222 protein-coding genes, 6 tRNA genes, 9 pseudogenes and 1 riboswitch (1 of these 238 cut by a window edge) are annotated in these 227,569 nt (G+C 58.2%); of the genes and pseudogenes, 126 read left to right on the top strand and 111 right to left on the bottom strand.

Annotated elements, in window-relative coordinates; translation table 11 throughout:
* The 31 genes and pseudogenes from AWM79_RS12395 to AWM79_RS12270 form a co-directional block, all read left to right on the top strand.
* On the top strand, positions 1–415 hold the final stretch of the coding sequence (locus tag AWM79_RS12395) for a ParA family protein (protein WP_060782973.1). The gene continues 446 nt to the left of window position 1, outside the view; 415 of the gene's 861 nt are visible here — the last part of the coding sequence; its start codon lies off the left edge, out of view; its stop codon occupies positions 413–415.
* 1 nt (position 416) lies between these two features.
* Complete coding sequence (locus tag AWM79_RS12390; protein WP_060782972.1) at positions 417–1,160, top strand: hypothetical protein; 744 nt, start codon at positions 417–419, stop codon at positions 1,158–1,160.
* 3 nt (positions 1,161–1,163) lie between these two features.
* Positions 1,164–1,862, top strand: coding sequence for a DUF2786 domain-containing protein (locus AWM79_RS12385; RefSeq protein ID WP_208599949.1), 699 nt, complete (start codon positions 1,164–1,166; stop codon positions 1,860–1,862).
* Positions 1,859–3,208, top strand: a complete 1,350-nt coding sequence (dnaB, locus tag AWM79_RS12380) for a replicative DNA helicase (RefSeq protein WP_060782970.1) — start codon at positions 1,859–1,861, stop codon at positions 3,206–3,208. The genes AWM79_RS12385 and dnaB overlap by 4 nt, the downstream gene beginning before the upstream one ends.
* Entirely contained in the window at positions 3,205–3,396 is a 192-nt protein-coding gene (locus tag AWM79_RS24380) for a hypothetical protein (protein WP_082712613.1), read from the top strand. Before dnaB ends, AWM79_RS24380 begins: the two co-directional genes overlap by 4 nt.
* Positions 3,386–3,889, top strand: coding sequence for a hypothetical protein (locus AWM79_RS12375; protein ID WP_060782969.1), 504 nt, complete (start codon positions 3,386–3,388; stop codon positions 3,887–3,889). The genes AWM79_RS24380 and AWM79_RS12375 overlap by 11 nt, the downstream gene beginning before the upstream one ends.
* Positions 3,886–4,131, top strand: a complete 246-nt coding sequence (locus AWM79_RS12370) for a hypothetical protein (protein ID WP_060782968.1) — start codon at positions 3,886–3,888, stop codon at positions 4,129–4,131. Before AWM79_RS12375 ends, AWM79_RS12370 begins: the two co-directional genes overlap by 4 nt.
* 88 nt (positions 4,132–4,219) lie before the next feature.
* Positions 4,220–4,423: pseudogene (locus AWM79_RS24375) on the top strand (nucleoid-associated protein); the annotation flags it as partial.
* A gap of 36 nt (positions 4,424–4,459) precedes the next feature.
* Complete coding sequence (locus AWM79_RS25935) at positions 4,460–4,696, top strand: Arc family DNA-binding protein (RefSeq protein ID WP_060782967.1); 237 nt, start codon at positions 4,460–4,462, stop codon at positions 4,694–4,696.
* A complete protein-coding gene (locus tag AWM79_RS12360) occupies positions 4,693–6,444 on the top strand; it encodes a ParB family protein (protein WP_060782966.1) in 1,752 nt (583 codons plus the stop codon). The genes AWM79_RS25935 and AWM79_RS12360 overlap by 4 nt, the downstream gene beginning before the upstream one ends.
* A 28-nt stretch (positions 6,445–6,472) precedes the next feature.
* Positions 6,473–7,183 carry a DUF2857 domain-containing protein gene (locus tag AWM79_RS12355; protein WP_060782965.1) on the top strand — a complete coding sequence of 237 codons (711 nt, stop codon included), beginning with the start codon at positions 6,473–6,475 and terminating at the stop codon, positions 7,181–7,183.
* Positions 7,180–8,496, top strand: coding sequence for an STY4528 family pathogenicity island replication protein (locus tag AWM79_RS12350; protein WP_060782964.1), 1,317 nt, complete (start codon positions 7,180–7,182; stop codon positions 8,494–8,496). The genes AWM79_RS12355 and AWM79_RS12350 overlap by 4 nt, the downstream gene beginning before the upstream one ends.
* A gap of 603 nt (positions 8,497–9,099) precedes the next feature.
* Positions 9,100–9,822 (top strand): PFL_4669 family integrating conjugative element protein, encoded by a 723-nt coding sequence (locus AWM79_RS12345; protein ID WP_060782963.1) that lies wholly within the window; start codon positions 9,100–9,102, stop codon positions 9,820–9,822.
* A gap of 5 nt (positions 9,823–9,827) precedes the next feature.
* Positions 9,828–10,385, top strand: a complete 558-nt coding sequence (locus tag AWM79_RS12340; protein ID WP_060783980.1) for a DUF3158 family protein — start codon at positions 9,828–9,830, stop codon at positions 10,383–10,385.
* 8 nt (positions 10,386–10,393) lie between these two features.
* Positions 10,394–11,218, top strand: a complete 825-nt coding sequence (locus AWM79_RS12335; protein WP_060783981.1) for a Rha family transcriptional regulator — start codon at positions 10,394–10,396, stop codon at positions 11,216–11,218.
* A 10-nt stretch (positions 11,219–11,228) separates the two neighbouring features.
* Positions 11,229–11,705 (top strand): single-stranded DNA-binding protein, encoded by a 477-nt coding sequence (locus AWM79_RS12330; RefSeq protein ID WP_060782962.1) that lies wholly within the window; start codon positions 11,229–11,231, stop codon positions 11,703–11,705.
* Positions 11,706–12,020: 315 nt separating this feature from the next.
* Positions 12,021–12,194: a CrpP family ICE-associated protein gene (locus AWM79_RS24370; protein ID WP_208599904.1), complete on the top strand. Its 174-nt coding sequence runs from the start codon at positions 12,021–12,023 to the stop codon at positions 12,192–12,194.
* Between the two features lie 97 nt (positions 12,195–12,291).
* Positions 12,292–14,196 (top strand): type I DNA topoisomerase, encoded by a 1,905-nt coding sequence (topA, locus tag AWM79_RS12325; protein ID WP_060782961.1) that lies wholly within the window; start codon positions 12,292–12,294, stop codon positions 14,194–14,196.
* Between the two features lie 130 nt (positions 14,197–14,326).
* Complete coding sequence (locus AWM79_RS25930) at positions 14,327–14,455, top strand: hypothetical protein (protein ID WP_279615803.1); 129 nt, start codon at positions 14,327–14,329, stop codon at positions 14,453–14,455.
* Positions 14,452–16,446 (top strand): DEAD/DEAH box helicase, encoded by a 1,995-nt coding sequence (locus AWM79_RS12320; protein WP_060782960.1) that lies wholly within the window; start codon positions 14,452–14,454, stop codon positions 16,444–16,446. The genes AWM79_RS25930 and AWM79_RS12320 overlap by 4 nt, the downstream gene beginning before the upstream one ends.
* 247 nt (positions 16,447–16,693) lie before the next feature.
* Positions 16,694–17,851 carry a PFGI-1 class ICE element type IV pilus protein PilL2 gene (gene pilL2, locus AWM79_RS12315; protein WP_060782959.1) on the top strand — a complete coding sequence of 386 codons (1,158 nt, stop codon included), beginning with the start codon at positions 16,694–16,696 and terminating at the stop codon, positions 17,849–17,851.
* Positions 17,852–18,244: 393 nt separating this feature from the next.
* Positions 18,245–18,400, top strand: a complete 156-nt coding sequence (pilM, locus tag AWM79_RS25925; protein WP_156430108.1) for a type IV pilus biogenesis protein PilM — start codon at positions 18,245–18,247, stop codon at positions 18,398–18,400.
* A gap of 927 nt (positions 18,401–19,327) precedes the next feature.
* A complete protein-coding gene (locus tag AWM79_RS12310) occupies positions 19,328–19,669 on the top strand; it encodes a hypothetical protein (RefSeq protein ID WP_208599903.1) in 342 nt (113 codons plus the stop codon).
* A 307-nt stretch (positions 19,670–19,976) separates the two neighbouring features.
* Complete coding sequence (locus AWM79_RS12305; RefSeq protein ID WP_060783979.1) at positions 19,977–20,216, top strand: hypothetical protein; 240 nt, start codon at positions 19,977–19,979, stop codon at positions 20,214–20,216.
* Between the two features lie 98 nt (positions 20,217–20,314).
* On the top strand, positions 20,315–20,851 hold the full coding sequence (locus AWM79_RS12300; RefSeq protein ID WP_060782958.1) for an STY4534 family ICE replication protein: 537 nt from the start codon (positions 20,315–20,317) through the stop codon (positions 20,849–20,851).
* A 147-nt stretch (positions 20,852–20,998) separates the two neighbouring features.
* Entirely contained in the window at positions 20,999–21,331 is a 333-nt protein-coding gene (locus AWM79_RS12295; protein WP_060782957.1) for a hypothetical protein, read from the top strand.
* A gap of 104 nt (positions 21,332–21,435) precedes the next feature.
* Positions 21,436–22,041: a DUF3275 family protein gene (locus AWM79_RS12290; protein ID WP_060782956.1), complete on the top strand. Its 606-nt coding sequence runs from the start codon at positions 21,436–21,438 to the stop codon at positions 22,039–22,041.
* Positions 22,042–22,054: 13 nt separating this feature from the next.
* Positions 22,055–22,318 (top strand): hypothetical protein, encoded by a 264-nt coding sequence (locus AWM79_RS12285; protein ID WP_060782955.1) that lies wholly within the window; start codon positions 22,055–22,057, stop codon positions 22,316–22,318.
* A gap of 76 nt (positions 22,319–22,394) precedes the next feature.
* The gene (locus AWM79_RS12280) at positions 22,395–23,000 is read left to right on the top strand and encodes a hypothetical protein (RefSeq protein ID WP_060782954.1); all 606 of its coding nucleotides are present in this window, start codon (positions 22,395–22,397) and stop codon (positions 22,998–23,000) included.
* Positions 23,001–23,032: 32 nt separating this feature from the next.
* Positions 23,033–24,490 (top strand): DUF6094 domain-containing protein, encoded by a 1,458-nt coding sequence (locus AWM79_RS12275; protein WP_060782953.1) that lies wholly within the window; start codon positions 23,033–23,035, stop codon positions 24,488–24,490.
* Positions 24,491–24,596: 106 nt separating this feature from the next.
* Complete coding sequence (locus AWM79_RS12270) at positions 24,597–26,846, top strand: DEAD/DEAH box helicase (protein ID WP_060782952.1); 2,250 nt, start codon at positions 24,597–24,599, stop codon at positions 26,844–26,846.
* 363 nt (positions 26,847–27,209) lie between these two features.
* Here AWM79_RS12270 and AWM79_RS12265 read toward each other — a convergent pair whose 3' ends face one another.
* Together AWM79_RS12265 and AWM79_RS12260 are read right to left on the bottom strand one after the other, a co-directional pair.
* Complete coding sequence (locus AWM79_RS12265) at positions 27,210–28,490, bottom strand: hypothetical protein (RefSeq protein ID WP_060782951.1); 1,281 nt, start codon at positions 28,488–28,490, stop codon at positions 27,210–27,212.
* Positions 28,491–28,495: 5 nt separating this feature from the next.
* Positions 28,496–29,614 (bottom strand): nucleoid-associated protein, encoded by a 1,119-nt coding sequence (locus tag AWM79_RS12260; RefSeq protein ID WP_060782950.1) that lies wholly within the window; start codon positions 29,612–29,614, stop codon positions 28,496–28,498.
* Positions 29,615–30,047: 433 nt separating this feature from the next.
* Between AWM79_RS12260 and AWM79_RS12255 the strand changes: the two genes are divergently transcribed.
* The 6 genes from AWM79_RS12255 (at position 30,048) to AWM79_RS12230 (ending at position 35,674) form a co-directional block, all read left to right on the top strand.
* On the top strand, positions 30,048–30,740 hold the full coding sequence (locus AWM79_RS12255; protein WP_060782949.1) for a hypothetical protein: 693 nt from the start codon (positions 30,048–30,050) through the stop codon (positions 30,738–30,740).
* Between the two features lie 9 nt (positions 30,741–30,749).
* Positions 30,750–31,532, top strand: a complete 783-nt coding sequence (locus AWM79_RS12250; protein WP_060782948.1) for a TIGR03759 family integrating conjugative element protein — start codon at positions 30,750–30,752, stop codon at positions 31,530–31,532.
* Positions 31,517–32,074, top strand: coding sequence for a lysozyme family protein (locus AWM79_RS12245; RefSeq protein ID WP_060782947.1), 558 nt, complete (start codon positions 31,517–31,519; stop codon positions 32,072–32,074). The genes AWM79_RS12250 and AWM79_RS12245 overlap by 16 nt, the downstream gene beginning before the upstream one ends.
* The gene (locus tag AWM79_RS12240; RefSeq protein WP_060782946.1) at positions 32,071–32,574 is read left to right on the top strand and encodes an integrating conjugative element protein; all 504 of its coding nucleotides are present in this window, start codon (positions 32,071–32,073) and stop codon (positions 32,572–32,574) included. The genes AWM79_RS12245 and AWM79_RS12240 overlap by 4 nt, the downstream gene beginning before the upstream one ends.
* 90 nt (positions 32,575–32,664) lie before the next feature.
* Positions 32,665–34,887, top strand: a complete 2,223-nt coding sequence (traD, locus tag AWM79_RS12235; RefSeq protein WP_060782945.1) for a type IV conjugative transfer system coupling protein TraD — start codon at positions 32,665–32,667, stop codon at positions 34,885–34,887.
* A 28-nt stretch (positions 34,888–34,915) separates the two neighbouring features.
* Entirely contained in the window at positions 34,916–35,674 is a 759-nt protein-coding gene (locus AWM79_RS12230) for a TIGR03747 family integrating conjugative element membrane protein (protein WP_060782944.1), read from the top strand.
* 1,036 nt (positions 35,675–36,710) lie between these two features.
* Here the strand turns inward: AWM79_RS12230 and AWM79_RS24365 are convergent.
* The 3 genes and pseudogenes from AWM79_RS24365 to AWM79_RS12215 form a co-directional block, all read right to left on the bottom strand.
* Positions 36,711–37,514 (bottom strand): ADP-ribosyltransferase, encoded by an 804-nt coding sequence (locus AWM79_RS24365; protein ID WP_082712610.1) that lies wholly within the window; start codon positions 37,512–37,514, stop codon positions 36,711–36,713.
* 261 nt (positions 37,515–37,775) lie between these two features.
* A pseudogene (locus AWM79_RS12220) lies at positions 37,776–38,759 on the bottom strand (helix-turn-helix domain-containing protein).
* A 115-nt stretch (positions 38,760–38,874) separates the two neighbouring features.
* Positions 38,875–39,756 carry a TIR domain-containing protein gene (locus AWM79_RS12215; RefSeq protein WP_060782942.1) on the bottom strand — a complete coding sequence of 294 codons (882 nt, stop codon included), beginning with the start codon at positions 39,754–39,756 and terminating at the stop codon, positions 38,875–38,877.
* A 140-nt stretch (positions 39,757–39,896) separates the two neighbouring features.
* Between AWM79_RS12215 and AWM79_RS24360 the strand changes: the two genes are divergently transcribed.
* The 13 genes from AWM79_RS24360 to AWM79_RS12145 all read left to right on the top strand — a co-directional run bounded on the left by AWM79_RS24360 (position 39,897) and on the right by AWM79_RS12145 (position 50,468).
* Positions 39,897–41,116 (top strand): IS3 family transposase gene (locus tag AWM79_RS24360; RefSeq protein WP_425262038.1). Its coding sequence is split into 2 segments (ribosomal slippage): positions 39,897–40,242 and positions 40,242–41,116, totalling 1,221 coding nucleotides; the frame shifts between segments, so codons are not numbered across the junction.
* A 228-nt stretch (positions 41,117–41,344) separates the two neighbouring features.
* Positions 41,345–41,656, top strand: a complete 312-nt coding sequence (locus AWM79_RS12200) for a hypothetical protein (RefSeq protein WP_060782939.1) — start codon at positions 41,345–41,347, stop codon at positions 41,654–41,656.
* A 113-nt stretch (positions 41,657–41,769) separates the two neighbouring features.
* Positions 41,770–42,126: an integrative conjugative element protein, RAQPRD family gene (locus AWM79_RS12195; RefSeq protein WP_060782938.1), complete on the top strand. Its 357-nt coding sequence runs from the start codon at positions 41,770–41,772 to the stop codon at positions 42,124–42,126.
* Positions 42,123–42,362, top strand: a complete 240-nt coding sequence (locus AWM79_RS12190) for a TIGR03758 family integrating conjugative element protein (protein WP_060782937.1) — start codon at positions 42,123–42,125, stop codon at positions 42,360–42,362. The genes AWM79_RS12195 and AWM79_RS12190 overlap by 4 nt, the downstream gene beginning before the upstream one ends.
* Before the next feature lie 18 nt (positions 42,363–42,380).
* Positions 42,381–42,719, top strand: coding sequence for a TIGR03745 family integrating conjugative element membrane protein (locus AWM79_RS12185; RefSeq protein ID WP_060782936.1), 339 nt, complete (start codon positions 42,381–42,383; stop codon positions 42,717–42,719).
* A 12-nt stretch (positions 42,720–42,731) separates the two neighbouring features.
* Positions 42,732–43,112, top strand: a complete 381-nt coding sequence (locus AWM79_RS12180; RefSeq protein ID WP_060782935.1) for a TIGR03750 family conjugal transfer protein — start codon at positions 42,732–42,734, stop codon at positions 43,110–43,112.
* Positions 43,109–43,762: a PFL_4703 family integrating conjugative element protein gene (locus AWM79_RS12175; RefSeq protein WP_060782934.1), complete on the top strand. Its 654-nt coding sequence runs from the start codon at positions 43,109–43,111 to the stop codon at positions 43,760–43,762. The genes AWM79_RS12180 and AWM79_RS12175 overlap by 4 nt, the downstream gene beginning before the upstream one ends.
* Positions 43,763–43,764: 2 nt before the next feature.
* Positions 43,765–44,667 (top strand): TIGR03749 family integrating conjugative element protein, encoded by a 903-nt coding sequence (locus AWM79_RS12170; protein ID WP_060782933.1) that lies wholly within the window; start codon positions 43,765–43,767, stop codon positions 44,665–44,667.
* Positions 44,657–46,123: a TIGR03752 family integrating conjugative element protein gene (locus AWM79_RS12165; RefSeq protein ID WP_060782932.1), complete on the top strand. Its 1,467-nt coding sequence runs from the start codon at positions 44,657–44,659 to the stop codon at positions 46,121–46,123. The genes AWM79_RS12170 and AWM79_RS12165 overlap by 11 nt, the downstream gene beginning before the upstream one ends.
* Positions 46,101–46,544 (top strand): TIGR03751 family conjugal transfer lipoprotein, encoded by a 444-nt coding sequence (locus AWM79_RS12160; RefSeq protein WP_060782931.1) that lies wholly within the window; start codon positions 46,101–46,103, stop codon positions 46,542–46,544. The genes AWM79_RS12165 and AWM79_RS12160 overlap by 23 nt, the downstream gene beginning before the upstream one ends.
* On the top strand, positions 46,544–49,513 hold the full coding sequence (locus AWM79_RS12155; protein ID WP_060782930.1) for a conjugative transfer ATPase: 2,970 nt from the start codon (positions 46,544–46,546) through the stop codon (positions 49,511–49,513). The genes AWM79_RS12160 and AWM79_RS12155 overlap by 1 nt, the downstream gene beginning before the upstream one ends.
* Positions 49,510–49,806 (top strand): hypothetical protein, encoded by a 297-nt coding sequence (locus tag AWM79_RS12150; protein WP_060782929.1) that lies wholly within the window; start codon positions 49,510–49,512, stop codon positions 49,804–49,806. The genes AWM79_RS12155 and AWM79_RS12150 overlap by 4 nt, the downstream gene beginning before the upstream one ends.
* Complete coding sequence (locus AWM79_RS12145) at positions 49,803–50,468, top strand: DsbA family protein (RefSeq protein WP_060782928.1); 666 nt, start codon at positions 49,803–49,805, stop codon at positions 50,466–50,468. The genes AWM79_RS12150 and AWM79_RS12145 overlap by 4 nt, the downstream gene beginning before the upstream one ends.
* Positions 50,469–50,852: 384 nt before the next feature.
* Here the strand turns inward: AWM79_RS12145 and AWM79_RS24970 are convergent, their stop codons facing one another.
* On the bottom strand, positions 50,853–51,302 hold the full coding sequence (locus AWM79_RS24970) for a hypothetical protein (RefSeq protein ID WP_060782927.1): 450 nt from the start codon (positions 51,300–51,302) through the stop codon (positions 50,853–50,855).
* A gap of 272 nt (positions 51,303–51,574) precedes the next feature.
* Between AWM79_RS24970 and AWM79_RS24350 the strand changes: the two genes are divergently transcribed.
* The 12 genes and pseudogenes from AWM79_RS24350 (at position 51,575) to AWM79_RS12090 (ending at position 61,550) form a co-directional block, all read left to right on the top strand.
* Positions 51,575–51,907: a hypothetical protein gene (locus tag AWM79_RS24350; RefSeq protein ID WP_208599939.1), complete on the top strand. Its 333-nt coding sequence runs from the start codon at positions 51,575–51,577 to the stop codon at positions 51,905–51,907.
* A gap of 36 nt (positions 51,908–51,943) precedes the next feature.
* Positions 51,944–52,222 (top strand): hypothetical protein, encoded by a 279-nt coding sequence (locus tag AWM79_RS24965; protein ID WP_156430105.1) that lies wholly within the window; start codon positions 51,944–51,946, stop codon positions 52,220–52,222.
* A gap of 86 nt (positions 52,223–52,308) precedes the next feature.
* Positions 52,309–53,496 (top strand): hypothetical protein, encoded by a 1,188-nt coding sequence (locus AWM79_RS12135; RefSeq protein WP_156430104.1) that lies wholly within the window; start codon positions 52,309–52,311, stop codon positions 53,494–53,496.
* Positions 53,497–53,510: 14 nt separating this feature from the next.
* Entirely contained in the window at positions 53,511–54,197 is a 687-nt protein-coding gene (locus AWM79_RS12130) for a hypothetical protein (protein WP_060782925.1), read from the top strand.
* A gap of 162 nt (positions 54,198–54,359) precedes the next feature.
* Positions 54,360–54,800, top strand: a pseudogene (locus tag AWM79_RS12125) (tyrosine-type recombinase/integrase); the annotation flags it as partial.
* Positions 54,801–54,892: 92 nt separating this feature from the next.
* A complete protein-coding gene (locus tag AWM79_RS12120; RefSeq protein WP_060782924.1) occupies positions 54,893–55,399 on the top strand; it encodes a hypothetical protein in 507 nt (168 codons plus the stop codon).
* Between the two features lie 494 nt (positions 55,400–55,893).
* On the top strand, positions 55,894–56,442 hold the full coding sequence (locus tag AWM79_RS12115; RefSeq protein WP_060782923.1) for a hypothetical protein: 549 nt from the start codon (positions 55,894–55,896) through the stop codon (positions 56,440–56,442).
* Between the two features lie 410 nt (positions 56,443–56,852).
* The gene (locus AWM79_RS12110) at positions 56,853–57,284 is read left to right on the top strand and encodes a TIGR03757 family integrating conjugative element protein (RefSeq protein ID WP_244159638.1); all 432 of its coding nucleotides are present in this window, start codon (positions 56,853–56,855) and stop codon (positions 57,282–57,284) included.
* The gene (locus AWM79_RS12105; RefSeq protein ID WP_060782922.1) at positions 57,281–58,222 is read left to right on the top strand and encodes a TIGR03756 family integrating conjugative element protein; all 942 of its coding nucleotides are present in this window, start codon (positions 57,281–57,283) and stop codon (positions 58,220–58,222) included. The genes AWM79_RS12110 and AWM79_RS12105 overlap by 4 nt, the downstream gene beginning before the upstream one ends.
* Before the next feature lie 22 nt (positions 58,223–58,244).
* Positions 58,245–59,606 carry an integrating conjugative element protein gene (locus tag AWM79_RS12100; RefSeq protein WP_060782921.1) on the top strand — a complete coding sequence of 454 codons (1,362 nt, stop codon included), beginning with the start codon at positions 58,245–58,247 and terminating at the stop codon, positions 59,604–59,606.
* Between the two features lie 10 nt (positions 59,607–59,616).
* Positions 59,617–59,997 (top strand): hypothetical protein, encoded by a 381-nt coding sequence (locus tag AWM79_RS12095; protein ID WP_060782920.1) that lies wholly within the window; start codon positions 59,617–59,619, stop codon positions 59,995–59,997.
* A complete protein-coding gene (locus AWM79_RS12090) occupies positions 59,994–61,550 on the top strand; it encodes a conjugal transfer protein TraG N-terminal domain-containing protein (protein ID WP_060782919.1) in 1,557 nt (518 codons plus the stop codon). The genes AWM79_RS12095 and AWM79_RS12090 overlap by 4 nt, the downstream gene beginning before the upstream one ends.
* A gap of 32 nt (positions 61,551–61,582) precedes the next feature.
* Here the strand turns inward: AWM79_RS12090 and AWM79_RS12085 are convergent, their stop codons facing one another.
* Positions 61,583–62,008, bottom strand: coding sequence for a hypothetical protein (locus tag AWM79_RS12085; protein ID WP_060782918.1), 426 nt, complete (start codon positions 62,006–62,008; stop codon positions 61,583–61,585).
* Positions 62,009–62,578: 570 nt separating this feature from the next.
* On the opposite strand from AWM79_RS12085, the gene AWM79_RS12080 reads away from it, so the two are divergent.
* The 3 genes and pseudogenes from AWM79_RS12080 to AWM79_RS12065 all read left to right on the top strand — a co-directional run.
* Positions 62,579–62,851, top strand: a complete 273-nt coding sequence (locus AWM79_RS12080; protein WP_060782917.1) for a type II toxin-antitoxin system ParD family antitoxin — start codon at positions 62,579–62,581, stop codon at positions 62,849–62,851.
* Between the two features lie 972 nt (positions 62,852–63,823).
* Positions 63,824–65,698, top strand: a complete 1,875-nt coding sequence (mobH, locus tag AWM79_RS12070) for a MobH family relaxase (protein ID WP_060782915.1) — start codon at positions 63,824–63,826, stop codon at positions 65,696–65,698.
* Positions 65,698–66,790: pseudogene (locus AWM79_RS12065) on the top strand (site-specific integrase); the annotation flags it as partial. The gene mobH and the pseudogene AWM79_RS12065, both read left to right, overlap by 1 nt.
* A gap of 660 nt (positions 66,791–67,450) precedes the next feature.
* Here the strand turns inward: AWM79_RS12065 and AWM79_RS12060 are convergent.
* The 18 genes from AWM79_RS12060 to AWM79_RS11975 all read right to left on the bottom strand — a co-directional run bounded on the left by AWM79_RS12060 (position 67,451) and on the right by AWM79_RS11975 (position 81,286).
* Positions 67,451–67,526: transfer RNA gene (locus AWM79_RS12060), tRNA-Lys, on the bottom strand.
* Positions 67,527–67,588: 62 nt separating this feature from the next.
* Positions 67,589–68,278: a 7-cyano-7-deazaguanine synthase QueC gene (gene queC / locus AWM79_RS12055; protein WP_026013183.1), complete on the bottom strand. Its 690-nt coding sequence runs from the start codon at positions 68,276–68,278 to the stop codon at positions 67,589–67,591.
* A gap of 1 nt (position 68,279) precedes the next feature.
* Positions 68,280–68,927, bottom strand: a complete 648-nt coding sequence (queE, locus tag AWM79_RS12050) for a 7-carboxy-7-deazaguanine synthase QueE (RefSeq protein WP_026013182.1) — start codon at positions 68,925–68,927, stop codon at positions 68,280–68,282.
* Between the two features lie 164 nt (positions 68,928–69,091).
* Positions 69,092–69,916 carry a tol-pal system protein YbgF gene (ybgF, locus tag AWM79_RS12045; protein ID WP_060782914.1) on the bottom strand — a complete coding sequence of 275 codons (825 nt, stop codon included), beginning with the start codon at positions 69,914–69,916 and terminating at the stop codon, positions 69,092–69,094.
* A 6-nt stretch (positions 69,917–69,922) separates the two neighbouring features.
* Entirely contained in the window at positions 69,923–70,420 is a 498-nt protein-coding gene (gene pal, locus AWM79_RS12040) for a peptidoglycan-associated lipoprotein Pal (protein WP_017131996.1), read from the bottom strand.
* 52 nt (positions 70,421–70,472) lie between these two features.
* Positions 70,473–71,723 carry a Tol-Pal system beta propeller repeat protein TolB gene (gene tolB / locus AWM79_RS12035; protein WP_017131995.1) on the bottom strand — a complete coding sequence of 417 codons (1,251 nt, stop codon included), beginning with the start codon at positions 71,721–71,723 and terminating at the stop codon, positions 70,473–70,475.
* Between the two features lie 47 nt (positions 71,724–71,770).
* Positions 71,771–72,850, bottom strand: coding sequence for a cell envelope integrity protein TolA (gene tolA, locus AWM79_RS12030; RefSeq protein ID WP_060782913.1), 1,080 nt, complete (start codon positions 72,848–72,850; stop codon positions 71,771–71,773).
* Entirely contained in the window at positions 72,850–73,302 is a 453-nt protein-coding gene (tolR, locus tag AWM79_RS12025; RefSeq protein WP_011063015.1) for a protein TolR, read from the bottom strand. Before tolR ends, tolA begins: the two co-directional genes overlap by 1 nt.
* Positions 73,303–73,316: 14 nt before the next feature.
* Complete coding sequence (tolQ, locus tag AWM79_RS12020; RefSeq protein WP_060782912.1) at positions 73,317–74,012, bottom strand: protein TolQ; 696 nt, start codon at positions 74,010–74,012, stop codon at positions 73,317–73,319.
* A complete protein-coding gene (ybgC, locus tag AWM79_RS12015) occupies positions 74,002–74,469 on the bottom strand; it encodes a tol-pal system-associated acyl-CoA thioesterase (RefSeq protein WP_017131993.1) in 468 nt (155 codons plus the stop codon). The genes tolQ and ybgC overlap by 11 nt, the downstream gene beginning before the upstream one ends.
* 137 nt (positions 74,470–74,606) lie before the next feature.
* Positions 74,607–75,665 (bottom strand): Holliday junction branch migration DNA helicase RuvB, encoded by a 1,059-nt coding sequence (ruvB, locus tag AWM79_RS12010; protein WP_017131992.1) that lies wholly within the window; start codon positions 75,663–75,665, stop codon positions 74,607–74,609.
* Positions 75,666–76,280, bottom strand: a complete 615-nt coding sequence (ruvA, locus tag AWM79_RS12005) for a Holliday junction branch migration protein RuvA (RefSeq protein ID WP_060782911.1) — start codon at positions 76,278–76,280, stop codon at positions 75,666–75,668.
* Between the two features lie 115 nt (positions 76,281–76,395).
* A complete protein-coding gene (gene ruvC, locus AWM79_RS12000) occupies positions 76,396–76,920 on the bottom strand; it encodes a crossover junction endodeoxyribonuclease RuvC (protein ID WP_017131990.1) in 525 nt (174 codons plus the stop codon).
* Between the two features lie 146 nt (positions 76,921–77,066).
* Positions 77,067–77,813, bottom strand: coding sequence for a YebC/PmpR family DNA-binding transcriptional regulator (locus tag AWM79_RS11995; protein WP_060782910.1), 747 nt, complete (start codon positions 77,811–77,813; stop codon positions 77,067–77,069).
* A 133-nt stretch (positions 77,814–77,946) separates the two neighbouring features.
* Positions 77,947–79,722 (bottom strand): aspartate--tRNA ligase, encoded by a 1,776-nt coding sequence (aspS, locus tag AWM79_RS11990; protein ID WP_060782909.1) that lies wholly within the window; start codon positions 79,720–79,722, stop codon positions 77,947–77,949.
* A gap of 93 nt (positions 79,723–79,815) precedes the next feature.
* Positions 79,816–80,037 (bottom strand): FmdB family zinc ribbon protein, encoded by a 222-nt coding sequence (locus AWM79_RS11985; RefSeq protein WP_017131987.1) that lies wholly within the window; start codon positions 80,035–80,037, stop codon positions 79,816–79,818.
* Positions 80,038–80,248: 211 nt separating this feature from the next.
* The gene (locus AWM79_RS11980) at positions 80,249–80,521 is read right to left on the bottom strand and encodes a ribbon-helix-helix domain-containing protein (protein WP_017131986.1); all 273 of its coding nucleotides are present in this window, start codon (positions 80,519–80,521) and stop codon (positions 80,249–80,251) included.
* Positions 80,522–80,815: 294 nt separating this feature from the next.
* Positions 80,816–81,286, bottom strand: a complete 471-nt coding sequence (locus tag AWM79_RS11975) for a Dps family protein (protein ID WP_060782908.1) — start codon at positions 81,284–81,286, stop codon at positions 80,816–80,818.
* Positions 81,287–81,729: 443 nt separating this feature from the next.
* On the opposite strand from AWM79_RS11975, the gene AWM79_RS25920 reads away from it, so the two are divergent.
* Positions 81,730–82,332, top strand: coding sequence for a cold-shock protein (locus AWM79_RS25920; RefSeq protein WP_060782907.1), 603 nt, complete (start codon positions 81,730–81,732; stop codon positions 82,330–82,332).
* A gap of 72 nt (positions 82,333–82,404) precedes the next feature.
* Here the strand turns inward: AWM79_RS25920 and AWM79_RS11965 are convergent, their stop codons facing one another.
* The gene (locus tag AWM79_RS11965) at positions 82,405–82,611 is read right to left on the bottom strand and encodes a SlyX family protein (RefSeq protein ID WP_060782906.1); all 207 of its coding nucleotides are present in this window, start codon (positions 82,609–82,611) and stop codon (positions 82,405–82,407) included.
* Positions 82,608–83,039, bottom strand: a complete 432-nt coding sequence (locus tag AWM79_RS11960; RefSeq protein ID WP_060782905.1) for an HIT domain-containing protein — start codon at positions 83,037–83,039, stop codon at positions 82,608–82,610. Before AWM79_RS11960 ends, AWM79_RS11965 begins: the two co-directional genes overlap by 4 nt.
* A gap of 983 nt (positions 83,040–84,022) precedes the next feature.
* Here AWM79_RS11960 and AWM79_RS11955 point away from each other — a divergent pair.
* Positions 84,023–85,366, top strand: coding sequence for an OprD family porin (locus AWM79_RS11955; protein ID WP_017131982.1), 1,344 nt, complete (start codon positions 84,023–84,025; stop codon positions 85,364–85,366).
* Positions 85,367–85,665: 299 nt separating this feature from the next.
* On the opposite strand, the gene AWM79_RS11950 is transcribed toward AWM79_RS11955, so the two are convergent.
* Entirely contained in the window at positions 85,666–86,508 is an 843-nt protein-coding gene (locus AWM79_RS11950) for a mechanosensitive ion channel family protein (protein ID WP_060782904.1), read from the bottom strand.
* Positions 86,509–86,629: 121 nt separating this feature from the next.
* Positions 86,630–87,115: a YajQ family cyclic di-GMP-binding protein gene (locus AWM79_RS11945; RefSeq protein WP_017131980.1), complete on the bottom strand. Its 486-nt coding sequence runs from the start codon at positions 87,113–87,115 to the stop codon at positions 86,630–86,632.
* Positions 87,116–87,235: 120 nt separating this feature from the next.
* Between AWM79_RS11945 and AWM79_RS11940 the strand changes: the two genes are divergently transcribed.
* Together AWM79_RS11940 and AWM79_RS11935 are read left to right on the top strand one after the other, a co-directional pair.
* Complete coding sequence (locus tag AWM79_RS11940) at positions 87,236–88,189, top strand: GGDEF domain-containing protein (RefSeq protein WP_060782903.1); 954 nt, start codon at positions 87,236–87,238, stop codon at positions 88,187–88,189.
* Positions 88,189–89,106 carry a putative 2-dehydropantoate 2-reductase gene (locus tag AWM79_RS11935; protein WP_060782902.1) on the top strand — a complete coding sequence of 306 codons (918 nt, stop codon included), beginning with the start codon at positions 88,189–88,191 and terminating at the stop codon, positions 89,104–89,106. The genes AWM79_RS11940 and AWM79_RS11935 overlap by 1 nt, the downstream gene beginning before the upstream one ends.
* 25 nt (positions 89,107–89,131) lie before the next feature.
* Here AWM79_RS11935 and AWM79_RS11930 read toward each other — a convergent pair whose 3' ends face one another.
* Entirely contained in the window at positions 89,132–90,367 is a 1,236-nt protein-coding gene (locus AWM79_RS11930; protein WP_060782901.1) for a M20/M25/M40 family metallo-hydrolase, read from the bottom strand.
* 213 nt (positions 90,368–90,580) lie between these two features.
* On the opposite strand from AWM79_RS11930, the gene AWM79_RS11925 reads away from it, so the two are divergent.
* Positions 90,581–92,617 carry a sensor histidine kinase gene (locus tag AWM79_RS11925; protein WP_060782900.1) on the top strand — a complete coding sequence of 679 codons (2,037 nt, stop codon included), beginning with the start codon at positions 90,581–90,583 and terminating at the stop codon, positions 92,615–92,617.
* A 2-nt stretch (positions 92,618–92,619) separates the two neighbouring features.
* Complete coding sequence (locus tag AWM79_RS11920) at positions 92,620–93,204, top strand: cob(I)yrinic acid a,c-diamide adenosyltransferase (protein WP_017131975.1); 585 nt, start codon at positions 92,620–92,622, stop codon at positions 93,202–93,204.
* A gap of 59 nt (positions 93,205–93,263) precedes the next feature.
* Here AWM79_RS11920 and AWM79_RS11915 read toward each other — a convergent pair whose 3' ends face one another.
* The 3 genes from AWM79_RS11915 to secA all read right to left on the bottom strand — a co-directional run bounded on the left by AWM79_RS11915 (position 93,264) and on the right by secA (position 98,409).
* A complete protein-coding gene (locus AWM79_RS11915) occupies positions 93,264–94,205 on the bottom strand; it encodes a Nudix family hydrolase (RefSeq protein WP_060782899.1) in 942 nt (313 codons plus the stop codon).
* Positions 94,206–94,329: 124 nt separating this feature from the next.
* Positions 94,330–95,547, bottom strand: a complete 1,218-nt coding sequence (argJ, locus tag AWM79_RS11910) for a bifunctional glutamate N-acetyltransferase/amino-acid acetyltransferase ArgJ (RefSeq protein ID WP_060782898.1) — start codon at positions 95,545–95,547, stop codon at positions 94,330–94,332.
* Positions 95,548–95,673: 126 nt separating this feature from the next.
* Entirely contained in the window at positions 95,674–98,409 is a 2,736-nt protein-coding gene (gene secA / locus AWM79_RS11905; protein ID WP_060782897.1) for a preprotein translocase subunit SecA, read from the bottom strand.
* Positions 98,410–98,716: 307 nt separating this feature from the next.
* Here secA and AWM79_RS11900 point away from each other — a divergent pair, with 307 nt between their 5' ends.
* On the top strand, positions 98,717–99,172 hold the full coding sequence (locus tag AWM79_RS11900) for a DUF721 domain-containing protein (RefSeq protein WP_060782896.1): 456 nt from the start codon (positions 98,717–98,719) through the stop codon (positions 99,170–99,172).
* Positions 99,173–99,176: 4 nt separating this feature from the next.
* Here the strand turns inward: AWM79_RS11900 and AWM79_RS11895 are convergent, their stop codons facing one another.
* From AWM79_RS11895 to purU, 3 genes are read right to left on the bottom strand one after another with little or no spacing between them, the layout of a single operon-like run.
* Positions 99,177–100,664 (bottom strand): helicase HerA-like domain-containing protein, encoded by a 1,488-nt coding sequence (locus tag AWM79_RS11895; RefSeq protein ID WP_060782895.1) that lies wholly within the window; start codon positions 100,662–100,664, stop codon positions 99,177–99,179.
* 34 nt (positions 100,665–100,698) lie between these two features.
* The gene (locus AWM79_RS11890; protein ID WP_060782894.1) at positions 100,699–100,896 is read right to left on the bottom strand and encodes a hypothetical protein; all 198 of its coding nucleotides are present in this window, start codon (positions 100,894–100,896) and stop codon (positions 100,699–100,701) included.
* Between the two features lie 30 nt (positions 100,897–100,926).
* Positions 100,927–101,775, bottom strand: coding sequence for a formyltetrahydrofolate deformylase (gene purU / locus AWM79_RS11885; RefSeq protein ID WP_060783975.1), 849 nt, complete (start codon positions 101,773–101,775; stop codon positions 100,927–100,929).
* 347 nt (positions 101,776–102,122) lie between these two features.
* On the opposite strand from purU, the gene mvaT reads away from it, so the two are divergent.
* Positions 102,123–102,500 carry a histone-like nucleoid-structuring protein MvaT gene (gene mvaT / locus AWM79_RS11880; protein WP_017131967.1) on the top strand — a complete coding sequence of 126 codons (378 nt, stop codon included), beginning with the start codon at positions 102,123–102,125 and terminating at the stop codon, positions 102,498–102,500.
* A gap of 89 nt (positions 102,501–102,589) precedes the next feature.
* On the opposite strand, the gene sbcB is transcribed toward mvaT, so the two are convergent.
* Complete coding sequence (sbcB, locus tag AWM79_RS11875) at positions 102,590–104,026, bottom strand: exodeoxyribonuclease I (protein ID WP_060782893.1); 1,437 nt, start codon at positions 104,024–104,026, stop codon at positions 102,590–102,592.
* 273 nt (positions 104,027–104,299) lie between these two features.
* Between sbcB and AWM79_RS25595 the strand changes: the two are divergent.
* A pseudogene (locus AWM79_RS25595) lies at positions 104,300–104,466 on the top strand (DUF58 domain-containing protein); the annotation flags it as partial.
* Positions 104,467–104,502: 36 nt separating this feature from the next.
* On the opposite strand, the gene AWM79_RS11870 reads toward AWM79_RS25595, so the two are convergent.
* Positions 104,503–104,862, bottom strand: a complete 360-nt coding sequence (locus tag AWM79_RS11870) for a PilZ domain-containing protein (RefSeq protein WP_060782892.1) — start codon at positions 104,860–104,862, stop codon at positions 104,503–104,505.
* 227 nt (positions 104,863–105,089) lie between these two features.
* Positions 105,090–105,464, bottom strand: a complete 375-nt coding sequence (locus AWM79_RS11865) for a tetratricopeptide repeat protein (RefSeq protein ID WP_060782891.1) — start codon at positions 105,462–105,464, stop codon at positions 105,090–105,092.
* A gap of 171 nt (positions 105,465–105,635) precedes the next feature.
* On the opposite strand from AWM79_RS11865, the gene pyk reads away from it, so the two are divergent.
* Positions 105,636–107,087 carry a pyruvate kinase gene (pyk, locus tag AWM79_RS11860; protein WP_060782890.1) on the top strand — a complete coding sequence of 484 codons (1,452 nt, stop codon included), beginning with the start codon at positions 105,636–105,638 and terminating at the stop codon, positions 107,085–107,087.
* 110 nt (positions 107,088–107,197) lie between these two features.
* On the opposite strand, the gene AWM79_RS11855 is transcribed toward pyk, so the two are convergent.
* Together AWM79_RS11855 and AWM79_RS11850 are read right to left on the bottom strand one after the other, a co-directional pair.
* Positions 107,198–108,136: an iron-sulfur-binding ferredoxin reductase gene (locus AWM79_RS11855; RefSeq protein WP_060782889.1), complete on the bottom strand. Its 939-nt coding sequence runs from the start codon at positions 108,134–108,136 to the stop codon at positions 107,198–107,200.
* Positions 108,129–109,235 (bottom strand): GGDEF domain-containing protein, encoded by a 1,107-nt coding sequence (locus AWM79_RS11850; protein ID WP_060783974.1) that lies wholly within the window; start codon positions 109,233–109,235, stop codon positions 108,129–108,131. Before AWM79_RS11850 ends, AWM79_RS11855 begins: the two co-directional genes overlap by 8 nt.
* Positions 109,236–109,591: 356 nt before the next feature.
* Here AWM79_RS11850 and AWM79_RS11845 point away from each other — a divergent pair, with 356 nt between their 5' ends.
* Positions 109,592–111,115: a fumarate hydratase gene (locus AWM79_RS11845; protein ID WP_017131960.1), complete on the top strand. Its 1,524-nt coding sequence runs from the start codon at positions 109,592–109,594 to the stop codon at positions 111,113–111,115.
* Positions 111,116–111,182: 67 nt separating this feature from the next.
* Here the strand turns inward: AWM79_RS11845 and AWM79_RS11840 are convergent, their stop codons facing one another.
* The 4 genes from AWM79_RS11840 to AWM79_RS11825 form a co-directional block, all read right to left on the bottom strand.
* The gene (locus tag AWM79_RS11840; RefSeq protein ID WP_060782888.1) at positions 111,183–112,523 is read right to left on the bottom strand and encodes an MFS transporter; all 1,341 of its coding nucleotides are present in this window, start codon (positions 112,521–112,523) and stop codon (positions 111,183–111,185) included.
* Positions 112,524–112,601: 78 nt separating this feature from the next.
* Positions 112,602–113,543 (bottom strand): hydroxymethylglutaryl-CoA lyase, encoded by a 942-nt coding sequence (locus AWM79_RS11835; RefSeq protein ID WP_060782887.1) that lies wholly within the window; start codon positions 113,541–113,543, stop codon positions 112,602–112,604.
* A complete protein-coding gene (locus tag AWM79_RS11830; protein WP_060782886.1) occupies positions 113,540–114,733 on the bottom strand; it encodes a CaiB/BaiF CoA transferase family protein in 1,194 nt (397 codons plus the stop codon). Before AWM79_RS11830 ends, AWM79_RS11835 begins: the two co-directional genes overlap by 4 nt.
* Positions 114,734–114,836: 103 nt before the next feature.
* A complete protein-coding gene (locus tag AWM79_RS11825; protein ID WP_060782885.1) occupies positions 114,837–115,745 on the bottom strand; it encodes a LysR family transcriptional regulator in 909 nt (302 codons plus the stop codon).
* A gap of 176 nt (positions 115,746–115,921) precedes the next feature.
* On the opposite strand from AWM79_RS11825, the gene AWM79_RS11820 reads away from it, so the two are divergent.
* From AWM79_RS11820 to AWM79_RS11800, 5 genes are all read left to right on the top strand, one after another.
* Positions 115,922–116,926 (top strand): DUF4917 family protein, encoded by a 1,005-nt coding sequence (locus AWM79_RS11820; protein WP_060782884.1) that lies wholly within the window; start codon positions 115,922–115,924, stop codon positions 116,924–116,926.
* 180 nt (positions 116,927–117,106) lie between these two features.
* Positions 117,107–117,646: an RNA polymerase sigma factor gene (locus AWM79_RS11815; RefSeq protein WP_060782883.1), complete on the top strand. Its 540-nt coding sequence runs from the start codon at positions 117,107–117,109 to the stop codon at positions 117,644–117,646.
* Positions 117,643–118,602 (top strand): FecR family protein, encoded by a 960-nt coding sequence (locus AWM79_RS11810; protein WP_060782882.1) that lies wholly within the window; start codon positions 117,643–117,645, stop codon positions 118,600–118,602. The genes AWM79_RS11815 and AWM79_RS11810 overlap by 4 nt, the downstream gene beginning before the upstream one ends.
* A 120-nt stretch (positions 118,603–118,722) precedes the next feature.
* Positions 118,723–121,299 carry a TonB-dependent receptor gene (locus tag AWM79_RS11805; RefSeq protein ID WP_060782881.1) on the top strand — a complete coding sequence of 859 codons (2,577 nt, stop codon included), beginning with the start codon at positions 118,723–118,725 and terminating at the stop codon, positions 121,297–121,299.
* A gap of 238 nt (positions 121,300–121,537) precedes the next feature.
* Positions 121,538–122,449: a DMT family transporter gene (locus AWM79_RS11800; protein WP_060782880.1), complete on the top strand. Its 912-nt coding sequence runs from the start codon at positions 121,538–121,540 to the stop codon at positions 122,447–122,449.
* On the opposite strand, the gene AWM79_RS11795 is transcribed toward AWM79_RS11800, so the two are convergent.
* The gene (locus tag AWM79_RS11795; RefSeq protein WP_060782879.1) at positions 122,437–123,654 is read right to left on the bottom strand and encodes a class I SAM-dependent methyltransferase; all 1,218 of its coding nucleotides are present in this window, start codon (positions 123,652–123,654) and stop codon (positions 122,437–122,439) included. The genes AWM79_RS11800 and AWM79_RS11795 overlap by 13 nt on opposite strands.
* Positions 123,655–123,977: 323 nt before the next feature.
* Between AWM79_RS11795 and AWM79_RS11790 the strand changes: the two genes are divergently transcribed.
* Both AWM79_RS11790 and AWM79_RS11785 read left to right on the top strand, forming a co-directional pair.
* On the top strand, positions 123,978–124,925 hold the full coding sequence (locus AWM79_RS11790) for a family 2B encapsulin nanocompartment shell protein (protein WP_017131948.1): 948 nt from the start codon (positions 123,978–123,980) through the stop codon (positions 124,923–124,925).
* Positions 124,926–124,964: 39 nt separating this feature from the next.
* Positions 124,965–127,199 (top strand): terpene synthase family protein, encoded by a 2,235-nt coding sequence (locus tag AWM79_RS11785; protein WP_060782878.1) that lies wholly within the window; start codon positions 124,965–124,967, stop codon positions 127,197–127,199.
* On the opposite strand, the gene AWM79_RS11780 is transcribed toward AWM79_RS11785, so the two are convergent.
* The 3 genes from AWM79_RS11780 to AWM79_RS11770 all read right to left on the bottom strand — a co-directional run bounded on the left by AWM79_RS11780 (position 127,174) and on the right by AWM79_RS11770 (position 129,150).
* Positions 127,174–127,791, bottom strand: coding sequence for a TPM domain-containing protein (locus AWM79_RS11780; RefSeq protein WP_017131946.1), 618 nt, complete (start codon positions 127,789–127,791; stop codon positions 127,174–127,176). The genes AWM79_RS11785 and AWM79_RS11780 overlap by 26 nt on opposite strands.
* Before the next feature lie 29 nt (positions 127,792–127,820).
* On the bottom strand, positions 127,821–128,531 hold the full coding sequence (locus AWM79_RS25910; RefSeq protein ID WP_017131945.1) for a TPM domain-containing protein: 711 nt from the start codon (positions 128,529–128,531) through the stop codon (positions 127,821–127,823).
* A gap of 70 nt (positions 128,532–128,601) precedes the next feature.
* Positions 128,602–129,150 (bottom strand): LemA family protein, encoded by a 549-nt coding sequence (locus tag AWM79_RS11770; RefSeq protein ID WP_060783973.1) that lies wholly within the window; start codon positions 129,148–129,150, stop codon positions 128,602–128,604.
* 305 nt (positions 129,151–129,455) lie between these two features.
* On the opposite strand from AWM79_RS11770, the gene bglX reads away from it, so the two are divergent.
* The 3 genes from bglX to AWM79_RS11755 all read left to right on the top strand — a co-directional run bounded on the left by bglX (position 129,456) and on the right by AWM79_RS11755 (position 134,990).
* Positions 129,456–131,744, top strand: a complete 2,289-nt coding sequence (gene bglX / locus AWM79_RS11765) for a beta-glucosidase BglX (RefSeq protein WP_017131943.1) — start codon at positions 129,456–129,458, stop codon at positions 131,742–131,744.
* Between the two features lie 151 nt (positions 131,745–131,895).
* The gene (locus AWM79_RS11760; RefSeq protein WP_060782877.1) at positions 131,896–133,662 is read left to right on the top strand and encodes an ATP-binding protein; all 1,767 of its coding nucleotides are present in this window, start codon (positions 131,896–131,898) and stop codon (positions 133,660–133,662) included.
* Complete coding sequence (locus AWM79_RS11755; protein ID WP_060782876.1) at positions 133,656–134,990, top strand: sigma-54-dependent transcriptional regulator; 1,335 nt, start codon at positions 133,656–133,658, stop codon at positions 134,988–134,990. Before AWM79_RS11760 ends, AWM79_RS11755 begins: the two co-directional genes overlap by 7 nt.
* A 295-nt stretch (positions 134,991–135,285) precedes the next feature.
* Here AWM79_RS11755 and AWM79_RS11750 read toward each other — a convergent pair whose 3' ends face one another.
* From AWM79_RS11750 to AWM79_RS25905, 8 genes are all read right to left on the bottom strand, one after another.
* Complete coding sequence (locus AWM79_RS11750) at positions 135,286–135,549, bottom strand: PAAR domain-containing protein (protein WP_060782875.1); 264 nt, start codon at positions 135,547–135,549, stop codon at positions 135,286–135,288.
* Positions 135,546–137,894, bottom strand: coding sequence for a T6SS phospholipase effector Tle1-like catalytic domain-containing protein (locus AWM79_RS11745; RefSeq protein WP_060782874.1), 2,349 nt, complete (start codon positions 137,892–137,894; stop codon positions 135,546–135,548). Before AWM79_RS11745 ends, AWM79_RS11750 begins: the two co-directional genes overlap by 4 nt.
* A complete protein-coding gene (gene tli1a, locus AWM79_RS24335; protein ID WP_074861873.1) occupies positions 137,882–138,403 on the bottom strand; it encodes a Tli1a family immunity protein in 522 nt (173 codons plus the stop codon). The genes AWM79_RS11745 and tli1a (AWM79_RS24335) overlap by 13 nt, the downstream gene beginning before the upstream one ends.
* A gap of 2 nt (positions 138,404–138,405) precedes the next feature.
* A complete protein-coding gene (locus AWM79_RS24330; RefSeq protein WP_082712607.1) occupies positions 138,406–138,735 on the bottom strand; it encodes a hypothetical protein in 330 nt (109 codons plus the stop codon).
* Positions 138,723–139,244 (bottom strand): Tli1a family immunity protein, encoded by a 522-nt coding sequence (gene tli1a, locus AWM79_RS24325; RefSeq protein WP_082712606.1) that lies wholly within the window; start codon positions 139,242–139,244, stop codon positions 138,723–138,725. Before tli1a (AWM79_RS24325) ends, AWM79_RS24330 begins: the two co-directional genes overlap by 13 nt.
* A gap of 35 nt (positions 139,245–139,279) precedes the next feature.
* Positions 139,280–139,759 (bottom strand): YceK/YidQ family lipoprotein, encoded by a 480-nt coding sequence (locus AWM79_RS11740; protein ID WP_060782873.1) that lies wholly within the window; start codon positions 139,757–139,759, stop codon positions 139,280–139,282.
* A complete protein-coding gene (gene tla1 / locus AWM79_RS11735; RefSeq protein WP_060782872.1) occupies positions 139,756–140,511 on the bottom strand; it encodes a toxin Tle1 chaperone Tla1 in 756 nt (251 codons plus the stop codon). The genes AWM79_RS11740 and tla1 overlap by 4 nt, the downstream gene beginning before the upstream one ends.
* 102 nt (positions 140,512–140,613) lie before the next feature.
* Positions 140,614–140,739, bottom strand: a complete 126-nt coding sequence (locus AWM79_RS25905) for a hypothetical protein (RefSeq protein WP_279615813.1) — start codon at positions 140,737–140,739, stop codon at positions 140,614–140,616.
* A gap of 320 nt (positions 140,740–141,059) precedes the next feature.
* On the opposite strand from AWM79_RS25905, the pseudogene AWM79_RS11730 reads away from it, so the two are divergent.
* The 4 genes and pseudogenes from AWM79_RS11730 to AWM79_RS11715 form a co-directional block, all read left to right on the top strand.
* A pseudogene (locus tag AWM79_RS11730) lies at positions 141,060–141,551 on the top strand (transposase); the annotation flags it as partial.
* A gap of 299 nt (positions 141,552–141,850) precedes the next feature.
* Complete coding sequence (locus tag AWM79_RS11725) at positions 141,851–143,173, top strand: MFS transporter (protein WP_026013061.1); 1,323 nt, start codon at positions 141,851–141,853, stop codon at positions 143,171–143,173.
* 333 nt (positions 143,174–143,506) lie between these two features.
* The gene (locus AWM79_RS11720; protein WP_060782871.1) at positions 143,507–143,695 is read left to right on the top strand and encodes a hypothetical protein; all 189 of its coding nucleotides are present in this window, start codon (positions 143,507–143,509) and stop codon (positions 143,693–143,695) included.
* 183 nt (positions 143,696–143,878) lie between these two features.
* Complete coding sequence (locus AWM79_RS11715; RefSeq protein WP_017130914.1) at positions 143,879–144,508, top strand: flavin reductase family protein; 630 nt, start codon at positions 143,879–143,881, stop codon at positions 144,506–144,508.
* A 175-nt stretch (positions 144,509–144,683) separates the two neighbouring features.
* Here AWM79_RS11715 and AWM79_RS11710 read toward each other — a convergent pair whose 3' ends face one another.
* Positions 144,684–144,914, bottom strand: coding sequence for a hypothetical protein (locus tag AWM79_RS11710; RefSeq protein ID WP_017130915.1), 231 nt, complete (start codon positions 144,912–144,914; stop codon positions 144,684–144,686).
* A 115-nt stretch (positions 144,915–145,029) separates the two neighbouring features.
* Positions 145,030–146,667, bottom strand: a complete 1,638-nt coding sequence (locus AWM79_RS11705) for a 5-guanidino-2-oxopentanoate decarboxylase (RefSeq protein ID WP_017130916.1) — start codon at positions 146,665–146,667, stop codon at positions 145,030–145,032.
* A gap of 142 nt (positions 146,668–146,809) precedes the next feature.
* Here AWM79_RS11705 and AWM79_RS11700 point away from each other — a divergent pair, with 142 nt between their 5' ends.
* Positions 146,810–147,712, top strand: a complete 903-nt coding sequence (locus tag AWM79_RS11700; protein WP_060782870.1) for a LysR substrate-binding domain-containing protein — start codon at positions 146,810–146,812, stop codon at positions 147,710–147,712.
* 38 nt (positions 147,713–147,750) lie between these two features.
* Here AWM79_RS11700 and AWM79_RS11695 read toward each other — a convergent pair whose 3' ends face one another.
* Positions 147,751–148,422 carry a DNA-3-methyladenine glycosylase I gene (locus AWM79_RS11695; protein WP_017130918.1) on the bottom strand — a complete coding sequence of 224 codons (672 nt, stop codon included), beginning with the start codon at positions 148,420–148,422 and terminating at the stop codon, positions 147,751–147,753.
* Between the two features lie 10 nt (positions 148,423–148,432).
* Positions 148,433–149,257 carry a tRNA 2-thiocytidine(32) synthetase TtcA gene (ttcA, locus tag AWM79_RS11690; protein WP_017130919.1) on the bottom strand — a complete coding sequence of 275 codons (825 nt, stop codon included), beginning with the start codon at positions 149,255–149,257 and terminating at the stop codon, positions 148,433–148,435.
* 302 nt (positions 149,258–149,559) lie between these two features.
* Here ttcA and AWM79_RS11685 point away from each other — a divergent pair, with 302 nt between their 5' ends.
* Entirely contained in the window at positions 149,560–150,162 is a 603-nt protein-coding gene (locus AWM79_RS11685; RefSeq protein WP_017130920.1) for a Yip1 family protein, read from the top strand.
* A 132-nt stretch (positions 150,163–150,294) separates the two neighbouring features.
* Positions 150,295–150,789 carry a SprT family zinc-dependent metalloprotease gene (locus tag AWM79_RS11680; protein ID WP_017130921.1) on the top strand — a complete coding sequence of 165 codons (495 nt, stop codon included), beginning with the start codon at positions 150,295–150,297 and terminating at the stop codon, positions 150,787–150,789.
* Between the two features lie 8 nt (positions 150,790–150,797).
* Here the strand turns inward: AWM79_RS11680 and AWM79_RS11675 are convergent, their stop codons facing one another.
* The 4 genes and pseudogenes from AWM79_RS11675 to AWM79_RS11660 form a co-directional block, all read right to left on the bottom strand.
* The gene (locus AWM79_RS11675; RefSeq protein WP_017130922.1) at positions 150,798–151,979 is read right to left on the bottom strand and encodes a CaiB/BaiF CoA transferase family protein; all 1,182 of its coding nucleotides are present in this window, start codon (positions 151,977–151,979) and stop codon (positions 150,798–150,800) included.
* Between the two features lie 386 nt (positions 151,980–152,365).
* Positions 152,366–152,881, bottom strand: coding sequence for a hypothetical protein (locus AWM79_RS26085; protein WP_060782869.1), 516 nt, complete (start codon positions 152,879–152,881; stop codon positions 152,366–152,368).
* A 5-nt stretch (positions 152,882–152,886) separates the two neighbouring features.
* Positions 152,887–153,741, bottom strand: coding sequence for a hypothetical protein (locus AWM79_RS25580; protein WP_244159637.1), 855 nt, complete (start codon positions 153,739–153,741; stop codon positions 152,887–152,889).
* Positions 153,742–153,872: 131 nt separating this feature from the next.
* Positions 153,873–154,585, bottom strand: a pseudogene (locus AWM79_RS11660) (IS5 family transposase); the annotation flags it as partial.
* A 116-nt stretch (positions 154,586–154,701) separates the two neighbouring features.
* Here AWM79_RS11660 and AWM79_RS26080 point away from each other — a divergent pair.
* Positions 154,702–154,869, top strand: coding sequence for a hypothetical protein (locus AWM79_RS26080; protein ID WP_156430103.1), 168 nt, complete (start codon positions 154,702–154,704; stop codon positions 154,867–154,869).
* Positions 154,870–155,274: 405 nt separating this feature from the next.
* Here the strand turns inward: AWM79_RS26080 and AWM79_RS11655 are convergent.
* From AWM79_RS11655 to AWM79_RS11645, 3 genes are all read right to left on the bottom strand, one after another.
* Positions 155,275–155,351, bottom strand: a tRNA-Asp gene (locus AWM79_RS11655).
* Between the two features lie 19 nt (positions 155,352–155,370).
* Positions 155,371–155,446 (bottom strand) — tRNA-Val (locus AWM79_RS11650).
* A gap of 180 nt (positions 155,447–155,626) precedes the next feature.
* On the bottom strand, positions 155,627–156,523 hold the full coding sequence (locus AWM79_RS11645; RefSeq protein WP_017130926.1) for a LysR substrate-binding domain-containing protein: 897 nt from the start codon (positions 156,521–156,523) through the stop codon (positions 155,627–155,629).
* A gap of 198 nt (positions 156,524–156,721) precedes the next feature.
* Here AWM79_RS11645 and AWM79_RS11640 point away from each other — a divergent pair, with 198 nt between their 5' ends.
* The 5 genes from AWM79_RS11640 (at position 156,722) to AWM79_RS11620 (ending at position 161,791) form a co-directional block, all read left to right on the top strand.
* Entirely contained in the window at positions 156,722–158,035 is a 1,314-nt protein-coding gene (locus AWM79_RS11640; protein ID WP_017130927.1) for an aspartate aminotransferase family protein, read from the top strand.
* Between the two features lie 51 nt (positions 158,036–158,086).
* On the top strand, positions 158,087–158,998 hold the full coding sequence (locus AWM79_RS11635; RefSeq protein ID WP_017130928.1) for an amino acid ABC transporter substrate-binding protein: 912 nt from the start codon (positions 158,087–158,089) through the stop codon (positions 158,996–158,998).
* 15 nt (positions 158,999–159,013) lie between these two features.
* Entirely contained in the window at positions 159,014–159,742 is a 729-nt protein-coding gene (locus tag AWM79_RS11630; RefSeq protein WP_017130929.1) for an amino acid ABC transporter permease, read from the top strand.
* A gap of 1 nt (position 159,743) precedes the next feature.
* Positions 159,744–160,493: an amino acid ABC transporter permease gene (locus tag AWM79_RS11625; RefSeq protein ID WP_017130930.1), complete on the top strand. Its 750-nt coding sequence runs from the start codon at positions 159,744–159,746 to the stop codon at positions 160,491–160,493.
* A 122-nt stretch (positions 160,494–160,615) separates the two neighbouring features.
* A complete protein-coding gene (locus AWM79_RS11620) occupies positions 160,616–161,791 on the top strand; it encodes an aromatic amino acid transaminase (protein WP_026013063.1) in 1,176 nt (391 codons plus the stop codon).
* Positions 161,792–161,889: 98 nt separating this feature from the next.
* Here AWM79_RS11620 and AWM79_RS11615 read toward each other — a convergent pair.
* Together AWM79_RS11615 and AWM79_RS11610 are read right to left on the bottom strand one after the other, a co-directional pair.
* Positions 161,890–161,966 (bottom strand) — tRNA-Asp (locus tag AWM79_RS11615).
* Between the two features lie 19 nt (positions 161,967–161,985).
* Positions 161,986–162,061 (bottom strand) — tRNA-Val (locus AWM79_RS11610).
* A gap of 159 nt (positions 162,062–162,220) precedes the next feature.
* Here AWM79_RS11610 and rdgC point away from each other — a divergent pair.
* Positions 162,221–163,141 carry a recombination-associated protein RdgC gene (rdgC, locus tag AWM79_RS11605; protein ID WP_017130932.1) on the top strand — a complete coding sequence of 307 codons (921 nt, stop codon included), beginning with the start codon at positions 162,221–162,223 and terminating at the stop codon, positions 163,139–163,141.
* Between the two features lie 219 nt (positions 163,142–163,360).
* Positions 163,361–163,678 (top strand): quaternary ammonium compound efflux SMR transporter SugE, encoded by a 318-nt coding sequence (gene sugE / locus AWM79_RS11600; protein ID WP_017130933.1) that lies wholly within the window; start codon positions 163,361–163,363, stop codon positions 163,676–163,678.
* Positions 163,679–163,724: 46 nt separating this feature from the next.
* On the opposite strand, the gene AWM79_RS11595 is transcribed toward sugE, so the two are convergent.
* Both AWM79_RS11595 and AWM79_RS11590 read right to left on the bottom strand, forming a co-directional pair.
* Positions 163,725–165,602: an MFS transporter gene (locus AWM79_RS11595; protein ID WP_060782868.1), complete on the bottom strand. Its 1,878-nt coding sequence runs from the start codon at positions 165,600–165,602 to the stop codon at positions 163,725–163,727.
* Positions 165,603–165,836: 234 nt separating this feature from the next.
* A complete protein-coding gene (locus tag AWM79_RS11590) occupies positions 165,837–166,463 on the bottom strand; it encodes a cysteine hydrolase family protein (RefSeq protein WP_017130935.1) in 627 nt (208 codons plus the stop codon).
* Positions 166,464–166,584: 121 nt separating this feature from the next.
* Between AWM79_RS11590 and AWM79_RS11585 the strand changes: the two genes are divergently transcribed.
* On the top strand, positions 166,585–167,541 hold the full coding sequence (locus AWM79_RS11585) for a GlxA family transcriptional regulator (RefSeq protein ID WP_017130936.1): 957 nt from the start codon (positions 166,585–166,587) through the stop codon (positions 167,539–167,541).
* A 19-nt stretch (positions 167,542–167,560) separates the two neighbouring features.
* Here the strand turns inward: AWM79_RS11585 and AWM79_RS11580 are convergent, their stop codons facing one another.
* Positions 167,561–168,313 (bottom strand): hypothetical protein, encoded by a 753-nt coding sequence (locus AWM79_RS11580; RefSeq protein ID WP_060782867.1) that lies wholly within the window; start codon positions 168,311–168,313, stop codon positions 167,561–167,563.
* A gap of 251 nt (positions 168,314–168,564) precedes the next feature.
* On the opposite strand from AWM79_RS11580, the gene AWM79_RS11575 reads away from it, so the two are divergent.
* Positions 168,565–172,038: a hybrid sensor histidine kinase/response regulator gene (locus AWM79_RS11575; protein WP_060782866.1), complete on the top strand. Its 3,474-nt coding sequence runs from the start codon at positions 168,565–168,567 to the stop codon at positions 172,036–172,038.
* Between the two features lie 88 nt (positions 172,039–172,126).
* Here the strand turns inward: AWM79_RS11575 and AWM79_RS11570 are convergent, their stop codons facing one another.
* The 3 genes from AWM79_RS11570 to AWM79_RS24955 form a co-directional block, all read right to left on the bottom strand.
* Entirely contained in the window at positions 172,127–173,491 is a 1,365-nt protein-coding gene (locus AWM79_RS11570; protein WP_167375458.1) for a DNA recombination protein RmuC, read from the bottom strand.
* 192 nt (positions 173,492–173,683) lie between these two features.
* Entirely contained in the window at positions 173,684–174,007 is a 324-nt protein-coding gene (locus AWM79_RS11565) for an SEL1-like repeat protein (protein WP_060782864.1), read from the bottom strand.
* A 200-nt stretch (positions 174,008–174,207) separates the two neighbouring features.
* Entirely contained in the window at positions 174,208–174,729 is a 522-nt protein-coding gene (locus AWM79_RS24955) for a hypothetical protein (protein ID WP_156430102.1), read from the bottom strand.
* A 210-nt stretch (positions 174,730–174,939) separates the two neighbouring features.
* Between AWM79_RS24955 and AWM79_RS11560 the strand changes: the two genes are divergently transcribed.
* The 3 genes from AWM79_RS11560 (at position 174,940) to AWM79_RS11550 (ending at position 177,339) form a co-directional block, all read left to right on the top strand.
* Complete coding sequence (locus AWM79_RS11560) at positions 174,940–175,164, top strand: hypothetical protein (RefSeq protein WP_017130941.1); 225 nt, start codon at positions 174,940–174,942, stop codon at positions 175,162–175,164.
* 267 nt (positions 175,165–175,431) lie between these two features.
* A complete protein-coding gene (locus AWM79_RS11555) occupies positions 175,432–175,914 on the top strand; it encodes a hypothetical protein (protein ID WP_017130942.1) in 483 nt (160 codons plus the stop codon).
* Positions 175,915–176,058: 144 nt separating this feature from the next.
* A complete protein-coding gene (locus tag AWM79_RS11550) occupies positions 176,059–177,339 on the top strand; it encodes an OmpP1/FadL family transporter (protein ID WP_026013064.1) in 1,281 nt (426 codons plus the stop codon).
* A gap of 143 nt (positions 177,340–177,482) precedes the next feature.
* On the opposite strand, the gene AWM79_RS25900 is transcribed toward AWM79_RS11550, so the two are convergent.
* From AWM79_RS25900 to cobO, 13 genes are read right to left on the bottom strand one after another with little or no spacing between them, the layout of a single operon-like run.
* Positions 177,483–177,605, bottom strand: a complete 123-nt coding sequence (locus AWM79_RS25900) for a hypothetical protein (RefSeq protein WP_017130944.1) — start codon at positions 177,603–177,605, stop codon at positions 177,483–177,485.
* A complete protein-coding gene (locus AWM79_RS11545; protein ID WP_017130945.1) occupies positions 177,602–178,810 on the bottom strand; it encodes an MFS transporter in 1,209 nt (402 codons plus the stop codon). The genes AWM79_RS25900 and AWM79_RS11545 overlap by 4 nt, the downstream gene beginning before the upstream one ends.
* Positions 178,811–178,861: 51 nt before the next feature.
* A complete protein-coding gene (locus AWM79_RS11540) occupies positions 178,862–179,275 on the bottom strand; it encodes a MarR family winged helix-turn-helix transcriptional regulator (RefSeq protein ID WP_017130946.1) in 414 nt (137 codons plus the stop codon).
* 59 nt (positions 179,276–179,334) lie between these two features.
* On the bottom strand, positions 179,335–180,066 hold the full coding sequence (locus AWM79_RS11535) for an adenosylcobinamide-GDP ribazoletransferase (RefSeq protein ID WP_026013065.1): 732 nt from the start codon (positions 180,064–180,066) through the stop codon (positions 179,335–179,337).
* Between the two features lie 2 nt (positions 180,067–180,068).
* Positions 180,069–180,647 (bottom strand): alpha-ribazole phosphatase family protein, encoded by a 579-nt coding sequence (cobC, locus tag AWM79_RS11530; protein ID WP_017130948.1) that lies wholly within the window; start codon positions 180,645–180,647, stop codon positions 180,069–180,071.
* On the bottom strand, positions 180,644–181,699 hold the full coding sequence (gene cobT, locus AWM79_RS11525; protein WP_017130949.1) for a nicotinate-nucleotide--dimethylbenzimidazole phosphoribosyltransferase: 1,056 nt from the start codon (positions 181,697–181,699) through the stop codon (positions 180,644–180,646). Before cobT ends, cobC begins: the two co-directional genes overlap by 4 nt.
* The gene (gene cobU, locus AWM79_RS11520) at positions 181,696–182,217 is read right to left on the bottom strand and encodes a bifunctional adenosylcobinamide kinase/adenosylcobinamide-phosphate guanylyltransferase (protein WP_017130950.1); all 522 of its coding nucleotides are present in this window, start codon (positions 182,215–182,217) and stop codon (positions 181,696–181,698) included. Before cobU ends, cobT begins: the two co-directional genes overlap by 4 nt.
* A 15-nt stretch (positions 182,218–182,232) precedes the next feature.
* Entirely contained in the window at positions 182,233–183,687 is a 1,455-nt protein-coding gene (locus AWM79_RS11515) for a cobyric acid synthase (RefSeq protein WP_017130951.1), read from the bottom strand.
* A complete protein-coding gene (gene cobD / locus AWM79_RS11510; protein WP_017130952.1) occupies positions 183,684–184,676 on the bottom strand; it encodes a threonine-phosphate decarboxylase CobD in 993 nt (330 codons plus the stop codon). The genes AWM79_RS11515 and cobD overlap by 4 nt, the downstream gene beginning before the upstream one ends.
* Positions 184,669–185,577 carry an adenosylcobinamide-phosphate synthase CbiB gene (cbiB, locus tag AWM79_RS11505; protein ID WP_060782863.1) on the bottom strand — a complete coding sequence of 303 codons (909 nt, stop codon included), beginning with the start codon at positions 185,575–185,577 and terminating at the stop codon, positions 184,669–184,671. Before cbiB ends, cobD begins: the two co-directional genes overlap by 8 nt.
* Positions 185,574–186,224: a 5,6-dimethylbenzimidazole synthase gene (gene bluB, locus AWM79_RS11500; RefSeq protein ID WP_017130954.1), complete on the bottom strand. Its 651-nt coding sequence runs from the start codon at positions 186,222–186,224 to the stop codon at positions 185,574–185,576. Before bluB ends, cbiB begins: the two co-directional genes overlap by 4 nt.
* A complete protein-coding gene (locus tag AWM79_RS11495; RefSeq protein WP_060782862.1) occupies positions 186,221–187,600 on the bottom strand; it encodes a cobyrinic acid a,c-diamide synthase CobB in 1,380 nt (459 codons plus the stop codon). Before AWM79_RS11495 ends, bluB begins: the two co-directional genes overlap by 4 nt.
* Positions 187,597–188,208: a cob(I)yrinic acid a,c-diamide adenosyltransferase gene (cobO, locus tag AWM79_RS11490; protein ID WP_017130956.1), complete on the bottom strand. Its 612-nt coding sequence runs from the start codon at positions 188,206–188,208 to the stop codon at positions 187,597–187,599. Before cobO ends, AWM79_RS11495 begins: the two co-directional genes overlap by 4 nt.
* Before the next feature lie 81 nt (positions 188,209–188,289).
* Positions 188,290–188,510, bottom strand: a riboswitch (cobalamin riboswitch).
* 230 nt (positions 188,511–188,740) lie between these two features.
* Between cobO and AWM79_RS25985 the strand changes: the two are divergent.
* Both AWM79_RS25985 and AWM79_RS11480 read left to right on the top strand, forming a co-directional pair.
* A pseudogene (locus AWM79_RS25985) lies at positions 188,741–188,965 on the top strand (hypothetical protein); the annotation flags it as partial.
* A gap of 73 nt (positions 188,966–189,038) precedes the next feature.
* A complete protein-coding gene (locus tag AWM79_RS11480; RefSeq protein WP_060782861.1) occupies positions 189,039–190,352 on the top strand; it encodes a PQQ-dependent sugar dehydrogenase in 1,314 nt (437 codons plus the stop codon).
* Positions 190,353–190,385: 33 nt separating this feature from the next.
* On the opposite strand, the gene AWM79_RS11475 is transcribed toward AWM79_RS11480, so the two are convergent.
* From AWM79_RS11475 to AWM79_RS11450, 6 genes are all read right to left on the bottom strand, one after another.
* Positions 190,386–191,054, bottom strand: coding sequence for a class I SAM-dependent methyltransferase (locus tag AWM79_RS11475; RefSeq protein ID WP_060782860.1), 669 nt, complete (start codon positions 191,052–191,054; stop codon positions 190,386–190,388).
* A 101-nt stretch (positions 191,055–191,155) separates the two neighbouring features.
* Positions 191,156–191,704, bottom strand: a complete 549-nt coding sequence (locus AWM79_RS11470; protein ID WP_017130960.1) for a C40 family peptidase — start codon at positions 191,702–191,704, stop codon at positions 191,156–191,158.
* A gap of 231 nt (positions 191,705–191,935) precedes the next feature.
* A complete protein-coding gene (locus AWM79_RS11465) occupies positions 191,936–192,571 on the bottom strand; it encodes a C40 family peptidase (RefSeq protein WP_060782859.1) in 636 nt (211 codons plus the stop codon).
* A gap of 232 nt (positions 192,572–192,803) precedes the next feature.
* On the bottom strand, positions 192,804–193,508 hold the full coding sequence (hda, locus tag AWM79_RS11460; protein WP_017130962.1) for a DnaA regulatory inactivator Hda: 705 nt from the start codon (positions 193,506–193,508) through the stop codon (positions 192,804–192,806).
* A gap of 266 nt (positions 193,509–193,774) precedes the next feature.
* Entirely contained in the window at positions 193,775–194,848 is a 1,074-nt protein-coding gene (locus AWM79_RS11455; RefSeq protein WP_017130964.1) for an AI-2E family transporter, read from the bottom strand.
* A 37-nt stretch (positions 194,849–194,885) separates the two neighbouring features.
* Entirely contained in the window at positions 194,886–195,914 is a 1,029-nt protein-coding gene (locus tag AWM79_RS11450) for a DUF2066 domain-containing protein (RefSeq protein WP_017130965.1), read from the bottom strand.
* A gap of 375 nt (positions 195,915–196,289) precedes the next feature.
* Here AWM79_RS11450 and purM point away from each other — a divergent pair, with 375 nt between their 5' ends.
* The 4 genes from purM (at position 196,290) to AWM79_RS11430 (ending at position 199,290) form a co-directional block, all read left to right on the top strand.
* Positions 196,290–197,348: a phosphoribosylformylglycinamidine cyclo-ligase gene (gene purM / locus AWM79_RS11445; protein WP_017130966.1), complete on the top strand. Its 1,059-nt coding sequence runs from the start codon at positions 196,290–196,292 to the stop codon at positions 197,346–197,348.
* Positions 197,349–197,359: 11 nt separating this feature from the next.
* On the top strand, positions 197,360–198,010 hold the full coding sequence (gene purN, locus AWM79_RS11440; protein ID WP_026013067.1) for a phosphoribosylglycinamide formyltransferase: 651 nt from the start codon (positions 197,360–197,362) through the stop codon (positions 198,008–198,010).
* Between the two features lie 8 nt (positions 198,011–198,018).
* A complete protein-coding gene (locus tag AWM79_RS11435; RefSeq protein WP_017130968.1) occupies positions 198,019–198,732 on the top strand; it encodes a DUF3108 domain-containing protein in 714 nt (237 codons plus the stop codon).
* A gap of 369 nt (positions 198,733–199,101) precedes the next feature.
* Positions 199,102–199,290 (top strand): hypothetical protein, encoded by a 189-nt coding sequence (locus AWM79_RS11430; protein ID WP_017130969.1) that lies wholly within the window; start codon positions 199,102–199,104, stop codon positions 199,288–199,290.
* Positions 199,291–199,386: 96 nt separating this feature from the next.
* On the opposite strand, the gene AWM79_RS11425 is transcribed toward AWM79_RS11430, so the two are convergent.
* The 5 genes from AWM79_RS11425 to cysM form a co-directional block, all read right to left on the bottom strand.
* On the bottom strand, positions 199,387–199,932 hold the full coding sequence (locus AWM79_RS11425; protein WP_017130970.1) for a DUF2058 domain-containing protein: 546 nt from the start codon (positions 199,930–199,932) through the stop codon (positions 199,387–199,389).
* Positions 199,933–199,958: 26 nt separating this feature from the next.
* Positions 199,959–200,792 (bottom strand): nucleoside triphosphate pyrophosphohydrolase, encoded by an 834-nt coding sequence (gene mazG / locus AWM79_RS11420; RefSeq protein ID WP_060782858.1) that lies wholly within the window; start codon positions 200,790–200,792, stop codon positions 199,959–199,961.
* Between the two features lie 130 nt (positions 200,793–200,922).
* A complete protein-coding gene (gene relA, locus AWM79_RS11415; RefSeq protein ID WP_017130972.1) occupies positions 200,923–203,166 on the bottom strand; it encodes a GTP diphosphokinase in 2,244 nt (747 codons plus the stop codon).
* A 130-nt stretch (positions 203,167–203,296) separates the two neighbouring features.
* The gene (gene rlmD, locus AWM79_RS11410) at positions 203,297–204,649 is read right to left on the bottom strand and encodes a 23S rRNA (uracil(1939)-C(5))-methyltransferase RlmD (RefSeq protein ID WP_060782857.1); all 1,353 of its coding nucleotides are present in this window, start codon (positions 204,647–204,649) and stop codon (positions 203,297–203,299) included.
* Positions 204,649–205,551, bottom strand: coding sequence for a cysteine synthase CysM (cysM, locus tag AWM79_RS11405; protein WP_060782856.1), 903 nt, complete (start codon positions 205,549–205,551; stop codon positions 204,649–204,651). The genes rlmD and cysM overlap by 1 nt, the downstream gene beginning before the upstream one ends.
* Positions 205,552–205,796: 245 nt before the next feature.
* Between cysM and AWM79_RS11400 the strand changes: the two genes are divergently transcribed.
* The 4 genes and pseudogenes from AWM79_RS11400 to AWM79_RS11390 all read left to right on the top strand — a co-directional run bounded on the left by AWM79_RS11400 (position 205,797) and on the right by AWM79_RS11390 (position 209,643).
* On the top strand, positions 205,797–208,550 hold the full coding sequence (locus AWM79_RS11400) for a response regulator (protein ID WP_017130975.1): 2,754 nt from the start codon (positions 205,797–205,799) through the stop codon (positions 208,548–208,550).
* A 2-nt stretch (positions 208,551–208,552) separates the two neighbouring features.
* Positions 208,553–208,685, top strand: a pseudogene (locus AWM79_RS26075) (2-hydroxyacid dehydrogenase); the annotation flags it as partial.
* 119 nt (positions 208,686–208,804) lie between these two features.
* Positions 208,805–209,239: a hypothetical protein gene (locus AWM79_RS11395; RefSeq protein ID WP_017130976.1), complete on the top strand. Its 435-nt coding sequence runs from the start codon at positions 208,805–208,807 to the stop codon at positions 209,237–209,239.
* Positions 209,239–209,643, top strand: a complete 405-nt coding sequence (locus AWM79_RS11390) for an META domain-containing protein (RefSeq protein WP_060782855.1) — start codon at positions 209,239–209,241, stop codon at positions 209,641–209,643. The genes AWM79_RS11395 and AWM79_RS11390 overlap by 1 nt, the downstream gene beginning before the upstream one ends.
* Before the next feature lie 23 nt (positions 209,644–209,666).
* Here the strand turns inward: AWM79_RS11390 and AWM79_RS11385 are convergent, their stop codons facing one another.
* Entirely contained in the window at positions 209,667–210,131 is a 465-nt protein-coding gene (locus tag AWM79_RS11385; RefSeq protein ID WP_017130978.1) for a TlpA family protein disulfide reductase, read from the bottom strand.
* Positions 210,132–210,246: 115 nt separating this feature from the next.
* Here AWM79_RS11385 and arsC point away from each other — a divergent pair, with 115 nt between their 5' ends.
* Genes arsC through AWM79_RS11370 form a run of 3 tightly spaced genes read left to right on the top strand, consistent with a single transcriptional unit; the run spans position 210,247 to position 211,620 of the window.
* The gene (arsC, locus tag AWM79_RS11380; RefSeq protein WP_060782854.1) at positions 210,247–210,600 is read left to right on the top strand and encodes an arsenate reductase (glutaredoxin); all 354 of its coding nucleotides are present in this window, start codon (positions 210,247–210,249) and stop codon (positions 210,598–210,600) included.
* The gene (wrbA, locus tag AWM79_RS11375; protein WP_017130980.1) at positions 210,597–211,202 is read left to right on the top strand and encodes an NAD(P)H:quinone oxidoreductase; all 606 of its coding nucleotides are present in this window, start codon (positions 210,597–210,599) and stop codon (positions 211,200–211,202) included. The genes arsC and wrbA overlap by 4 nt, the downstream gene beginning before the upstream one ends.
* Entirely contained in the window at positions 211,195–211,620 is a 426-nt protein-coding gene (locus tag AWM79_RS11370) for a DUF2069 domain-containing protein (protein ID WP_060782853.1), read from the top strand. Before wrbA ends, AWM79_RS11370 begins: the two co-directional genes overlap by 8 nt.
* 58 nt (positions 211,621–211,678) lie before the next feature.
* Here AWM79_RS11370 and AWM79_RS11365 read toward each other — a convergent pair whose 3' ends face one another.
* Entirely contained in the window at positions 211,679–212,293 is a 615-nt protein-coding gene (locus AWM79_RS11365) for an NAD(P)-dependent oxidoreductase (protein ID WP_060782852.1), read from the bottom strand.
* Between the two features lie 117 nt (positions 212,294–212,410).
* On the opposite strand from AWM79_RS11365, the gene AWM79_RS11360 reads away from it, so the two are divergent.
* The 6 genes from AWM79_RS11360 to AWM79_RS11335 all read left to right on the top strand — a co-directional run bounded on the left by AWM79_RS11360 (position 212,411) and on the right by AWM79_RS11335 (position 217,595).
* Positions 212,411–213,316 carry a LysR family transcriptional regulator gene (locus tag AWM79_RS11360; RefSeq protein WP_060782851.1) on the top strand — a complete coding sequence of 302 codons (906 nt, stop codon included), beginning with the start codon at positions 212,411–212,413 and terminating at the stop codon, positions 213,314–213,316.
* A gap of 229 nt (positions 213,317–213,545) precedes the next feature.
* On the top strand, positions 213,546–215,063 hold the full coding sequence (locus AWM79_RS11355) for an MDR family MFS transporter (protein ID WP_060782850.1): 1,518 nt from the start codon (positions 213,546–213,548) through the stop codon (positions 215,061–215,063).
* 212 nt (positions 215,064–215,275) lie between these two features.
* Positions 215,276–215,494 carry a cysteine-rich CWC family protein gene (locus AWM79_RS11350; RefSeq protein WP_017130986.1) on the top strand — a complete coding sequence of 73 codons (219 nt, stop codon included), beginning with the start codon at positions 215,276–215,278 and terminating at the stop codon, positions 215,492–215,494.
* Between the two features lie 38 nt (positions 215,495–215,532).
* Positions 215,533–216,225 (top strand): pseudouridine synthase, encoded by a 693-nt coding sequence (locus AWM79_RS11345; RefSeq protein ID WP_017130987.1) that lies wholly within the window; start codon positions 215,533–215,535, stop codon positions 216,223–216,225.
* 147 nt (positions 216,226–216,372) lie between these two features.
* Complete coding sequence (locus AWM79_RS11340; RefSeq protein ID WP_017130988.1) at positions 216,373–217,260, top strand: alpha/beta fold hydrolase; 888 nt, start codon at positions 216,373–216,375, stop codon at positions 217,258–217,260.
* Positions 217,261–217,521: 261 nt separating this feature from the next.
* Positions 217,522–217,595, top strand: a tRNA-Gly gene (locus AWM79_RS11335).
* A 404-nt stretch (positions 217,596–217,999) separates the two neighbouring features.
* Here the strand turns inward: AWM79_RS11335 and AWM79_RS11330 are convergent.
* The 8 genes from AWM79_RS11330 to AWM79_RS11295 form a co-directional block, all read right to left on the bottom strand.
* Complete coding sequence (locus AWM79_RS11330) at positions 218,000–218,761, bottom strand: 1,6-dihydroxycyclohexa-2,4-diene-1-carboxylate dehydrogenase (RefSeq protein ID WP_017130989.1); 762 nt, start codon at positions 218,759–218,761, stop codon at positions 218,000–218,002.
* A 10-nt stretch (positions 218,762–218,771) separates the two neighbouring features.
* The gene (gene benC, locus AWM79_RS11325; RefSeq protein WP_017130990.1) at positions 218,772–219,794 is read right to left on the bottom strand and encodes a benzoate 1,2-dioxygenase electron transfer component BenC; all 1,023 of its coding nucleotides are present in this window, start codon (positions 219,792–219,794) and stop codon (positions 218,772–218,774) included.
* A gap of 10 nt (positions 219,795–219,804) precedes the next feature.
* Entirely contained in the window at positions 219,805–220,293 is a 489-nt protein-coding gene (benB, locus tag AWM79_RS11320) for a benzoate 1,2-dioxygenase small subunit (RefSeq protein WP_017130991.1), read from the bottom strand.
* Positions 220,290–221,666 (bottom strand): Rieske 2Fe-2S domain-containing protein, encoded by a 1,377-nt coding sequence (locus AWM79_RS11315; protein ID WP_017130992.1) that lies wholly within the window; start codon positions 221,664–221,666, stop codon positions 220,290–220,292. Before AWM79_RS11315 ends, benB begins: the two co-directional genes overlap by 4 nt.
* Positions 221,667–221,752: 86 nt before the next feature.
* Entirely contained in the window at positions 221,753–222,721 is a 969-nt protein-coding gene (locus tag AWM79_RS11310; RefSeq protein ID WP_060782849.1) for an AraC family transcriptional regulator, read from the bottom strand.
* Between the two features lie 91 nt (positions 222,722–222,812).
* Positions 222,813–223,718 (bottom strand): catechol 1,2-dioxygenase, encoded by a 906-nt coding sequence (catA, locus tag AWM79_RS11305; protein ID WP_060782848.1) that lies wholly within the window; start codon positions 223,716–223,718, stop codon positions 222,813–222,815.
* Positions 223,719–223,778: 60 nt separating this feature from the next.
* Positions 223,779–224,069 (bottom strand): muconolactone Delta-isomerase, encoded by a 291-nt coding sequence (gene catC, locus AWM79_RS11300; RefSeq protein WP_017130995.1) that lies wholly within the window; start codon positions 224,067–224,069, stop codon positions 223,779–223,781.
* 29 nt (positions 224,070–224,098) lie between these two features.
* The gene (locus AWM79_RS11295; protein ID WP_017130996.1) at positions 224,099–225,217 is read right to left on the bottom strand and encodes a muconate cycloisomerase family protein; all 1,119 of its coding nucleotides are present in this window, start codon (positions 225,215–225,217) and stop codon (positions 224,099–224,101) included.
* Positions 225,218–225,320: 103 nt separating this feature from the next.
* On the opposite strand from AWM79_RS11295, the gene AWM79_RS11290 reads away from it, so the two are divergent.
* Positions 225,321–226,187 (top strand): LysR family transcriptional regulator, encoded by an 867-nt coding sequence (locus AWM79_RS11290; RefSeq protein ID WP_060782847.1) that lies wholly within the window; start codon positions 225,321–225,323, stop codon positions 226,185–226,187.
* Between the two features lie 96 nt (positions 226,188–226,283).
* On the opposite strand, the gene AWM79_RS11285 is transcribed toward AWM79_RS11290, so the two are convergent.
* Entirely contained in the window at positions 226,284–227,561 is a 1,278-nt protein-coding gene (locus AWM79_RS11285; protein WP_060783972.1) for a GGDEF domain-containing protein, read from the bottom strand.
* Positions 227,562–227,569 lie beyond the last annotated feature (8 nt).

The raw sequence follows: 227,569 nt of genomic DNA, 5'->3' as shown, positions 1-227,569 counted from the left end.
ACCGAACATGCTCGCCGCGCGGGAGTTCAGCCGCGGCACCATGCAGATGCTGGAGGGGCTGCGTGCGTATGGGCGGCTGGGCCTCAATATTCCACCAGTTCATATCGTGGTTAACAATCTCGACCGGACCAATGACTCACAGATGATTGAACAGTCGGTTCGTGAAATATTCCAGGACAATCCAGAAATCGATGTCCTGGACACCACCATCCCGGCAGCCGTGATTTTTCGTAACTCCTCAACCCGTGGCATACCTGCCCACCGGCTGCAGTACAAAAAGCCTGCCGATCAAGTCGCTCCGTCGGCCCTGACGATCTTTCGTAATCTGGCTATCGAAGTCTTCCCTGAATGGCGTGATCGCTTCGAGGCCATGACCGAGGAAAAAGTGGCCGCGCTGGTGAAGGAGGGTCGTTGATATGGCGAAGCCATCCATTACCGACGCAAGCGGCATTCCCGCCGATGTCGTTCTGCAGTTGGGCAAATACTACAGCGCTCAAAGTCTGCGTAGCTTGCAAGCCAAACTCACCAGCACCGTTCGGGAGATCCGTGGTTTGACCGGTGGCAGCACCTTACCCGGTCGAATTGGCGAAAAACTGAGTCTGGAGCAAATTCACCTTCTGCGAGATGCGGCCAAGCTGATCGAGTCGGTGAACACCAACATCGAGCACGCCAAGGAGAAACGCAAGCGCGACGAAAACGAAGCCAAGCGTCGCCAAGCAGCGCGGGATGCCCAGGCGAAACGTCTCGTGGCTGAAACATTCCCTCTGCCATACGAGTCACTGGATCAGATCCTGGAGATCTTGAAGACCGCGTTGAACTTCAATCGCGCAGGCCTGTTCCTGGATTTCTACTCCGCCCTTGAGTACAACCTCAATCTCAGAAACGACCTTTCCCAGGACAGAACCCGAAAGCTCATAGGCTGGAACAAACCGCAAGACTACTGGATGAGCATCGTGCGCTCATTGCGCAATGAATTTATGCAGACGGTAGAGCATGAGATCGGCTACGACGATGGCTCCACTGTTCAGGAACGACTCCACGCACTGAAACAAAAAGTCGCGGACCGCCTTTCGGTGATCCACCTCTCTGCTGACGAAGAGGAGACACTGCGCCTCTGGTCGGAAGCGCTCTCCCCTGCTGAAAAGCAGGAAGGGGCGTGAATGATGGACAAGCAGAAAGTCTTGGACAAAGTCGCCAAGTGCTTCGCGCTGGCGAACTCCAAAGGTGCTTCACCGACCGAGGCCGAAACCGCACTGCGTCAGGCCAGGGCGTTGATGAAGCAGTACAACCTCGAATCCTCGGAGGTGGCGGCACATTCGATTGATGAGGTCAGCGTCGCGACCGGTACAAAACGCGCACCGCCAGACTGGGCGCACCGTCTGGCAGCCATCTGTGCTCAGGCCTTCGACGGATCATACCTAGCCTACTTCAACCCATCGAAAGGATGGTCGTTCAAGTTCCTGGGCAAGGGCATCTCCCCCGAGCTGACCGCACATGCCTATTCGGCACTTCACCACCAGTTGGTAGCCGCTCGCCAAACATTTGTTGCCGAGCAGAAGCGCTGCCAGCTGAAAACCAAACGTCGTCGCGGTCAACTGTTCGCCGAAGGCTGGTTGAACGCGGTCACCTACAAAATAATCGAATTCTCCGGTTCGACGGATAAAACGACTGACCAAGAAATCAAGGCTTATCTGGACCTCCATCACCCCACCATAAGTCTCAAGGACATTGACCCACTTGAGGCCCGAGGACACGACACAGGCTCGCTCACTGCTGGCTGGAGACAAGGGCAGAAGGTCAGCCTACATCGTGGTGTTGGACAGAGCAGCCAAGCAGCACGTCTAATGGGAGGTGGCAAATGAATCACCTCGATCTCTCACCGCCGTATTCGATAGAGGCGGAACAAGGTGTCCTGGGCGGTCTATTGCTGGACAACAACACCTGGGATCTTGTCGCGGACAGGCTGCTGCCCGAAGACTTTTTTCAGCATGGGCACCGGGTGCTGTTCAGAGCGATGGCCACGCTTTCCAGCAAATCCGTTCCGTTCGATGTAGTGACGGTGCATGACGCTCTGGAAACGCCTTCCGAGGCGGGAGGTCTGCCATATCTGGTCGAGTTGGCCAAGAACATCCCGTCAGTGGCCAACATTGAGCATTACGCACACATCGTGCGCAATCGCTCACAGCTTCGGCAACTGATGTCCGTGGGCTTTCAATGCTCTCGCGAAGCGACTAACCCTCAAGCTGATGCAACCGAGGTTCAGGAGTCGATCGAGCAGCAACTGTTCGCCCTCGGTGAAGGAAAGAACTCATCGGACTTTGTGAATATCAACCAATGCCTGAAGACTGTCGTCGAACAGATCGACGAGCACTTCAACGGTAACGTCACCGTCACGGGCGTGCCCTCGGGGCTGGATGATCTGGACGATATGACCTCCGGCTTCCAGGAGGCAGATCTCATCATCGTTGGTGCTCGACCGTCGATGGGCAAGACGTCCTTGGCATTGAATTTCGTGGACACCGCCCTGCACAAGAAGCCCGACCGGACGGTTCAGGTCTTCAGTTTAGAGATGCCGGCGAAAGCACTCCTCTATCGACTGATGGCCGTGCTCGGGCACCTCGATCTAGGGAAGCTGCTGAAGGGCAAGCTCGATGACGAGGACTGGCCGAAACTGACCCTCGCTGTCGGGCGAATCAACGACTACGGCGAACGCCTGGTCATCGACGATTCGTCGGACCTCACGCCGGCGGCGCTTCGAGCCAAATCGCGCCGCGCGGCACGCCGCTTCGGGCACCCGTCCCTGATCATGATCGATTACCTGCAGCTTATGCGCTGTCCAGGCCAGGAAAACAGGGCCAACGAGATCGGCGCTATCTCTCAGTCGCTCAAGGCCTTGGCCAAAGAGATGAATTGCCCGGTCATTGCCCTTTCCCAACTAAACCGGGAGCTGGAGCGCCGCCCAAACAAACGCCCGATCAACGCGGACCTACGTGATGGCGGGGCAATCGAGCAAGACGCCGATGTCATCCTGTTCGTATACCGCGACGAGGTCTATCACCCGCAAACCGAGTTCAAGGGCATAGCCGAACTGATCATCGGCAAGGCTCGCAATGGCCCTACCGGGACCGTACGCACAGCCTTTATCCCTCACCAAACCCGCTTTGCAAATCTCAGCGCCAGCAGCGGCTGGCAGGGAGCCCGTATATGACAACCCTTGATCCGAAACCCATGACGCACTGGTGCAGTAGCTGCGACTCCCACTACCAACGTCACCAAGTACGTCACTGCATTCCCGCCCCGACGTCCCCCGATGGTGAGGTTGAGGTCAACATCTGCCCACAGTGCGGCAGCTACGATGTCGTGGAACTCAAGGACGAGGTGGCCCATGCACGGTAGCGCATCAACCTTCCCGTTGATCCCGGCTGGCTCGTCGTTTGAGGATTCAGCGGTCGTTCACGCCCATAGAGCCGGTATCAACCCGGTGGAACTGGACGCTCTTGCACAGGCAATCGGTCGTCTTGCCCGTGACCAGAGCACTGTGGTGCCGGCGAGCATGCAGGACGACCTGCTGGAGTTCGCACGACTCGGTTATGTCGAGCTGACCACCACGAGCTGCGGAACACTCTCGGTCGACCTAGTTTGCGCCAGCGCCCTGCTGTCCAGTTACTTCTGGTCGGTGTGGATTCCACGCTACTTGCGGAGCTGCGCGTTGCAGGTGGCGGTGATGCCCCACCTGGAGCCCAAGGTCGATGTTCAACATTGCACGGTGATTTTTCGCCTGCCTGGTCCTCGGGAGGCAACACGGCAGTTCCTCAATGACCTGGGTACCCACTTCCCTGGCGATGAAGTCGAGATCATTGCCATCCAAGTGGGGAATGCACTGTCATGACCCCCCCGATCATTAGTCCTTTACATGCCAGCAAGAACCTTCAGCGCCTGGTGGCGTTCGCCATCGCCCATGGCTGGAGCGTCACTCGCACGCCAGGCGGACACATCAAGTTCACCAAGATTGGTCGTGGATCGATCTTCACCTCTTCGACAGCCAGCGACTACCGCTCTGGCCCGAAAGCAACCGCGCGCCTTCGTCGCGCGGATCGTACGTCGTCACAACATTCGCAGGAGACAATCTGATGCCTATTCGCCACGCCATTGTCCATTTGATCGACAAAAACCTGACGGCCAACCATCGGTTCTTCACCCTCGGGAGAATGGGTTGCCCGAGGACTACGGTCTCTCGCCGGAGATCCCGATGGACAAACGCATCCTCACCCAATTTCACCGACTTACCGGTCGCGCCGAAGGACTCTCCATCAGCTTCGAAGCTCACTTGCTCGGATCGAAGATCGAATACGACGAGGAAAAAGCCACGCTGGTGATTCACATGGTCCCAACGCAGCTACTTGACCAGTTGAAACGCCGCTGAAAAAGAGTCCCACAGAATCAGAAATTGGAGAACGCTATGACAATCCAACAACGTCAACTTGAGGAGAAATTCGTCGTCCGTCTCCCAGATGGAATGCGGAGCCGAATTGCAGAAAACGCACGAGCCAACGTTCGTTCTATGAACTCCGAAATCATTCATCGTTTGGAACGCGTCACCGAACTTGAATCGGCGCTTGAGCGAGCACACAAAATCATCGACCAGTTGCTGGTGGGTTCAACTTCATCCACCAAACAAACTGGGGCACAAGCATGAAACCTTCAACTGTCTCAATGAAGGAGCAGCTTCTGAAGCCGGCGTTTCAGCAAAATGCCCCCGTCGCACAACGTATGAGCGACCCGATCGTTGATACCCCAATGCTGCTGACGCTGGATGAAACGCTGCCCTACGACACCAATCCGCGAACTACGCGCAATCCGAAATATGACGAGATCAAAGAGTCAATCCGACATCGTGGACTTGATACACCGCCCCCGGTCACCCGGCGCCCAGGTGAAGATAAATTTCGCATTCGGAATGGTGGAAATACACGCCTGGCGATTCTCAATGAGTTGTACCGTGAGACCGGGGACGAGAAATTTTTCAAGTTCCACTGCCTATTTCGCCCCTGGGATAATGTCCGAGGAGAGATTATCTCTCTCACTGGGCACCTGGCTGAAAATGACCTTCAGGGTCAACTCCTGTTCATTGAACGTGCCATTGGGGTAGAAAAGACACGAGCGCTTTACGAGCAGGAGTCTGGATCGCCCATATCCCAAAGTGAGCTTTCTCGTCGTTTGAAAGCTGACGGGTATCCGGTTTCTCAACCACATATCAGTCGCATGCAGGACTCAATTCGTTACTTACTTCCCGCAGTTCCTACTCTGCTGTACTCAGGGCTTGGAGTAGATCGGATTTCGAAGCTGCTTGCTTTGCGAAAGACCGCTCATCAATGCTGGGAGCGAAATTACCAAGAGCAAGAACAGCACTTGGACTTCAACACCGTATTTCAAGATGTCTTATCCCAATTCGAGGGTGATGCCGAAGAGTTTCTATTCCAGCGTTTCCAGGACGAACTGATTGATCAGCTCAGAAAACCGCTGAACCTCGGTTACGAGAAAATACTGCTGGAAATCACCCAAAACCAGGATCAGCTCCGCAGATCGACACCTGTACTCGAAATACCTCAGAGTACATTCTACGGCGCAGGATCCGGGCAGGTAGCACAACCTCCGACAGGCAGTGAGAACACCAGCACCCCAGGTACTGCACAAGAACCACCAGCACCCGAGCCCCAAGAGTCCAAAGCACCAGGGAGCCTCGCACAACAAAAGCAGCCACCCGCCGCGCCTACGCCACCTCCCCCCCTGTCTTCGGAGGAACGGGAAGCCCGTCTGGACGGCCATGTGGCCAGCCCTGTTACGACCTCAGCGCGCGTCCAGCAGGTGAAACAACGGCTCGCCGCCATCGACGGCGAAGAGCTGCCGGACTTCGCAGCCAACGCACTGGTAGCGATTCCAGTGCAAGCCGGTGGACTGCACCCGATTTCAGACCTCTGGTACATCGAGCGAGAGATCGACACACCGGACCAGCTTCGTGCTCACATTGCACAACTCGCCCGGGAAATTGCCAGCTCAGTAGGCGCTCCTGGAGAAATCATCGAAGTCGAAGGCGGAATTGGATTCAGCTACAAGCATCCAGAGACAGAGCTTGAAGTCACTGCCACAGCTCAGAATACCTTGATGCTGCTCCAGTCCTTGAGCGGTTCGATTGCCATCGCTCTGAACATGATCCAGCAAAATCCCGCGCTCCAGGTGGAGGCACTAGCCGACTTCGAGTTCGCGGCGGGGCTTGGCCAACTGCTACTGGGACAGCCCACAACCAAAGATCAGCAACCCAGCAACTCAGGTCGGCTGAGCGACGGAGCCCTTGTGAAGCTGTTCCGAGTCGTTCGCTTGGCAAGGCGTCTGATTGACCTAGAAGTCAAATCGCTCACAGCGCCCACACCGCAGACCGATAGCTGATAACGGACGATCGCAGCAAGGAGTCGTAATGTCCAAGACACCGATCAACGAAGCCATTCTGTCGCAGATCCTGCACAACATGCGCAACGGCCAACTGAGACGCTGCATCGAGATGGGATTGGAACCGGAAATACTGGCCCAGCTCCAGCAGCCCTCGGTGTTGAGCCTACTACTCAACACCCCTGTTTCCTGGTGCACCGTCACGATTGACGCCGAAATATTGAAGAAACTTCTCACGGGAGCTCAGCGCTCCGATGAAGAAGTGCGGATGATTGAACGAGCATTGCGTCTGGGGGCTACCACCCAAATGCTGCAACAGTTCTTCGGTCTGTCCCCACAGGACGTTGCCCTGCAACGCCTGATCATGGGAGTGACGGCACGCAGAGGCCGGTGGCGGGAATTTAGCGAAGAGATGGATATCCAACTCTGGTACAGATGGACCCACCTGATGAATGAACATCAGGTCGTCGAACTGGAGGACAGCGTTCAGCTACTTGATATCGCCATGTTGGTTGCCGAGGAATTGAACTCACCTCAAGGCGGCAGCACTGATGAAAACCCCGAAAATCTGAGCTTGGCCATCATATGGAACCGGATCCAAACCTGGATCAAAGAGGGGCTCTATCCACCCCCGCAGGGAAACGCCTGGACCCCGCGCAAGCTCCAACTGGTCGCATCCCACCATCAACGGCGACAACAAACTGTAGCGACTTCGGCGGAAGGTGACTCCGAACTATGAAGTTGTCCCGGCTTCCATTGTCAGCGCTCTTGGACTCGGCTTCGGGCCACCTCGAGGCCCATTTGCTGTTGAAAAAAGAGCCAGCGCCTTCCGGGATCGCTGGCTCTGCCCCTTACTCTGGCATCATCTTCAGCGGGAACCCTCACGAGACCGTCCCTCGCCGCCTGCTCCTGGATGACCGACTGACGCCACTTGAGAGAAACACTTGGCAGGTATTTCGCCTACTGATCAACGATGACGGCTTAACGGCGTTCCCCACGTATGACCAGCTTCGTCCCTACCTGGGCATGCAACCCGGAAAGCCGGCATCGAGAGAAACCATTTCCAAGGCATTGGTGACTCTTCGCCTGACTCGTTGGCTCAGCCTGGGTCGACGTGTTCGCAATGACCTCAGCGGCCAAGTCCAAGGCAACGTCTATTTACTTCACGACGAACCGGTGACACCGGCGGAAGCCATGGAACTCGACAAGGATTATCTGCAGCTACTCAATCAGTCCTTGAAGCACCCAACCAAGGTCATACGTGAAGTCGCGGAAATCGCCAGTCGTGAATTTTCTGCCGATCCCGACGTCGGTCAGCGCTTACCAAGTCGTCTGGACATTGTCGAAGATCGCCTGAATGGCCAGTCATGGGTTAACGAGCAGGCGACCGCGACCCTAAGAGAACCTGAGTTCGGAATCCGAACTCAGCAGGATTCCCCTCAGTTGTCACTGAGTTCGGTATCCGAACTCAGTGACAACCCCGAGATAAATGGCACCTCTGACCCAAGTTCGGAATCCGAACTCAGTCGAAAAACACTGAGTTCGCACTCAGTTCGGCATCCGAACTCATATAGTACGTATACAGATACAAACAACGTTGTTTGTAAAAGCTCTGTACATGTACGGCCTGATGCCAATGAAACCGAGGCTGATTTGCTTCAAGCCCTGCATCGCCTATCGCCGGATCAAAAGCATCGCGCCTTGGCAGCGATGCAGAAGGTCCCGCCAGAGTTGAACCCCGCAGTCATCAAGCACTGGGTACACCGCTGCGACTCAGGAACGGTTAACAATCCCTTAGGTTACCTGTTGTCACTTGTCGCCATGGCTGTTCGTGGAGACTTCAACAGCAGTTGGAACCCTGATGACAAAGTCAACAAAAACCCTGTGGATCCGCCTGCTGGCCCGAGATCTGACGCGCCACCCAGACAGACATTTGCCCCGCCAGCAAAGGAGGTGGTTCCCCCACGTAGTCCTGAGTCGATACAGACCGCAAATCAAACGCTCAGCGAGATGTTGCATCTGCTGAAACCTCGCCGTAGCACACGCCCATGACTTCAGCCATAGGCCTGGTACGAGCAGGGGATGCGGCCCACATCACCCAACCAGGATCCGGCATCGGTATCGGCAGTGCACTGAGTGGCGCGGCCCGCACCACCTGACCAACTCAAAGCTATGCGGCCCGCATAGCTCTGGTGATGCGGCCCGCATCACACAACCAGGATCCGGCATCGGTGTCGGCAGGGCACTGAGTGGTGCCACCCGCACCACCTGACCAACTCAAAGCTATGCGGCCCGCATAGCTCTGGTGATGCGGCCCGCATCACACAACCAGGATCCGGCATCGGTGTCGGCAGGGCACTGAGTGGCGCGGCCCGCACCACCTGACCAACTCAAAGCTATGCGGCCCGCATAGCTCTGGTGATGCGGCCCGCATCACACAACCAGGATCCGGCATCGGTATCGGCAGTGCACTGAGTGGTGCCGCCCGCACCACCTGACCAACTCAAAGCTATGCGGCCCGCATAGCTCCTTCATAGAGAAAGGCAACCACCGCAACAAATCCCCTTCCGTCAGACAATCTATTTCTTGCTGCATCCGCAGCAGCCGAATTGCAGCATGGGCACATCACTCCTCTCCCCAAGGAAAAACTGCACCATGGTTGACACCTACCGGCTAAACATCGGCTCACTGCGCAGTGACGTGAAGCTCACCCTTCACACCCACCACGCCGCCAGGATTTGGATGGGACGCCAGAAGTCCGATCTCAAGCCCGGCATCATCGGATTGTCTGGCTTCTGCAACGTGGTCAACAAAATGGCCCGCGGCGCACAACAGGATGACCCCTATTCCGATTGGTGGCTGATCCTTCTGGAAGACAAGATCGGCGAATCCAAGGAATCGCTGAAAGTCATTGAAGATCGCCTGGACTCGGCGATGGCCAGTCTGCCGGCTGCGATCAGCATCAGCGAAAACCTCTCGATCCAACCCGTCAGCCTTCCCCTGTACATCTCCAACCCCATCGGATTCCAGGCGGTCTACCTGCTGACCGGCTACGACGAGATCGTTCGTCGCATCTTGCTGGCCCAGCACGTTGGGCTGGTCGGACGCCGCGATATGGAAGCCTGGATCGATGAGGGCGCGTCCGTGCTGCGCAAGCTGTTTGCACTGGCTCAGAACTATCGCTTCTCCGGTGCCGCTCGTGATGACTTCGCCGCGAACAATGCCAAGGCTGAAGCTGCCCGCAAGATGTACGAGCGCTACGGTGAACTGCCCCAGGACATCCTGGAAGGTACCCGCCGGTCGAACTTCGCCCCGCCCATCATTCGCGGCCAACAGCCAACCGAAGTGGAAGACCACTTCGACGACGCCGAGGACTGATGAACATGGGCCAGATCAACACCAATGACGGAACGCTGCAACAGGCTGCCTTCCGGCCACTGCAACAAGAAGCCTTCCAGCGACTGCAACAGGCCGCCTCACTAAAAGGCCTTTTAAAGCCTTTTAAAGGTAAGGGGGAACTGACTCAGTTTGCCGAGCAATGCCGGGCGCAGGAGTCGGGTTTGAAAGCGCTTGCCCAGGAAGTGCTGACCCAGGCCCGCCAATATCCATTCACCCTCGTCCCCGTCCGACTGACCGAGCAGAACACTCAAGCCGGCACTCAGTTTCTCAGGTGGCAACAGGTGACGGACCGGCGGATGGGCGTCGGTGTCTGGGCCGAGACGATGGGTGCTTCAAGAACCCCCGAATCACTGCTGCACGACCTTTACGCCATGGAGCTACAGCGCATCACGCTGAACATGCAGATGAGCCTGATTCACTCGATCACCAAACAGGCCGCCGAGTGCGCTGAAAAGATGGCCCAGGCAGAGGCCGTGTATGCCGCTCGCCTGCAGCAGCTCACAAACCCCAAACAACCCACGCAATCGGAGAGACCAGCGTGACAAGCAAAATCCCCAGCACCTGCACCAATGCCAATGCCAATGCCAATGCCAATGAGGTCACTGTCGAGTTTGTTGACGGCAAAGCAACCACCACCAGCCTGGATGTCGCCATGCACTTCCTCAAGCGGCATGACGATGTCTTAAAGCGAATTCGCAGTCTGGATTGTTCCCCTGAATTTACACTCCGCAATTTTGCGGAGTGTTCCCGGAACGGCGCGAACAACAAACCCGAGCCGTATTTTCGAATGACCCGCGATGGGTTCACCTTCCTCTGTATGGGATTCACCGGCAAGGAAGCCGCCAAGTGGAAAGAGTCCTACATCAATGCCTTCAACAAAATGGAACAGGTACTGATTGAGCAGCCCGAGATCCTGAGCCACAAATACTTGCTTCAGTTCGCACTGAAAACGCTGGAGCTGATGCGCGACCGAACCCACGGGCGACCACCCCGGCCAAGTACAGAGCAAGTGGTGCAGAACTATCTGGCCGTGGAGTCGCTGGACCAGGCTTCACCGGATCAAATCAAACAGGCGATCAACTTCCTGCAAGGTCAGATCATCGGCGAGGGCGCCGCCGCTACCACTTTGCCGGGCGTTGCCGGTAGCTCCATCGCGAAAGACCTTCTCTACGGTCTGCTCCGCTCCGCCCACGACACAGAACTGTTGTTCAACTCATTGTACGACAGCGGCGTCGAAAAACTGGCCAGCGACGCCTTCAAAAACCACATGGCCGGCAAGCTGGCCGAAACATCCCAGCAGGCCCGGGACCTGCTCGGTTACGTCGCGAGTCATGCCACTCGCAACCCCTTCGTCTACAACAAATCGAAACACTGAGGAGATCGTCATGGGTACGCCCGTACACGGCTGGGAAGGCAACATCGGTACCGCGCCGGAATTTAAAGAGTTTCCGAACGGTAACAAGGACCCGCGTCGACTCTTGCGGATCAACGTCTACTTCGACAACTCGATCCCGGACGGCAAAGGCGGCTACGAGGACCGTGGCGGCTTCTGGGCAAACGTGGAGTGGTGGCACAAAGACGCGGAGCACTACTCGAAACTGTTTCAGAAAGGCATGCGGGTGCTGGTTAGCGGTCGTGCTGTCATGGACCGTTGGGATAACAGCGAAGGCGAGTTTGAAGCCCTGAAGATCCAGGCCAGCCGTGTAGGCATGCTGCCACATCGTGTAACCATGGTGGACTTGTCTCCTTCGCAAAATCAGAACTCGCAGCAGACACGCAGCCCCCAGTCGAAGCAATCGCAACCCCAGTCGCAGCCAGGTCCTGGGCCGGACGAGTATCCAGACCCAGATATCCAGTTCTAAAAATTTCGGCCCATTCGTGAGGCTATCGGTGTTGGGGGAGGCGGTTCATCGTCTCCCCCAACCTCATTCAGAAATCGCATACAGTAGGAGCCGCAGATGGATATGATCGACTGACGACCCATTTTATCCGGCAAAAAAATCGTTCTATTCGTGGAATTTCTGGCTGTTTTAACCTTGTTTTCGGCGCTCCTCAGCTCCGCAACTCTATTTTTTGCTGTGATACAGAAAAATCGCCCAATCGTGACACTGCTGTTTTATTGATCCGTTCTGCGGGGAACTCGACCAATGGAGCAAACATCAACGCCTTCGAAGCCAATGGATAGGCGTCAGTTCAATAACCCCCACGCTGTCGTGCACACTGCCGGTGCCGGTGCCGGTGCCGCCCGGAAAGGGCTACGGGTTTGCAGTTGCCCTTATCATCACCCCGCGATGCGTGCGTCGTGGCTAAAGGGCTTTGCCCAGGCACAGCAGCTGACGCTTGATCTCTAGTCACGGAAAGCCCCGTTGCGGATTGACCATTTCCCATTGAAGCCCCACCCGCGCAGCCGCGAGAGTCCCTCTTTGTACAATCGAGAGGGGGCACCCCATGAAGCTATTGATCATCGAAGCACCCGGCAAGCTCAAGAAGCTCCAGCCGATGATGAAGAAACTGCGCCCAGGCGAAGACTGGCAGGTGATTGCCAGCGGCGGGCACATTCGCGACCTCCCGGCCACGGGCCAGGATGACACCATGATCACCACCGGCGTGCGCAAGAACTACACGGCGGTCTACGAGATCCTGGACAAGAGCGCCAGATCGGTGCGAGCGATCAAGGCCGCGGCCAAGCAGGCCACCGAAATTTATCTGGCCACCGACCCGGATCGCGAAGGTGAAAGCATCAGCTGGCACTTGCAACAGGTACTGGGACTGGCTGACTACAAACGCATCACCTTCAACGAAATCACGATGAAGCGCGTGCAGGAGGCCCTGGCGAATCCTCGGAAAATCGACCTGAACATGGTCGCTTCGCAGGAATGCCGCCGAATCCTGGACCGTCTGGTGGGCTACCTGGTCACCCAGGAACTCCGCCGCCTGATGGGCAAACCAACTTCTGCCGGGCGCGTGCAATCGCCTGCCGTGTATCTGGTGGTACTTCGCGAGCGCGAGATCCGCAACTTCCAAGTGATCGAACACTTCGGCGTCCGCCTGTACTTCACGGATCCGCAGAGCGGTAACACCTGGTACGCCGAATGGCAGCCAGTACCGGATTTTGCGACCAAGGACCATCCCTACGTCCAGGACGGCAACCTTGTCCAACTCGTAGCGGGGACACGCAATGTCGGGGTCGAAGCCTGCGAAGATCGGAAGGCCGAGAGCCATCCACCGGCCCCCTTCATCTCATCGTCCCTACAACAGGCGGCCAGCAACGCCTTGAAGTGGGATCCAGACAAGACGATGCAAGTCGCCCAGCGTCTGTACGAACAAGGCGTCATCACTTACCACAGGACGGACAACCCTAACGTTCCAGATGACGCCATGGAAGATATTCGTACCGTGGCCAACGCCCTGCGACTGAAAGCCGTTGATGAACGACGCACCTTCAAAGCTGCCGAGGGCGCCCAGGAAGGCCATCCGGCGATCACACCAACCCACTGGGCCGAAGAGTCCGCCGGAGAGGATGCTGAAGAACGGGCGCTGTACAAGCTGATCCGGATCCGCGCGCTGGCCAGCCAGCTCGAAGCCGCCATCTACGACGTGCGTACTGCAAAGCTGATAGCTGTCGGCCCTGGCGGCAAGCCGCTGCGCTTCACCGCAACGGGTAAAACACTCTACTACCCCGGCTGGCTGAAACTGCTCCAGGGCGACGACACCGACGATGAAGAGGAGTCCGGGGCAGACAACCCGGTTCCCGCGCTCTCCCCCCAACAGATCCTGTCGGTACAAAACAGTGAATTGCAGAAGAAGAAAACCAAGCCGCCGGCACGCTACACCAAGGCCAGTCTCATCAAGGAAATGGAACGCCGCGGTATCGGGCGTCCCAGCACCTTCGCCTCGATCATGAAGAACATCGCCAGTAAGGGCCTGATCGAGGAAAAAAGCCGCAAGCTGGTGCCCGCCACCTTAGGTGAAGAAACAATCGCCAGGCTCGAAGGGATCTTCAGTTTCGTGGAGCTGGACTTCACACGAGAACTGGAGCGCGACCTGGACAGGATTGCCCAGGGGCAGGACACCTACGGTGCCGTAGTCAGCCGGATGCACCGCCGCCTGGAAGACGAACTGTCGAAACAGCGCGGCATGCCCAGCGTCCCAATGGCATCAGCGCCCAGGGTTGCCCAGACGGGTGCGACGTTCAACTGCGGTAAGTGCGGCCAGCCCCTGGCGAGACGGCAAAAGAAAGGGGACGGCGGCTATGACTTCTGGGGTTGTACCGCGTACAAAGCGAGTGGTTGCAAGGTCAGTTACCCCACGCTGAATGGCAAGCCGAACTTCAACAAACCAAGAGGTCTATAAGTTACCTCCGAGGCTCATTTGGCCCTTACCCTCTCAGTGCAAAATCACCTCCCGCCTCAATGTGTATTTGCCGTAGCTCCTATCTCCTCTGGCGACCGACAGTGCCGGGCGTCGACAGAGGAGATGAAGCGTGGCGGCACTGCTGGAAACACCAACAATCGATCAACTGTTTCTTGATCCAACCCTGCGCATCTACTCGGATCGGCAACTGGCCGTCGTCGGCACCCAGTGGATCATTCCACGGCTGGGTGACAAATGAGCCGGCCACGCCTCATCAACCGCCCGCCGACGCTGCTCGGCAAGGCGGTGTTCGACGGCTATGACTTCGGCTTGCAACTCCAGTTCGTCGAAGGGGCCAACCGCCTGTTTCTGGAGCGGGAGGGATTCTACATACGCCGCTCGGAACACCCACTCCACCGCTACTGGCGCCTTCCCAAAGGTAAGTTGCTGGAAGACCTGGATCTACTCTTTCACCGCCTGATGGAGTTGAGCGAAAATCGATTCAGCGAGACTTGGCAGACCTTCCGCGAAAAACTGGAGGCTGCACAATGCGCGCCCGAACGACAAGCTTTCACCTGGGGCCTGGTCTTCCGGATCGCCCCGCTCGCCCAGGGCGGCGTGTTGCTGTCAGGCGACTACCACCCCGGAGCGGTGGCGGTCTCCAGACGCATGCGCGGCGTTTTCCTAGGGCAGTCCCGCTCTTGGCGCATTGATGCCAGCTCCGAGCTGGTGCGCAGTAACCTGATTCTCGAAATGGGTCTGTCAGAGGATCAATTCGAGATCCTCGATACCGTCCAGGAACTGCTGACCGATGGATCTGTCGCGCCCGCCGAAACCATCACTCGCATCAGCCTCGGCGGCCCGCCTCAGGAACGCGCAGCGCCGTCAGTGGACGATGAGGTATCGACGGACATCTACCTTGCCGCCGTGCCCTCAATCGAACGAACCGAATTCACCGCAGCGCATATTGCACAAGCGCTGGCCGGCCACTCGCTGTTGGACCATCAACCAGCCGGCATCCAGCACTTGCTCCAGCGCACCAGTGCCCTGCTCGCGGATGATATGGGCCTGGGGAAAACACGCCAGGCCACTATCGCTGCCGCCATCCGCGCAGCAGAACGTCCCGTCCTGGTCATCACCCTTTCGACACTGATCATCAACTGGCAACGCGAGATCCAGATGGTGTATCCGCACGCCCGCATTGGCTTGCAGACCTTCGACCCAGCCGCGCAATGGATCATCACCAACTATGAACGCCTGGGGGATTTTGTCTTGCAGGCGGGTCACTTCAACGTGATGATCATCGACGAGGCCCATCGGCTGAAAGAACCGACAGCCGCGTGGACACGCCACGGCTTCGATATTGCCGCCAAGGTGCCCAACCGCTACCTGCTCACCGGCACGCCAGTGCTCAACCGCGAATCAGAGTTGCACACACTGTTGCGGTTGTCCGGCCATCCGGTCGGTCAGTTACCACTCAAGGAGTTCTGCGAACAGTTCGCCGGCAGCCAGGATTTCCGCAAAAACTTGCGTGAGGCGATCAGCGACTGGATGCTGCGTCGACGTAAGGACGTGTTGCCCGGGCTCAAGGGGAAACAGCGGCAGACCCTGTCGGTCGAGCTCACCATTGAGGAACGTAAGGAATATGATCGGATTCGCCTTGAAGACAGGCCCGGCCTAGCCCGGCTGGGCTCACTACGTCAATTGCTGGAGCAGGTAAAAGTCCGAGTCGTGATGGAGCTGGTTTCCGAGCTGGATATCGAGGACAAGGTGATTCTGTTCTGCGAGTTCACTGCGACGGTCGGGACACTGCGCACTCTGTGCACCGAGGCCGGTTATGGCTGCGTCACAGTGGTGGGAAGCGATTCCGTTGGCAAACGGCAGAAAGCGATCGACAAATTCCAGGGAGATCCCGATACCAGGGTCTTCGCCGCAACTACATCCGCCGCCGGTACCGGCAATAACCTGACGGCCGCGAACTACGTCATGTTCCTCGGGCTGCCCTGGACGCCTGGCATGCAGGACCAGGCCGAGGACCGCGCCTATCGCAACGGCCAGCTCCGCTTGGTCGTCGTGAAAATCCCTCTCGTGGAGAACACCATCGATCAGATGTTGTGGCAGATGCTGCTGGATAAACGGCAGCTGACACAGGATCTGATTGAACCTGATGTCGTTGCTGCCAATCGAGCAGAGCTGGTGTACTCAATATCTCACCCCATACCGAGTGATGATCGAAGCAACATCGAGTGATAAATTTTATCTGCGAATTGGCTGCAAAAATCGTTGATTAGACCACCACTCAAAGCCCTCATCACCAACGAGTCGAGGAGCGTGTAGTGGCTATCGATGAGAAGCTATCAACAAGCCGAAACGCCCATCCGTGATCCGTTAGCTGCCCCCCGAGAAAAGATCCATACCGCAAGAATCTATTTCCTACTGCGCCATACCACCTTGCCTGCCAACGTGGCCCCCATCATCAAAGGGGGCCTCTCGGCACATGATCAGGCACTTCACCATTATCTTCCTGCTCGCGCTCGTCGCCAGCTGCACCACCCAAACGGCACCAGCGCCCAAGCCGGCGTTCGACAGCAGCCGCAACCCGGACATGCTCGCGCCGGACCTCTATTCCAGCGGCGTAGTTCCTGAAAAGGAGCCGGTCGTTCGCTATGGCCGTTACACTCTGGTCAGCACCCTGCCCGACTCCGGTCAGCGCGACCTGATGGCTCAGATCATCGATGTGAACATTCCGGCCAACATGCATCCAAACATACGTGATGCCATGCAGTACGTGATGAATCGCTCGGGCTACTCGTTGTGCGCAGCGGACACCGGCCACGTCAACATCCTCTACACCCGGCCACTGCCAGCAGCGCAATACAAGCTCGGCCCGATGACCTTGAGCAACACCTTGCAGGTCCTGGCCGGTCCGGCCCGGCAGGTCAAGGTGGATGAGGTTAACCGCCAGGTCTGCTTTGTCCTGCGCCCTGGGTATCAGCTACCCGACTCGCCTCGAACAGCCACCTTCGTCGCTAAGCAAAGCGCGGAGTTATCGCCAGGTTCGAAGCCGTCCGTTTCGGCATCGCCGATCAGCAACAGCCCCACCAGCAGCGTGGTCTCCGTAGCAGCGGCACCGACATCGCCAGGCATCACCATCTCCGCTCTCCCTGTTTCGGCTGCAACGCCGCCAGTTGCCGTAGCCACCTCACAACCCATCACCAGCGCAGTGGTCCCCGTCAAGGATGGCACCTCTTTACAGAACAAGCCGACGACAGCAATCGCTCAGGCGCTTCCCGTGGCAAAACCGCTCGCAGCGCCGATACCCGCGTCAACAGTCGCCGCTCTAGCGCGCCCTGTACCAGCCCACTCTGAGCGCGCCCCTGAAACAGCCTCTCAACTCATGAGTTGGACTGCGCCAGTCGGCAGCACCTTGCACCAGTCCATTGCGGACTGGTGCAAGCGAGCCGGGTGGCAATTGGTCTGGAAACAGGAAGACCTGGACTACTCGATCGAAGCTCCCTTGAACTTCAAAGGCACCCTCCCCGAAGCGATTGCCCAAATTTTCTCGCTGTACGACGACGCACCTCGCAGCTTCATCGTCGATGTCAATTCAAGCTCAAGCCAGCGGATCGTTTACGTTGCGGAGAGGAAGAAGTGATGAAATCGTTCTTCAGAATGAGCGGTGTAGCTATCGCCTTGCTGCTCTGCACCAGTTGTTCGCTCCAGCGGGCGGGTGATTTTCAGCGACAAGCCCTGGGTTTCCACCCAGCCTGTCGTAACCAAGCGAGGCCTTCCCGCGGCGCTCGACTGTGAACGCATATTCCGGCCTGGCAGCAGCGTAACCCTCAACAACGTGGCGCAGCTCATCACTAACGAGTGTGAAGCTCCTGTGCTGGTCTCCCCTGAAGCGGTCAACCCTGGACCGGACACCATGACTGCCGGGGCCAATCGGGCACAATGGCCACATTTCGGCCCTGCCGGATCTGGTGACTTCCCGCCTGGGACATTTCTGGCATTACTTGCCAGCGGAAAAGGCCGGATCTGACGGTCGGTGGTGCAGCATAGATGTACTGGATTTTGGCTGACGGGCGCCTCGACCGCCGTAGGCTACGTTTCGCCAGGGCGCTTGATCAGGCCCATGACCGGGGCCACGGCGATCATCATTCCGCCTACCATCCCCGATGGCGCGGCAGTGGCCTACAGATAGTCGCACCGTCGCCTTGCGCAAGCTCTCTGGCAGGGGGAAACACGTTGTGTCACAATGTCCCCAGTAGCGATTCCACCTCGCTGGCTACTGGCGGTCATCAGTAGCGCCCGGTGATGCGATTCGTCCCGTCACCAACCCCAAAGCACGCATAGCTCCGGGAAGGGCGTGCGGACCTAGTTGAGGATCTTCCCTGTGTCTCCCTGTTCCAAGCCAGACACGCAGCCGTCAACTCGTGAATTGCGAGTTCAAAGGCACATAGGGTTCTCTGGAGGTTCGAAGCACCGTAATCCAAGGGCCACACTGGTGTTGTGGCCCATACTTTTTAAAGCTCACACGAAGGGTAGCCTGAGGGTCTTGTTTCAGGATCCTCAGGCTACCCTTTGGTAGCGACTTTTCCCTGCCGGTGGCCCGCCGGCGAAACGCAGGGCTCCTTTTGTGCGCGGATGCGTGCCTTATGTTTGCTGGCCCCAGCCACGATAATCGGCCAGGTGATGAAATGAGACGTCCGGATCACAGCCCAGAGATCAACGACGCTTCAGATTTTCACAGGTGGCATTTTTCTCTGTATCTTGAATATGACCAGAGCCGAGAGTGACTGCTAACCCAGTTGCCCTCGGTAGATTCTCAATCTGTTTTTCAACATCATCCCGCCCCTAGTCCCTCCCTCCCCGCTTGACACATCCCAATCCCCCTTTGAATATAGGGGCGTGACCTGCTGACATCGTCAGCAACATGCCCAGGCAGTCAGGATCCTCAAGACTGCGGCACGCTGTTCGTGTTCGATCCACCCAAGGCCGCTGAGCTTCCGGTAGCGCGGTCGATCGACATCTGTCGATGGAGGCACCTTGATGCAACTCACCTCGCGGGGAATCACTTCCCCGCCAGGGTCAGTGCTTTCTCCGCATATCAACCTGCAGGAGAAACAGCATGTCCAAACTCACCTTCAACATCGGTTACGCAATCGGCATCGTCACCCGGGAATTCCTGCGTGCGGTGAACACGAAAGATGCGTGGGCCACGCCCCCGACAACCCCGACCAAAGTGGCTCCGCAGGTTCAGTTACCACCTCCCTGCGTTCCTGACAATGTGCTGCGTGACATGGATCGCCAGCCGGCAATGGTTCGTGCCTATGGCACTGATCTAAATCACTGGTATGAGGCGAATACTCGCATGGTCCAAAAGCCCGCCCGTAAACGCCGTTCCAGGACAACAGATACTGACCAAGCAAACATAGCTCCCGTTGGTTCGCTGACACCTGGTGCTTGCTGAGTTGGTACCACTCACCCCAGCCGGGAACCTTCCCGCTGGGGAGGCTTCCCTGGCAGTTTTTTTGCTGCAAAGACTTGACAATCGATAGCGGCATTTCCATTCTGTACACATGTATCGCTGACGTCGTCAGCAACATGCCCAAGTAGTCTGGATCCGCAAGACTACGATGCGGTTTACCGCATTGATCCCTCCCAAGATCGCCATAGCTTCCGGTAGCGCGATCAATCGACTTAGTCGATGGAAGCACCTTACCCCCCACGACGGGCCTTTCCCGTCCGGGCAGGCCTCTCATTTTTTTGGAGGTCTGATGAAAACTGAACTGGCTCTCTACCAAGCGCTGATTTCGATCAATGTTCCGGAACAGAAAGCTAACGCCGTTATAGAAGCTTTGGAGAACGACATGCATTCGCTACTCGCAACCAAGGCTGATGTAGCTGCACTGAAGACTGAAATCTCTCAACTTGAAGTCAAACTCACTCTTCGCATGGGTGTCATGTTATCGGCTGCCGTTGGCGTTCTGATTGCTGCCATGAAGATCCTGCACTAAGCACTACCCTCTGCTCCAACCACCCTCGCGGGGAATACTTTCCCCCAAGGGGCGAAGTGTTTCTCCGCTTTCTGCTTTTTCGAAATTGGAGATTCACCATGAGCAACCCAACCAACGAAATCAAGTTCTTCGACCTGCACACTACTGGCGTCGGTTATCTCAATCGGATTCGTGAAGTGTCGGTTCGAAAAGGTAAGCCATTTATGGCCGTCACCGTTGCAGCCTTGCGGGGCTCCTCTGATGATGTGGAATACACCTATATTGACTGTAACGTGGTCGGTGAAGAAGCCGAAAAGCTGATTCGCCGTTGCCAAGACGCAGTTACTAAAGGCAAAAAAATCCTCGTAAGCTTTCGTATCGGCGATATCTGGCCTGACACTTTCACTTACGACAAGGGCGATAAAAAAGGACAAACTGGCGTAAGCCTCAAGGGACGTCTTCTTTTTATCGGCTGGATCAAAGTGGATGGTCAAACAGTCTACAAAGCCGAACCCCGTGAAGTAGCGCCCGCTAATGAACAAGTTCAGGCTGAAGCTCCTCCTGAAGTACCGCTCGAAAGCAGCAACGCTCCCGAGCCAATCGTAGAAGAACAGGCCAAGCCAGCCCCTGCCAAACGGCAGCGCAAAGCTTCCTGATTTATTTTAAAAAACTGCATGGCACCTACGGGTGCCCTTCATCATTTACAAGAAATTTTCAAAGCAATAATCACATAGCCGACAAAACCGTCACCGGGAAACCCTCTCCCGGTCGGGCCAGGTGTTTTCCCGCACTTGGAGAAAATCATGTCGAATACACCCACCCAGTCCGCAAGTTTCTACAAGTTTCCTGTCGTATTAACCCCAGCAGCCTGGCTCGAATCGGTACACGTCGAAGCACCCCATCACGACTCCGAAAGTACCAGCCGGCTCGCCGAGGTGGTCCTGGCCGCTTACAGGGAGTTGCACTTGCAGCCTGATGCCGAGCAGATCAATTTCGGTCTGTATCGGTTCCCCCCCAAGGGCGAACGCATTGAAAGGGTCTGGCTGGACCTCACGCTACGCCTGGTCGTCGCAACGCCGGGCATGATCTACCTGCACATCTCACTCAAGGATGAAACCTCAGACCTCTGGTTTTGATTCCACCATCTATTACCCCCACTCTGAGCCCGATATTGTCGGGCTTTTTTCTCCTTGCGGGTATCAGCCTCGCGGCGGTTACTCGCAACTGCACGGAGTAACCCATGATCAACATCCCTGGCCAACTGGCTATCCGGACCATTACCGGTCGCAACGGAGACTTCAACGTCGGGCGCCTCTCAACCTCAATTGGCGAGTTCGTGATCAAAGACGCGCTCCTGGAACAGTACAACGAAGGCAAGTACCGGGGCGATTTCGCGATTAGGGGAATTCGGCCCTCGCACTACTCAACCGGCGGCCGCTTAGTCGTTGAGATACGAGCAGAGCTGGAAAGCATGTCGCTCGATGACGTCGACAAGCTTACGGTTGAGGACACCGCTCGACTGACCACCAATGAATCGGACCCACTGGACGAGGAGGCACCGCGCACCAGCCCAACACAACAGCCTCGAAAACGCCGCCCCGTCGCACAGGCCACAAGCATTCAACCATCAGCAGATGACGCGCCATTCGGCATGGAGTCGTCCAGCACGACCTCCAACGACGATGACGCCGAGCTCTTCGGCACCCTCTGGCCTCTCGGGAAAACCGTCAGGTTAGACACCACCGTCGATCGCCAGCGATTACGAGCCCAATGCACCCGCTTGGGAGAATTGGGCTACATCCATGACTTCAAGCAGCAATCCTGGAACTGCCAATCTTACACATAGAAGGAAGCACTCTATGAATCCGATCTTCTCAGATATCGGCGAGCACATCCTGCTGACCGTCGAAGACCAACTGACCAACAACGAAGTGTCCGATGATGGTGAGATGCGCGAGCACTTCATCGAAATCGGGCTGACCGAGGAGCAGGCAGAGGCTGCGTTGCAGCTTCGCCCCCTGTATCAGGTCAACCTTTACATGATTGGTCAGTCACCTCTATTCCAGGGCGACACGACCACTTGCTTTGATCCACATACCCACTCACTCAAGCGCGATCGATAACCCACCATCCATTCACCCCGAAGGGCGGCGTCCTGCCCTTCCAGGGCTAGCTGCCCTCCGATCCGGAGACGGCTCAATGCCCACCTCATCACTCACACGGCTGTATCAGGTCGACGAATGTCCTGACCTATACGTCGACGCCTGCGTCTGCGACGAACAGCGCAACCTGGTCTTCTTTTCAGCCTGGGGCCGCGACACTGCCCTGCAGGAGTTCCTGGCCAGGCTGACCCTCGGTTCAGCCGAAAACGGCCTGAATCAGTTCCACATCGTTGTCGACGGCCGGAGCCTTCCGGTCTTCCCCAACATTGACCTATTGGAAAAACGCACCACCCGCCACTTCCGCGGGACGTTATTCGGCAGCCTCTTGCACCTTTGGCTGTTCGACCGGCGCTGCGCTCAATCCGATCGTACCAATCACTTCGCCTACGCCCTCCTCGAGGACGGCCAGGCACCTCAACAGCGGCTCTGGCCGCTGGTCACCGAAACCTGCCCGCTACCCCTGCTCCAGCATTGGCGCGAACCGGTGCTGGAGGTCCTGAATCAACACGGCATGTTGCAACCACTGCCCAAAGGCCAGGGCTCGATCAGGGCCTGGCGCCTGTCGCTGAAACTCGACGTGCTCGAACCCGCCCTGGGCGATCTGATTCGCCAAGGGCAACTCACCACCGAAGCCCGGGATTAATCCCGGGTCACACCTGACTCAAGGAGGCCTGTATGGCTTTGATGTTCCCGCGCCTGGCGCACAACTTTGCCCGCAATGGCTACTACCCCACCGACGAAATCACCCTGGAGCGAACGCTGCAGGCCCTGGCCCCCTCTCCCACCGGCAGAATACGGATCTTCGATCCCTGTGCCGGTGAAGGCGTAGCCCTGGCCGAAGCCGCGCATGCCCTCGGGCGTGACAATGTGGAGACCTTCGCTGTCGAATACGACCGAGAGCGTGCCGATCACTCCAGGACACTGTTGGATCGCGTGCTGCACAGCGATCTGATGGACACCATGATCTCGCGCCAGGCCTTCGGCCTGCTCTGGCTCAACCCCCCTTACGGGGACCTGGTGACCGACCATGCCGGGGCTTCGCAGTATCAAGGCAACGGTCGCCGACGGCTGGAGAAAGCCTTCTACCAAAGGGCACTTCCCCTGTTGCAGTATGGCGGTGTCCTGGTGTTCATCATTCCGCACTATGTCCTGGACGATGAACTCTGCGGCTGGCTGTGCAATCACTTCACTGAACTGCGGATCTATGCTGGATCAGACCCGACCTTCAAGCAGGTGGTGATCTTCGGTATCCGTGTCCGACGCCAGGATCTGGCCCGGCCACGGGAGGTTGCCCAGGTACGCGAACGTCTTCTGATGATCGGCTCTGACCTGCGGAACGCCGAAACGCTCCCGGTCAGTTGGCCATGGGAACCGTATCGGGTGCTGCCGGCAGCGACCGACCTCGAACACTTCTACCGAATGACGCTCGAACCGGACCAGTTCCAGCTGGAGGTCAAACGACTGAAAGGTCTTTGGCCGGACTTCACCTTGCACTTCGGTCAAAACGGAGTCCCAGCCAGGCCTCCCGTACGAGCCCTATCACGCTGGCACCTGGCCTTGGCGCTGGCTGCCGGCGCGATATCCGGTGTAGTGCGATCGAAGTCCGGACGAACCCTGGTACTGAAGGGCAATACCTACAAGGATAAGGTCCACAAGACCGAGTTCACCGAGGACGAGAACGGCAACGTCTCCGAGGTACGGATCCTGACCGACCGTTTTGTGCCCATCATTCGGGCATGGGATATGACGCCAGGCTCCCGTGATCACGGGCGCGTGCTGACCATCAGCTCGTCCCCGACCACCATGGCCGATCCGGATACGCCGGCAGTGGCTCCAGTACCTCAAGCCGACTCCGGCTCGCTGTTCGCCCCAGGCCAATTGGCACTGACCCATTCCGTGCAACATCTTGTGGAGCACGGCGCACTCGATCCTACCATCTACCTTCGGCGTCATCTGTCGGGGGACTGGGGGGAATTGAGCGACGATGACTGGAACAGCAACCAACGAGCACTGAACATAGGCGATCGACTGTTTTCCGCCTATGACATCGACACCAGCGACGAAACCAGACTCTGGATCATCACTGAGTCAGATCGCAGCGTGACCACCATCCTGCTGCCTTCCGACTACTAACTTAGCCATACGCCCCCCCAGGCGTTTCCTCTACCAACCCGCAGGGTATGCACATACCCGTTGGGGTGTCGTGCATGCCCTGTTTCCACCTCCCAGGAGAAACACCATGAACGACCTGTCCCACGGCTCTCAAGCCCCTCTTTCACCCCTGACCATTGGCCTGACCGAATTCATCGACGAATTCGGCGACGAGCTACTGGACTCCCTCAACCGATCCAATCCACCGGTTTATGCCGGCAACCTAAACGCCAATCGCCAGCGGGTGATGGACGGACTCAAACGCCGTCCCTTCCCGGCCCAGGCCGATGTCGTGCAAGCGGTCGCCGCGTTGCTGCTTGATCGCAACGAGCAGTCCGCCATCATCAACGCCGAGATGGGGACCGGGAAAACCATGATGGCCATCGCTGTAGCAGCCATCATGCACAACGCAGGCTATCGCCGCACCTTGGTCATATCACCGCCGCATCTGGTCTACAAATGGCGACGCGAGATCCTCGAAACTCTACCGAACGCCCATGTCTGGGTGCTCAACGGACCAGACACCTTGGTCAAACTGCTGAAGCTACGTGACCAGTTGGGCGATGCCCATGACGGAAGACCGGAGTTCTTCATCCTTGGGCGCGTGCGCATGCGGATGGGGTTTCACTGGCGCTTGGCATGCTGGCCACGTCGGTCTGCAGGAGGACACCTGCTGGCAGGCTGTCCCGATTGTGGCCAGGTCCTGGAGGACCAGGAGGGCAATCTAATCACCTTGGACGAATTTCACCGAGAGGAACGCCGACGAAGCTGCCCACGCTGCGCCGGCCCACTCTGGACTCTGATACGCCCGGGGAAAGCGGACAGCGGCTCCCGGCGCTCCACGATCCTGAAGTCAATGTGTCGAATCCCGACCATCGGCCCGGTGCGTGCGGAACGGCTGCTGAGCGACTTCGGGGAGGATTTCCTCGCCTCGATGCTGATGGATAACGTCAGCGAGTTCATCAACCTTATGGACGCCACAGACAACTTCATCTTCAGCGACCGCCAGGCCAAGCGTATGGAGCGCGCGATGGCCAACATTGAGTTCGGCTTTGGTGAGGGCGGCTACCAGCCCACGGAGTTCATCAAGCGCTACCTGCCTGATGGTTTTTTCGACCTGCTGGTGGTGGACGAAGGGCATGAGTACAAAAACAGTGGATCGGCCCAGGGCCAAGCCATGGGGGTGTTGGCAGCGAAAGCGCGGAAAACCGTACTGCTGACCGGCACTTTAATGGGCGGCTATGCTGATGATCTGTTTTACCTGCTGTTCCGAATCCTCACCCGAAGCATGATCGAGGACGGCTACAGACCGAACGCCCGCGGCAGCATGGCTCCAGCGGCCATGTCGTTCATGCGTGATCACGGCGTGCTGAAGGACATTTACACCGAGCGAGACAACGAGTCACACAAAACCGCCAAGGGCAAGAAGCTCTCGGTACGGACGGTAAAGGCCCCGGGCTTCGGCCCGAAAGGCATTCATCGTTTCGTGCTGCCCTACACCGTGTTTTTGAAACTCAAGGATATCGGCGGCAACGTGTTGCCGGCGTACCAGGAAGAGTTCGTCGACATCGTCATGTCTGCTGAACAGACCTCGGCCTATCAGCAACTGGCTGGGAAACTGACTCTGGCGCCTCGCCAAGCTCTTGCGCGACGAGATACCACGCTGATGGGCGTGGTGCTCAACGTGCTGCTGGCTTGGCCGGACTGCTGCTTCCGACCGGAGATGGTCAAACATCCGCGCTCCAAGGAAACACTGGCGCTCGTCCCTCCGATTTTCGGGGATGACGATCTGATGCCCAAAGAACAGGCGCTAGTTGAGCTGTGCCTTACGGAGAAAGCCAAAGGCCGCAAGGTACTGGCCTACACTGTCTACAGCGGAACTCGTGACACCACCTCGCGTTTGAAACGGTTGCTGGACCAGGCCGGTTTGAAGGTGGCGGTGTTGAGGGCTTCAGTGGATACCCAACGGCGCGAGGATTGGATTCTCGACCAGGTTGATCGTGGGATCGACGTGCTGATCACCAACCCGGAGCTGGTAAAGACCGGTTTGGATCTGCTCGACTTTCCGACCATCGCGTTCCTGCAGACGGGGTACAACGTTTACACCCTTCAGCAGGCAGCGCGGCGGTCGTGGCGGATCGGGCAAAAGCAGCCGGTTCGAGTGGTGTTCTTCGGCTACGCCGGCAGTTCGCAGATTACTTGCTTGCAGTTGATGGCCAAGAAGATCTCAGTGGCTCAAAGCACATCGGGTGACGTGCCAGAGTCAGGGCTTGACTCGTTGAACCAGGATGGGGATTCGGTTGAGATGGCGCTGGCGAGACAATTGATTGTTGCATGACCTTATGGCCACCTACGGGTGGTCATTTTTTTGTGTCGTATTAGCCGAAGGTACTCCTGAGTCAAGTGGGCCGTTTATGTAATTAATTCATCGGCGGTTGCGGGAGCTGAGTGCAACACAGCCATTGAATTAAAGCAGAAACATCATGACGCATAACCGTGGTCTTTTGCATCACTTCGCTCATGACTTCGATCGAGCACTTGAAATCGAAGCGCTTCTTTAGCCAACCCACCGGCGTGTAAAGTTAGCAACCTGAAGGACATGACGCTGTGCGGGCAGATCCAACCTATGGGATTGCATGGTTACTTTGATCGCGTAAACTCAAAACCAAACTGGTAAAAAACACGCGCCTCTCATTCTTGTCTAACATGATGACAGCAGCGCAAAATACCCACCCCCCCTTACTATGCCATATAAATTTTCGCGATATAGATACGCATGCAACAATGTAGCCATAATCGCAGGCACCCAAGAAAGGCATCTTAGTGTTTTTAGCGAGCGACTTAGCTTCACCTCATTAGCACCGAGTTCCTTCACAGCTTCCTGAATACATTTACGTAGATCTTCGGGATACTGGTGCAGCTTTTGTTGATGAGACGAAAACATCATTTTGCAAGAGTGTCTGATACGTTCATACTGAAGCTTCTGAGCGGCCAAAGTTTCAGCTAATAGCGCAGAAGTTATCGCGATACCCACGACAATTATTGAGCTTTCTAAAACATTATCAGCTTTTGAGATTGCGATGACTGCAACAAGAGAAATTGGCACACCAAGAACCTTACCACTTATGTCACTCACAACCTTTGACATCTGATCAGCGATGGTTAATTGCGCGACAGCCACCTCCTGCTTTGCTTTATGGAACGAAAAACCACTAAGATAAGTAGCAATATTATTTTCGTACAAGGTCAAAAATTTCGCCCAGGTCGTAATAAGAACCTTGAAACGCTCTTTTCCACCAGAGTACTTTGCTAGATATTCAATTAAACTTGCGCGAAAAATTGACCGTTCTTTCAGAAGATGAGGATTCTTATCCAGATTACTCCCTTGAAGGCTATCGACTAACTCAGTGCCCACCTCACATGACAACAGATTTTGATCCAAATATGGATATAGCGTGATAGCGCGCTCGCCTTTAACAGCATCCTCAGCAACGAATACAAGCTTATATTCATCACTAGATTCTTTGTCGTCATGAAAATGGGCCAAATCGGCTAAATACACGATCAATTGGCAGATGGACCTCAGAGTATTTACGCGCTGATCAACCGGCTCCTCAGAAGATAAAATATCTTCTTCTAACAGATAAATATGTGACGGTAGCGGCTCTCTAACATAGCTTTTTGAACGAGTCATAAGCTGTTCAAAATTTTTGAACACGGGCACAGCACCTGACGTTTCCAGTGCGAAGCTTAGCTCAATTTTGGACCAAGACTTGGAGAAATCTACAGATGAAAGCTTGCGATCGTCTCCGTCAATTAACAACTCGTCAAACCGACCGGTCTTCGAGGCTGCGAGTGCTTCAATTGCTTCATTGGTTCCCGTGCTAAAAACAGATGTTTTGAAAGTAAAAGAGTTACCGGACACTAGGTCAGGGCGCCCCAGCATCCGATATGCGTGGACAAATTTGAGAACGTCTGTCATAGCATTCACTCAGCCTGAACCGCATCTAGTTTATCTGCGATGGCTTGGCGGATAACTTCGATAGCGTCTTCCGAAAGATTATTAATGATCAGCTTGCGATCTTGCTCCACAAAACGAATCTCCGCATCGACTCCCTCGCCCAAGGTGTTTCGATCAAATCTCAGCTGCCAATTCTCTGCTTTGTATACGACGTGAGTGTACTTATCCAAAGTAACCTTGCTGATAGGAAATTCAACAGGAACACCTACCGCCTCACCGTTGAGGTGCCCAGTGAACTCATTGGCCAAATCGTCAGCTTGCCCTTCCATCTCAGCAGGGAAAAACTGCCGAGCAATCGCTTCGACCTCTGATAGCTTAACGGACTGACCAGAATCTCTCTGGCGTTCCAAATATCTCAGAACTTCGTCTTTGAATTGAAGCCGCTTGCCATAAAGATTGGGACGATCCCTAAAAAATTTAACACTTTCATTGATCAGATTTTTTGTAGCTGCCGCTGAAGCTGTTCCTACAGCACAGCCGAGGGCAGTAACAAAATACCCAGCTGCCGATCGACCTGCGCTCTGGCTCAAGAAGCTAAGATAGTTAAGTTCCTGCCTAGCCTCATCATCCGCCGCACTATACTCTAGAAATTTACTAAAATTGATTCGAGCGGCGTGATACAAGCTGTTCAAATCAAGTTCTATCAACTCTTCCGGCTCTAGATTCTCATTGAGTCTCAGGCCATCTCGCTTTTTAAGCATCGCAATCAGCAGAAAGCGGCTCTGAGCGCTCTCGTAATCTACAAAAAGTATATAACCACCAGAGGAAGCTGTAGTTTTTTTGGCCGCTTCGTGCAGCTCCCCCATCGCAGACTCGGTGATTTCAAGAAAGGACTTATCCGTCAAGTCGATTTTTGAATATGCCTCAAAGTACTTAGGAAACTCGCTAACAGTCTTTTTTGCAAAAATTCCGTAATGCGCAGCGTTATTTTTTTTTCCGTAAATTGACGTAGCACCAACTATAAGCTTGTTCACTGCGGGCTTGTCTTTATCAAGCACTACCTTCCGGATATCGGAATCCTGAATATCTTTGAATTGTTCTTTTATCAATTCATGAACAACTGCAAAGTTAATTTTCACTTCCATAGCTACATCCTTGTTTACGGTTAACAATCAAATTTATCTATTAAACTTACCCCATGATGTCAATTCGTCACAAGGGAGGGACCGAAGCTTTACAAACAAAATTTCTTGATCGTGCAAAATACTGTATATACATACAGAAAAATGCGCAACACAAATGGTTCAAAGATCGGACCAAAGGCTGCCCTCATGCCCAAGCAGATCCTTGCCGAAAGCTAGGCCTGCTAAATTATATCACCCCAAAAAAAGAGGCTCCGCCTCTGGTAAAGCCCAGATGAGATCATCTCAAGCAGTCGCGCCAGACGAGTCAAATTCTGATCTGTAGTGATTCGATCCCAAGCGCCCCTGAAAAACCGTACAAACTGAGAAATCTATTTTCTACTGCATCACCTGAACCAGTTTGAGAGGGTGCCCTCGTTTCCGCGCGAGGACTCTCATGAACCTACCACGCCCTACTCGTACCACCCTGATTCTCAGCCTCTGCCTTGCTGTCATGGCCGGCATGCTGGGCTACGAGTATCACCAGCTATCCAAACTCGACAACAGCCTGGCCGCCGCCGCCGACAAGAGTTCGCTCGATGCCATCCTGGCGCGACTGGACAGGGTAGACGAACGGCTGGACACCGTTGACGGCAAACACCTGGTCTCCAACGACGACTTTCGTTCGGGTCAGCAGGCGCTCTCCAACCGCATCGACGCCGTTCAGGCTTTCGCCACCGAGACCGCCCAGGACCTCTCGCGCAACACCGCATCAGCGGGCGAACTCAAGGCCAGTCTCGAAACCGTCGACAGCCGCCTTCAAGAATTGAGCAAGTCGCAGGTCAAGCAATCACTTGATGCAGTTCCCAAGTCCAAGGCGGTTACTCGAAAAACACACCACACCCAAAAGCCCAACTCCATGACCATCACGCCACAGGCGCCGCCATTCACCGTGGTCGGTATCGAATACCGGGGCGGTGAACGCTTTCTGTCCGTTGCCCCATCCGGAAGCACGCAACTGAGCCAGATCTATCTGATCCGGCCAGGCGATGTCGTGGCGGGCACCTCCTGGCGACTCAACGCTCTGGACGGCAAATCCGCGCGTTTCGACGTGGCTGGCACTCCGCAAACCGTAACCCTTGCGCAATAGGAACTCGACATGCACGCGTCAATCATTTTCCGCAAAACAGAGAACTTTGTAACAACCAGACGATACTTGACGGGTTTGGCTGTCCTCACATTTGCCTATGGCTGTCATGCGGCGCCCACCCTAGCAACGACAACCGCAAGCACACAGGCCTTTTCCGAGTCCAAGGACTCTCTCGCTGGGACCAGCCAGACGGAACTGGCCCGGGAATGGGGCCTCACAACTCAAGAATGGCGCCGGTATCGAACCGTGATGGACGGCCCCCGTGGGATCTACTCACCGGGGCTCGACCCACTGACCGCGCTCGGCATAGAAGCTACCAGCGCCGAGGAACGGCGGCGTTATGCCGAGCTTCAGGTTCGCGCGGAACGGCAGCGTATCGACAAGGAACTGGCCTATCAGCGGGCCTATGACCAGGCCTTCTCACGGCTGTACCCCAACGAAAAGGTGATCCAGATCGCCTCTAGTTCAAAACCCTCATCGCCCAGCAGCCAGTCAGCCCTGAAGGGCGACGGACGCCTGGCGCTCTTCGTACAGGAAAACTGCACCGCTTGTATCGCCCGGCTGAAGGATCTCCAGGCACAGAAACAAGCTTTCGATCTTTATTTCATTGGCAGCCAGGGTGACGACGAACGGATTCGTCGCTGGGCGATTCTGGCCGGCGTCGATCCGGTCAGTGTCCGTAACCGGCAAGTCACGCTGAACCACGATGCCGGTCGTTGGCTCGGCCTTGGCCTCGGCGGCGATCTGCCGGCAGTCGTTCGTGAGGTGAGCGGGCAATGGCAACGACAGTAACCCGGGCAACATTGGCCTGCGGTCTGCTGCTGGCCTGCACATTCGTCAGCGCGACCGAGATCCCCCCACCGGCCTACCAACTGATAGCCCGGTCAGCCGGCGTTCCGTCCGAGGTGCTGTACTCGGTCGCGCTGCAGGAGAGCGGTACCCGCATCCGTGGTCGGATCGTGCCTTGGCCTTGGACACTGAATGTTGCCGGCACCGGTTACCGCTTCGCCACCCGACACGATGCCTGCCAGGCGCTGATCATCGCGATCCAGACTGCCGGCCCCAGGCGGGTCGATGTAGGCCTGGGACAAACCAACGTCGGAGCCAACGGCCACCGCTATAGCAGCCCCTGTGAGGGGCTCGACCCGTACAAAAACCTCTCGGTAACCGCGCAGATCCTCGCCGAGCAGAAATCCAAGGGTGGCGACTGGATCACCGCGGCCGGGCGTTATCACCGTCCTGCCGGCGGCGAGCCCGCCGCCCGTTATCGCCGCGCATTTGCCAAACACCTCAGTCGCGTCACCGGCATCAACCTTATGGCGAACAACCCATGAATCGATTGTTGAACCTCGCTACCTTGCTTTGCCTGGCCGCGCCCCTGACAGCGAATGCCAGCGCCCTGATCGTGGTCGAGGATCGCGGTGGCGTTTCGGCCCTGCCCTACTACCAGGATCTGGTACCGGAACCCGCCGCTCAATCCGCGTTACAACCGACCCTGGGGGTCCGTGGTACCGGTGCCTTTCCTGTGCGGTCCCCTCAACTGACACCCGGCGAAACACAGGGGCGGCTCATCAACGCGCCAGGGCTGCAGCCCATGTTCCTGGTGGGAGACGACGAGTCATCCAGAAACTGGCTGTCTCAGCATCGCGCGCAACTTCAACAACTGCAGGCCGTGGGCCTGGTGGTCAACGTGGAGAACGCCGAGCGCTTTGCCGAGATACGCCGCTGGGCCGGCGATCTTCAGGTGGTACCAACGCCGGCGGACGACCTGGCCGGGCGCCTCGGCATCCGTCACTACCCGCTGCTGATCACCGCCACAGCCATTCAGCAGTAGGAGCGCCAGCCCGCCGAGGTTGAGCTGGTGGGGCAGGAACTGGCGACACAGCGCCCCGAAAAAATCCAACAAGCATAAGGACGCATCAGCATGGCCAGCCCCTTCACCATCGAAGCGCTGCTTCGACCCGCCGTTGAGCTCTACACGGTACTGGTCTGCGTTACTGCGGCCCTGCTGTGCGTCTTCGCGCCCTGGGCGATCGCCCTGACGCCGTTGTTCGGCGTGGTCGCCGCCGCCGGGTTCTTGTTCCTGGGCTGTATCCGCTTGAAACAGGCGCTGCTTGTGCTGCGTTATCGAAGAAATATCCGTCGCCTGCCGCACTACAAGATGACCAGCAAAGACATACCGGTCAGCAATGAGCGCCTGTTCATTGGCAAGGGATTCCGCTGGACACAGAAACATACCCAGCGCTTGATGGACACTTATCTGCCCAAATACGCCGCGTATGTGGAACCGACGCCTCTGTACCAGTTGGCCCGCCGTATTGAAGAGCGGCTGGAGTTTGCGCCCTTCCCACTCAAGCTGCTGACCAAGGCCACCGCCTGGGATGTTGCGCTGAACCCGGCCCGCCCGCTCCCTCCGGTTGGCGGCTTGCCCCGCCTGCACGGTATCGAACCTTACGAAGCCGATGTCAGCCTACCGCTGGGCGAACGTGTCGGGCATTCCCTGGTGCTGGGCACTACACGGGTGGGTAAGACCCGCCTGGCGGAACTCTTCATCACCCAGGACATTCGCCGCTCCCGGCAACGATCAAGACCACGAGTCCGGATGGGACGCCGCGTACAGCCTGTTCATCGCAGAACCAAGCAGAACACGGAAATAAACCTCGATCGCGAGGTGGTGATTGTCTTCGATCCCAAGGGCGATGCCGATCTCCTGAAACGCATGTACATCGAGTGCAAGCGCGCTGGCCGACTGGACGAGTTCTACGTGTTCCACCTCGGATGGCCGGATCACTCCGCGCGCTACAACGCCGTCGGCCGCTTCGGTCGCATTTCCGAAGTGGCGACACGGATCGCTGGCCAGCTCTCGGGAGAAGGTAACTCTGCAGCTTTCCGCGAATTCGCCTGGCGATTCGTGAACATCATCGCTCGCGCCCTGGTTGCCCTCGGTCGCCGACCGGACTACGAGCAGATCCGCCAGCACGTTATCAATATCGACGCGCTGTTCGAAGAGTACGCACAGCAATACTTTGCCGAGCACGATCCCAAGGCCTGGGAAACCATTGTTGCGATTGAAGCCAAGATCGATCGCAAGAACCTCAGCTTTGCCATGAAAGATCGACCGCTACGCGTGATCGCAATCGACATGTACATCACGCAAAAGCGTATCGCCGACCCGGTCATGGAAGGCCTGCGCTCGGCAGTCAGGTACGACAAGACGTACTTCGACAAGATCGTCGCGAGTCTGTTGCCTCTGCTGGAGAAGCTGACCACCGGTCGTATCGCGGAGCTGCTGTCTCCCGACTACATGGACCTGGAAGATCCACGTCCCATCTTCGACTGGATGCAGGTCATCCGCAAACGCGCGGTGGTCTATATCGGCCTGGACGCGCTCTCCGATACCGAGGTGGCCGCGGCCGTCGGCAACTCCATGTTCAGTGACCTGGTGTCGGTCGCCGGTCACATCTACAAATTCGGTATCGACGACGGCTTGCCCGGGGCCACCAGCGGCAAGGTGGCGATCAACGTCCATGCCGACGAGTTCAACGAACTGATGGGCGAAGAGTTCATTCCGATGATCAACAAAGGAGGTGGTGCCGGGATGCAGGTCACCGCGTATACCCAGACCATGAGCGATATCGAGGCGAAGATCGGCAGCCGTGCGAAAGCTGGCCAGGTGATCGGTAACTTCAACAACCTGTTCATGCTCAGGGTCCGGGAAACCGCGACCGCCGAACTGCTGACCAATCAGTTGCCGAAAGTCCAGGTGTTCACCAGCACGCCGGCGAGCAGCGCCAATGACGCGATCAATGGCAAGGCGGCATTCACCTCAAACACACACGACCAGATCCAGAGCATCAGCGTCCCGATGATCGAGCCGGCGCACGTCGTCGGGCTGCCCAAGGGTCAATGCTTTGCGCTTCTTGAAGGGGGCAACCTTTGGAAGATCCGCATGCCGTTGCCGGCGAACGATCCCGATGAGGTCATGCCCAAGGATCTCCAGGCCCTGGTCGAGGGCATGCGCAAAGGATCAGGCAGCCATGGCAGCGACTGGTGGCAAGCGCCTGGCTATCAGTCGCTGAACGAGTCACTGCCCGATGACCTGGTGGACGACTTCCGGCAGATGGCCAACGGTGACAAAGCCGCATAAGCAAACCAATGACTCAAAGGACCAAGCCATGGCCGACATTGCAGAGAAAGCCCAACAGCAGCAGGAAGGTCAGAAAACCCTCCTGGGCATGTTGTTCTCGCTGCCCTTCCAGTTCATCGGGGTCATGTTTGGCTCGCTGCTGGGCGCCATCCTGGTCGAGTGGCTGTGTCTTTATCTGTTCTGGCCCGATGCGGGCTGGAAACACGCTCAGCAGATGTTCGAGCACGAATTGAGTTGGTTGTCCCAGGATCTGCTGCACAGCGTCGTGATCAAAGAGCCTGGCCGAACCGCGACCTGGCTGGCCCAGCAGGTGTACGACTGGCTGATGGTGAAAACCGGCCTGCAGGACAATATCAATGCGCTGACACGCTATTCCCGCATCACCGCCCTGCAGGACAAGGTGGGCTACTTCGACCTGCGCTACGAAATCGGCTGGGTGATAATCAAGTTCCAGGACTATGGCCTCGCGGCGCTCTATACCCTACTGACGTTCTGCGTTCGCATGGTGATCCTGACGCTGACGATCCCGCTCTTTCTGTTGGCCGCATTTACCGGCCTGGTGGATGGACTGGTGCGGCGCGATCTGCGTAAATTCGGTTCGGGCCGGGAATCGAGCTACCTCTATCACAAAGCGCGGGGGACGATCATCCCGCTGACCATCGTGCCCTGGACGATTTATCTGGCCATCCCCATCAGCATCAGCCCACTGCTGATTCTGCTGCCCTGCGCTTTGTTGCTGGGGATATCCATCTACATCACTGTCTCAAGCTTCAAGAAATATTTGTAGGGAATTGCCCATGCAGTGGACTCAAGAGCAGCAGCCGATCATCCATTCGAACGCCGACAAGCTGCTGGTCCAGGCATTTGCCGGTACCGGGAAAACCACCACGCTGGATGCTAGTGGCCTGTACGGTTAGTTCATTAGCCTAAGTTCGAACGCCACAAGTCCATGGCCAAGGCGCTGTGACGAGTCATAGCCGGGCTATGGCGGGGAACAGCAACGCCGGCCGAGGGCGGGTGGCGCCGAAATTGACTAATAGGAATAACCACACAGGCCACTAGGCGTAACGGCTTGCAATCGAAAACGGCCGGGCTCGCAATCAGCGCGATTTTCGGCTCAGATTAACTGCGACTGACGGAGCCCACGGGCTCACATTAATTGCGAGCGAGCTTGCATTAAGCCGCCTCGACTTGCATTCCTCGTCTTCGGCTCACATTACCTGCAACCGACGGGGATTCAGTTGCAGGTAATGTGAACCTGACCGCCCCGTCAGTCGCAGTTAATCTGAGCCGAAAATCGCGCTGATTGCGAGCCCACGTATTTTCAAGCGTGAGCCGCTACGCGCCGTAGTCACCCGCAACATCGACGATTTTCACTTCAGCGGTGTTACGCTGATCGATTCTTGGACCGATTGAATGCTAAGACCCGCAAAACTGTCCATAATTTCACTGGTCAATTGATTCAAGTCACTACAACTAGGGGAGCCTATAAAATTCGAAAAAAATCTTACGCCAAGGTTTTTCGACCTATTACTGATCCCGTCTCGAAGATGGGGGTTGGGTGAACAATGGAACCTAATACCAACGTAAGCACGAGTTAGAGTTCCCTTTACTCGTCAGCGACCGTGGGTTAACGAACCTTTATTGTCGGATGCTTACGGCACTCTTTCTGGAGTTCGTTAAAATGGTTTCATAAAACGATGTTTTTTCGAACTATCTAGACAACACAAGGGTTGGCGGACAGGCACTGGGCGTAAGTGCACTTTTTGTTCAATTGCTCCCCCAACCCCTACTATCTTGAAAAAATCAGAAAGCCTTAATAGTCAAATTTGTATCAATTTGAAAAGATGCTTGTCATTCTCAATTTTCATCGCCGAATCAATTTTGAATCTACTTCCGGCGATAAGCATTACCTCTTCCTCAGACGGAGCTTGAGTTGCGGCTTTAATATCTGCCCCTTTGTTGATAATTATCTCAAAAGCAATATTGTTCGGAGTATTTTTCTCAAATACTTGAGCACTTTCTTTGTTTTTCGTAGTGCTCATGAAGGCCGGCTCAACATAAAATGAATTCGACTTGTATAATCCATAAAGATGCTCTATCTGCTCGGCGCTACCTCGAATCCCTCTATAAGCCGTACCCTTGTATGGCGCGACATCAATAATTCTATTTAATGCAGAAGTGAGCATTTTTACATGAGGGGAAATTCTTTTCATATTTTCGTCAAGTTCTGAGTTAGCTTCCTTGGAAAAATGACTTTTTCTTAGAGTTTCATTTACATCACGATACAAGGCTATATCTTTTCCGCTTGATGGTGAATGTAGTGAGTAATCTTGAGCGGTTTGCAGATAAATAGCCGTACACTCTTCCGGGAAAACGTCCCTGTATTCAGGGTGATTTTTTCTGAAGTCTGGGTCCGAAAACATATTTAAAAGGTCGCTGATTTGTGCTCCGAAACCTCTAGTATCTACATGCAACTGATTTGAAAAGTTGAAAAAATTATATCTCTCCTGGCCATCTGAGTAGTATTTTTTTCCACTGTCTGGGGTGGACTCGCTCTTACTGGCTTGATGAGTATCATTTACGATATTTGTTGTTTGTAAAGACCTGATATTACTTGATAGCATATGATCTGCACCTACTTTAGAAATCGCTTAAGCCGCTGTTTGCTATTAAAGGCTCCCCTTATGAAGCCTCTCTTCACGTTACGGGTCAGATAATGTGCCCCAAGAACGTATACAACTTTATGCGTCCAGCGGACTTTTCATCGGTTTGACCGGTATTCCAGTCTGGTTTTTCCTATTACCCATCAGCTGCTTTCGAATCATCCACAGTCATGTGAGTGACGTTTATAGCGCGTCAGGTTCCACCAAAAGTGCTGACGCTGGTTAAAAAACTCGGCCCTTAGGAGGATGTAGACAAGGTCGGCGTACGGGTATGCCTGCCTCGGCCAGCCACACCCATGCCTCACTCACAGCAAACAACCGGCCGTGGTGCATGATCAATCGCCGAGCCCTCTCGTTCCGGGCATGAGTTCGCTCTGCCACCCAACGCTTGGGCATCACCACGAAGCCGGTCGGGGCAGGTGTACCGTGAACAGATCGCCTTGCTTTGAGCACCATTGCCCCGTTCTTCTATTGTTTGGCCCCCGGATCACATGAACGTCGACCGCGTGCGTTTGATGCATACGCAGAGCCCATTTCCCCGTGAAGTACGGCAGCACTTTGTCGTTCAACAGGTCTGCGGCTGTGATGGGCGTCTTCGTTGTATAGAGCTTGGTAAACGCGACTTTGCCGTAAGTATCAACGAAGGTCTGCTGATAAATACGGCCTACACCTTTCATGGTGCCGACGTAAAACGTGTCCTGCGAACCGAGGTAGCCTGGATGGGCCGTTTTGATTTTGCCGCAGGCGATATCGTCATCGCGCTTTTTTCTCCAGAGCAACGACCTGGGCTTCTGTCAGGACAGCACCCGTAGCGGCAACGTGCTTTTCTAGTGCACGAAGACGCTGTTTGAAGTTCGCCAGCTCGTGCCGCAGCGAGATCGATCGCACACCTGAAGGGCTGACAAATGTGCCACGCTTACACAGTTCATTGCTGACACGGACTTGGCCGTGGGCGGGCTGTTCAATAGTGTAATTCAGTACGCATTGTTCAACAACCTCATCGACACGGTTTTTCAGGTTTGGTTTTCTGCGATCTTTTTGCAGCAGGGCTTCGATTCGACCGTTCGCCTTGGCTTCCTGGTAGCGATAAAAGGTGTCTCGCGACACTCCCATGATTTTGCAAGCCCGTGAAACGTTGCCGAGTTCCTCGGCCAGGTTTAACAAGCCCAACTTGTGCTTAACAATTGGTTGATTTACAACGTTCATGCGGGGCTACTCCTCTTGGGTTGGTGATTGCTTGCACAACCATCAAACCCGGTAGCCCCGTTATTTTTCAAGAGGGGTGTCAGATCAAGTCGAGACTTCTACACCAATACCTACTTCATGATCGCATGACCTTGTTCCAGTCTATTTCGTGCCCGGCGGCTTCAAGCTCACGACCTAGAGCTTGCTTCCAGCCGTTTCCGTCCATCGACTCCCAAACGACTCCAGCAAAATCACTAGGGATCTGCAGCGTGCCTCGTTTCAACGCACAGACTTTGTTGCGCCCAAGGCGACCGAGAAAGTAACCCAACTCCAAAAGTACATTCTGCCGAGCCCTCGGCTCTGGACTTCCACCTTTAGCACATCCCTCATCATCGGGGGTCAGCAACACAACAGCAAAACCGACGTCGCCGTGAGCTTCAACTTTTTCCATGACCGTACGTCCTTGGTTCGCTTGCTCGTGCAAAATGATTGCTTTGAAACCTACCTGCTCAAGAAAGCGAGCAACAGTTTCCCGAGCACCTTCATCGTGACCGTGTACTACAAAAATACGTCGAGACAAGGCAGTTGAAACAGTACCGGCACCAGCATTAAGAGCAGATTGCGAGATAACTACGCGCTCCGCATCCTCCAGGTCTTCTTTCAGCGTTCGCTGGGCCTCTTTGAGAAGAGCCACAGCGTTGGCAATATTTCTACGAGTCGGCGTTACATAATCCACTGAGCCATCGCCGAGATACATTGATACATGGCGAAGCTTGGCGGCTTGTTCGAAGCGTTGGTAAGCAGATGTGTTCTCACCAAAATAACGTTCTAGAGTGCCTTTGATCGCGGCTGTCAACCCGGTCAGTTCAGGCGAGCTGCCCTTGACGAGCGTACTGATATTGAACTTCTCTAACTCGACTATGCGATCCTGTAACCGACCAAGCCCCTGATCTATGTCTTGAGGGGTCAATTGCAATTTGGGAGCGGTGGGAGAAACTGGGGGCTTTGCTCGGGCCATCGAGGTAGAACTCCTGTATGCGAAAACGGAGATTGTCTCACATATATCAAAAGATAGAGGTCGCCACCGGTGAACAAGCCCCGTGAAAGACAGGACACCGTTTCCCCCTTACTATAAGGGATAGGCAAACGGTTATGTTTATGACTAATAGCAACGATAAGAGTGGTGAGCTTTTGGGCCAGGAGCGGCGGCGCCGCTGGAGCCCAGAGCAAAAACTGGCGATGGTTCGTGAGAGCCTTGAGCCTGGACAAAGCGTGTCGGTAGTGGCTCGGCGCAACGGCGTCAATGCCAATCAGTTGTTCCTGTGGCGCAAGCTCTACCAGGACGGCAGCCTGTCGGCGGTCAGCGCTGGCGAGGCCGTGGTACCTGCCTCCGAGCTGAGCGGTGCGCTAAAGCAGATCCGCGAGTTGCAACGGATGCTGGGCAAGAAAACGATGGAAGCAGAAATCCTCAAAGAGGCTGTGGAGATCGCCCGGTCGCGAAAATGGATTGCGCACTCACCCTTGTTGCCGGGGGACAACCAGTGAAGCTGGTCAGCGAATGTCTCGGTGTGTCGCGCTCGCAATTAACGGTTCGAATCAAACAATCGGTATCGCCCAAAGTACGGCGAAGCAGGCCTGTGAACGACGCTGAGTTGGTGGCCGAAATCCAGCAGCAGGTCAGCGAACTGCCCAGCTATGGCTACCGTCGAGTCTGGGGATTGCTGCGTCGTGCACGTGAAGAGCTGTCGCTTCCCGCGATCAACGTGAAGCGGGTTTACCGGGTGATGCGTGATCACAACCTTTTGCTTGAGCGACGGATCAAACAGCCCGGCGTACCACGTCGGCACGAAGGACGTATTGCGGTGCAAACCAGCGATACGCGCTGGTGCTCGGACGGCTTTGAGTTCCGTTGTGAGGACGGCGCCAAACTGAGCGTGACCTTCGCCTTGGACTGCTGTGATCGCGAAGCCATCGGCTGGGTCGCCAGCCCGACCGGGTACAGCGGCGATGACATCCGCGACTTGATGCTGGAAAGCGTGGAGAAGCGCTTTAGCGATCAACTGCCCGCCACGCCGGTACAGTGGCTAAGCGATAACGGCTCGGCATACACGGCCGAACAGGCGCGTCTGTTTGCTCGGCAGATCGGATTACAGCCTGTGACCACACCTGTGCGCAGCTCGCAGAGCAATGGCATGGCCGAGAGCTTTGTGAAGACGATCAAGCGTGATTACGTGGCGCACATGCCCAAGCCGGATCGAGAAACGGCGCTGCGTAACCTGGCGATTGCCTTTGAGCATTACAACGAGCAGCATCCGCACAGCGCCTTGAACTATCGTTCGCCGAGGGAGTTCAGGCGCTTGGCAGCCGCATCAATTTAACAGGGAGTTGGTGTCCGGTTTTGCAGGGGCAAGTCCAACCGGCTCTCATGTTGCACGTCGCTAGCAATCTCAATTTTGTTGAAACGTGTTCGTCCATCACTGATGCAGTCGCTGGGATTACCCCCTACGGCAGGCCCAGAAATCTGTGGTGGTCCCGTTTTCATTTCTGATAGTCATAACCTGAAATTTTGAGAAAGTCTGTCGGTTCCGAACATCGAGGATGTAGATATGAGCCGCCAGGCATTCGAATACCACTCTGAATTCGCTCCCCTTCTTTACCGCCTACACACCAAAAGCTTCCTGATGTTCAAATCCGAGGAGCCCACGACTGAGCCGGACATCCACGCATTTCTGCAGGATCCGGAGCGTCGGGAATGCCTGACCCGGTTGGGTCGAGAAGGATGGGAGCTGGTCAGCGTGCAATCAGTGGCAAGAGGCGAAATCAAAGTCGGCAACCACAACTCGCAAGGTTGGGCATACGGCTTCGCGCTTCCAACCGGTTATCTGATGTTTTTCAAACGCCCAATCCTCAGCGTTTGATGGCTTAGGTGCGGCGGCAAGAAATCCATGGGGGCCTGATTATGGATTTCTTGCGGCGAGCACCTGGCTGAACCCGGCAAGCTGTTGGCAACAGGAATTACCAGAGCCCAGCCGTGAACCCGTATCAGTCCCTCATTGCACTCACTTGCCGCCTTGCCCAAGCAAGCCTGATCGCACTGCTTGGGCAAGGCCTGCACCTCCCCCATGCAGCGGCAGCTTCCGCATCCGAGCAGGCCAACCTGGAAGTGATGATCCGCCAGTTGAATGCGCTGGAGGACACTGCTCGCCGTAGCGCTCAAGTCGCCGATGAGCCAGGAAAGCGGTACTTCTTCGATTACCAGCGCTTCGCCATTGATATCGAGAGTATCCGCCATGGCCTGGAAGGCTACCTGACCCCCAGCCGGGCACAGCCGCGCGACCCAACTGATATCTCGGGCAACTACACCCTGAACGGGGGCCACAAGCCATGAGTATGAGTGGTGCACAAACTGTTGCCTTCCAGGCTGCTGGCGGATTTTCAGCGCCAGCTAGCTACATGCTCTTCGTTGGGTTTGCCGTGGCCGCTACGTTTCTATGGGGTGCATGGGCCATCTATAGCTGCTACCGGGGTTGGGCCACCAATAATCTCGATAGATCAATCGCTGCACCCTCGGTGATCCGCATCCTCGTGCTCTGCATGCTCATCACTGTTTTTGTGCTCAGCTAACCCCACTGGAGTTCAACCATGTCTCAACTCAAACAATCTCTCTACGCAGGTGCAGGGGCGATCACGCTCCCGCAACTGGCTGTAGCGGGGCTTCCGCAAGCTCAGACGCCCACTCGTGGTGAGGGCAGCAATATTCTTCAAACCATCCAGAACTGGGGCTTCGACGGATTCATGCTGATGGGTTTGATCATTTTAGCAATGATGTTCCTGGGCGTCGCCTGGCACGCATTCGGCGTGTATCACGAAATTCACGATGGCAAGAAAAAATGGCGGGACCTCGGTGGAACAGCCACGGCTGGGGTTGCCATCATCGGTGTCGGTATCTATCTGGTAACCAAAGCCACAGGCATCTTGTAACGGGAGCTGAATATGGCAGAGGTACTTGATGACGGGACCTTGAGTTTCCTGCCAGTCCGGCTGAACACCCAGCCGGTGGTGATGGGTGGCCTCACAGCCGACGAAATGTGGGCAACCATTTTGTTCAGCAGTATTGCCGGATTCATCTTGGGTATCCCGGTGGCGATCCTGACTCATATTTGGGCGCTCATCATTGCTGGGGCTCTTGTCGGTGGGGTCCTCGGCCTGACCATTGCCGGTCGCCTCGTGCGCCGCATGAAACGCGGTCGACCGGATACCTGGGTGTATCGCCAGCTCCAGTTGAATATCGCTCGACACTTCCCGACCTGGAACACCTCCCGCCTTATCACTCGCGCAGGTGCGTGGACCTGTCATCGCACGGAGGGTGCATGAGTTATCGCAAGAAAGTGGATGCACAACTGGCTCACATCAATAGCCTGCGCCTGGTCATTGGTCTGCAGATTGTTCTCGGCCTGTGGATGGCCTATGGATGGCAGAGCGCACCGCGCGACCTGACCATTCACGTCCCACCGGATCTCCGATCGGGTAGCACCCGTAAGTGGTGGGATATCCCGCCAGAGTCGGTGTACTCATTTGGGCTGTACATCTTTCAGCAGATGAACCGTTGGCCAACCGACGGTGAAACCGACTACGAAGACAACATTGCCCGGCTGACGGGATATCTGACCCCAAGCTGCAAGGCCTATTTGCAGAAGGACTTCGAACTGCGCCGCAACAGCGGGGAACTGCGCAAGCGCGAGCGGGGTGTGTTCGAAATCCCTGGGCGTGGTATCGACGATCAACAGGAACAACATATCCAGCAACACAGCATCAACGACTGGACAGTAAACCTTGATATCACCGCCGACGAGCACTACGGCGGGGAACGCGTAAAACGCGCGCTTGCGCGCTACCCCTTGCACATCATCCGTTCGGACGTGGACCCGGAACGGAACCCCTTCGGGCTTTCCTGGGATTGCTACAGCAGCAATCCGCAACGCATCGAAGCCTCCATCGAGCCCACCAACAAAGGAGACAAGTAGCTATGCGCCCCTCGTTGTTTATCGCGGTCCTGGTTGCCTGCCTGACCGGTTACGCGCAAGCGGTTGAAATTCAACGCTGGGAGCGTGTTCCCCTGACACTGCCACTGATTGTCGGGCAGGAGCGGATCGTTTTCGTCGATCAGAATGTTCGCGTGGGCCTGCCCCGCAATCTGGTCGACAAGCTTCGTGTGCAGAGTACCGGCGGCGCCCTCTACCTGCTGGCCAAAGAGCCGATCGAACCCACGCGCCTGCAATTGCAGAACATGAGCACGGGCGAAATCATGTTGGTCGATATCGCCGCCGCCCCCGGAAAGGCCAATCAGCCCACGCTCGAGCCCGTCAAGATTGTCGCTGGCGACAACCCGGCCAACCGCTATGGGCAGGTCAGCGCGACGAACAAGCCGGCAAGCAGCCATTCCGCCACGACCCCGGCGCGGGTCTCCGATCAGCTAGCGAGCGCGGACCCACCCGTTATCCGCCGGGAAACGCCGATCCCGGTCGTGATCACTCGATATGCCGCGCAGATGCTCTATGCCCCGCTGCGCACGGTTGAGGCCGTGGAGGGCATCTCGCAGGTCAATATCAATCGAAGCCTGAATCTCGCGACCCTACTTCCCACATTGCCCGTCGAAGCCACCACCCTGGGCGCTTGGCGGATGGACGGATACTGGGTGACAGCGGTGAAGCTGCGCAACACCAGCGCCCAGCAGTTGATGCTCGATCCCCGGGATTTTATGGGCAACTTCGTGATCGCCACTTTCCAGCATTCCTACCTGGATACCCGGGACAATGCCAGTGATACAACCACGGCCTACCTAGTCACTCAAGGTCATGGTCTGGCGGAATCACTGGTGCCAGCGGCGGTCGGGCAGATCGATCCAAAGGGAGCACGCCATGAAAGATAATCCGCTCCTCAAGTTCCTGGTCATCCCGTTCGCGCTGCTGGCGATTATCGTCGTGATCAAGATGTTCAGCAGTGGCGGGGCCAAAACCGATGACCAAAACCAGGACGCCCCAAAGCTCACCGAGAGCCAGGCGAAAAAACTCGGCGTTGACGGCGACACACCCAGCGATACCTTGCGAACCATTGTTGCCGAGAGCCGGCAACTGAAAGACCAAGTCACCAAGGCCCTGAAGAACAATGATGACTTGAAGCAACAGAACGATGAGCTTCAAAAACGCTTGCTGGGCATCGACAAGAATATGGATATCAAGCTGCAGAGCGCTCAGGACACGCTGAAGCAGGAATCGCAGCAACAGAGCCAGAACATGCTGGATACCCTGCAAAAGCAATACAACACGCTGAGCCACAAACAGAATACCGCCGACTCCTCTGGATCAGACCTGCCTATCGGCTTTGGCGTACAGCCTGGTGATGGCCAACGCTTTCAGGGGGCACCCGGCCTCGACATTGTTTGGATCGACCCTCAGGACGCCACGCCGATCGACGTCAACGGTAAGCCTATTCCGACGGGATCGAATCAGGTAGCCAATGGCTTCAATTTTCCCACGTCCTTCGGCCCAGCCTTGGACCATGGCCAAAATGCCCTAAGCAGCGGCGTCCAGAACATGGCGAACGAGATCTCCCCACTGGACGCCCGCAAACAGGTCAGCAAGATTTACACCTTGCCCCAGAACTCGACGCTGATGGGATCGGTGGCCATGTCCGCGCTGATCGGCCGGATACCGATCGACGGTACCGTCAACGACCCCTACCCATTCAAGGTCTTGATCGGCCCGGACAACCTGACGGCCAATGGTATCGATCTGCCTGACGTAGCTGGAGCCGTCGCCAACGGCACCGCGTCCGGCGACTGGACACTCTCCTGCGTTCGCGGACAGATCAAAAGCCTGACTTTCGTCTTCAACGACGGCACCGTGCGCACGCTGCCGGCACCGCCCGAAGAAACCAACAGCAGCCAGAACAACAACCAGAACACTGGCGGTCTGGGCTGGATCAGCGATGCCTATGGCATTCCCTGCATCAGTGGTGAGCGTAAAAGCAACGCCTCGCAGTACATCGGCTCGCAGGTCCTGATCACCGCTGCGGGGGCCGGCGCCGCGTCTCTGATCAAGTCAGACCCTAATAGCAGCTCGTTCACCAACCCCCAAACCGGGACAATCGGGACCATTGGACTGTCCGGCAGTGAAGCCATGAGCAAGATCATCGGTCAAGGTGTCAATGACGTCTCCAGTTGGGTGAACAAGCTCTACGGCCAGGCTTTCGCCGCCGTGTACGTCCAGCCCGGTGCCAAGGTTGCCGTGCATCTGGATCAACAGTTGGCCATCGACTACGAACTCAAGGGCCGCAAGGTCAACTACAACGCAGGAGTCAGTCATGTCTCTGAAAATCTCGATTGAGTACTGCCTGAAGCTTTGCGCGGGCCTGGCCATTGCCCTGCTCGCTTCAGGGTGCTCCACCAGCAAGGAGGAAATGCTCCCTCACGGGGAAAACACCATGATGGATGTCTGGAATCAAGGCACCAGCGGCTCAGGCGGCAGTGCCAGCAGTCGTCAGTTGCTCGATGCCCGCCAGTCCCTGCGCAGGTCACTGGACGCCAGCCCGGCCCGCTCAATGGAAGACAATGCCTCGTTCACCCGCACCGCGCAGAACGAGATCTACAGCCAGTTCAAACGCCTGCCCAACCCGGATCTGGTGATGTACGTCTTTCCTCATCTCGTCGGCTCAGAACCGGCGCCAGTGCCGGGCTATACCACGGTATTTCCACTGTATCAGCGGGTGCAATACGCCATGCCGGGCGAGCGGACGGAGGATTACTGATGGGGCTGTTTGAACGTTTGAAAGCACACAAACGGCCTGGCCGGGTTGAGCCGGGGCTTGAAGCCGTCGGCGCTCCTACTCGCAAAATCGATGACCTGGAACTCTCAACGACAGAATCATCGGAAGCCGCGACCGAACGCTATTTCGAACGCCTCAGGGCGCTCGGCATTCCGTCTCCAGTGGACTGGCGCGACCCCAAGAAAAAACCGGCGACCAAGGCCGATGCCGCCCGGCTTTATGACATCAATCCATCCTTCGTGGACATGCTGCCCTGGGTCGACTACTTGCCGGGGGAGAAAGCAATGCTTTTGGAGGACGGGGTTTCTCGCGCGGCTTTCTTCGAACTGATACCGATCGGCACCGAAGGACGCGATCCGGAGTGGCTGCGCAAAGCGCGCGATGCACTGGAAAACGCCCTGCAGGACTCATTCGATGAACTGGAGACATCGCCTTGGGTGGCCCAACTCTACGCCCAGGACGAAACTAGCTGGGATGAGTACCTGCATCAGCTCCACAACTACATCCAGCCCAGGGCGAGAGGCACGGCGTTCACTGAGCTTTACATCAAACTGATGAAACAGCATCTGGAAGCCATCTCCAAACCTGGTGGTCTTTTCGAAGACACCAAGGTGAGCCAGCTTCCCTGGAGAGGCCAACAGCGGCGCGTGCGACTCGTTGTCTACCGGCGCATCAAAGGTTCCGACACTGACGTGCGCGGCCAGGCACCGGGTCCTCACTTGAAGGTGATTTGCGATCGCCTGATGGGGGGACTGGCGAACGCCGGCATCAAAGGTACCCGCATGGATGGCCAGGCCATTCGCCACTGGTTGTTGCATTGGTTCAATCCCTACCCGGACCACCTTGGTCCTACGGACGCCGATATTCGTCGTTTCTACGAAATCGTGTGCAAAGAGGCGCCCGTGCTCAAGGAGGGTGAATTGCCGCTGGCCAGCGGCACCGACTTCACGCAGAACCTGTTCTACCGCGAACCTTTTTCCAATACAGAGAAAGGCCTGTGGTATTTCGATGGGCTTCCCCACCGGGTGGTGATGCTCGATCGCCTGCGGGACGCGCCAAAAACCGGGCATATCACGGGTGAAACCCGCAAGGGCAGCGACGCCCTCAATGCGCTGTTCGACAAAATGCCGGAAGACACCATTCTCTGTATCACCCTGGTCATCACGCCCCAGGACACCCTTGAGGGCCACCTGGAACAGCTATCGCGCAAAGCCGTAGGCGATACGCAGGCCTCGATCCTGACCCGGGAAGACGTGGCCACGGCTCGCCAGTTGCTCGGCCGCAAACACAAACTCTATCGAGGTAGCGTGGCATTTTTCCTGCGCGGGAAAGATGACGATCAGTTGCAGGAACGTAGCCTGCAACTGAGCAACGCCCTATTGGGCGCCGGCATGGAGCCGGTCAATCCGCAAGACGAGGTCGCGCCGCTGAATTCCTACTTGCGCTGGCTGCCCGGAAACTTCGAGCCGAATCAGCGCAAGGCACTGGACTGGCACACCCAACTGATGTTTGCCCAGCATATTGCCAACCTGGCCCCTGTCTGGGGACGAGCAACCGGTACTGGGCATCCGGGGCTAACCTTCTTCAATCGCGGCGGCGCACCACTGACCTTCGACCCCTTGAACAAGCTCGATCGGCAGATGAATGCGCATCTGTTTGTCTTCGGCCCGACCGGCGCCGGCAAATCCGCCAGTTTGAGTAACCTGGTCAATCAACTGATCGCCGTTTACCGACCTCGCCTGTTCATCGTCGAGGCAGGTAATAGCTTCGGCCTGACCGGTGACTTTGCACAGCGCCTGGGGCTCACCGTCCATCGAATCAAGCTATCGCCTGGCTCTGGCGTGAGCCTGGCACCCTTTGCCGACGCCGCGCGTCTGGTAGAAACACCTGACCAGGTCAAGGTCCTCGATGCCGAGGATGTGGACTCTTCGGACGCCCATGTGAGCAGCCAGGAGGACGATCAGCGAGACATCCTGGGCGAGCTGGAGATTGCCGCCAGGCTCATGATCACCGGCGGCGAAGAAAAAGAAGAGGCACGCCTGACCCGCGCAGATCGCAGCGCGATACGTCATTGCATCCTGGGAGCCGCGAAGACCTGCGTAGCTGCGGGTCGCACGGTGCTGACGCAAGATGTTCGCAACGCGCTGAGGGCTGCCGGCATGACGGAGGGAATGCCGGAACCTCGTCGTAACCGCATGCTGGAAATGGCTGAGGCCATGGACATGTTCTGCATGGGCGCCGACGGAGACATCTTCAATCATGAGGGAACACCCTGGCCCGAGGCAGACATCACCATTGTCGACCTGGCCACCTACGCTCGCGAGGGCTACAACGCCCAGATGTCGATCGCCTATATCTCACTGCTGAACACGGTGAATAACATCGCCGAACGCGACCAGTTCAAGGGACGTCCGATCGTCAAACTGACGGACGAAGGCCATATCATTACCAAAAACCCGCTGCTTGCCCCCTATGCGGTAAAGATCACTAAAATGTGGCGCAAACTCGGCGCCTGGTTCTGGCTGGCAACACAGAACGTCGATGACCTTCCACCGACCGCCGCGCCGATGCTCAACATGATCGAATGGTGGATATGCCTGAACATGCCACCGGACGAGGTGGAAAAGATCTCCAAGTTCCGCGAACTGACGCCCTCTCAGAAGGCCCTGATGCTCTCGGCCCGCAAAGAGAGCGGCAAATACACCGAAGGCATAATCCTCTCGAAGAGCATGGAAGTGTTGTTCCGTGCGGTACCGCCGAGCCTGTACCTCGCCCTGGCCATGACCGAACCCGAAGAGAAAAAACAACGATATGACGTGATGCAAGCACTCGGCGTCGACGAACTGGGCGCAGCCATCCAGATCGCAGCCGACCTCGATCGGCTGCGCGGTATCGAGCCGCACACCATCACCTTTCCCGAACCAACGACGGCCTTGGAGCGCCTGGCATGAGAACCCTGAATACCCTGACCCAGAACCTGATTGAAAGCCTGACCCAGTTGCTTCAACGCCCTGGGAAGGACGCGCTTCAAACCCTTGAAGTCTGTGCTCCGGTACTGATCGAGCAACTGCAGCAGGTATTGATGAGGGCTGTTGATCGGCGTGATATCGAGTCACAGCTACGCATTGTCCTTGATGACTGGCTTTGCCAGCATCCGCAGCCCGAACAAGCCGAAAACGCACTGCTGGAGGCCTTGCGCAAACAGACCCTGCTTTCATCGAAATCGGCCAAGGCGCCGGCATGATCCAGCATCGCAAACGCTGGACGACAGGCGGATGGGTGGTAGCAGGCTTGGTTGCGGCCTGCTTTTCACTGTTCCAGGGCCAACTGATGGCCCCTCAGCCTAGCGGACCGTGGGTATTCGGCCCATCGAATGCTCGATGGACCATCATCGAGTATGCGGATCTGGAATGCCCGTACTGCAAGACCTACACGCCTGTGCTGAAATCGTGGGTACTGCAGCAGAAGGACGTGAATCTCCAGTGGCATCACCTGCCGCTGGGGTTTCACGGCACAGCGGCGGTGCAGGAAGCCAGAAGGACTGAGTGCGCCGGCAGGATGGGTGGAGCGGAGGCATTCTGGCAGGCCGTGGATCAGACATTCGAGCGAACGCGCAGTAATGGCCAGGGCTTTGCTGGTCTTCTTGATATCGCGGGTATTGACAGTGACGATCTGGAGATCTGTTCAGCCGAAAACCAGCAGGTTGCCTTGCACATTGATCAGCAAACTCGCGAAGCGGCATCAAGTGGGATAGATGCGACCCCGAGTCTGGTGGTCAGGGACAACACGACCGGCAAGTCAGTTAAGCTTGAAGGTCCTGCTGATGGGGTTACGCTGCTGTCGGCTATTGATTGGCTGGCAAATAACAGTGGCAGCTCAACAGCCGGGGCTGGTCACTCAGAGTGAGCGCGTCCTCTTGGGTGTATCTGAGCTGACGCTCCTTTAACATTCGCCATGCTCCTCGTACCGCCCGGTCGAATGGAGTTACTGCACTCAGCCTGGAGAAAGGTCAAGAACAGCGCCCTTTCGTCTACGTCCGACCCCATGCGAAATGAAGCCAAGGATTTTGAAAACCGACTGCCCAAGTCGTTTTTCGACATCCAACGCGCGCTATCCAAAAAGACCTTCACCTTCCAACAGCAGACCGGGGGTGGCAAAGACCAAAGCCAACGAGAGTTCGCGCCCGATTGTGCTCTCACCGATACCCAATCGGATCGTGCAGCGAGCTCTAGTCGACGCATTGCAGACGCGCATCAAATTCATAAAAGAAGCTCTGGATACCCCAACGAGCTACGGGATTCCTCGGTGGGCACTTCCAGCAGGCTGCAAATTTGACGACTCAAAGCATCGTCGAATGGGCTTTGAGAGCGGATGTATCCAGGATACAAATACGGCAACTACTGGAACAGTCACCGTGAAGATGATGCAGATGAAACCGAGCAGCCGGCGCAAGCCTTCTGTGACTGCCTCGGGTTCGGCTGCTTTGAGGTCGGTCAATATACCTGTGAAGGTCTCCGACGAGACGGCAGCGCACAGCAGAAATAGTCCGACAACAACAGATGGCAAGGCCCCGTAGAACTTGAGCAGCATGCGTACCACCGCCCAAGCGGCGGAGATAACCCAGGCAAGATACAGGCGACGGTCTTTGCGTACGTTTTTGGCGATGGCCTGATAGGTTTCGGCTGGCAGCGAGCCAACCTCTATTCCGTTGACGTGGATACGGGCAATGGATGAAGTCATGGGAATTGTCTCATACGGTTGATAGGCAAGTAGGCATAAATGCCTATTGCGTCAATCAAACGTTCTTCAATTTTCCGTGAATACCAGGACACGCGGGCCTGTACCGGAGAGGCGACAACTATCCTGACACCGGGGGGGTCTCGCAAAGCGCATTTACCCAGACTCGCAAAGATCGAGGCTTGTCGTGCTGAAGCTAACAAGAGTTACGGTTCGTCGATGCCTTTGAACGATTAAAACTAGGCAAGCCAGAAAAGCTGCCGCACGGCACACCTGTGTCGCAAAACAATGTGGCTAGGGAAGCTGGCAGTGATCCCTCGGCTCTCAAGAAGACGCGATATCCTAGGCTGATCAACGAAATCCAACATTGGATAAACGAGCACAATATTGATACACGTCCATCAGCCCGACAAAAAACTCTCTCCCAGCGTAAAAGGAATCGATCCCTCAAGGAAATTATTGAAGATCTCAAGTCGCAACGCGATAACGTCGCCTCGTTGCTAGTTGAAGCGGACGCTAAAATTCTTGAGTTGACCATGGAAAATATACGTTTACAAGCGATACTTCACAGTACCAATGTCAATCCGATTCGCAAATCAAAAGCATAAAGAATGGATTGAAAATGGGTTCTTGTGAAAAATCTCATGAGCGCCAGAAGATTAATTGCCACTCATTATTTCCAACCACCAACCATGACGCCAAAATTTGAGGCTACCATAATGATTGAAGAAACAAGGTCAATTACGAGTACAGGTAGCGAAATCAACGCTAATATCCTATTAAAAGCTGGATGGACCCTTCTGCTCGTTGCTAATCGTGAGAACAGAGATATGAAATGGGCACATTTCGTTTTTGGCTGGCAAATGCCACAGGATCCGCCAGAGGTAAGATTCTCTGGAGTAGAGCCAACAATTGACATTTAAGCTTTAATTGAATATAGCCAAACCCGGTCTTAAATCCAATGCTATCCTGAACCATTACCGCTGTTGTTCGATGTCACGCTGGCAGCATGGTAGCAACAGGAGTTCTTCTTAGTGGCATTGAGCAAACCGATGGATTAGCTTATGGGAAATCACGAGGTGTCGCGAAGACTGATTTTTATAACCACAACCGACTACTTGGTCACTTTGTAAACATGGATTACGAAATGAAGTACGAGAAAACACTGAGAAAATTATGCGGGTATTCTAAGCTTACGGAGGAACTGATAGTCGCAGCGTTCAAAAAGCATGAAGATAAAGACGTAGATGTTTGCGCCAAGACCATAGAAAAACCCGGTTTTGAGATCGCCACCGATGTTGGTTTGTGCTTCGTCACTGAGCGGCCAATAAGCTATTACAATGAAAGATGGGGACGCGTTACTGAAGCGCAGGAACGAGCATTGCCGATGTCTTTACCGGTGCCGCTTCACATTATAGGTGAAGGCGAATTAAACAAGGCGATATTCGAAATGAATAGCGCTGAAACCCCCAAGGATGCTGCGGACTTCTGGCTTAATGAGTTTTTTTCTCCGGAAGTTTCAGCCACCTATTTTAATAAGTTTTTCTCTGTTAGTGATTCTCTTAAAGACTATCGATTAATCGTATTTGAAGCGATTGAGGCTTACTACCTCGGAATGGACCATGTGGCAATCATGTCTCTTATACCCGTATTTGAGGCAGGTTTAAGGAATATTCAGATTTCACGACTGAACGTAGCGCCTGACAATGTTAGCGGTGAAAAATTTGAGCGTTATCTTCGGGATATCATAATACAGTGGGGCCGACGAAGACTTAATGCGTATGTTTGGCACCCAGGCAAAGGTTATAACCAAGAGATAGAGATTGATTTTTTAACGCACATTTGCCCTCAATCCGATGTGATTAATGCATTCCGACTGTATTTCAAAAGTATTCTCTATAAACCTAGCTATGGGGAAGTTGATGGATTTAATCGTCATATCATAATGCACTTACTAAAAAACGACTTCAACAATCCAGCAAATTTTGCGAGGATATTTATCTGCTTAACGCATATAACTTTTATTGAGAGCCTCGAAAATCAAAACATCCCGTTTTTTTGGCGTGGAATAGACGATAAAGACTTAAAGGTGGCAGCGTATTTTATTGGGATATCAAAGATATTGGGCGATTCTCGGCGCCCAACACTACAATCCCTAGGTATCGATGGATACGAGGCTCAGTCAATTACAAAATAACAAGGAAAAAGATAATGCAGCTAATTGAGGCTCTAAATTTAATTGCGACCACAGTTGACGGTATTTTTTCAAAAGAGGTTTTTATTGCTCTTGCTGCTGCGTACATCGGTGCGAGAGCGACCAGTAGAGCAACGACAAAAGCACACGAATATGCCACGCAAAAATCCAAGGATGACGAGCGTGAAATAACAGAGAATACGCTTCGCCTAATCAATGCCGAACTCACCACGGCTTGGGACATCTACATGCTAGAGTACGGCAAAGAGTTAATGCAACTGGCCGAAGACAGTCCGCATTTTAGCATCTTTCCTATCGGAGAAAACCCTTTCCCTATTTACGACTCAGCACCATCCTGCTTGGCAAATGTCGACCCATTGGTTTCTTCAAAAATTGTTCGTATCTACATGAGAACAAAAGGTTTGATTTCGATGATCAATCTCAATAGTACCGACTGCCAAGCTGTTTATAACGCGGGAAGGTATGCCACTCAAAACCTCGTCAACAAAGCGATTTCGGAGGGACAGGCTATCAACGAAGAAGGTGCCAGGAGGCTTAACGAATACCATGATTTTTACGTCCAACAAGAAGCGAAAAAGCTAGGAATGGGTAGCACGGCTAACGGAATGAAGTCGTTGACGATTGAGCTGGATGAACTACTGACGACCATCAAAAACGACATCGAAAGAATTGTCAGTGGTTAAACCGCGAGTCCTTAGCCATGAGGTCCACGATACATCATGGACATTCAGTGTCCCAGCTGCCTGAAACTTGGAAATTGCTATGGACGTTTATAACTCGCCAAAAACGTTGCCGTAGAGCCTTTAGACTCAATGTCCATGGCGGGAACCTAACCCGTAGGTGGGCCGCGCAACGTGTACCTGACCCATGACCGTTGTATTAATGCGCTAGATGCGTGGCTAGCCGTGCGCCTACTGCGCCGCTGGGGGCTGTCGGGCGCCGATGAGTACTGTGGTTTACGTCCAGGATCAAAGCTCGTCATGACGCACAAAGGGCAAAGCTTTGAGCTCGCTTTCAAGCATCGGCTGTTGGAGAGCGGACCAGAGGTGTATCGGGCATGTGATTCGCTGCAACAGACCATCAGCAGGCTCTACCGGCAAGCAGGCATAAAGCAAGAGTCATCGCATAGTGGGCGGCGGTCGTTGGCAGCGAAGGTGCTGGCCGCGATCGGTGATGTTGAAACTGTGCAAGTGATTCTTGGGCATGCCGATCTAGACCATTCCAAGCCGTATCTATCAGTGGATCAAGGCACCATACGGCGCGCTTTTGCGGTGGCACTTAACTAAAAGCTTGTTAATAAATATCTGAATGACTCTAAAAATGTCACTTCCAATGTGACAAATATCGTGTATTATCAAGCCATAACAGAGGAGTCACCATGACAGATAACGAAGAATTTGCGCCTGATGATCATGCGTTGGAGCGTACACCCGAGGATTTAGCCGAAGAGTTTCAAAAGTCTTTAGCTGAGTTGAATTGGTCGGCTGTCGCGTTGGCAGATCGCATGGCCTCTTTAGGAGATTACCGACCGTACAAAACTATTCTTCGAGGCATCAACCGCGCTTTGGAAGGACAGGTAAAGGTCTCGGGGGAGCTACTTGCTCTGACCCGCCAGATGGTTCGGTTCAAAAGACGCTTACAACGCACTTATGGTCCAACTGTTTGGACACAACTTGGAGATGGGTCGCACACCACGAAGATTGAGGATTTCACAATTACTCTTGTGCCTCAAAGCAAAGGGCGGTGGCTGGTAAATCTGGTACATGAGACAGGGTACAGTCCAGCATGGCCGCGCTGGCAAGAAAGCCTCGATGAGGCCAAGAATGTTGCTTTCTTTACCCTGGATAACGCCCAAAATTGGCTTCTGGAGCACCACGAACAATGAAAGCGTTTTGATAGGAAACCGCCATACCTGATTTCAACAACATGACCGCCGCCGAACTGTCGGCATGGTACGTCGATGTGGTGGGTTACAACCCGCTTGAAGAAGATCCTTCCATGTCGCTGGATCAAGCTTGATGGCTCAGCCGAAGCATTCTGGCGATTTCCGGGGGCAAAGAACTGGAGACCTTCTACCAATGTAGCGGCAAAGCTATTGAAAAACCTGAACGTTGAACCACGTCCGGCAAACTGCTGAACTGTTGAAGGAAAATCGCCCTGGAGGGCACTAGTTATGAGCAATGCTGAAAAGTACGACCTGTCCTATCACCTGGAGCTAGCCGTTCAGGAATTAGACGCTGATTCAATTGGCCTGGCTCACAACATGTATAACGCCCCCGGTGTCAGGACACCAACCAGCCAGCGCCGACACAGTTGTATGGTGATTCATTCTGCGCATGTCACAATGGCAAGCATTAGGACTTGAGCGAACGGCAGTAGATGGGAAAGCCAACAAGCGGTATTGCCTGGAGGGCAGCAACCATTGCGGGGACGGTCTATGACCTCAGCCACCTGGCCCCCCATCTCTGGGAGGTCACCATCCCAGGCAAGGACGAAAAACCCGACCTGTCGCTCAAAGTGAATGTCACCTACGGGTTGCACTGTTTCGCCCGTGACCCCCTCCCCGGTGAGCAAGTCAGCGAGGAGAGCTGGTACGCAGACTCACGCGAAAAACGGGTGTTTTGCAGTTTTCGCTGGGAGCTGTCGAAACAACTGCCAGGTATCATCTCGACCCTGGGCGAACGGCGATGCATGCACACTGGCCGGGAAGAGTTCGTCACCATAGAAGTTATGCATCAGGGGCGTACCTTCGACTATGCGGTGTTCTTCACCGTCACCAAAGCCAAGAAGGTCGAAGGAGCGCACCTCAATCTCTTCGTAAACAGCGCGCACGAGCGCTATGATCCGTTGCAGTACAAGAAGCCGATCAGCTTCAAATTCATCCTGCTGAACCGGTATCAGGATAAAGAGATCAAAATGCCTCGCTGAAAAGAAAAAACCCCGCAATGCGGGGCTTTTTCTTTAATCCGGAATCTCTTGGTTATCCCACTCTATGGTGCGGACCTCTTGCGAGGTGGATGGACGCTTACACCGGTCGGCGCTACCTATTCAGTGCGCCCATTATTCAACTATTTGTTGAATAGGGAAAGGGCCATTCATCATTTTTTATCATCCTGGATACGTGGGTTTCACCCAGCATCATCGAACTGACTCACCGAAGCCCTTAGTCGTGACACTACGGTGATGGCCAGGAAATGCCCCTGCGGATGCCTCACGATACTCAAGGACTTCTCCGAGGCTCGCAAGTCAAATACAACATCGACCGAGTTTCTATTTCTTGCTGCACCCAATGCTCCCATCCGGTTTCCTGCACCTGAACCCATTTCAGGTACGACGCCATGACCCGGCATCCATCTCTACAACGCAATTCAACGCGCGGGCTTCCGCTTTTTGCCCTGATGCTCATATCAGCCCTTGCACAGGCTGAAACCTGGGTAATCACCGATCGAGCACACCCTGTTACCACTCCCGCCGGCACCCGAACCATCCTTCTCGATGAACAACAACGCCTCGAACAACAGCTATCTCACGAACTCCCCTCGGATCCAAGCCAAGCGGCCTCAACCATCCAAAGCTACCTGACCACTCCGGCCGGCAAGCAGCTGCAAAACGATCTCGCCAAGGCCCAGCAAGGTGTCACAGATGCATGGAGCCTGGGCGTCACCAAGATCCCGGCTGTAGTCGTTGACCGCCGCTATGTCGTCTACGGAGAACAGGATGTGTCGAAAGCTTTGGGGCTGATCGAGCGCGCACGGAGCCTGCCGCGATGAGCCGTAAACATCATTTGCTCCGCCCTCTGTCTCTGGCCATCACCTTCAGCCTGTCGCTCACTGCATCCGCTGGGATCAACACAGCGGCTATCGTCGCCTCGACACTCTCCCCCACCTGCCTTGAGTATCAAGTGGTGGGAGTTTGTTACTGGCTGCTGTGCACACCCTTTGGATGCTCGGTCAAAACCTCGACAAAAGTCCGCCACTACGTTCCAGATGCCGTGGTGTCCGCCTACTCGAACACCGGCATGAATCCCTGGACAGAGATGTCGCCGCTCGGCACGCCAAATTCGATGGCTCAGGCAGGCAACGATGGCACCACGAACCACGTCTCCGAAAACAACATCATCAAGTTCAAAGAGGCTGACGTCATCGGTCACCCCGGCGGCGCCACGTTCAGCCAGTTCGCCAGTGCTTCGGGTTACACCTGCAAGGGCGCTACTTTGCCTTTGGTTCCCTACTTTCTCAGCACCCTCGACCCGATTGCCTGGCGATATGGCGTGCCCGAGGCGGTATACCCCGAAGCACTGATCCCAGGACTGCGTGAAATCGGTAGCCCGCTCAGCGCAAGTACCTGGGGAAATGTTTACCCACGCAGCGGTTTCCTCCATCAGACCGATGACTACAAGACCGGTGCCGTCATCGCACAGCGCGCGGGTGACGTCACCACCCGCATCGGTCAGGTTCACGTCTATCTACCCATGCTCGCCCTCCCCCAGCCCGGTTACTGGCCGGCGGGCGAACTGCGAGAAGGCGATGCCTCTACAGGCAAGTGGCAGGAACTGACCCCGAGCCTCAATCCGACCTGCGCAACCTTTCCCAGCTTCGGTCCCAACATCGACGCACAGGACGGCGGTTACGCCTGGGCACTCTGGCGCCCGTACTCCTGCTGCCAACGCCGCGGGCAGACCTTTCTGGGCAGCACGGACTTCCTATGAACACTAACGATCGGAGCACGATATGAAACTCACTCCCTGGGCGCTCGGACTCGTCTGCGGTCTCGCCACGGCGACGGCCCTGGCGGCAGATCCCATCAACGCCACCTCTTCCGGCAGTGTCATTGGTGACGAGGTGTTGTACAGCATCGGTGGCGGCAACGCGGTGACAATGGGCAGCGCCGGCAATATGGACAGCATTTCGGTCGGCGGCGGTTGGAATAACAACCTGGTCTGCGGAAACATGAATTTGAGCAACACCCTGGAAAACCAGCTCAATGGTGCAACCTCCGGCTTCCAGAACATCATGACCTCGGTGGTACAGAACGCCACCGGCGCCGTCGCCTCGCTACCGGCACTGATTCTCCAGCGGGCCAACCCTGCGCTCTACAACCTGATTACCAACGGTATTCTGCAGGCCCGGCTCGACTTCGATCGTTCCAAAAGCACCTGCCGAGCCATCGGCGACAGGATGGCGGATATCGCCGGCAATCAGATGGGCTGGAACAAACTCGCCGAAGGTCAAGCAATGAGCCAGACCTTGACCTCCAATACGGATGCAGTATCCGCCGTCGAGCAAGTCGAAAAGAAAGGCGGCAACGATGGCGTCACCTGGGTCGGTGGTGATCGAGCCGGCGGCTCCGGCCAGCAGCCGATCCGCATCGTCGGTGATGTCACCAAGGCGGGCTACAACCTACTGAACAAGCGTGCCGCCGGCGACACCTCCTCGATCAGTAAGGACACCTGTAACAATGGCCAGGTGTGCAATGTTTGGTCCTCTCCCCAGGAAGCCAGCACCTTCGCCAACCGCGTCCTGGGCGAACAGCAACAACAGACCTGTGACAGTTGCCCTAAAACCGTCACCGCCGCCGGCGTGGGTCTCACGCCGATGATTCAGGAAACCTACGACACCAAGTTGCAGGCGCTGCAGGATCTGCTGACCGGCAGCAAGACCCTGTCGGTGGAGAACCTGAACGCCGCAAGCAGCAACTCACTTCCCATCACCCGAGGCGTCGTTGCCGCCTTGAAGGATGAGCGAGATCAGGATGTGCTGGCCCGTCGGCTGGCCTCGGAAGTCGCGCTCTCCGACGTTCTGGAGAAGGCCCTGGTTCTCCAGCGAACACTGTTGGCCGGCAGCAAAGAGCCGAATGTCGCGGCCAATGATCTCGCGGTTCAAGCCGTCAATCAGCAGAGCTCATCGCTGCAGCAGGAAATCGGCAATTTGAAGATCGAGCTGGACATGCGCCAGCAGCTCGCGAAAAACTCGCCGATGACCATCATTGAGCGCGGCAAGGCACGCGCCGAGAATTCGCGTGGGGTATTCCAGGGCGATCCGGAAACGGACCGTCTGAATCAGTTGCAGTCGCCGGCCAAGAACCGGCAGTGAGGAATTGACCATGACTGATATTCAGAGTCCCGTCGTTGCATCGGCTCACTCGCTCACCCGCCAGCTCGGCCGCGGCGTTTTGATCAGCTTGGCCGTCCTAGTGGCCATGACACTCCTGGTCGCTCTGCTGAACACAGTGTTTTTGCGACTCTTCGATAACCTGCAACAGTGGCAGGAATGGCGCTCGAACCATTACTGGCACCTTCTGGCCTGGCGCCTGGTGCTCTATATCACACTGGCAGTGGCCTGGCTCAAACTCAAGGCCCGACTCCCCGAGTCCGAGCGGCAACGACTTCTCATGCGTGTCTTGAGGGTCGAGATCCTAGTGGTTCTGCTGGTATTGCTGATCGAACTGAGCAAAGTGTTGCTTCAGCCCGGAGGGGTACTGTGACCCTCTACACAAACGACTATCTGGAGTATTACCTCACCCTGGTCGGCTGGATCATCAACAACGGCATCTGGGACATGATCCAGGACACCGGCTTGTTTGCCCTGCCCTTTGCAATCATCGTAATACGGGAGTGGCTCAAGGTTCGCGGTGAAGGCGCGGATGAGGGCAATAAGGGCGTGCTCTCCATGGCCAGGATCGAGACCAGTATCTACGTTGGGTACGTGGTCGTAGCTCTGTGCGGGGTTCCGGCCGTGAACGTGAGCTTCGACACGCTGCAGTTCGATCAAACCCGGGCGCAGCAATGTCAGTACAACTTGCCGGCACCGACGGCCACGGGATGGAACACCTCATTCAGTTCGCTGGCCGGCAGGAGCGCCCAGATGCCAGTCTGGTGGGCGTTCATGCATGCGTTGTCCAAGGCATTCACCAATGGGGCCGTCGCGGCGATTCCGTGCGGGACCGACTTGAGGCAGATGCGTATGGAGATCGACAGTACCCGTATCAACAATCCCCTGCTTGCCCAGGAAATCGCGGACTTCACTCACGACTGCTACGGCCCTTCCCGGGCACGGCTGTTTATGCGTCAGCCGGACATCATTGCGGAGAATGACAAAGCGGGGATCCTTTCCGACCTGAGCTGGATTGGATCGCGCTATCTGCTGAACACCCCCGGCTACTACGACACCGACTACTCCAAAACACCTAGAACCTTCTGGCCCTACAACGCAACTCGAGATGTGGGACTTCCAGAAGTTACCGGCGGCGGAGGTTATCCAACCTGCAATCAATGGTGGTCCGACAGCAGTATCGGGCTGAAAGATCGTGTTCAGGCCCAGGTAGACCCTGACCTGATGACAAAGTTTCTCGGCTGGGCGAAGTGGATGTCATCCGACCAGATCAATGAATCGATCATTCGTCAATTGGTCTCACCGTCGAAGCAAGTGCAAGGCGATGTCTACTCTGATTACGGCGGACAGATCGGAGGAACCTTATGGAACGGTGCTGCTCGTGCCACCGGCACTTTTGGGGTTGCACTGGGGTCGCTCGGTTACTTTCCGGCCATGGATATGGTTCGGCAAGCTTTGCCAATGGTTATGGCCTTCTTGAAGATGGCAATGATTATCTGCATTCCGCTGGTATTGATTGTCGGTGCATATCAACTGAAAGTCGCCATGACGGTAAGTGTAGTGTTCTTCGCCCTCATTTTCGTCGACTTCTGGTTCCAACTGGCCCGATGGGTAGACAGCACAATATTGGACGCACTTTACGGATCTGGCTCACCACATCTTAGCTTTGATCCGATCATGGGGCTGAATACAGCAACTCAAGATGCTATCTTGAATTTCGTAATGGGTTCGATGTTCATCATTTTACCAACATTCTGGATGACGGCATTGGCATGGGCAGGGGTATCTGCTGGAGGTATAATGGCAGCTTTATCTAATGGCACAAACTCGGTACAACAAGCAGGCTCTAGCGCAAGCAATCATGCTCAGGAAGCAATCACTTCAGGTGTAAAAGGAATGGGTTTCAAGACTGCAAAAGATAATTAACTAAATATCAAGGTAGGCTTAGCTCCCTAAGCCTACCTATCAGAATTATAATCACTATCTTTATTCCAATTAAAGTGAGTCTCATGAAGAAACAACGGATTATTCACATTTTCAAGAGAATGAGGATCCTCTTCTGAGGAATCCAAGAGGCTTTTATCACCAAACAACTGAGAATCGTAAACATTTTTGTTGCTATCGTAGTTTATCGAGCTACTCGAAAACTTAGAGCCCCCAAGCTTCACCATTGCCAGCACGATAAATAACAGAATCAAGGGAGCCATCAACGCACTCACGATTCCACGACCGAAATGAGCAAAAAAAGCATAGATCAGTGAGACCAAAACAGCTCGTTTGACCCAACGCAACACCACGTTGTCATCCATCAGAAAGAAAAGCACCACCCGACCGAGCCTATAGCCCAAGCGGCTTGCAAGTCCTTGAGAGGTCTGTACGACCATGGCGATGTCTCCTTTGCTTTTTCTCTACTATAGGGGCGCCTTGATATCGTATATATCAAAAAAATCACACTTGCAAGCCTTGATTTATATACCAAAGTAAAATAGAGCACTACTTGAGACAATAAAATAATCCAACGACAACTATCAATTTTATGACTTTAAATACACCGACTGCCAATTGTTTACTGAGATCACCTTGCGTTATAGCCTCCACAAAACCTCGTTGAATAGGCGCCATTTTCCAAAGACGACCAAGAAACACTCCAAATGGCAATGCAAATTTGCTGGGCTCACATGGCTCCTCAGAATTGAAGTCCTTATACATCCGACCACAGAACGGACAAATTTAGTGTGACGGTTCCCCGTCTCGAAACACCACTCTTGGAACCATTTGATGATTACAACTCAGACACTCTGCTTGGCTATTTTTTTGCACCAACCACGAACTCCATTCTCATATAGCGAAAACATTTTTATCCAGATATACGTCGAAAAAAATACTTTTTCAAGCCTCTGAATTAACATACCAACTGGAAAGAGGTCGACTTGCCACTCACATTTGAAAACACCATGACCACTCGAAATGTCGTTCTGACCGACCACCTGGAGCAAGTCGTCAACAACCAGGTGCGTTCTGGTCGCTACCAGAATACTAGTGAGGCACTGCGTGAACGCCTCCGTCTTCTGGAGCAGCGTGAAGCGAAAGCCCTGAGACATGCCACCTCGATCGGACTGATGGACTTGGAGCAGGGTCGATTTGTAGAAGTCGATGGCGAAGGCCTGAGCAAGCTGCTGGCAGATATCAGTGAGTCAGTCGCCTACACCGTCGCGGAGAAACACTGAGTATGCTGCCGTACCGAATTACGGACACCGCGCTAGAGGAGTTTCCACCTGAATCACTCCCGCAAGAGCTCCGCAGCATCCCATGGGGTGGTCCAGCGACCTCGACACATCATTTTCTACCAGTTGACCGACGATCAGGTCATTGAGGTCGTCCGGCTGTTGCATGATGCCATGGAGGCCAGATTACATCTTCCCGAAGAATGATCGAAAATACCCGGCGACCCCATTCATTGAACAATTACCCCAAAGTGTATCGCCTTGATATCCGAGACCACCACCCCTCCGGAAGCTCAGGCACAGCCCCCTCATGCTCAGCCAACCTCAAGCATTGAAGAATCGTGCCCATGTTCAGTGAAAACGTATGGTGCTTGTCACGTAGTGCGAAAACCAAATCATCCCGACAGCAGTCCCCATCAGGCTTAATTGACGGCGACTGCGCCAAGGTGGTGCGGTTTTCTAAAATTTCGTCATGGTCCATTGCTTCTTTTCCTCATATGACGGTGATCTGATCAGGCACAAGAACCATCGAGATTGCTTCAGAGCCGTGGTGAATACGACTGAAAAGCCGTAGGTGCTCCACTGGATATTTCCAAACAGGCCAAATGGTCTAAAGGGAAAGGGCTCTCGAAAAGCGAATGGAATGGTTCACAAGGGTAAAAGCCCTACCTGAAAGGGCTTGCTCCGCAAAAGGGCTGTTCCCGCCTGCCGCCTGCGGAATCACTGTCAATAAGTGCTGACGATTCAGCAGGTTCCTACGCGTACAGCGCATAATAAACGAAGGAATTGGACTACATCTCACGGAGAAACATCTGCTTCTCAAGCATGCCCACGCAGGCCAGAATCACTCGACACATGGAAGTGATGGCCTAATGCCTTTTGAAATGAGATGAGCTGCGGATGATGTTTTCCCGTTGAACAGAGCCCATCAGATAGAGGAAAAGCCCGCCCCATGATTCTTATGAGGAGCTGGCTATGTTTTCTTTATTCCGCCGCAGTAAAGCCCTACCCGCTCAAGCCGCCGCCCTCAATGCTTTTATGCAACCGGCCACCAGCCAGGTGTTGCTGGCGTCACCGCGACGCCAAAAACTGCTGGAGAACATCTGGCAGCGTGCATCGCTATCCCGCTCGCAATTTGTCGAACTCTATAGGCGCCCACTAGAACGCTACGCAGAATTGGTTCAGCAACTCCCCGCTTCGGAAAACCACCACCATGCACACCCCGGCGGTATGCTGGATCACGGCCTGGAAATCGTCGCCTATGCCCTGAAGATCCGGCAGACCTATCTGCTGCCGATCGGCGCACCGCCGGAATCGCAATCGGCGCAGGCCGAGGCGTGGACCGCTGCCGCCGCCTATGGCGCGCTGATTCACGACCTCGGCAAGATCGCCGTCGACGTGCATATCGAGCTGCAGGACGGCAAGACCTGGCACCCATGGCACGGCCCCATCACCCGTCCTTACCGATTCCGCTATGTGAAAGGACGCAATTACCAGCTCCATGGGGCCGCTGCCGCGCTGACCTACGCCCAGGTGCTCTCGCCAGACATCCTGGACTGGCTCAGCGGTTTCCCGGAGGCGTGGTCACAGTTGATCTTTATCCTGGCCGGCCAGTACGAGAACGCCGGCATTCTGGCTGAAATCGTGGTGCAGGCCGATCAGGCATCGGTCGCCCAGGAACTCGGAGGCAACCCTGCTCGAGCACTGGCCGCGCCGAAGCAATCCCTGCAACGGCAGTTAGCGGATGGCCTGCGGTATCTAGTGCGTGACAAGTTCAAGCTAAATCAGCCCGATGGCCCGTCGGATGGTTGGCTGGCTCAGGATGCTTTGTGGCTGGTCAGCAAGCCGATTGCGGATCAGTTGCGTGCCTACCTACTGGCACAGGGGGTAGATGGCGTTCCCAGTTCGAATGCGCCGTTCTTCAACATGCTTCAGGACCAAGGCGTCATCCAGACCAATGCCCAGGACAAGGCAATCTGGAGGGCCACGATCGACAACGGGAATGGCTGGCGCAATACCTTCACCCTGCTCAAGCTCTCGCCGGCGCTGATCTGGAACGACGCGAATGACCGACCGCCGGCTTATTCGGGAACACTGGAAGTCGATGCTGGCTCCCCCACCGAGGAACCACAAAAGGTCAAACAATCCTGCAAATCGGGCCAGCCCAAAAGCAACAGCATTGGTCCAGCGCCCCACGTTACAAACGCTGTATTCCCTGCTCCAGAGCCTTCAGAACCGATTCCCAACGACCCCGCTGAAATTGACGCGCTCAGGACACTTCTGGGCAATATCACAACGCCACTAGAAGGCACTCCAGAAGATTCACCTTCTGCGGCACAAACCACCTCTTCGATACGGGAGGATATCCGGCCTATCGAGCTGCCTGTCGCAGGAAGTGAACCCACGGTGAGCACCGAAGACATGGCTCCGATGCCAAGCCATAAAACCGACTTGGGTCAGGGATTTGTGGAATGGCTCAGGAGTGGCCTCGCCTCCCGGAAAATCATCATCAACGACACCAAGGCACTGGTGCATACCGTATCGGGAACCGCCATGCTCGTCACGCCTGGAATTTTCAAGCGATACGTACAGGAGTTCCCTGCCATAGAGACACAGGCCAAAGCACTGAACGTGGAAGCCTGGCAACTGGTACAGCGAAGCTTTGAAAAACAGAAAACTCATCGAAAGACCGACAAGAGCCTCAATATTTGGACTTGCAACGTCATCGGCCCACGCAGTACGAAAAAGCTCAAGGGATACTTACTGATCGATCCCCTGACGGTGTTTAGCGAGGTGCCCTTCGACAATGTAAGCTTGAGCCTGATGGCATCGGTGGAGGGCGGTGAATGATGGCTCCACTGGAACTGGCCAAGGACTATATCGTCACTCACGACCTGCGGGAGTCGACCGGAAAAATTTACTTGGCGTCCACTCGGGCATTGCTCAGACATTTCGGTACCGAGATCACAGTGGAAGAGATCGATCACCGTGGTGTGCTCGGATGCCGAAAAGCGCTTCTGGAGAACGGACTATCGAAACAGAGCTGGAACACCTACTCCAACCATCTGCGCACCATCTGGGGTTATGCCCTGGAGCAGGGTGTGCTGACCCATACCACGATCAACCCTTTCAAGAAAACCGCCGTGATTCCGCCGAAGCGACCGAGCAAGACAATCGCTCGCGACGCGATAAAAAGTGCGCGTGACTGGCTCAAGGCAATGGCTTCAGAGGAGCGTTGCTCGAAAACGCGCAGCAAGGTTACTCCGGCCTGGTTCTGGCTCGTTGTTTTCGAGATGTTCTACTACACCGGCATTCGATTGAATGCGCTTCTGACGCTTCGCTACCGAGACATCAATTGGCACAACAAACTGATCCGCGTAGAGGCCGATACAGAGAAAACTCACCGCGAATTCTCCATACCGATCATGGCCGGCCTGGAACCGCACATACGACGCTTGCTGGATGCCGCCGACAAAATCGGCTTCGCTCCCGACGATCAGTTGTTCAACGTCAACCGCTTCTCCAGACACTATCACTCCAAGGTCATGAATATCGACCAGATAGAGGGCATGTATCGCAAACTAACCACGGCACTTGGCGTGCGCATGACTCCACACCGGTTCAGGCATACCTTGGCCACCGACCTGATGAGGCAGCCCGAGCGTAATATCCACCTGACCAAGAGCTTGCTGAACCATTCGAATATCGCGACCACCTTGAGCTACATCGAGGTCGACTACGATCACATGCGCGCCGTGCTGCATGAACGCAGTCTGGCTCAGGGAGCCATCGCGTTCGAAAGGCGCGTCGACGAACACATTCCCACCGTCCCTGCCGATACCTTGCCGGCCTCTGGCGAGAATCTGCTTGCGCTCATACCTCATGTCCCGGAGATCCACCCAGTACCCATGGCCAGTGAGGCGGTCGAGGCCAGCAGCACCCTCTTGCTGCTGCCTCCACCTGAGTCACCGCCAGTCCCCAAACTGCTGACTCAGGTCGCCAGTATCAGCTCGGAACGGTATTCACTGGAGCAAGCCATTCTCCCGGTCGGTACCGGCCTCAGTCACGAGCTCACATGGGATGGTCCTGGCACCTGGTGGGAGGACCTCGGCATACCCCAGCCCTCCTCCCTGGATGAGGGGCCTGAGGCTTCCGTGATGTTCACACTGATGATCAGTCGGGTGGGCATCAAGAGCTACAACTGGGGCTGATGCAGCCCATCACTGGATTTCTCTAACCGCTGACAGGCATGAGCACCAGCAACCTCGGGCCGGACGTATTCGGCTGCCTGACACCTAACAAATACATGTCAAGAATGCTCTTTCAGATATGGAGGAAATGTCCCATGACATTCAGGGATGCTGGCGGACAGACGGGTGGCAGATTGACAAAATGCTCTAGCCTCGCTCCCGCAAGTCGACCGCTCCATATTGACATCACGTCAACTCGAAACTAATGTTCGAGTCAGACGGCTGCATGTCAGCAAGTAAGTGTTGCGTCCTTACGACTTCAGACTCGCTCGATCTGCCTTGTTGTAGGCAAAAAAAAACCCGGAAATCCTCACTTGCGTGGGCCTTCCGGATTTTCTAAACCGCCAAAATATGGTGGGTCGTGTGGGATTCGAACCTACGACCAATTGGTTAAAAGCCAACTGCTCTACCAACTGAGCTAACGACCCGCTGTGTGGTGGCGCGTATAATACTGATTTCTAACGGTAATTCAACACTTTATATAAAAAAATCAAAAATAACGGGTTGGGTCGCCGATTCCGGCCGCCGAGAAGCCTTCGGCCCGCAGGCGACAGCTGTCACATTTCCCACAGGCAAAGCCGTTAGCATCCGCTTGATAGCAGGAAACGGTCAGCGAGTAATCGACGCCCAGTTTGACTCCGGCCTGAACGATATCGGCCTTGCTCAGGTTCTGCAGTGGGGCCCGAATACGGAAACCGTCCCCCTCGACACCGGCCTTGGTCGCCAGGTTGGCCAGAGTTTCGAAGGCCTCGACGAACTCGGGGCGGCAATCCGGGTAGCCGGAGTAGTCCACCGCATTCACACCGATGAAGATATCCCGCGCACCGAGCACCTCGGCCCAGCCTAGCGCCAACGATAGGAACACGGTGTTGCGTGCCGGTACGTAGGTCACCGGAATCCCCTCGCCCGGGGCCTCGGGCACCTCGATGGCGCTGTCTGTCAATGCCGAGCCACCGATACCGTTCAGGTTCAAACCGATGACCTTGTGCTCGATCACCCCCTGGTCCCGCGCAACCCGCTCGGCGGCCTGTAACTCGGCGCGATGGCGTTGGCCATAATCGAAACTCATGGTGTAGCAGCGGTAGCCATCGGCACGCGCCATGGCTACCACGGTCGCCGAATCAAGGCCCCCGGACAGCAGGATTACCGCTTTTTTTTCAGTGTTCGCTTGAGTGGTCATATCAGCGCCCCGGCTCATCATTCCATAGATATTTGTGCAATTGCATCTGCAAGCGCACGGGAAGGTTATCCGCCACGATCCAGTCCGCCAGATCTCGGGGCGGCAAGTCGTGATGACTCGGCGAGAACAGCACCTCACCGGCCCGTTTCTCCAGGCCGTATTGGATCAGCTTGGACACCGACCAGTCGTAGTCTTCGCGAGAGCAAATCACGAACTTGACCTGATCATTGGCGGTCAGCCGCTCAATGTTTTCGTAGCGGTTGCGATGCGCCTCCTTGGAGCCCGGCGTCTTCAGATCGACCACGCGGCTAACCCGCGTATCCACCGCCGAGATATCCAGTGAGCCGCTGGTTTCCAAGGAAACCTCATAACCAGCGTCACAGAGCCGCTGGAGTAGCGGTATGACATTGGGCTGGGCCAACGGCTCGCCGCCCGTCACACAGACATAGCGCGGCCGGTAACCGGCAACCTGATCGAGAATGCCGTCCAGCGTCATCAACGTACCGCCGCTGAAGGCGTAGGCGCTGTCGCAGTACTGACAGCGCAGGGGACAGCCCGTCAGGCGCACGAATACTGTCGGCAACCCAGCGGTGCGCGCTTCACCCTGTAACGAGTAAAAAATTTCGGTAATTCTCAATGTGTCTTGCATATTCGCCACGGGCGTAACAGCTAAACAGGCTGTCCGCCTCCGTCAGGCACCGTCATGAACCGGCAATCGCACCGTCCAGAACAGCGTATTTCATAAAAAGGGCTGTAATTCTAACGAAAAAACCCGCGACAAGCGCGGGTTTCTTGATTCAAGTCCTCAACACATCACATGCGCTGTAGGTCCCGTTGAGCCAACTGGGCAGCCGAGGTGCCCGGATACTGGGAAACCACCTGCTGCAAAATGCCCTTCACCTTATCGGTGTGCCCCAGCCGACGCTCTACGTCAGCCAGCTTGTACAGCGAGTCAGGTACCTTGGCATGCTTGGGATACAGCTGGCTGACTTTGGCAAAGGCCTGGCCGGCACCTTGCAAGTCGCCCTTGGCAAGGTTCACTTCACCCAGCCAGTATTGCGCATTGCCTGCGTATTGACTGTTCGGGTATTTGCGCAGAAAGGCGCCGAATGCCTGGCTGGCCTTGTCGAAATCCTTGGCTTTGATCAGGTCGAAAGCAGCGTCGTAGTACAGCTTTTCTTTCGCAGGATCGCCAGATTCACCGCTGGCCGCCGGGGCCAGGGCAGCAGGTGCAGCACCGACGCCGGCATTGACATCGCCACCGCCGGAAGAATTATCAGGCGCCGCAATCGCCGGAGCGCCGCCACTGCCTATGCGCCGATCAAGATCCTGGTATCGCTCCAGGCTTTCCTGCTTCATGCGCGCTACATCATTTTGCAGAACTTCGATTACGCCTTGTTGCTGCGCAAGTTGTTCCTGCATGCGTTGCAATTGGTTGAACAATTCGCCCTGTGCCGAGACAGGGGCCGAAACCCCTCCCCCGGCATAGGCGCCGTTCGTACCGTAACCCGCAGGAGGATAACTCCCACCGCTATTGTTATAGCCGGAGTTGTTATCGACCACGGGAACCGCAGCCCACGCCGCAAGCGGCATGAGGCTGAGAGCCAATACAGTTACAGCACGACGGCACGTTCGCATGACGAATTACTTACGCAGTTCGACGCGACGGTTTTGAGCCCAGGACTGCTCGTCGTGGCCAGTAGCAACTGGACGCTCTTTACCGTAGGAAACCAATTCCAGCTGAGCTGGGGAAACACCCTGCAGTACCAGGTAGCGCTGAACGGCTTTCGCACGACGCTCGCCCAGTGCCATGTTGTACTCACGAGTACCACGTTCGTCGGTGTTGCCTTCCAGAACGACGCGAGCGCCGTTGGCTTTCAGGTCCTTGGCGTGAACGTCCAGCGCACGCATGGCTTCTGGCTTCAGGTCAGAGCTATCGTATTCGAAGTAGAAGGTGGTGATTGCGCGCAGAGCAGCTTCTTCGCTCATCGAGCCATCGACGGCACCGGTGTTAGCGCTGTAACCAGCGTTTGGATCAACAGCGCCTTGACCGGCGTTGTCGCCGCCTTTGGACGAGCAACCTACAGCTACAGCCATGGCCAGAGCCAGCGCAGCAAATTTACCAAACTTCAGCATTTCCATCGTGAAACTCCTAATGAACCCCAGTGTGTTAAGTAAAACGTACAGCGCCGCGTCAGTTCAGGTAAGGGGACCAGGAAGGTTCTCTGACTTCGCCTTGTGCGGTAGGAAGCGGGAGCCTTACGCGTCCGTTGATGGACACGAGCATCAAGACTCCCCGGCCCTGCTGGGCGGTGGCGTAGATTACCATGGTGCCGTTGGGCGCGACAGTAGCTGACTCATCAAGGTTAGTGTCTGTAAGGATTTTTACGCTGCCGCGCTGCAAATCCTGAGCGGCAACTCGGAAATTGGTGAAACCATCCTGACGGTGGATCATCACCAGCGTCTTTTCATCAGCCGACAGTTTCGGGTTGGCATTGTAGTTACCGATAAAGGTCACCCGCTCCGCGCTGCCACCATTGACCTTGGTCTTGTAGATCTGCGGCTTGCCGCCGCGGTCGGAAGTGAAGTACAGCGTCGAGCCATCCTTGCCCCAGAACGGCTCGGTGTTGATGCCCGGACCGCTGGTTACACGGCTGATCTGACGCGAAGCCAGGTTCATCACGTAGATATCCGGGTTGCCGTCCTTGGACAGCACGAACGCCAGGCGCGTGCCATCTGGCGACCAGGCCGGCGCGCCGTTCAGACCTTCAAAGTTGGTGATCTGCTCACGACGACCGGTGTCGATATGCTGGACGAAGATGCGTGGACGCTTCTGTTCGAACGACACATAGGCGATACGCTTGCCGTCCGGCGCAAAACGCGGCGAGAGGATCGGCTCGCGCGATTGCAACAGGGTCACCGCACGCGCGCCGTCATAGTCCGAGCGCTGTAGGGTGTAGCGGGTGTTGTTCACCGAGAAGCGCTCGGCTGTCACGTACAGCATGCGGGTCGAGAACGCGCCCTTGATGCCGGTGAGCTTTTCGAACGACTGGTCGGCGATGTAGTGCGACATATCGCGCAGTTGCTCGGCAGTGCCCGACACGCTGCCGGCCAGCACCTGCTGCTCGGTGGCGACGTTGAACAGCGCATACTGTACCTGCAGGCGACCGCCTGCCGGGACAATGCTGCCGACCATGAGGTACTGGGCGCCCAGGGCCTTCCAGTCACGGTAGATGACTTCGCTGGCCTGGGTCGGCAGGCTGATCATGTTCTGCTTCGGGATCGGCGAGTAGTAACCGGAGTTACGCAGGTCGTCGCCGACAATCTGGGCCATGTCATCCGGCAGCACGCTACCGCCCTGCCAACCGAACGGGACCACCGCAATCGGCGTCGCCCGGTCACTGCCACTGGTAACCAAAATGTTCTTTTCATCTGCTACCGCCATCCCTGCCAGACAGCAGATCACGACAAGCATTCCTCGAAGAAGGTTTCTCACAAGGCTAGATCCTCAGGTGTGAATGTCATCTTGAATGAACGATAAGGAGCGAAGTCGCTCGGTTTCATTCCCTGCATTTCTGTCAAACGACCAATATTCTTGACCGCCGCTACCGCCGATGCGTCAAACGGCCCATCGCCACTGGATTTGGCCACCGAGACCGTGGTCACGGTACCATCCGGCAACATGCCGATCTGCAGCACCACCGTCATCCCTTTACGTGCCGAAGGCGGGCGAGCCCAACCCTCCGCGGCACGGGCGCGAATTAGATCGTCGAAACTGCCCGCGGTTTCATCGCCCTGCTCATCCGCCAGGGCCTGCTGGCGCTGCGGCGTATCGGAAAGCAAATCGGCCAGGGCTTGGGCCTTCTTCTCCTCGGCGGATTTACGCGCGGCATCCTGCGACTTTTTCTTCGCCGCATCGGCCGCTGCTTTCTTCTTCGCGTCTTCGGCGACCTTCTTCTTCGCCTCTTCCGCTTCAGCTTTTTTCTTGGCGTCCTCCGCGGCCTTCTTCTTCGCGTCTTCGACTATCTTTTTCTTCGCTTCCTCAGCCGCCTTTTTCTTGGCCTCTTCTTCAGCGACCTTCTTGGCTTCTTCTTCGGCTTTCTTCTTGGCTATATCAGCCAATTGTTTCTCTTCAACCTTTTTCGCCTCGGCGGCCTTCTTCGCGTCGTCGGCTTTCTTGGCTTCGTCGGCCTTCTTTGCCTCGTCCGCTTTCTTGGCTTCGTCAGCTTTTTTCGCTTCTTCGGCCTTTTGAGCAGCCTCTTCTTTCTTTTTTTCCGCTGCCTTTATCGCTTCCTGCTCGACCTTCTTCTGTTCCATCTGCTCGACTTCGGTCTGGCGCGCGGCGGATTTCTTCGCCTCACCCGCAATCTTCTGATTGGTCTGGGTGGTTGCCTGACTCTTCGATTTCAGTTGGTACAGGGTCGCCTGGACGATGGGCTTGGCCGGCGGCAGTTCCGGAGTCATGGCAAAGCTGGCGAACAACATGCCGAAAATCAGGAGGTGCAAGCCTATCGCCCAGACGCTGGGCCAGAAGTAGCTTTCCGAGGCGGACGGCTCTCGCTGTTGCTGCATCAGGGCGCCTCGGTAATCAAGCCAACATTACCGACCCCTGCTTTTTGCAGACCGCCCATGGCTCCCATGACGGCACCGTAGTCGACGCTTTTGTCGCCACGAATGAAGACCTGGGTGTGCTTGCCGCCCTCGTTGCCGGCGCGAATGATCTTGGTCACGGCGTCGGTCATCTGCGGCAAGGTCATGGCCTTGTCCTGCTGCTTTTCGGTGTCGACTTCACTGCCAAGATTCCAGTAGTAGGTCTTGTCAGCCTTGATCGAAATGGTCAGGACCTGGGTGTTGTTGTCCTGCGGCAAGGCTTCGCTGGAAACCTTGGGCAGATCGACTTTCACGCCCTGGTTGAGCATCGGTGCGGTAACCATGAAGATAACCAGCAATACCAACATCACGTCGATGTATGGCACCACGTTCATCTCGGCAACCGGCTTGCGTTTGTGGCGAACTCGGGCCATGGGGATTTACCTGCTCACTCTTCGCTGGTGTGCACTTTACGGTGCAGGATCGCCTGGAACTCGTCGGCGAAGGTGTAATAACGGCTGATCAGGGTTTCACCGCGGGCGGCAAACCGGTTGTAGGCGATCACCGCCGGAATCGCCGCGAACAGGCCAATGGCGGTGGCGACCAAGGCCTCGGAAATACCGGGAGCAACAGTGGCCAGGGTCGCCTGCTGGGCAGTCGCCAGGCCACGGAAGGAATTCATGATCCCCCAGACGGTGCCGAACAGGCCGATATACGGGCTGACGGAACCCACGGTCGCAAGGAACGGCAGACTCTGCTCGAGTTTTTCCTCCTCGCGGGAAATGGCCACGCGCATGGCACGGGACACGCCTTCCATCACCGCCTCCGGATCGACACCCGATTGCTGGCGCAGACGAGAAAATTCCTTGAAGCCGGCGCGGAAGATCTGCTCGACCCCCGAGTCCGGATCTGGGTTGCTACCGGCCTGACGGTACAACTTGGACAGGTCGATACCCGACCAGAAGCGTTCCTCGAAGCTCTCCAGAGCACGACGACCGGCGCGCAGCAGATTACTGCGCTGAAAAATCATGATCCACGAGGTGACTGAGGCAGCCACCAGGATCAGCATGACCAACTGCACCACGATGCTGGCATTGCTGACCAGACTCCACATGGAGGTATGGTCGACGACGTTAGCTTCCACGCTTTTTCTCCTGCTGTAAGTGAGTACCCGCGCCGCTTGAGTCGGCAAAGGCCGACCGCAAGGCTTCTGGAATGGCCCGGGGTTTCAAACTGTCGGCGCGCACGCACGCCACCAGAAACTGCCCTTCACAGAGCAGTGTTGAATCCGTTGCTCGTCGAACCTGCTGCTTGAAACGCAGGCTCGCTCGGTTCAATTCAATGACATCAGCGCTGACCGACAGCTCGTCGTCCAGTCGCGCCGGCGCGTGGTAACGCGCTTCGCTGGAATGTACGACGAACAGCAGGTTCTCCCCCATCAGCTGCGATTGGGCAAAACCCAGCGCCCTCAGCCGCTCGGTTCGAGCCCGCTCCATGAATTTAAGGTAATTAACGTAATACACGATGCCGCCAGCATCGGTGTCCTCGTAATAAACGCGACAGCGATGTGCGAACGACTGAACCCCGTTTTGCGCGCGCATACTCTAGTGCTTACTCCTCAGGTTGCCAATCCGGCCAGGCAACTGTTTTTCATACTTCCACGACTTTTTGCATAAAGATTTGTGACACGTACCTTCGGACAACGCAAACATCGAATAAATCAGCCTCGGTCTTGCCTTTACTCGTCCAGCGCATCAAGAAACCCGTCTGCTACGGGCATTTCACCCAAACGTGAGGGAATGTTCAAACCGAAGTGCAAATACGCGTGCCGGGTGACCACCCGCCCACGGGAAGTACGCATGATGTAGCCCTGTTGGATCAGGTAGGGTTCGAGCACATCCTCGATGGTGTGCCTTTCCTCGCTGATCGCCGCCGCGAGGCTGTCCACCCCCACCGGGCCACCGTCGAACTTCTCGATCATGGTCAACAACAGACGTCGGTCCTGGTGATCGAAACCGTGCTCGTCGACATCCAGCAGGTTCAGCGCCAGGTCAGCGACCGCCTTGGTAATATGCCCCTTGGCCCGCACCTCGGCGAAATCACGGACTCGCCGCAATAATCGGTTGGCGATCCGCGGCGTACCGCGCGCGCGCCGAGCGATCTCGAAAGCCCCCTCGGGATCCAGCGGCAACCCGAGAATCCCAGCCGAACGACTGACGATGGTCGCCAGATCCGCGGTGCTATAGAACTCAAGACGCTGCACGATACCGAAACGGTCACGCAACGGATTGGTCAACATACCCGCGCGAGTGGTCGCCCCTACCAGGGTGAACGGCGGCAAATCCAGCTTGATCGACCGTGCGGCCGGGCCTTCGCCGATCATGATATCGAGCTGAAAGTCCTCCATCGCCGGATACAATACCTCCTCGACAATCGGCGACAGGCGGTGGATTTCGTCGATGAAGAGCACATCGTGGGGCTCGAGATTGGTCAGTAGCGCCGCCAGGTCGCCCGCCCGTTCCAACACCGGTCCGGACGTGCTCTTGATCGATACCCCCATCTCCTGGGCGATGATATTGGCCAGGGTAGTCTTGCCCAACCCCGGCGGCCCGAAGATCAAGGTGTGGTCAAGGGACTCGTTGCGGCCCCGGGCCGCCTGGATAAACAGCTCCATCTGCTCCTTGACCGTGGGCTGACCGATGTACTCGGCCAGGCTCAGCGGACGAATTGCCCGGTCCTGGACCTCCTCGCGGTCGCGCCCGCCGGAGGCGGTTATCAAACGATCGGCTTCAATCACTTAAATCATTCCCTTCAGGGCGCGGCGAATCATATCTTCGCTGCTCAAGCCTTTCTCTTTGATGGCAGACACCGCCTTGCTGGCTTCCTGTGGCTTGTAGCCCAGGGAAATCAGTGCGCTGACCGCATCCGTCTCGGCACTCGCAACCGGCACCGGCGGCGAGCCATCCGGCTGGTTGGGCACCAACGCAAACATGCTCGGCACGGTTTCCCAAGCCTTGAAGCGGTCCTTGAGCTCGACCAGCAGACGCTCGGCGGTCTTCTTGCCGACCCCCGGCACCTTGACCAAGGCCGAAGTATCCTGGGCCGACACGCAACGTACCAGCTCATCAACCTCCAGGCTGGACATCAACGCCAGCGCCAGCTTGGGTCCGACACCATTCAGGCGGATCAGCTCGCGAAAGAAGTCACGCTCGCGCTTGCCGACAAAGCCATAGAGTAACTGGGCATCCTCGCGCACGACCAAATGGGTGTGCAGCGTCAGCGGTTCGCCGACCGACGGCAGGCGATAGAGCGTGGTCATCGGGACCTCCAGCTCATAGCCGAGTCCATTCACATCCAGGATAAGGTGCGGCGGCTGTTTTTCAGCCAGGGTACCGCGCAAGCGTCCAATCACGTATCAGATCCTTATTTCCGGCCAGGCCAGGGGGCTGATGAACAGGCCGATAGACCTGCCATCATCCGGCAGGACACGCTATCGGCAAGCAAAATTGTTTAAGCTGATGATGCTATCAGAGACGCAGGCGACCGCCACGAGCCCGTGCCGCCCCCAATCCATGGGACAACAGGCTCGAACGCGTGTGTGCATGGCACAAGGCGATCGCCAACGCATCCGAGGCGTCGACCTGCGGCTTGCTGGTCAACTTGAGCAAGTGCATCACCATCATCATCACCTGTTCCTTGTTCGCGCCGCCCGTACCGGCCACCGCCTGCTTGACCTGCGTCGCCGTGTACTCGGCAATTTCCAGGTTCTCTTCGGCCCCGGCGACAATCGCCGCGCCACGCGCCTGGCCGAGCTTGAGCGCCGAATCGGGGTTCTTTGCCATGAACACCTTTTCGATGCCCATGGTCACCGGCTCATAGGTCTGGATCACCTCCCGCACACTGCGGTAGACCACTTGCAACCGCTCGCGCAGCTCACCACTGCCGGTGCGAATGCACCCCGACGCCACATAGACACAGCCACGCCCAGTGTCGCGTACCACACCGTAACCGGTAATTCGCGACCCTGGATCGATACCAAGAATAAGAGTCATAACGCCTGCGGTTTAATCGAGAAAGCCTGCCAATGACGCCTAGTATCTACTGTATATGCATGCAGGTCGATAGCGTGTCGCCCAGAGGACGCCAGTCCTTTGCGCTGCAAAGGGAGACGCCCCTGTCAGACAGGAGCGTAAGTCGGTCAGCCGAGCTGTTCCAGCACAGCCTCGGGAATTTCCGCGTTGGAGTAGACGTTTTGCACATCATCCAGGTCTTCGAGCATGTCGATCATTTTCAGGACCTTCTCCGCACCTTCGAGATCGAGTTCGGCACTGGTGGTCGCCAGCATGACGATTTCCGCATCGCCGGCCTTGAACCCAGCAGCCTCCAAGGCGTTACGCACCGCGTAGAAACCGGAAAACGAAGTGAAGACATCGATCGAACCATCTTCATTGGTCACCACATCGTCGGCATCAGCCTCCATCGCAGCTTCCATCAGCGCATCTTCGTCGACGCCCGGCGCGAAGGATATCTGCCCCTTGCGCTCGAACAGATAGGCCACCGAGCCGTCGGTGCCGAGGTTGCCGCCACATTTGCTGAAGGCATGACGCACGGCGGCGGCGGTACGATTGCGGTTATCGGTCATGCATTCGACCATCACCGCCACACCGCCCGGACCGTAACCTTCATAGCTCAGTTCGACCATGTCGTCGGTGTCGGCGGCGCCGGCACCGCGGGCCACGGCGCGGTCGATGATGTCGCGACTCATGTTCGCACCCAAGGCCTTGTCCAGGGCCAGGCGCAAGCGTGGATTGGAGCCCGGCTCAGCACCACCCTGCCGGGCGGCAACAGTCAGCTCGCGAATCCACTTGGTGAAGATCTTGCCCTTCTTGGCATCCTGACGTTCTTTGCGGTGCTTGATGTTCGCCCACTTGGAATGACCCGCCATAACTTGCTCCGATGCTCTTTAAAAAATTGCCTTGAAACATTGCCCACCACGCAATCAATACGGGTTGGCAAGCGAAATTTTCGACCCTATATAAAGAAAGGGCGCATCCAAGGATGCGCCCGCAAGCACCGAGTTACTCGGCCTTGGGTGTTTCACGCAGGCGAATGTGCAGCTCGCGCAACGCCTTGGCGTCCACCAGGCCCGGTGCCTGGGTCATGACACAGGCCGCGCTCTGGGTTTTCGGGAAGGCGATCACTTCGCGGATCGATTGGGCACCAGTCATCAGCATCACCAGACGGTCGAGGCCGAAAGCCAGACCACCGTGGGGTGGAGCACCGTATTTCAGCGCATCGAGCAGGAAGCCGAACTTCTCTTCCTGTTCCGCTTCACTGATACCCAGCAGACGGAACACCGCCTGTTGCATTTCCTTGCGGTGGATACGGATCGAACCGCCGCCTAACTCGGTGCCGTTCAGGACCATGTCGTAGGCGCGGGACAGCGCGGTGGCCGGGTTGGCCTGCAACTCTTCGGGCGAGCACTTCGGCGCGGTGAACGGATGATGCAAGGCGGTGAAGCTGCCGTCTTCGTTCTCCTCGAACATCGGGAAGTCGACGACCCACAGCGGCGCCCACTCGCTGGTCAGCAGTTCGAGGTCGTGACCGATCTTGATCCGCAGCGCGCCCAGGGCCTCGCTGACGATCTTGGCCTTGTCGGCACCGAAGAACACGATATCGCCATCGACCGCGCCGACGCGATCGAGGATCACGTTAAGGTTGGCCTCGGGGATGTTCTTGACGATCGGCGATTGCAGGCCTTCCACGCCCTTGGCGCGTTCGTTGACCTTGATGTACGCCAGGCCCTTGGCACCATAGATGCCGACGAACTTGGTGTAGTCATCGATCTTGCTGCGCGGCATGCTCGCCGCACCGGGGACACGCAAGGCGGTCACGCGGCATTTCGGGTCGTTGGCCGGGCCGCTGAACACCTTGAATTCAACGTCCTTGAGCTGGTCGGCGACGTCCACCAGTTCCAGCGGGATACGCAGGTCCGGCTTGTCGGAGCCATAACGACGCATGGCCTCGTCCCACGTCATGTGCGGGAACTCGCCGAACTCCTGACCCAACACTTCCTTGAATAAGTTGCGAATCATGCCTTCGGTCAGGCCCATGATGTCTTTTTCATCGAGGAAGCTGGTCTCGATGTCGATCTGAGTGAATTCCGGCTGGCGGTCGGCACGCAGGTCTTCGTCGCGAAAACACTTGGCGATCTGGTAGTAACGGTCGAAACCGGCCACCATCAGCAGTTGCTTGAACAACTGCGGCGACTGCGGCAGGGCGAAGAAGCTGCCGGCATGGGTACGGCTCGGTACCAGATAGTCACGAGCGCCTTCTGGCGTCGCACGGGTCAAGATCGGTGTCTCGACGTCGAGAAAACCGTTTTCGTCCAGGTAACGACGGATGCTGGTGGTCATGCGCGAACGCAAGCGCAGCTTCTCAGCCATTTCCGGGCGACGCAGATCGATAAAGCGATAGCGCAGGCGGGTTTCTTCGCCGACATCGGAGTACTCGTTGAGCGGAAACGGCGGGGTTTCCGCTTCGTTCAGCACTTCCAGCTCGTAGCCGAGCACTTCGATTGCACCGGAGGCCATGTTGGCGTTACCAGCACCGGCTGGGCGCAGGCGCACCTTGCCGGTGATCTTCACCACGTACTCACTGCGCACACGATCGGCGGCGGCAAAGGTGTCGGCACGATCCGGGTCGAAGACCACCTGGGCCAGACCTTCGCGATCACGGATATCGAGGAAAATCACCCCGCCATGGTCACGACGACGGTGGACCCATCCGCAAAGGGTGACTTCCTGGCCTTCAAGACTCTCGTTCAGTTGGCCGCAATAATGGCTGCGCATCATGGTCGTGGTTTCACTTCTCGTAATTCGAATTCGGTGAGGTCTTGCGCACCGTAGTACCTGTAGCGCGCAAGAGCCTGCTCGTGTGATTCATTTTCAGTCGGCTTTGTCGCCACCGGCCAGGTTTTTCTTGGCGCCGGTCTTGAAATCGGTCTCGTACCAACCGCTACCGCCGAGGCGGAAACCGGGCATCGAAAGCATCTTTTTCAACGCTGGCGCCTGGCAGGCCGGGCAATCGACCAGAGGGGCGGCGCTGATTTTCTGAATGGCTTCCAACTGATGAGCACAGGAAGCGCATTGGTAGTCGTACATGGGCATGGGGCATCTCGACAATCAGATAACGACATCACTGCTGCCCGAGCCCAGAGTCGGGCCATGCAGCAAAGAGCGGGATTATATCCGTTAAATCGAGGCTTTGCAGCCGTATGACCGACCGTCCCGCTCAGTGTATTCGCCAAATGCCGACAGGCGCCTCCTTTCAAGACATTCTACAAGCTGAAAGCCAGAGCGGGACGCCTCTCACCCGCAATCAGGCCGAACGGTGCAAACCACCCGATGTCAAAAGATGCACCATGCAGACCACACGAATCAAACCACTGAAATTCTTTACCCCTCCATAACGCAGATGTACCTCCATATCGACATTGGAAAGCAGCGCATTGACCGTGCACTGGTTGATGCCGGCCATGTCGGACAACACTTTCCAATACACCTCCTCCAAGCGCAGACAGGTTGCAAACCCATTCAGGCGAACCGATCGCGATACAGGTTTTGCCAATCCGATATCAAACTCCAGCAACATGGGTTCCGTCCTGGCTTTACGAAACAAACCAGTCTCCCCCACACACTGACTTAACTGCACCATCTTCCTCGCACTCCGTCGCTACATGCCTTTGAATAAAGACATTCCTGGAAAATCTCTTTTACATAAAACATTAAGCAAAAGTTCTTATCCAGCGGACCGGACCATGAAAACCGTAGGATGAGGCAACCAGAAAATGCAGAACAGCGACGCGTCCCGGCAGGAACGGCATGCCCGCGTACACCCGACAATCGCACGAATGAAGCCACAAGGACCTCATCCGCGCGTCAAGCCTCAACCTTCCAGCAGGGCTCGCAACATCCAGGCGGTTTTCTCATGCACCTGCATGCGTTGAGTCAGCAGATCGGCGGTGGGTTCGTCGCTGACCTTCTCCAGCAGTGGAAATATGCCACGCGCTGTACGGGTCACCGCCTCCTGGCCCTGTACCAACTGCCGGATCATTTCCTCGGCACTCGGTACGCCTTCCTCCTCCTTGATCGAGGACAGGCGGGCATAAGTTGAATAAGTGCCTGGCGCAGGGAATCCCAACGCGCGGATTCGCTCGGCAATCGAATCCACCGCCAGTGCCAGCTCGTTATATTGTTCTTCAAACATCAAATGCAGGGTCCGAAACATTGGGCCGCTGACATTCCAATGGAAGTTATGGGTCTTCAGATAAAGTACATAAGTATCCGACAACAGGCGGGAAAGACCTTCAACAATAGACTTGCGGTCTGCTTCGCTGATACCGATATCAATAGCCATATGAGTCCCTTTGATGTGATTGAGATCACCCGTGAAGGTGTCGGACCACTCTAGCAAGAGTCCGTGCCCCGTGCAGCCCCGGCGTCACCTGCCCCGTGCGACAAATCCGCCTTGCCCGCCCATAGCTTGCGCCAGCAATGCAAGAACAGTCCGAACGCCCATCACCCGCTCGTCGCGGCTCGAACCGCTGGCCTACAGGTGTCTAGGACAGGCCTCTGCTCGCCTCTTGCGACATACTCCCAAAAAGTCCGGCGATACCGCTCAAACCGTTAATTTGAGAAGGCTCTGGCTTTGCTGTTAAATAGAGGCTGTGTCGTCGCGCCGGATATCGGCAGCGACGCATAGGCTGACAGGCTTGCGTGCTCACCGCCTCACCTTTTTTCAGAAGCGAACCGCTCGTCGTCAGCTCTTCCTTGCGATCTATCTTGAGTGAGTTAATCAAAATGTTAAAAATCGTCCATCTGATAACGGGCGCTGTCGCCCTGCTGCTGTCCTTTATACCCAGCCTGCGATCCGAAGCCGTGCCTTACCTGCAACAACCCGATGCGCTTTACCTGGCATTCTTCGGCTTGCTCAACCTCATCCTGGCTCCGGTCATTCCTTACTGGAACAAGGGTCCACGTCACCAAGTGCAGAATCTGGTCAGCGTCCTGCTGATCCTCGCCGTTGCCCTACAGATCCTGGTACTGCTCGCCCCCCTGCCGATGATCGGTAGCCAGCCCGCCGTACTGTTGAGCCTGGTAGCCGCAGTGGCGGCTGTGTCTATGCACCTGGCCGTGAGTTTCTACAGATCTTCAGCCGCTGCGGTTTCACACAACTACGATATGAGCAATCGCGATACCGGCACCGTGAAATGGTTCAACACCTCCAAGGGTTTTGGCTTTATCTCGCGGGATTCCGGTGATGATATTTTCGTGCACTTTCGCGCCATTCGTGGCGAAGGCCATCGCGTCTTGGTCGAAGGCCAGCGCGTCGAGTTCTCGGTGATGAACCGCGACAAGGGCCTGCAAGCTGAAGATGTGATCGCTGCGTTGCCGCGTCGCTGATCGGGTCTGAAAAAACCGCGATGCCGTTTGACGGCGCGCGGTTTTTTATGCCCAAAGACTGGCACGTCACCGTCAATAGTGCGGCGGCGGCGCTTCTTCTTCGGACGACTCGAATTGCCCGATCATTTCCTCATGGCGCTTGAGCAGGGCCGTCATCTGCAATTGCAAGCGCTCCACCACGCGCTGCTGCATCACCAGCACATCGTTCAGCGACTGGATGGTGTCATCCTGAAAGGCCAATCGGGTTTCCAGTTCGGTCACGCGTTCTTCAAAACTCATGACTGCGCCTGCACATAGGAGAAACCCTCAGCCAGCGCTGTGCGCAACCGTTCGCGAATCTGCGCGACCTGCGCATCGGCATAGGGCCGCGACGGATGTTTGCCCCACACCGGAGCTGGCCACGCGGCATCACTGCACCGACGAACGATGACGTGCATATGCAGTTGGCTGACCACATTACCCAACGTCGCAACATTCAACTTGTCCGCCTCGAAAACCTGCTTGAGCACCTGCGCAAACGCGGTGGTTTCACGCCACAACTGCTCCTGGTCAGCCGCCTCCAGTTGAAATAGCTCGCTGATATCCGCACGCTTGGGCACCAGAATGAACCAAGGATAATTCGAATCATTGGATAACAGCAGACGACACAACGCAAAGTCGCCCATCGGCAAAGTGTCTTGTTGAAGACGCGAATCGAGAACGAACACCGTACACACTCCTGCTTGACTGATTTTCCCGTCCGAGGCGACAAACCGACAACACCTTCGCCCGGCAACAGACCATGAGGATACCCGCCTTCAACTGCCAGTTCACCGCCAAGCAATCGGAGAATAGCAAGCGGATTATCGCCTCCTTCCGCACGCCAAAGTAAAACACCGGCTCACGATACGCACCATTCCAGACTCCAGGCGCACCTTTTTTACCCATCAATGGACAAAAGACCGACGCTTGCAATCAACAACCTATCTGTTCCTGAAAACCTTCCCCGACCTGCGATATCGGCCCAGCCTGATCTGATAGCCGGAGCACCCAGCCAGAATCGACCGACCGCACAAACAGAAAAAACCTACAAGCCTTTTTGCACCAAAATCGCATAGAGCGGCTACTATCGGTGCATCTTTTTTACCCGCCGATCACCCAATCCGCAGTGTGGACCGGTAACGTTTTACCTTTGTGCACAGAATCAACTAATTAGCAGCACAAGAAAAAGCAAGACGTCAAGCACCATCAGAAACGGATTTTACCCCAGTTCTCACAAGGATTTCAGCGCGACAAGACCGTCAACAAAATATTTTCTGGCTTTTTTCAACTTTGTGCATGCTTGTTGCTTTACTCCTCCCATAGTCGCTATAGAGGGCCTGATCGGACGCTGAAGCTCCCGCGACAGGGTAACAATGCAAGACGCTGTGACCATGGACAGTTCAATCCTTGAACATGAGGCTTTCTTATCTATGCTCAAGCATTCGACAGCGCTGAAGTTGTGCCGCTGGTTACGTAAGGTTGTGAATTTACGACATGAACCAAGCTTTTTGCGACATGCTCGTAAAGAAGTCGCAAGGATAGATGGGCAAGTGTCGCCAATATGGTCAGCGTGATATAAGTTTGCGCCGACACAAAAAGAAAGAGCCGTCCAGATAAAAACACAAGTGGGACGGCAATAATCTTCCTAAAACCAAAGGAGCAAATCACGATGCGCGTGATGAAGTGGAGCATGATCGCCTTGGCTGTGGCAGCAGGCACATCGCAGTTCGCAATGGCGTCCTCTCAGAGCGATTCGAAAGGCTTTCTTGAAGACCAGAGCCTGAAGCTCAAAACCCGTTTTGAGTACATGAATCGCGACTACAGGAATGGCGCCGGTAACGTTGCCAAAAAAGATGGCAGCCCAGGTTATGAAAGCGGTTATCGCCAGGACAGCGGCATCAGCACCCTGCTGAATTATGAGTCGGGCTTCACCCAAGGCACCGTCGGTTTCGGCCTTGACGCCATGGCGATGGGCTCGCTCAAAACAGACGGCGGCTCGGGCCGGCGCGGCAATGGCTTGTTTGCCAACGACTCCGATGGTAATCCGGAAGACTCTCAAAGCAAGATTGGTGGCGCGGTCAAAGTCCGCTTGTCGGATACCGTCCTGAAATACGGTCAGCAGTTCGTGGCTAGTCCGGTATTCGCTACCGATGACAGCCGCTTGCTGCCAGAAGTTGCCACCGGCACCTTGATCACCAGCAAGGAAATCAAGGGTCTTGAGGTCAGCGCGGGTCGCTTCACCTCCCTGAGCAAACAAACCGGTATGGGCAGAGACAGCATCGGTGGCCTCCCTGATGAAAATGGTAACGGCGCCAAGGGCCTGACCTATATCAATATCTTCGGTGCCAGCTATGCCTTCACCGACAACTTCACCGGCACACTGGCTGCATCCGAGGCTGATGACTACTTCAGGAAGCAGTACCTCAACCTGAACTACACCCTGCCGATCAATGACAACCAATCGCTGAACCTCGACCTCAACGGCTATAAAACCGAGGGCAAAAAACGTGGTGACCTGGTTGATGCGATCGGCGACGGCACTACCGGCGTAGACAACAATTTGTGGAGCCTGGCGGCGGCCTACAGCATCGGCGCCCATAAATTCACCATCGCTCACCAGCGCTCCAGCGGCGACAACGCCTACTACTACGGCGTTGACGGTAATAGCACCGTGTTCGTGGCGAACTCCATCCAGATCTCCGACTTCGTGGGCCGTGAGGAACGCTCCTGGCAAGCGCGCTACGACCTGAACATGAAAACCTACGGCGTACCCGGCCTGACCTTCATGGCTCGTTTTGTCAGAGGTGACAACATCGAGACCAATGGCCTGGGTGAAGGCAAGGAGAACGAGTTCAACTTCGAGAGCAAGTACGTCATGCAGGAAGGCCCGGCAAAAAATCTGTCCTTCCGCCTGCGTAGCGCCGTGTATCGCTCCAACGGTGCGTACAATAACTACAGCGCAGACAACAATGATGTTCGTGTCATCATTGAGTACCCGCTGAGCATCTTGTAAGAGAGATGTAACAGCACGATTCAAAAGCTTTACGCATGTAAAAAAGCCGTCTACCCGAACAGGTAGACGGCTTTTTTATGTATCAGGAAAGGTGGCGGAGCAAATAAGATAGGAAGCTAGTTAATAGCTAAGCAACATTATCCTCGGCAAACAACAAACAGCAAAAAAAGCACACTGTTTAGCGCGACAAACCACGCAGCAACGTCGCCGACCGCCTGCACGGTTCGTATCGGCGGCTCAACTGATCGGCATCAGCCATCAATAGCCACTTCATCCGACACCGAATAGCCGACGACTGTTTATTTCGTCGGGGCTTCCTGCATCACCCGAATCACCCGCTGCGGAAACGGAATATCGATCCCCGCCGCCTTCAGACGATCCCGCGCATGTTCGTTGAACATGAACATCAAGTCCCAGTAATCAGCAGTCTTGACCCACACTCGCAGGGAAACGGTGATCGAACTGTCACCCAAGGCCGAAACCACCGCCGCTGGTGCCGGATCAGCCAGCACGCGCTCATCCTTGGCCAGCGTTAACAAGACCTCGCGGGCCTTTTGCAAGTCAGCTTCGTAATCCACTCCCACATCAAACACCACCTTGCGAGTGGCCTGACGGTTGGTGTTGGTGATGATGCCGTTCGACAGATTACCGTTAGGCACAATGACCGTCTGGTTATCGCCGGTCCGCAAGACGGTGTGGAAAATCTGGATGCTGTCCACCGTCCCGCTGACCCCTTGGGCCGTGATCCAGTCACCGATGCGAAACGGCCGGAACATCAGGATCAGCACGCCACCGGCAAAGTTCGCCAGGCTGCCCTGCAACGCCAGGCCAATGGCCAGGCCGGCGGCACCGATCGCCGCGACAAACGAGGTGGTCGCCACGCCGATCATCGATGCGACGCTGATACTGAGCAAGATTTTGAGGGCAATATTGGCCAGGCTGCTGATAAAGCCCTGCAGTGCCAGGTCGGCATTGCGCAGTGCCAGCAACTTGCCTAGCTTGCCGGTCAGCTTGTTGATCAACCACCAACCCACGGCCAAGGTGATGATCGCCAGCAGCACGCGGCTGCCGTATTCCATGATCATCGGAATCCAGGCCTGGGAGGCCTTGATAAGGTGATCCACTTCAGCGTTCAGATCCATTGTTCTCTCCTATTACCATGCGACGGTTCGGCGAAACGACAGGGGCTCGAACACTCAATCGTTTGCGCCGTACCTGGGCCCTCCGACGCCAATAACCGCCAGAGGCTCCTTGGCAACTCAATCAGTCGCGAAAGTTGTTGAATTGCAGCGGTCTATCGAACTCCTTGATCCGCAAGTTAGCAATCGCCTCTTGCAGATCATCACGTTTCTTACCGGTCACACGGACCTGCTCACCCTGGATGGCCGCCTGCACTTTGAGCTTGGCTTCCTTGATGTGTGCCACAATCTTCTTCGCCATCTCCTTGTCGATGCCTTCCCTGAAGGTCGCTTCCTGTTTCATCAGCTTACCGGAAGCATAGGCGTCCTTGACTTCCAGGCACCTCACATCGATCTTGCGCTTGGTCAGGGCCATACGCAGGATTTCCAGCATCGCCTCCAACTGGAACTCAGCTTCGGCCGTCATGTTGACGGTCAGCTCTTTTTCCTTGAACTCGAAAGAACCTTTGCCCTTGAGATCATAACGGCGGTCCAGCTCCTTGACGGCGTTCTCGACGGCGTTGGTGACTTCGTGTTTGTCCAGTTCAGATACCACGTCGAACGACGGCATGTCATTTCTCCAAAATTATGCCAGGCACGGCTCGATACCGATGGAGCGCACCCGGTTTGACGGTTAAAATCCACGAGCAGTATAACGGTTCTTAGTACTCATTCACTTGCGAGCCACGCCATGCCTAATCCGGATCTGAGCATTTTGCTGGTGAGTGACGACCACCTGGTAAGCAGCGTCTTTGGCGCCAGCCTGCAACGCGCCGGTTATCAGGATATCCGCCAGGCCAACGACATCGTCCTGGCGCTGGAGCAAATCGATCAGCGTGCGGTCAGCGTGCTGGTCTGCGCCGCAAGCGCCGGCTTGAAGCTGGCCGCGAAGGTCAGGCAGCGCGACGAGATGAACGATCACGCTACCTACGTGCTCCTCATCAGTTCCGAATCGCCGCTCTCTTTGCTCGACGATGCCTCGGACAACGATATCGACGACCTGATCGCCCCCGAGGACATCGAGCGCCTGCTGCTGACCCGCGTTCTGGCTGCCGACCGCCAATGCAGCACCCTGCAGCGACTGCGCCAGGAGAACCGCCTGCTGCGCCAGAACATCGCCAGCCTCGAACAACGCAATCTCGTCGATGCCTTGACCGGCCTCGGCAACGCCCGCTATCTGCGCCAGAAACTGACCGACAGCCTGCGCCAGGTGCAGGCTCGTGGCGGCGCCATTTGTTACCTGCTGATCGGCGTGCAGCAGGCCAACGAGTTGCAACGCAAGTACGGCAATGACTTCTATGACGAACTGCTGCAAGGTATCGCCCGGCGCCTGCAACAACTGGTACGTCCGCTGGATATGCTGGCGCGCCTGGACGACCAGCACTTCGTGCTGATGACCCTGCCAGCCGACCTTCAGGACTGCGCGCCCAGCAGCTTCAAGCGCCTGTATGACGGACTGAACCTCAAGCCCTTCATGACCACCGCCGGGCCGGTCGAACTCAAGGCTGGCGTCAGCCTGGTGGGCCTGGACAGCAAATGCCTCCCACTGGACCAGCAAACCCTGTTCGACGAAGCCGATCGGCTGCTGGCCGAATCCTATGCCGATGGTGTGGTCAGCGCCAAGCGCCTGCCGGCCCGCGATTGATGGCCACCACCTGGCACGTCCTCGGTGCCGGTAGCCTGGGCAGCCTGTGGGCTGTCCGCCTGGCACGGGTGGGGTTGCCCGTCACGCTGATCCTGCGAGACCCGGCGCGATTGGCTGCCTACCGCGCCAGCGGCGGTCTGACCCTGGTCGAACAGGGTCAGGAGCAACACATTGCTATTCCAGCTCAGACCGTTGACGCCGCCGAGCCCATTAGCCGGCTGCTGGTCGCCTGCAAGGCCTATGATGCGCAATCGGCCGTGGCCCGACTGGCCCCGCGCCTGGCCGAGAATGCCGAACTGATCTTGCTACAGAACGGCCTGGGTAGTCAGGATGCCGTCGCTACGCTGGTGCCCAAGGCTCGCTGCCTCTTTGCCTCCAGCACCGAGGGGGCCTTTCGCGACGGCGACTGGCGAGTCGTGTTTGCCGGGCACGGCTTTACCTGGCTGGGAGATCTTGCCCACCCCCAACCGCCCTATTGGCTCGACGATCTGCTCCTGGCCGGTATTCCCCATGAATGGCAGACCCAGATCCTCACCCGGCTCTGGCGCAAGCTGGCGCTCAATTGCGCCATCAACCCGTTGACGGTGCTGTATGGTTGCCGTAACGGCGGCCTGCGCGATCACCACTGTGAAGTAGCCACCCTCTGCGGCGAACTGACGGAACTGCTGGAGCACTGCGGCCAACCCGCAGCCGCACAGGACCTGCACAACGAAGTGACACGGGTCATCCAGGCCACGGGGGCGAATTACTCCTCCATGTATCAGGATGTCGCCCATGGCAGGCGCACGGAAATCAGCTACCTACTGGGTTACGCCTGCGAAGCGGCTAAACGCCATCATTTGAACCTGCCCCACCTGAATCAACTGCGCAACCGTCTGATCGCGCACCTTGCCGTCCATGGATTGCCCGGTACCTGAGTAAACCTGTGAACGGATGCCGTGGTTAGCGGCTGATTTCCATCAGCATCCGGGTCAGCAGATAGAAGCGCGGCACCACGCTCTCGACCTCGGCATACTCGTCTTCGGTGTGAATGCCACCGCCGACGATACCGAAGCCATCCAGCGTCGCGGTGCCCATCGCCGCCGACAGGCTGGCATCAGCCGCGCCACCACTGCCCTCCAGGGTCAGCTTGCGACCGATTTCGCCATAGATCGCCTGCGCCTTGGTCGCCAGCGCATCCTGGGCCGGTGTCGGCGACATCGGCGGCAGGCCACGCTGCAGGCTGGTCCTGACCTCGGTGTCGGCAATCAACTTGTTGGCCGAGACCCTGGCCAGGTCGCGCTCGACCCGATCGAACTCCTCCGGCACCAACACCCGTACATCGGCCTTGGCGATGGCTGAATCCGGGATCACATTGACCCGGTCACCGGCCTTGAGCACGGTGAAGTTGACCGTGGTCTGCTTCCCCGGATCACCCAGCTTGCCCAACTGGAGAATCTGGTGCGCTGCTTCCATCGCGGCATTGCGCCCACTGTCCGGAGCCACACCGGCATGGGCCGACTTGCCCTTGACTTCCACTACCGCCGTGCCACTACCCTTGCGCCAGATCACCAGGCCGTCGGCGGGGCGACCGGGCTCCAGATTCAACGTCACATCGTGTTCCTTGGCCACCCGCTGAATCAGTTCGGTGGTCCCCTTGGAGCCGGTTTCCTCGTTGGTATCGAGCAGGAAGGTGATTTTCGCGTAATCCCTGAAATCAAGGTCTTGGAGGATTTTCAGCGCATACAGACCGGCCACGATACCGCCCTTGTCATCCATGACGCCCGGCCCGTAGGCCCGTCCGTCCTTGATATAGAAGGGTTTGGCCGTCGCCGTACCTTCCTTGAAGACGGTGTCCATATGCGCCATCAACAAAATTCGCGCCTTGCCGGTGCCCTTGAGGGTCGCCACGATGCTCTCGCCCGACGCCGGGGTGGCGGGAAAGGTCTCGATACTCGCCCCGAGCTTTTTCAATTCTTCGCTGACAATCGCCCGGACCTGCTGCAAACCCGGCTCGTAGCCCGACCCCGAATCGATGTTGACCAGCCGCTCCAGCAGCTTCAACCCGTCTTCCTTGTAGTGCTCGGCCCTGCCATGAACTGGCTGGTTGATCTGGGCCAGCGCATGAGGTGTGGCTATCGACAGCGTAACCCCCATGGCAAATCTCGCCAGTGCCGCACGTTTGCAATAAAACCCCATGGTTGTTTTCTCCCTGAACCCAGTTCTTGATGTTTGTCTATCGAGCTGCGAGCGCATCGCCCAAGCAACTTACAACGCCGTAAAGCAGCCGTCGACCCGTTCAGTTCGCACTTTAGGCAAAAGACCGTAGTAAAAATCGGCGGTTTGATACACTCATTCATGGTCGATGCGACCAATGCTCGCCCCTTTTTCCCTTGTCAAACAGGATCCGCAATGCCTCTGCGCCAGCGCCTAGAAAACCTGCCCGTCGGCCAGAAACTCCTGGCGGCCCTGCTGGTGCTGCTGACTACCGTACTGCTGGTGGCCAACCTGACCTTTATCAGCGCGGCTTATTGGATTTCCCAGGAAAGCATGGCACCCCAGGCCTTGCAGATCATCGGTCGGCTGGTTTCAAACCCGAACCTGGCCAGCCAGGCTCTGGACTCCGCCGCAAACGCCGAGATCCTGCTCAAAGAACTCAACACCTATTCCCCCCTGCGGGCCGCCGCCATCTATGACAGTCAGGGTGATCGACTGACTCAACTGCAACACGGTGACCGTCTGACGTTGCCGGAACGCTATCGGGACATCGAAGCCTGGCGCCTGACCGAGTTTCGCAGCAATCAGGTGATCGACATGCCCTATCCAGACCGGGCCTCCGGACACCTGCTGCTGGTGGCCAGCAGCGAGTTACCGGTGGCCTTCTACACCGGGACTCTGACCGCAAGCTTGGGAATCCTGATCTTCAGCGTCCTGTTGTGGCTGATCATTGCCCGGCAAATCAAGCGACTGATCACCCGACCGATCCACGAGCTGGAGGAACTGTCGCGCCAGGTTACCCGCGAAGAAAACTATTCTCTGCGGGCCTCGCGGGGCAACCGCGATGAAATCGGCAGCCTGGCCGAAGCCTTCAATACCATGCTCTCGCGCATCGAAGCGCGTGAACAGCAGCTCAAGCGCGCCCGTGACGACTCCCAGGCCGCCTACGACCAGGCTCAGGGTCTGGCCGAGGAAACCCGGCATACCAACCGCAAGCTGGAGCTCGAAGTCCAGGTCCGCAGCAAGATCGAGAAAAAACTCACTGGCTTCCAGAACTACCTCAATAGCATCATCGACTCCATGCCCTCGGCACTGATCGCCCTGGACGAGCAGCTCTATGTCACCCAGTGGAATCAGGAAGCCAGTACGCTTTCCGGAACCCGCCTGGATGAGGCACTGAACCAGCCGATCTTCCTCGCCTTCGAGCCGTTGAAACCCTTTCTGCCGCAGCTCAAGGACACCGTCGAACAACACAGCGTGGCGAAGATCGAGCGCGTTACCTGGATCAAGGACGACGAAGCCCACCACTATGCACTGACTTTCTACCCGCTGATGGGCGGTGCCGGGCGCGGCGTGGTGATCCGCATCGACGACATTACCCAGCGCCTGTCCCTGGAAGAAATGATGGTACAGTCGGAAAAGATGCTCTCGGTCGGTGGGCTCGCCGCCGGCATGGCCCACGAAATCAACAATCCACTGGGGGCTATCCTGCACAATGTCCAGAACATCCGTCGACGCCTGTCCTCAGAGCTACCGAAAAACCTCGAATACGCCGAACTGGCCGGGATCGACCTGGACACCGTCAATCAGTACCTCAAGAGCCGCGAAGTCCCGCAACTGCTTGACGGCATCCAGCAGGCTGGCGCACGAGCGGCCAAAATAGTCACCCATATGCTCAGCTTCAGCCGGCGCAGCAATCGAGAAATGGCCCCATGCGATCTGCCCGCCCTGATCGACCAGGCCGTGGAAATCGCCGGCAACGACTTCGACCTGGCTATTGGTTTCGACTTCAAGGGCCTGGCTATCATTCGTCAATTCGACCCCCTACTCGGCCCTGTCCCCGGTACCGCCAACGAACTGGAACAAGTGCTGCTCAATCTGCTGAAAAACGCCGCGCAGGCCATCCACCAGCGTGACGACGACCGTGAACTCGCACGCATCACCCTGCGCACCCGGTTGAACCCGCCATGGGCGGAAATCCAGGTCGAGGACAACGGCATCGGCATGTCGGAGAACATCCGCAAACGCACCTTCGAACCCTTCTTCACCACCAAGGAGATCGGCCAGGGCACTGGGCTGGGGTTGTCGGTTTCCTATTTCATCATCACCAACAACCACAAGGGCCAAATGGAAGTGCAATCGGCCCTTGGCCAGGGGACCTGCTTCACCCTGCGCCTGCCGCTGGCCGGTAGCCAGGTCACCTTTCCCATACTGAAGCAAACGGAGCTGTAATCATGGGTTTTCGTCTATCGAAGATTTATACAAGGACCGGTGATACCGGAGAAACCGGGCTGGGCGACGGTCGTCGCGTACCCAAGGATCATCCACGGATCGAAGCCATTGGCGAAGTCGATAGCCTTAACAGCCAACTGGGTTTGCTATTGGCGGGTCTGGCGGAACTGGTGGTCATTCACCCGGAACTGGAGGAATTGATCGAGGTGCTCGCGCCTTGCCAGCATCGCCTGTTCGATCTCGGCGGCGAACTGGCCATGCCGGAGTACCAGGCCCTGAACCAAAGCGAAATCGACCGGCTGGAAGCCACTATCGATCGCTGGAACGAAGAGCTGGGGCCGCTGGAGAATTTCATCCTGCCAGGCGGTTCGATGCTGATTGCCCAGGCCCATGTCTGCCGTAGCCTGGCACGCAGCGCGGAACGCCGTTGCCAGCAGCTCAACGCCGTGGAACCATTGGGCGGCGTGGGCCTGGCCTATATCAATCGGCTATCGGATCTGTTCTTCGTCGCCGCCCGACTGATTGCCCGGCGTGAGAAGGTTGCCGAGATTCTCTGGGAAGCGACGAAAAGCCCTCCCGCTCACTGATCGGCTCGACGCCAGGGCATCTGTACAAACCGGTCGCAGATGCCCCGTGCCTGGACCGGTTAATCCGGCCAGAACGCGCGGATACCCGCCACCCCTTGTGCTCCGTTCTCCCAGGCGCGTTGCCGCTCCTGCGGACCCACGCCACCGAGCAGGTACACCGGCCGATTGAAAGCGCTGATCAACTGCCGCGCCCGGTCCCACCCCAGAGGCTGTGCATCCGGATGGGTCAGGGTCGGCTGGACCGGTGACAGAGTGACGAAATCCACGCCCATCTGCTCGGCCAGCGCCAGTTCTTGCGCGTCATGACATGACGCCGCCAACCAGCGATCCTGCGGCAATGGGCGACCGGCACCGGCGTATTGGCGCAACTGCGCGGCGGTGACATGCCAACCGGCCGAAGGAAAATCACCCAGCCATTCAAAAGGCCCCTTGAGCATCAATTGTGCCTTGCCGGCACACAAACCGGTCGCATCCACCGCCAGGTCGCGATACTTCGGGTCATAACCGTTCGGTGCACGCAACTGGACTAACTTGATCCCACCGGCAATCGCCTTCTGCAGGCCTCGCAACAACTGCGTCGTCTCCAGGTCTTGCGGCGTGATCAGGTACTCGCCTGGCAACCGGGCTGCCGCGATGATCGCTTGGTTGGCCGCCGGAAACTGATAATCCGCCAGTTCCCGCCGCGTGACCCAGGCCAAGGGCTGACCTTCGGCCCCATGGGGCTCACCGGTAAAAGCCGAGACCTCCCAGACATCCAACAATACCGCCTTGTCCGGATAGTCATGCCGTACCTTGATCAGTGGCCGGGCTGTAATCACCACGATACCCAGTTCTTCGCGCAGCTCACGGGCCAGGGCCGCCAACACCGTTTCACCTTCCTCGACCTTGCCGCCGGGAAACTCCCACAAGCCACCCTGATGCTGGGAATCGGCCCGCCGAGCGATCAGGATCCGCCCGTCTATGTCTCGAATAACCGCCGCTGCCACCTGTACGGGTTTCACACTAAAAGCTCCTACAGTCCGCTCGTTTCTTGAGAGTCGGCGTTTGTGCACAAACTCGTGAGTGGTCTCTCGGGCCAGCCAGCCAGGAGATCGGACCGCTGGCTCCTCCGGGACCGCGCCGTCCTTACGTGCGGTATTCCGCGTTGATCTTCACATACTCATGGGACAGATCCGTGGTCCAGATCGTTTCGCGGCACGCACCACGTCCCAGTTCGATACGAATGATGATTTCCTCACGGGCCATCACTGCCGCTCCCTGCTCCTCGGTATAAGTCGCGGCGCGAGCACCACGGCTGGCGATGCAGACTTCACCGAGAAACACATCGATCTTGCTCACATCGAGGTCGACGACACCGGCGCGACCGACCGCTGCCAGGATGCGTCCCCAGTTCGGGTCGGAGGCGAACAGCGCGGTCTTGATCAGGGGGGAGTGGGCCACGGTGTAGCCGACGTCCAGGCATTCCTGATGAGTACCGCCGCCATTGACTTCAACCGTGACGAACTTGGTTGCGCCTTCGCCGTCACGGACAATCGCCTGGGCCACTTCCATGCAGACTTCGAACACCGCCTGCTTCAGCGCTGCGAACAGCGGGCCGCTGGTTTCGCTGATTTCTGGCAATTTGGCCTGGCCGGTAGCAATCAGCATGCAGCAATCGTTGGTCGAAGTGTCGCCGTCGATAGTGATACGGTTAAACGACTTGTTGGCGCCGTCGAGCAGCAGGTTCTGCAGAACGTCACGGGAGACTTTGGCATCCGTGGCGATATAACCGAGCATGGTCGCCATGTTCGGTCGAATCATGCCGGCGCCCTTGCTGATACCGGTCACGGTGACGGTGACACCGTCGTGTTGGAACTGGCGGCTGGCGCCCTTGGGCAAGGTATCGGTGGTCATGATGCCGGCGGCGGCGGCGGCCCAGTTGTCCACGGACAGGTCGTCCAGCGCGGCCTGCAGGGCACCTTCGATCTTCTCGACCGGCAATGGTTCACCGATCACGCCGGTGGAGTATGGCAGTACGGCGTTCGCATCGACGCCCGCCAGCTCGGCCAATCGCGCGCAAGTACGGGCCGCGGCCACCAGCCCAGGTTCGCCGGTACCGGCGTTGGCATTGCCAGTGTTGGTCAACAGGTAACGCACCGCTCCCTGCACACGTTGCTTGGCCAGAATCACTGGCGCAGCGCAGAACGCATTCAGGGTAAACACGCCGGCCACCGTGGACCCTTCGGCACAGCGCATGACCACGATATCCTTACGCCCTGGGCGCTTGATACCCGCCGAGGCGATACCGAGTTCAAAACCGGCAACCGGGTGCAACGTTGGCAACGGGCCAAGACCAACAGCCATGAATGCGCTCCTTTGAATGTTCAATGTAATGTCTGCACTGTCATCAAAAGGGACAGTGTTTCAAATGGAAAAACGCCGCGACGGCAAGCCAGTCGCGGCGCGGTGCTGCAGAGTCGAACAAAAATCTTAGCTGATCTGTCCGTGGCAATGCTTGTACTTCTTGCCCGAACCGCAGTAGCACAGCTCGTTGCGACCCAACTTCTGCTCGTTGCGTACAGGAGCGCTGGCCAAGGCCACATCAGCCTCTTCCCCCAGCACTTGCGGCGTTTCCAGACCAGACGCTTCGGCGTGTTGGAACTGCATGCGTTGGGCCAGGGCTTCGGCTTCCTGGCGCAGGCGGGCTTCTTCTTCGACCGGATCTTCGCGGCGCACCTGAACGTGGGACAGCACACGGATCGAGTCGCGCTTGATCGAATCGAGCAGTTCGGAGAACAGCGTGAACGACTCGCGCTTGTACTCCTGCTTCGGGTTCTTCTGGGCGTAACCGCGCAGGTGAATACCGTGACGCAGGTGATCCATGGTTGACAGGTGATCTTTCCACAGATCGTCCAGCACACGCAGCACGATCTGTTTTTCAAAGGTTCGCAATGCCTCGGCGCTGGCCTGATCCTCCTTGTCCTTGTATGCCGCCAGCAGCTCGTTCAAAAGCTTCTCGCGCAGCGTTTCCTCGTACAGATGATCGTCTTCGTCGAGCCACTGCTGGATCGGTAGCTTCACGCCGAAATCGGTTTCCAGGGCGGCCTCCAGCCCGGCTACGTCCCACTGCTCTGGCAGCGACTGTGGCGGAATGTGGGCGCTGACCGTGGCGTTGAGCACATCCTGGCGGAAGTCGGAGATGGTTTCGCCGATATTATCGGCCGCCAGCAACGTGTTGCGCATGTGATAGATCACTTTACGCTGTTCGTTGTTAACGTCGTCGAACTCGAGCAGTTGCTTACGGATGTCGAAGTTGCGCCCTTCGACCTTACGCTGGGCCTTTTCAATGGCATTGGTCACCATCCGGTGCTCAATCGCTTCGCCAGGCTGCATGCCCAGGGCCTTCATGAAGTTCTTCACCCGATCGGAGGCGAAGATGCGCATCAGGCTGTCTTCCAGGGACAGGTAGAAACGGCTGGAGCCGGCGTCACCCTGGCGACCGGCACGACCACGCAGTTGGTTATCGATACGGCGCGATTCATGACGCTCGGAAGCGATCACCTGCAAGCCGCCCGACTCAAGCACTTGCTGATGGCGCTTCTGCCAGTCGGCCTTGATCTGGGCAATCTGCTCCGGCGTCGGGTTTTCCAGCGAGGCCACTTCGACTTCCCAATTGCCGCCCAGCAGGATATCGGTGCCGCGACCGGCCATGTTGGTGGCAATGGTCAGAGCGCCGGGACGACCGGCCTGGGCAATGATTTCCGCCTCCTTTTCGTGGAACTTGGCGTTCAGGACCTTGTGCTCGATCCCTTTCTGATTGAGCAGGTTGGACATGTGCTCGGAGGTTTCGATGGTCGCGGTACCCACCAGCACCGGACGCCCCTGCTTCAGGGACTCCTCGATATCGGAGATGATTGCTGTGTATTTCTCGTCGGAGGTCAAGAACACCAGGTCGTTGTAGTCCTTGCGGGCCAGCGGCTTGTTCGGCGGGATGACCATCACCGACAGGCCGTAAATCTGATGGAACTCGAACGCTTCGGTGTCGGCCGTACCGGTCATGCCGGACAGCTTGGTGTAGAGACGGAAGTAGTTCTGGAACGTGGTCGATGCCAAGGTCTGGCTTTCGGCCTGGATATTGAGGTTTTCCTTGGCTTCGATGGCCTGGTGCAGGCCCTCGGACAGACGGCGCCCCGGCATGGTACGGCCAGTGTGCTCGTCGACCAGGACCACCTGGCCATCCTGCACGATGTATTCGACGTTGCGGTGGAACAACTTGTGCGCACGCAGGCCAGCGTAGACGTGGGTCAGCAGGCCCAGATTGTGCGCCGAGTACAGGCTCTCGCCTTCGGCCAGCAGGCCGACCTGGGTTAGCATCTCTTCGATGAATTGGTGACCGGCTTCGTTCAGCTCAACCTGGCGAGTCTTTTCGTCGATGGTGAAATGACCCTCCTTGGTCACCACGCCTTCGACTTCCTCGATGTGCTGGGTCAGGCGCGGGATCAGCTTATTGATCTCGGTGTACAGACGCGAACTGTCTTCGGCCTGGCCGGAGATGATCAACGGGGTACGGGCTTCGTCGATCAAAATAGAGTCGACTTCATCGATCACGGCGAAGTTCAGCTCGCGCTGGAACTTCTCTTCCATGCTGAACGCCATGTTGTCGCGCAGGTAGTCGAAACCGAATTCGTTGTTGGTACCGTAGGTGATATCGGCGGCATAAGCGGCACGCTTTTCTTCCGGCGGCTGGAATGGCGTGACGACGCCGACCGTCAGGCCGAGGAACTCATAGAGTGGACGCATCCAGTTGGCGTCGCGGCGAGCCAGGTAGTCGTTCACCGTCACCACGTGCACGCCCTTGCCGGACAGTGCATTGAGGTAGACGCCCAGGGTGGCTACCAGGGTTTTACCCTCACCGGTACGCATCTCCGCGATCATGCCTTCATGCAAGGTCATGCCGCCGATCAACTGCACGTCGAAGTGGCGCATGCCCATAACACGCTTGCCGGCTTCACGGGCGACCGCAAAGGCTTCCGGCAGGATCTTATCGAGGGTTTCACCTTTGGCTATGCGGGCCTTGAACTCTTCGGTCTTGGCGCGCAACTGCTCATCCGAAAGGGCCACCATTTGCTCTTCGAAGGCATTGACGATCTGTACCGTCTTGAGCATGCGCTTGATTTCACGCTCGTTCTTGCTTCCAAAAAGTTTCTTTAACAAAGGCGCAAACATATCGGCAGGTTCTTCCACACATAGGGATGGAGGGCGGCCCCGTGAGTCGCCCGAGCAGCCCTCATGGCCGCATGCGAACGAGTATTCTACCCGGAAACGATGGTGAGGAAAGTGGCGTTATTCCACGATGCTGGCACAGCGCTTTGACGGGGCCACTCTAAAGTAAGGCCTTTTTCCCGAACTTCAAGCTATCAAGCCCGGAAACTGGTTGCAGACTGTAGGAGCAAAGCCGGTCTGCATCAATGGGCGCGGCTGGCCCGGTCGTTTCTGCTACCATGACGGCTCTGTTACTTCAGGTGTCTGAATCATGGCATTTCGCCCTCTTCCCGCCCGGGCACCCGCCGTCCTGCTTCGTGAGGCCAAACCGCTGAAAGCGATTTTCAGTCATGCCCAACGCCTGGCTCACCTGCAACGCCTGGTGGAAAGCCAACTGCAGCCAGCGACACGCGAACACTGCCATGTGGCTTCCTGGCGCGAAGGCAGCCTGCTGCTGATCGTCACCGACGGGCACTGGGCGACCCGCCTGCGCTACCAGCAAAAACGCCTGCAACGACAATTGCAAGCGTTCGACGTGTTCATCGGCCTGACCCGCATCCTGTTCAAGGTACAACCACCGACCGTCCAGCAGGGCGCGGCAGGCCACACCATGGACCTGTCAATCAATGCCGCGCAAACCATCCAGGAAACGGCCGAGGGCATCAACGACCCCAACCTGCGCGCGGCCCTCGAACGCCTGGCCAGCCACGCCCGGCCCAAGACCTGAACACTCAACGGCGCTTATTGCCGCCGAGCAACGAGCCCATCAAACCGCGTACCAACTGGCGTCCCAGCTGATTGGCGGCCTGGCGCATGGCGGACTTCAGCGCCTGCCCCGCCGCCGTGCCGAGGAACTCGCCGGCCTTGTCGGCCAAGCTCGGCTCCTGGCCCGCCACTTCGTCGGCAGGTGCCGGTGCTTCGCTAATCGGCGCCTTGCGCGCTATCAGGATTTCATAGGCCGACTCACGGTCGACAGGCTTGTCATAACGACCGAGCAGGGCCGACCCGGCAATCAGGGCCGCCCGCTCGGCTTCGCTCAACGGCCCGATACGCGATTGCGGCGGCGCGATCAGCACCCGCTGGACCCTTTGCGGCGTGCCCTTGTCCTGCAAGGTACCCACCAACGCCTCGCCGATCCCCAGTTCGGTCAATACCGCCAGAGCCTCGAACGCCGGATTAGGCCGAAAGCCCTCGGCGACCGCCCGTAGCGATTTCTGTTCCCGAGCGGTAAAGGCCCGCAGCCCATGCTGAATTCGCAACCCCAACTGCGCCAGGATCGCATCGGGAAGGTCACCCGGCGACTGCGTGACGAAGTACACCCCGACGCCTTTCGAGCGAATCAGTCGGACCACCTGCTCCAACCGATCCTGCAAGGCTTTCGGGGTACCGGCGAACAACAGGTGTGCTTCATCGAAGAACAGCGCCAGCAGCGGCTTGTCGGCATCGCCACGCTCGGGCAATTGCTCGAACAGCTCAGCGAGTAGCCACAGCAGGAACGTTGCGTAGACCTTGGGCGCTTCGTGCACCAGGCGGCTGGCATCGAGCAGATGAATCTGTCCACGCCCGTCGCCCGTCGCCTGCAAGATATCCTCCAACTGCAAAGCCGGCTCGCCGAACAGTGCCTCGGCGCCCTGCTGCTCCAGGGTCGCCAGGCGCCGCAGCAGCGCCTGGCTGGAAGCAGCAGTCATCAGGGCGACGTCCTCGCCCAATAACTGCGGATGGTCCTTGAGGTGATTGAGCAGCGCCTTGAGGTCCTTCAGGTCGAGCAACAACAGACCTTCGCGATCAGCCACCTTGAACGCGGCATATAAAGCCGACTGCTGGCTGTCCGTCAGTTCCAGCAACGCACCGATCAGTAGCGGCCCCATTTCGCTCAGGGTCGTGCGCAACGGATGGCCGGATTGTCCATGAATATCCCACAGGGTTACCGGATAGGCTCTGGCCTGGTAATTCAGCCAAGGCATGCCAGCGATCCGCTCGGCCACCTTACCCTGGGGATCGCCCGGCGCGCCCAGGCCACACAGGTCACCTTTGATATCCGCCGCGAACACCGCGACTCCGGCATCGCTGAAGGCTTCGGCCAGGCGTTGCAAGGTCACCGTCTTGCCGGTCCCGGTGGCTCCGGCGACCAAGCCGTGGCGGTTGGCCAGGCGCATCGCCTGACCGATGGGTTGAGCCATCGGGTCGGCGCCGAAAACAAGTTGTGCAGGATCCGTCATGTCGTCACCCAAGGTGAGTCGCTGAGACAAGCCTCTAGCATTTTAGCGGACCGGGGGACACATCGATGAAAATCGTCTCGGACTCAGCTTGCAACTGCTGCCAGAGCTCGGCGGCACCGGGAAACACGGTGCCGTGCTCACGACTCATGGCTTCGGGGTCATAGCGGCTCAGACAGCCTTCTCCCAGGGTCGGCGGTGCCCTGGAGGTGGCCTTGTCGAGTGGATCGCCCATCAATAAACCTCCAGGACCGTCGACAGGCGGTCAGAACACCACTGTCTTGTTACCGTGCACCAGCACACGGTCTTCCAGGTGATAACGCAAGCCACGGGCCAGCACCATCTTCTCGACATCGCGACCGAAACGCACCATGTCCTCAATGCTATCACTGTGGCTCACACGCACCACATCCTGTTCAATGATCGGGCCGGCATCCAGTTCTTCGGTCACGTAATGACACGTCGCGCCGATCAGCTTCACCCCGCGCAGGGATGCTTGGTGGTAAGGCTTGGCGCCGACGAAGGAAGGCAGGAAGCTGTGGTGGATATTGATGACCTTGTGCGCGTACTCGCTGCACAGTGCCGGCGGCAAGATCTGCATGTAGCGCGCCAGCACTACCACATCGGCGTCATGATACTTGACCAGGCGTGACACTTCGGCGAATGCCGGCGCCTTATCCTGCGGGTTCACCGGTACATAGTAATAGGGAATACCGTGCCACTCGACCATCCGGCGCAGGTCGTTGTGGTTGGAAATCACGCAGGCGATCTCGCAATCAAGTTCATCACTGTGCCAGCGGTGCAACAAGTCGGCCAGGCAATGGGATTCGCGGCTGGCCATCAAGACCACGCGCTTCTTCTGTTCGGTATCGGTGATGCGCCAAGTCATGGAGAACTCTTCGGCGATCGGTGCAAATGCCTCGCGAAAAGCGTCCAAACCAAACGGCAGACTGTCGGCACGGATCTCGTGACGCATAAAGAACCAGCCGCTGAGGTTGTCGGAGTGATGGCTCGCTTCGGTGATCCAACCGTTATAAAATGCCAGAAAGTTACTGACTTTGGCAACGATGCCAACGCGGTCGGGACAAGCGATCACCAGCCGGAAAGTGCGCATGAGGGGGGAACTCCAAAACTTCACAAAGGTCGCCATTCTAGCGACTACACGGCAAAACTGCAGTATTCCTTGCACTGTGCGCGGCAACAGGCAATCCGCGGGACCAACAGCATCACAACGCTCGTGGCGGCAACTGAAACAGCCAGCAGTTTGGATAGTTCAACGGACCGTTCGCGGGACTATTTTCAGGCGTCCCGAGCAGAATATCTAACAGGCGTCCATCGCGCCTTCGCAAAGTTCAAAAATTAAATGCAACAAACATTCGCTTAAATGTTTACTTGGGCAAACTGTCTGACTATTATTGCGCCACTGCAACCCTCATACACGACTCACATAAGGTAGTCCCCATGTCTCTGATCAACAAATACCGCGCCGTACAAGAAAACATCGAAGCACTGAAAGCAGAAATGGCAGCCATGGAAAAAGACGGCGCCCTGAAAAAAGAAATGGAATTCGAAAAAGAACTGCGCGCCTTGCTGGCTAAACATGCCAAGTCGCTGCGCGACTGCCAACTGATCCTGGACCCACAGGCCAAAGAAAAGGCCCCACGTGGCGGCGCGGTAAAAACCACCGGTGCCAAGCGCGCACGCAAGGTCAAGCAGTACAAAAACCCACACAATGGTGAAGTCATCGAAACCAAAGGTGGCAACCACAAGACTCTGAAAGAGTGGAAAGCCAAGTGGGGCGGTGACGTGGTTGAAGGCTGGGCCACTCTGCTGGGCTAAGCAAAATACCCGTCGCAAAGCTTTTTGCGATGTAGAAAAAACGCCAGCTTGCTGGCGTTTTTTATTACTTCGATTTAATCCCTCGTCAGTCAATCCAACTGAATGTTAAAACGAGCGTACAAAGAGTGCGCATGGCGCTGCCACTCGCCGAGCACTTGCGCCTGCTCGGGCGTGGCATTGGCTAAACAGCTCGCAAGCGCGTCCCTAAACCCCACCAGGGTATTAGGCGCGCCCCAGCTCGACTCACTCAGGCGTCGCCGACAGAATGTCTGCCAACGCTGTTGCTCTTCTTCGCTCAAGCTATCGGGAAAGTTACGTGCCCGATAACGGAATAATAATTCCGGCAAGCGAGCATCATCGAAAGGCCAGTGCTCCCGCGCCAATTGCTCCGGCCCCGCGCCGCGCACTTGCTCACATAAGCGGCGGTCGCGATCGCCAAGAAAACCATCGTATAACTGCTGCTCCGGATCTTCGCTGGGGGTGAAGTCTTCTATCGCATAAACCGCCTGGACTTTATCCCGCCAAACTTGCTGTGTGTCATTAAGCTGCAGGCGACGGGTCTCATAGAGTGCCATGTCGAGTTGCAGACGCTGCTGATCTTCTGCCCGTAAAACCGCCATCGGCGCCACGACCGGACAGCGGTTGACGTAAATTAACTTGAGCGGCACCGGCAATTGCCCATCAATCATGTTCTCGCGACGGGTGTACAGATGCTGTCGCAGCGATTCTGTATCCAGGTCCAGCAGCGGCTGCGGGTCGTGATGTAAGTCACAGACAATCAGCGCATTGCGATTGCGTGGATGCCAGGCCAGTGGCAGGACTACGCCCAGATAGTTGCGGGCGGCGGAAAAACGCCCGGAGATATGCACCATAGGCTGCAACAGGCGAATCTGCTCCAACACCCGCTGCTTGCTACGCAATTGAAAGAGCCAGTCATACAACTTCGGTTGCTTTTCACGAATCAGCCGCGCCAGAGCAATAGTCGCGCGAACATCGGACAAGGCTTCGTGGGCATGACCATGATCGATGCCATTGGCGGCGGTCAGTCGCTCCAGCTTTAACGTCACTCGCCCCTCTTCCTCCGGCCAGACAATACCCTGGGGTCGTAGTGCGTAGGCGGCACGTACCACGTCGATCAGGTCCCAACGACTATTGCCGCCTTGCCATTCCCGCGCATAGGGATCGAAGAAGTTCCGGTACAGGCTGTAGCGGGTCACTTCGTCATCAAAGCGCAGGGTGTTGTAGCCCGCCCCACAGGTTCCCGGTTGCGCCAGTTGGGCGTGCACACGGGTCATGAAGTCAGCCTCTGCCAACCCCTGACCGGCAAGCTGCGAGGGTGTGATACCGGTAATCATACAGGCCGCCGGATGCGGCAGGATATCCTCGCCGGGCTGGCAGTAGAGATTGACCGGCGTGTCGACCTCATTGAGCTCGGCATCGGTACGGATGCCCGCCACCTGCAGCGCGCGGTCGCAGCGTGGATTAATCCCAGTGGTTTCGTAGTCGTACCAGAAGATAGAGGTCACGGCTGGTTCCTGAACAGAAGACCGAGCCAGTCTAGGCGCTTGACAGCCCTTGGAGCCAGTCGCCCGCTACAACTTATATTGACAATCGATTACAGAGCCCGATTGCTTAGGCCGGCGGCGCTGGCTAGAGGCGAAGCCCTGCGCTAGGCGGCAGTGGCCTGGGCTTGAAGTTCAACCTGTTGCGTGGATTTCGCGAAGGCGACAGCCTACGCCAGATCGACTGGAACACTACCGCCCGGCAGATTACCGAGCCGCCGCCAGCCAGGTCCTGGCCCGATACAGACACTGCTCGAAACCCTCGCCTGCTGCCGCACGGTCGACTACCGAATGCCCGGGCCAACCGCCATGGGCGCCTCAACGCCCATGGCGCTCCCATCCTCGATGGGCGCCCAAGCGAACTCGGCGCCGAATCGGTCAGTCGCTACCTCAGCTGGAAAAAGCCGAGGCTCTCTGCAGCAGGAGGACTTCCCTACTATTTATGCCGAAGCTTCCAACGGGTAAAAGCTGAAGTAGTGTTGCAACGCACTCACCAGCTTTTGATACGCCTCGGGAGGCTCGGACAGGACAAAGCCCGAGTCGTAATAACCCGGCGTCGCCTCTTCATGGGACCAGAGGCAGCGGCCATTCAGATCGATAAGCTGGACCGTGTCATCGGGTCCGGGGAGTTTCACTTGCAGTTTGAAGTCCGCCTTCACCAATAACGGCAACTGGCTGATCAACATCAGCCCCTCGTCGGAAACATTACCCAAATAGCCAATGGGTTTGTCGGTGAAGCGATTGAACACTTGCAGAAAATACGGCAGCTGGTGCCGTTCGATACGACGGTCGGTAGGCATGTTGGTGATCGCTATACAAGGTCATTCAGCATGACCGCGCTAGTGCTTCGGAGCAGGACCGGCGGGTCCGCTCTCCCTTGGCCTCGGCGCGACGGCAGCGGATCGCCCTATCGCATTACATCTACCGAGCCATGGCTTTCAACTCAAATGAATTGATAAAACTTAAACCATACTCTCCGAACTGTAGCTGAAAGCTGGCAGAGAGCCAGCTCATATTGCAACCATCATCAAAAAGTCGCCGATGTCGGCTGGGCCGGGGTCGCACCATCGGCATGCCCAAGCTGACGCAGGGTCTCCAGGCGAGCCTGGGCACGGTAGGCATACTCGCTGGAGGGGAATTGGCTAATGATGAAACGATAGGTTTGTGCCGCGTCGACGAACAGCTTCTGACGCTCCAGGCACTGACCGCGCAACATCGACACTTCCGGCTGAACATAGGAGCGGGAGCGACTCTCACGGTCGACCTGAGACAACTGTAGCATCACGTCTTCGCAATTACCGCGATCATAAGAACGGTAGGCATTGTTCAGGTGGCTGTTCATCGACCAGCGGGTGCAACCGACGACACCGGCGGCCAAGACTAAAACGAGCAAAATTCGCATGGGTATCTCCTGTTCTTGGCAGGGTATCGACCCGTCGACGAAAATCTTCAGAGTGTTCCTCAAGCGACCTATCTGAAAAAATTCTTCGCTGAAAAAGTAGTGCAAATGAACAATGACTACAGCACAGGACCATAGTAGCCTCTCGTTGCGCTTGAACTCAGGAGTCTCTGCATGTCCGTTCGTCGTACTAAAATCGTCGCCACACTAGGCCCGGCCAGCAATTCGCCGGAAGTTCTGGAACAGCTGATTCTAGCTGGCCTGGACGTCGCCCGCCTGAACTTCTCCCACGGTACCCCCGACGAGCACAAGGCTCGTGCCAGGCTGGTCCGCGACCTCGCCGCCAAACACGGGCGCTTCGTGGCGCTGCTGGGTGACCTGCAAGGCCCGAAGATCCGTATCGCCAAATTCGCCAACAAGCGCATCGAGTTGAAGATCGGTGATCCGTTCACCTTCTCCACCAGCCATCCGCTGACCGAAGGCAACCAGCAGGTCGTCGGTATCGACTACCCGGACCTGGTCAAGGACTGCGGCGTGGGCGACGAACTGCTGCTCGACGACGGTCGCGTGGTCATGCGGGTCGACACCGCTACCGCTACCGAATTGCGTTGCACCGTGACCATCGGCGGCCCGCTGTCGGACCATAAGGGGATCAACCGTCGCGGTGGCGGCCTGACCGCTCCGGCCCTGACCGAAAAGGACAAGGCCGACATCAAGCTCGCCGCTGAGATGGAAGTGGACTACCTTGCAGTCTCCTTCCCACGTGACGCCGCCGACATGGAGTACGCCCGCAAACTGCGCGACGAAGCCGGCGGTACCGCCTGGCTGGTGGCGAAGATCGAGCGCGCCGAGGCCGTGGCCGACGACGAAACCCTCGACGGCCTGATCAAGGCCAGCGACGCCGTCATGGTTGCCCGTGGCGACCTCGGCGTGGAAATCGGCGACGCCGAGCTGGTGGGCATCCAGAAGAAAATCATTCTGCATGCGCGCCGCCACAATAAAGCCGTGATCGTTGCCACCCAGATGATGGAGTCGATGATCCAGAACCCGATGCCGACCCGTGCCGAAGTGTCCGACGTCGCCAACGCCGTACTGGATTACACCGACGCCGTCATGCTGTCGGCTGAAAGCGCCGCCGGTGCCTACCCGCTAGAAGCCGTGCAGGCCATGGCGCGTATCTGTGTCGGCGCGGAAAAGCATCCGACCAGCAAGACCTCCAGCCACCGTATCGGCAAGGTCTTCGAAAGCTGCGACCAGAGCATCGCCCTGGCAGCCATGTACACGGCCAATCACTTCCCGGGCGTCAAGGCGATCATCGCCCTGACCGAAAGCGGCTACACACCGTTGATCATGTCGCGGATCCGTTCGTCGGTGCCCATCTACGCGTTTTCCCCGCATCGTGAGACCCAGGCTCGCGCAGCGATGTTCCGCGGTGTCTATACCGTGCCGTTCGACCCAGCTTCGTTACCGCCCGAGAAAGTCAGCCAGGCTGCGGTGGACGAGTTGCTCAAGCGCGGCGTGGTCGAGCAAGGCGACTGGGTCATCCTGACCAAGGGCGACAGCTACCACACCATCGGTGGCACCAACGGCATGAAGATCCTGCATGTCGGCGACCCGATGGTCTGAGTGACCTGACGCTGTGCTCGAAGCCTCGCCGCAGTAGTGCCGCGAGGCTTTTTGCCTTATGTCATCCAGACACCAGGCATTGTGGATGCTCTGCTCTTGAGCGCAGGTATTCAACCGCGTGGCAGGAACACATCTGCAAGCAGTTGATTGCGCGGCAATCCGAGCAGGTACAGGCGCTTGGCAAAGACTTCGACACTGGCCGGGGCACCACAGAGTAGAGCCAGGGTTTGTCGTGAGGCAAGCCGTAGTTTGGCCAGGAACTCCGCTAGTTCAGCCCCTTCCAGATATTGGACCGTGACATTGCCATGGGCACCGGCCAGTTCGGCCAGCTCAGTGGCCAGGTAGTGTTCATGGCGACAAGAAGCCAGGTGCACCAAACGAATCGGTCCTGCGTGTCCCTGGCGCAAGGCTTCGCGCAGCACGCCCCATAACGGCCCCAGCCCTGTGCCGGCCGCCAGCAGCCACAGTGGCCGGGCATGCCAGTCGGGATTGTAATGCAAGGCGCCGCCACGTAATTCCCCCAGGCGAATCACTTCGCCAATCCTGAAGCCTCGGGCCGCGTCGCTGAACTCGCCGGGCAGGCGGCAATCGAGGTGAAACTCCAGGTAGCAGTCCTCCTGGGGCAGGCTCGCCAATGAATAAGGGCGCGCAACACCCTGGGTTGTCCACAGCACCAAGTGCTGGCCGGCGCAATAACGCAGTGGCCGCTCCGGCAACAGCCGTAGACGCAATACCGTGGGGCTAAACCAGTCGAGTTCGCTGATATGGGCCAGCGCCCCATCGCGCAGCGGATCGAAGATTTCCAGGTGCAAGTCTTCGCGCATCTGGCATTGGCAGGCCAGCCGCCAGCCGCGCTCACGCTGTTCAAGGGTCAGAGCATTCGGTTGATTGTCTTGCGGTTCGCCTTGCAGACAATGCACCAGGCAGGCATGGCAACTGCCCGCTCGACAACTGTAGGGCACCCTCACCCCAGCCTGGTTCAAGGCATCGAGCAGATTGCCGCCGCTGGCCACCGACCAGACTCGTTCACCGACCCGCAACTCAGGCATCGCTGTATTCCCAGGCGGCGCAACAGTGGTTACGCCCGTCGCGTTTGGCGCGGTACAGCGCCTGATCGGCACGCTGCAAGGCCTCATCCAGATCGTCGCCTGCAGCCATCAGTGTCATGCCCACCGACAGGCTCAAGTTGCTCACCGTCACCCCCACCAGTTCGACCTGGGTAAAGGCTAGACGCAGACGCTCGCAGCAGGCCGTCAGGCGCTCGGGATCGGCATTGGGCAAGAGCAGCACGAATTCTTCTCCTCCATAACGCGCCAATACATCACCTTCGCGCGCGCAGGCGCCGGCCACACCGGCGAACGCCTGCAATACCTGATCACCGGTCGCATGCCCATGGACATCATTGATGCGCTTGAAATGATCAAGATCGATCAGGGCCAGACCGTGCACCGTGTCCGGATCCATCAGTTCCAGCTCGCGGGAGGCCAGGCGCAGGAAGTGTCGACGATTATACAGGCCGGTCAGTTCGTCGGTGGCGACCAGGTCTTCCAACTGGCGCATCATCCCCCGCAAGGTATCCTGATGGGCCTGCAAGGCAAACCGGCGTTGTTGCATGCGCTGGCGGGACGCCTGTACATAACTGGCATACAGGCACAGCCAAGCCAACACCACGAACAGCACACAGACCTGCAGCGTCGCCAGCCCAGGATCGGGCAGTCGGAACTGGTAACCTTCCTGGAGATTCAGGGCGGCAAAGCTGAAAAACACCAACGCCGCGCAACGCACAAATTTGCGCCGCGGCAGATGAAACAGGCCAAACAGCAGCACCAACGGGTAAAACACCAAGAAAGTGCCGCGAGCATGCTCAAGGTTGGCCATCATGTAGGTTTGCCAGCCCAGCCCCAGCAATACCTGGAACTCGGTCAGGCTCGGGTCGCGAAAGCGCAGGTTACGACCACTGAAAAACAGCCAGCCGAGCCCACACTGACTGGCGATCACCAGGCCGGTAATGACCAGTGCCGTGGTTACACTGGCCCGCTGGTGGTCGGTGAAAATCGCCGCCCAGACCAACGGCAACGCCAGCACATATGTACCGGCAGCCAGGGCAAAGCGTTTGCGTAACAGACTCTGTATGGCTTTATGGGTCAATCTATGACTCACCGTGCGCTGAGGGCTCAAAGGGTTTCCTTCCCGTACAGGCCACCCGTCACTCTAGTGATCTGGAGCAAAAATAACTATTCAATTTTTTACCACCCGTACAGCCCTTGCTGTACGAGTACCAAGGAGCAATGCTCGCCATCGGTCGGCCAAGGTTTGACCACTGACGGATGTACCCGACAACCGGGCGGGTTATACTGCCGCGCCTTTTTGGTGCCGGTCCTGCGTGCCCGGCCAGCCTTAAAAGATGTTTTCGACAGACCCTGGTGCCCCGCCTCAAGGCAGGGCACCTATTGATCGCAAACACCTTACTTGAATGTTCCCGTCTCTATAGAGGAGCGCGCCCCATGACCGTGATCAAGCAAGACGACCTGATACAGAGCGTCGCCGATGCACTTCAGTTTATTTCCTATTATCATCCCGTGGACTTCATCCAGGCTATGCACGAGGCCTATCTGCGGGAAGAGTCGCCGGCCGCCCGTGACTCCATGGCACAGATCCTGATTAACTCGCGCATGTGCGCCACCGGCCACCGGCCCATCTGCCAGGACACCGGGATCGTCACCGTATTCGTGCGCGTCGGCATGGACGTGCGCTGGGACGGCGCCACCATGGGCCTGGACGACATGATCAACGAAGGCGTGCGTCGCGCTTACAACCTGCCGGAAAACGTCCTGCGCGCCTCGATCCTGGCCGATCCAGCAGGTGCCCGCAAAAACACCAAGGACAACACTCCGGCGGTCATCCACTACTCCATCGTCCCGGGTAACACGGTGGAAGTGGATGTGGCGGCCAAGGGTGGCGGTTCCGAGAACAAGTCAAAGATGGCCATGCTCAACCCCTCCGACTCAATCGTCGACTGGGTCCTCAAGACCGTACCGACCATGGGCGCCGGCTGGTGTCCACCGGGCATGCTCGGCATCGGTATCGGCGGCACCGCCGAGAAAGCCGCGGTCATGGCCAAGGAAGTGTTGATGGAGTCCATCGACATCCACGAGCTGAAGAAGCGCGGTCCATCTAATCGCATCGAAGAAATGCGCCTGGAGCTATTCGAAAAGGTCAACCAACTGGGCATCGGTGCCCAGGGTCTTGGCGGCCTGACCACCGTGCTCGACGTGAAGATCATGGACTACCCGACCCACGCGGCTTCCCTGCCCGTGTGCATGATCCCCAACTGCGCCGCCACTCGCCACGCGCACTTCGTGCTCGACGGTTCCGGCCCGGCCTCGCTGGAGGCGCCATCGCTGGACGCCTATCCGGAAATTGTCTGGGAAGCCGGTCCATCAGCCCGGCGCGTCAACCTCGACACCCTGACCCCAGAAGACGTGCAGAGCTGGAAGCCGGGCGAAACCGTGCTGCTCAACGGTAAAATGCTCACTGGGCGCGATGCCGCGCACAAGCGCATGGTGGAAATGCTGAACAAGGGTGAAACCTTGCCGGTCGACCTCAAAGGCCGCTTCATCTATTACGTCGGCCCGGTGGATCCGGTGCGTGAAGAAGTCGTCGGCCCTGCGGGTCCGACCACCGCTACGCGCATGGATAAATTCACCCGGCAGATTCTCGACCAGACCGGCCTGTTGGGCATGATTGGCAAATCCGAGCGCGGCCCAACCGCCATCGAGGCGATCAAGGACCACAAGGCCGTGTACCTGATGGCCGTGGGTGGCGCTGCCTACCTGGTGGCCCAGGCCATTAAGAAATCCAAGGTCGTCGCCTTTGCCGAACTGGGCATGGAAGCGATCTACGAGTTCGAGGTCAAGGACATGCCAGTCACGGTCGCTGTCGATACCAAGGGCGAGTCGGTACACATCACCGGTCCAGCGATCTGGAGCAAGAAGATCAGCGACAGCCTAGCGGTAGAAGTGCAGTAAGCGCTTTCGTTGTAAAAAAAAGCGGCCCGGTTTATCCGGGCCGCTTTTTTTGGAGACGACTATTGGCTCATTCGGACTCAAGCTTATCCAGGCTGCGCAGTTTCTGCGGCAGTCCCCACAACAGCAACGCGGCAGCGATCAGACTGGTGACACCGATGACGTAAAGCGCGGGCGTCGTGCTGCCACTGAGGTCCTTGATTCGCCCGACCATAACCGGGCTGATGATTCCACCAAACTGCCCCAGGGTATTGATTACCGCGATGCCACCTGCCGCTCCGGCACCCGCGCCGGCCAGCAGTTTCGGCGGTAACGCCCAGAAGGCGGGGATCGACGCGATAATCCCGGCGCCTAGCAGACTCAGCGCCACGATCAGGAATACCGTGTGATCGGCAAAAATCCCCGCGCAGAAGAAACCGATTGCCCCCAGCACTACCAAGCCGCAGACAAACTTGCGGCGCTCGCCACTGGCATCGGACAAGCGGCCTACCACCACCATGCTAATGGCACCACAGATGTACGGGATCGCCGTGAGCAGACCGATTATCACCGGGCTTTGAGTGCCCGCGCTACGAATCAACTGCGGCGCCCAGAAGTTCAGTCCATAAGAGGCAATCTGGATCAGGAAGTAAATCAGCCCCAGTGTCAGGAAACCGGGAATACGCAGTGCGGCCAATAGCGAACTGCCGGATTGGTGCGGCTCATGCCGGGCGATACGGCTCGACAACAAAGTCTTCTCCGTCGACGTCAACCAGTGGGCATCGTCGATACGGTCCTTGAGCAAACCCAGCACCAGCAGGCCAAGGCCAATGCAAGGCAGGCCGCCGAGCAGGAACAACCAGTGCCAGCCGCGCATCTGCAACACACCGTCAAGGTGTGCCAGCACCAGTCCGGAGAGCGGTGCGCCCACCAGCCCGGCGAACGCCGAGGCAAGAAACAGCATCGAGGTGATACGCCCGCGATAGTGCTGGGGAAACCACAAGGTCAGGTAATACAACACACCCGGTGCAAAACCGGCCTCCATAGCGCCAATGACAAACCGCAACGCATAGAACTGCCATTCGCTGTTGACAAAGACCATCGCCGCCGTCGCCGCGCCCCAGGACATCATGATCCGGGCGATCCAACGCCGCGCACCGACCTTGTACAGCATCATGTTGCTCGGCACCTCGAACAACACATACCCAACCACGAACAGCCCCGCGCCCAATCCGTAGGCGGTGTCGCTGAGGCTCAGGTCGGTCTGTAACTGGAACTTGGCGAAACTGATATTGATCCGGTCGAAGAAGGCGAACAGGTAGCAGACCATGATCAGCGGCATGATTCGCCAAGCGACTTTGCTGATCAGGGCTTTTTCGGCATCGTGTATAACGGCGGGACTCTGGCCCGCCTCCAAGACATTGAGGCTCATGGTGTTTCTCCAGGCGGACTGTTCGTGAGTGTCCGATTGTTTTTGTTGTCTGGTAAAGGTTGTCTGAAACGGCTATCGCTACGAACCGACGCCGAACTTCAGTGCCGAATGCAAATCACAATTGCGTCCGGCCTTGGCTACCTGGCCGGGCAGGTCGTGCCCGAGCAACGCCGGCAGGCGACGAGAGATCGCCAACAGCGCCGGCAAGTCGATACCAGTGTCGATGCCCATTTCGTCGCACAGATTGACCAGGTCCTCGGTGCAGATATTGCCCGAGGCCCCAGGCGCGAAAGGACAACCGCCCAGCCCGCCGACCGACGCGTCGAAACGCCGGGCACCGGCTTCATACGCCGCCAGCACGTTGCACAGGCCGAGGCCACGGGTGTTGTGAAAATGCAGGGTCAACGCCTGCGCCGGCAGGCGTTCGAGCACGCGCTTGACCAAGCGTTGCACCTGACGCGGATTGGCCATGCCGGTAGTGTCGGCCAGGGTGATACCCTGCATACCCATGTCCAGGTAGGTATCGACGATCTGTACCACGCGGTCTTCGTCAATTACACCTTCGAACGGGCAGCCGAAGGTCGTGGCGACGGTGGCGTTCAACAGCACCGCCTCGGTGCTGACCCGTTCGATGACCGTACCAAAGGCCGCCAGCGACGCCTCGCAACTCATGCGCATGTTGGCCTGGTTATGGGTCTGGCTGGCGGACATCACCAGGTTCAGTTCATCGGCACCAGCCGCCAGGGCCCGCTCGGCACCTTTCAGGTTCGGCACCAACGCTACGTAGATCACTCCCGCCTGGCGACGAATACCCTGAAAGACTTGTTCACCGTCACGCAGCGCCGGAACCGCCTTGGGCGAGACAAACGAGCCGCCTTCGATCCGCGAGAAACCAGCGAGCGACAACTCGTCGATCAAGGCGATTTTGTCGGCGGTTTCCACCCAGCTCGGTTCGATCTGCAAACCATCGCGAGGAGACACTTCCTGGACGACCAGGCGTTCGGAAAAATCGCGAATCATTGCACCACCCCTTCGGATTTCAGGCGTTGGATATCGGCCTCGATCAGCCCCAGGCCTTGGAGAATGCCATGGGTATGCTGGCCAAGAGCCGGACCTTGCCAGTTCACCCTGCCCGGAGTCTCGGACAGCTTGGGCACGATACCCGGCATCTTCACTTGGGCGCCGCCGGGCAATTGCGCATCGAGCAACATGTCGCGGGCCTGGTAATGGGGATCGGCGACAATATCGGCGACCGAGTAAATCCGCCCAGCCGGTACCTCGGCATCCTGCAAGGCAGCCAGTACATCGTCGATCGGCAGGCTGCTGGTCCAGTGGGTAATCGCCGCGTCCAGTACACCGCTTTGCGCCGCTCGGCCATCGTTGTGAGCGAACTGCGGCGCTTCGGCCAGATCCGGACGGCCAATCACGTTCATCAAGCGCCGGTAGATCGGGTCGCTGTTGCCGGCGATCACCACATAGGCACCCTCGGCAGTCAGGTAAGTATTGGACGGTGCGATACCGGGCAAGGCTCCGCCTGTGCGTTCACGGACATGGCCAAGCAGATCGTATTCCGGCACCAGGCTTTCCATGACGTTGAACACACTTTCGGCCAGGGAGACATCGACCACCTGCCCCTCGCCCTGTCCGCTCTTGACGCGCAGCAACGAAATCAACGCGCCGATGACGCCGTGCAACGAGGCCAGGGAATCGCCAAGGCTGACACCGACCCGTGCCGGCGGCGAACCAGGTGTGCCGGTGGTGTAGCGAATACCGCCCATGGCCTCACCGATAGCGCCGAATCCCGGACGGTCGCGATAAGGGCCGGTTTGACCGTAGCCGGAAATGCGCACCAACGTCAGCTTGGGATTGATGGCATGCAACACGTCCCAACCGAGACCGAGTTTTTCTAGGGCGCCGGGACGCAGGTTTTCGATCAATACATCGGCGTCGCTCGCCAATTGCTTGATCAACTCGATGCCTTGCGTCGACTTGAGATTCAACGCCAGGGATTTTTTGTTCCTCGATTGCAAGTACCACCAAAGCGAAGTGCCTTCGTGCAGCTTTCGCCACTTGCGAAGAGGATCGCCCTGGCCAATGGATTCGATCTTGATCACCTCAGCACCGAACTCGCCGAGTATACGAGCGGCAAAAGGCGCAGCAATCAACGTGCCGATCTCGATCACCTTGATTCCACTCAGGGGAGCAGTCATCACCGGTACCTCACACTCTTGGAATTTGTTCCCAAGGCTAGTGGAGCAACGGCTAATCGATCCAACCTTCACTCGGCAAGCTTCGTTCGCCAAACGCGAACGCTCAGCCCGGTGCGCTCAGGTGCTCGAACAGCAGGCGACTCACTGGCGATAACGCCGCCTCTTCCCGGGCCACTAGGATCAGGCGGCGCGCAGACCATTCATCAGTCAGTGGCACGGCGTGCAACCCCAAGGCTCGACCAAACAGTTCATAGGCCCTTAGCGGCAGGATGCCAATTCCCATGTTCGCCTGGACCATCCGACACATGGCATCGAAGCCCGGTACATGAATCCGCAGGCGCAACACCTTGCCCGCCGCTCGGGCCGCCACCTGGGTACGCATATTGATCGAACTGGCCGAGTGCAGGCCGACGTGATCACTGTCCAGGGTATCGGCGAAGGCCAGCTCCTGGCGCGCCGCCAGCGGATGATCGGGAAGCATCAGCACTACCAATCGATCGTGCCGATACAGCCTGCTGGGCAAGCCGCGCACATCGGTGTCGCTGGAACAGACCCCGAGGTCGGCCACACCGTCGAGCACGCCTCGCACCACGCCGTTGCTGGGCCGCTCCTCAAGATCAAGCTTCACTTGCGGATGGCGTGCGGAGAAGTCCCGCAGGTCTTCCGGCAGGAACTGGATAATCGCCGACAGATTGGCCAGCATCCGTACATAGCCGCGCACGCCCTGGGTATGTTCACCCAGCTCCAGGCCCATTTTCTCGACGTTGAACAACATCTGCCGAGCATGATGCAGCAGCGTTTCCCCGGCGGGCGTCAGTGCCATGCCCTTGGCCTGGCGCACGAACAGGCCAATACCCAGCGCCTCTTCCAATTCCATCAGGCGCTTGCTCGCCGCCGACACGGCGATGGCCTCGCGGGCCGCCGCACGGGTCAGAGTGCCCTCCTCGTGCACAGCCACGAACAATTGCAGGGTGATCAGGTCCAGGCGGCGGATCAGGCTTTTTTGCAACATGGCGGGCTCGGCAGCAACTCAATCGAAGTGTCGAGGATATCGCCCTTTCAGTCTCTTGCTGAGCGTTGATTGATGATCTTGGCATCGATCCTGACTGTGTTTGATCGGGCCTGACGCTGGCTCATGATAAAGTTACCGTCTGTCTACCTTCTGCTTCGAGACGACGAATAGCGATTATGGAACTCCAGGAATTTGACACTGAACTTGAAGACTGGAACGCCGTGCGTGCCGATATTGCCTTTACCGGCCTGCTCGTCGGCAATGGCGCCAGCCGGGCGGTGTGGCCTGCATTCGCCTACGACTCGCTGTTCGACAAAGCGCAGAGCATTCGCAACCGCCCGCTGGGGCTGAGCGAGCTCGCCGTGTTCAAGGCCCTGGACACTTGCAATTTCGAACAGGTACTCAGTGCGCTGAAGCACACCATCAGGGTCAACGCTGCCCTGGCGCTCAACTCCTCGTCACCGCGCAATCGCTACTTTGCGATCAAGGAAGCGCTGATCCATGCCGTGCGCTCGGTGCATATTCCATGGAAATTCGTCGAGCCCCGCAGCCTGGCACGAATCAACAGCGAACTGGCGTGTTACTCGACGCTCTACTCCACCAATTACGACCTGCTCAACTATTGGGCAATCATGCAGGCGCCGCAGCCGTTCACCGACCTGTTCTGCAACGACGACGCGACCTTCGACCTAGGCCATACCGAAACCCAGGGTACGCGGATTCTCTACCTGCACGGCGGCCTGCATCTGGTGAAGAACGTCGACGGTGGCACCCGCAAGCTGCTGTCCTCGGAAAGCACCCTGCTCGGCAGCTTCGCCATCAACACCCTCGGCGATGTGCCGCTGTTCGTCAACGAAGGACGAGCCGAAGACAAGCTCAAGGCGATCCGCAATTCGGACTATCTGTCGTACTGTTACGGGCAGTTGAGCAAGCATCAGGGTGCCCTATGCGTTTTTGGCCATGATCTCGGCGAGCAGGACCGGCATATCGTCCAGGCCTTGCACGACGCCCGTATCGACACCCTGGCGATTTCAATCCACCCGCGCAGCAAGGCGTTTATCCAGCACCAGAAACGACGCTTGGCCGAGCTGTTCGACGGTCGAGAAGTGACATTGCGCTTCTTCGATGCCAAGAGCCATCCACTGGGTGACCCGGAGCTGCTGGTCACGCCCGAAGAATAAAACGCCCCGCTCACTGGCGCGACTCGCGGGGTGAACGGCGCGCGCCGCCCCAAATGATCGTTGCCGCGTTGGCGCGGGAAAAATCTACTGGCAGGGATTTATTTCAAGAAAGACAAATAGCAATAATTATCGATATCATTCATGCCTTCTCAGCCACTACCTGAAGTCATGAAGTATCCCATGTCCCGTCCCAAGCCCGATCCCCTGTCGGTTGAAACCTTTCGCGGGTTCTATGCGGACATTCTGCATTTCCTGCGTAAACGAACCGACAACGCCAACGACGCGGCGGACATGACCCAGGACGTCTTCACCCAATGGTTGGACTACGACCAGCAAGCCAGGGTCGAGCAACCACGGGCCTTTCTGTTCCAGATGGCGCGCAACCTGTTGCGCGATCACTGGCGCAAGCAAAAGGTTCGGCAAGCGGTGCATAACCAACAGAGCGACCTGGAGCAGGAACCTGTGGCCGACGACCGCAGCGAACCGCTGGCGGCCACCGAGCGCCTGAAGCGACTCGAACACCTCAAGCAGGTACTCACCGAACTCTCGCCTCGGCGCCGGGAAGCCCTTATGCTTGCCCGTTTCGAGGGCTTGAGCCAGGCCGAGGTCGCTGAACGCATGGGGATTTCCATCAGCATGGTGGAGAAACATATCGCCTCTGCCTTGCAGCACTGCAAGCAACGCCTGGATCAAGATCATGGCAAGGAGCAGCCAGAATGAAGCGCGTCACTGATATCGAGCTCGCTGAAAATAGCATCGACGCCCAGGCAGCCACCTGGTTTGCATGCAATCGCAGCGAGCAGGACCAAGCCACCGCCGAGGACTTCGAGGCATGGCGGGCAACCCCTGCCCACGCCCGTGCCTATGCCGAGCTCGAGACGTTGTGGGCCGATCTCGGCAAACTGCGCCGGTTGAACAGGCCAGTGCCACTGGCGCCGCGCCGAACCAGCCCTTGGCGCCAGGTTCCAGCCGTGGCAGCCGCGCTGATCTGTGCGCTATTGACCAGCAGCCTCGGTGCGTCGAATACCCCCTACCGGCATCAGGTCGCGGCCCATGCCGAAGGTACCCGTACCCTGAAGCTGCCAGATGGCAGCACCCTGTACGTGAATGCCAACACCCGTCTGCGCATCAACTTTCGTGCCTTGCAACGCGATATCTATCTGGACCAGGGCCAGCTCTACCTGGAAGTCGCCGCCGACAAGGAACGCCCGCTCTGGGTACATGCCGGCAACGCCCGCGTGCGAGTGGTCGGTACCGCGTTCGACGTGCGACGCGGTCAAAAGCAACTGGTGGTCAGCGTCGCCCACGGTCAAGTCGCCTTCGAGCCCGAAGGTGACCCGAATCACGCGACCTTGCTCGAAGCCCGCCAGCGCGGCACCTACGACTATGCCAAGGGCACCGTGCAACAGCAGGCGCTGAGCGCTGAAGAGGTAGCCGACTGGCGCGGCGGCCACCTGACCTTTCGTAACCGCGAACTGGTCAGCCTGATCGACGAGCTCAATCTTTACCGCAGCAAGCCCGTGCAACTGGCCGACGGCCCGCTGGCGCACTACAAGGTTTCCGGCAGCCTGGATGCCAAGGATCCCGATGCCCTGCTCAACGCTCTGCCCGCCCTGATCCCGGTGAAAACCGTGGGTCTGGACGGCGGCGAAGTACGGATCGAAAGCCGCAAATAAAACCACATATGCGAATATTTTGCATTCGCATATGTGGTTTTATTTCTGCGCCGCGTCTTCCTCCCCATTGCGTTCTGAACGAACGCCTTTTTGGTCTTTCTGGCCACATTGGGAGATTGAATGTTTCGCGCCGCTCATGAGCTATTTCACACCTGTTCCCGTCCAACGCTGATGGCCACCTGCCTGACCGTCAGCCTCCAGGCCATGGCAGCCGACTCAGTGATGCTGAATCTGCCGGCTCAGTCGCTGGCGACATCACTGAGCGAAGTCGCGCAGAAAACCCACATCCAGTTGCTGTTCGACGAGGAGCAGTTACGCAACACCCAGGCCCGTGCACTGGAGGGTCGGTTCACCGCGCAGCAAGCCGTTACCCTGCTGCTCGGCAACGGCGGGTTCAAATTGATTCGGGTCGGCAACACCTTCGTGGTCCGCAAGATCGAGATCGAGATCGAGCCCGAAGCCGCTCCCCGCAACAGTGCGATCCAGTTGGGCGCGGTGAGCATCCTCGGCGACGGTAAGGAGGTCAGCGCCAGCACCGTCGGTCGCTCGACCCTGACCCAGGACGATATCGAGCGCAACCAGCCTAGCAACATTCCCGCGCTGCTCGGCACCTTACCCGGCGTCAGCATGGGCGGCTCGATGAAGCCCGGTGGCCAAACTATCAATATCTGGGGTCTGGGCGATGCCGAAGATGTGCCATTGACCGTCGATGGCGCCACCAAAAGCAGCTTCGAACGCTATCAGCAAGGCACCATTTTCATCGAACCTGAGCTGATCAAAAGCATCGAAGTGGAAAAAGGCCCGCACTCGCCGCAGACCGGCAACGGAGGCTTCGGCGGCACGGTACACATGGAAACCAAGGATGCTCCCGACCTGCTGGAAAAGGGCCGCAACAGCGGCGCCATGGTCAAGTACGGCTACGCCAGCAACAACCATGAACAGACCTACAGCGCCACCGCCTACGGCCGGACCGATGACGGCCGGGCCGATGCCTTGGTGTTCCTGACCCAGCGTGACGGCGGCGACATGAAACTGGCCGCCACCCCACCCGATCCCGACAACCGCTATCCGATCAATCCCAAGCGCCTGCCCAACAGCGCCCAGGACCTGGACGCGATGCTGCTCAAGCTGAACCTGAACATCACTGACGAGCAGAGCCTCAAGCTCTCCTACTCGCGCTCCCACAGCGAGCGTTGGGCGCCGTTTTCGTCACAGAGCTATCCGACGCCCCCCAGCGCCTCGAACATCGCGCGATACGGTTACGAAGGCGCCCTCAAGCGCCTCCTCGCCGATCGCGATACCGTCGATACCACCTGGTCGGGTAAGTACCAATACAAGCCCTCGGACAACCCGTGGGTGGACCTGCAGGTGAAATATTCCGAGTCCAATACCGACCAGACCGACGAGCGCGACGCCACCGCGTACTACCAACTGTCCACCGGCGGACGCAAGATGGACACCGCCTACAAGGACCGCGAGCTGGAGATCAAGAACACCAGCCTGTTCGATACCGGCGTGCTGCAACACGCCCTGACCGCCGGCGTGCAGATCCGCAGGCATGCCCGCGAAACCGAGATGTGGATGCCTGGCACCGCCTACGAGACTCCGATGTACAACTATGGGCATTTCCAGCCAGCCTTCATGCCCCACGGCAAGGTCGACGCCAATGCCTTCTTTATCGAGGATGCCGTGACCCTGGGGGACTTCACGCTGACGCCGTCCCTGCGTTATGACCACGTGCGCAACCGAGGCGAGGCCAACGAGGCACCTTACTACTCCAACCCCGACCCGGCCATCGGCCACGACTACAGCGACCGCACCTACGCCGGTTGGTCGCCACGCCTGGCAGCCTTTTGGCGAGTGACGCCGACCCAGGGCCTGTTCGCCAACTACAGCAAGACCTGGCGCGCCCCGGTCATCGATGAACAATACGAAGTCCAGGGACTGGGCAGCCGTACCGCCACCAGTGTCGACCTCGACCCCGAACGCATCACCGCGTTGCGTTTGGGCACCATCAGCCATTTCTCCAAGCTGCTGTCGGGCAACGACGACCTGATGGTGCGCAGCACCTTCCTGCACAACCGGATCGAGGACGAGATCTTCAAAGCCACGGGTGTGGGCTGCGAGAACCAGGCGATCAATGGCGGCACCCTCGGCAACGCCTGTCCGTCGGGCGCGATGTCCAACTACCGCAACATCGGCGGCATGACCATCAAGGGCTTCGAGGTCGAAAGCTACTATGACTCCGATCATGTGTTCGGTCAGTTGTCCTACACCTATCTCACGGGCAAGCGCGACAACCCCTACACCAACCCGTGGGGATCATCGGTCTGGGCACGGGACATTCCACCGGCTAAATGGGTGGTGATGCTAGGCACCAAGATTCCGAGCCTGGATGCGCGAGTCGGCTGGCAGGGAATCTATGTACGCAAGACCGATCGTCTGCCCAGCGACAAATACAGCAGCGGCCCAGGCAGCAATTTCGGCGACACCTTCTACGACCAGTACGCGAACGACAGCTACGTGGTGCAAAGCCTGTTCGCCCAGTGGAAACCACGGCAACGCTACCTGAAGGGCACCGAGATCAACGTCATGGTGGATAACCTGATGAACCGCAACTATCGCCCAGAACTGAGCGGCGACCGCGCCTACAGCGAGGGGCGTAACCTCAAGGTCAGCCTGACGCGGTTCTTCTGAGCCATGCCCTGACACATCAGCCAATCCGTGGCGCTCGCCTGCACCACGAGCATGACGGCGATTGAATCGGATCGACGTTGACCTGGTGGCCGCGCCGACAAGCTGCTAGCTGTCAGCCAGCCCGGAGCGCCGGAACGAAAAACTGTACGGACCATTTATTGCCCAGCTGTAACAGCGCGTCGCCGCGTCTTTATGGCTAGATGAGGGTCCTGTATCCCTGATTTCCGGCCCAATACTTATGTCCTCCCGCGAAAACACCGGCATGCTGCTTGGCCTACTGGGTGTGGTGATCTTCAGCCTGACCCTGCCCTTCACCCGTATCGTGGTGCAGGAAATCAACCCGCTGCTCAATGGCCTTGGTCGCGCTCTGGTCGCGGCCGTTCCGGCAGCCGCCCTACTGCTGTGGCGACAGGAAAAGTGGCCTAGCTGGAGCCAGTTCAAGGGCTTGTGGCGGGTGATCGTCGGAGTGATCCTGGGCTTTCCGGTGCTCTCGGCCTGGGCCATGCAGACTCTGCCGGCCTCCCATGGCGCCCTGGTCAATGGCCTGCAGCCCTTGTGCGTGGCGTTGTATGCGGCCTGGCTGTCCCACGAACGACCGTCACGGGCCTTCTGGGCCTGCGCCGCCGCGGGCAGTGCGCTGGTGCTGGGATATGCATTGATCAGCGGTGCCGGGAGTATCCAGGCAGGCGATCTGTTGATGCTTGGCGCAATTGCCGTCGGCGGCCTCGGTTATGCCGAGGGCGGGCGCCTGGCCCGGGAGATGGGTGGCTGGCAGGTGATCTGCTGGGCCTTGGTGTTGTCGACGCCAGTGTTGATCGGTCCGGTACTGTACCTGGCCTGGCAACATCAGGGGGCTATTTCCGGCAAGACCTGGTGGGCCTTCGGCTACGTGGCGATGTTCTCGCAGTTCCTCGGTTTTTTTGCCTGGTACGCCGGACTCGCACTCGGTGGTATCGCCAGAGTCAGCCAGATCCAGCTACTGCAGATTTTCTTCACCATCGGCTTTTCGGCGCTGTTCTTCGGCGAACACGTCGAGCCGATCACCTGGCTGTTTGCCGGGGGCGTGATCATCACCGTGATTCTCGGACGCAAGACCAGCGTCCGCCCGGCGCAACCGGGCAGCTTGCCGCCGGGGATTCAACTCAAGTAGCCATCGGCTCGCAGCAAGGTTTCCAGGCAGTGCTCCCGGATGGCGTAGAATGCCTTGAGCTCCTCGATTTTCGCCAGCAGCGGCGCCAGCTCCCGCGGTTCGGCCCGCTTGACCGCGAGGATCATCTTGTTCTTGTTGGTGTGCTCAAGGGAGATGAATTCGAAGACCTTGGTCTCGTAGCCGCAGGCCTCGAGGAACAGTGCCCGCAGGCTATCGGTGAGCATCTCCGCCTGCTGCCCCAGGTGCAGGCCGTATTGCAGCATCGGCTTGAGCAACGCCGGGCTTTGAATCTGCAGGCGAATCTGTTTGTGGCAGCAGGGTGAGCACATGATGATCGCCGCACCGGAACGGATGCCGGTATGGATCGCATAGTCGGTGGCAATATCACAGGCATGCAAGGCGATCATCACCTCCAGCTCGCTCGGTGCCACACTGCGCACATCGCCGCACTTAAATAGCAGGCCCGGATGATCCAGTCGTGCGGCAGCGGCATTACATAGCGACACCATCTCTTCGCGCAACTCGACACCGGTCACCTGCCCTTCGGCCTGCAAGGTGTCGCACAAGTAGTCATGGATGGCGAAAGTCAGGTAGCCCTTGCCCGAACCAAAATCCGCCACCCGTATCGGCTGGTCCAGCCTTATCGGTGAACTGCCCAGGGCATGGGAAAAGACTTCGATGAACTTGTTGATCTGCTTCCATTTGCGCGACATGGTCGGGATCAACTCGTGCTGCCGGTTGGTCACGCCAAGGTCGGTGAGGAAGGGGCGGCTGAGCTCCAGATAGCGGTTCTTCTCACGGTTATGTTCGCCGCAAGGCACCTCCCGCGCTTGCTGGGCCTTGCCCTTGAACAAGCTGCTTTTGCCTTTCTTACTGTATTCGAGCTGCACTTCATCGGTCAGCGACAGCAGGTGGGCGTTCTTGAATGAAACCGCTAGCAACCCGGCGACAACCGCCACACCGTCGGCCAGAGAAAGGTTCTTGGTGATATCGCGGGTCTTGTAGCGGTAGACAAAGGACAGGCACGGCTGGTCCTTGACCGTCAGTTGCTTGATGATCAACCGCTGCAGGTCCGCTTCGGCGCCCACGTATTTGGCCAGTACCAACTTGATAAACGCGTTCTGCGCCAGGCTGGTTTCGAGCAACTCGATAAACTGGGCGTGATGGTTCGGCACGGACCGGCTGGGGCTTGCAGTAGCTGACATAAAAAAGCGCCTCGGGCGCGCGGAATCTGGACAGAAAGAATGCGCGATATGTTAGGCGGGATGCGACGCCGAGGCACGGGCTTATTTCGTCATTCATCGGGTTCCCCGGCCTTGATGCTCCGCAATGACTTGACGTTTCGCAGAACCGACTAGAATTAGGAGCTTCTGGTCATGGATGCCCGGCGCTTCATGACTTTCGCCCACCTAACCGATAGCGATCTCAGAAGCAGCAAGGGTTACGCAGGTTTCAGACGCGGCATTTCCCCTAGCAGAAAGTATGCTGACTGAGTGGTTTTTTTAAAAAAACTGATCAGGTGCCCGTCATGAGCAAAACAGTTCAAACCACTGCATCGTTGAGCAGCGCCGCCGCGCGCACTCTGTCGACCACTACCAAATCGATTCCGCAAAGCCAGGAGACCACCACCCGCTGGCTGTTGAACCGACTGCCCTGGGTCCAGGCGAGCGGGGGCGTCTATCGGGTCACCCGGCGTCGGATACTCGCCGACCACGAGGGCCCGACCAACCCATATGCCGAGGCACTGATCGACCTCGCCTCCGATCCAGCCGAAGGCAAGGCCCTGCCCCGGACCTTCGCCGACTACGACCCGCAACCACGGGAATACGCCCTCAGCTCGACCCAGACCATCCTGCAGATTCCGGTGCGGGTAGCCGACCTCTACAACGACCCGATGAACCAGACCGAACAACAACTGCGGCTGGTCATTGAGGCGCTCCGTGAGCGCCAGGAACGCGAACTGCTGCATAACCACGACTTCGGCCTGTTACACAATGTCGCCGAGTCTCAGCGCCTGACCACCCGCAGCGGACCGCCGACACCCGATGACCTGGATGAACTGCTGTGTCGACGTCGACAAACTCATTTCCTGTTGGCCTCGCCCCAGGCCATCGCCGCCTTCGGCCGCGAATGCAGTCGTCGTGGCTTGAGCCTGGACAGCCTCGAGCTCGAAGGGCACCGTGTCCCAGGTTGGCGCGGCGTACCGTTGCTGCCTTGCACCAAAATGTCGGACGGCGTGAAGACGACCACCTCGATCCTCGCGGTCCGCACCGGGGAAGACAACGGCGGTGTCATTGGTCTGCACCAGACCGGCTTGCCGGATGAATACCAGCCGAGCCTGTCGGTCCGTTTCATGGGTATCAACGACAGCGCACAGATCGCCTACCTGGTCACGGCGTACTACTCGGCGGCTGTGCTCCTGCCTGATGCGTTGGGTGTACTCGAAGGGGTCGAGGTCGGGCACTACGCCGACTGACTCAGGCCCTCTCGTCCACTTCAGAGCAGGAATCCGCCGATGCAGCCCTTCGCACTGCCCGAGTTCTACATGCCCTACGGGGCCCGGTTCAACCCCCATGCCGCCAGCGCCCAACGGCATACGCGCGCCTGGGCCCGACAGATGGGCATGCTCGACAGCCCAGCCGTGGCCGACGGGCCGATCATCTGGGACCTGGCCGCCCTGGATGCCCATGACTACCCGGCGATGTGCGCCTATACCCATCCGGACTGCGACAGCCGCGAGTTGGAGCTGATCACCGACTGGTATGTCTGGGTGTTCTTCTTCGACGACTACTTCCTCGAAGCCTTCAAGCGCAACCGTGACAGCGTGGCCGCCCGCCGGCATCTCGACCGCCTGGCGCAATTCATGCCCGCCGAGGCCGACGGCACCCCGCCGTTGCCGGTCAATGGTGTCGAGCGCGGGCTCGCCGACCTCTGGCCGCGCACCCTGCCGGGCATGCCCGAGGACTGGATACGGCGTTTCCGCGAACATACCCACGACCTGCTGGAGGCTTCGATGTGGGAGCTGATGAATATCAGCGAAGGGCGGATCGCCAATCCCATCGAGTACCTGGAAATGCGCCGCAAGGTCGGCGGCGCGCCCTGGTCGGCCACCTTGGTGGAGCATGCCAACCGCACACCGGTGTCGCCACGGATCGCCGAAACCCGCACGATGCAAGTGCTGCGCGATACCTTCGCCGACGGCGTACACCTGCGCAACGATCTGTTCTCCTACCAGCGCGAAGTCCAGGAAGAAGGCGAACTGTCGAACTGCGTACTGGTGGCGGAGCGCTTCCTGGACATCGACACGCAAACGGCTGCGCAGATCACTAATGACTTGCTGACTTCGCGCCTGCGCCACTTCGAGAAGACCGCAGTGCTGGACCTGCCTCGACTGTTCGACGACCTCGGCCTGGGCCAGGCGGAGCGCGCGGATGCGCTGATCTATACCAAGGGTCTGGTCGATTGGCAGTCCGGTGGGCACGCCTGGCATATGCGCTCCAGCCGCTACATGAAGGCGCAGCGTTCGGGACTCAGCCCCGGCAAACCATCGGGCCTGGGCACCAGCGCGGCACGTCTGCCTGGGCATGCCAGGCGCGGAACTATGCCCAGGCGCAGCCTGGAGACGCTACGCAAGACCGTCAAGCCGTTTCAATTGCCGACGCTCTATATGCCATTCGAGATCCGCTGTAGCCCGCACCTGGAAAGCGCGCGCCGGAGTTCACGGGAATGGGCCAGGCAGGTCGGTATCATTTATACGCGTGCAGGGCTGGGCGTCTGGGACGAGCGCTGCTTCGACGCCGCCGACACTGTCCTGTGCGGCGCAATGATGTGTCCCGATGCCCCGTTTGCGGAAGTGGACATGGCCGGGCGCTGGCTCAACTGGGGCACCTACGCCGACGATTACTTTCCGGCGGTCTTCGGGCGCAATCGCGACCTGGCGGGCGCCACGGCCCAGGTCAAGCGTTTGTTCCGCTGCATGCCGCTTGCGGGTATGGAACCTTTGCAGGCCGGCAACCCGTTGGAGGCCGGCTTGCTCAGCCTCTGGTCGCTCAGCGCGCCGAGTATGTCGACCTACCTGACCGGAGAGCTGCGCCGCTACGTGGTGGAAATGCTCGAAAGCTGGTTATGGGAGCTGGATAATCAGTTCAACCTGCGCCTGCCCGACCCCATCGACTATATCGAGATGCGTCGACGCACCTTCGGCGGCGACCTGACCACCGGGCTGTCCTACTTGAGCCTGCTGGCCCAAGGACCCGACCTCGGCGAGGCGATCTTCCAGAGCAGCCCGCTACGCCAATTGATCCATTGCACCGTCGACAGCGTCACCCTGACCAATGACATCATCTCTTATCGCAAGGAAATCGAAGTCGAAGGCGAGCTGAACAATTTTGTGCTGATTCTCCAGCAGTTCCTCGACCTTGACCTGCAACCGGCGATGGATTGCGTGGGGCGGCTCAGAGATGCGCGCATCCGCCAGTTCGAACATATCGTCGCCGTGGAGCTGCCGGTGCTCTTCGAGGAGTTCGCATTGGATGCCGAGGGACGCCAGTTGATCCTCAGCTACGCGCAGCGCCTGCAGGACTATATCGCCGGTGTCGCACACTGGCACGAGGTGGTCATCCGCTACCGCGAGCCACGACCTTACAGCCTGCCGGTACCTCGCTGGATGAGTCCTTCGACCCTACTCCGACCCGGCTCCGCGCAACACACCCCCCCCCAAGGAATCAACCCAGCACCACCAGGCGGTTAGGCAGCTCGTTGCGCACCTGGGTCACCGGTACATGGGTCTTGAGCAGTTCGCCGCAGGACTGGATGCAGTTGACAAAACCCACCAGGGTCTGGCCCTGCCTGACCTGCTCGGTGAAAGCCTTGACGATGGGCTCCCAGGTGCTATTGTCCAGCCGTCGGGAAATCCCCTCGTCCACCAGGATTTCCACATAACGCTCGGCCTCGCTGACAAAGATCAGCATGCCGGTACCGCCAACGGTATGGTGCAGGTTCTGTTCGAGAAACTGCCGTCGCGCCAGGCCCGATGCCCGCCAGTGCCGCACCGAGCGGGGGATCAACCGACTGGTGATCGACGGGACGCGAAACAGCAAGCACAGCAAGATAAAGCTGCTCCATTGCACCGCTAGCAGGGTATGACTGTTGAGCCAACCGAAGACAAAATTGACCATCCCCGGCACCAGCAACGCCAACAGGCTTGCCCATAGCAGCGGAATATAGGCGTAGTCGTCGGCGCGACTGGCCAGCACCGTCACCAGCTCCGCATCGGTCTGCCGCTCGACCCGCGCAATCGCCTCGGCAACCTGCCGCTGTTCGTATTCACTGAGTAAGGCCATGGTTGTGCATGCTCTCTGGTTATTAGGGATTACCAACCGCCCGATGCTCCACCGCCACCGAAACTGCCGCCACCACCGCTGAAACCACCACCGGGGCGTCCACCTCCCCCACCGCCGAGTCCTCCTGCACCGCCACTCCTGGGGCCATGCCCCATCAGTTGCATGATCACGCAGATCAGCACGACAAGAAGCATCAGCAAGCCGATCAACACCGGGTGTCGTGAACCGAACTCCTGCGCCGACTGGTTTTTCTCTTCGGGGGAACCGCCAAGGACATCAAGTATCGCGCCGACCCCGGCACTGATTCCGCTGGAAACATGGCCGCGCCTGAACTGCGGCACGATCAATTGGTTGATGATCAAAGCGGACTGGGCATCGGTCAGGCGATCCTCCAGGCCATAGCCTACTTCAATGCGCACTTTGCGCTCGTCCCGGGCCACGATCAGCAGTGCGCCGTTGTTGCGTTCCCGCTGACCGATCCGCCAATAACGCCCCAGCTGGTAGCCATAGTCTTCGATGGTGGTGCCTTGCAGGTTAGGCAACGTGACCACCACTACCTGCTCACCCGTGACCTGTTCATGGACCTGCAGTTGCCGGTCGAGAGTCTCGCGCACCGACGCCTCGATCATCTGGGCATTGTCCACCACCCGCCCGGTCAGTTCGGGAAACCGTAAATCGGCCCTGGCCGTCAGTGCCAGCGTGCAAAGCAACAGCCACAGGCCACCTCGGAAAATACGCATGCCTACCTCGTCCGTGACGATGCCGGGATAAGTCTTGCCACACACCCACGCGGCGCGGTGCGGCGAGTGATCAGAACTTCACCTGCGGCGCTTTATCGGCATCCTGGGCGCTCGCTTCGAAGCTTTGGCGCAGCGGCAAGTCGCTGTACATCAGGCCGTGCCAGAGACGACCGGGAAAGGTACGGATCTCAGTGTTGTACTTCTCCACGCTGAGGATAAAGTCACGTCGCGCCACGCTGATGCGGTTTTCCGTGCCTTCGAGTTGCGACTGCAGGGCGAGGAAGTTCTGGTTCGATTTCAGCTCAGGGTAACGCTCCGAGACCACCATCAGCCGGCTGAGAGCGCCGCTCAGTTGACCCTGGGCTTGCTGGTACTGCTTGAGCTTCTCGGGATTGTCCAACGTGCTGGCATCGACCTGGATCGACGTGGCCCTGGAACGCGCCTCGATCACCGCAGTCAGGGTTTCCTGTTCCTGTTTGGCATAGCCCTTGACCGTTTCCACCAGGTTCGGGATCAGGTCGGCCCGCCGCTGATACTGGTTCTGCACCTGGGCCCAGTTGGCCTTCACCTGTTCGTCGTAGGTGGGAATATTGTTGATGCCGCAACCGGCCAGCAACATGGCGAACAAGGCCAAGAGGGCAAATCTCCAGCTCGAACGCAAGCTCGGTTGTGCGTGCCTGCTCAAAACGCTCCTTAAAACAATAAATAGAGAGAATTCCTAGGAATTTTCGCGCCCAGGATTCAGGCATAATCCGCCGCTGCCACTGAAATGTATGAAGCCAATCAGCTAAAAGCTGCCCGGCGCGAACAACCGTTCAAAAACGTGTGCGCAATGCATTGGCACGAAAACAGTCGCTCCTAATAACTAAATAACCCGAACGGTACCCGAACACCAAGCCGTATCGGGCCTTGAGATAATCATTCATGAAGAAATTGTGTTTGCTGGGCCTCGCTGTCGGCCTGGCCAGTCTCCAGGTTGTAGCTGACACAACGCCTCCCCCCATCGCACAAAAGGACGCCTTCATCGCCCACCTGATGAAGCAAATGACCCTTGAGGAAAAGATCGGCCAGTTGCGCTTGATCAGTATCGGTCCCGAGATGCCCCATGAAAAGATCAAGGAAGAAATTGCCGCTGGACGCATAGGCGCTACCTTCAACTCCGTGACACGTGCAGAGAATCGTCCCATGCAGGACGCCGCACAACGAAGCCGCCTGAAGATCCCCATATTCTTCGCCTTTGACGTGATTCACGGCCACCGGACAATTTTCCCTATCAGCCTGGCGCTCGCCTCCAGTTGGGATATGAACGCAATTGGCCTGAGTGCGCGCATCGCGGCAAAGGAAGCCAGCGCCGATGGCCTGGACATGACGTTCGCCCCAATGGTGGATGTCTCCCGCGATCCTCGCTGGGGACGCACTTCAGAGGGCTTTGGTGAGGACACCTATTTGGTATCACGCATTGCCAAAGTCATGGTCAATGGCCTGCAAGGCACAACCGTCAGCGCCCCGGACAGCATCATGGCCAGTGTCAAGCACTTTGCCCTCTATGGTGCCGTTGAAGGAGGCCGTGATTACAACATCGTCGATATGAGTCCGGTGCGCATGTATCAGGATTATTTGCCGCCTTATCGGGCAGCCGTGGATGCCGGTGCCGGAGGCATCATGGTCGCGCTCAACTCAATCAACGGCATACCCGCCACCGCCAATACCTGGTTGATGCAGGACTTACTGCGCAAGGACTGGGGCTTCAAGGGGGTCACCGTCAGCGATCATGGTGCGATCGTAGAGTTGGTCAAGCACGGCGTTGCCAGCGACAACCGCGAAGCCGCCAAGCTGGCCATCAAGGCCGGTATCGACATGAGCATGAACGACAGCGTGTATGGCAGCGAACTGCCAGGCCTGCTCAAGTCCGGGGACATTTCCCAACAGGACCTCGATAACGCTGTGCGTGAAGTATTGGCGACCAAGTACGATCTGGGTCTGTTCGCCGATCCCTATCGGCGCCTGGGAAAAGGACCGGACGACTCCGATTCTCGTGCCGAAAATCGCCTCCACCGCGCCGAGGCTCGCGATGTAGCGCGCAAAACCCTGGTGTTGCTGAAAAACCGGGGAGAAACGCTACCACTCAAAAAACAGGGCAACATTGCCATTGTCGGTCCTTTGGCCAAAAGCCAGATCGATATGATGGGTAGTTGGTCGGGCGCGGGTTTCCCCTCTCAGGCGGTCACCTTATACGAGGGTCTGCGCAACGCGCTGGGCGATCAAGCCACGCTGCCCTATGCCCGTGGCGCGAACCTGACCAATGACCCAAAAGTCGCGGGCTACCTGAACCACATTATTTTCGATCGACCGGAAGTCGAAATTGATCCGCGCCCGAGTGCGCAAATGATCGAGGAAGCGGTGAAAGTCGCACAGGCGGCAGATGTCGTCATCGCGGTGGTGGGGGAAGCCCGTGGCATGTCCCATGAGTCTTCCAGCCGGGTCAGCCTGGACCTTCCCGGGGATCAACGAGCGTTGATCAAAGCGTTGAAAGCGACCCAAAAGCCATTGGTTCTGGTCCTGATGAATGGGCGACCACTGTCCATCGCAGAAGAGCAAGAGCAAGCCGACGCCGTGCTGGAAACCTGGTACAGCGGGACCGAAGGTGGCAATGCCATCGCCGATGTGCTGTTTGGCGACTATAACCCTTCCGGCAAACTACCAGTCACCTTCCCTCGATCGGTAGGGCAAATTCCCTCTTACTACAATCACCTTCGCTTGGGCCGCCCATTTATGGCAGGCAAGCTGGCCAACTACACCTCGCAATACTTTGAGGAAAACAACGCCCCGCTGTACCCCTTCGGCTATGGTCTGAGCTACACCGACTTTAGCCTGAGCAACATGGCCTTGTCCTCGACCACGCTGAACAAGGGTGGCAAGCTCGATGCCAGCGTCATGCTCAAGAACATCGGCCAGCGTGACGGCGAGACGGTGGTACAGCTATATATCCAGGACGTCGCCGGTTCCATGATCCGGCCGGTCAAGGAGCTGAAGAACTTCCAGAAAGTGATGCTCAAGGCCGGCGAAGAGAAAGTCATTCGCTTCACCATCGAGGAGAACGACCTGAAGTTCTACAACACCGCGCTCAAGTACGCTGCGGAGCCGGGCAAGTTCAATGTGCAGATCGGCCTGGACTCCCAGGATGTGACGCAACAGAGCTTCGAGTTGTTGTAGGTTTGGTTCAGGCCCCCTTATGCCAGGGGGCTTGTCTTAGTGCCAATCCGTTAAGAATTTCGCTCGCCACAAGAGGCGCCGTTGCCCGTCAAGTCAACACGGCAACCGGCGTGTTATCGTTGCGACCCCTCCCTAACCCGTTGTTGCCCGCATGCCGTCGATCCCCCGTTTCCTGCGTCTGGCACTCCATACCCTGCTGATTCTTGCGGGTACCGCGCTGGCCGCCGGCTGGGCCGTGCACCGTGCCGGACAACAGGCCCTGGTGGACGATGCCACACGCGGGCATGCGCAACTGACGCTGTACGCCAATGCCCTGCACACCCTGATCGAACGCTACCGAGCCCTGCCTGCCGTACTGGCCCTGGACGCCGAGCTGCGCGAAGCCCTCGACGGTCCGATCAGCCCGCAGCGGCAAGACGCACTCAACCGCCAGTTGGAACGGATTAACGGCGCCGCAGGTTCCTCGACTCTGCAACTGCTCGATCGCAACGGCCTGTCGGTGGCCGCCAGCAACTGGCGCCTGCCCACCAGTTATGTCGGCCACTATTACGGCTTTCGCCCCTACTTCAATCAGACCCGTAGCGAAGGCAGCGGGCATTTCTACGCGGTCGGGGTGACCAGCGGGATTCCCGGCTATTTCCTCTCCAGCGCAGTGTTTAACGACAGCGGCGAATTTATCGGCGCCATGGTGGTGAAGCTGGAATTCCCCGAGATCGAGCGCGAGTGGAGCAAAGGCAACGACACCTTGCTGGTCAGCGATGCCCGCGACATCGTGTTTATCGCCAACCAGCCAGGCTGGCGTTATCGCCTGCTGCGACCGTTGTCGGACGGTGATCGCAGTGAAATCGGCCGTACCCGCCAATACGACAAGCAGGCCCTGAGCCCCATCGAACACCGGACCCTACGAGTCTTCGGCGACAACAGTTATCTGACCCGAGTCGATACCCCCAACGGCCCTGCCGAGCTGCTCTGGGAATCACTGCCACTGGACACCGAACACTGGACCCTGCACCTGTTGCGCCAACCGCAACTCGCTGTCGAGGAACGCCGTAACGCCGGCTTGGCCGGTGCCGGCCTATGGCTGGCCCTGGTGTTTCTCGGGCTGTTCCTCAACCAGCGCTGGCGCCTGGCTCGTTTGCGCCAACGCGGCCGCGAAGAGCTGGAGCGCCTGGTAGAAGAGCGCACCCGCGACCTGCGCACGGCCCAGGATGGCCTGGTGCAATCAGCTAAGCTGGCGGCGCTGGGGCAGATGTCCGCAGCCCTGGCCCATGAGATCAACCAACCATTGACCGCCCAGCGCATGCAATTGGCAACCTTGCGTCTGCTGCTGGATCACGGACGGATCGAGGCCGCCTATCAGGCCCTGGAACCCCTGGATCAACTGCTGGCCCGCATGGCAGCCTTGACCGGGCACCTGAAGACCTACGCCCGGCAAAGCCCCAGCGGCCTGCGCGAACCCTTGGACCTGGCGGGCGTGGTCGACCAGTCGCTGCAATTGCTCGATCCGCGCCTGCGCGAGGACAACGTCAGTACGCAGCTGCACCTGACCCGTCCGGCCTGGGTTCGCGGCGATGCGATTCGCCTGGAACAGGTGCTGATCAACCTGCTGCGCAACGCCCTCGACGCCATGCACGACAAACCCTTCAAGCGCCTGGCAATCCGTATCGAGGCCGACCAACTGTTATGGTTGCTGACCGTCAGCGACAGCGGCGGCGGGATTGCCGAGGAGCACCTGGCCAAGGTCTTCGACCCGTTCTTTACCACCAAGCCGGTAGGGGAAGGCCTGGGGCTGGGGCTCGCGGTATCTTATGCCATTGTCCATGAACTGGGCGGCCGCCTGAGCGTCGACAACCAAGCAGGCGGCGCCGTTTTCACCCTGGCCCTGCCGATCGCCCTGGAGGTACAAAACCCATGTTGAACGCGGTGATGGTGGTCGATGACGAAGCCAGCATTCGCAGTGCCGTGGAGCAATGGCTGAGCCTGTCGGGTTTTGCGGTCCAGGTCTTCAGCCGCGCCGAGGAGTGCCTGGCCCGGTTGCCGGCGGATTTCCCCGGCGTCATCATCAGCGACGTGCGCATGCCGGGCGTCGATGGCCTGGAACTGCTGGAGCGGGTGCGAATCCTCGATGCCGACCTGCCGGTGATCCTGTTGACCGGCCATGGCGATGTGAAGATGGCGGTCGAAGCCATGCGCGACGGTGCCTACGACTTCCTGGAAAAACCCTTTAGTCCCGAAGCGTTGCTTAGCAGCCTCGGACGGGCCCTGGAAAAGCGTCGGTTAGTCCTGGAAAACCGTCGCCTGCATGAACAGGCCGACAGCCGCTCGCGACTGGATGCCAGCCTGCTCGGGGTTTCTCGCAGCCTGCAAACCCTGCGGCGCCAAGTACTGGAGCTGGCGCCGTTGCCAGTCAATGTGCTGATCCGTGGCGAGACCGGCAGTGGCAAGGAACTGATTGCCCGCTGCTTGCATGATTTCGGCCCGCGCGCTGCCAAGCCTTTCGTAGCCCTCAACTGCGCGGCGATTCCCGAGCCGTTGTTCGAGACCGAGTTGTTCGGCCATGAAAGCGGGGCCTTTACCGGTGCTCAAGGCAGGCGTATCGGCAAGCTGGAATACGCCGACGGCGGTACGCTGTTTCTCGACGAGATCGAAAGCATGCCGCTGGCCCAGCAGGTGAAATTGCTACGGGTCCTGCAGGAGCAGAAGCTCGAACGCCTGGGCTCCAACCGGAGCATCCATGTCGACCTGCGCATCGTCGCCGCGACCAAGCCCGACCTGCTGGAGGAGGCCCGCGCCGGGCGCTTTCGCGAGGATCTGGCGTATCGATTGACGGTGGCCGAGTTGCGCCTGCCGCCGCTGCGCGAGCGGCGCGAGGACATTCCGTTGCTGTTCGAACACTTCGCCCGAGGCGCGGCCGAGCGCCTGGGACGCACAACGACGGCGCTGAGCGGGCCACAGTTGAGCCGGCTGCTGAGCCATGACTGGCCCGGCAACGTCCGGGAACTGGCCAATGCCGCCGAGCGCTCGGTGCTCGGCCTGGGTGAACCGGAACCGGAAGGCATCGACTCGGGCCAGTCCCTGGCCGCACAGCAAGAGGCCTTCGAAGCACAATGCCTGCGTTCGGCGCTGGCTCGCCACAAGGGCGATGTCAAGGCGGTGCTCGAAGAGCTGCAACTGCCACGCCGGACCTTCAATGAAAAGATGCAGCGCCACGGGCTGGCGCGGGAGATGTTTCTCAAGGGCGACTGACTGTCCCACCGACTCAACGACTTGCCGCGCCTGACGAAACGCCAGACGATCCCAGGCCAGCAAAATGACCGGGCAGAACCAGCAGAGCGCGAACCACACCGCCAGGCCCCACAGCAGCAATGGCTTGAGCGCCATGTTCGGCCAACCCATATAACTGCCGCCCAAGCTATACAACAGGCCACCGAGCAGCACCAACAGCGTGATGATCAGCAGATAGCCCAACCCCACGCGTATCAAAGATCCCTTGCCCACATCCTTAACTGTTGCCATGAGGCACCGCCACTCCAATTTCCAATCATGGCGCGACCATCATCGAAGTGGCCGCCAGGGTGCTGACCAACTGGCAACCACAGGCGCAACGATGGCCGTCCAGCGCCACCGGCTTGCCATCTATGGTTGATCCCGAGGCACCCTCGATAATGTGCGTCAGGCCATGTAGGTTGCAGCGCACCGGATCATCCACACAGGCCACCGGCTTACCGAAAGCTTCGTAGTGTCCCGCCAAAACCTCACCGCCAAAGGGCCGCAACGGATCACCGAGACGAACCAGGGGCATCATGGCAGCACCGCCTTGACCTGTTCGACCAAGGTGCCTTCCTTGCGTAACATGGCACTGGTCTGCTCGATGCGCTGTCTATAGTCGTCCAGCGCGATCTGGCGTTTCTGCTCGACCACCACCTGGCCGATATGGCCGGTGGGCTTAAGCAACTGCTCGGCGTCAGGCAGAAAGGGCACCACCTTGCCAGTGACCTTATCGATCACCTGATAGCCGATGGTCGCCGCGCCGATGCCCGCCGCCAGCCCGCCAATCCCTCCCAGCACTTTACCGCGCCTGATGCCATACGCCGTGGCCCCGGCAATCATCGCCACGCCCAATAGACGCCCGGCCACCACCACCGGCGACAGATCGCGGCTGTTTTCATTCCCGAAATAGATCATGCGGTAAAAGAAATAACCGGCCCACAACTCCCTCGACTTCAGTTTGTCGTGCATAAACCAGGCTCGCGAGTCGTGTATATGGTCGTCGAACAACGCCACCAGCAAGGCCATTTCGGCATCGGTACTGGGTGTCCCGTGGGCGTCGCGGAACAGTTGCTCACTGCGCCGCTTGCCCTCTGCTCTGAGGGTTTCGTGGTCTTTGCGCTCATCGTTCGCATTGAGCAGATAGGCCGTGTCGCGCAACACCACATCGAGTACCCCACCCTGCCAACTGGTCTGCTCGCGCTTTTGCCCGGTGTAATCGGATTTGAATTCAGCGGCGGCCTGGCTCAGTTGGGTCTGATCGATTTGTGCTTCATACACCGGCGGTCCGGGATGCTGAGGATTGGTCAGGCGCGCAGCCAGGACGGCGGCTCGTAAGTCCTCGTCATTCTTTTTCTCCTGACTGCTCCTCTCGGCGGTGAATTCAGTGGCCTCGATAAAGAACGGCTGGCGCTGGTAGCTGTCGTTATCGGTTTTGGCATCATTGGCATAGCGACCAATGCGCCAGCCGGTGATCCAGCCCAATTGATCGGCCATACCGTCTTCCACCGTGGTGCCCAGAAGCAGCGGGGTGTACTCACAAGCGGGATGATTGACGGGCTGGTCGGCGGTGATTACCGGTAGGGTTTTGCTTCGCCAGGCGTTGAAGCGTTCGACTACAAGCACATCGATATCGAAATCAGTGTTAGTTGCCTCAGACATGACACGCCATGACTTCTGAGAAAGCAGCGTCCGCGGTAACACTTCCTCGGGGACCTGCAACGGAGCGCCAGCAGCAAAGGCGGCGGCATACAGATCGTGCAGGACGATCTGCGACACCAGTTCATGGGTGCCGCCACGGGCCTTGCCTTGGTCATTTTTTGGGTAGCCACCACCAACATCGGAGTGAACACCGGGGTACAGCACTTCATAGCTGTTGTCCGGGTATCGACCGTCCTCGTTACGGATCGATTCCAAGGGGAAGCAGGAGCGTTGTTCAAAGGCGGCGACAAAGTGCGAGCAGCGCTTGATAAATTTCGGGAAGCGCTGCGCATCCGGCAGCAACTGGGTGTCGTCGGCCCAATCCATATGCCCGGAGAAAAAAGGCGCCACATGGGCAATGCCCACCGAGGCCACGGTATCCAGTATCCCGAGAAACTCGACGCTGATCGGCAAGCCAATCAGCGTTTGAGCGGGTAGCTCCGCCCCGACAGGGGTGTCGAACAATTGGCTCAACCACGTGACAAAGGTGCGAGCTTCGGCTGCTCCTCGGGAGAAGCCGTACACAAACAGCTTGACCCCCAGTACGCGAGGCTGGGCCCATTCCGTTCGAACCTGCAAGGGTGCTAACAGCCCGTTCATCGTCCGCCGCCGATTACCCTGGCCCATGGCACTCATCAGCGGTGCCCTCCAGGTGCTCATGGCTTCGACTTTCGCCTTGGCAACGCTGTCATCAATTTCGGTTTCATTGTTCAGAGCATAAGATAACGCGCTGGCTACCTGCACCAACGCCCAGTTGATCCGATCCTCACCTCCGGTAGCAAATTGCAGCCCGCCATCGCTGTAATCCAGCTCGCCAATTTCAGGAAATGGCGTGCCGACACCGGGCATATAATATGAAAAATACCCATCGTCTTGCGCGCCCTTACCACGTAACGAAGCATGAAACAGCTTGGCGATATTAGTGGGGTGACCGTCCTTGGTATCTTGCTTTTCGTTATTATTGGTGCCATCGAAGAACAAGCTAATATGCAGGCTATGGCAGCACTCAGAATACCGTCTTTGCCCTCTGGAGTTAGTCCCTCGGCGAAAAAGGTCTTCCTCGTAGGTTTGCTTGTCGTAGTTATCGGTTACCATTGATATATTGGTAGGTAAACGACCACTCTCCGGAAAATGCGGTGCCCCCCACGCTTTAGCTTTTGAATTACTGTTCACTTCCGACATACGGCTGGCTCCTTCATTTGTGAGGGTTCTTTAATCGGGTAGTGCTCTGAATTAAATGCCCAGCACGAACTCGTAACCTTGACTTGGTTACAAACCAAAAAGTGCACCTTCAAACCACATCGCTTCGTTCCTGGCCACTCTGGTATCTCCACGGTGGTACTGTGATGCTGGTAGTTAGCTTTATGTTTAGCTTGTGCGACTCGATACCCATCGGTCCCTAATCGGGGCCATTTTGAATAAGCATATGGCTCTGGGTCGACCTCCCACTCGATATGGGCTTTCAAGCCAGGGCGCCACTTGGCAGGCATGATGATGCAGCACGAACTCCCTCCCCCTCCGTCGGCCCGATAACCATTGACCGACATCCAGTTAATAGCATGCACGGTATGATTGACGGCTTGCAGATTCCCCCCGGCCATTTCGTTATCGGCTGAAGAACATCCGAACAATGCTAATCCCAATAAGGTAAGCAAGCCTTGCCGTATGATTTTTCTTATTATCATTTGCATCACTAGCCATTTCCTTGCTGATTGCTCTGATCGCGCAAACCATTCGAAGCATGAAACATGCCTGGCGACATTAATAGGTCAACTGTTCTTGGCATCATGCTTCTCGTTATCATTGGCATCGTAGAAAACAAGCTGATATGCAGGCTATGGCAGCATTCAAAATATCGCTTTTGACCTCTGGAGTCGGTCACTCGACAAAAAAGGTCTTCCTCGTAAGTTTGCTTTCGGTGGTTGGCGGCTACCATTGATGTATTGGTAGGTAAGCGGCCACTCTCCGGAAAATGCGGTGGCCCCCATGCTTTAGTTTTTGAATTATTGCTCACTTTGGACATACGGCTGGCTCCTTCATATCAAGAGGTTCTTTAATTGGATTATTCGGTGAACCATAACCCCAGCAGGAAGTTGTGACTTTGATCTGATTACACACAAAAAAATGAACTTTCAAACCACAAGATTCAGTACCTGGCCACTCTGGAATCTCCACGGTGGTGCTGTGGTGTTGATAGTTAGCTTTATGTTTAGCTTGTGCGGCTCGATAGCCATCGGTCCCTAATCGGGGCCATTTTGAATAAGCATATGGCTCTGGGTCGACCTCCCACTCGATATGGGCTTTCAAACCAGGGCGCCATTTGGTAGGCATGATGATGCAACAGACACTGCCACCACCACCGTGAGCCCGATAACCATTGACCGACATCCAGTTAATCCCTTGCACGGTATGATTGACGGCTTGCAGATTTCCCCCGGCCATTTCATTATCCGCAGAAGAACATCCCAACAACATTAACCCTAATAGGCACCACAATCCTTGTATCCGCGCCTTTCTCATTATTATTTTCATGATCTTCAACTCCCTTGATCACCAGCAACTCACACTCAAACAGAACCCTGCATCAAGGCCCAATTTTTTAGTGCTACTTCATCTGGCCTATCCTCAGCGAGAGCGTGTTCATCTCGAATATATCCGCTGTTTTTTTGTTCTTCTTTGAGTTTATTTTGATGGTCGCTATACAACATCACCGTATCGACCAGAAAATCTACCGGCATGCTGAGCAGAGTCGCAAATGGGCATACGATGATTAGATAGCAGTACGTGGGAATGGGGTCATAACCACCGGCGCCTTCCAATGTAAGAAGCCTCCAGTCATATTGAACACCGACATAGTAATGACCTGAACGGTGGTAGGTTTTCGATGATTCGCCCCGTTCAACTAATGTTCCGCAGCCGGCACTACTGATTGCAAGACCGCACAGCATGATCAAAGCCAATCGTTTCAGTACATCGACCTTTTGCTTGAGTAAATCTTCTACATTTCGAACACGCCGGCCATTTGATACCCCTTGTTTGCGGCTCATAATTTTTGCCTCACGTATTCGGTCAAATCATCCAAATGATTTTCCTGGTGGGCCTGTACGACAATTGAGTATAAGGCGGCGAAACGCAGTTCCCGGGTCGCCTCCAAATCATCGAATTTCCCGCCATTTAGCAGTTTCTGTGCATTACCGATACAACCAATCAGCTCGCCTTGCTGATCGCTCAAATTCAGAAAGGGCTTAACTTCGATTTCAGAGTGATATCCCAGGCAATTACCTTGCAACCACTGCGGCTGGCCGTCCCGATCCAGCCAGCCCCAATAGTTGACCGCTTGCAGGTATTCGGTGCGTTGGTTATCCGTCAGGATCGCGGACGTCAGCAAAGGAAAGATTCGTGGGTCGTAATACCGCAACAGGCCCGTCCGTGCGCCCCACTTTACTTGCGAGAGGGCTTGCAGAGCCTGGCTCAAGGTATCGAAGGACAATGGCGAGATCACCACCAGCAAGCGAGCCTCGGTGGCGCACTGGGTCAGCAGCTCTTCCAGCCAGGCTTTATGTTGCCAATGCGCCAGGTTCAGGCGCATTAATAGCGGAGCCTGATCCAGAAGGTTTTCCTCCGGTGTGCCGCTGAACAATGAAAACCACGGAACTTCCGGCCTCAGCATCTTCAGCGCCGGTACAGCGCAGTTGTTCCAATCGGCTTGGTCGAGCAGCACGTTAACCTGTTGCAGGCCGACGCTGGCACATGTCCGTTCGATGTGTTCTTGCCATTCTGTTGGCGTTGCCATCTGCATCTTCCCTTCAATCAACGTTCACGGCTCAAGGCTGAAAGTGGCGCTGCGGCCGAGCATTTTTTCGACGTCGATATCGCAGTCGGTGCAGGTGAACTCCACGCATTAGTTGAACGGTTGGCTCAGGCCCTCGGTGCCCTGAAAGGTGAGGACGTCGAGCAAGGCGTCAACCCCGTAAACGCTGAGTGTGTGCCGGCTATGGTCGAAGATCGGGCGCGGTGGGTTGAGCATGTTCAGGCCTCCGGGAGGACGAAGGCTTGAGGATCATATATAAGGTCTGTGATCATCAGGCGTGAGGAAGCGTTGAACATCCGTTGTTCCTTTAGTTACCCAGCTAGGACAGGCTTTGGCGTGCTGGCAGGACCGCCCATAAAGCACAACAACTAGCCTGACAAATATGAACTGAGAGGAACGCTAACAAAGCGGAAAAAGAATTACTGTAAGATCCATCCCCAAAATAGCTAGGAATGTTCAGCAACGATCTTTAGCCAGGCGATTAGAGACTGTCAGAAACTTTGTGTTTGGGCATGCCATGAGTAAGAGGTGCATGTATGCCAACCAAAAAGAAGCCGGCCCGTGAGGCCCCGCGAGACCTTCCAGCTATTCCCAAGGAGCTGATCGATCAGTTCGTCAACGGACCGATGAGCGCCGAAGCCATCCAGGATGCCTCAATGGCGTTCAAAAAGGCGCTGATTGAGCGAGCCCTTGGCGCAGAACTGGGCCATCACCTTGGCTATCCTCAGGGCGCGGAGCGCCCTGAGGGTTCGAGTAATCAGCGCAACGGCAAAAGTGGCAAAACAGTGCTTACCGACGATAATGGCCCACTTCGCCAGGACATTCCCAGAGACCGCGACGGCAGCTTCGCTCCGATCCTGATACCCAAACACGAGCGTCGTTTCACTGGCTTTGGCGGCAAGATCATTGCCATGTATGCCCGTAGCATGACCGTGCGCGAGATCCGCGCATTTCTCTCGGAGCAGTACGGAACAGACGTCTCCCATGACTTCATCAGCTCGGTCACCGATGCCGTATTGGAGGGGATCGATTTATCAGGCCGACCTGGTGAAATGAAGGCCTGCCTGACGACAGGCCGTTAACAGCCCGAACACAAAAAATCTGACACTCGCGTCCCTTGTGGCAATGCGGCGTCCCGACCAGCCCGTTCACTCCAAAATATCGGCAATTTTCCGCTTATCGATTGGTTGCCAACAAGCGGATTTCCGCCTATCAACTCCCATCAGTTCCCCTAGACCGGGCCTTCGTTCCCTGGCACGGCTCCTGCTATAGCCTTGTCAGGCTGCGCTCACGCATGCCATAAAAACAATGACTTGAAGGTTCCCTGATGGATAACTCCTCTACCTTGCCCCTAGGGTCGGCCACCGCGCCGGCACAAGAAAGAACGACCTCCAGCCGTTTGAAATCGATCTTCAGCGGTTCGGTCGGCAATATGGTCGAGTGGTATGACTGGTATGTCTACGCCGCTTTCTCGCTGTACTTCGCCAAGGTCTTCTTCCCCAAAGGCGACACCACGGCACAACTGCTCAACACCGCAGCCATCTTTGCCGTGGGCTTCCTGATGCGCCCGATCGGTGGTTGGCTGATGGGCCTGTATGCCGACCGCAAGGGGCGCAAGGCGGCACTAATGGCCTCGGTCTTGCTGATGTGCTTCGGTTCCCTGATCATCGCTCTGACACCCGGTTATGAAACCATCGGCGTCGGCGCACCGATCCTGCTGGTGGTTGCCCGCCTGATGCAGGGCCTATCGGTCGGTGGCGAATACGGCACTTCCGCCACCTATCTCAGCGAGATGGCGACCAAGGAACGTCGCGGCTTCTTCTCCAGCTTCCAGTATGTGACCCTGATCTCCGGCCAGCTCATCGCCCTGGCGGTACTAATCGTACTGCAACAGACCTTGACCACCGAACAGTTGCAGAGTTGGGGCTGGCGGATTCCATTCGGCATCGGTGCATTGTGTGCGGTGGTCGCGCTCTACCTGCGTCGCGGCATGGAAGAAACCGAGTCGTTCACCAAGCAGCGCAAAAAACCGAAAGAAAGCTTGATGCGCACGCTAATGCGCCATCCCAAGGAGCTAATGACCGTGGTCGGCCTGACCATGGGCGGCACCCTGGCCTTCTACACCTACACCACCTATATGCAGAAGTACCTGGTGAACACCGTCGGCATGAGCATCTCCGACTCCACCACCATCTCGGCGGCAACGCTGTTCCTGTTCATGTGCCTGCAACCGGTGGTCGGCGCGCTGTCGGACAAGGTTGGCCGACGGCCGATCCTGATTGCTTTCGGAATTCTCGGCACGCTCTGCACCGTGCCGATCCTCACCACCCTACATACCGTCCAGAGCTGGTGGGGTGCATTTTTCCTGATCATGGCCGCGCTGATCATCGTCAGCGGCTATACCTCGATCAACGCGGTGGTGAAGGCCGAGCTGTTCCCGACGGAAATCCGTGCCCTGGGTGTCGGCCTGCCCTATGCGCTGACGGTATCGATCTTTGGCGGCACCGCTGAATACATCGCACTGTGGTTCAAGAGTATCGGCCTGGAAACCGGCTACTACTGGTACGTGACCGCCTGCATCGCGGTTTCGCTGCTGGTGTACATCACCATGAAGGACACCCGCAAGCACTCACGGATCGAAACCGACTGACACGACTGAAAAGCCCCACTCCCCATCGTGGGAGCGGGCTTGCCCGCGAAAAAGCCCTCCTGCTTCGCGGGCGCTTCCATATCCTGCGCTTCTGCGCAAAAAGAAATTTGGGAATTAATAAGCGTTATTCCCAGCCTCAATTCTGCCCCCACGCCAAATCAACTGACGCATGCGCCCTTGGGCATCACGTGATCGTTATCCGTTGGCGGCACCAAATACATCTATTTATACGATTGTTTTAAGCATCATTTTGCGTTTTTCAATCAAATTAATCGGCGTAATATAGCTTCCATACCCACTGAACAAAACAACTACCCGATAGGAGCAGCTACCATGAAAACCAAATTGATCCTCGCCCTGACCTTTTCCGTACTGGCCGCCAACACCTTTGCCGCCGATGGTTACAGCCACACTCCAGGTGCCTATAGCGTTGCGGCTGATGGTTACGACCGGACCCACGGCGCCAATGCGGTTGCTGCTGACGGTTACGACCGGACCCACGGCGCGGTTGCCTTCGGCTAACGGGTCGCGCAGACCTCACAGCCCGGCTTCGGCCGGGCTTAGTCGTTTCTTGGGGGTAACAAAATGCAGCCCATGACGCCCGTGCCAGCAGAGCGGACGAAGGTCGCAGTCATCGAGCTATCGCATTTGCTCTCAAGGCCAAGCACACTGTTGGCCTCACCCAGCCTGCGGAACCCTCGAAACATGTCCGACGATATCCACTATTACGAACCCATCAACGGCCACGGCCTGCCTCACGATCCGTTCAATGCCATCGTCGGTCCGCGCCCCATCGGCTGGATTTCGTCGCAGGACACCGAAGGTCACCTTAACCTGGCGCCCTACAGCTTTTTCAACGCTTTCAACTACATCCCGCCGATCATCGGGTTCTCCAGCGTCGGTCGCAAAGACAGCCTGAACAATATCGAACAGACCGGTGAATTTGCCTGGAACCTCGCCACCCGCCCGCTGGCCGAAGCGATGAACCAGAGCTGCGCCGCTGTGCCGGCCACGGTCAATGAATTCGAACTGGCGGGCCTGACGCCCGTTGCCTCGAAGATCATTCGCGTGCCACGGGTGCTGGAAAGCCCTGTGTCCTTCGAATGCAAGGTCACCCAGATCATCCAGTTGCAGCGTGCCGACCAGACATTGGTGCCCAGTTGGCTGATTCTCGGCGAAGTGGTTGCCGTCTATATCGCCAGGCATCTGCTCAAGGACGGTATCTACGACACCGCCGCCGCCGAGCCGATTCTGCGTGGCGGCGGCCCGGCGGACTATTTCCAGTTGAGCCCGCAGGCTCTGTTCAAGATGTATCGCCCGCAAGTGACGAACTAGTGGCCCGTGTGGTTAGTTCTATGAGTCAATTTCGGCGCCCTAAATCCCTGGCCTACGTTGCTGTTCCTCGCCATAGCCCCGCTATGACTCGTCACAGCGCCTTGGCCATGGACTTATGGCATCCGAACTTGAGCTAACGAACTCACCGTACAGGCCACTAGGCACTGGGGAACGCCTACCAGGACAACTCGCCTTTGGCATCGACGTCGATCAGCCCCGCCAACGCTTGCTCGGCGGCCTGATCGGCGGCCAGCGCGGTCTTGAACGTCTGGTCTTGCAGAATTTTGTGGAAACGCGGGGCATCGAAACCGCCCAGGGCCTTTACCGCAATAGCTGCGCTGTAACCGGCCTCACCGCGAACCGCTGCGGAAACCGCTTCGAATTGTGCAAACTCTTTACGTGCCATGCCTATCTATTCCACCCCATTGATCGGCTCACATTCTAAACCTTCAACGGGTCAACTGGCGCAAGGAGTCGCTGGCCGTCGATAGGGAGGCCGTCCAGGTGCATTTGCACATTCATCACGACAACATCCCTTTCAGCCAAAGACCTTGGTCAATTTCAATCAACGTCGGTCCCGGACGCGCGGCGGCGGTCTGCAGCGCGATGCGCAGAGGCTCCACCGCGCTGACCGCCTCGGCCGCGCAGCCCAGGGCCTTGGCGACGCCGATAAAGTCGGGAGTATAGATATCCACGCCCACTGGGGTGATGGCACGGTTGACCATGTATTTCTTGATCTCTTCGTAGCCCTGGTTATTCCACAACAAGACGATCACCGGGGTGCCTGCTTCGACGGCACTGGCCAGTTCCGACAGGGTGAACTGCAAGCCGCCGTCACCGATCAAGCAAACCACGGCGCCGCGCTCATGACGCTTGGAGGCCCGTCCCAACCAGGCGCCGATGGCGGCGGGCAAGGCATAACCGAGGGTGCCGTAGCCGGTGGACGAGTTGAACCAGCGCCGTGGGTGCTCCGGATTCAGGGTCAGGTTGCCGGTATACACCGGTTGGGTCGAGTCGCCCACCAGCACCGCTTCCGGCAGCACCTCGAGAACGGTGTTGAGGAACTGCGTCTGGGCACGTGTCGGCGCATCCCAGAGAGCGTCCAGTTCAGCGCGCAAGGCAGCGGCGCGTCGCAGCCCCCAATCGTCTTGGCGTTCAGCCAGGACCTGGCCTTCGACAGCCGCAAGCAGCGCCTCGGCCGCCGTTCGCGAGTCGGACACCAACGCGACCTTGGGCGGATAGTTGCGGACGGTCTGGTCCGGGTCGATATCGACACGCAGCAGGATGCCGGGAATCTCGAAGCCGCCGGCAAAGGTGATGTCGTAATCGGTTTCCGCCAACTCGGTACCGATAGCCAGGACCACATCGGCATCCGCCACCAGGGCACGGGTGGCAAGCATGGATTGAGTCGAACCGATCAACAGCGGATGGCGCGACGGCAACATGCCCTTGGCATTGATGGTCAAGGCCACCGGGGCCTCCAATCGTTCCGCCAGCCGGGTCAAGGCGGCTGCCGCATCGATGGCGCCGCCACCGGCGAGGATCAACGGATGCCGGGCCCTGGCTAGTAGTTCGGCCATTTGCGCGACCGCTGCCGGGGCCGCCCCGGCGCGGCTAATCTGCACCGGCTGGCTATCGAGCAAGGCATCGGCGTTCTCCACCAGCACATCGAGGGGAATCTCGATGTGTACCGGACGCGGGCGCCCGGCCTGGAACAACGCGAAGGCGCGGGCCAACACCGCCGGCAATTCGGCTGCCGACATCAGTGTGTGGGAGAACGCCGTGACACCCGCTACCAGCGTGCCCTGGTTCGGCAACTCATGCAGCTTACCGCGCCCGCCGCCCAGTTGATTGCGCGACTGGACGCTGGAAATCACCAGCATCGGGATCGAATCGGCATAGGCCTGGCCCATCGCCGTGGTGATATTGGTCATGCCGGGGCCGGTGATGATAAAGCACACCCCCGGCTTGCCGCTGGTGCGGGCATAACCGTCAGCCATAAAGCCTGCGCCCTGCTCATGGCGCGGCGTGACGTGCTCGATGCTCGACGACGCCAGGCCACGATACAATTCCACGGTATGCACGCCGGGAATGCCGAACACCTGCTCGACCCCATAGCCTTCCAGTAACTTGACCAATACTTCGCCGCACGTCGCCATCAGATTCGCCCTTCTTGTTCGTATAAGCCATGCTGCCGATAAGCGTGGCGCCAGGGTTATTGGAGCGTTTGACCGATGGCCGGCACAAGGCAAAAATAGTCATACTAGGCATGTCCTGCCGTCATGCCTGAGCTGCCTTACTATGAAACGTCCGCCACCGCTGCCCGCGCTGCACACCTTCCTGGTCACCGCCCGGTGCTGCAATTTCACCCGCGCAGCCGAGCTGCTGCACATCACCCAGGGAGCGGTGAGCCGGCAGATCGCCGGGCTGGAAAGTCATCTGGGCTATGCGCTGTTCCAGCGCCAGGCACGTGGCCTGAGCCTGACCGCTCAGGGTCGTGAGCTGTTCCCACGAATCCAGCAGGCGTTCAATCTGATCGACGAGGCGCTGGACCAGGTCGGCGCCCGCCGCGAAGCCCTGCAACTCAAGGCACCGACCTGCATGATGCGCTGGCTGCTGCCACGCCTGTTGCAATGGCAGAAGGAGCGCCCGGACGTGCCTGTAGAGCTGACCACCACGGTGCAGCACGCCGTGGATTTCCGCCGGGAAGCATTTGACGCCGCCGTGGTCTATGGCGCGCCGCCAGGCCCTTCGGTGGCCTCCCATCATCTGTTCGATGAGCAATTGACGCCGGTTTGTTCACCACAACTGATGAATGGCCAGATCCCCTTGAACAGCTTCGCCGATCTTGAGCAACACATGCTCCTGCATCCCACGCGTGACCAGCGGGACTGGGAAGCCTGGCTCAAGGTAGCGGGTGCGCGGGTCAGCAATATCGGCAAGGGACAGCATTTCGACACCCTGGACCTGGCGATGAGCGTGGCGTCCCAAGGCACCGGCGTGGCGATTGGCGATTGGGCGTTGATTGGCGAGGACCTGAGTGCCGGGCGGCTGGTTATGCCGTTCGACTTGCGCGTGCGCACCGGGCAGGCGTACTACCTGGTCTATCCGGAGCGGGCCAGGACGGCACCGCCGTTACGAGAATTGATGGAGTGGCTGGTGGCGCAGGCGGCGGAGCGGGCCGCCCCCGAGCACCCGGCATAGCCCGCCGGAATCGGCTCAGCGACGCTTACGGGTCATGTTCAATGATTGGCGGTAAACGCCAGCATCATCGAAAGCTGGCACATCGGTCGCCCGCTCTCGGCATGCCACTGGTTGAAGGCGTCCTGGACGATTGCCAGGTCACGCAAGCTAGTCGGCACCTTGTCGACGATCTTCTGCGCATTGAGCGCTGCCACCACGTCATAGCTCGGTATAAAGGTGTCCTTGCCCACCATCCGCAGCAAACGCGGAGCCGACAGCCCACCCAGTTGCTGTCCGTGCTTGGCCAGGTATTTCCACAGCCCGGTGATCTCGGTCACCGGCCAATCGGCGATCAGGTTGCCGAAGCTACCCTTCTCCTTGGCCACGTCCAGCACCATCTGCGCATTGCGCGGCACACTCTTGAGCTTGCCCAGGTGACGGATGATTCGTGCATCCTGCATCAGTCGCTCCAGGTGTTCGGCGCCCATCAGCACCACTTTCTCAGGATCGAAACCGAAGAACACTTGCTCGAAGACCGGCCACTTGGCATCCACCACACTGTGCTTGAGACCGGCACGGAATACCCGCAAGGCAATCATCGACAGGTAGCGATCATCACTGAACCGGCGCAGTTGCGTCGCCGTCTGCGGCTCGGGCAGCTCGGCCGCCAATGCCGCCGCCGAACCGAAGCGGTTCAGACAGTATTCGTGCAGCCATTTGTAGTCGCGCATGCCGGTTCCTTCAGAGATTCACGACATTGACGAAGCGCGAGGCTGCCGTTTCGTCGATACGCAGGTGGGTGAAATCGAACAGGTTGCGGTCGGCCAGTTGCGAAGGGATGACGTTCTGCAAACCACGGAAAATGCTCTCGGTGCGGCCTGGTGTCTTGCGCTCCCACTCCTGCAACATCTCCTTGACCACCTGACGTTGCAGGTTTTCCTGGGAACCACAGAGGTTGCACGGAATGATTGGGAACTGTTTAAAGTCCGAGTAGGCCTGGATGTCCTTTTCGCTGCAATACGCCAGCGGCCGAATTACCACGTTGCGTCCATCATCGGACCGCAGCTTGGGCGGCATGGCCTTGAGGGTGCCGTTGTAGAACATGTTGAGGAAGAAGGTCTCGACGATATCGTCGCGGTGATGCCCCAGGGCCATCTTCGTCGCACCGATCTCGTCGGCGAAGGTGTACAAGGTGCCACGACGCAGGCGCGAGCACAGCGAGCAGGTGGTCTTGCCTTCGGGCACCAGCTCCTTGACCACCGAGTAGGTGTCTTTCTCGACGATATGGTATTCCACGCCCAGCGCTTTCAGGTAGGCGGGCAGTACGTGCTCGGGAAAGCCGGGCTGCTTCTGGTCCATGTTGACGGCAACGATGTCGAACTTGATCGGCGCCACTTTCTGCAGGTGCATCAGAACGTCGAGCATGGTGTAGCTGTCCTTGCCGCCCGACAGGCAGACCATGACCTTGTCGCCCTCCTCGATCATGTTGAAATCGGCGACCGCCTCCCCCGCCTGCCGGCGAAGGCGTTTCTGCAGTTTGTTCTGATTGACCGAAAGAGTGCCCATAGCCCTTGAAATCCGCGAGGTGTGTCGAAAAGGCGGCTATTTTACGCACAAACCCGCGTTGGGCGAAGACTCCGTGTTGTGGGAGTGGAGCTTGTCCGCCGAAATCCAATGCAAATGCTACAACGCGATTACAACCGCGCCCGACAGTGCGATTTGCTCTAAAGCCCCGGATTTATTGAGTCCAGCCCTCTCTATACTGCGACATAAGGTCGCGCAGATATCCAGACCTCTGATTACTTTGGCCGATTGGCCGGTAGGTGCTCCGCTGGGGGGCGACGGTAATAACAAAAGGAGTGACTGACATGATCCATCACGTTTTCGGACTGTTCACCCACCCTGATCAGGAATGGCGGGAAATCCGTGGCGACGCCGAGGAAAGCATCGGCCACATGTACCTCACCCACACCTTGATCCTTGCCGCGATCCCCGCGGTTTCCGCCTTTATCGGCACCACACAGGTCGGCTGGGTCATCGGCAACCGGGCTCCGGTCATGCTGACCCAGGAAAGCGCGATCTGGATGACCCTCATGTCCTATATCGCCATGCTCGGCGGCGTGGCGGTGATGGGCGCCTTCATTCACTGGATGGCCCGCACCTACGATGCCAACCCCAGCCTGGCACGCTGCGTGGCATTCGCCACCTACACCGCCACACCCCTGTTCATTGGCGGCCTGGCGGCGCTGTACCCACATATGTGGCTGGGCATGATCGTCGGCACCGCCGCCATCTGCTACACCGTCTACCTGCTCTATGTCGGTTTGCCGACTTTCATGAACATACCTTCGGATGAAGGCTTCCTGTTTTCCAGTTCGATACTGGCCGTTGGGCTGGTCGTACTGGTGGCAATCATGGCCTTTACCGTGATTGTCTGGGGCTTGGGAGTGGGTCCGGTCTACACCAACTGAATAACCAGAAACCTGCCGACACAGGCCGCCGCAAGGCGGCCTCTTTAATTCCACCCTGACCATTTGGCGCCTGACGGATTCGGAATCGCCAGGGTTTGCGGCATACTCACGCTCTCTGGAGAGACGTACAGCATGCCCGAGCACCTCAACACCCGTGTCGAAGACTGTTTCCAACAAGCCGAATTCTTTTTTAAACGACCGTTCAAACGCCCGGTCATCAGCCTCAAGCTGCGCGGCCAGAAAGCCGGTGTTGCGCACTTGCGGGAAAACCTGCTGCGCTTCAATCCGCAGCTGTACCGGGAGAACAACGAAGACTTTCTGCGCCAGACCGTACCTCACGAAGTCGCGCACCTGATCGCCTACCAACTGTTCGGTGAACGTATCCAGCCCCACGGCGAGGAGTGGCAACTGATCATGCGGGGGGTTTACGAATTACCGCCCAACCGCTGCCATACCTATGAGGTCCAGCGGCGCAATGTGACACGCTATATCTACCGCTGCCCTTGTGCCGACAGCGACTTCCCGTTTTCGGCTCAGCGGCATCGACTGGTGAACCAGGGCCGGCGCTATCTGTGCCGGCGTTGCCGGCATACGCTGGTGTTCAGCGGTGAGATGCGGGTGGAGTAGGTTCGGCCTCAGCCGAGTATTCCCGCCTTGCGCAGCGCCACGATGCGCGCCTCGCTGTAGCCCAACTCAGCCAGCACCTCGTCACCCTGGGCGCCCAGCGCCATGCCGATATGCCGGGGGGCGGGCAGGCCCTCTGAAAATTTCAGCGGACAGGCTATCTGCGCCTGGCTGCCCCCCTCGCCACGGGGCACCTGAACCACCACTTCACGAGCCTTCAATTGCGGATGCTCGACAGCTTCAGCCAGGCTGAGAACCGGCTCGACACAGGCATCGGTACCGGCAAACAACACGCATAACGCGTCGTAGTCATGCTTTTCGAACTCCACCTGCAGCGCCTGCTTGAGCTGCCGTTGCTGCACGGGATCCGACGACAAACCTGGGTGAATCAACTCCGGGCGCCCCAACGCGGTACATAACGAGCGCATGAAGTTTAGCTCCAGGCTGCCCACGGCGAACCAACGGCCCTCGCGGGTGCGGTAGTAGTCGTAGAAACTACCGCCATTGAGCATCTGCCGCTCGCGCTCCGGCTCCACGCCACAAGCGAGGAAACCGGCACCGGACAAGGCATTCAGGCTGAACGCGCAATCGGTCATACTGACATCGACAAATTGCCCGAGCCCCGTCTGCTGCCGGGCGATCACCGCCGCCAGCAGGCCGATCACCCCGTGCAGCGAGCCACCGGCCACATCCGCCACCTGCATCGCCAGGGGCAGCGGTCCGGCGTCCTGACGCCCGGTGTAGCTGGCCAGTCCCGATAATGCCAGGTAATTGAGGTCGTGCCCGGCGCGGTCGCGGTAAGGTCCGGTCTGGCCGTAGCCGGTGATCGCTACATAGATCAAGCGTGGATTGATGGTCTTGAGGGTTTCATAACCCAGGCCCAGGCGGTCCATGACACCGGGGCGAAACTGCTCCAGCAGGATGTCATGCTCAAGCACCAGTTGCTGCACGATCGCCACGGCCTCGGGCTGTTTCAAGTCCAGGGCCAGGCAGCGCTTGTTACGATTGAGATAGGCATGAGCGGCAGAGATCCCCTGGTCATGGGGCGCCAATATCCGTAGCAGGTCCGGGCGACTGGGCGATTCGATACGCAGTACATCGGCGCCCATGTCCGCCAGCAGCAAGGAGGCGAACGGCCCTGGAAGCAATGTCGAAAAATCCAGAACCTTCAGTGATGCCAGCGGACCTTGCATGGGCGCTCCGTAATCTGGACGATGATCTCCAGAATAGGCAACCCACCACCGGGCGCCACCCACCGTAGCTATGAAGGCAAGTGGGATCAATACCATGGCATCCCACGGCATTTCGTGGGAGTACGGATGCAAATTCCGGTAAGGAAAAATCTTCGCCGCGCTGATTACCACAAGGACAATAGTCGCGGTTCCCGCAAACTCGGCCTTGAGCAGCTTTTTGCGCCAGCATGTAGACCTGAAAGGGTGGCCCCACAAGCAGGGCCGCCAGTACGGCTAGAAAGCTCAGGCAAATACCTTGGCCGCCTTCGCATCGACCACAGCCTGCTCTCGAAGCCATTCGTACTCTTGTTGAGGAACAGCCGTCGCGCCAGAATTGCCCAGTTCGTTCAAAGGGATCCGGCAGGCCAAGAAATAGCGCATTTCTTACTTCGCATCAGTTTCTTCTTCACTTCGAACTTCATGTCAGTGATCAGCAATAAGGAGGAGAAATACAGTCCAACGGTAGGCGAATCAATACGAAAATTGATGCGCAAGAAATCACAAAAAATTGTGTCAGCGGTATACTTAAAAACCGTGCTCGTGGATAGATTTCGGTGAAATCCAGAAAACGAAAAAAGCGGCTCGATGCCGCTATTTTCCATGGTTTCCAGGCGTTCAGTGGGCCTTAATGGAAGCAAATATGGCGTAGCGGGGGGAATATCTGCCCTGGTTCGGCCTCGCTTACCGTGGAGCACGGCGGTCGCCCGGCCCTCGCCTAGGTTTAATTGCATCGGGGTGGCACGAAGCTTGGATTTATCATCGATGTACAGAGTTTTCTCGATGCGCCCGAAATCGACCGGTGCTTCGGCCAAGTGCAGCAGATCATCCCGGTGCTCGATGAGCAGATCGAGCTTGACCGCCAAATTTTCTAATACAGAACTTCTTCGGCACTTATATTAAGCATACCCTTGAACTCAAAGTTATGTTTATCCGCTTTCAAAAAGTGCTCCAAAGTTCTCACCGAGGTGGCTTCAGCATCAACTTTTAGAGCTTCGCTATAAGGAATACCCATACGGCTTGCCGCAGCCTGATAAGCCGCTATGATAAAATGTGAGCAGAATGCCCCACTAATCTGAGGTCTATTTTCAAATGCTTCTTTTGAATAAGATTGACTGGCTTTCGAAGCACTCTCACCGAAATTTGAGTTGCGTAAAACACTGAGTACAGATTTAGTTTTTGAGTACGGAACGCTTTGATCCGCGCTCCAGGCCTGCCCTACCTGGGCAGCCCAATCACCCAAATCTTTATTTTTTGGTGAGTAAACTTTATAAAGACCTTGCCGAATTGGCCCAGAGTTTGATGACAGTTGCATGCCGCCCCGCATCTCTACAATTTCCGACTCGCCTGAGCTATTGATGCTAGTACGTCCAGGGTTGTTCGATCTTTTCGACCACATGACAGCATGGACGAGTGCAGGATCGCCTTTATTATTTCGCAATAAAGAAAGTACGACCAACTTCTGCCCAACCTTAATTAGCTGATGATTAGTTGTTGTATTACTCTGCTGATCAAGCAATATAAGTATGTCACCAGCCGTGATATCTTCTTTTTGCAATTTAATGTTGTGTACAGGTTCCACCGCCTGTACATTTTCTGTCCGCATACCAGATAGCGCATCATGAGAAACGCTATGTGGCGCAGCAGAATTTTCTGTACTCGCACGCTCTTGAGTCTGATTAATTACGGATTGAACAGATTTATAATTTGAAATTCCCAACACCATAAAATCTCCATCACTATAACATATATTAAATTAAAACCATTCCGAAAATCCCTAGAGATGCTCTGAAATAGCCGAATGCTTTCCGGCTATCGAGCCGTCAGCCCTTTATTCAAAAAAGATGTATATTGAAACTTGTTCAACTCTCTTCGCTTTTCAGCCCTCTCGAACACCGCGAGACGATTCGCAACAGCCATTTCCTGCATGACACGCGCACTACTTTTCACGCCTCTCGACCCGGTATAACCCGCATCGGCGCGGACCACGTTTTCCTCGCCATGCAGTAGTTTGTCGACCTGCGTAACGTTCGCAACGTCGGCCGCAGTGATCACTACACTGTGTACCAGGCCTGACTCGTCGTCGGCTCCGACGTGAGCTTTGGCGCCGAAATAATATTGGTTGCCTTTCTTGGCCTGATGCATGTCCGGGTCGCGCTTGCCGTTTTTGTTCTTGGCCAAACTGGGCGCATGAATCAGTGTGGCGTCGAAGATAGTGCCTTGAGGAAAGGACAGACCTAGGTCACCAAGATAACCATTGATCACACCGAGAATCCTGACTGCCAATTCATGTTTTTCCAGCAGGCACCGGAAATTAAGATGGTGGTTTTGTCCGGGATCCGCTCAAGGCTCAAACCAGAAAACTGACGCAGGATGATCATTTTATACAGCGTTTCTTCCATCTCCGGATAGGCCGGGCAACCGCCTTCACCTTTTGGATAGTAGGGCTCGCTCAAGGCAATCAAGCCCTTCCACCGTACCACCCGATCCATCTCGATCAGGAACAATTCCTTGTAGGTCTGTTTGCGCTTGTCGATGTACTCGGCGTCGACGAAGGTCATCTGTTTCATCATCGGAAGGCTCGGCGACTGGTGCCCGGACAGGTTCTAAATCGGGAAGCTTTTTCAGAGTTTCCCAAGCTTTAACGATTGAAGTGAGTGGTGGCCAGATTCGCATTGGTTCCCCCATGCATCAAAACCTTGGCTGGCGAGGATATCCGCAGGAGATCATGGACAATGCTTGGCAAAAACACATCACCCGCGAAGACAGCTCCTGCGACATGTGTAGTGGTCAACTGATCCCGGACACGACGTTGATTTTTTCTCTGCCTGAGCCGGAGCCAACCCATCGTTGAAGTGGTGCAGTCGAGTCCAGTTAACCGATGTATCAGATAGTGATACCGATACATCGGTGCGCTTCTCGGGCCCTTATGCTGCCCATTATCGACAGCCACTCAGTTTTCAAACTTCGAAACGTGCGCTCCATCGACGCATTGAGGCACCTATGTCAATAAGATCGCAGCATCTGTCAGATGCCATCGGCACCTCCTTCTACATCAAAGAGGGAAAAATACAACTCAGTGGTAGGCGAATCAATATAAAAATTGATGCGCAAGAAATCACAAAAGATTGTGCCAGCGGTGTGCTTAAAAACCATGGCCGGAGATAGGTTCCGGTAAAATCCAGAAAGCGAAAAAGCGGCTCAAGGCCGCTATTTCCGTGGCTTCCAGGCGTTCAGTGGGCCTTAGTGGAAGCAAATATGGCGCAGCGGACGGGACTCGAACCCGCGACCCCCGGCGTGACAGGCCGGTATTCTAACCGACTGAACTACCGCTGCGCGTCACACTGATCACGAATGGTGGGTGATGACGGGATCGAACCGCCGACCCTCTGCTTGTAAGGCAGATGCTCTCCCGGCTGAGCTAATCACCCTTCGCTTTCGGTGTGGCGCGCAGTATGCCACAAAAAAAACATAACGCACTGATTTAAATAATCTTTTTTAAATCTCGAACTTTTCGCAAATAACCGACGACAAAAGGCCCACATAGGGCGGAAAAGCCAGGACGGCGCTCTGTGACGCGACAGACAAAACCTCATCAGTCGTAACGACTTCTAACGCCACTCCTTGCTTGGGTCGCGGGAAGCTTTTGAAATGCTGTCCTGCAACCACTCCACAAAGGCCTCCCTCGATTCGGACTTTCTGAAGCCCGACGCGCTCACCAAATAATAAGAGGTGACCTCCACCCAGGATGACGCATCCTCGAAGGGCGCCACCAGCCTGCCCTCCCTGAGCTCATCCTCCGCCAATAGCTCACTTTCCAGCACCACCCCGAGCCCGGCTGTCGCGGCTTCGATGGCCATCATCGAACGATCGAGCCAAAGCTCCTTGTTCGCCACGACAGGCTCCATGCCCATGCGTCGGAAGTAAGCGCCCCATGTAAGCGCGTTGGACGAGTGAATGAGCGTCGCGCGCGCCAAATCATCTAGTGCCTTGAGTTCGAGCCGGCTTACCAACTCGGGACTGCACAACGGACGTAGTCGCTCAGTCAACAACGGTTTGATATCCGTATGGGTGACCAGCGGCGGCCCATAGGAAATCACCAGGTCATACCTGTTAGTCAGCAAGTCTTCGTTTTCGCTCAGGGTCGAGAGCCTGATCTTCACATCGGGATAGGATTGCAAAAAACCGATCAATCTCGGCTGCAACCACTTCACGGCAAAGCTCGGGCTGGCAGCCACCACCAAGTGTCCATCCTGGGATTGAGGCGAGACCACATTGGTCGCGTTGGATATCTGTTCAAAGGCCATCTTGATCTCTACGGCATAAGTCCGACCGGCCTGGGTAAGCACCGCTTTTCCGGCGTGGCGCTGAAATAATTGGACCCCCAGAAAATCCTCCAGGAGCTGAATCTGGTGACTGATCGCCGAAGGCGTGACAGCGAGCTCATCCGCACCGCGAACGAAACTGCCAAGCCTGGAAGCGGCCTCGAATGCAACCAGGGCCTTCATGGGCGGGAGACGAAACTTTGCCGTGGTAGGTGATGAATTCATTTGAGGGTGCGCTGAATTATATGAGCTAGCATGGCAATGACCCACGTTCGTAAGATCCAGTGAACAGGAAGCAAACTGCGAGCCAATTGACAATGCCGGTCCGGCTCGTGAACACCTGTAGATCCGCGCACATTCATATACGAGTTGGGGTTCAAGATGCAAAACGATCTATTGCAGGCGTCCAAAGAGTTCATGGTTCGTTACGGTGGCGATGCTTTCCCGGAGCTTTTCCATTCAGCTAAAGGCACCATTGTTACCGACAGTAAAGGTCGTGAGTATCTCGACTTCACCTCCGGGCAAATGTGCGCCACCATCGGCCATAACCACCCTGCCATTGTCGAAGCGGTCAATCGCGCTGGAAAGAAAGCCTTCCACATGTTCAGCGGCATGATCCCCGAAGTTGTTGCCGAACTGGCTCAAACACTTGCCCGAGACTGGCTGCCCGGCGATATCAAACGCTCTATCTTTGTTAATACCGGCTCGGAAGCAACGGAAGTTGCACTGCGCATGGCCAAAATGTACACCGATGGCTACGAAGTATTGGCCCTCGGTGGCTCGTGGCACGGCATCACCGGTGGCGCAAGCACCGTGTCGATGGCCAGTGATCGTAAAGGCTACGGCGTCCCCCCTCCTGGCGTATTCGTGATCCCCGAGCCGAACTCCTACCGGCCTTATCTGGCGGGCATGAGCGCCGAAGAAAGTGCATTGGCCAACCTCGATGTCGCTCTGCGCATGTTCGATATGCAATCCGCCGGTCGTGGCGCCGCCATTGTTGTAGAACCGGTGATCAGCGCCGGCGGCGTATTGGTTCCGCCCAAGTCGTTCATGCAAGCGTTGCGAAAAGCCGCCGACGACCGAGGCATGTTGCTCATTTTTGACGAAGCTCAAACCGCATTTGGCCGGATTGGCACCAAAACCGGTTCGCAATACTTCGGCATCGTGCCGGACATCATGACCATGTCGAAAACCCTCGGCGGCGGTCTTCCCCTGGCGGCTGTTGCGACCACGGCAAAAATCGAAGACGCGCTGTTCGACAAGCACTTTACCTTCTATACCAGCCATGTATCCGACCCGCTGACGGCGGAAGTAGGCCTCGCAGTCCTGGATGTCATCACCCGGGAAAACATGGTCGCCCAAGCCAACGTCATGGGTGACTACCTGCGCGGGCAATTCAACGAACTCCAGGAGCGCTATGAAGTCATTGGCGACGTCCGGGGCCTTGGCCTGCTGCTGGGGATCGAACTTGTCACAGACCGTGAGTCGCGCAAAGCCGCCCACGAGTTGGGGGCCCTGACGACCCAGAAATGCTTCCAATATGGCTTGAGCATGAACATTCGCCGCCGCCCTGAACGAGGATCGGTATGGCGCATTGCGCCGCCGCTGACAGTAAGCTACAGCGAATGTGATCGCGCTATTGAAATTCTCGAGCGAGCCTTGCGCGAAAGCCTTGATGAAATCGCCAAGCGATAAAGCAGTAGATAAAAATACAATATTAATAAAAACGATGAAGGAGTGGTGGGTATGAAGCGCGTGCAGCTATGTACAAAAGTAATCGCCATTGTAACGGGTTTCACCCTTCTAGGTCTGGTATCACAAGCCCAGGCTGAAAGTCTGACCTTGGAAAAAATAAAAAACGACGGCAAGCTGACTCTGGGCTATAGAGAGTCTTCAGTTCCCTTTTCGTATCTGGGAGGCGATGCGAAACCCGTGGGATTGGCGATTGACCTTTGCACTGCAGTTGCCGAAAAGGTCAAGTCGCAGCTTGATCTACCAAACTTTCAGATAAGATACATCCCGGTCAATCCGGCAAACAGAATACCGCTCCTGCAAAATGGCACCATCGATCTGGAATGCGGTAGCACGACCAATACGCTGGATCGCCAAAAGCAGGTAGCGTTCTCTATTCCGACTTTTGTCGGAGAGACTACCTGGTTGGCCCTTGAGTCTTCCGGGATAACCAATACCCAGCAACTTAAAGGCAAAACGGTAGTTATCACTCAAGGCTCGCTTAGCCTCGCCTCGGGAATGAAACTCAACCAAGATGCAAATCTTGGAATGACCATAGTCAACGCTAAAGATCAGGCGGAATCACTGTTGATGTTGCGCAGTGGCCGGGTGGCTGCATTCTTTGAGGACAACATACTCCAAGCGGGGCTGGTGGCAAACCTGGGTAAGGGGGTGAAGTTCACCTACTTCGCCAATGAATATGCAACACCGCAATATTACGGATTGATGCTGCGCAAGGACGATGGCGAGTTCAAGCAATTGATTGACAATGTCATCAAACAAAAAATGGCCTCCGGAGAGTTTGCCGCGCTCTATAAAAAATGGTTCGAACAACCCATACCACCCCGAGACAACAATCTTGAATTACCACTGAGCGAGGCTCTCAAAGGGGTAATCGCCGACCCCAAAGACTACGTAACAAACTGATCCTGGAGGTGACAAGTGGACATTCTATTTGCACCTACCCCAGATGGCAGTACCTATCTGATGTGGATGCTATCGGGATTAAGCTGGACGCTTCTATTATGGATACTGGCCTCTATAATCGCCTTCCCTGTCGGGATCGTCATAGGTGCCATGCGCACCGCGCCTTGGCGAGCTATACGCTTGACGGGAAAACTGTACGTGCAGATTTTTCGCAACATCCCTCTGCTCGTCCAGGTTTTTCTCTGGTATTTCATCGTCCCGGAACTGCTCCCGATTGCCTATGGCGACGCCCTGAAACAGCTACCGCCGCCATGGATCGGCGTTATTTGCGCAATCGCGGGGTTGGGGCTTTACACCTCGGCGCGGGTGGCCGAGCAAGTGCGAGCAGGTGTCGAAGCCCTGAGCCCTGGTCAGCGTGGTGCCTGCAGCGCGTTGGGGTTATCTGTCCGGGCCATGTATGTTCATATCCTGCTGCCTCAAGCATTAAGGATAACGCTACCCACTCTGACCAGTGAAATGTTGGGGCTATTAAAGAACACCTCGGTAGCCCTGACCATCGGAATATTGGAGATCACTTCCCGTGCCCAGCAAATGAATGAATTCACGTTCCAGACATTCACCGCATTTACCTGCGCCACCGTACTGTATTTGCTGTTGGCCTTGATCGTTCATTTTATGGCAATGCTTCTGGAGAAGCGCTACAGCGTGCCAGGCCTGAACCTCCGACCAACGAGAGGTCATTGAAATGTTAGGCAGCTTCGATACAACAGCGGTCCTGGAGGCTGTGCCCTTGCTGTGGCAAGGTCTGGTATTTTCTCTCGAACTCACTCTCGTAGCTCTTGTGGGGGGAATGGCCTTCGGAATACTTCTAGCCGTAGTCAGGCAACTGAATATTCCAATACTTAGCCAAATTGCCAAACTGTATATCGTGCTCATGAGGTCAGTACCGCTGATACTGGTACTATTCTGGTTTTTCTTCCTGGTGCCGTTGGCTATTGGTCACTTTACCATAGGCGGGCAGCCAATACCCGTTGGTGCAAGGGCCACGGCATTCATAACATTTACCATGTTCGAAGCAGCATTCTATGCCGAGATCATACGCTCCGGCTTGCGCTCCATCAGTGTCGGGCAGTATGAGGCTGCCCAGGCCCTGGGCATTTCGACATTCAGCACTTATAGTAAAATCATTATTCCTCAAGTGCTGCGAGCAACCGCACCAATCGTGGTCACTCAAACTATTATTTTATTCCAAGATACATCCCTGGTCTATGTACTGTCGCTGACCGACTTTCTCGGCGCGGCATCAAAAACCGCACAACGGGATGGAACACTGATTGAAATGTACACAACCGTCGCACTGGGTTATTTGCTGCTATGCGTGGCGGGCTCCGAACTCGCAGAATTCCTTAAAGATAAAAACAATAGCCCCAAAGGCAATTGGATTAAACGTGCGGTAAATTTTCGTTTTTCCTCTTTGGACACTAATGGGCTATGAGCATGAATGCAATGGCCGGACGTAAAGAGATAGCACTCCAGCCCGGCACTGGTAAACACCATTAGCGCCTGACAGATATTCGGCCTTTCCCCCATACAATCGCATTATCGAGGTGTGTTGCTGTGCTAGAGCGACTCGAAGTACTTCCAGCCGATCCACTTCTCGGCTTGATCGAATTATTTCAATCCGATACCAGGCCAAGCAAAATGGACCTTGGCGTCGGGGTATATAAAGACCCAACCGGGGCCACGCCTATCATGCCGTCGGTAAAGCAGGCCGAATCGGTAATTCTTGAAACCCAACAGTCTAAGAGCTATTACAGTTCGGAAGGTAACTTACGTTTTCTGGAGTCTGCAGAGGAGCTGGTTTTTTCTGATCCGGGTAGTTTGAACAACCGGATCAGCGCATGCCAATCGATTGGCGGTACAGGCGGACTTCAACTGGGGGCCGCGCTTAGCCGCAAAGCTCGCAGTCATCAGCGAATCTGGGTGGGCACCCTGACATGGCCAAACCATGTAGCCATATTTGAAAATGCCGGCCTTGAAGTGCTCACCTACGATTACTACAACCCGGCCAGCCACCAGGTGATGTTCGACAACCTGATGAGCGCGGTGAAACGCAGCCAGCCCGGTGATTTATTTCTCATGCATGCCTGCTGTCATAACCCGACCGGCGCCGATCTTGATCACGACCAATGGAAAATACTGGCGCATCTGATGCTGCAATATGGGGTAATCCCTTTTATCGACAGTGCCTATCTCGGAATGGGCAAAAGCTTCAAAGAGGACGCCTGGGGACTTCGTCTGCTAGTGAATACCTTCCCGGAAGCACTGGTTGCGGTGTCGTTCTCCAAGAACTTCGGTTTGTATCGGGAGAGGACGGGAGTATTGTTTGCACTGTCGCCAAATGCCTCCTGCAAACGAGCGGTCGATACCCAACTTCGCAGCGTGGCGAGGGCGACCTACTCCAACCCACCCGACCATGGAGCGGAAATAGTCGCGACCATCCTGGCCAGCCCTTCGTTGAAAGCCCAGTGGCACTCAGAGCTCACCGAGGCGGCGAATCATATACGTGAGATAAGGAACCGCCTTGCCAGTTATGAAAACGCCGGAGCAATCCAGCTCTCCCATGTGAAGGCCCAGAATGGAACCTTCTCTCTGCTCTCGATTGATTACGATCAAGTGTTGAAGTTGAGGCGTGACTTCGGCATCTACGTGCCCTATTCGGGCAGGATCAATGTCGCTGGATTGCAGATAGAAACCATCGATCCATTTGTTTCAGCGCTCCACTCGCTATAAGAGATAGATTCCGAGGGAGTTCAGAAACGAAAAAAGCGGCTCAAGGCCGCTATTTCCGTGGCTTCCAGGCGTTCAGTGGGCCTTAGTGGAAGCAAATATGGCGCAGCGGACGGGACTCGAACCCGCGACCCCCGGCGTGACAGGCCGGTATTCTAACCGACTGAACTACCGCTGCGCGTAACACTGACAACGAATGGTGGGTGATGACGGGATCGAACCGCCGACCCTCTGCTTGTAAGGCAGATGCTCTCCCGGCTGAGCTAATCACCCTTCGCTTTCGGTGTGGCGCGCATTCTACGGAGCGCTCTATACTCTGGCAAGCACTTTTTTTAATATTTTTCTCAGGCCTTCCAAAGACTTAGCAGAGGGTTGGCCTATCGGGCCATGAAGAGAATAATGCCCTCCTTTGTTAAAGGAGAGATTCACCCCATGTGGTTCAAAAACCTGCTTATCTATCGCCTGACCCAAGATCTGCCTTTTGATGCCGAGGCGCTGGAAACCGCACTGGCGAGCAAACCGGCCCGCCCCTGTGCAAGCCAGGAGTTGACCACCTATGGCTTCGTCGCTCCGTTTGGCAAAGGTGAAGAGGCTCCGCTGGTTCACGTCAGTGGTGACTTTCTGCTGGTCGCGGCGCGCAAGGAAGAGCGCATCCTACCCGGTAGCGTGGTGCGTGATGCACTGAAGGAAAAGGTCGAGGAGATCGAAGCCGAGCAAATGCGCAAGGTCTACAAGAAGGAACGCGATCAACTGAAGGATGAAATCATCCAGGCGTTCCTGCCCCGTGCCTTTATCCGTCGCTCGGCGACCTTTGCCGCGATCGCGCCGAAACAGGGCCTGATCCTGGTCAACTCGGCCAGCCCGAAACGCGCCGAGGACCTGCTGTCGACACTGCGTGAGGTACTCGGCACTCTGCCAGTCCGCCCGCTGACCGTGAAGACCGCGCCGACCGCCGTGATGACCGACTGGGTCAAGACCCTGAAAGCCGCCGAGCACTTCTTCGTTCTCGACGAGTGCGAACTGCGTGACACCCAGGAAGATGGTGGCATCGTCCGTTGCAAGCGCCAGGACCTGACTGGCGAGGAAATCCAACTGCACCTGAGCACCGGTAAGATGGTCACCCAACTGGCATTGGCCTGGCAGGACAAGTTGTCCTTCGTGCTCGATGACAAGATGGTGGTCAAGCGCCTGAAGTTTGAAGACCTGCTCCAGGACCAGGCTGAACAGGACGGTGGCGAAGAAGCCCTGGGCCAATTGGATGCCAGTTTCACCCTGATGATGCTGACCTTCGGCGAGTTCCTGCCGGAACTGTTCGAGGCCTTGGGTGGCGAGGAAATGCCGCAGGGTATCTGAGACCATTTGCAGCTGGACGCGGTCTTGTGGCGGGGCCGCTCAACATCGTCCAGAGCAAGGAAACCCCATGCGCGAATCGACCGCACAAACTGACTGAATGGCAACTTGATTTGATCCTTAGATCGATAATGGGCACTATAATGCGCAACGTGGGGACGACCCTGCGGCTCGATCAAGTTGTCAATCCGGGGACGACCCCATCAATCGATAAAGGTCATCATGTCCTGGGTCATTCTATTTTTCGCTGGTTTGTTTGAAGTCGGCTGGGCCGTCGGCCTGAAATACACCGATGGATTCAGCCGTCCACTGCCCACCGCCCTTACCGTTGCAGCCATGGCCATCAGCCTCGGCCTGCTGGGCCTGGCCATGAAGGAATTGCCGTTGGGCACTGCCTACGCGATCTGGACGGGTGTCGGTGCAGTGGGCACGGTGATCGCCGGCATCCTCCTGTTTGGCGAGTCCATGGCCCTATTGCGGCTGCTCAGTGTGGCCTTGATCATTGCCGGGCTGATCGGCCTGAAGGTCTCGACGGCCTGAACCCTTGCCACTCCCGCTGGTCGACTCCAGCGGGATTAGGTTCTCTCTATCGATGGGTCATTCCGCGCAACTGCAACACCTGCTCGCGCAATTGCGCCGGCACCGCCACCTCAGCCGCCACCGCCGCTCCAGCCACCAGTGTCACCCGTGACCAGAAGCGACGGAACAGGCCCTTACGCGGGTCCCGACTGAAGAAACTGCCCCACAGGCCTTGCAGCGCCAGTGGAATCACCGGCACCGGGGTTTCTTCCAGCACGCGGGTCACGCCGCCCTTGAACTCGTTGATCTCGCCATCGCCGGTCAGCTTGCCCTCGGGAAAAATGCACACCAGCTCGCCGTTCTTCAGGTATTGGGCGATCTTCTTGAACGCACGCTCGTAGATCTCCAGGTCTTCGCCGCGTGCGGCAATCGGAATGGCGCCGGCGGTACGGAAGATGAAGTTGAGCACCGGTAGCTGGTAGATCTTGTAGTACATCACGAAGCGAATGGGCCGGCGCACCGCGCCACCGATCAACAGTGCATCGACGAACGACACGTGGTTACATACCAACAACGCCGCCCCCTCATCGGGGATCGACTCGAGGTTCTTATGCTCGACTCGGTACATGGAATGGCTGAGCAGCCAGATCATGAAACGCATGCTGAACTCGGGGACGATTTTGAAGATGTAGGCGTTGACCGCGACGTTCATCAGCGACACGACGAGGAACAACTCCGGAATCGATAGCTTCGCCACACTCAACAAGAGGATCGAGACGATTGCCGAAACCACCATGAACAATGCATTGAGAATGTTGTTCGCGGCAATCACCCGAGCCCGCTCATTCTCAGCGGTGCGTGACTGGATCAAGGCATACAGCGGCACGATATAGAAACCGCCGAAGACTCCCAGCCCAAGGATATCGAGCAACACCCACCACGCTGGGTGGTGGCCCAGCACATTCAGCCAATCATTGGCCTGGACGTTCTGCGGTAAGTTGCCTGAATGCCACCACAACAGCAGGCCGAACAGGGTCAGACCGAAGGAGCCAAATGGCACCAGGCCAATTTCCACCTTGCGCCCGGACAGGCGCTCGCAGAGCATCGAGCCGACCGCAATGCCCACCGAGAATACCGTGAGAATCAGTGTGACTACGGTTTCATCGCCGTACAACCACGCCTTGGCGTAGGCCGGAATTTGCGTCAGGTAGATCGCCCCGACAAACCAGAACCAGGAGTTGCCGACAATCGAGCGCGAGACCGCCGGTGTCTGCCCCAACCCCAGGCGCAAGGTGGCCCAGGACTGGCTGAAGATATTCCAGTTCAGCCGCAGTCGTGGGCTGGACGCCGCCGCACGGGGAATGCCATGACTGGCAAGATAGCCAAGGACCGCCACGCCGACGATGGTCACGGAGACTACCGGCGCGTAATGGCCGGACGACATCATTATCCCGGCACCGATAGTCCCGGCCAGGATCGCCAGGAAGGTACCCATCTCCACCAGGCCATTGCCGCCCACCAACTCTTCTTCACGTAGCGCCTGGGGCAAGATTGAATATTTCACCGGTCCGAACAGCGCCGAATGGGTGCCCATGGCGAACAGTGCCACCAGCATCAGGGACAAGTGATCGAACAGAAAGCCCACGGCCCCGACCGCCATGATGACAACTTCCCCAAGCTTGATCAGCCGGATCAGCGCATCCTTGGCGAACTTCTCGCCAAACTGCCCGGCCAGGGCCGAAAACAGGAAGAACGGCAGGATAAACAGCAGAGCACAGAGATTGACCCAGATACCGCGATCACCATCGATGCTCAACTTGTAGAGGATGGCGAGGATCAACGACTGTTTGAAGATATTGTCGTTGAACGCGCCGAGCGCCTGGGTCACGAAGAACGGCAGGAAGCGCCGTGTACGCAGTAGGCCGAACTGTGAGGGGTGACTCATCTTCCATGGTCCTGAGTGGCGCCGAAAGTGGCTTCTTATTGGAATGCGGATCACCGCTCCAGGCCACAACCTTACCTAATCCTGAAGCTCTATTTCATCATTGCTGTAAGACAGGGTAAAACAAAGCGCTCGCCGTTACAGGTGCCTGGCACATACGGATACCGACTCGACACCTTCCCGGCGATATTCAGCACCGCCCAGAGGCGGCACCGGTAAAGCCGCGGCGCAGGCTGGTCATGAGCGATGCAGCGCCTGTTGATTGGAAGCCGGGATCGAAGACCGAGACAACGCCACCCCGTCATTCACGGCGCACTGCCATTGCGCCGTGCTGACCACGGCGGCAAAACGCGTGTGGAACACCACGCTGAAAACCCGATGGATCTCCTCCGCGCTGGCTTGCCCCGCTGCGTTGGCATAGGGCAGCGAGCCGCTGGCATCACTGAGGAACTCGACCGCCAGGCCACGGTGGGTGGCTTCGAAGATCGTCGAGGCATCGCAATTGTGGGTCATGTAGCCCACCACGCTCAGAGTGTCGATATTGCGCGCCGCCAACCATTGGCCAAGGTCGGTATCGGCAAAGGCAGAGGGCAGTGTCTTGTGGATCAGATGATCGTGGGCACGCGAGCCCACGACCGGATGCAGCGCCCATCCCGACGAGCCGATGGCAAACAGCGGCGAGTCGATGGGACTGTCGTTTTGTACGACCACCACCGGAATACCCACGGCATTCGCCGTATCGATGGCCTTGCCGATATTGGCCAGTGATGCATCGATTGGCGGGTATTCGATCAGCAGGTTGCCGCTGACATATTCGTTCTGCACATCGATCACGATCAGCGCACGACGGGGAGCGTGGGACATGGTTCAACTCCTTGGTAAACAGGTTGGCGCCCATCATTGCCCACCCCTCATCTATCCATAAGTGGCCCGTAAGACAATATTCGATAAGATCGGGCCAAATCCAGCGGCAGAGCGCACCTTGATGAACACGATCCATATCGCCGTGATCGCTTTCAACGGCATCAGTCCATTTCATCTGTCCGTGCCGGCGCTGGTGTTCGCAGAGCAACGCGAAGGTATCGATACCCCGCGCTTTTCTCTGAAGGTCTGTGGATTCGAATCCGGCCCGTTCGGCACCTGCGCCGGTTTCGATATTCAGCTCCACCATGGACTGGAGATCCTCGCCCAGGCCGACGTGATCATCATGCCGTCCTGGCGAGATCCTGAAGAGCGACCGCCCGAGCCATTGCTTGAAGCCTTGCGCCGGGCGCACGACAAAGGTACGCGGATCGTCGGTCTGTGCCTGGGCGCCTTTGTGCTGGCCGAGGCCGGATTGCTGGACGGACGCAAGGCCACCACTCACTGGAACTGGGCAGCGGCCTTCTCTCGTCGATACCCGCTAGTGCTGCTGGATGCCGCTGTGCTGTACGCAGAATCCGACCACTTGCTGACCTCCGCCGGTACCGCCGCCAGCCTGGATTGCTGCCTGTACTTGATGCAACAACTGTGCGGCGCCGAGGTCACGCACAAGGTCGCCCGGCAACTGGTAGTCGCGCCCCACCGTTCGGGTGGCCAGGCACAGTTCATCGAGCGGCCGATCCCCGTGGCGGGCGAGCACGACCGCATGGGGCAACTGTTACAATGGCTCGGGCAGAACTTCACCCGCAGCCATTGCCTTGATGAATTGGCCGACCGGGCGGCGATGAGTCGCCGATCATTTACCCGACACTTCCGGCAACTGACCGGCACCACCGTCGGCCACTGGCTGTTGGGACAACGCCTGAGCCATGCCCAGCGCCTGCTGGAAAGCAGCCCGCACAGCATAGAGGCCATCGCCCTGGAGGCCGGATTCGGCACAGCGCTGTCATTGCGGCAACATTTCAACGCTTCGCTGCAGATTTCCCCATCGGCTTACCGGGCCCAATTTATCGGGCGCTGAGCGGCCCCTTGCCAGCGAATCACTCGGTAGATAGACGTAGGTCATTGAACACGGGGCGAACCTCGGGTTCGGGCGCCTCACGACGAGCATCCAACTGAAACTCCTTGCGCAGCCAACCGGCATCCAGCGCCGGCTCCATACCCGGTGCCGGTCGCTTGATTTCGTCGCCACGAAGCAGGTCATTGCGCAAGATCGCAAAACGCGCCCTGCTGATATGCCCGCCGGAACCGTAGAAGCCGGCCCGCCCCAGCTTGGCGGCGACGCCGGTCTCCCCGCCGAACCAGCCAGCGCCAATGCCCAGGCGGCTCATGAAAAAAGCCCGATCCCTGAGGATCGACGCACAGACCTCCACCAGTGCGATAAAACCTTGGACCACCATGTCCATGGCGTCCAGGCCGTGCAGGACGGCGATTCGCCGACCAATACAACGCCAGCCTTTGCTCACCAGCAACCTGTCGATGACCTCATGGGCATGCATAACCCGTCGCCGGGCATCGCGCTCGCGCAACAGCGCTTCCTTGAGGGAGTAGAACGCAAAGGCCAAGGGCGCCGCGCCCTGGGGGCGCATCGAGTCCGAGGGTAGGACATGCCGCAGTTGCCGATGAATACCGAACAGGACATCGGGGCTCAACAGCAGGTCGGCCTGGCGCGACAAGGGTTGTACGGCGATCTCCAGGACCAGGGCGAAGGTCAGAGTCAGGTCCGCGCCACGGAGTTGGCTTACGAGGTAATCAGCGTTCAGAGGGGATGCCGGGGATGTGTAGACGGGCATGATCGACCTAGAAAAATCAGCTATGGGATCGGTACCAGACTGACCGCCCCCTCGCCGCCCAGCTTTCAATTAGCGCTCGCCGACAGGCACATTGCCTGCCCGATTGCTTCAACGTTCCATTGCCCGCGAGCCCCTTGGGAGACCTAAAAGCTCCAGGAATCAATGCCACGCCTACACGCCACTCGACCGTCGTGCGAGACTGTAGCGCCGGGGTCGGACTGCCTTCGGGATATCTTTTGTCTGGAGTTTCCATGTCGCTGTCCAGCGGACTGATTGCCGTCGTCGCCCTGGCCTATATGGCCATCATGTTCGCTATCGCTTTCTACGGCGACCGCCGCAGTACCCCCCTGCCGCCACGGGTGCGCGCCTGGGTCTACAGCCTGTCGTTGGCGGTTTATTGCACCAGTTGGACGTTCTTCGGCGCGGTCGGTCAGGCCGCCGACCAGCTCTGGTCGTTCCTGCCGATCTACCTGGGTCCGGTACTGTTGCTGGTGTTCGCACCCTGGGTCCTGCAGAAGATGGTGCTGATCAGCAAACAGGAAAACATCACCTCGATCGCTGACTTTATCGCCGCCCGCTACGGCAAGTCACAATCCCTGGCAGTGGTGGTGGCGTTGATCTGCCTGGTCGGCGTACTGCCCTACATCGCCTTGCAGCTCAAAGGTATCGTGCTCGGGGTCAACCTGCTGATCGGCGCTGGAGCGGACGCCATGGGCGTGCGGGCCCAGGACACGGCGCTGATCGTCTCCCTGGTGCTGGCGCTGTTCACCATTGTCTTCGGTACCCGCAACCTCGATGCCACCGAGCACCACCGCGGCATGGTGCTGGCGATTGCCTTCGAGTCCCTGGTCAAGCTGTTGGCCTTTCTCGCGGTCGGCGCCTTCGTCACCTACGGCCTCTATGACGGTTTCGACGACTTGTTCGACCAGGCCAGGACTTCGGCGCTGCTGGCCGAGTACTGGCAGGAAACGGTCAACTGGCCTTCCATGCTGGTGCAGACCGGCGTCGCGATGATGGCGATCATCTGCCTGCCACGCCAGTTCCACGTCACCGTGGTGGAAAACATCGAGCCCCAGGATCTGCGGCTGGCCAAGTGGGTCTTCCCCGCCTACCTGATCCTTGCCGTGTTGTTCGTGGTACCGATTGCCCTCGCCGGACGGATGCTACTGCCGGCCGAGCTGCTGCGCGACTCTTATGTGATCAGCCTGCCACTGGCCCATGCGCACCCGGCACTGGCGATGCTGGCCTTTATCGGCGGTGCCTCAGCGGCGACCGGGATGGTGATCGTCGCCAGCGTGGCCTTGTCGACCATGGTTTCCAACGACATGCTGCTACCCTGGCTGCTACGCCGAAACAATTCCGAGCGGCCGTTCGAAGTGTTCCGTCACTGGATGCTGTCGGTACGCCGCATCAGCATCGTAGTGATCCTGCTGCTGGCCTATGTCAGCTATCGCCTGCTCGGCTCCACCGCCAGCCTGGCGACCATCGGCCAGATTGCCTTTGCTGCCGTGACCCAGTTGGCCCCGGCGATGCTCGGGGCGTTGTACTGGAAACAGGCCAACCGCCGCGGCGTATTCGCTGGGATCGCCGCAGGAACCTTCCTTTGGTTCTACACCCTGGTCCTACCGATCGCCGCCCACAGCCTGGGTTGGTCACTGAGCAGCTTTCCTGGCCTGGCCTGGCTACGCGGCAACCCATTGAACCTGCCCATCACGCCCCTCACCCAGGGCGTGGTGCTGTCGTTGGCCGGCAACTTCATCCTGTTCGCCTGGATCTCGGTGCTGTCGCGGACCCGCGTTTCGGAACACTGGCAGGCCGGGCGCTTCATCGGTCAGGAAATCAACGTCCGTCCCAGCGCCCGCTCGATGCTAGCCGTACAGATCGAAGACCTGCTGACCCTAGCCGCGCGATTTGTCGGCGAAGAACGTGCACGCCAGAGCTTTATCCGTTTCGCCTATCGCCAGGGCAAGGGCTTCAACCCGAACCAGAACGCCGACAGCAACTGGATCGCCCATACCGAACGCCTGCTGGCCGGTGTCCTCGGCGCGTCCTCGACCCGCGCAGTGGTGAAAGCCGCCATCGAAGGCCGGGAAATGCAACTGGAGGACGTAGTCCGTATCGCCGACGAAGCGTCCGAGGTGTTGCAGTTCAATCGAGCCCTGTTGCAGGGTGCCATCGAGAACATTACCCAGGGCATCAGCGTGGTCGATCAGTCACTGAAACTGGTGGCCTGGAACCGTCGTTACCTGGAGCTGTTCAACTACCCCGATGGACTGATCAGCGTCGGTCGACCGATTGCCGACATCATTCGCTACAACGCCGAACGCGGTCTCTGCGGCCCCGGTGAAGCCGAGGTTCACGTCGCCCGGCGCCTGCACTGGATGCGCCAGGGTCGGGCGCATACCTCCGAACGGCTGTTCCCCAACGGCCGGGTGATCGAATTGATCGGTAACCCGATGCCCGGCGGGGGATTTGTCATGAGCTTCACCGACATCACCGCGTTCCGCGAGGCCGAGCAGGCCCTGACCGAAGCCAACGAGGGCCTGGAGCAACGAGTCGCCGACCGCACCCATGAACTGTCGCAACTCAATGGAGAGCTGACCGAGGCCAAGGGCATCGCCGAATCGGCCAACCAATCCAAGACTCGCTTTCTCGCGGCGGTCAGCCACGACCTGATGCAGCCCCTGAACGCCGCACGATTATTTTGCGCAGCGCTCTCCCATCAGGACAGCAGCCTGCCTGCCGAAGCCCGGCAACTGGTGCAGCATCTGGACAGTTCGCTACGCTCGGCCGAAGACCTGATCAGCGACCTGCTGGATATCTCGCGCCTGGAAAACGGCAAGATCACCCCGAACTCGACACCTTTTGCCCTCCACGAACTGTTCGACACCCTGGGCGTGGAGTTCAAGGCCCTGGCCCAGGAACAGGGCCTGAAATTCCGGGTCCGTAGCACTCGCCTGCTGATCGACAGCGATATCAAGCTGCTACGGCGGATCCTGCAGAACTTCCTGACCAACGCCTTTCGCTACGCCAAAGGGCCTGTGCTGCTGGGTGTGCGGCGGCGCGGCGAGCAATTGCTGCTGGAGGTATGGGATCGCGGTCCGGGCATTCCCGAAGACAAACGCCAGGTGATTTTTGAAGAGTTCAAACGCCTGGACAGCCATCAGACCCGCACCAAAAAGGGCTTGGGGCTCGGACTGGCGATTGCCGACGGTCTGTGTCGGGTGCTCGGGCATCGGCTTCAAGTGCGCTCCTGGCCAGGACGTGGCAGTGCCTTCAGCGTCAGCGTGCCGCTGGCGCACGGCGCACCGGCGGTGGACGCCAAGACAGCAGCCCTCCACAGCAGGCACGCCTTGAGCGGCGCACAGGTACTGTGCGTCGACAACGAGGACAGCATCCTGACTGGCATGCACAGCCTGCTCAGCCGCTGGGGTTGCCAGGTCTGGACCGCACGCAATCGCCAGGAGTGTACCGCCCTGCTGGAACAAGGCATGTGTCCGCAATTGGCGCTGGTGGATTACCATCTGGATGATGGCGAAACCGGTACCGGATTGATGGCTTGGCTGCGCACGCGGCTGACTCAACCGGTGCCTGGCGTGGTGATCAGCGCCGACGGTCGCCCGGAGACGGTAGCCCAGATACACGGTGCCGGACTCGACTACCTGGCCAAGCCAGTGAAGCCAGCGGCGCTACGGGCCTTGCTGAGTCGGCACCTGCCGCTTTAGGCCGCCCCCGGGTGGTGAGGCTTGTCCGTGCTCGGCGGCGCAGCCGTCGTAAAAGCGAGCACCTGATCCTGCCTGCAAACCTGCGGGGCTACTCCGGCAACTCGGCCACGCTATCACCATCGGTCATCGCTCGCTCCAGCAGGTCCGCCGGCAAGCTCTTGCTGGCGCGAGCGCCAAGCAGTCTCAACTGCTCGCTGCGGCTGATCAGGTTGCCGCGCCCCTCCGTCAGCTTGTTGCGTGCGGCGGCGTAAGCCTTGTCCAGTTGCTGAAGGCGACCGCCGATTTCATCCAGGTCCTGGATAAACAACACGAACTTGTCGTACAGCCAGCCGGCCCGCTCGGCGATTTCCCGGGCATTCTGGCTCTGGCGCTCCTGCTTCCACAAACTGTCGATAACTCGCAGGGTCGCGAGCAGGGTAGTCGGACTGACAATCACGATATTACGATCGAAGGCCTCCTGGAACAGATTCGGTTCTGCCTGCAAGGCCGCCGCGAAGGCCGCCTCGATCGGCACGAATAGCAACACGAAATCAAGGCTGTGCAAGCCTTCCAGACGTTTGTAATCCTTGCCGGCCAGACCTTTGACATGATTACGCAGCGACAGCACATGCTGCTTGAGCGCGGCCTGGCCTATCATCTCGTCGTCCGCGCCCACGTATTGCTGATAGGCGGTCAGGCTAACCTTGGAGTCCACCACGACCTGCTTGTCGCCCGGCAACAGGATCAGCACATCCGGCTGAAAGCGCTCGCCATCGGCGCCCTTCAGGCTGACCTGGGTCTGATACTCGCGCCCCTTCTCCAATCCCGCCTGTTCAAGGACTCGCTCGAGAATCAGCTCGCCCCAATTACCTTGGGTTTTCTGGCCCTTGAGCGCGCGGGTCAGGTTGGTCGCTTCGTCGCTCAGGCGCAAGTTCAGTTGCTGCAGGCGCTCCAACTCCTTACCCAGGGAGAAACGCTCGCGGGCCTCGGCCTGATAACTGTCCTCGACACGCTTTTCGAAAGACTGAATGCGCTCCCTCAGCGGGTCGAGCAATTGTCCAAGGCGCTCCTGGCTGTTTTGAGCGAACCGTGCCTCGCGCTCGTCGAAAATTTTTCCGGCCAGCTCGGCAAACTGCGCACGCAGCTCGTCCCGCGAGCCTTGCAGGTCGTCCAGGCGTTGTTGATGACTGTCCTGCTGTTCACGCAACTCGGCGCTCAGCGACGCAGCCTGGGCATCCAGGCGGCGCAATTCGGCTTCTTTGTGGCTGCGTTCGAGAGTCCACGCATGGGCCGCATCGCGGGCATTATCGCGCTCGATCTGCAACAACTCGACTTCGCGCCGCGCCGCCGCCAACTCCGCCTGTTTGGCGGCATTGGCCTGGCCCAGATCACTGATCTCGTCACGACAGGCATCCAGCTGGGCATTGAGACCGTCCTGGGCCAGTTGTGCGGTGCCCAGTCGCTCGTTGAGCAAGGCAAGTTCCGCCTGCGCCGCATTGCCACGACGCTGCAATTGCCAGGCACAGGCCAGCAACGGCAACGCGCCCCCCAACACACCCAGCAACAGACTGGTCAGATCCAACGCCATAAGGACTCCGGTTAGTCGCCGACGCCAAGGCCGGACTCAAAGGATCAAGGGTAGCGAACGCACTCCGCCAGGGACAGCTCAGTCTTCGCCCCGGCCCAATTCGGCCTGTGCTATCGGGTCACCGGCACACGCGGCCTGACGCAGCAATTCACGACCGATACGCCGGTCCCGGGCGCTGCTGCAATCACGGTACATCAGTTGCCCCAATCGGCGCTGAGCCAGCATCACACCCTTGCGCGCAGGCTGTTTCAGCAAACATCCGGCGAAATGCTTGACCCTGGGGTGGCGACCCAAGCTCGGGCTGTCCAGCAACCAGAGCGCGACACGCAGGGAAAAAAGCTGCGGTTCGGTTGAAATAGTATTGGACGAAGACAGGGATGATGGGCTTGAGCGAAATTTCATATCTGACGGTAGGGTAGATCGGAGGGCGCGCCACTCTACTCTTTTTTCCCGTCAGGTAAACTCGAAAAAACGTCATATCCCCGTGCTAGAGCAAGCGCTTGGGACAATCCACAGAAGCTGTGGATAACTCAGTGGACAACCCCCCTTTAACTCCCGCAAACCCCCATGGAATGGGGCTCTCAGTCAAACTGACGATTTTTTCACCAATAAAAAAATACGATATTTTTCATTGACTTGTATTTCCGATACAGGCAACCGAAGGCCTGAACCAGCAGATGGTGACGAAGTGACAAGCCGGACGGATAATGTGCACAAGTCGTACTTTGACGGTTATATCGACGCACCTTTTTTGCACAAGCGGGTAGAATCGGTCGCCTCTCCCGCGATAAAAATCGGGGTAAGCGGCTCCAACGAACACCGTGCCCAATCAGCCGGGCACTCTGCAGACTTTCGTCAAGCTTTTTTTCATCAAGCCCTTTCATTTTTCGACTCAATGCGCTAGCATCCGCCCCGTTAGTACCAAGCTGAAAGTCAATTCTGGTCGAACATGTCTCACAGTCAATGCTCTTCAAAGGAGTCAACGACTGAAAAAAGAGATCGACCACCTCGATGGTTTCCAGGTAGAACTTGCCACAACACGGCCTTTGAATCGAAAACGAAGAGTGTTGCCAGGCATTATTATTCTGAGCTAAACCACCCTGTAAATTGATCAGGATCTTCATCCTGGGCCCAGAACCTTTGCCCTTGCCGTGACTGCCTGCCCTCCTAAGTACCTACCTGCCAGCCCAAGCGCCACTTACTTCAAGCGCTTCAAACTGGCTGCTTTGTTCCAGTCAGGTTCTTCGTCCGACCAATGGTGGCTCGGCGTTACTGGAACGTTTTAACGTTGCACGGTTCCAATGCCGTGTCATTTGTAGGAACACCCAATAATTATGTCGACTCAAATCCATGCTCAGGATGCCATTCGCACCCTAACCACTGCCTTTGCCCCCATGAACTGCCTGATCATGGCCGCTCGCAAAGGTTGCTTTAGTTTTACCCTGGTCAACGAACACGGCATCGCCCGTCACAGCGAACGCCTGTATCCAGAGCAGTACTCTAGCGCCGAGCCGCTGCAGGCAGTGATCGAACGCACCCGCCAGGCACTGGTTGCCTGAAATTCGAAACTCGTTGCAATACAAAAACCCTGTCGATATCGCAGGGTTTTTTATTACCTAAAATTTCGCAATTGTGTTCGAAATCCTAATCACGAATAAATATATAAGCTTGCGCCACACGCTTTAAATAATTTAAAAACAGTCCTTTACAGCAAAGATATGACACTACACTTCAACTCAGGCGGCCTAGGCCGCTTCCGGCAGACCTGATCGATCCACCGCTGCCAAGCGCCAGGTCTCGCCGGCCAATAATGGCTTGAGGGTGTTATGGGTATTGCCGCGAGGGAACTGCGCCTTTATGTGATTCGCCCAACATTGCTGTACTTGGGGCGTCACAGCCAGACCGCAGAAGCATTGCTGCTAGGTATCGCCGCCAGCCAATCGGACCTGGGGTCGGCCCTGCACAACCGTCGCGGCCACGGCCTGTACCGCATTGGCGAAAACCGCCATGCGGCACTCTGGGACCGCTACCTGGCTCTCGACCCCGAACTGGCCAGCCTGGTTCGCGGCCTGGCCAGCCAACGAGCCTTCTTAAGTAGCCCCCATCTCGAACTCACCGTGAACCTGCGTTACGCCACGGCCATTGCCTGGCTGCTGATCGAGGAGCAGCAATTGCGCCTTCCCGCCGCCGACGATCTGCTCGGCATGGCGCGGATCTGGCGACAGATATTCCAGCCACAGGGACGTCTGCGCGACTTCACCCGCGCTTGGAAAAACTGTGACTCATTGGTCAATTTTGCCGCCTGTTAATCGTATTACTTAAATATCGGCAAAATACTACCGATCCCGGTCTGATTGTCCTACAAAACCCCGCTATCTCCTGCGATACGGCCTATAGCGCCGAAGCGAAAATGTTGGTAGTTTCGCCTCGGTGATCACCACGGAGTTCTAATAATGAAAAAAGTAATGCTCAAGACCACACTCAGTCTCGCCGTTACCTTGGCATCCACCCAGCTTTTTGCGAGTGGCTTTGCTCTCAACGAACAGAGCATCAGCGGGATGGGTACGGGTTTTGCGGGGCGATCCTCTTCTGCCGACGATGCAAGCACTGTTTTCGGTAACCCTGCGGGTATGTCCCTGCTTAAAAGCGATCAAGTGACTGCCGGTGTCGCCGCCATTGATGCCAACACCAATATCAAGCACACCAGAGGTGGCCCTCCCGGCGGCACCAGCGACGGCGATATGGTGCCGTTTACGAGCGTGCCAATGGGTTATTTCGTCAAACAATTGGGTGACGGTTGGGCAGTAGGCCTCGGCGCCTACGCACCTTTCGGCCTGATAACCAATTATGAAGGCAGTTCCGCCAGTCGCTACTACGGCGACAAGAGCGACGTGAAAGTGGTGACCCTGCAACCCACCATCAGCTATGCCTTCAACGATATAGTGTCCATCGGCTTCGGTCCGACCATCAACCGTATCAGCGGCCAACTGACGTCAGCGACCCCCTTTGCCCCCACATTTGGCAGAAATGACGGCAAGGTCAACATCAGGGGTGATGACACCGCCATCGGCTACAACGTCGGCATCCTGGTTCAACCTACCGACGGCACGCGCCTCGGCTTGACCTACCACTCCAAAGTCAAATACGAGTTGGATGGCCATACCAATATTTCCGGTGTCGGTTTCGGCCCAGCCAATGGCTCCCGCTATAAGGCCTCTCTGGATATCACCACTCCAGAGGTCGTAGATTTCTCGATCACCCAGAAACTGGATGATCAATGGACCGTCTACGCAGGTACTTCCTGGACTCGCTGGAGTCGCCTGAAAGACATCACCGTCAAAAACCAAGGCGTCCCTCCTCTGCTCGGCGGCTCAGCCGGTCCGATCGGTACGATCACCGAAGAACAGAACTGGCATGACACCTGGGCTTCGGCTATCGGCGTCTCCTACCAGCTCAACAAGGAATGGGTGCTGCGCAGCGGCTTCTCGGTGGACCAGGCGCCCACCAACAATACCGATCGCTCGGTTCGCGTCCCTACGGGCGATCGCAAAGCGATCAGTTTCGGTGCCGGCTACAACCCAACCGCTGACTGGACTATCGACGCAGCCATCTCCTACCTCAAGGAAGAAGACGTCAACGTCAACCTCAACAGCCCGAGTAAAGGTGGCCTCTACAGCGCCAAGTACAAAAACAGCGCATGGGGCTACGGCCTGGGCGCCACGTACAAATTCTGATTCACCGCGAGCCTGAACGACTTATCGGTTGAGCAGAAAAAACCCCGTCTTCGCGGGGTTTTTTATTGGCCGGTTTTCTCAAGGTTTCAACGCAAGCGCTTTTTTGCACCCTTTCATTCCGGGACCGAACACCACACAGGCCACTAGCAAGCGCCCATGCCCAGTTGCATCAGGGCCAAGCCCCCCTGATGCCAACCCCACCAGGCCAACGCCAGCAACAGTGCCACGCCAGCCAGGGCCAACAGCCTCGGCCACAACGAATTCATGCCACCCCCAACTGCGTCTGCAAGCGTGCCACGGGCCGCTCGCGGACTGGCCAGTTCAAGGCCGCCGCCAACAGGCTGAGGAGAATTGCCACCTGCCAGATCAAGTCATAGCTGCCCGTGCGGTCATACACCACACCCCCCAACCAACCGCCGAGGAAGGAGCCGATCTGGTGGAACAGGAAAACGACTCCACCCAGCATAGAGAGATTTCGTACCCCAAACAGCGTCGCCACGGTGCCATTGGTCAGTGGCACTGTCGACAACCAGAGAAACCCCATGGCCATGCCGAACAGATAGGCACTGGTCTGCGTCACCGGCAGCCAGAGGAACAGCCCGATCACCACTGCCCGGCCCAGATACAGGCCAGTCAACAGACGCGGCTTGGACATGCGCCCGCCCAGCCAGCCGGCGGTATAGGTGCCAAAGATATTGAACAACCCGATCAACGCCAGCACTGTGGTGCCGACCCTGGCTGGCAGATGCTGGTCCACCAGGTAAGCCGGCAAATGCACACCGATAAACACCACCTGGAAACCACAGACAAAAAAGCCGAATGCCAAGAGCCAGAACCCGGAGTGGCAACAGGCCTCGCGCAGTGCCTCGCCCAGGGTCTGCTCACCGGCCAGTACCGGCAACGGCTGGTCCTTGAGCATCGCCACCAGCGGCACGATCAGCGCCACCAGCATACCCAGCACCAGTAGTGCGGTCGACCAGCCGAGCCAGCCGATCAGCCCCAGCGTGCCCGGCAACATCGCGAACTGACCGAAGGAGCCAGCGGCGCTGGCGATCCCCATCGCCATACTGCGTCGCTGCGGCGCGACAGCTCGCCCGACCACGCCGAGAATCACCGAGAAAGAAGTGCCCGACAGGCCGATGCCAATCAACAGGCCGGCACTCAGGGATAGGCCCAAGGCCGAGTTGGAAAGCCCCATGAAGACTAGGCCTACGGCGTACAGCAGCCCGCCGACCAGCACCACTTTCGCCGCGCCGAAACGGTCGGCCAGAGCGCCGGTGAAGGGTTGTGCCAGGCCCCAGATCAGGTTCTGCAAGGCGATGGCAAAGGCAAATACCTCCCGTCCCCAACCGAACTGTGCGCTCATGGGCGGCAGGAACAGCCCGAAACCATGTCGCACTCCCAGCGACAAGGCAAGAATCAGTGCGCTGCCGAGAAGAATCCAGCCGCTGCTACGCCAGAGCGATGTCATTATTGTGCTCCACTAGCAGGTACATACCCGCTTTTATGCAAATAGAGGCGATCACTCGCCGCACGCCAGCTCATCCAGTAACGCCTGCAAGACAGCGCGCTTTTCATCGCCCAAGCGCTCGGCCAGACGCCGCTGTACCGCTTGCCAGGCCGGAAAAGCCGCCTCCAGCCGCCTGGCCCCGGTGTCGGTCAGGCGCACCAGGCGATTGCGCTGGTCGGCGCCCTCGCTCATCCGCACCAGGCCTTCGCCTTCGAGAACCCGCAGATTGCGCCCCAGGGTGCTGCGATCCAGTCCTACGGCTTCGGCCAGGCTCGAAATGCTCGGTTTGTCCAGGCGCCGCAGATGACACAGCAGAGAATACTGTGCGACGTTGATCCCGAAGCCATCGAGAGCGCCGTCATAATGCCTACTGACGCCACGAGCGGCGCGACGCAGGCTGATGCATAAACAGTCGGTGGACAACATGATTGGTGTATATACCCGCAAATCAGTTGTTACCAGTTTATCGAGAAAACGCCAGAGTGTCAGATCAACGCCAACCCCACCAGCACCGCCGCTTCCAGTAACTCCAGCAAGGCCCCTGCCGTATCGCCGGTCGTGCCGCCCAGTCGGTGCATCATCAACTGCCGCAACCCGAAGAAACATCCCATCGCCAACAGCACGGCAAACGCGCCCTTGAGGCCCGCCAGGATCAGGCAAGCCAGGATACTCGCCAACAACACATGACGTCCGGTTCGCCGTGGCAGATGATCGGCCAATGCCTGGCCCAACCCGCCAGTCCGCACATAAGGCGTCACCAGGAACAAGCCCAGCAGCGCGCCGCGCCCGATCAACGGAGCCAGGATCAAGGCAACTGCCTGTTGTTTTTCGATCAAGGCCAGCAAGGCGCAAAACTTCAACAGCAAGACTAGAATCAGGGTCACCACGGCGATCGGTCCGCTGCGCGGGTCCTTCATGATCAGCAAGGTCCGTTCGCGATCACCGAAACCGCCCAGCCAAGCGTCGGCACTGTCGGCCAGGCCATCCAGGTGCAGGCCGCCGCTGAACACCACCCAGACCGTCAGCAACAGCGCACCTCGCAGGAGCAGCGGCGCCCCGCCCAGCAACCCGTCGACGCCATACAGCAACATTCCCAGCAGCAGACCCACCAGCGGATACCACAGCAACGACCGTCCCAGTTCCTCGGGTGATGGCATGCCCGGCAGACGAATCGGCAAGCTGCTGAGAAATTGCAGGGCAATCCGCAACGGCAGCAGGTTCACAGTCCTTCCCTCAGCACACCATCGGCCTGCACCCGCAGAGTGAACAAGGCGCCATGAGCGACCTCGACCTGCAGCAGTTGCTCGCGGGGCAAGCCGCGAGCGCGGGCCAACAGCAATTTCATGACCCCGCCATGGCTGACCAGCAACACGCGTTGACCGGCGTACCGCTGTTGCAAGCGCTCCACCGCCCCCAGCACCCGTTCGGAAAACCGTGACAGGGGTTCTCCCTCGGGTGGGGTAAAAGCATAAGGATCGGACCAGAATCGCCCCAGCGCATCGGCGTCTGTCTCCATCAACGTCGCTGCGCTGTGCCCTTCCCAGGCACCGAAATGCAGCTCCTGTAGATCTTTTTCCAGTTCGATGGGCAAGCCGAGCCGCCCACCCAGCTCTTCGGCAAACCGCGCACAACGCTGCAAAGGCGAACTGACCAGACGATCCCAAGGCCCCCGCCCCAGCACGGCGCTGCGCAACTGTTCCCAGCCCCTGTCGGTGAGGGCGTCATCCAGACTGCCACGCAAGCCGCCACCCAGCTCGGTCTCGCCATGGCGCAGCAGATCCAGATGCAGGGCCGTCATGCCGGACGATCCGCCACGGCCGCTTCGGCAAAGGTCGCCATCTGCCCGTGCAGGTCGCAGGCCAGCCGCAGCAACGGCACCGCCAGGGCCGCGCCACTGCCTTCTCCCAAGCGCAGGCGCAGCTCCAGCAGCGGTTCGGCCAGCAGGCTTTCCAGCACATGTCGATGCCCTGGCTCAGCACCACGATGAGCAAAAATCAGCCAGTCACGGCAAGCAGGATTCAAGTGCACCGCCACCATCGCCGCCACCGTACAGATAAAGCCGTCCACCAACGCCGCCACGCCTTCCTGGGCGCAGGCCAGGTAAGCCCCGGTCAGCGCCGCGATCTCGAAACCGCCAAGTCGGAACAGGGCCTGCAACGGGTCATTGGTATGCCCGGCATGCAATGCCAAGGCCCGCTCGATCACTTGCGCCTTGTGACTGACTCCTGTCGGGTCCAGGCCGGTGCCAGGGCCGGCGAGCAGCTTCGCCGGGCAACCGAGCAAGGCGCAGGCCACGGCACTGGCCGCGGCGGTATTACCGATGCCCATCTCGCCGCCGATAAACAGTTCACTCTCGGCGGCCACGGCACGCCGCACGCTGTCACGCCCGGCTTGCAGCGCCAGCCGTCCCTGGGCCTCGGTCATCGCCGGGCCCTGGACAATGTTCGCCGTGCCCGCGCCGATCCGCAGATGACGCACGCCAGGCAGGTTGAGCATCGGTGTCACCGTGCCAAGGTCATTCACATCCAGTTGCGCCCCCAGTTGCCGCGCCAGGACGCTGATCGCCGCGCCGCCGCCGACAAAGTTGGCGAGCATCTGTCCGGTGACTTCTTGGGGATAGGCCGACACGCCCTCGGCGACCACACCATGGTCAGCGGCGAATAGCGCGATCCACAGATGATCGACCCGTGGCTTAAGCCGTCCCTGCAGGCCGGCAAGCTGCACCGCGACCTGCTCCAGCAGGCCAAGGGAGCCGGCAGGCTTGGTCAACTGCTGCTGGTGATCGAGCGCCGCCGCCCGGACTTGCAGATCGACCGCCGCGCACGGGTTCAGCCACCATGATTCACTCATAACGCCACTCCTTTCAACGTCAGGGGCAGTCCGGCAACGGTCAACACGACACGCTGGCAGCGTTCGGCGAGGGCTTGATGCAGCCAACCCGCTTCATCGACATAACGGCGAGTCAATTGGCCCAACGGCACGACACCGAGCCCGCTCTCGTTGCTGACCAAAATGATTTCGCCCGGCAGCTCGGCCAGGCAGTCCAATAGGGCGCTACGCTCGGCTTGCAGGCGGGTCGCATCCTCCAACATCAGCAAATTGGTCAACCACAAGGTCAGGCAATCCACCAGCAGGCAGGTATCGGTGGCCGCGTTGTCGCGCAAGACCCGCGCCAGTTGCAGCGGTTCCTCGACCAGCCGCCAATGCGCCGGTCGACGCTGGCGGTGCAGGGCGATCCGCTCGCTCAACTCGCCATCCAGCGGCTGGCTGGTGGCTATGTAGGTCACCCGTAGGCGGCTCTCTTCGGCCAGACGCTCGGCCAGACGGCTTTTACCGGAGCGCGCACCGCCCAGAATCAGTTGCTGCATATTCAATAGATCCGCTTAGCCAAGACCGCACAACCCGCGCAGGCGATCGGTGTCCAGATGTTGCTCGACCAGATCGGCCAGGCGTTCGATATCTCGTTCGCGCAGGGCGTGATAATCCACTTCCTGCACCGCTTCCAGGCCTGCCCAACGCAGCAGCGCGGCACACGAACCGGGCGATTCGAACAGGCCGTGCAGATACGTGCAGAGGATCTGCCCATCGGCACTTTGGGCGCCGTCGCAGCGCCCGTCATCCAACTGCACCGCCGGGCGCTCCAAGGCAGCGCCGGTGGTCACTCCGGCGTGAATCTCGTAGCCGCTGACTGCGCTGTTCTCCAGCAACAGGTGCCCGCGCACATTGCGCAATTGCTTCTCCTGTTCGAGCTGGGTGCTGAACGCCAGCAAGCCCAGGCCGGCGCTGGACCCCGCCGAACCTTCCAGGCCCAACGGATCGTGCACCTGCTCGCCGAGCATCTGCAGCCCGCCGCAGATACCCAGCACCTTGCCGCCATAGCGCAGGTGCCGGTTAATCGCGGTTTCCCAGCCCGCCCCGCGCAGATACGCCAGATCACCGCGCACGCTTTTCGAGCCAGGCAGGATAATCAGGTCTGCCGCCGGGATCGCCTGGCCCGGCCCGACAAACTGCAGGTCGACCTGCGGATGCAGGCGCAACGGATCGAAATCGGTCGGGTTGCTGATGCGCGGCAACACCGGCACCACCACCTTCAGGACCTTCTCGGCCTTGTCGATCTGGCGCGAGTCAAGGCCGTCCTCGGCTTCCAGGTGCAGGTCCATGACATAAGGCAGCACGCCGATCACCGGCTTGCCGGTGTGCGCTTGCAGCCAATCGAGCCCCGGTTGCAACAGGGCGATATCGCCGCGAAAGCGATTGATGATGAAGCCCTTGACCCGCGCCTGCTCACTGGCCGACAACAATGCCAGGGTGCCCACCAGATGGGCGAATACCCCGCCGCGGTTGATATCGGCGATCAGCAGCACCGGGCAATCCACCGCCTCGGCAAAGCCCATGTTGGCGATATCGCCGGCGCGCAGATTGATCTCCGCCGGCGAACCGGCGCCTTCGACCATCACCACCGGGTACTCGGCACTCAGGCGTCGATGGGACGCCAACACCGCTTGCATCGCGGTGGCCTTGTAGTCGTGATAGGCGACGGCGTTCATGGTGGTCACGGCGCGGCCATGGATGATCACCTGGGCACCGGTATCGCTGTTGGGCTTGAGCAGCACCGGATTCATATCGGTGTGCGGCGGCAGGCCGCAAGCCTGGGCCTGGACCGCCTGCGCCCGGCCAATCTCGCCACCGTCGGCGGTCACCGCACTGTTGAGCGCCATGTTCTGCGGCTTGAACGGCACCACCCGTATGCCCTGACGGCTCAGCCAGCGACACAAGGCAGTCACCAACGTGCTCTTGCCGGCATCGGATGTCGTGCCCTGGACCATCAGGGTACTCATGGGTGCTCCTCGGTATACGCCTTGAACGCCAGCTCCAGCCGCTGCCAGTCGGCATCGTCGACCGGCAGACCCAAGCGCAGGCTGCTGTTCTGGACAAACAATCGCAACAAAATCCCGCGCTTGGCCATAAACTCATACAGGTGCTCGGCCCGAGACGTGATCAACCACTGAAACAGTGCGCAGCCGCCCTGGGGCGCAAACCCGTAACGGCTCAACAACGCCACCAGACGCTGGCTCGCCTGCTCCGTGCGCAGTCGCTGCCGGACGTGACCGGCGCGGTCGGCCAGGCAGACTTGCCCCAACACCCGTGTGGGCCCGGCCACTGCCCAGGGACCGACCTGCTCAGCCAGCAACTTGAGCAACTTGCGCTCGGCCAGGACAAAGCCCAGGCGCACACCGGCCAGACCGAAAAACTTGCCGAAAGAGCGCAATACGATCAGCCCGACCTTGTGGCTATGCGCGGCCAGGCTCAACTGCGGCGTGTTGTCCATGAAAGCCTCGTCCACCACCAGCCAGCCGCCGCGCTGGGCCAGTCGGCCATGCCACTCCAGCAGTTGCTCCGGTGCCAGACTCAGACCTGTGGGATTGTTCGGATTGACCACCACCAGCACATCGAGGCTGTCGAGAAAGAAATCGACTTCATGCTCCTGCACGTCGCGCACGATATAACCGTTGCGGCGCCAGGCCTCGGCGTGTTCGGCGTAGCACGGCGACAGCACTCCGACCTTGCCCGCCCGCCGCAGCCGTGGCAGCAACTGGATGGCGGCCTGCGAGCCGGGCACCGGCAGTACCAGCGGCGCACCGTAGTAAGTACAGGCGGCCTGCTCCAGGCCATCGTCGGTTTCCGGTAGACGAGCCCAGGCACGCTCGGGAATCGGCGGGATCGGCCAGGGCCACGGCGCGATGCCGCTGGACAAGTCCAGCCAATTGGCCTCGGCAATCGCGTATTGCTCCACCGCCTGGCGCAACCGCCCGCCGTGCTCAAGCATAAAACTCTGCTCCCAGACAGAGAATCAGCAACCATAACCACACGCCACGTTGCACCAATTGCCAACCGCGATCGATCGCATCGGCATCGGCGGGTGGGCCTTCGCCCAACGGCGGACGCTGATGCAGCTCGCCGTGATAGATCGCCGCGCCGCCCAGCTCGACTCCCAGCGCACCAGCCCCTGCGGCCATCACTGGTCCGGCATTCGGACTGTCCCAGGTGGGTCCCTGGCTGCGCCAGCATCTGAGTGCCAGGCGAGTCTTGCCCAGCAACGCATAAGTCAGCGCCACCAGTCGTGCGGGAATATAGTTGAGCACATCGTCGATCTTCGCCGCCGCCCAGCCAAAACGCTCGAAACGTTCGTTGCGATAGCCCCACATGGCGTCCAGGGTATTGCTCAAGCGATACAGCACCACACCGGGGACTCCGGCAACGGCAAACCAGAACAGCGCGGCAAATACCGCATCGCTGCCGTTTTCCAACACCGACTCGGTGGCCGCACGGGCCACTGCCGTGTCATCCAGCTCCGAGGTCTGGCGACTGACCAGATAGCTCACGCGCTCCCGCGCCAATTCCAGGTTTGCGCCACGAAGCGCCTGGGCCACCGGTACCACATGTTCACCCAGGCTGCGCATGCCGAGGGCACAATAGAGAAACAGGATTTCGATGACCCAGCCGATATAAGGCGCCCAGGACAGCGCCGTAGCCAGCACTGTCAACGGCACGACGGCCAGCAACCAGGCGGTCACACCATGGCTACGCCAGCCACGGCCACCGGCGTTGAAGCGTTGTTCGATGCGATCGGTGATACGGCCGAACGCCACCAGCGGATGCCAGCGTTTGGGTTCGCCCAGCAGCGCATCCAGCGCAACCCCGGCGACACTCAACAACGCCACACTCATTGACTCACTCCCCAATAGTTTTCGTACAACAGCTCACTCAGAGGGCGCGATTTCGCCCAGCCTTCCAGTAGGAGCATCGGTGCCGGGTAAAATGCCTGGACCGGCCCCAGGCACAACACCGCCACCGGCTTGGCCCCCTCCGGTAAGCCCAGCAAGTCCGCCAGTGCCTGTGGCTCGAACAGCGACACCCAGCCCATGCCCAAGCCTTCTGCGCGGGAGGCCAGCCAGAGGTTCTGAATCGCGCAGGACACGGACGCCATGTCCATCTCCGGCAACGTCCGGCGCCCGAAGATATGCCGTTCGCGACCGTCCATCAGCGCCGCCACCAGCACTTCGGCGCAATCGTTGATACCCTCGACCTTCAACTTCATGAACTCATCGGAACGCTCGCCAAGGGCATCGGCGGTGCGGACCCTTTCCTCTTCCACCAGTTGCCGGATCCGCTCACGCAGCGAGCGATCGCTGATCCGGATAAACCGCCACGGCTGCATCAGACCGACACTCGGCGCCTGGTGTGCGGCTTCCAGCAGGCGCGCCAGGAGTGCTGGTGGCACCGTACCCCCGACAAAGTGACGCATGTCGCGGCGCTCGGCGATGGCGCGGTAGATTGCATTTCGCTCTTCAATGGAGAATGTGTTGTCAGTCATGGTCTGCTCCCAGCGATCCGGCGCCCCGGTAAGCTCGCTTCCACACAGAGAGCGCCGACCTGGGCAAAGTTGATTGCTGCATCAGGTGCCAGCAACGCGGCAACCGCCCGAGGGTTGGACGGAAAGTAGAAGTGCACATAGGACGCAGTCGTCCGCCCTTCGCGGTACACGGCTTCCGCGCCGCGCCCGCCGTTGGGGCTCAGCCCGCGAGCAATCGGAGTCAGTTCGGTAGTGGTCAGCGAATGGTGATAGGTATGTCCGCGCAACAAACCTTCCGGCAACTCCACGGCCTGCAAGGCCAGGGCAGCCAGGCGTTTCTGCATCACCGCCTCTCCCGCCAACAGGCCCAGCAGCTCGGCGCGTCGACCGTCGACGTCGGTCAGCGCATCGAGCAGGTAGAGCATCCCGCCGCACTCGGCGAGCAAGGGTTTACCCTTGGTCTGGTGATCGCGGATCGCCATCAACATCGAAGTGTTTCGCGCCAGCGCCACGTGGTGCAATTCCGGATAACCTCCTGGCAGGTAAAGGCTATCAACGTCTGGCAGGCCGGCATCGTGAATCGGCGAAAAGAAGCATAACTCGGCGCCCATCGCCCCAAGCAGATCCAGGTTGGCACCATAGATAAACGCGAACGCTTCGTCACGGGCAACCGCAATCCGCACGCCAGCCAGCAATGGCTCGGCAGCGATCAGCGTCGGCGCGGCAAACTCGACCGGAGGCGGCAGCGCGACTTCGCAACTTGCGCCCAGGGCCTCGGCGGCAGCGTCGAGGCGCCGATCGAGGTCATTCAATTCGCTGGCTTGGACCAACCCGAGGTGCCGGCTCGGCAACTCGATCCCGGTCTCCCGAGAGAGCGCGCCGTACCAGCGCAGGCCTTCGGTCAGGCTACCTTCGAGCAACTGCGCATGCCGCAGCGTCCCCACGCGATTGGCCAATACCCCGGCGAACGGCAGGTCCGGTTGATAACGCGCCAGGCCCAGCGCCAGGGCACCAAAGGTCTGGGCCATGGCCGTGCCGTCGATGACCCCCAGCACCGGCACACCGAAGTGCCGAGCCAGGTCGGCACTGGACGGAGTACCGTCAAACAAGCCCATGACCCCTTCGATCAGGATCAGGTCGGCGTCACCGGCCGCTTCCCACAGCAAACGACGGCTTTCCTCGGCGCCGACCATCCACAAGTCCAACTGATACACCGGCGCGCCGCTGGCCCGCTCATGAATCATCGGGTCGAGAAAATCCGGGCCACACTTGAACACCCGGACCTTGCGCCCCTGATTGCGGTGCAGGCGCGCCAGCGCCGCCGTCACCGTGGTCTTGCCCTGGCCGGACGCTGGCGCGGCGATCAGCACCGCCGGGCAACGACGCGGCTGATTCATAGTTCGATGCCTTTCTGCGCCTTGATCCCGGCCTGGAACGCATGTTTGAGCAGGCCCATTTCCGTGACGGTATCGGCCAGGTCGATCATTTCCGGCTTGGCGCCGCGTCCGGTCACCACCACATGTTGCATTGGCGGCCGACCCTGCAGATCGCTCAGTACCTGGTCGAGATCCAGGTACCCGTGTTTGAGGGCGATATTCAGCTCATCGAGCACCACCAGACCGATAGCCGGGTTGCCGAGCAGCTCCCGAGAGACGGTCCAGGCGGCTTCAGCGGCGGCGATATCACGCTGGCGGTCCTGGGTTTCCCAGGTGAATCCCTCGCCCATCACATGGAACCGCACCTGCTCGGGAAAACGCCGGAAGAACAGCTCCTCGCCGGTGCTGCTGCGACCCTTGATAAATTGCACCACGCCGCACTGCATGCCGTGGCCCATGGCTCGGGCGAGCATGCCGAAGGCGGAACTGCTCTTGCCCTTGCCATTGCCCGTCAGGACCAGCAGCAAGCCGCACTCGTTGGGAGCGCTGGCGATACGTTCATCGATCACCGCTTTTTTGCGCAACATGCGCGCCAAATGACGTTCATCGCGATCGGGGGATGGGTTCATGACAGCTCTCCGTTGGGGCTGGATAAGGCAAACGGGGCTGGAAAAAACACGACCGCAACGGTCCAGCATCGCCCGCCGTGATGCTGTGGGATGGATCAGGCCGGTCTCCGGGCTCATGAGCTGCGCAAGCGCAGGACCGCGCGCCTTCCCGTGCCGCCGGCACAGTGGCGAAAAGCGTAGTCTTGACTCATTTACCGTTGCGGGGGCAGCGCCGGAATCGCACCTGTCGAAAGGGCTCACCGGCTTCCCTGTTTCACCCTGTCGACGCATCGCCACAGAGCACCTGAAACAAGTTGAGAAGGTTAGAGGGTTGAGGATGGAGCGTCAAATAAAGCCGCCACAACAAAAACACGTCCCCCTGAGCCTGGAAAATCGTCCAAGACACCCGCCAACAAAAACTGCCGCCAGAATTTGTGCTTTGGCGAGGACAGTTGATATCAAACAGCCATAACCCACTCAACAATAAAAAGAGAAACCCCCATGCAGGACCTGATCATCGGATGCCGGCCCTGCTCGACGCGATCAACGCCGCCAAAAGCTTAACCATCCTCATCATCTCAGGCTCGGTTGTCTGTTTGTTTCGCCATTCAACCCCCAACGGAGTCCGAGTCTGGAAGACCTACAGGGTATGGTCGACGACCTGCAAAAGACCAATAGCTACGCGGTGGCCTGGTACTTCCCCTATGCCTACCGCAAGCTGCACAACGAAGCCGACCACTACCATCCCGGCATCGCCCTGCTGTTCAAGGAGGCTTGAGCAAAAGGATTGAACCTGCGTCGACTATGCTTCTCTACTTCTAGACCCGCGTAAGCATCGACGGAGACTCAGCATGTTCCAGCACAAGCACGCTCTGATCATCCTGCTCGCCAGTGGATTGGCGGCTTGCGGCGAAAGTTCCACCCTGTCGGTGTCCGAGGGCACCGGTCCCTCTCCCAAGCTTACGGAACCGAACAAGACCCTCCTTCCCACCGTCAATATCGCCCCCGCCATCGGCTGGCCTCAGGGCGCCAAGCCAGTGGCGGCAGCCGGCACTCAAGTCGCCGCGTTTGCCGAAAACCTCGACCACCCGCGCTGGTTGTATGTGCTGCCCAACGGCGATGTACTAGTTGCCGAGACCAACTCGCCACCCAAGCCCGACGACAACCAGGGCATTCGTGGCTGGATTTCCCGTAAGGTCATGGATCGCGCCGGGGCCGGGGTGCCCAGCGCGAATCGCATTACCCTACTGCGCGACAGCAATCACGATGGGATCGCGGAAACCCGCACGACCTTTATCGACCAACTCAATTCGCCTTTCGGCATGACGCTGGTGGGCAATGACCTGTATGTCGCCGACACCGATGCCCTGCTGCGCTTCCACTATGAGCCGGGTGAAACCGTGATCAAGGAACAAGCGGAGAAGATCATCGATTTGCCCGGCGGCCCCCTCAATCACCACTGGACCAAGAATGTGATTGCCAGCCAGGACGGGGGAAAGCTCTACGTCACCGTTGGTTCCAACAGTAACGTCGGCGAAAACGGCCTGGACAAAGAGCAAGGTCGCGCTGCGATCTGGGAAGTCGATCCAGCCACCCGCAGCCACCGGATCTTTGCCTCCGGCCTGCGCAACCCCAACGGCCTGGCCTGGGAGCCGCAGAGCGGCAAACTGTGGACCGCGGTGAACGAGCGGGACGAGATCGGCAGCGACCTGGTGCCGGACTACATTACCTCGGTGAAGGAGGGCGGGTTCTATGGATGGCCCTACAGCTATTACGGCCAACACGTGGATGCGCGGGTATCGCCTTCGGACCCGGCCATGGTCGCCAAGGCCATCGCTCCGGACTACGCCGTCGGGCCGCATACGGCATCGCTTGGACTGACCTTTGCCCAGGGCAGCAAGCTGCCTGAGCCGTTCACCCAAGGGGCCTTTATCGGCCAGCACGGTTCCTGGAATCGCAAACCACACAGCGGCTACAAGGTGATTTTCGTGCCCTTCGCCGCAGGCAAGCCGAATGGGCAGCCACTGGATGTGCTGACGGGTTTTCTCGACGAGGATGAAAATGCCAGGGGCCGCCCGGTCGGGGTAGTCATCGACCAACAGGGCGGCCTGCTGGTGGCGGACGATGTGGGTAACAAAATCTGGCGCGTGTCCGCCAGCCGTTAGTCCGAGGATGAGGAGTTGCCCTTGCGCCGCCCGCTAGCGTTTACGACACAAGGTCAACCCATCACCCACCGGCAACAATGACAGGTCTACCCGCGAGTCATCCTTCAAGGCCAGGTTCAGTGCCTGGATGGCTCGTGTATCCTCGCTCTGCGCGCCCTCCTCCAGTACCCGGCCGCTCCACAGGGTGTTGTCAAACATCGCCAGACCACCCCTTCGCAACAGATGCAAGGCGATCTCCAGATAGCGTGGATAGTTCGCCTTGTCGGCATCGATGAACACCAGGTCGAAGGACCCGCCCTGCCCCTGCCCCTGCCGCTCCAGCTCGGCCAGCGTGTCGAGTGCCGGCGCCAGGCGCAGTTCGATCCGCCCGGACAAGCCAGCCTCCCGCCAGTAGCGCAGCGCCGTGGCGTTGTACTCGCCAGGCAGGTCGCAGCACAGCAATGAGCCGTCCTCCGGCAGCGCCGACGCCATGCACAAGGCACTGTAGCCGGTAAAAGTGCCAATTTCGAGCAAGCGCCGGGCACCGGTCAGCTTGACCAGCAGGGCAAGAAATTGGCCTTGCTCGGGAGCCACCTGCCAGCGTGCCATAGGCAGCGCCTGGGTCTCGTCACGCAAGCGCTTGAGCAGAGGTGTCTCGCGCAGGGAAACGTCCAGCAGGTAGCCGTAGAGGGCATCGTCGAGTTTGAGCGTGCGAGCGGTCATGAACACCTCAAGGAGTCAGCGACTGGTGGCCTGTACGGTTATATGGCGAGGAACAGCAACGCAGACCAAGGATTTGTGGCGCCCACATTGACTAACAGAACTCACCACACAGGCTGCTGGGGATTGAGCGCCAGATGTTCGGCCGGCAGCACGCGCTTGGCATTCAGATAGGCACGCTGCCAGTAGGCCTTGGACAGGCTGTCCAGTTTGACGGTGCCACCCGTGGCAGGGGCATGGACAAAACGACCTTCACCGACATAAATTCCCGCGTGACTGACCTGGGAGCCGCCATTAGTCGCGAAAAAGATCAGGTCGCCGGTTTGCAGGGCGTTCTGCGACACATTCGGAGCACGCATCACAATCATTTCACGAGTCGAGCGCGGCAGGTTGATGCCGGCCATGTCGCGGTACACATAGCTGATCAGACCGCTGCAATCGAAACCCGAGTCCGGCGTATTGCCCCCCCAGCGATAGGGTGTGCCGACCAGGCCCAGGGCACGGAACAGGACATCCTCGGCTTGCGGTGAAGACGGTTGTGGAGCGGCGAAGACCACCGAACGGGCCATTGGCGCAGGCGGCGGAGCATGGCTGGCACAAGCACCGAGCAACGCGGTCAGGGTGATAAGGGCAATACGGGCCAAGGTCGACATATGCAGAAATCCTGACTGAATGCGGCTTGCTCTGCCGTGGTGTGAAGAAATCAAAACCGCGCAAGCGAGCTTGCGCGGTCAGACACTCAACAATATGTCAGGATTCTAGCGTCTATGCGCCAAACTTCAAGTATCACTTTAACTTCGGACGTTTTTTGTACAACCTTGTTCGCTTTCGCGGCTTGGTAGTTAGCCGCCAGACAGGGCCGATGATACTGAAACGTCGAACGATTACCTGTTGCTGGCCGTGACCGTGGTGGGAGCCATCGCCAAGGCGCGCTTGGCCTCAATGAAGGTCTTGCTCCAGTAACTGTCGCCCAGGTTATCGACCCGGACACCACCGCTACGGCGGCTGCTGGAATGGATGAACTGGTCATCGCCCAGGTAGATTCCGGCATGACTGACACGCCCGCGACGACCATTGGTGGCGAAGAACAGCAAGTCACCCGGCTTGAGCTTGTTGCGGGCAACCAATGGCGCCTTCACGTTGATCATCTCTCGGGTGGAACGCGGCAGGTCCAGGCCCGCTTCCTCACGGAACAGATAACCGATAAAGCCGCTGCAATCAAAGCCGGAACTCTCGTTGGTGCCGCCGAAACGGTAACGGGTACCGATCAGGGACATGCCGCGCTCAAGAATGCTGTCGGCCAGGACGGGCAACTGATAGGGCTTGCTGTCGGAAAACTCGGCGAGCTCTTTTTCCGTGGCCAATTCATCGTCCAATACAACCGAAGATTTGACACCAGAAACCGGAGCGATTTTGACTGAACTTTCTACCTGCTGTTGCGCAATCGGCGTATGCGCCGCACAACCAAAAAGCAGGGTAACAAGTGCGAGAGGCACGAGGGGTGCGAAGCGAACTAGCATGGGCACAACCGCGGCTGATTTTTTATGAAGACGCGACTATGCCTTCTATCACCCTCATTTGCAAATTTTATGGGACAAAATGTGACTTGGTAGTTTCTTGAAAACATCTAAGGACTTAATACCCCACCGGCTCGCAGGCGCCCGAAAATTGCTTTCGGCGTGGGTTTTGTGGCGTCTGGAATTTGGCGAAAACCCGCCTACAGCCCCCAATAATGGGGGATTCTACCTGTCGTTACCAGCCCAGGGTTTCTTTCAGGAAAGGAATGGTCAGCTTGCGCTGAGCCTGCAAGGAGGCCTGGTCGAGACGCTCAAGCAACTCGAACAGCGCACTCATGCTACGGGTACCACGGGTCAGGATGAAATGCCCTACTTCGTCGGTCAGGTGCAGGCCGCGTCTTGACGCACGCAGTTGCAAAGCACGCAATTTATCTTCGTCGGAAAGCGCACGCATCTGGAAGATCAGGGCCAGGGTCAGACGCGACTTCAGATCCGCCAACCTCACCGGCAATTCACGCGGCGAGGTGGACGCGGCAATCAGTAACCGACGGCCACTGTCGCGCAAACGGTTGAACAGATGGAACAGCGCCTCTTCCCAGTCCGCCCGACCGGCGACCACTTGCAGGTCATCCAGGCAGACCAATTCGTATTGTTCGAGGTTATCCAGCAATTCGACACCGCGATCCATCAACTCGGCCAGTGGCAGATAGACCGCCGGCTCGCCCATCTGCTCGAAGCGCAGACACGCCGCCTGCAATAGATGGGTACGCCCCACGCCATCTTTGCCCCAGAGATAGATCAGACTTTCGGTCCATCCGGCGTCGGCTTCGCATAGCCGCTCGACATAGCCGAGTGCAGCGGCATTGGCGCCTGGATAATAGTTGATGAAGGTAGCGTCATCACGCAGACGCACACCTAGGGGCAGCTGAATCGGTTTCATGCTGACGGAACAGTTCTAGGGAACCGTTAGAGGCCTCTGTGTAAAGTCTGCAAAGTTTATACCCGTGACGCCGAGCGCACAATGCAGCGGACCACAAGCAAAATCAAAGGTTTGCGTTGATCGATGAGAATACCGGCATAACCTGGCAGTCAAAAATGACACCCATCGGCGTGGGAGCATGGCCGGCCCGCGAAGGGCTCTCAATGCCCTTGAACGCTTCGCCGGAGCGCGCCCGGACCCAGCTCCGCACCTGCGCGAACTCAATATTACAGATTTGCATCCTCCTGTCCGTCATACATATCCGACTCTTTGTAAAGATCATGGACATGCCGCACCAGCACCATGATTACCGCCGCCACCGGTAACGCCAGCAGCACACCGGTAAAGCCGAACAGTTCGCCACCGGCGAGAATGGCGAAAATCACCGCAACCGGATGCAGGCCGATGCGGTCGCCCACCAGCAAGGGCGTCAACACCATGCCTTCCAGGGCCTGACCGACCATGAACACCGCGACGATGCCGATCATTGGATACCAGTCACCACCGAACTGGAACAAGCCGGCAATGAGCGCAGCGCCAATCCCGATCACAAACCCCATGTACGGCACAATGGCTGCCAACCCCGCCAGCAGGCCGATCAGCAACCCCAGTTCCAAGCCGACCAGCATCAAGCCGCCGGCATAGATCACCCCGAGCGCCAGCATCACCAGTAACTGGCCGCGAACGAACGCCCCGAGCACCCCATGGCACTCACCGGCTAATGCGACGATATGCCCCTCTTGCTGACGCGGCAGCAGGCTGCGAACTTTCGCCATCATCAGGTCCCAGTCCCTCAGCAGGTAGAAACTCACCACCGGGATCAGCACCAGGTTGGCCAGCCACCCCATCAGCGCCAGACTCGATGCTGTCGCCTGGGACAGCACTACACCGACAATATCAGTGGTCTGGCCCATGTGCTCGCTGATGGCGGCTTTGACTTTATCGAACTTCCAGAAGCCATCCGCCAGGCCGAATTTGTGCTGCGCCCAAGGCATCGCCGTGTGTTGCAACCAGTCGAGCATCTGCGGCGCCAGCTCATAGAGCCGGAACAACTGCTTGGCCAGCATCGGCACCAGCACCAATAACAGGGTCATCAGGATCAGGGTGAACAGGGCGAACACCGCCACCACGCCCCACGTCCGCGACAACCCGAACTTCTCCAACCGATCGACCACGGGGTCGAACATATAGGCGAGCAGGATGCCCACCAGGAACGGCGACAATATCGGGTGCAGAAAGTACACAAGCACGCACAGCAGGACCGCCGCGCCAAGCCAAATCCATCGACGGGTGTCGGTCATGGACAACTCCAGCCTTATATATAGAGGGAAAGATGAACTACCAACGGAAACGCAGCCGTGGTGTCGGTGCCGCGGCGACCGCAGCGGGATCGTTGACCGCCAACGGCACCTCGCCAGGTGGTACTTCCAACAACTTGGCTAATCCCAATTGTGCCCGCAGTTGCTCGGCGTTACCGCTGACCTGATAGACAATCCGCTCGCCATCCACGCTCAGAGGTCGACCGCCAAAAGGTTCGAGTAGATGCCCTAGCGCGGCATAGCGCTCCAGGTTCATGCCTTGCACTTCCAGTAACTGATCGGTGGCCACCCCAGGCTTGACGGCAAAGCGCGGCGCCAGACGCTCACTCACCGCCAGCAGTACGGCATCGGCCAGGGCCGCGGTATCCGCGCCCTGAGCCACCCCCTGCTCCTTCTGGTCGCCCAGCCAGAGGCGCCATTTGGCCTCCCACTGCGTGCCATTTTGATGGGCGTGTACGGCGAGCAATGCATCGGCGCCATACCGTTCGGACGCCCCATGCAATGGCGAGGCATCGGCACCTTCGAGGTTCTTCGCGGTGGCGACGATCTGCTCATCCAGGTCGGCCAGCGGCAAGCGCAGCGGCAGACCGCGATGCACTGCGGCACGACGCAACGGTTCCGCCGCCGACTGCCCGTCGCCCACCAGACTCGAACCCTCGGTGGAGTCGCTCAGCCACCAGCCGAGAATCGAGGGTCGATTGCTCCCCCACAGGGCCAGCCCCGCGCCGCGTAAAGCGCGATCGGTGCTCACCGGATCGAAATCCACCTGCAGGCTCTGCGGCGGCCCGGCATCGTAGCCGTACTGGCTGATGATCTGCCGAGGGTCCTTGCGCACCTCGGCCAGCCCCGGGCTCTGCACTGCCTGGCGGTCGCCGGTCAGGCGCAGCACGAGGGTTTCCAACGCACGCTGGGTGGCCTGGTTACGTTCATCCGGGGTCTGGCTGCCGACCGGTTCGCGTACCTGATACAAACCGTTCAGGGTTTCGGCATGAATCGCCAGACTCAGAAGGGAGAGGCAACCGACACTCAATAATTTGAACAAACGCATGAAAAATTCCCGACAAGCAGAAAACGGCGTAAGAGACCGTATAAATACCAACAGACAGGTATGTGACCGCAGCGCAGTGCCATCATTCATACCCTCGTTGAAAGTTTTTCCGCCGTCATAAAGATAGCAGTTGATAACGCTATACCTTATACAGCCGTACCCGATGCAGCCAGCGTCACCGTCCAGGGATTTTTTTGCGGATATTGCCCTGCCCGTCGGCCCGAGGATGGCCGCTGCCGCTCAAGCCTGATAAAATCGCGCGCCTTCGCAGACCGGCGATGACCGGACACCCGGAAAGAACGACTTACACCGCTCCTTCTCGTGTCCTCGCCCTTCCCGGTCGCCTTCCCTGAATCCCCCCTAAAGGCCTGGATCATGAGCAAGCAACCCTCCCTGAGCTACAAGGACGCCGGTGTAGACATCGACGCCGGTGAAGCATTGGTCGAACGCATCAAGAGCGTGGCCAAGCGCACTGCGCGCCCGGAAGTCATGGGCGGCCTGGGTGGTTTTGGCGCCCTCTGCGAAATCCCGGCCGGTTACAAACAGCCGGTCCTGGTCTCCGGCACCGACGGTGTGGGCACCAAGCTGCGCTTGGCGCTGAACCTGAACAAGCACGACAGCATTGGCATCGACCTGGTGGCCATGTGCGTGAACGACCTGGTGGTCTGCGGTGCCGAGCCGCTGTTCTTCCTCGACTACTACGCCACCGGCAAGCTCAACGTCGACACCGCGACCCAGGTGGTCACCGGTATCGGTGCCGGTTGCGAACTGTCCGGCTGCTCGCTGGTCGGCGGCGAAACCGCTGAAATGCCAGGCATGTACGAAGGCGAAGACTACGACCTGGCCGGCTTTTGCGTTGGCGTCGTGGAAAAAGCCGAAATCATCGACGGTTCGAAAGTGGCTACCGGTGACGCCCTGCTCGCCCTACCGTCATCCGGTCCGCATTCCAACGGTTACTCGCTGATCCGCAAGATCATCGAAGTCAGCGGCGCCGATATCGAAAACACCCAGTTGGACGGCAAACCGCTGACCGACCTGCTGATGGCGCCAACCCGTATCTACGTCAAGCCATTGCTCAAGCTGATCAAGGACACTGGCGCGGTCAAGGCCATGGCCCACATCACCGGCGGCGGCCTGCTGGACAACATCCCACGCGTCCTGCCCAAAGGTGCCCAGGCCGTGGTCGACGTGGCCAGTTGGCAACGTCCGGCGGTCTTCGACTGGCTGCAGGAAAAAGGCAACGTCAACGAAACCGAAATGCACCGCGTACTGAACTGCGGCGTCGGCATGGTCATCTGCGTCGCCCAGGAACACGTTGAAATCGCCCTGAAGGTCCTGCGCGAAGCCGGCGAACAGCCTTGGGTCATCGGCCAGATCGCCATCGCCGCCGAGGGCGCTGCCCAGGTCGAGCTGAAGAACCTCAAGGCTCACTGATGTCCGAGCCGATAACCTCGACCTGTAACGTCGTGGTGTTGCTGTCGGGCAGCGGCAGCAACTTGCAGGCCCTGATCGATGATATACAGATTAGGGGCAATCCGGCCCGCATCGCTGCGGTGATCTCCAACCGCATCGATGCCTACGGCCTGCAACGCGCCAAGAATGCGGGTATCGACACCCGCTCCCTGGATCATAAAGCCTTCGAAGGTCGCGAAGCCTTTGATGGGGCCTTGATCGAACTGATCGACGCCTTCAACCCACAACTGGTAGTCCTAGCCGGCTTCATGCGTATTCTCAGCGCGGACTTCGTCCGGCACTACCGGGGACGCCTGCTTAATATCCATCCCTCGCTCCTACCCAAGTACAAAGGCCTGCACACCCACCAGCGGGCGCTGGAGGCTGGCGACAGCGAACACGGCTGCAGCGTACACTTCGTCACTGAAGAACTCGACGGAGGCCCTCTGGTCGTACAGGCTGTGGTTACGGTAGAGTCTGATGATTCGGCGCAGAGTCTGGCGCAGCGGGTTCATACCCAGGAACACAGGATTTACCCGCTGGCGGTACGCTGGTTCGCCGAAGGGCGCTTGAGCTTTAGCGGACAGGGTGTTTTATTGGACGGCCAATTACTCACCGCCAGCGGTCATTCGATTCGAACCTAGGAGATTTTATGCGTCGCGCCCTGCTCTTCGCTCTTACTCTGCTTGCCTTGCCTGTTGTGCAAGCAGCGGATCTTCAACCTTTCTCCGTCAGTTATACCGCCGACTGGAAACAGCTCCCCATGAGCGGTTCCGCCGAACGTAGCCTGACAAAAAACGCCAATGGCGGCTGGACCCTGAATTTCAAGGCTTCCATGATGATCGCCAGCCTGACCGAGGAAAGCACCCTGCGCCTCGATAAGGACAAGCTGTTACCGCAGACTTACACCTTCGAACGTGGCGGGCTGGGCAAGGCCAAAAAGGTCAATCTGGATTTCGACTGGACGACCAACAAAGTCACTGGCTTCGAAGGCAAGGAGCCGGTCAACCTGCCCCTCGAAAGCGGCATGTTCGACAAGTCGACCTATCAGTTGGCCTTGCAGCGTGATATTGCGGCTGGCAAGAAAAGCATGAGCTACCGGGTTGCCGAGGGCACTGATACCGACACTTACGACTTTCGTGTGATCGGTTCGGAAAAGGTCCAGACCAAGGCCGGTACGATCGATGCGATCAAGGTCGAGCGCGTCCGTGATCCGACACAGAGCAAGCGCATCACGCAAATGTGGTTCGCTAAAGACTGGGGCTACATCTTGGTTGCCCTGCGCCAGGTCGAAAACGACGGCAAGGAGTACAACATCATGCTCCAGGACGGCACCGTCGACGGCAAGGCTGTCAAAGGCAACTGATACCCTCCGTTGGCGATACTGATCGGTACACATTCCAGTGACGAGCCTGTGGTGAGCAGGCTTGTCGACACGCCACAATATCTCATCCCAAAACGCTTGTTGACGGCTCCTAGCGTGATTCGTGTACTCACCAGTCCCTGCGCGCATCACGTACCGCTCTCCCGCTGCCGACAATGCCAGAACATGAAACTTTTGTCAGGAAACTCCGCAAGCCTTCCCTCAACCTCAACAAATCCGGGCCTTTGGCGATTGCCATGTTTTTTGCAACGGTGAGTTTCACCGGTGAGCGATTTACGTAGCAGGCTAATGAATAATATAAAAGAGGCCTGCGACGCGTTGCCGCAGTTCTATAGAGACCGGAGTTTGCAGATGACCGTAAAAGTAACCGAACGCGATGATGCCCATATGTCCCATGAAGGCATAGCCAATGGCATTCGAATCTGGGATGTACATCAACAGGACCTGCTGGTAGGCATGTTTCACAACGAGGCCGATGCTCATAATTACAAGAACGAGCTGGAAACCCTCGAGATGAAACGCCACGCACAAAGCGCCTGAAGTCTTAAGCTCCATGGGCGCACCCGGCCCACGCAGCCAGTGACGCCCCACTCGTACAAACCCCGCCTTTTGAGCGGGGTTTGTCGTTTCAGCGGCTTACCACATCAGATCGTCAGGGATCTGGTAGGCCGCGTATGGATCATCCTCGTCCGGCATCTGGTTCTCGGTCAGCAGATTGAGCTGGACGATACGCTCAGGGGCTCGCTCTTGGATCTTCAGCGCCGCTTCACGGGGAATCACCTCGTAGCCACCACCATGGTGCACAATCGCCAGCGAACCATTGCTGAGCTTGTTGCGCATCAGCGTGTTGACCGACAAGCGCTTGACCTTCTTGTCGTCGACGAAGTTGTAGTAGTCCTCGGTGGTCAGCTTGGGCAGGCGCGAGGTTTCGATCAATTGCTTGACCTGGGCGGTCCGCGCCTTGGCCTCGGCCTTCTCCTGCTGCTGGCGATTCAGCTCCTGGTCACGCTTGACCTTCTCGGCCTGCGCTTGCTGGGCCAGACGCGCCTGGGTGTCGTCAGCCTCGACCTGGCCTTTATGGACCAGCCGCTGCTGCTTCTGTTTGTCTTTGCTAACCTGCTTGGCTTGCTTTTGATTGACCAGACCTGCTTTGAGCAACTGGTCACGAAGGGAAAGGCTCATGGTGTTTACTCACTTGGGTCAACGACTCAGCCGCAGCTGGGTGCATTCTTTTCCTGACGTTTGGCTTCGCCCCACAAGGCGTCCAACTCTTCGAGGGTGCAATCTTCCATGGGACGGTGGGTAGCGCGCAATGCCTGTTCGATAAATCGGAAGCGTCTGTCGAATTTGCCATTGGCGCCACGCAGGGCATTTTCCGGATCGACCTGGAGGTGGCGGGCCAGGTTGACCACGCTGAACAACAGATCGCCGATCTCATCGACCATGGCCGTCGAGTCATTATCGGCCATGGCTTCGAGCACTTCGTCGAGTTCTTCACGAACCTTGTCTACCACCGCCAGAGCAGCCGGCCAGTCAAAACCGACGTGAGCCGCGCGCTTTTGCAACTTAGCCGCCCGGGACAAAGCCGGCAACGCGGCGGGCACATCGTCGAGCAAGGACAACTGCTCGGGCGCGCCATGGTTCTCGGCGCGCTCCTCGGCCTTGATTTGCTCCCAGCGCAGCTTGACCTGCTCTTCGCTCAGGCGCGGCAGGTCGGCGGGCGCATAGAGATCACCCGTGGGAAAGACATGGGGATGTCGACGAATCAGCTTGCGGGTGATGCTGTCGACCACGCCTTCAAACTCGAAGCGCCCTTCTTCGCGAGCCAGTTGGCTGTAATAGACCACTTGAAACAGCAAGTCGCCCAGTTCGCCCTGCAAGTGCTCGAAGTCATCACGCTCGATGGCATCCGCCACCTCGTAGACTTCCTCCAGGGTGTAGGGGACGAGGCTGGCGTAGTTTTGCTTGATATCCCACGGGCAACCGTATCGCGGGTCGCGCAAGCGCGCCATCAGGTGAAGCAGGTCTTGAAGGCTATACATCGATTGTTCCCAGTACTCTTGAATGGAGCGTCGCGACCGAAAGCGTGGCTAATGGCAGTAGCAGGCACGAAAAAAAGCCAATGAGCATTTTCCGTGCAAGCTCCAACAACGCCAGACCACGCACAGCCGCTCAAGGCGCGCGGTTGCGTCGGGTCTCGATGATATTCGGCAACTGCGAAATCCGTCCCAGCAACCGCCCCAGCGCGTCCAACCCCGGGATTTCGATGGTCAGGGACATCGACGCGGTGTTGTCCTCCTTGTTCGAGCGGGTATTGACCGCCAGCACGTTGATCCGCTCGTTGAGCAGCACCTGAGACACGTCACGCAGCAGGCCGGAACGGTCGTAGGCGCGGATCATGATATCCACCGGATAGGTCGACACCGGCACCGGCCCCCAACTGACTTGGATGATCCGCTCCGGCTCGCGCCCACTCAATTGCAGCACCGAGGCACAATCCTGGCGATGAATGCTCACGCCACGGCCTTGGGTGATGTAGCCAACGATCGCGTCCCCCGGCAGAGGCTGGCAGCAGCCGGCCATCTGCGTCATCAGGTTGCCGACTCCCTGGATCTGGATATCGCCGCGCTTGCCCGGTTTGTAGCCGGTGGCCTTGCGCGGAATCAATTCCAACTGTTCGTTGCCACGCTCGGGCTCGACCAGTTGCTGTGCGGAATTGACCAGTTGCGCCAGGCGCAGGTCGCCGGCACCGAGAGCGGCGAACATGTCCTCGGCGGTTTTCATGTTGGCTTTGTCGGCCAGCTTGTCGAAATCCACCTGAGGCAGACCAAGGCGTGTCAATTCGCGCTCGAGCAGAGTCTTACCGGCGGCGACGTTCTGGTCGCGGGCTTGCAGCTTGAACCAGTGCACAATCTTCGCCCGCGCCCGGGAAGTGGTGACATACCCCAGGTTCGAGTTCAGCCAGTCACGGCTCGGCGTGCCGTGCTTGCTGGTGATGATTTCCACCTGCTCGCCGGTCTGCAAACTGTAGTTGAGCGGGACGATGCGCCCGTTGATCTTCGCGCCACGGCAGTTGTGGCCGATCTCGGTATGCACCCGATAGGCGAAATCCAGCGGTGTCGCGCCCTTGGGCAAGTCGATGGCATGTCCGTCGGGGGTGAAGATATAGACCCGGTCCGGCTCGATATCGACCCGCAACTGTTCCGCCAAACCACCGATATCTCCCAGCTCTTCGTGCCATTCCAGCACTTGACGCAACCAGGAGATTTTCTCTTCGTAGTGATTGGAGCCCGACCTGACGTCGGTGCCTTTGTATTTCCAGTGCGCACAAACCCCCAACTCAGCTTCTTCGTGCATGGCGTGGGTGCGGATCTGCACTTCCAACACCTTGCCTTCCGGACCGATCACCGCCGTGTGCAACGAGCGGTAGCCGTTTTCCTTGGGGTTGGCGATGTAGTCGTCGAACTCTTTCGGGATATGCCGCCACAGGGTATGGACAATCCCCAGCGCGGTGTAGCAGTCGCGCATCTCCGGCACCAGCACGCGCACGGCACGCACATCATAGATCTGGCTGAACGCCAGGCCCTTGCGCTGCATTTTGCGCCAGATCGAATAGATGTGCTTGGCTCGACCGCTGATATCGGCCTTGACCCCGGTCGCCAATAATTCGTCTTCCAGCTGGCTCATCACGTCGCTGATGAAACGCTCGCGATCCAGCCGCCGCTCGTGCAGCAACTTGGCGATCTGCTTATATTGGTCGGGCTCCAGGTAGCGGAAGGACAAGTCCTCCAACTCCCACTTGATATGACCGATCCCCAGGCGATGGGCCAACGGCGCGTAGATGTCGAACACCTCTCGGGCCACCCGGTCGCGCTTCTCGTCATCGGCGTTCTTGACCGCGCGAATAGCGCAAGTACGTTCGGCCAACTTGATCAGGGCGACACGCACATCATCGACCATGGCCACCAGCATCTTGCGCAGGTTTTCCACCTGCACCTGGGTGCCGAGGACCTGGGATTGGCGCGGACTGAGGCTGGCGCTGATGGCGGCCATGCGCTGCACCCCATCGATCAGCTTGGCCACCACCGGGCCGAATTTCTGGCTGACCGCCGGCAGCGCAATCTGCCCTTCGCGCACGCCACGGTACAACACGGCCGCGACCAAAGAGTCCTGGTCGAGCTTGAGATCGGCGAGGATCTCGGCGATCTCAAGGCCGGTACTGAAACTGGAACCCCCTTCGGGCCACAGGTTCTGGGCCGCGTTGGTCTGTTGTTCGGCAAGCCGTGCGTATTCGCAGGCTTCCTTCAAGGCTTCACGGTCCAGCGCCAGGTCGACGCTGACCGTATGATCGAGCCATGCCTCGAGATTGATACTGCCGTCAGTGTTAATCGGCTGGTGTGCTCTCACCTGTACCATCTTGCTTACCTTCCCTACGACGCAGATTCTGTGCGTCAAAATCGCTGGCCGCCCTGGTTAAAACCATAGCCCTGCATTCCGGCAAGGCTGGTCGAAATTCCGAGGCGGCCAGTCAGACTAGACGAGCATCCTAGCTCGCTTCAAATAACGCCATGGCCTCGACATGCGCCGTCTGCGGAAACATATCGAGGATCCCGGCACGTTTTAACCGATAGCCCTGCTTGATCAATTCGACCGTATCGCGCGCCAAAGTTGCCGGGTTGCACGATACATACACCAACCGCTCGGCCCCCAGGGCAGCGAGCTGGCCCACCACCTCGAAAGCACCGTCACGCGGTGGGTCCAAGAGTACCGCAGAAAAGCCTTCCTTGGCCCAACCGGCATCGCTCAGGGGCTGGGATAAATCGGCCTGAAAAAAGGCCACGTTATGCAGATTATTGCTAGCGGCATTACTCGCGGCCCGCTCGACCATGGTCTGCACGCCCTCCACCGCGACCACTTCATGCACCTGACGGGCCAGCGGCAAAGCAAAGTTGCCCAAGCCGCAGAACAGGTCAAGCACCCGCTCGCCGACAGTCGGTTGCAGCCAGTCGAGCGCCTGGGCCACCATGGCTTCATTGACCCCGGCATTGACCTGGACAAAATCCCCCGGCCAATACGCCAGCTCCAGGCCCCACGCTTCCAGGCGATAACCCAACGGCTGCACCGGGTCGACCGGCTGCGAGCCGTCCTCACCCTGCAGCCAGAGCTGTGCGCCATGCTCTGCGCAAAAGGCTTGCAGAACTCGCAAGTCAGCGGCTGACAACGGCGCCATATGACGCAGCAACACCGCCAGCGCCGAGCCGCTGAACAACTCGACATGTCCCAACGCCTGAGGTTTGCTCAGGCGCCGAAGCATCGCCGGCAAGTCGCGCATAATCGGCTGCAAGACCTGTACCAGCACCGGGCAATCGTCGATGCCGACGATGTCCTGACTGGACGCCGCACGAAAGCCCACCTCGAGTTTTTTCGCCTTGCCATCCCAGCGAACCGCCACCCGCGCTCGGCGGCGATAGCCAAATTCCGGACCGGTCAGGGGCGCCGCCCATTCCTCGGGCTCGACACCCGCCACCCGTGACAACTGCTCGGCGAGCATGCGCTGTTTCAGGGCCAACTGATCATCGTGGGGCATATGTTGCACGCTACAGCCACCGCAACGCCCGGCATGGGCGCAAGGCGCCGGGCGCCGCCGCTCGCTGGCGAGCAAGACCCGTTCGGTACGGGCCTCGACCACCTTGCCATGGGCACCGAGCACGCGGGCTTCAACTTCTTCACCGGCCAGGGCGCCAGCGACAAACCAGGTCCGTCCTTCGATAAACGCGATCCCACGGCCATCGCCAGCCAGTCGCTCGATCGTCAAGCGTTGCTTCTTGCCCACCGGCACTTGCGGGGCCCGGCTGCCGCCACTCGGTTGGAAGCGCAAGCCTCTCTCATGCCGAGCCATCAGTTAGGCGCGTCGTAGATGCCGGTCGACAAATAGCGATCGCCGCGGTCACAGATAATCGCGACCATCACCGCGTTCTCGACTTCCCGGGACAGGCGCAACATCGCCGCCACCGCGCCACCCGAGGACACACCGCAGAAAACCCCCTCTTCACGGGCTAGACGACGCATCACGTCTTCAGCCTCTTCCTGACCCATGTCGACGACTCGATCGACACGTTCGGCCTGGAAAATCTTCGGCAGGTACTCATGGGGCCAACGGCGAATACCGGGAATCGAAGCACCTTCCATCGGTTGCAGGCCGACGATCTGCACACCGGGATTCTGCTCCTTCAGGTAGCGCGACACTCCCATGATGGTGCCGGTGGTGCCCATGGAACTGACGAAGTGGGTGATGGTGCCCTGGGTCTGCCGCCAGATTTCCGGGCCGGTACCGGTGTAGTGCGCCTCGGGGTTGTCACCGTTGGCGAACTGATCGAGCACCTTGCCGCGCCCTTCGGCCTGCATCCGTTCGGCCAGGTCACGGGCACCTTCCATACCTTCTTCGCGGCTGACCAGGATCAACTCGGCGCCATAGGCGGTCATGGCCGCCTTACGCTCAGCGGTGGAGCTGTCGGGCATGATCAGAATCATCCTGTAGCCCTTGATTGCAGCCGCCATGGCCAGAGCGATCCCGGTATTGCCCGAGGTCGCCTCAATCAGCGTGTCGCCGGCCTGGATCTGCCCCCGCAACTCGGCGCGGGTGATCATCGACAAGGCCGGACGATCCTTCACAGAGCCCGCGGGATTGTTCCCTTCAAGCTTGAGCAGCAGGGTGTTGCTGGTCGCTCCTGGCAAGCGTTGCAGGCGAACCAGGGGCGTGTTGCCGATGCAATCGGCGATGGTTGGATACTGCAAGGTCATGGCGTATTCGCAATCCAGACTGCGGGGCGACTATCATACCGGCAAACGCCTGCACTCCATATCACGCAAAGTGCGGACGTTATTCATTTCAGCTATAAGCGTTAAACAACGCAAGCCTGTGCCGGCCTGTGGCTTGTGGTTTATCACTCCCCTACACTGCGCAGGTGGAGCACGCGCAGGAAGCGCGTGCCGAGAATCGAGGATCGCCGTGCCTGTCGGACGCGGTATCTGATGGAGAGTAATGCGTGCTTAAAAACCTGGGCATCAAAGGCCGCGTCCTGCTGCTCACCCTGCTGCCGACCACCCTCATGGCCCTGGTCCTGGGCGGCTATTTCACTTGGCTGCAACAATCGGACCTGCAAACCCAGTTGCTGCAACGCGGGGAAATGATCGCCGAACAACTGGCCCCGCTGGTGGCCCCGGCGCTTGGCCGCCACGACAGCGAGCAGTTGGAGCGTGTCGCGACCCAGGCACTGGAACAGACCGACGTGCGGGCCGTGTCGTTCCTCGGTGCCAACCGCCAACAACTGGCCCATGCCGGCCCCAGCATGCTCAACCAGCCGCCCACCGGCAACAGCACCCATATGCTGCAGCGCAGCGGTAACGACGCGACCCGCTATCTGCTACCGGTCTTCGGCCGGCACCGCAGTATGGCCGGCGAACCGCTTCCCGACGACGCCGACCGGTTGCTGGGCTGGGTCGAGCTGGAACTGTCTCACAATGGCATGTTGCTGCGCGGCTACCGCAGCCTGTTCGCCAGCCTGCTGCTGATCGCCACCGGCTTGCTCGGCACCGCGCTGCTGGCCTTGCGCATGAGTCACACCATCAATACCCCAATCAGCAAGATCAAGCAGGCCGTGACCCAGCTCAAGGACGGCAACCTGAAAACCCGCCTGCCGCTCCTCGGCAGCCAGGAGCTGGACGAGCTGGCTTCTGGCATCAATCGCATGGCCGAAACCCTGCAGAACGCCCAGGAAGAATTGCAGCACAGCATCGACCAGGCCACCGAAGACGTGCGGCAGAATCTGGAGACCATCGAGATCCAGAACATCGAGTTGGACTTGGCCCGCAAGGAAGCGCTGGAAGCCAGCCGGATCAAATCCGAATTCCTCGCCAACATGAGCCATGAAATCCGCACACCGCTCAATGGTATCCTCGGTTTCACCCACCTATTGCAGAAGAGCGAACTGACCCCGCGCCAACTGGACTACCTGGGCACCATCGAAAAATCAGCCGACAGCCTGCTGGGGATCATCAACGAGATTCTCGACTTCTCGAAAATCGAAGCCGGCAAACTGGTACTCGACAGTATTCCGTTCAACCTGCGTGACCTGTTGCAGGACACCCTGACCATCCTTGCCCCTGCCGCCCATGCCAAACAGCTGGAACTGGTCAGCCTGGTCTATCGCGATACTCCGTTGTCGCTGATCGGCGATCCGCTACGACTCAAGCAAATCCTCACCAACCTGGTGAGCAACGCGATCAAGTTCACCCGCGAAGGCACCATCGTCGCCCGGGCCATGCTTGAGGAAGAACACGAGGACAGCGTGCAATTGCGCATCAGCGTGCAGGACACCGGCATCGGCCTGTCGAACCAGGACGTGCGGACGCTGTTCCAGGCCTTCAGTCAAGCCGACAACTCGCTGTCGCGCCAGCCCGGCGGCACCGGCCTGGGCCTGGTGATCTCCAAGCGCCTGATCGAACAGATGGGTGGAGAAATCGGCGTGGACAGCACGCCGGGCGAAGGCTCCGAGTTCTGGATCAGCCTGAGCCTGCCCAAAACCCGCGACGATATCGAAGATCTTCCTGCCGCGCCGCTGCTCGGCCGGCGCGTCGCCGTGCTGGAAAACCACGAGTTGGCACGCCAAGCCTTGCAGCATCAATTGGAGGACTGCGGGCTGGAAGTGATTGCGTTCAACACCCTGCAAAACCTGGCCGATGGCGTGAGCGATGGGCACCAGACCGAGCGGGCCATCGATCTCGCGGTCCTCGGCGTCACCGCTCAAGACATGCCGCCCGAGCGACTGAATCAACATATCTGGGACCTGGAACACCTCGGCTGCCATGTGATGGTGCTCTGCCCGACCACCGAACAGGCGCTGTTTCACCTGTCGGTGCCCAACGCCCACAGCCAGCTCCAGGCCAAGCCCGCCTGCACCCGCAAATTGCGCCGTGCCCTGTCGGACTTGATCACCCCCCGTCCGGTACGCATCGAGCCCGTCGAACTCTCGAGCAGCCGCGCTCCGCAGGTGTTGTGCGTGGATGACAACCCGGCCAACCTGCTGTTGGTCCAAACCCTGCTAGAAGATATGGGTGCCGAGGTGCTGGCGGTGGAAAGCGGCTACTCGGCGATCGATGCCGTACACCGGGCTCGCTTCGACCTGGTACTGATGGACGTGCAGATGCCCGGCATGGACGGACGGCAAACCACCGAAGCGATTCGCCAATGGGAAAATCAACGGCAAAGCGCGCCGCTGCCCATCGTCGCCCTGACGGCCCACGCCATGGCCAACGAGAAACGTGCCCTGCTGCAAAGCGGCATGGATGACTACCTGACCAAACCTGTCAGCGAACGCCAGTTGGCCCAAGTCGTATTGAAATGGACCGGCCTGGCCCTGCGCAACCAAGGCCAGGAGCGCGGTAGCGAAGTCTGGAACAGCGGCTGCGACCTGCTGGTTCTCGACCCGGAAGAGGGCCTGCGCCTGGCTGCGGGTAAGGCGGACCTGGCCGCCGACATGCTGGCGATGCTGCTGGCATCACTGGACGCCGACCGCGAAGCGATCCGCGCGGCCCGTGAAGCCCACGACAACAACGGGCTGATCGAGCGAGTCCATCGCCTTCATGGTGCCACCCGCTACTGTGGCGTACCGCAATTGCGCGCAGCCTGCCAGCGCAGCGAGACCCTGCTCAAGCAGGAGGACCCCAACGCCGAGAAGGCCCTCGACGAACTGGACATGGCTATCGCCCGTCTCGCCATCGAGGCCCGCGTCGGCGCTTGATCCACGCCGTGGCCGAACATGCCGTGGCCTTGATCCTGACACTCAATCGCCGCCTGCACCGGACCTGCGAGGGTGACTGCAGCCCGCCTGGGCTGGGACCTGATGGGGAAAACCGTCGGCGTGGTGGGCACCGGGCACGGAGCTCGGCACACAGCTAAGCCCGTTGAAGCACCGTGAACCGGATCGAAGGTCGCAAGGCGCCGCCATCCGGCCAGCGTCCGCGTGCTAGCATATCGGCCATATTTGGAGGACCCATGGTCGAACACGATTTCCGCTACAACCTGATGAGCCCGCAACACACCCTGACCGAATGCCGCGCTCTGATGCCGGGTCGTTATCAGGTCACCGGCAACGGTGGCTCGATCCGCATCGACGACGTGCTGCTGGTCACGCTCAAGGGCAGCAAGGACCTGTCCATGCGCCTGACCGTCGAAACCGTGCGACACCTGATCAACCCACCGGGCCAATGGACCGCCATGACCCGTGGACCCGTGTTCAGTGAGCTGGCGATTCACCAGTGGCAAGTCAACTGCGACGGCTGCGCCAGGGAACTGAATGTCGAATTCGCGGTGGATGCCAAGCTCGGCGTTCCCGCCCAAAAACCTGCCGCCACGGCACGTATCGCCGAACTGGGTTGGACCACTCGCGGCGAGAAGCACCTCTGCCCGAAATGCCAGGAGGCGACTTAATGAAACAAGCGATGATTCTGGGGGTGCTGGCGATCAGCCTGTTGGGCTGCGCCAGCGATCGTGCGCAGTTGCAACAGGGTCACAGCTATATGCTGGAGTGGATCGGCGACCGTCCGCTGATCGATAACAGCCACCTGACCGTCACCCTCGGCGATGATGGCCGGGCCTATGGCACCGGCGGCTGCAACCACTGGTTCGCGCCCTACACCCTGGACGGCGATACCCTGAGCTTCGGCAAGGTCGGCAGCACCCGCAAACGCTGTGCCCCGGCATTGATGGAACAGGAAAAACGCTTCTTGCAGGCCCTGGAAAACGTCCGGCGCTGGGACATCTCCCCGGTGGAACAGGTGCGTTTCTGGCCGGCACAAGGCCAGCCATTGCGGTTGTGGTCGGAAGAAGGCTGACACGCCTCTGGCGAGCCGGCCAGTCAAGCGCCTCTGAGGGCCTTCAGTCTCTCCAGCACACCCGCTGCGGTCTGCTCGCCCATCAACTGCTCGCGCACCTTACCTTTGTCGTCGATGATGTAGGTCACTGGCAGGACTTCATTGCGTGGCAGATCGAAAAAATCCGCGGGATCCTGCGCCAATACCGTGAACTTGATCCCCAATGCCTCGCTGGCTTTGACCAGGTCATCACCCTGCAGGCCATCGAAGTTCACCCCGAACACGCCCACCGATTGGCCCTTGAGTTGCTCGGACAGGGTATTCAACTCAGGGATTTCAGTGCGGCACGGACCGCACCACTCAGCCCAGTAGTTGACCACTTTCCACTGTTTGTCCAGGCGCTCGGACGCGACCTTGCGACCCTGCTGGTCAACCCCGTAATCGTTGTCGCAGCCGCTCAGCAGCAGTGCGCCCATCATCGCCAATACGGCGACCAATCGTTTCGCCATGTGTGCAATCTCCCGTCAAATGAGTCATCGACCGCGACCATTTACCTCCTACGGTTCAGGAGCGCTCGCCAGGCAGGTAGAATACCCGTCACCTTATGCAAAATGCGACCCGCACATGACCGATCTGACGCTCTATCACAACCCGCGCTGCTCGAAATCCCGTGGTGCGCTAGAACTGCTCGAAGCCCGCGGCCTGACCCCAACCGTGGTGCGCTACCTGGAAACCCCACTCGACGCCGTCCAGCTGCGAGCCTTGCTCGACAAGCTTGGCCTCAGCGCCCGGCAACTGCTGCGCAGCGGCGAAGACGAATACAAGAACCTGAACCTGATCGATAGCCAGCTCAGTGAAGCACAACTGATCGCCGCCATCGTCGCGCATCCCAAGCTCATGGAACGACCGATCCTGGTGGCCGGGGACAAGGCCATCATCGGCCGGCCGCCAGAAAAACTGCTGGAGATCCTGCCGTGAGCCGACCTTATGTTCTGGTGCTGTTCTACAGCCGCCACGGCTCCACCCGCGAAATGGCCCGCCAGATTGCCCGGGGTGTCGAGCAGGCTGGCATGGAAGCGCGCCTGCGCACCGTGCCGGCGATCTCCAGCGAATGCGAAGCCGTGGCCCCGGCGATTCCCGAGGAGGGCGCGCTGTATGCCAGTCTCGACGACCTCAAGCATTGTTCAGCCCTGGCCCTTGGCAGCCCAACCCGCTTTGGCAACATGGCGGCGCCGTTGAAGTACTTTATCGACGGCACCAGCAATCTGTGGCTGACCGGCGCCCTGGTGGGCAAGCCCGGCGCGGTCTTCACCTCGACCTCCAGCCTGCATGGCGGCCAGGAAACGACCCTGCTGTCGATGCTATTGCCCTTGTTGCACCACGGCATGCTGGTCACCGGCCTGCCCTATAGCGAGTCGGCCCTTCTCGACACACGGGGAGGCGGCACCCCCTACGGCGCCAGCCATCACACCGGCAGCGACGGCAAGCGCGCCCTGGACGAGCATGAAACCGCCCTGTGTCGCGCCCTCGGCCTGCGACTGGCAAACACCGCGCTGAAGCTGGAGAACGGCCTTGGCTAAAAAGCCCAAGACACTACCCAGTCAGGCCTGGCTGGAGCCACGGGTGAAGCTTGGCCGGGTGTTGGCCCTGGCGAGCTTTCTCGGGCTGATCGGCCTGCTCTGCGGGTATTACTTGATGTTCGCCGACCTGCACGGTGCCCGGCCGTGGGTGATCCTGCTGGTCGAGTTGGTGCCCTTGTTGCCACTGCTGCCGGGGATGCTGCGAGGCAGCGCGCGCGGCCATTCGTTCACCTGTTATGTGGTGAACCTGTATTTCCTCAAGGGCGCGCTGGCGGCCTTCGACCCCAACCGGCAGTTGTTCGGAGTACTGGAGATGGGCGCGAGCCTGGCGGTGTTTGGCAGCGCCATGCTGTATGTGCGCTGGCGTCATCAGTTGAACCGCCGGTTGGCGGGAGAAGGCTTGGTTCAAACGGCGTAAGGTCGGGCACGGTCCCGTGGGACCGCGCTTGCTGCGCGCAACGATCGGGCTGGGACGCTCAATAACCGACGGTGAACCGCTGGCGCGAGTGAGCAGGCCGCTCGACTTCATCCAGCAGGGCAATCGCATAGTCGGCGAAGGTGATCCAACTGCTGCCGTCGGCGCTCACCAGCAGGTCATTCTTGCCCAGGCGAAAATGGCCGGTGCGCTCGCCTTCGACGAACTCCGCCGAAGGTGACAGGAAGCTCCAGTCCAGTTCCTTTTCCTGGCGAAGGCTTTCAAGGAAGGTCGCCCCGCCACTGGCCTCGGCCTTGTATTCCGCCGGGAATCCCGGACTGTCGATGACTCGACCGCCACCCGGCAGCAGCAACGAACCGGCACCACCCACCACCAGCAGGCGCTTGACTCCGGCTTTCTTCACCGGGCCGATCACCGCCGCAGCCGGCAGGGTGGCGAAATGCGCCGCGCTGATCACCACATCGTGACCGGCCACGGCCGCTTCCAGCGCAGCCGCATCGAGGGCATCGACCGCCTTGCTGACGACACCGGCGCGCGCCTCGATCTTCGCCGGGTTGCGGGCGATGGCAGTAACGCTATGACCGCGACGCAGGGCTTCTTCCAGCACCTGGCTACCGGCACGACCGGTAGCACCAATGATTGCAATCTTGCTCATGACGCTCTCCAAATGGATTGTTTACACTAAAGCAGGCAGTGAACAGAGCTTAGTTGCCCGATCCGATACAAAAAATGCGATGCTGGGACACAATTTGTTTCTGAAATCGGTCAAATCATGGATCGTCTTACAGCAATGCGGGTGTTTGTGACGGTGGTGGACTTGGGCAGCCAATCGGCGGCGGCTGACCACCTGGAGCTGTCGCGACCGGTGGTGTCGCGTTATCTGGCAGAGCTGGAGGATTGGGTCGGCGCACGCCTGATGCACCGCACCACACGCAAGTTGAGCCTGACGGCGGCCGGCAGCGAAACCCTGCCGCGTTGTCGGCAATTGCTGGAGCTCTCCAGCGACCTGCAGGCCGCCGTCAGTGCCCCGGATGAAGTTCCGCGGGGTTTGTTGCGGATCACCGTCAGCACCTCCTTCGGCCAGGCTCAGTTGGCCGATGCAATAGCCGAATACGTCAAGCGCTTCCCCGGCGTCAGCATCGACCTGCAGATGCTCGACCGCACCGTGAACCTGGTAGACCAACGCATCGACCTGGCGATTCGCATCAGCAACGACCTGGACCCGAACCTGATCGCCCGGCGACTGACGGTCTGTCGCTCGGTGATCTGCGCGTCACCGGCCTACCTGCACGAACACCAGGCCCCGCGGCGGGTCGAGGAACTGAGCAGCTACAACTGCCTGACGCACTCCTACTTTGGCAAGAGCCTCTGGTATTTCGAGCAGGACGGCGAGCAAGTATCGGTGCCGGTCCAAGGCAATATCAGCGCAAACGAAACCAGCACCCTGTTGCGGGCGACAATGGCCGGGGCCGGTATCTCGATGCTACCCACCTACCAGGCCGGAGCGCATATCCGCAGCGGCGAACTGGTGCGCCTGCTACCCCATGCCGAACCCAAGGCAATGAATATGTATGCAGTCTATGCCTCGCGCAAGCATATGCCGGCGACCCTGCGCAGCATGCTGGACTTCCTGGTGGCGCGTTTTCCCGAAACGCCCGCCTGGGACAATGGCCTCTAATCGCTTTCACCCTGGAGCGCAGGAACCATCCGCAAGACTTGCGTCTGGCAATGCGGCAGATCCGTCGGTCGATTTCGACCGACTCGCTGAAGAGGCTCGAACCGGCCTCTCGCGAAAAAAGTGCAGCGGCTTTCCTTATGAAGCTATCGAATAGCAAGCTATCTAGTACACTGGCAGTCATCCCCGCCCACCTGCCAGGGCGGGTCAACTATCGCGTGCAGGTTCTACCGTGACCAATCTTCAGCAACCCGGCCCGACGAAGCCGGCGATTCGCAGCATATTGATCGCCCTGATGCTGGCGATCTTCCTTGGCGCGCTGGACCAGACCATCGTCGCCGTCTCGATCCCCGCCATTTCCGCCCAGTTCAAGGATGTCGGCCTGTTGGCCTGGGTGATTTCCGGCTACATGGTCGCCATGACGGTCGCGGTACCGATCTACGGCAAGCTCGGCGACCTGTACGGTCGACGCAAACTGATGTTGTTTGGCATGGGACTGTTCACCTTGGCGTCGCTGTTCTGCGGCATGGCCCAGAGCATGGAACAACTGGTGATTGCCCGGATCATCCAGGGCATCGGTGCCGGCGGGATGATTTCGGTCAGCCAAGCGATCATCGGCGACATCATTCCGCCACGCGAGCGCGGTCGTTACCAGGGTTACTTCAGCGGCATGTATGCAGTGGCAAGCGTCGTCGGGCCGGTGCTCGGCGGCTATATGACCGAGTACCTGTCATGGCGTTGGGTGTTCCTGATCAACCTGCCGTTGGGATTGAGCGCCTGGTGGGTAGCCCACCGTACCCTGGTCGGCCTGCCAGTGCCACAGCGCAAGCCGATCATCGATTACCTCGGCACGCTGCTGATGATCGTCGGTCTGAGCGCTTTACTGCTGGGCATCACCGAGATCGGCCAGGGTCATCGTTGGAACGACAGCGATGTGTTGGGGCTGCTGGTGACGGCGGTGGCCGCCCTGGCGTTGTTCGTGCTGCACGAACGGCGTACCGCCGAACCATTGCTGCCGATGCACCTGTTCCTCAACCGCAATGCCCTGCTGTGCTGGTGCACGATGTTCTTTACCAGTTTCCAGGCGATTTCGCTGACCGTGCTGATGCCGCTACGCTTCCAGAGCGTGACCGGCGCCGGGGCCGACAGCGCGGCGCTACACCTGCTACCACTGGCGATGGGCTTACCCATGGGCGCCTACTTCGCGGGGCGGATGACCTCAGTGACCGGCTACTACAAACCGATGATCCTCAGCGGCGCGCTGCTGATGCCTCTGGCGATTGTCGGCATGGCATTCACGCCGCCCCAGGCAGAGCTACTGAGCAGCCTGTTCATGCTGCTCTGCGGGGTGGCCGGCGGCCTGCAATTTCCGACCTCGCTGGTGGGCACGCAGAATTCGGTGGAGCAACGGGATATCGGCGTCGCCACCAGCACCACCAACCTGTTCCGTTCCCTGGGCGGGGCGATGGGTGTCGCCTTGATGTCGGCGCTGCTGCTGGCGTTGTTGCAGGACTCGAGCCTGACGCACCTGGCGGGCACTCCGATGATCACCGAAGGCAGTTCGGGCAACGCTCTGCTCGAAGGCCTCAACGCCGCCCCTGGTCCCGCGCAGGAAGCTTCACGGGCGCAGTTGCTGTTGACCTTTCGCCATCTGCTGCTGATCAGCGCCGGCGTGGCGTTGCTGGGGTTACTCGCAGCCATCGCCATGCCCAACAAGGTGCTGCGCGGACGGGAAGACAAGGTCCGCTAACCGAGCATTTCCCCTGTGTCGAGCAGGTTCGCCACATTTTACCAGGCTCCTTCGCCCGTTCAATTCCGATCGGCACCGAAAACGCACGCATCGGCATTTGCGCAATGACCCGGCCAGTATGAAGAACCAGCTGGCCCGCGCCGGCCACGCGCGGTACAGTGCCAAGAGAAGCAGGCGCTACCACGTCCGCAGCAAACTGCCGAAATCCGCCGATGAATGACCCTAGCCTCTGCCCAGCCTGCAAAGCCCGCAACGACTGCACTCTGGCCGACCCGCGCACTGTCGGCCAGCCCTGCTGGTGCTACAGCGTCAACATCGACCGGGCGGTCCTCGAAGCCTTGCCAGCGCAATTGCGCAACGCCGCCTGCCTGTGTCCGCGTTGCGCCCAGGTGGACGAGCAACTGAAGCAGGCCCCGTCCTCGGCGTCATGAGGTAAAATTCCCGCCCGCTTCCCCATGACCCTCCCGCCATGCGCCTAGACCGTTTTCTCAGCAACTTGCCCTGCTTCAATCGTCGGCAGGCACGCCTGTTGCTGGTGGAAAAACGGGTCAGGGTCGACGGGCTGATCATCGCCGATCCGCATCATCAAGTGCGCGAGTTCAGTCGGGTCGAAATCGACGACGACGTACTGCAGGCAGGCCGCCCGCCGCGCTACTTCATGCTGCACAAACCCCAGGGCTGCGTCAGTGCCACCCACGACCCGCGGCACCGTACCGTCCTCGACCTGCTCCGGGAACCGGACGTCCATGACCTGCATATCGCCGGGCGCCTTGACTTCAACAGCACGGGTCTAATGCTGCTGACCAACGACGGACAGTGGTCGCGTCGCCTCACGCAACCGCAGGCCAAGCTGCCCAAGGTCTACCATGTGGAGACCGAGCAAGTGATCGGTCCTGAATACGCCGCGACCTTTGCCCAGGGCCTGTATTTCGCCTTCGAAGACCTCATCACCCAACCGGCCCAGCTTGAGTGCCTTGGATCCCATCGCGCCCGACTGAGCATCGTCGAAGGCCGCTATCACCAGGTCAAACGCATGTTCGGCCACTTCGACAACAAGGTCCTGCGCCTGCATCGCGAACGCATGGGTCCGCTGGTGCTCGACGACAGCCTCGCTCCCGGCCAATACCGTCCCTTGACGGACGAAGAGATCCGCCAAATCTGAGCGGCCCGCCATAGGGCAGAATGGCACGACGTCGGCCAGCGCTTTAGCGGTCCGGCATGAGTTGCAAACTCCAGGTGAATGCTTACCTGTCACATAGCTCCTGCATTGTCGGTTGCGCGCATACCCGCTCGCCAGGAGTCTTTCGACATGAGGCAAGAAACCGCCGTATTGGATATACAAGGTCAATATCGGGTTTACACGGAGTTCTATCGCGCAGATGCTGCGGAAAAGACCATCATCCTGGTCAACGGCTCGATGGCCACCACCGCGTCATTTGCACAGACCGTCAAGAACCTGCACCCGCAGTACAATGTCGTGTGCTACGACCAGCCCTATGCGGGCAAGTCCAAGGCCCACAACCGCCACGAGAAAATGCTGACCAGGGACATTGAAAGCCAGATCCTGCTGGAACTCGTCGACCACTTCAGCGCCGAACATGTGATGTCGTTTTCCTGGGGGGGCACTGCAGTGCTGACCGCCCTGACTCATCGCCCACGACGCGTGGAAAAGGCAGTGATCAGCTCGTTCTCGCCGGTAATCAACGAATCCATGCGTGACTACCTGGAGCGCGGCGTCGACTACCTCCGAGCCTGCGATCGCCATCGGGTCGGCCATCTGGTCAACAGCACCATTGGCAAGCACCTGCCATCGCTGTTCAAGCGCTTCAACTACCGGCATGTCAGCAGCCTGGCCGAGCACGAGTACGACCAGATGCACTTCCATCTCCACCAAGTGCTCACCAGCGACCGCCGATGCTACTTGAGGGGCGTGGACAAAATCGATATACCGGTGCTGTTCATGAATGGTGAATGGGACGAATACACGGCGCCCGAGGATGCCCGTCAATTCGACCGGCATGTGCGCCATAGCCAGTTCAGCATCATTCGCAGTGCCGGGCATTTTCTCGACATGGAACACAAATCTGCCTGCCTGGACAGTCGCCGTGCCTTGCTTGACTTCCTGAAACCCACTCATCAGGAAAGCCGGGCGCGGTACTACCGACAGGTTCACGAGCACCGGGCACAAGCCATGTGATCCCCGTCATCGCGAGCGACGGCGCTTCGGGCTACATCTGGCCGACGCTCGCCTGCCTGCGTTGGCACCTGACGAAAATCCGGCTCGCGAACTGCGCTAAAACACAGATTCGCAAAGAAAAACTTCAAATCCACGGCAACATCTGGTACAAAACCTGCCATCGAAGCGAATGTCATCTCATGACATGATCGTTGGCTTGCCAAGCTGATAACGAACGGTCTTATTGGACAGCTCGTTTGCCGCACGGTGAACACGCAAAATGCGGGTATAGTTTAGTGGCAAAACGAAAGCTTCCCAAGCTTTAGTTGAGGGTTCGATTCCCTCTACCCGCTCCATCTCTTCATCCCCGCATTACCCCCGCAGGCTTCCTAAAGCGTCAGAAATCCCGAAAGCACCGACTGCAAGCCATATCCGGTCATCTTGCAGATCAGCTTGCAATGCGAAATGTCCTAACCACTGAATCCCTTCATCAACGGGATCGACCGGGCAGTCGCAAGCTTATGCAGATTACGACAAGCGCCGCAGTGTCACCCAGCAGCGACCGGGATAGATGAAGTCTAAAGTCCATGGGTCTGACATATCAGCGTCGAATCCGGTAACGAGCCCGCAAGAGGGAGATGGCCACGTCATGGCCTTACTGAAACAGGCGCCGTTGCCAATCGAATGTACCTCAATGGTGCGCATGGCATTGCCCCGGTTATTTTTGTTGTATGTGAGGTCTCTGGGAAAAACCGGTCAATCAACCCAGGTCGCCACCGCCCACGGGCAAGGTCACGCCGGTGATGTATGAGGCTTCGTCGGAGGCCAGAAAAAGAATCGCGCCCGCTTGCTCGTCGATCGTCCCATAGCGCTTCATCAAACTGCTTTCGATCGTCTGATCGACGATTTGCTGATACCAAACCCGCTCCTGCTCGCTTTGCGGCTGGTTGTTACGTGGAATGCGGCGCGGCGGCGCCTCGGTGCCACCTGGCGCGGTAGCGTTGACACGCACCCCACTGCCAGCGGTCTCCAGCGCCAGGCAAGCGGTCAGCGCATTGACGCCACCTTTGGCCGCGCCGTAAGGCACGCGATTGAGGCTTCGCGTGGCAATAGAGGAAACGTTGACGATGGCGCCACTGCCTTGTTTGAGCATGTAAGGCAATACGCTGTGGCAGCACCACAACGTCGGAAACAACGAGCGGCGGATTTCCGCCTCGATCTCATCTGGCGCGTAATGCTCGAAGGGTTTGGCCCAGATCGTCCCGCCAACGTTGTTGATCAGGATATCGATCCGCCCGAATCCCTTGCTTGCCGCAGCCATGACGCGTGCGCACTCGGCGTGCTGCTCCAGGTCAGCCGTCAACGTCAGCACACGCTCACGCTGCAGTTCGTGAATCAGCTCGGAGCGGTCGACGGCGACCAGCAAGGCGCCCTCCTCCAGCAAACGTTCGGCAACACGCCGCCCGATGCCTTGGGCGGCGCCCGTCACCAATGCGACTTTTTCGTGGAAACGTGGGTTCATTTCACTGTCCTCAGGCGGCGTCGCCAGTCACCATTGCATTGGGCGTGAACTTCTCGTAATAGAAGCTGGCCGGAACGACACCCTGATCCTTGAAGTACTGCCGCACGGCATCCACCATCGGTGGCGGCCCACACAGATACACATCGACATCGCCATCGTTGAACACCTGCGCGGCCATGTGCTGGGTGACATAGCCTTGGCGCGGATGGAGGGTCTGGGGATCGGCGACACAGGTCACGAAGCTGAAGTTGGGCAGGCGCGTGGCGAAGGCTTCCAAGGCATCGACCAGCACCAGATCCTGATCGCGGGTCACGCCATAGATCAGCGACACCTTCTGCGTTCCAGCGCGCTCACCGAGCACTTCGAGCATCGACAGGAAGGGCGCAAGTCCAGTGCCACCGGCCAGGAACAACAGCGGTCGGGTCACTTCGCGCAGATAGAAACTGCCAAACGGACCGGTCATGACCACCTGATCGGCCGGCTGCGCTCGTTCCAGCCATCCGCTCATCAGTCCACCCGGCACATGTTTGATCAAAAAGCTCGCGTGCTTTTCGCCGGGGCGGCTGCTGAATGAATAGGAGCGTGTCTGTTCACTGCCCGGCACCTCGATATTGACGTACTGGCCGGGCAGGAAGACTGGCGCTTGATCCAGTTCGAAGCGGATCTGCAGCGCAGCGTCCGCGTGCCGGGTAATGTCGGCGACGGTGGCGGCGAACCGACCGGTGCCGGTCTTACAGGCACTGGAGGGCAAGGGGACGGTAATGATGCAGTCCGATTGCGGCACCATCTGGCAGGTAAGAACGAGCCTCTCCTGGGCCTCGTCCTCACTCAGCGCGTCTTCGATGTATTCATCGCCCAGGTCATAGGTGCCTTTCTCGCAACGGCATTTGCAAGTGCCACAGACGCCGTCGGCGCAGTCCATAGGCAGGTTGATACCTTGGCGAAAAGAGGCGTCCAGCACCTTCTCGCCCTCATCGCAATCGATGAAACGTGTCACGCCATCTTCAAAATTGAGGGCTATGGAGTATGTCATGGCGCTGTCCTCAGATGTGATAGATGTCGATGACCTGATGGATATAATCGTTTTTCAGCACCACTTTCTTACGCGTGATCAGTGGCTGTTGCGCGCTGATATCGAGGCGATAGAAGGACGTGCCAAAGTACGTGTCCGTGGTCTTGTATCGATGGCTGAGGGTTTGCCAGTTGAAACGTAGCTCCACCTGTCCGGCGTTTTCGGCCAGTACTTCAACGTTGGCAATGAAATGTGCGGTGCGCGGCTCAGGCATGCTGGCACTGGAGCGCTCGGTCTTGATACGAAATATACGGTCTTCCAGACCGTCGCGGTTGGGGTAGTAAATCAGCGAGATCTCGCTCTGCGGATCTTCCGTCAGCGTGTCGTGGTCGTCCCACGCGGGCATCCAAAACTCGGCCTTTGGCGAGTAACACTCCAGCCACTCGTCCCACTGACGATCATCTAGCAGCCGCGCTTCGCGGTAGAGAAAAGCAAGCAGGTTTTCGCGGGAAATGCTCACGAGCGTGCCTCCTTGTCAGTGGCGATCAGACTGTGTTGCTCAAGCTCGATCGCTCGTTGCAAGCTGGCCGCCCAGTGAGCGTGTTGACGCACGAACAAGCCTTCGTCCTCGGTCTTTACCCCGCTGAGCTGCGGATTCATGCCCATGGCGCGCGCATTGTCATCGGCACCGTCAACCCATTGCTTGGCGCCCCGACTCAGGTCATTCCATAGGTTCGTCGCACCTTGATAACCGGTCTGGCAGGCACGGAATTCCTCCAGATCATCGGGGGTACCCATGCCACTGACATTGAAAAAGTCCTCGTACTGACGAATACGCGTGGTGCGCTCCTGGGCGCTTTCGCCCTTGGGCGCCATGCAATAGATTGTCACCTCGGTTTTGTCGACCGCAATGGGTCGCACCACACGGATCTGTGTCGAGAACTGATCCATGAGGTAAACGTTGGGGTACAGGCAGAGGTTGCGGGTCTGGTCGACGATAAAATCGGCGCGCGCCTGCCCCAGGCGTTCAGCTAACTGTGCACGATGTGCATGCACCGGTCGCACTTCAGGATTGAGCAGCCGAGTCCAGAGCAGGATGTGACCATGTTTGAACGCATACACCCCGCCCTGGCTCTTCGACCAGCCATTGGCGTCGACAGCGCGCGTGCCCTCGGACTGGTAATTGCGACGGCCCGTGGTCGCCGAATAATTCCAGTGCACGGAGCTGACGTGATAACCGTCGGCGCCGTTTTCGATCTGCAATTTCCAGTTGCCATCGTAGAGGTAAGACGAGCTGCCCCGCAGGACTTCGAACCCTTCAGGCGCTTGATCAACCATCTGGTCAATGATGACGCGGGTTTCTCCCAGATAATCATCGAGCTCGGGGACCGCTTCACTGAGACTGCCAAACAGAAAACCACGATAATTTTCAAAACGGCCCAGACGTTTAAGATCATGAGAACCGTCGCAATCGAAACTGTCCGGGTAGGCGCCGGTCTTGGCGTCTTTGACTTTGAGCAACTTACCGGCGTTGCTGAATGTCCAGCCATGAAACGGGCAGGTAAAGGAGCCTTTATTGCCCTGCTTACGGCGGCACAGCATGGCGCCACGGTGGGCGCAGGAATTGACCATTCCGTGCAAGACACCTTGTTTGTCACGGGTAATGACGACAGGCTGACGGCCAATGTAGGTGGTGAAGTAGTCGTTGATTTCCGGCACTTGGCTTTCATGTGCCAGGTAAATCCAACCACTTTCAAAGATGTGCTTCATTTCCAACGCGAACAAATCGGCGTCCGTGAAGATATCGCGGCGGCAGCGAAAGACGCCGGTGGCGGGATCTTCCTGAACGGACTCACTGAGCTGACGGGCAAGCCGGTCGAGTGTACTGGTCATGGGGATAGGCCCTCGGTTGTTCTTGTATCAGGCCTGTTTACCCTAGCTCCTTATTCCCACCACCAGTATCCGTCTGCTGCAAATAACTATCCGCCAGGCGCAAACCGCTCGCGCTGACGACGCCGGGTTTGCGACGGTAATTCGCCGAAACGCTTGCGATAGGCCTCGGAGAATCGCCCTAAATGGACAAAACCGTGATCGAGGGCCACTTCGGTCACGCTACGCGCAGTCGCTGCTTGGAGTTGCGCATGCACACTTTCCAGCTTGCGTTGGCGCATATAATCACGGGGAGAAAGACCGACATGACGCTCGAACAACAGATAAAGCGAGCGCTCGCTGACCCAGGAGATCGCCATGAGCTGTTCAAGGCTGATGTCTTCAGTCAAGTGCTCCTCGATGAATTGCCGTATCGGCTCGAAACCACCGCTCTCCTCCTGCTTGGGGATGACTCTCAACACATTGCTGGCCAACAAGGCCAGCAGCTTTTTAGCAAGGATTCGCTCGTACAGCGCCTCGACTTGCGGATCCGCGGAGTTCTCGGCCTCGTGGCAGATCAAGCCCAGCAACTGCAAAAAACCGCTCAGGGCATTGAGTTCATGGCGCTCGGCAACAAAGCGAATGCCCTGTTGTGGAAGCGTCCAATGCTGCTCCAGACAGGTGTTCTCCAGCAGCCTGACAGGTAACTTGACGATGAATTTCTCGCAGTCGGCGGAATACGTCAGGTCCACCGGGTCATCCGGATTAATGAGCAGAACCTCGCCAGCGCGCAAAATCTGTTCCTGACCTCGGGAGTCAGATCGACAATGCCCGCGCAACAGAATCTGCAGATGGTAGATCGTTTCCAATGCCGTGGACGTCACCTGCACTGGCGCGCCATAACTGATACGACACAAATCCATGCTCGAAAAGGTTCGGTGACTGATACTCGCTCGCGGACGGCCCTTAGGCAGCAGGCGGATGCAGTGGCTACCCACATGCTGATTCACGTAATCCGACACGACATAGGCATCGGCACGGTGAAAAATCTGACTGCGCGCACTCAATAACGGAGTCATGTTGCGCCTCTCTTTCTATCAAGGTCAGATGAAACCACAAGGCCCCAACAACTAGCGCTGCGGGGGCCATGGCATCAACCAAGACGTTGGTTCACACCTCCAGGGCTCTCACACGCTCTAGGCGACTCTCGTCTTCGGCAGCGGTAGCAGGCTGAAGCACGAAATCGAATTCGATATCGGCCCGCCGGCCATTGCTATCATCGCTGAAATGAATCTGTGCGATCAGCTCATCACGTGTCGCATACGCAAAATCATCATGCAGGTACTGGTCACCCGCCAGGTTGATCTGGGTGGTCAAGTGGCGATGTCCAGGTGCCGAGATGAAAAAATGCACGTGGGCAGGACGCTGGCCGTGACGGCCCAATTGATCGAGCAGTTGCTGGGTGGGGCCATCCGGAGGGCAGCCGTAACCCGACGGCACGATACTCTGAAGGCGATAACGACCTTGAGCATCGGTGAGTATGCGACGGCGCAGATTGAACTCGGACTGCGATGGATCGAAATACGAGTAACTACCACCGCTATTGGCATGCCACACATCCACCACGGCGTTCGCCAAAGGCGCACCAGCGGTATCGCGCACCTGGCCGGTCATGAACATCACGGTGCCTGGGTCCTGACCATCGTCGAGGCGAGCAAAGTGTTCTGAAATAGGCGCGCCCGCGACATAAAGCGGGCCTTCGATGGTGCGGGGCGTGCCGCCCACATGGCCGGCCTGTTCGTCTTCGGCGTCCATCAACATGTCCAGATAGTGCTCAAGCCCCAGGCCCGCGACGAGCAAACCGGCTTCCTGGCGACGGCCCAGATCATTAAGGTAGTTGACGGCCTTCCAGAACTCTTCAGGCGTAATCTGCAAGTCCTCGATGATTTTGATCGAATCATTCAGGACACGATGAACGACGGTCTTCAGTCGCTGGCTGCCGGCTGGCTGGTCGAAGCCGGAGGCTTTTTCGAGAAATTGCTGCACTTCAGCGGTTTGGGAAATACGAACGGTCATGGCTTTTGCCCTCATCAATTTATTTGTTCTTGTTGATGTCAGTGCTACGAATCCGCTAACTCAGCGATCGTCGTTATGGATTGAGGATGGATGTCGACACATCGGTGTCACTTCGATTTCCATGTAGGGGTACAACGGTAGTTGCATCAACGTGTCATGCAGTGCCTGGTTGTCCGCCACATCAAAGACACTGACATTTGCATAGAGCCCGGCAAGGCGCCAGAGATGGCGCCAGGTGCCTTCTCGTTGCAGGCGCTGGGCGAGTTCCTTTTCGTCGGCCTTAAGCTGGGCGGCTTGCTCAGCCGGCATATCGGTCGGAAGTTTGACGGTCATGCGCACATGGAAAAGCATGTCGTGAGTATCCTTTGGAGGTTAGTCAATCAGCCGCGAGAGAAGTGCGAAAGGCGTTCGGCATCAAGCTCGATGCCTAGCCCCGGGCCGCGCGGGATCATCAGTTGGAAATCCCGATAAACAGGAGGGGCGAGCAAAATGTCTTCGGTCAATAGTAGCGGACCGAAAAGCTCGGTATGCCACTCCAGCTTGTCGAGCGTGGCAAATGCGTGAGCCGAGGCCAAAGTGCCGATGCTACCTTCAAGCATCGTGCCGCCGTAGAGGCCGATGCCCGCCGCTTGCGCAATGGCGGCGGTACGTAACACCGCCATAGGCCCACCTGTTTTGGCGATTTTCAGTGCAAAAATCGACGCCGCGCCCATCTGCGCCAACGCAAAGCTGTCTTGAACCGATTCGATAGCTTCATCAGCCATCAGCGGGATGGGACTATGGGCGCTCAGCCGAACCATGCCCGCACGATCATATCGAGACAACGGCTGCTCTATAAGCTCAACGCCGGCATCCGCCAGCAGTCGACAGGCCCGAACGGCGACCGCTTCACTCCATGCCTGGTTGATATCCACACGAACGCTGGCTCGGTCGCCCAATGCCCGTTTGATGGCGGCGACATGGGCGATATCTCGCGCCGGTTCTCCAGCACCTATTTTCAGTTTGAAGTGACGGTGGCGGCGCACTTCGAGCATGCGCTCAGCCTCTTCGATATCTTTGACCGTATCGCCACTGGCCAACGTCCAGGCGACTTCGACACCGTCTCGTACCCGCCCACCCAACAACTCCGCGACAGGCAGGCCAAGACGCTTACCCTGAGCATCGAGCAGCGCCGTCTCTACCGCCGAGCGGGCAAAGGTATTGCCACGAATAGCGTGATCGACCCTTTGCATCGCCGCGTTGAGGTTAGTGGCGTCTTGCCCGATCAGCAGCGGTGCAAACCAGGTCTCAAGGTTCACTTTAATGCTTTCCGGGCTTTCGCCAGCGTAGGCCAGACCGCCGATGGTGGTGGCTTCGCCAATGCCGACAATGCCATCGCTGGCCTGAATTTGCAGGATCACCAAAGTCTGACCACGCATCGTGTGCATCGCTAGCTTATGCGCACGGATGGTAGGCAAATCGACGATCTGAATGGTGAAGCGTTCGATGATGGCAGTCATGGGGATCCCGTCTGCATTGTGTTTGTTCTTGAAACAGAGATTGACTCTGGCAAAGCTGACCGTCCAATATTGAATAGGTCTCGCTTAATACCTCGGAGGTATCGTGGAACTTCGTCATTTGCGCTACTTTCGGATGCTCGCCCAGACCCTAAACTTCACACGCGCGGCGCAACGATTGAATATTGCCCAGCCCCCGCTAAGTCGCCAGATTCAGCAACTGGAAGATGAGTTGGGGGTGGCACTGCTTGAGCGCTCCAGACCTTTGCGGTTGACTGAGGCCGGTCGTTTTTTTCATGAACACTGCGGTCAGCTACTTGAGCAATTAGCGCGGATTACCGACGACACTCGACGTATCGCCACCGGTCAGAAGCGCTGGCTCGGAATCGGTTTTGCACCGTCCACGTTGTACGGAGCGTTACCCGGCTTGATTCGCCAGTTGCGCAGCTTGGGCGATGTGGAATTGGGACTGTCGGAGCTCATCACTTTGCAGCAGCTCGAAGCACTGAAGAGTGGTCGCATAGACATCGGTTTCGGCCGAATGCTGTTCGATGATCCGGCCATCACCCAGGAAGTCTTACGGCAGGACCCTTTGGTCGCGGCGCTACCGGCGGCTCATCCACTGCTGAGCGGCCCCGCGACGCTTGAACAACTGGCGGCGGAGCCATTCGTTCTTTACCCAGGAACCCCACGCCCCAGCTATGCCGACCATGTACTGGGAATATTCGCGGCCCAAGGCCTGCGAATCCGCGTCGTCCAAACGGTCAACGAGCTGCAAACCGCGATAGGCCTGGTAGCCGCCGGCATTGGTATTACGCTGGTACCCGCCTCGGTGCAAAGACTGCACCGCGATGATATCGGCTATACGCCGTTGCTGGACAGCAGCGCTACCTCGCCGATAGTAGTGAGTTACCGTGCAGGAGATGTTTCGCCTCTACTCAGGCAGTGCCTTGGTTTTTTGGACAAAAAGTAAATCTGATCTTGTAAAGCGCCAGGGCCAATAGCGCTTGCACCAACGGACCCTTCCCGCAGGCTATAAGTCACTTTTCAGAACCTCTCCCCTGGCACCTCAATGAGTCAAGGCATCGCCGCGCTTGACCCCATACATCGCTTCATCGGCATGCTTGAACAACTGCTGCGCCTCTTCACCGTTCTGCGGGTACAGGGCAATCCCGATACTCGGCGTGACCCTCAGTTCACAGTCTTGCCAGATCATCGGCTCGTTGAGCTGTCGACGGATCTTGTCGGCGACCTCGGCAGCAAATTCGCGCAAATGCAGTTGCTCCAGCAGAACGATGAATTCATCCCCACCGATACGGGCCACAGTGTCGGTTTCGCCCACACATTGCTGCAGACGCCGGGCCACTTCCTGCAAGAGCAGATCGCCAACCCCATGGCCGAAGTTGTCGTTGACCTGCTTGAACTTGTCCAGATCGACATACAGCAGCGCCAACTGCCCGCGCTCGCACCGCGCCCTGGCCAGCGCCGCTTTCAAGCGCTCATGCAGAAACGCCCGGTTAGGCAGATGGGTCAACTGGTCATAACGCGCCATGTATTGCAGGCGCGCGTGCAGTTGTTTGCGCTCGATGGCTGCCGCCACCTGCGCCGAGACGAACTGCAACAGATCCTGATCGTGTTCGGTGTAGCGCTGGCCATCCGAGCTCCTTGCCAGCAACGCGCCAATGATGCCGTTCTGCGAGGTCAATGGCACGCCAAGACAGGGAGCATCCTCATCGTTGAGCAACAACGGCAGGCCGCCACGCACGATCCGAGAGCAATGGCTATCGACATGACACAGCACCCGGCGGTCGTCGATGTGATAGGGGAAACTCAACTGGTCCCGCGACGCGTCATACAGCGCCACACAGAAATTCTGCGCCGGCAACCACTCGCCGATAATCCGGTGTACCCGCTGGAACAAGGTCAACAGGTCCTCGGTGGCGTGGGCGGCTTCGGAAATTGCGTAGAGCGCCACCTGTTTCGCCTCGGCAAGCTTGCGCTCGGTAACGTCTCGAGCCACGGCAATACGCAGTTGATCGGCTTCGGACCAACGCGCCGACCACATGATATGGACCACCCGGCCATCCTTGCGTACATAGCGGTTCTCGAAATGCGGCTTGGGCTCGCCGGCCATGATTTCAGCGGCGGCCTTGAGGGTTCGCTCGCGATCGGCGGGCAAGACCAGCTCGATCATCGAGGTGCCGATCAATTCGTCCGGCGTATAACCGAAGATGCGCTCGCAGGCGGCGCTGACAAAAACGAAACGCCCTTGGACATCAACGGCACACACCACATCGAGCAACAGATCGATATAGCTGGCCAGCGGTGTGACAGTCTTGGTTTCCATCAGAAAGA

It is taken from the genome of Pseudomonas agarici, from assembly GCF_001543125.1.
Classification (GTDB): domain Bacteria; phylum Pseudomonadota; class Gammaproteobacteria; order Pseudomonadales; family Pseudomonadaceae; genus Aquipseudomonas; species Aquipseudomonas agarici.
This window is presented reverse-complemented; position numbering and strand designations above follow the sequence as displayed.

What these genes read in the sequence shown, in the direction of transcription:
- AWM79_RS11985 (WP_017131987.1), bottom strand. Translation starts at nt 80,037, where the DNA reads ATGCCCATGTACGACTACCAATGCGCTTCCTGTGCTCATCAGTTGGAA.
- AWM79_RS12100 (WP_060782921.1), top strand. Translation starts at nt 58,245, where the DNA reads ATGAAACTCACTCCCTGGGCGCTCGGACTCGTCTGCGGTCTCGCCACG.
- AWM79_RS11550 (WP_026013064.1), top strand. Translation starts at nt 176,059, where the DNA reads ATGAAAAAAGTAATGCTCAAGACCACACTCAGTCTCGCCGTTACCTTG.
- AWM79_RS11330 (WP_017130989.1), bottom strand. Translation starts at nt 218,761, where the DNA reads ATGAACCCACGTTTCCACGAAAAAGTCGCATTGGTGACGGGCGCCGCC.
- AWM79_RS11680 (WP_017130921.1), top strand. Translation starts at nt 150,295, where the DNA reads ATGCCCGAGCACCTCAACACCCGTGTCGAAGACTGTTTCCAACAAGCC.
- pilL2 (WP_060782959.1), top strand. Translation starts at nt 16,694, where the DNA reads ATGATCAGGCACTTCACCATTATCTTCCTGCTCGCGCTCGTCGCCAGC.
- AWM79_RS11835 (WP_060782887.1), bottom strand. Translation starts at nt 113,543, where the DNA reads ATGATTCGCGATTTTTCCGAACGCCTGGTCGTCCAGGAAGTGTCTCCT.
- AWM79_RS11855 (WP_060782889.1), bottom strand. Translation starts at nt 108,136, where the DNA reads ATGCCTGAGTTGCGGGTCGGTGAACGAGTCTGGTCGGTGGCCAGCGGC.
- AWM79_RS11745 (WP_060782874.1), bottom strand. Translation starts at nt 137,894, where the DNA reads ATGTCGGAAGTGAACAGTAATTCAAAAGCTAAAGCGTGGGGGGCACCG.
- catA (WP_060782848.1), bottom strand. Translation starts at nt 223,718, where the DNA reads ATGACCGTTCGTATTTCCCAAACCGCTGAAGTGCAGCAATTTCTCGAA.
- AWM79_RS12240 (WP_060782946.1), top strand. Translation starts at nt 32,071, where the DNA reads ATGAATCGATTGTTGAACCTCGCTACCTTGCTTTGCCTGGCCGCGCCC.
- AWM79_RS12165 (WP_060782932.1), top strand. Translation starts at nt 44,657, where the DNA reads ATGAAAGATAATCCGCTCCTCAAGTTCCTGGTCATCCCGTTCGCGCTG.
- AWM79_RS12255 (WP_060782949.1), top strand. Translation starts at nt 30,048, where the DNA reads ATGAACCTACCACGCCCTACTCGTACCACCCTGATTCTCAGCCTCTGC.
- sugE (WP_017130933.1), top strand. Translation starts at nt 163,361, where the DNA reads ATGTCCTGGGTCATTCTATTTTTCGCTGGTTTGTTTGAAGTCGGCTGG.
- AWM79_RS12215 (WP_060782942.1), bottom strand. Translation starts at nt 39,756, where the DNA reads ATGGCCCGAGCAAAGCCCCCAGTTTCTCCCACCGCTCCCAAATTGCAA.
- AWM79_RS11310 (WP_060782849.1), bottom strand. Translation starts at nt 222,721, where the DNA reads ATGACTCCGTTATTGAGTGCGCGCAGTCAGATTTTTCACCGTGCCGAT.
- AWM79_RS11755 (WP_060782876.1), top strand. Translation starts at nt 133,656, where the DNA reads ATGTTGAACGCGGTGATGGTGGTCGATGACGAAGCCAGCATTCGCAGT.
- AWM79_RS12285 (WP_060782955.1), top strand. Translation starts at nt 22,055, where the DNA reads ATGAATCCGATCTTCTCAGATATCGGCGAGCACATCCTGCTGACCGTC.
- traD (WP_060782945.1), top strand. Translation starts at nt 32,665, where the DNA reads ATGGCCAGCCCCTTCACCATCGAAGCGCTGCTTCGACCCGCCGTTGAG.
- catC (WP_017130995.1), bottom strand. Translation starts at nt 224,069, where the DNA reads ATGCTTTTCCATGTGCGCATGACCGTCAAACTTCCGACCGATATGCCG.
- AWM79_RS11955 (WP_017131982.1), top strand. Translation starts at nt 84,023, where the DNA reads ATGCGCGTGATGAAGTGGAGCATGATCGCCTTGGCTGTGGCAGCAGGC.
- AWM79_RS12345 (WP_060782963.1), top strand. Translation starts at nt 9,100, where the DNA reads ATGGTTGACACCTACCGGCTAAACATCGGCTCACTGCGCAGTGACGTG.
- pal (WP_017131996.1), bottom strand. Translation starts at nt 70,420, where the DNA reads ATGGAAATGCTGAAGTTTGGTAAATTTGCTGCGCTGGCTCTGGCCATG.
- AWM79_RS12155 (WP_060782930.1), top strand. Translation starts at nt 46,544, where the DNA reads ATGGGGCTGTTTGAACGTTTGAAAGCACACAAACGGCCTGGCCGGGTT.
- AWM79_RS12340 (WP_060783980.1), top strand. Translation starts at nt 9,828, where the DNA reads ATGGGCCAGATCAACACCAATGACGGAACGCTGCAACAGGCTGCCTTC.
- AWM79_RS11865 (WP_060782891.1), bottom strand. Translation starts at nt 105,464, where the DNA reads ATGCGAATTTTGCTCGTTTTAGTCTTGGCCGCCGGTGTCGTCGGTTGC.
- AWM79_RS11575 (WP_060782866.1), top strand. Translation starts at nt 168,565, where the DNA reads ATGTCGCTGTCCAGCGGACTGATTGCCGTCGTCGCCCTGGCCTATATG.
- ruvC (WP_017131990.1), bottom strand. Translation starts at nt 76,920, where the DNA reads ATGACTCTTATTCTTGGTATCGATCCAGGGTCGCGAATTACCGGTTAC.
- argJ (WP_060782898.1), bottom strand. Translation starts at nt 95,547, where the DNA reads ATGGCTGTTGGTCTTGGCCCGTTGCCAACGTTGCACCCGGTTGCCGGT.
- AWM79_RS12280 (WP_060782954.1), top strand. Translation starts at nt 22,395, where the DNA reads ATGCCCACCTCATCACTCACACGGCTGTATCAGGTCGACGAATGTCCT.
- AWM79_RS25920 (WP_060782907.1), top strand. Translation starts at nt 81,730, where the DNA reads ATGTTAAAAATCGTCCATCTGATAACGGGCGCTGTCGCCCTGCTGCTG.
- AWM79_RS11645 (WP_017130926.1), bottom strand. Translation starts at nt 156,523, where the DNA reads ATGAAGGCCCTGGTTGCATTCGAGGCCGCTTCCAGGCTTGGCAGTTTC.
- AWM79_RS11580 (WP_060782867.1), bottom strand. Translation starts at nt 168,313, where the DNA reads ATGCCCGTCTACACATCCCCGGCATCCCCTCTGAACGCTGATTACCTC.
- AWM79_RS11830 (WP_060782886.1), bottom strand. Translation starts at nt 114,733, where the DNA reads ATGACTGCTCCCCTGAGTGGAATCAAGGTGATCGAGATCGGCACGTTG.
- ybgF (WP_060782914.1), bottom strand. Translation starts at nt 69,916, where the DNA reads ATGCGAACGTGCCGTCGTGCTGTAACTGTATTGGCTCTCAGCCTCATG.
- AWM79_RS24370 (WP_208599904.1), top strand. Translation starts at nt 12,021, where the DNA reads ATGGATAGGCGTCAGTTCAATAACCCCCACGCTGTCGTGCACACTGCC.
- AWM79_RS11675 (WP_017130922.1), bottom strand. Translation starts at nt 151,979, where the DNA reads ATGCAAGGTCCGCTGGCATCACTGAAGGTTCTGGATTTTTCGACATTG.
- dnaB (WP_060782970.1), top strand. Translation starts at nt 1,859, where the DNA reads ATGAATCACCTCGATCTCTCACCGCCGTATTCGATAGAGGCGGAACAA.
- AWM79_RS11465 (WP_060782859.1), bottom strand. Translation starts at nt 192,571, where the DNA reads ATGCTAGTTCGCTTCGCACCCCTCGTGCCTCTCGCACTTGTTACCCTG.
- topA (WP_060782961.1), top strand. Translation starts at nt 12,292, where the DNA reads ATGAAGCTATTGATCATCGAAGCACCCGGCAAGCTCAAGAAGCTCCAG.
- AWM79_RS12190 (WP_060782937.1), top strand. Translation starts at nt 42,123, where the DNA reads ATGAGTATGAGTGGTGCACAAACTGTTGCCTTCCAGGCTGCTGGCGGA.
- AWM79_RS11390 (WP_060782855.1), top strand. Translation starts at nt 209,239, where the DNA reads ATGAAACAAGCGATGATTCTGGGGGTGCTGGCGATCAGCCTGTTGGGC.
- AWM79_RS11540 (WP_017130946.1), bottom strand. Translation starts at nt 179,275, where the DNA reads ATGTTGTCCACCGACTGTTTATGCATCAGCCTGCGTCGCGCCGCTCGT.
- AWM79_RS11785 (WP_060782878.1), top strand. Translation starts at nt 124,965, where the DNA reads ATGCAGCCCTTCGCACTGCCCGAGTTCTACATGCCCTACGGGGCCCGG.
- AWM79_RS11365 (WP_060782852.1), bottom strand. Translation starts at nt 212,293, where the DNA reads ATGAGCAAGATTGCAATCATTGGTGCTACCGGTCGTGCCGGTAGCCAG.
- AWM79_RS11950 (WP_060782904.1), bottom strand. Translation starts at nt 86,508, where the DNA reads ATGGATCTGAACGCTGAAGTGGATCACCTTATCAAGGCCTCCCAGGCC.
- AWM79_RS12300 (WP_060782958.1), top strand. Translation starts at nt 20,315, where the DNA reads ATGAGCAACCCAACCAACGAAATCAAGTTCTTCGACCTGCACACTACT.
- AWM79_RS11340 (WP_017130988.1), top strand. Translation starts at nt 216,373, where the DNA reads ATGAGGCAAGAAACCGCCGTATTGGATATACAAGGTCAATATCGGGTT.
- AWM79_RS11920 (WP_017131975.1), top strand. Translation starts at nt 92,620, where the DNA reads ATGGGTTTTCGTCTATCGAAGATTTATACAAGGACCGGTGATACCGGA.
- AWM79_RS11585 (WP_017130936.1), top strand. Translation starts at nt 166,585, where the DNA reads ATGAACACGATCCATATCGCCGTGATCGCTTTCAACGGCATCAGTCCA.
- ybgC (WP_017131993.1), bottom strand. Translation starts at nt 74,469, where the DNA reads ATGCGCGCGCAAAACGGGGTTCAGTCGTTCGCACATCGCTGTCGCGTT.
- pyk (WP_060782890.1), top strand. Translation starts at nt 105,636, where the DNA reads ATGTCCGTTCGTCGTACTAAAATCGTCGCCACACTAGGCCCGGCCAGC.
- cobC (WP_017130948.1), bottom strand. Translation starts at nt 180,647, where the DNA reads ATGACGGCCCTGCATCTGGATCTGCTGCGCCATGGCGAGACCGAGCTG.
- tolR (WP_011063015.1), bottom strand. Translation starts at nt 73,302, where the DNA reads ATGGCCCGAGTTCGCCACAAACGCAAGCCGGTTGCCGAGATGAACGTG.
- AWM79_RS25935 (WP_060782967.1), top strand. Translation starts at nt 4,460, where the DNA reads ATGACAATCCAACAACGTCAACTTGAGGAGAAATTCGTCGTCCGTCTC.
- AWM79_RS12320 (WP_060782960.1), top strand. Translation starts at nt 14,452, where the DNA reads ATGAGCCGGCCACGCCTCATCAACCGCCCGCCGACGCTGCTCGGCAAG.
- AWM79_RS11895 (WP_060782895.1), bottom strand. Translation starts at nt 100,664, where the DNA reads ATGACGGATCCTGCACAACTTGTTTTCGGCGCCGACCCGATGGCTCAA.
- queC (WP_026013183.1), bottom strand. Translation starts at nt 68,278, where the DNA reads ATGACCACTCAAGCGAACACTGAAAAAAAAGCGGTAATCCTGCTGTCC.
- AWM79_RS11565 (WP_060782864.1), bottom strand. Translation starts at nt 174,007, where the DNA reads ATGAAATTTCGCTCAAGCCCATCATCCCTGTCTTCGTCCAATACTATT.
- AWM79_RS11360 (WP_060782851.1), top strand. Translation starts at nt 212,411, where the DNA reads ATGGATCGTCTTACAGCAATGCGGGTGTTTGTGACGGTGGTGGACTTG.
- AWM79_RS12375 (WP_060782969.1), top strand. Translation starts at nt 3,386, where the DNA reads ATGCACGGTAGCGCATCAACCTTCCCGTTGATCCCGGCTGGCTCGTCG.
- tli1a (WP_082712606.1), bottom strand. Translation starts at nt 139,244, where the DNA reads ATGAAAATAATAATGAGAAAGGCGCGGATACAAGGATTGTGGTGCCTA.
- AWM79_RS12260 (WP_060782950.1), bottom strand. Translation starts at nt 29,614, where the DNA reads ATGGAAGTGAAAATTAACTTTGCAGTTGTTCATGAATTGATAAAAGAA.
- cobT (WP_017130949.1), bottom strand. Translation starts at nt 181,699, where the DNA reads ATGAGTGAATCATGGTGGCTGAACCCGTGCGCGGCGGTCGATCTGCAA.
- tli1a (WP_074861873.1), bottom strand. Translation starts at nt 138,403, where the DNA reads ATGCAAATGATAATAAGAAAAATCATACGGCAAGGCTTGCTTACCTTA.
- bluB (WP_017130954.1), bottom strand. Translation starts at nt 186,224, where the DNA reads ATGACTGACAACACATTCTCCATTGAAGAGCGAAATGCAATCTACCGC.
- AWM79_RS11625 (WP_017130930.1), top strand. Translation starts at nt 159,744, where the DNA reads ATGTTAGGCAGCTTCGATACAACAGCGGTCCTGGAGGCTGTGCCCTTG.
- AWM79_RS24970 (WP_060782927.1), bottom strand. Translation starts at nt 51,302, where the DNA reads ATGACTTCATCCATTGCCCGTATCCACGTCAACGGAATAGAGGTTGGC.
- AWM79_RS11995 (WP_060782910.1), bottom strand. Translation starts at nt 77,813, where the DNA reads ATGGCGGGTCATTCCAAGTGGGCGAACATCAAGCACCGCAAAGAACGT.
- rlmD (WP_060782857.1), bottom strand. Translation starts at nt 204,649, where the DNA reads ATGGCTCGGCATGAGAGAGGCTTGCGCTTCCAACCGAGTGGCGGCAGC.
- AWM79_RS12145 (WP_060782928.1), top strand. Translation starts at nt 49,803, where the DNA reads ATGATCCAGCATCGCAAACGCTGGACGACAGGCGGATGGGTGGTAGCA.
- AWM79_RS11935 (WP_060782902.1), top strand. Translation starts at nt 88,189, where the DNA reads ATGGCCACCACCTGGCACGTCCTCGGTGCCGGTAGCCTGGGCAGCCTG.
- AWM79_RS11315 (WP_017130992.1), bottom strand. Translation starts at nt 221,666, where the DNA reads ATGACCAGTACACTCGACCGGCTTGCCCGTCAGCTCAGTGAGTCCGTT.
- AWM79_RS24330 (WP_082712607.1), bottom strand. Translation starts at nt 138,735, where the DNA reads ATGTCCAAAGTGAGCAATAATTCAAAAACTAAAGCATGGGGGCCACCG.
- AWM79_RS11715 (WP_017130914.1), top strand. Translation starts at nt 143,879, where the DNA reads ATGTCCGACGATATCCACTATTACGAACCCATCAACGGCCACGGCCTG.
- AWM79_RS12120 (WP_060782924.1), top strand. Translation starts at nt 54,893, where the DNA reads ATGACAGATAACGAAGAATTTGCGCCTGATGATCATGCGTTGGAGCGT.
- AWM79_RS11295 (WP_017130996.1), bottom strand. Translation starts at nt 225,217, where the DNA reads ATGACTGCCATCATCGAACGCTTCACCATTCAGATCGTCGATTTGCCT.
- AWM79_RS12270 (WP_060782952.1), top strand. Translation starts at nt 24,597, where the DNA reads ATGAACGACCTGTCCCACGGCTCTCAAGCCCCTCTTTCACCCCTGACC.
- AWM79_RS12085 (WP_060782918.1), bottom strand. Translation starts at nt 62,008, where the DNA reads ATGGTCGTACAGACCTCTCAAGGACTTGCAAGCCGCTTGGGCTATAGG.
- AWM79_RS11555 (WP_017130942.1), top strand. Translation starts at nt 175,432, where the DNA reads ATGGGTATTGCCGCGAGGGAACTGCGCCTTTATGTGATTCGCCCAACA.
- AWM79_RS11840 (WP_060782888.1), bottom strand. Translation starts at nt 112,523, where the DNA reads ATGAGCCTCAATGTCTTGGAGGCGGGCCAGAGTCCCGCCGTTATACAC.
- hda (WP_017130962.1), bottom strand. Translation starts at nt 193,508, where the DNA reads ATGAAACCGATTCAGCTGCCCCTAGGTGTGCGTCTGCGTGATGACGCT.
- relA (WP_017130972.1), bottom strand. Translation starts at nt 203,166, where the DNA reads ATGGTACAGGTGAGAGCACACCAGCCGATTAACACTGACGGCAGTATC.
- mazG (WP_060782858.1), bottom strand. Translation starts at nt 200,792, where the DNA reads ATGTATAGCCTTCAAGACCTGCTTCACCTGATGGCGCGCTTGCGCGAC.
- cobU (WP_017130950.1), bottom strand. Translation starts at nt 182,217, where the DNA reads ATGCAGCAACTGATTCTGGGCGGTGCGCGCTCCGGTAAAAGCCGTCTG.
- bglX (WP_017131943.1), top strand. Translation starts at nt 129,456, where the DNA reads ATGAAGAAATTGTGTTTGCTGGGCCTCGCTGTCGGCCTGGCCAGTCTC.
- AWM79_RS24965 (WP_156430105.1), top strand. Translation starts at nt 51,944, where the DNA reads ATGAGCGCCAGAAGATTAATTGCCACTCATTATTTCCAACCACCAACC.
- secA (WP_060782897.1), bottom strand. Translation starts at nt 98,409, where the DNA reads ATGTTTGCGCCTTTGTTAAAGAAACTTTTTGGAAGCAAGAACGAGCGT.
- AWM79_RS11890 (WP_060782894.1), bottom strand. Translation starts at nt 100,896, where the DNA reads ATGGGCGATCCACTCGACAAGGCCACCTCCAGGGCACCGCCGACCCTG.
- tolA (WP_060782913.1), bottom strand. Translation starts at nt 72,850, where the DNA reads ATGCAGCAACAGCGAGAGCCGTCCGCCTCGGAAAGCTACTTCTGGCCC.
- AWM79_RS11870 (WP_060782892.1), bottom strand. Translation starts at nt 104,862, where the DNA reads ATGCCTACCGACCGTCGTATCGAACGGCACCAGCTGCCGTATTTTCTG.
- AWM79_RS11700 (WP_060782870.1), top strand. Translation starts at nt 146,810, where the DNA reads ATGAAACGTCCGCCACCGCTGCCCGCGCTGCACACCTTCCTGGTCACC.
- rdgC (WP_017130932.1), top strand. Translation starts at nt 162,221, where the DNA reads ATGTGGTTCAAAAACCTGCTTATCTATCGCCTGACCCAAGATCTGCCT.
- AWM79_RS11560 (WP_017130941.1), top strand. Translation starts at nt 174,940, where the DNA reads ATGTCGACTCAAATCCATGCTCAGGATGCCATTCGCACCCTAACCACT.
- cobD (WP_017130952.1), bottom strand. Translation starts at nt 184,676, where the DNA reads ATGCTTGAGCACGGCGGGCGGTTGCGCCAGGCGGTGGAGCAATACGCG.
- AWM79_RS26080 (WP_156430103.1), top strand. Translation starts at nt 154,702, where the DNA reads ATGCATCAAAACCTTGGCTGGCGAGGATATCCGCAGGAGATCATGGAC.
- AWM79_RS11635 (WP_017130928.1), top strand. Translation starts at nt 158,087, where the DNA reads ATGAAGCGCGTGCAGCTATGTACAAAAGTAATCGCCATTGTAACGGGT.
- AWM79_RS12265 (WP_060782951.1), bottom strand. Translation starts at nt 28,490, where the DNA reads ATGACAGACGTTCTCAAATTTGTCCACGCATATCGGATGCTGGGGCGC.
- AWM79_RS12185 (WP_060782936.1), top strand. Translation starts at nt 42,381, where the DNA reads ATGTCTCAACTCAAACAATCTCTCTACGCAGGTGCAGGGGCGATCACG.
- AWM79_RS11940 (WP_060782903.1), top strand. Translation starts at nt 87,236, where the DNA reads ATGCCTAATCCGGATCTGAGCATTTTGCTGGTGAGTGACGACCACCTG.
- cbiB (WP_060782863.1), bottom strand. Translation starts at nt 185,577, where the DNA reads ATGAGTGTGGCGTTGTTGAGTGTCGCCGGGGTTGCGCTGGATGCGCTG.
- AWM79_RS25900 (WP_017130944.1), bottom strand. Translation starts at nt 177,605, where the DNA reads ATGAATTCGTTGTGGCCGAGGCTGTTGGCCCTGGCTGGCGTGGCACTG.
- AWM79_RS12135 (WP_156430104.1), top strand. Translation starts at nt 52,309, where the DNA reads ATGGTAGCAACAGGAGTTCTTCTTAGTGGCATTGAGCAAACCGATGGA.
- AWM79_RS11435 (WP_017130968.1), top strand. Translation starts at nt 198,019, where the DNA reads ATGCGTCGCGCCCTGCTCTTCGCTCTTACTCTGCTTGCCTTGCCTGTT.
- AWM79_RS25580 (WP_244159637.1), bottom strand. Translation starts at nt 153,741, where the DNA reads ATGGTGTTGGGAATTTCAAATTATAAATCTGTTCAATCCGTAATTAAT.
- AWM79_RS11480 (WP_060782861.1), top strand. Translation starts at nt 189,039, where the DNA reads ATGTTCCAGCACAAGCACGCTCTGATCATCCTGCTCGCCAGTGGATTG.
- AWM79_RS12230 (WP_060782944.1), top strand. Translation starts at nt 34,916, where the DNA reads ATGGCCGACATTGCAGAGAAAGCCCAACAGCAGCAGGAAGGTCAGAAA.
- AWM79_RS12095 (WP_060782920.1), top strand. Translation starts at nt 59,617, where the DNA reads ATGACTGATATTCAGAGTCCCGTCGTTGCATCGGCTCACTCGCTCACC.
- AWM79_RS12105 (WP_060782922.1), top strand. Translation starts at nt 57,281, where the DNA reads ATGAGCCGTAAACATCATTTGCTCCGCCCTCTGTCTCTGGCCATCACC.
- AWM79_RS12160 (WP_060782931.1), top strand. Translation starts at nt 46,101, where the DNA reads ATGTCTCTGAAAATCTCGATTGAGTACTGCCTGAAGCTTTGCGCGGGC.
- AWM79_RS25905 (WP_279615813.1), bottom strand. Translation starts at nt 140,739, where the DNA reads ATGCTCAACCCACCGCGCCCGATCTTCGACCATAGCCGGCACACACTC.
- AWM79_RS11285 (WP_060783972.1), bottom strand. Translation starts at nt 227,561, where the DNA reads ATGGAAACCAAGACTGTCACACCGCTGGCCAGCTATATCGATCTGTTG.
- AWM79_RS11825 (WP_060782885.1), bottom strand. Translation starts at nt 115,745, where the DNA reads ATGTTGCAAAAAAGCCTGATCCGCCGCCTGGACCTGATCACCCTGCAA.
- tolB (WP_017131995.1), bottom strand. Translation starts at nt 71,723, where the DNA reads ATGGCGGTAGCAGATGAAAAGAACATTTTGGTTACCAGTGGCAGTGAC.
- AWM79_RS12150 (WP_060782929.1), top strand. Translation starts at nt 49,510, where the DNA reads ATGAGAACCCTGAATACCCTGACCCAGAACCTGATTGAAAGCCTGACC.
- AWM79_RS12130 (WP_060782925.1), top strand. Translation starts at nt 53,511, where the DNA reads ATGCAGCTAATTGAGGCTCTAAATTTAATTGCGACCACAGTTGACGGT.
- AWM79_RS11965 (WP_060782906.1), bottom strand. Translation starts at nt 82,611, where the DNA reads ATGAGTTTTGAAGAACGCGTGACCGAACTGGAAACCCGATTGGCCTTT.
- AWM79_RS11725 (WP_026013061.1), top strand. Translation starts at nt 141,851, where the DNA reads ATGGATAACTCCTCTACCTTGCCCCTAGGGTCGGCCACCGCGCCGGCA.
- AWM79_RS11810 (WP_060782882.1), top strand. Translation starts at nt 117,643, where the DNA reads ATGAAGCGCGTCACTGATATCGAGCTCGCTGAAAATAGCATCGACGCC.
- AWM79_RS25910 (WP_017131945.1), bottom strand. Translation starts at nt 128,531, where the DNA reads ATGCGTATTTTCCGAGGTGGCCTGTGGCTGTTGCTTTGCACGCTGGCA.
- AWM79_RS12245 (WP_060782947.1), top strand. Translation starts at nt 31,517, where the DNA reads ATGGCAACGACAGTAACCCGGGCAACATTGGCCTGCGGTCTGCTGCTG.
- AWM79_RS11795 (WP_060782879.1), bottom strand. Translation starts at nt 123,654, where the DNA reads ATGTCAGCTACTGCAAGCCCCAGCCGGTCCGTGCCGAACCATCACGCC.
- AWM79_RS11395 (WP_017130976.1), top strand. Translation starts at nt 208,805, where the DNA reads ATGGTCGAACACGATTTCCGCTACAACCTGATGAGCCCGCAACACACC.
- AWM79_RS11750 (WP_060782875.1), bottom strand. Translation starts at nt 135,549, where the DNA reads ATGATGCCCCTGGTTCGTCTCGGTGATCCGTTGCGGCCCTTTGGCGGT.
- AWM79_RS11450 (WP_017130965.1), bottom strand. Translation starts at nt 195,914, where the DNA reads ATGCGTTTGTTCAAATTATTGAGTGTCGGTTGCCTCTCCCTTCTGAGT.
- AWM79_RS12175 (WP_060782934.1), top strand. Translation starts at nt 43,109, where the DNA reads ATGAGTTATCGCAAGAAAGTGGATGCACAACTGGCTCACATCAATAGC.
- AWM79_RS12180 (WP_060782935.1), top strand. Translation starts at nt 42,732, where the DNA reads ATGGCAGAGGTACTTGATGACGGGACCTTGAGTTTCCTGCCAGTCCGG.
- AWM79_RS12080 (WP_060782917.1), top strand. Translation starts at nt 62,579, where the DNA reads ATGACCACTCGAAATGTCGTTCTGACCGACCACCTGGAGCAAGTCGTC.
- mvaT (WP_017131967.1), top strand. Translation starts at nt 102,123, where the DNA reads ATGTCTCTGATCAACAAATACCGCGCCGTACAAGAAAACATCGAAGCA.
- ttcA (WP_017130919.1), bottom strand. Translation starts at nt 149,257, where the DNA reads ATGGGCACTCTTTCGGTCAATCAGAACAAACTGCAGAAACGCCTTCGC.
- aspS (WP_060782909.1), bottom strand. Translation starts at nt 79,722, where the DNA reads ATGATGCGCAGCCATTATTGCGGCCAACTGAACGAGAGTCTTGAAGGC.
- AWM79_RS11945 (WP_017131980.1), bottom strand. Translation starts at nt 87,115, where the DNA reads ATGCCGTCGTTCGACGTGGTATCTGAACTGGACAAACACGAAGTCACC.
- tla1 (WP_060782872.1), bottom strand. Translation starts at nt 140,511, where the DNA reads ATGCAGATGGCAACGCCAACAGAATGGCAAGAACACATCGAACGGACA.
- AWM79_RS11980 (WP_017131986.1), bottom strand. Translation starts at nt 80,521, where the DNA reads ATGTTGCTGGAGTTTGATATCGGATTGGCAAAACCTGTATCGCGATCG.
- AWM79_RS12330 (WP_060782962.1), top strand. Translation starts at nt 11,229, where the DNA reads ATGGGTACGCCCGTACACGGCTGGGAAGGCAACATCGGTACCGCGCCG.
- AWM79_RS11820 (WP_060782884.1), top strand. Translation starts at nt 115,922, where the DNA reads ATGGAACTCCAGGAATTTGACACTGAACTTGAAGACTGGAACGCCGTG.
- AWM79_RS11545 (WP_017130945.1), bottom strand. Translation starts at nt 178,810, where the DNA reads ATGACATCGCTCTGGCGTAGCAGCGGCTGGATTCTTCTCGGCAGCGCA.
- AWM79_RS12310 (WP_208599903.1), top strand. Translation starts at nt 19,328, where the DNA reads ATGTCCAAACTCACCTTCAACATCGGTTACGCAATCGGCATCGTCACC.
- AWM79_RS12200 (WP_060782939.1), top strand. Translation starts at nt 41,345, where the DNA reads ATGAGCCGCCAGGCATTCGAATACCACTCTGAATTCGCTCCCCTTCTT.
- AWM79_RS11705 (WP_017130916.1), bottom strand. Translation starts at nt 146,667, where the DNA reads ATGGCGACGTGCGGCGAAGTATTGGTCAAGTTACTGGAAGGCTATGGG.
- AWM79_RS24380 (WP_082712613.1), top strand. Translation starts at nt 3,205, where the DNA reads ATGACAACCCTTGATCCGAAACCCATGACGCACTGGTGCAGTAGCTGC.
- AWM79_RS11470 (WP_017130960.1), bottom strand. Translation starts at nt 191,704, where the DNA reads ATGTCGACCTTGGCCCGTATTGCCCTTATCACCCTGACCGCGTTGCTC.
- AWM79_RS11710 (WP_017130915.1), bottom strand. Translation starts at nt 144,914, where the DNA reads ATGGCACGTAAAGAGTTTGCACAATTCGAAGCGGTTTCCGCAGCGGTT.
- AWM79_RS12385 (WP_208599949.1), top strand. Translation starts at nt 1,164, where the DNA reads ATGGACAAGCAGAAAGTCTTGGACAAAGTCGCCAAGTGCTTCGCGCTG.
- AWM79_RS11805 (WP_060782881.1), top strand. Translation starts at nt 118,723, where the DNA reads ATGTTTCGCGCCGCTCATGAGCTATTTCACACCTGTTCCCGTCCAACG.
- AWM79_RS11780 (WP_017131946.1), bottom strand. Translation starts at nt 127,791, where the DNA reads ATGGCCTTACTCAGTGAATACGAACAGCGGCAGGTTGCCGAGGCGATT.
- AWM79_RS11930 (WP_060782901.1), bottom strand. Translation starts at nt 90,367, where the DNA reads ATGGGGTTTTATTGCAAACGTGCGGCACTGGCGAGATTTGCCATGGGG.
- arsC (WP_060782854.1), top strand. Translation starts at nt 210,247, where the DNA reads ATGACCGATCTGACGCTCTATCACAACCCGCGCTGCTCGAAATCCCGT.
- AWM79_RS12370 (WP_060782968.1), top strand. Translation starts at nt 3,886, where the DNA reads ATGACCCCCCCGATCATTAGTCCTTTACATGCCAGCAAGAACCTTCAG.
- AWM79_RS12360 (WP_060782966.1), top strand. Translation starts at nt 4,693, where the DNA reads ATGAAACCTTCAACTGTCTCAATGAAGGAGCAGCTTCTGAAGCCGGCG.
- AWM79_RS11385 (WP_017130978.1), bottom strand. Translation starts at nt 210,131, where the DNA reads ATGGCGAAACGATTGGTCGCCGTATTGGCGATGATGGGCGCACTGCTG.
- AWM79_RS11695 (WP_017130918.1), bottom strand. Translation starts at nt 148,422, where the DNA reads ATGCGCGACTACAAATGGCTGCACGAATACTGTCTGAACCGCTTCGGT.
- AWM79_RS11350 (WP_017130986.1), top strand. Translation starts at nt 215,276, where the DNA reads ATGAATGACCCTAGCCTCTGCCCAGCCTGCAAAGCCCGCAACGACTGC.
- AWM79_RS12115 (WP_060782923.1), top strand. Translation starts at nt 55,894, where the DNA reads ATGGGAAAGCCAACAAGCGGTATTGCCTGGAGGGCAGCAACCATTGCG.
- purM (WP_017130966.1), top strand. Translation starts at nt 196,290, where the DNA reads ATGAGCAAGCAACCCTCCCTGAGCTACAAGGACGCCGGTGTAGACATC.
- AWM79_RS24365 (WP_082712610.1), bottom strand. Translation starts at nt 37,514, where the DNA reads ATGCTATCAAGTAATATCAGGTCTTTACAAACAACAAATATCGTAAAT.
- AWM79_RS11800 (WP_060782880.1), top strand. Translation starts at nt 121,538, where the DNA reads ATGTCCTCCCGCGAAAACACCGGCATGCTGCTTGGCCTACTGGGTGTG.
- AWM79_RS11815 (WP_060782883.1), top strand. Translation starts at nt 117,107, where the DNA reads ATGTCCCGTCCCAAGCCCGATCCCCTGTCGGTTGAAACCTTTCGCGGG.
- AWM79_RS11640 (WP_017130927.1), top strand. Translation starts at nt 156,722, where the DNA reads ATGCAAAACGATCTATTGCAGGCGTCCAAAGAGTTCATGGTTCGTTAC.
- AWM79_RS11845 (WP_017131960.1), top strand. Translation starts at nt 109,592, where the DNA reads ATGACCGTGATCAAGCAAGACGACCTGATACAGAGCGTCGCCGATGCA.
- mobH (WP_060782915.1), top strand. Translation starts at nt 63,824, where the DNA reads ATGTTTTCTTTATTCCGCCGCAGTAAAGCCCTACCCGCTCAAGCCGCC.
- AWM79_RS11900 (WP_060782896.1), top strand. Translation starts at nt 98,717, where the DNA reads ATGGCATTTCGCCCTCTTCCCGCCCGGGCACCCGCCGTCCTGCTTCGT.
- AWM79_RS11790 (WP_017131948.1), top strand. Translation starts at nt 123,978, where the DNA reads ATGAGCAAAACAGTTCAAACCACTGCATCGTTGAGCAGCGCCGCCGCG.
- AWM79_RS11425 (WP_017130970.1), bottom strand. Translation starts at nt 199,932, where the DNA reads ATGAGCCTTTCCCTTCGTGACCAGTTGCTCAAAGCAGGTCTGGTCAAT.
- AWM79_RS12390 (WP_060782972.1), top strand. Translation starts at nt 417, where the DNA reads ATGGCGAAGCCATCCATTACCGACGCAAGCGGCATTCCCGCCGATGTC.
- AWM79_RS12355 (WP_060782965.1), top strand. Translation starts at nt 6,473, where the DNA reads ATGTCCAAGACACCGATCAACGAAGCCATTCTGTCGCAGATCCTGCAC.
- cobO (WP_017130956.1), bottom strand. Translation starts at nt 188,208, where the DNA reads ATGAACCCATCCCCCGATCGCGATGAACGTCATTTGGCGCGCATGTTG.
- AWM79_RS24955 (WP_156430102.1), bottom strand. Translation starts at nt 174,729, where the DNA reads ATGAAGATCCTGATCAATTTACAGGGTGGTTTAGCTCAGAATAATAAT.
- AWM79_RS12290 (WP_060782956.1), top strand. Translation starts at nt 21,436, where the DNA reads ATGATCAACATCCCTGGCCAACTGGCTATCCGGACCATTACCGGTCGC.
- AWM79_RS11590 (WP_017130935.1), bottom strand. Translation starts at nt 166,463, where the DNA reads ATGTCCCACGCTCCCCGTCGTGCGCTGATCGTGATCGATGTGCAGAAC.
- AWM79_RS12275 (WP_060782953.1), top strand. Translation starts at nt 23,033, where the DNA reads ATGGCTTTGATGTTCCCGCGCCTGGCGCACAACTTTGCCCGCAATGGC.
- AWM79_RS11345 (WP_017130987.1), top strand. Translation starts at nt 215,533, where the DNA reads ATGCGCCTAGACCGTTTTCTCAGCAACTTGCCCTGCTTCAATCGTCGG.
- AWM79_RS12170 (WP_060782933.1), top strand. Translation starts at nt 43,765, where the DNA reads ATGCGCCCCTCGTTGTTTATCGCGGTCCTGGTTGCCTGCCTGACCGGT.
- benC (WP_017130990.1), bottom strand. Translation starts at nt 219,794, where the DNA reads ATGACATACTCCATAGCCCTCAATTTTGAAGATGGCGTGACACGTTTC.
- AWM79_RS11760 (WP_060782877.1), top strand. Translation starts at nt 131,896, where the DNA reads ATGCCGTCGATCCCCCGTTTCCTGCGTCTGGCACTCCATACCCTGCTG.
- AWM79_RS11430 (WP_017130969.1), top strand. Translation starts at nt 199,102, where the DNA reads ATGACCGTAAAAGTAACCGAACGCGATGATGCCCATATGTCCCATGAA.
- AWM79_RS12250 (WP_060782948.1), top strand. Translation starts at nt 30,750, where the DNA reads ATGCACGCGTCAATCATTTTCCGCAAAACAGAGAACTTTGTAACAACC.
- AWM79_RS11455 (WP_017130964.1), bottom strand. Translation starts at nt 194,848, where the DNA reads ATGACCGACACCCGTCGATGGATTTGGCTTGGCGCGGCGGTCCTGCTG.
- AWM79_RS12110 (WP_244159638.1), top strand. Translation starts at nt 56,853, where the DNA reads ATGACCCGGCATCCATCTCTACAACGCAATTCAACGCGCGGGCTTCCG.
- AWM79_RS11595 (WP_060782868.1), bottom strand. Translation starts at nt 165,602, where the DNA reads ATGAGTCACCCCTCACAGTTCGGCCTACTGCGTACACGGCGCTTCCTG.
- AWM79_RS12305 (WP_060783979.1), top strand. Translation starts at nt 19,977, where the DNA reads ATGAAAACTGAACTGGCTCTCTACCAAGCGCTGATTTCGATCAATGTT.
- AWM79_RS11515 (WP_017130951.1), bottom strand. Translation starts at nt 183,687, where the DNA reads ATGAGTACCCTGATGGTCCAGGGCACGACATCCGATGCCGGCAAGAGC.
- AWM79_RS11925 (WP_060782900.1), top strand. Translation starts at nt 90,581, where the DNA reads ATGCCTCTGCGCCAGCGCCTAGAAAACCTGCCCGTCGGCCAGAAACTC.
- AWM79_RS11475 (WP_060782860.1), bottom strand. Translation starts at nt 191,054, where the DNA reads ATGACCGCTCGCACGCTCAAACTCGACGATGCCCTCTACGGCTACCTG.
- AWM79_RS12295 (WP_060782957.1), top strand. Translation starts at nt 20,999, where the DNA reads ATGTCGAATACACCCACCCAGTCCGCAAGTTTCTACAAGTTTCCTGTC.
- AWM79_RS11770 (WP_060783973.1), bottom strand. Translation starts at nt 129,150, where the DNA reads ATGTTGCTGGCCGGTTGCGGCATCAACAATATTCCCACCTACGACGAA.
- AWM79_RS11685 (WP_017130920.1), top strand. Translation starts at nt 149,560, where the DNA reads ATGATCCATCACGTTTTCGGACTGTTCACCCACCCTGATCAGGAATGG.
- queE (WP_026013182.1), bottom strand. Translation starts at nt 68,927, where the DNA reads ATGCAAGACACATTGAGAATTACCGAAATTTTTTACTCGTTACAGGGT.
- AWM79_RS12350 (WP_060782964.1), top strand. Translation starts at nt 7,180, where the DNA reads ATGAAGTTGTCCCGGCTTCCATTGTCAGCGCTCTTGGACTCGGCTTCG.
- AWM79_RS11720 (WP_060782871.1), top strand. Translation starts at nt 143,507, where the DNA reads ATGAAAACCAAATTGATCCTCGCCCTGACCTTTTCCGTACTGGCCGCC.
- AWM79_RS11740 (WP_060782873.1), bottom strand. Translation starts at nt 139,759, where the DNA reads ATGAGCCGCAAACAAGGGGTATCAAATGGCCGGCGTGTTCGAAATGTA.
- AWM79_RS11975 (WP_060782908.1), bottom strand. Translation starts at nt 81,286, where the DNA reads ATGGCTATTGATATCGGTATCAGCGAAGCAGACCGCAAGTCTATTGTT.
- AWM79_RS11495 (WP_060782862.1), bottom strand. Translation starts at nt 187,600, where the DNA reads ATGAATCAGCCGCGTCGTTGCCCGGCGGTGCTGATCGCCGCGCCAGCG.
- cysM (WP_060782856.1), bottom strand. Translation starts at nt 205,551, where the DNA reads ATGACCTTGCAGTATCCAACCATCGCCGATTGCATCGGCAACACGCCC.
- purU (WP_060783975.1), bottom strand. Translation starts at nt 101,775, where the DNA reads ATGCGCACTTTCCGGCTGGTGATCGCTTGTCCCGACCGCGTTGGCATC.